General features: G+C 65.5%; 213 protein-coding genes, 1 tRNA gene, 13 pseudogenes and 1 riboswitch (1 of these 228 running past the window's edge). Of the genes and pseudogenes, 111 read left to right on the top strand and 116 right to left on the bottom strand.

Going from position 1 to position 228,156, the window contains the following annotated elements; all coding sequences use genetic code 11:
• The first annotated feature begins 204 nt into the window (after positions 1-204).
• The 3 genes from U5S82_03630 to U5S82_03620 all read left to right on the top strand — a co-directional run bounded on the left by U5S82_03630 (position 205) and on the right by U5S82_03620 (position 1,338).
• Positions 205-333, top strand: a complete 129-nt coding sequence (locus U5S82_03630) for a hypothetical protein (protein ID MDZ7750751.1) — start codon at positions 205-207, stop codon at positions 331-333.
• Positions 334-739: 406 nt separating this feature from the next.
• Entirely contained in the window at positions 740-991 is a 252-nt protein-coding gene (locus U5S82_03625; GenBank protein MDZ7750750.1) for a DUF433 domain-containing protein, read from the top strand.
• Positions 988-1,338 carry a DUF5615 family PIN-like protein gene (locus tag U5S82_03620; protein ID MDZ7750749.1) on the top strand — a complete coding sequence of 117 codons (351 nt, stop codon included), beginning with the start codon at positions 988-990 and terminating at the stop codon, positions 1,336-1,338. The genes U5S82_03625 and U5S82_03620 overlap by 4 nt, the downstream gene beginning before the upstream one ends.
• Positions 1,339-1,554: 216 nt before the next feature.
• On the opposite strand, the gene U5S82_03615 is transcribed toward U5S82_03620, so the two are convergent.
• Together U5S82_03615 and U5S82_03610 are read right to left on the bottom strand one after the other, a co-directional pair.
• Positions 1,555-2,250, bottom strand: a complete 696-nt coding sequence (locus U5S82_03615; protein ID MDZ7750748.1) for a WYL domain-containing protein — start codon at positions 2,248-2,250, stop codon at positions 1,555-1,557.
• Between the two features lie 313 nt (positions 2,251-2,563).
• Positions 2,564-2,941 (bottom strand): hypothetical protein, encoded by a 378-nt coding sequence (locus U5S82_03610; protein MDZ7750747.1) that lies wholly within the window; start codon positions 2,939-2,941, stop codon positions 2,564-2,566.
• A 518-nt stretch (positions 2,942-3,459) separates the two neighbouring features.
• Between U5S82_03610 and U5S82_03605 the strand changes: the two genes are divergently transcribed.
• The 4 genes from U5S82_03605 to U5S82_03590 all read left to right on the top strand — a co-directional run bounded on the left by U5S82_03605 (position 3,460) and on the right by U5S82_03590 (position 6,409).
• Positions 3,460-3,777 carry a hypothetical protein gene (locus U5S82_03605; GenBank protein ID MDZ7750746.1) on the top strand — a complete coding sequence of 106 codons (318 nt, stop codon included), beginning with the start codon at positions 3,460-3,462 and terminating at the stop codon, positions 3,775-3,777.
• Positions 3,778-3,951: 174 nt separating this feature from the next.
• Positions 3,952-5,466 (top strand): IS21 family transposase, encoded by a 1,515-nt coding sequence (gene istA, locus U5S82_03600; protein MDZ7750745.1) that lies wholly within the window; start codon positions 3,952-3,954, stop codon positions 5,464-5,466.
• Positions 5,463-6,236, top strand: a complete 774-nt coding sequence (istB, locus tag U5S82_03595; GenBank protein ID MDZ7750744.1) for an IS21-like element helper ATPase IstB — start codon at positions 5,463-5,465, stop codon at positions 6,234-6,236. The genes istA (U5S82_03600) and istB (U5S82_03595) overlap by 4 nt, the downstream gene beginning before the upstream one ends.
• Entirely contained in the window at positions 6,233-6,409 is a 177-nt protein-coding gene (locus U5S82_03590; GenBank protein MDZ7750743.1) for a hypothetical protein, read from the top strand. The genes istB (U5S82_03595) and U5S82_03590 overlap by 4 nt, the downstream gene beginning before the upstream one ends.
• Positions 6,410-7,008: 599 nt before the next feature.
• Here U5S82_03590 and U5S82_03585 read toward each other — a convergent pair.
• The 3 genes from U5S82_03585 to U5S82_03575 form a co-directional block, all read right to left on the bottom strand.
• Positions 7,009-7,617, bottom strand: a complete 609-nt coding sequence (locus U5S82_03585) for a hypothetical protein (protein ID MDZ7750742.1) — start codon at positions 7,615-7,617, stop codon at positions 7,009-7,011.
• A 587-nt stretch (positions 7,618-8,204) separates the two neighbouring features.
• The gene (locus tag U5S82_03580; GenBank protein ID MDZ7750741.1) at positions 8,205-8,894 is read right to left on the bottom strand and encodes an SOS response-associated peptidase; all 690 of its coding nucleotides are present in this window, start codon (positions 8,892-8,894) and stop codon (positions 8,205-8,207) included.
• Positions 8,895-9,000: 106 nt separating this feature from the next.
• On the bottom strand, positions 9,001-9,615 hold the full coding sequence (locus U5S82_03575) for a tyrosine-type recombinase/integrase (protein ID MDZ7750740.1): 615 nt from the start codon (positions 9,613-9,615) through the stop codon (positions 9,001-9,003).
• A 374-nt stretch (positions 9,616-9,989) separates the two neighbouring features.
• On the opposite strand from U5S82_03575, the gene U5S82_03570 reads away from it, so the two are divergent.
• The gene (locus tag U5S82_03570; GenBank protein MDZ7750739.1) at positions 9,990-10,658 is read left to right on the top strand and encodes a PEP-CTERM sorting domain-containing protein; all 669 of its coding nucleotides are present in this window, start codon (positions 9,990-9,992) and stop codon (positions 10,656-10,658) included.
• Positions 10,659-11,229: 571 nt separating this feature from the next.
• Here U5S82_03570 and U5S82_03565 read toward each other — a convergent pair.
• Both U5S82_03565 and U5S82_03560 read right to left on the bottom strand, forming a co-directional pair.
• Positions 11,230-11,727: a hypothetical protein gene (locus U5S82_03565; GenBank protein MDZ7750738.1), complete on the bottom strand. Its 498-nt coding sequence runs from the start codon at positions 11,725-11,727 to the stop codon at positions 11,230-11,232.
• Positions 11,728-12,034: 307 nt separating this feature from the next.
• Positions 12,035-12,961 (bottom strand): LysR family transcriptional regulator, encoded by a 927-nt coding sequence (locus tag U5S82_03560; protein ID MDZ7750737.1) that lies wholly within the window; start codon positions 12,959-12,961, stop codon positions 12,035-12,037.
• 102 nt (positions 12,962-13,063) lie between these two features.
• On the opposite strand from U5S82_03560, the gene U5S82_03555 reads away from it, so the two are divergent.
• Genes U5S82_03555 through U5S82_03545 form a run of 3 tightly spaced genes read left to right on the top strand, consistent with a single transcriptional unit; the run spans position 13,064 to position 15,034 of the window.
• A complete protein-coding gene (locus U5S82_03555; protein MDZ7750736.1) occupies positions 13,064-13,531 on the top strand; it encodes a DoxX family protein in 468 nt (155 codons plus the stop codon).
• Positions 13,532-13,565: 34 nt separating this feature from the next.
• Positions 13,566-14,432, top strand: coding sequence for a class III extradiol ring-cleavage dioxygenase (locus tag U5S82_03550; protein ID MDZ7750735.1), 867 nt, complete (start codon positions 13,566-13,568; stop codon positions 14,430-14,432).
• Positions 14,433-14,443: 11 nt separating this feature from the next.
• Positions 14,444-15,034 (top strand): nitroreductase family protein, encoded by a 591-nt coding sequence (locus U5S82_03545; GenBank protein MDZ7750734.1) that lies wholly within the window; start codon positions 14,444-14,446, stop codon positions 15,032-15,034.
• Positions 15,035-15,371: 337 nt separating this feature from the next.
• Here the strand turns inward: U5S82_03545 and U5S82_03540 are convergent, their stop codons facing one another.
• The 4 genes from U5S82_03540 to U5S82_03525 all read right to left on the bottom strand — a co-directional run bounded on the left by U5S82_03540 (position 15,372) and on the right by U5S82_03525 (position 17,580).
• Entirely contained in the window at positions 15,372-15,518 is a 147-nt protein-coding gene (locus tag U5S82_03540) for a hypothetical protein (GenBank protein MDZ7750733.1), read from the bottom strand.
• A 385-nt stretch (positions 15,519-15,903) separates the two neighbouring features.
• Positions 15,904-16,227 (bottom strand): FlhC family transcriptional regulator, encoded by a 324-nt coding sequence (locus tag U5S82_03535; protein MDZ7750732.1) that lies wholly within the window; start codon positions 16,225-16,227, stop codon positions 15,904-15,906.
• 80 nt (positions 16,228-16,307) lie between these two features.
• Positions 16,308-16,565 carry a hypothetical protein gene (locus U5S82_03530; GenBank protein MDZ7750731.1) on the bottom strand — a complete coding sequence of 86 codons (258 nt, stop codon included), beginning with the start codon at positions 16,563-16,565 and terminating at the stop codon, positions 16,308-16,310.
• A 754-nt stretch (positions 16,566-17,319) separates the two neighbouring features.
• Positions 17,320-17,580, bottom strand: a complete 261-nt coding sequence (locus U5S82_03525; GenBank protein MDZ7750730.1) for a hypothetical protein — start codon at positions 17,578-17,580, stop codon at positions 17,320-17,322.
• A gap of 390 nt (positions 17,581-17,970) precedes the next feature.
• Between U5S82_03525 and U5S82_03520 the strand changes: the two genes are divergently transcribed.
• From U5S82_03520 to U5S82_03505, 4 genes and pseudogenes are all read left to right on the top strand, one after another.
• Complete coding sequence (locus U5S82_03520) at positions 17,971-18,339, top strand: hypothetical protein (GenBank protein MDZ7750729.1); 369 nt, start codon at positions 17,971-17,973, stop codon at positions 18,337-18,339.
• Positions 18,340-18,438: 99 nt separating this feature from the next.
• Positions 18,439-19,868, top strand: a pseudogene (locus U5S82_03515) (DDE-type integrase/transposase/recombinase).
• 6 nt (positions 19,869-19,874) lie between these two features.
• On the top strand, positions 19,875-20,723 hold the full coding sequence (locus U5S82_03510) for an ATP-binding protein (protein MDZ7750728.1): 849 nt from the start codon (positions 19,875-19,877) through the stop codon (positions 20,721-20,723).
• A gap of 1 nt (position 20,724) precedes the next feature.
• Positions 20,725-20,913, top strand: a complete 189-nt coding sequence (locus tag U5S82_03505; GenBank protein MDZ7750727.1) for a hypothetical protein — start codon at positions 20,725-20,727, stop codon at positions 20,911-20,913.
• 78 nt (positions 20,914-20,991) lie between these two features.
• Here the strand turns inward: U5S82_03505 and U5S82_03500 are convergent, their stop codons facing one another.
• Together U5S82_03500 and U5S82_03495 are read right to left on the bottom strand one after the other, a co-directional pair.
• On the bottom strand, positions 20,992-21,381 hold the full coding sequence (locus U5S82_03500) for a hypothetical protein (GenBank protein ID MDZ7750726.1): 390 nt from the start codon (positions 21,379-21,381) through the stop codon (positions 20,992-20,994).
• A gap of 579 nt (positions 21,382-21,960) precedes the next feature.
• On the bottom strand, positions 21,961-23,208 hold the full coding sequence (locus U5S82_03495; GenBank protein MDZ7750725.1) for an integrase arm-type DNA-binding domain-containing protein: 1,248 nt from the start codon (positions 23,206-23,208) through the stop codon (positions 21,961-21,963).
• 437 nt (positions 23,209-23,645) lie between these two features.
• On the opposite strand from U5S82_03495, the gene U5S82_03490 reads away from it, so the two are divergent.
• Both U5S82_03490 and U5S82_03485 read left to right on the top strand, forming a co-directional pair.
• The gene (locus U5S82_03490; protein MDZ7750724.1) at positions 23,646-23,939 is read left to right on the top strand and encodes an ADP-ribosyl-(dinitrogen reductase) hydrolase; all 294 of its coding nucleotides are present in this window, start codon (positions 23,646-23,648) and stop codon (positions 23,937-23,939) included.
• A gap of 31 nt (positions 23,940-23,970) precedes the next feature.
• On the top strand, positions 23,971-24,282 hold the full coding sequence (locus U5S82_03485) for a hypothetical protein (protein ID MDZ7750723.1): 312 nt from the start codon (positions 23,971-23,973) through the stop codon (positions 24,280-24,282).
• Between the two features lie 129 nt (positions 24,283-24,411).
• Here U5S82_03485 and U5S82_03480 read toward each other — a convergent pair whose 3' ends face one another.
• From U5S82_03480 to U5S82_03460, 5 genes are all read right to left on the bottom strand, one after another.
• Positions 24,412-25,200, bottom strand: coding sequence for a DUF6444 domain-containing protein (locus U5S82_03480; GenBank protein MDZ7750722.1), 789 nt, complete (start codon positions 25,198-25,200; stop codon positions 24,412-24,414).
• 8 nt (positions 25,201-25,208) lie between these two features.
• The gene (locus U5S82_03475) at positions 25,209-25,883 is read right to left on the bottom strand and encodes a DNA methylase (protein ID MDZ7750721.1); all 675 of its coding nucleotides are present in this window, start codon (positions 25,881-25,883) and stop codon (positions 25,209-25,211) included.
• Between the two features lie 400 nt (positions 25,884-26,283).
• Positions 26,284-26,631, bottom strand: coding sequence for a type II toxin-antitoxin system PemK/MazF family toxin (locus U5S82_03470; protein MDZ7750720.1), 348 nt, complete (start codon positions 26,629-26,631; stop codon positions 26,284-26,286).
• A gap of 5 nt (positions 26,632-26,636) precedes the next feature.
• Positions 26,637-26,870, bottom strand: a complete 234-nt coding sequence (locus tag U5S82_03465; GenBank protein MDZ7750719.1) for a ribbon-helix-helix protein, CopG family — start codon at positions 26,868-26,870, stop codon at positions 26,637-26,639.
• Between the two features lie 292 nt (positions 26,871-27,162).
• Positions 27,163-27,966, bottom strand: a complete 804-nt coding sequence (locus tag U5S82_03460; protein MDZ7750718.1) for an ion transporter — start codon at positions 27,964-27,966, stop codon at positions 27,163-27,165.
• A gap of 279 nt (positions 27,967-28,245) precedes the next feature.
• On the opposite strand from U5S82_03460, the gene U5S82_03455 reads away from it, so the two are divergent.
• The 6 genes from U5S82_03455 to U5S82_03430 all read left to right on the top strand — a co-directional run bounded on the left by U5S82_03455 (position 28,246) and on the right by U5S82_03430 (position 34,109).
• Positions 28,246-28,509 (top strand): hypothetical protein, encoded by a 264-nt coding sequence (locus tag U5S82_03455; GenBank protein MDZ7750717.1) that lies wholly within the window; start codon positions 28,246-28,248, stop codon positions 28,507-28,509.
• A gap of 16 nt (positions 28,510-28,525) precedes the next feature.
• Complete coding sequence (locus U5S82_03450) at positions 28,526-28,738, top strand: hypothetical protein (protein MDZ7750716.1); 213 nt, start codon at positions 28,526-28,528, stop codon at positions 28,736-28,738.
• Positions 28,739-28,944: 206 nt separating this feature from the next.
• A complete protein-coding gene (locus U5S82_03445; protein MDZ7750715.1) occupies positions 28,945-29,373 on the top strand; it encodes a hypothetical protein in 429 nt (142 codons plus the stop codon).
• A 245-nt stretch (positions 29,374-29,618) separates the two neighbouring features.
• Positions 29,619-31,568 (top strand): serine protein kinase, encoded by a 1,950-nt coding sequence (locus tag U5S82_03440; GenBank protein ID MDZ7750714.1) that lies wholly within the window; start codon positions 29,619-29,621, stop codon positions 31,566-31,568.
• A 13-nt stretch (positions 31,569-31,581) separates the two neighbouring features.
• Complete coding sequence (locus U5S82_03435; GenBank protein MDZ7750713.1) at positions 31,582-32,742, top strand: DUF444 family protein; 1,161 nt, start codon at positions 31,582-31,584, stop codon at positions 32,740-32,742.
• Positions 32,739-34,109 carry a SpoVR family protein gene (locus U5S82_03430; protein MDZ7750712.1) on the top strand — a complete coding sequence of 457 codons (1,371 nt, stop codon included), beginning with the start codon at positions 32,739-32,741 and terminating at the stop codon, positions 34,107-34,109. The genes U5S82_03435 and U5S82_03430 overlap by 4 nt, the downstream gene beginning before the upstream one ends.
• A gap of 167 nt (positions 34,110-34,276) precedes the next feature.
• Here U5S82_03430 and U5S82_03425 read toward each other — a convergent pair whose 3' ends face one another.
• The 11 genes from U5S82_03425 to U5S82_03375 all read right to left on the bottom strand — a co-directional run bounded on the left by U5S82_03425 (position 34,277) and on the right by U5S82_03375 (position 48,672).
• On the bottom strand, positions 34,277-34,510 hold the full coding sequence (locus U5S82_03425) for an ATP-binding protein (protein MDZ7750711.1): 234 nt from the start codon (positions 34,508-34,510) through the stop codon (positions 34,277-34,279).
• A gap of 148 nt (positions 34,511-34,658) precedes the next feature.
• A complete protein-coding gene (locus U5S82_03420; protein MDZ7750710.1) occupies positions 34,659-35,021 on the bottom strand; it encodes a hypothetical protein in 363 nt (120 codons plus the stop codon).
• 103 nt (positions 35,022-35,124) lie between these two features.
• Positions 35,125-38,865, bottom strand: coding sequence for a translocation/assembly module TamB domain-containing protein (locus U5S82_03415; protein ID MDZ7750709.1), 3,741 nt, complete (start codon positions 38,863-38,865; stop codon positions 35,125-35,127).
• 1 nt (position 38,866) lies between these two features.
• Positions 38,867-40,639: an autotransporter assembly complex family protein gene (locus U5S82_03410; GenBank protein MDZ7750708.1), complete on the bottom strand. Its 1,773-nt coding sequence runs from the start codon at positions 40,637-40,639 to the stop codon at positions 38,867-38,869.
• A 263-nt stretch (positions 40,640-40,902) separates the two neighbouring features.
• Positions 40,903-41,778, bottom strand: coding sequence for a 4-hydroxybenzoate octaprenyltransferase (gene ubiA / locus U5S82_03405; protein ID MDZ7750707.1), 876 nt, complete (start codon positions 41,776-41,778; stop codon positions 40,903-40,905).
• Complete coding sequence (locus tag U5S82_03400) at positions 41,771-42,337, bottom strand: chorismate lyase (protein ID MDZ7750706.1); 567 nt, start codon at positions 42,335-42,337, stop codon at positions 41,771-41,773. The genes ubiA and U5S82_03400 overlap by 8 nt, the downstream gene beginning before the upstream one ends.
• Positions 42,338-42,399: 62 nt before the next feature.
• On the bottom strand, positions 42,400-44,490 hold the full coding sequence (recG, locus tag U5S82_03395) for an ATP-dependent DNA helicase RecG (GenBank protein ID MDZ7750705.1): 2,091 nt from the start codon (positions 44,488-44,490) through the stop codon (positions 42,400-42,402).
• Between the two features lie 35 nt (positions 44,491-44,525).
• Complete coding sequence (gene spoT / locus U5S82_03390; GenBank protein MDZ7750704.1) at positions 44,526-46,682, bottom strand: bifunctional GTP diphosphokinase/guanosine-3',5'-bis pyrophosphate 3'-pyrophosphohydrolase; 2,157 nt, start codon at positions 46,680-46,682, stop codon at positions 44,526-44,528.
• Between the two features lie 76 nt (positions 46,683-46,758).
• Positions 46,759-47,028 carry a DNA-directed RNA polymerase subunit omega gene (gene rpoZ, locus U5S82_03385; protein ID MDZ7750703.1) on the bottom strand — a complete coding sequence of 90 codons (270 nt, stop codon included), beginning with the start codon at positions 47,026-47,028 and terminating at the stop codon, positions 46,759-46,761.
• A 151-nt stretch (positions 47,029-47,179) separates the two neighbouring features.
• Positions 47,180-47,812, bottom strand: coding sequence for a guanylate kinase (gmk, locus tag U5S82_03380; GenBank protein ID MDZ7750702.1), 633 nt, complete (start codon positions 47,810-47,812; stop codon positions 47,180-47,182).
• Positions 47,809-48,672 (bottom strand): YicC/YloC family endoribonuclease, encoded by an 864-nt coding sequence (locus tag U5S82_03375; GenBank protein ID MDZ7750701.1) that lies wholly within the window; start codon positions 48,670-48,672, stop codon positions 47,809-47,811. Before U5S82_03375 ends, gmk begins: the two co-directional genes overlap by 4 nt.
• A 169-nt stretch (positions 48,673-48,841) precedes the next feature.
• Here U5S82_03375 and rph point away from each other — a divergent pair, with 169 nt between their 5' ends.
• From rph to hemW, 3 genes are read left to right on the top strand one after another with little or no spacing between them, the layout of a single operon-like run.
• Entirely contained in the window at positions 48,842-49,564 is a 723-nt protein-coding gene (gene rph, locus U5S82_03370; GenBank protein MDZ7750700.1) for a ribonuclease PH, read from the top strand.
• Complete coding sequence (gene rdgB / locus U5S82_03365; GenBank protein MDZ7750699.1) at positions 49,561-50,163, top strand: RdgB/HAM1 family non-canonical purine NTP pyrophosphatase; 603 nt, start codon at positions 49,561-49,563, stop codon at positions 50,161-50,163. Before rph ends, rdgB begins: the two co-directional genes overlap by 4 nt.
• A gap of 30 nt (positions 50,164-50,193) precedes the next feature.
• Complete coding sequence (gene hemW / locus U5S82_03360) at positions 50,194-51,387, top strand: radical SAM family heme chaperone HemW (protein ID MDZ7750698.1); 1,194 nt, start codon at positions 50,194-50,196, stop codon at positions 51,385-51,387.
• Between the two features lie 27 nt (positions 51,388-51,414).
• Here the strand turns inward: hemW and U5S82_03355 are convergent, their stop codons facing one another.
• From U5S82_03355 to U5S82_03330, 6 genes are all read right to left on the bottom strand, one after another.
• Positions 51,415-52,116 carry a DUF4126 domain-containing protein gene (locus U5S82_03355; GenBank protein MDZ7750697.1) on the bottom strand — a complete coding sequence of 234 codons (702 nt, stop codon included), beginning with the start codon at positions 52,114-52,116 and terminating at the stop codon, positions 51,415-51,417.
• Positions 52,117-52,361: 245 nt separating this feature from the next.
• On the bottom strand, positions 52,362-52,520 hold the full coding sequence (locus U5S82_03350) for a hypothetical protein (GenBank protein ID MDZ7750696.1): 159 nt from the start codon (positions 52,518-52,520) through the stop codon (positions 52,362-52,364).
• Between the two features lie 263 nt (positions 52,521-52,783).
• A tRNA-Gln gene (locus U5S82_03345) sits at positions 52,784-52,857 on the bottom strand.
• A gap of 43 nt (positions 52,858-52,900) precedes the next feature.
• A complete protein-coding gene (gene rpsI, locus U5S82_03340) occupies positions 52,901-53,293 on the bottom strand; it encodes a 30S ribosomal protein S9 (GenBank protein MDZ7750695.1) in 393 nt (130 codons plus the stop codon).
• 5 nt (positions 53,294-53,298) lie between these two features.
• A complete protein-coding gene (gene rplM / locus U5S82_03335; GenBank protein ID MDZ7750694.1) occupies positions 53,299-53,727 on the bottom strand; it encodes a 50S ribosomal protein L13 in 429 nt (142 codons plus the stop codon).
• 418 nt (positions 53,728-54,145) lie between these two features.
• Entirely contained in the window at positions 54,146-54,460 is a 315-nt protein-coding gene (locus U5S82_03330) for a (2Fe-2S) ferredoxin domain-containing protein (protein MDZ7750693.1), read from the bottom strand.
• 40 nt (positions 54,461-54,500) lie between these two features.
• On the opposite strand from U5S82_03330, the gene U5S82_03325 reads away from it, so the two are divergent.
• The 3 genes from U5S82_03325 (at position 54,501) to U5S82_03315 (ending at position 57,036) form a co-directional block, all read left to right on the top strand.
• Positions 54,501-55,775, top strand: coding sequence for a (Fe-S)-binding protein (locus U5S82_03325; protein MDZ7750692.1), 1,275 nt, complete (start codon positions 54,501-54,503; stop codon positions 55,773-55,775).
• A gap of 76 nt (positions 55,776-55,851) precedes the next feature.
• The gene (gene coq7 / locus U5S82_03320) at positions 55,852-56,496 is read left to right on the top strand and encodes a 2-polyprenyl-3-methyl-6-methoxy-1,4-benzoquinone monooxygenase (protein MDZ7750691.1); all 645 of its coding nucleotides are present in this window, start codon (positions 55,852-55,854) and stop codon (positions 56,494-56,496) included.
• 33 nt (positions 56,497-56,529) lie between these two features.
• Positions 56,530-57,036 (top strand): pyridoxamine 5'-phosphate oxidase family protein, encoded by a 507-nt coding sequence (locus tag U5S82_03315; GenBank protein MDZ7750690.1) that lies wholly within the window; start codon positions 56,530-56,532, stop codon positions 57,034-57,036.
• 53 nt (positions 57,037-57,089) lie between these two features.
• Here U5S82_03315 and U5S82_03310 read toward each other — a convergent pair.
• Positions 57,090-58,251, bottom strand: a pseudogene (locus U5S82_03310) (IS4 family transposase).
• A 359-nt stretch (positions 58,252-58,610) separates the two neighbouring features.
• A complete protein-coding gene (locus U5S82_03305) occupies positions 58,611-59,138 on the bottom strand; it encodes a cereblon family protein (protein ID MDZ7750689.1) in 528 nt (175 codons plus the stop codon).
• Positions 59,139-59,326: 188 nt separating this feature from the next.
• On the opposite strand from U5S82_03305, the gene guaB reads away from it, so the two are divergent.
• The 15 genes and pseudogenes from guaB (at position 59,327) to U5S82_03230 (ending at position 74,018) form a co-directional block, all read left to right on the top strand.
• Positions 59,327-60,787 carry an IMP dehydrogenase gene (gene guaB, locus U5S82_03300; protein ID MDZ7750688.1) on the top strand — a complete coding sequence of 487 codons (1,461 nt, stop codon included), beginning with the start codon at positions 59,327-59,329 and terminating at the stop codon, positions 60,785-60,787.
• A 65-nt stretch (positions 60,788-60,852) separates the two neighbouring features.
• Positions 60,853-62,424 carry a glutamine-hydrolyzing GMP synthase gene (guaA, locus tag U5S82_03295; GenBank protein ID MDZ7750687.1) on the top strand — a complete coding sequence of 524 codons (1,572 nt, stop codon included), beginning with the start codon at positions 60,853-60,855 and terminating at the stop codon, positions 62,422-62,424.
• 306 nt (positions 62,425-62,730) lie between these two features.
• Positions 62,731-63,381, top strand: coding sequence for a hypothetical protein (locus U5S82_03290; GenBank protein ID MDZ7750686.1), 651 nt, complete (start codon positions 62,731-62,733; stop codon positions 63,379-63,381).
• The gene (locus U5S82_03285; GenBank protein MDZ7750685.1) at positions 63,378-64,238 is read left to right on the top strand and encodes a nucleotidyl transferase AbiEii/AbiGii toxin family protein; all 861 of its coding nucleotides are present in this window, start codon (positions 63,378-63,380) and stop codon (positions 64,236-64,238) included. The genes U5S82_03290 and U5S82_03285 overlap by 4 nt, the downstream gene beginning before the upstream one ends.
• Positions 64,239-64,254: 16 nt before the next feature.
• On the top strand, positions 64,255-64,380 hold the full coding sequence (locus tag U5S82_03280) for a hypothetical protein (protein MDZ7750684.1): 126 nt from the start codon (positions 64,255-64,257) through the stop codon (positions 64,378-64,380).
• 297 nt (positions 64,381-64,677) lie between these two features.
• Positions 64,678-65,817 (top strand): PAS domain-containing protein, encoded by a 1,140-nt coding sequence (locus tag U5S82_03275; protein MDZ7750683.1) that lies wholly within the window; start codon positions 64,678-64,680, stop codon positions 65,815-65,817.
• A 762-nt stretch (positions 65,818-66,579) separates the two neighbouring features.
• Entirely contained in the window at positions 66,580-68,094 is a 1,515-nt protein-coding gene (istA, locus tag U5S82_03270) for an IS21 family transposase (GenBank protein ID MDZ7750682.1), read from the top strand.
• The gene (gene istB, locus U5S82_03265; GenBank protein MDZ7750681.1) at positions 68,091-68,864 is read left to right on the top strand and encodes an IS21-like element helper ATPase IstB; all 774 of its coding nucleotides are present in this window, start codon (positions 68,091-68,093) and stop codon (positions 68,862-68,864) included. Before istA (U5S82_03270) ends, istB (U5S82_03265) begins: the two co-directional genes overlap by 4 nt.
• Entirely contained in the window at positions 68,861-69,037 is a 177-nt protein-coding gene (locus tag U5S82_03260; protein ID MDZ7750680.1) for a hypothetical protein, read from the top strand. The genes istB (U5S82_03265) and U5S82_03260 overlap by 4 nt, the downstream gene beginning before the upstream one ends.
• A 136-nt stretch (positions 69,038-69,173) precedes the next feature.
• Positions 69,174-70,811 (top strand): annotated as a pseudogene (locus U5S82_03255) (diguanylate cyclase).
• Between the two features lie 60 nt (positions 70,812-70,871).
• Positions 70,872-71,177 carry a diacylglycerol kinase gene (locus tag U5S82_03250; protein ID MDZ7750679.1) on the top strand — a complete coding sequence of 102 codons (306 nt, stop codon included), beginning with the start codon at positions 70,872-70,874 and terminating at the stop codon, positions 71,175-71,177.
• Between the two features lie 325 nt (positions 71,178-71,502).
• A pseudogene (locus U5S82_03245) lies at positions 71,503-72,048 on the top strand (GMP synthase (glutamine-hydrolyzing)).
• Between the two features lie 280 nt (positions 72,049-72,328).
• Positions 72,329-72,730: an MbcA/ParS/Xre antitoxin family protein gene (locus U5S82_03240; protein ID MDZ7750678.1), complete on the top strand. Its 402-nt coding sequence runs from the start codon at positions 72,329-72,331 to the stop codon at positions 72,728-72,730.
• The gene (locus U5S82_03235; protein MDZ7750677.1) at positions 72,727-73,419 is read left to right on the top strand and encodes an RES family NAD+ phosphorylase; all 693 of its coding nucleotides are present in this window, start codon (positions 72,727-72,729) and stop codon (positions 73,417-73,419) included. The genes U5S82_03240 and U5S82_03235 overlap by 4 nt, the downstream gene beginning before the upstream one ends.
• A 5-nt stretch (positions 73,420-73,424) precedes the next feature.
• Complete coding sequence (locus U5S82_03230; protein ID MDZ7750676.1) at positions 73,425-74,018, top strand: 3'-5' exonuclease; 594 nt, start codon at positions 73,425-73,427, stop codon at positions 74,016-74,018.
• Between the two features lie 81 nt (positions 74,019-74,099).
• On the opposite strand, the pseudogene U5S82_03225 reads toward U5S82_03230, so the two are convergent.
• The 3 pseudogenes from U5S82_03225 to thrC form a co-directional block, all read right to left on the bottom strand.
• Positions 74,100-74,207, bottom strand: a pseudogene (locus tag U5S82_03225) (ATP-binding protein).
• Positions 74,208-74,440: 233 nt separating this feature from the next.
• Positions 74,441-75,978 (bottom strand): annotated as a pseudogene (locus tag U5S82_03220) (alpha-isopropylmalate synthase regulatory domain-containing protein).
• Positions 75,979-75,980: 2 nt separating this feature from the next.
• Positions 75,981-77,358: pseudogene (gene thrC / locus U5S82_03215) on the bottom strand (threonine synthase).
• A gap of 378 nt (positions 77,359-77,736) precedes the next feature.
• Between thrC and U5S82_03210 the strand changes: the two are divergent.
• The 3 genes from U5S82_03210 to U5S82_03200 all read left to right on the top strand — a co-directional run bounded on the left by U5S82_03210 (position 77,737) and on the right by U5S82_03200 (position 80,552).
• On the top strand, positions 77,737-78,720 hold the full coding sequence (locus tag U5S82_03210) for a hypothetical protein (protein ID MDZ7750675.1): 984 nt from the start codon (positions 77,737-77,739) through the stop codon (positions 78,718-78,720).
• Positions 78,717-79,409 carry a CBS domain-containing protein gene (locus tag U5S82_03205; GenBank protein ID MDZ7750674.1) on the top strand — a complete coding sequence of 231 codons (693 nt, stop codon included), beginning with the start codon at positions 78,717-78,719 and terminating at the stop codon, positions 79,407-79,409. The genes U5S82_03210 and U5S82_03205 overlap by 4 nt, the downstream gene beginning before the upstream one ends.
• Positions 79,410-79,964: 555 nt before the next feature.
• A complete protein-coding gene (locus tag U5S82_03200) occupies positions 79,965-80,552 on the top strand; it encodes a magnesium transporter (protein ID MDZ7750673.1) in 588 nt (195 codons plus the stop codon).
• A gap of 236 nt (positions 80,553-80,788) precedes the next feature.
• Here the strand turns inward: U5S82_03200 and U5S82_03195 are convergent, their stop codons facing one another.
• The 8 genes and pseudogenes from U5S82_03195 to U5S82_03160 all read right to left on the bottom strand — a co-directional run bounded on the left by U5S82_03195 (position 80,789) and on the right by U5S82_03160 (position 91,157).
• Entirely contained in the window at positions 80,789-81,637 is an 849-nt protein-coding gene (locus U5S82_03195) for a ribonuclease HII (protein MDZ7750672.1), read from the bottom strand.
• A 246-nt stretch (positions 81,638-81,883) separates the two neighbouring features.
• Entirely contained in the window at positions 81,884-82,246 is a 363-nt protein-coding gene (locus tag U5S82_03190) for a hypothetical protein (protein MDZ7750671.1), read from the bottom strand.
• Positions 82,247-82,799: 553 nt separating this feature from the next.
• A complete protein-coding gene (locus tag U5S82_03185) occupies positions 82,800-83,045 on the bottom strand; it encodes a type II toxin-antitoxin system RelE/ParE family toxin (protein ID MDZ7750670.1) in 246 nt (81 codons plus the stop codon).
• Between the two features lie 5 nt (positions 83,046-83,050).
• On the bottom strand, positions 83,051-83,308 hold the full coding sequence (locus U5S82_03180; protein ID MDZ7750669.1) for a type II toxin-antitoxin system ParD family antitoxin: 258 nt from the start codon (positions 83,306-83,308) through the stop codon (positions 83,051-83,053).
• A gap of 242 nt (positions 83,309-83,550) precedes the next feature.
• On the bottom strand, positions 83,551-84,357 hold the full coding sequence (locus U5S82_03175; GenBank protein MDZ7750668.1) for a ribonuclease HII: 807 nt from the start codon (positions 84,355-84,357) through the stop codon (positions 83,551-83,553).
• A gap of 321 nt (positions 84,358-84,678) precedes the next feature.
• Positions 84,679-85,425: a hypothetical protein gene (locus U5S82_03170; GenBank protein MDZ7750667.1), complete on the bottom strand. Its 747-nt coding sequence runs from the start codon at positions 85,423-85,425 to the stop codon at positions 84,679-84,681.
• Between the two features lie 166 nt (positions 85,426-85,591).
• Positions 85,592-89,003: pseudogene (locus tag U5S82_03165) on the bottom strand (DEAD/DEAH box helicase).
• A gap of 45 nt (positions 89,004-89,048) precedes the next feature.
• Positions 89,049-91,157: a RecQ family ATP-dependent DNA helicase gene (locus U5S82_03160; protein MDZ7750666.1), complete on the bottom strand. Its 2,109-nt coding sequence runs from the start codon at positions 91,155-91,157 to the stop codon at positions 89,049-89,051.
• 302 nt (positions 91,158-91,459) lie between these two features.
• On the opposite strand from U5S82_03160, the gene U5S82_03155 reads away from it, so the two are divergent.
• A complete protein-coding gene (locus tag U5S82_03155) occupies positions 91,460-92,539 on the top strand; it encodes a PQQ-dependent sugar dehydrogenase (GenBank protein MDZ7750665.1) in 1,080 nt (359 codons plus the stop codon).
• A gap of 210 nt (positions 92,540-92,749) precedes the next feature.
• Here U5S82_03155 and U5S82_03150 read toward each other — a convergent pair whose 3' ends face one another.
• The 3 genes and pseudogenes from U5S82_03150 to U5S82_03140 form a co-directional block, all read right to left on the bottom strand.
• Complete coding sequence (locus tag U5S82_03150; GenBank protein ID MDZ7750664.1) at positions 92,750-93,016, bottom strand: hypothetical protein; 267 nt, start codon at positions 93,014-93,016, stop codon at positions 92,750-92,752.
• A 136-nt stretch (positions 93,017-93,152) separates the two neighbouring features.
• Positions 93,153-94,520: pseudogene (locus tag U5S82_03145) on the bottom strand (SLC13 family permease).
• A 38-nt stretch (positions 94,521-94,558) separates the two neighbouring features.
• Positions 94,559-95,136: pseudogene (locus U5S82_03140) on the bottom strand (MarC family protein).
• 866 nt (positions 95,137-96,002) lie between these two features.
• On the opposite strand from U5S82_03140, the gene U5S82_03135 reads away from it, so the two are divergent.
• Positions 96,003-97,295, top strand: a complete 1,293-nt coding sequence (locus U5S82_03135; protein ID MDZ7750663.1) for an HDOD domain-containing protein — start codon at positions 96,003-96,005, stop codon at positions 97,293-97,295.
• A 258-nt stretch (positions 97,296-97,553) separates the two neighbouring features.
• Here U5S82_03135 and U5S82_03130 read toward each other — a convergent pair whose 3' ends face one another.
• The 6 genes from U5S82_03130 to U5S82_03105 all read right to left on the bottom strand — a co-directional run bounded on the left by U5S82_03130 (position 97,554) and on the right by U5S82_03105 (position 101,948).
• A complete protein-coding gene (locus U5S82_03130) occupies positions 97,554-97,961 on the bottom strand; it encodes a DUF86 domain-containing protein (GenBank protein MDZ7750662.1) in 408 nt (135 codons plus the stop codon).
• Entirely contained in the window at positions 97,946-98,503 is a 558-nt protein-coding gene (locus U5S82_03125; protein MDZ7750661.1) for a nucleotidyltransferase domain-containing protein, read from the bottom strand. The genes U5S82_03130 and U5S82_03125 overlap by 16 nt, the downstream gene beginning before the upstream one ends.
• Positions 98,504-98,591: 88 nt before the next feature.
• Positions 98,592-98,975, bottom strand: a complete 384-nt coding sequence (locus tag U5S82_03120; protein ID MDZ7750660.1) for a transcriptional regulator — start codon at positions 98,973-98,975, stop codon at positions 98,592-98,594.
• An 18-nt stretch (positions 98,976-98,993) separates the two neighbouring features.
• The gene (locus U5S82_03115) at positions 98,994-99,287 is read right to left on the bottom strand and encodes a type II toxin-antitoxin system HigB family toxin (protein ID MDZ7750659.1); all 294 of its coding nucleotides are present in this window, start codon (positions 99,285-99,287) and stop codon (positions 98,994-98,996) included.
• A 254-nt stretch (positions 99,288-99,541) separates the two neighbouring features.
• Complete coding sequence (gene cydB / locus U5S82_03110) at positions 99,542-100,570, bottom strand: cytochrome d ubiquinol oxidase subunit II (GenBank protein MDZ7750658.1); 1,029 nt, start codon at positions 100,568-100,570, stop codon at positions 99,542-99,544.
• A 4-nt stretch (positions 100,571-100,574) separates the two neighbouring features.
• Positions 100,575-101,948: a cytochrome ubiquinol oxidase subunit I gene (locus U5S82_03105; GenBank protein MDZ7750657.1), complete on the bottom strand. Its 1,374-nt coding sequence runs from the start codon at positions 101,946-101,948 to the stop codon at positions 100,575-100,577.
• 696 nt (positions 101,949-102,644) lie between these two features.
• Here U5S82_03105 and U5S82_03100 point away from each other — a divergent pair.
• From U5S82_03100 to U5S82_03080, 5 genes and pseudogenes are all read left to right on the top strand, one after another.
• The gene (locus U5S82_03100; protein MDZ7750656.1) at positions 102,645-104,786 is read left to right on the top strand and encodes a CHASE domain-containing protein; all 2,142 of its coding nucleotides are present in this window, start codon (positions 102,645-102,647) and stop codon (positions 104,784-104,786) included.
• Positions 104,678-106,900 (top strand): ATP-binding protein, encoded by a 2,223-nt coding sequence (locus U5S82_03095; GenBank protein MDZ7750655.1) that lies wholly within the window; start codon positions 104,678-104,680, stop codon positions 106,898-106,900. The genes U5S82_03100 and U5S82_03095 overlap by 109 nt, the downstream gene beginning before the upstream one ends.
• Positions 106,901-106,904: 4 nt before the next feature.
• Positions 106,905-107,165: pseudogene (locus tag U5S82_03090) on the top strand (response regulator).
• A gap of 109 nt (positions 107,166-107,274) precedes the next feature.
• Positions 107,275-107,712, top strand: a pseudogene (locus U5S82_03085) (EAL domain-containing protein).
• Entirely contained in the window at positions 107,595-108,128 is a 534-nt protein-coding gene (locus U5S82_03080) for an EAL domain-containing protein (GenBank protein MDZ7750654.1), read from the top strand. Before U5S82_03085 ends, U5S82_03080 begins: the two are co-directional and overlap by 118 nt.
• Positions 108,129-108,152: 24 nt before the next feature.
• Here the strand turns inward: U5S82_03080 and U5S82_03075 are convergent, their stop codons facing one another.
• Positions 108,153-108,698, bottom strand: a complete 546-nt coding sequence (locus U5S82_03075) for an EAL domain-containing protein (protein ID MDZ7750653.1) — start codon at positions 108,696-108,698, stop codon at positions 108,153-108,155.
• 48 nt (positions 108,699-108,746) lie between these two features.
• Between U5S82_03075 and U5S82_03070 the strand changes: the two genes are divergently transcribed.
• On the top strand, positions 108,747-108,956 hold the full coding sequence (locus tag U5S82_03070) for a hypothetical protein (protein MDZ7750652.1): 210 nt from the start codon (positions 108,747-108,749) through the stop codon (positions 108,954-108,956).
• Positions 108,957-109,292: 336 nt separating this feature from the next.
• On the opposite strand, the gene U5S82_03065 is transcribed toward U5S82_03070, so the two are convergent.
• Positions 109,293-109,646: a hypothetical protein gene (locus tag U5S82_03065; GenBank protein MDZ7750651.1), complete on the bottom strand. Its 354-nt coding sequence runs from the start codon at positions 109,644-109,646 to the stop codon at positions 109,293-109,295.
• A 132-nt stretch (positions 109,647-109,778) separates the two neighbouring features.
• On the opposite strand from U5S82_03065, the gene U5S82_03060 reads away from it, so the two are divergent.
• A complete protein-coding gene (locus tag U5S82_03060) occupies positions 109,779-110,468 on the top strand; it encodes a DNA methylase (GenBank protein ID MDZ7750650.1) in 690 nt (229 codons plus the stop codon).
• Between the two features lie 56 nt (positions 110,469-110,524).
• Positions 110,525-111,925, top strand: a complete 1,401-nt coding sequence (locus U5S82_03055; GenBank protein MDZ7750649.1) for a transposase — start codon at positions 110,525-110,527, stop codon at positions 111,923-111,925.
• Between the two features lie 568 nt (positions 111,926-112,493).
• Here the strand turns inward: U5S82_03055 and U5S82_03050 are convergent.
• A complete protein-coding gene (locus U5S82_03050; protein ID MDZ7750648.1) occupies positions 112,494-112,775 on the bottom strand; it encodes a hypothetical protein in 282 nt (93 codons plus the stop codon).
• A gap of 219 nt (positions 112,776-112,994) precedes the next feature.
• On the opposite strand from U5S82_03050, the pseudogene U5S82_03045 reads away from it, so the two are divergent.
• The 5 genes and pseudogenes from U5S82_03045 (at position 112,995) to U5S82_03025 (ending at position 116,281) form a co-directional block, all read left to right on the top strand.
• Positions 112,995-113,208 (top strand): annotated as a pseudogene (locus U5S82_03045) (DUF2061 domain-containing protein).
• Complete coding sequence (locus U5S82_03040) at positions 113,205-113,396, top strand: DUF4250 domain-containing protein (GenBank protein ID MDZ7750647.1); 192 nt, start codon at positions 113,205-113,207, stop codon at positions 113,394-113,396. The pseudogene U5S82_03045 and the gene U5S82_03040 overlap by 4 nt, the downstream one beginning before the upstream one ends.
• A 158-nt stretch (positions 113,397-113,554) precedes the next feature.
• Complete coding sequence (locus tag U5S82_03035; protein ID MDZ7750646.1) at positions 113,555-114,406, top strand: winged helix-turn-helix domain-containing protein; 852 nt, start codon at positions 113,555-113,557, stop codon at positions 114,404-114,406.
• Positions 114,312-115,370, top strand: coding sequence for a tetratricopeptide repeat protein (locus tag U5S82_03030; protein ID MDZ7750645.1), 1,059 nt, complete (start codon positions 114,312-114,314; stop codon positions 115,368-115,370). Before U5S82_03035 ends, U5S82_03030 begins: the two co-directional genes overlap by 95 nt.
• 665 nt (positions 115,371-116,035) lie before the next feature.
• Positions 116,036-116,281: a group II intron maturase-specific domain-containing protein gene (locus tag U5S82_03025; GenBank protein ID MDZ7750644.1), complete on the top strand. Its 246-nt coding sequence runs from the start codon at positions 116,036-116,038 to the stop codon at positions 116,279-116,281.
• A 176-nt stretch (positions 116,282-116,457) separates the two neighbouring features.
• Here the strand turns inward: U5S82_03025 and U5S82_03020 are convergent, their stop codons facing one another.
• The 3 genes from U5S82_03020 to U5S82_03010 all read right to left on the bottom strand — a co-directional run bounded on the left by U5S82_03020 (position 116,458) and on the right by U5S82_03010 (position 119,589).
• Entirely contained in the window at positions 116,458-117,390 is a 933-nt protein-coding gene (locus U5S82_03020; protein ID MDZ7750643.1) for a rhodanese-like domain-containing protein, read from the bottom strand.
• A 132-nt stretch (positions 117,391-117,522) separates the two neighbouring features.
• Positions 117,523-117,804: a hypothetical protein gene (locus U5S82_03015; protein MDZ7750642.1), complete on the bottom strand. Its 282-nt coding sequence runs from the start codon at positions 117,802-117,804 to the stop codon at positions 117,523-117,525.
• A 477-nt stretch (positions 117,805-118,281) separates the two neighbouring features.
• Positions 118,282-119,589 (bottom strand): MFS transporter, encoded by a 1,308-nt coding sequence (locus tag U5S82_03010; protein MDZ7750641.1) that lies wholly within the window; start codon positions 119,587-119,589, stop codon positions 118,282-118,284.
• 198 nt (positions 119,590-119,787) lie between these two features.
• Between U5S82_03010 and U5S82_03005 the strand changes: the two genes are divergently transcribed.
• The 3 genes from U5S82_03005 (at position 119,788) to U5S82_02995 (ending at position 121,571) form a co-directional block, all read left to right on the top strand.
• Positions 119,788-120,384 carry a DNA polymerase ligase N-terminal domain-containing protein gene (locus tag U5S82_03005; protein MDZ7750640.1) on the top strand — a complete coding sequence of 199 codons (597 nt, stop codon included), beginning with the start codon at positions 119,788-119,790 and terminating at the stop codon, positions 120,382-120,384.
• 22 nt (positions 120,385-120,406) lie between these two features.
• Positions 120,407-121,318: a non-homologous end-joining DNA ligase gene (ligD, locus tag U5S82_03000; protein ID MDZ7750639.1), complete on the top strand. Its 912-nt coding sequence runs from the start codon at positions 120,407-120,409 to the stop codon at positions 121,316-121,318.
• Positions 121,319-121,424: 106 nt separating this feature from the next.
• Complete coding sequence (locus U5S82_02995; GenBank protein ID MDZ7750638.1) at positions 121,425-121,571, top strand: hypothetical protein; 147 nt, start codon at positions 121,425-121,427, stop codon at positions 121,569-121,571.
• Between the two features lie 16 nt (positions 121,572-121,587).
• Here the strand turns inward: U5S82_02995 and U5S82_02990 are convergent, their stop codons facing one another.
• On the bottom strand, positions 121,588-123,048 hold the full coding sequence (locus tag U5S82_02990; GenBank protein MDZ7750637.1) for a thioredoxin fold domain-containing protein: 1,461 nt from the start codon (positions 123,046-123,048) through the stop codon (positions 121,588-121,590).
• Positions 123,049-123,274: 226 nt separating this feature from the next.
• Positions 123,275-123,589, bottom strand: a complete 315-nt coding sequence (locus U5S82_02985) for a hypothetical protein (GenBank protein MDZ7750636.1) — start codon at positions 123,587-123,589, stop codon at positions 123,275-123,277.
• Between the two features lie 261 nt (positions 123,590-123,850).
• Between U5S82_02985 and U5S82_02980 the strand changes: the two genes are divergently transcribed.
• Positions 123,851-124,519, top strand: coding sequence for a DUF480 domain-containing protein (locus tag U5S82_02980; GenBank protein ID MDZ7750635.1), 669 nt, complete (start codon positions 123,851-123,853; stop codon positions 124,517-124,519).
• 197 nt (positions 124,520-124,716) lie between these two features.
• Here the strand turns inward: U5S82_02980 and U5S82_02975 are convergent, their stop codons facing one another.
• On the bottom strand, positions 124,717-125,520 hold the full coding sequence (locus U5S82_02975) for a sulfite exporter TauE/SafE family protein (GenBank protein ID MDZ7750634.1): 804 nt from the start codon (positions 125,518-125,520) through the stop codon (positions 124,717-124,719).
• A gap of 69 nt (positions 125,521-125,589) precedes the next feature.
• Here U5S82_02975 and U5S82_02970 point away from each other — a divergent pair, with 69 nt between their 5' ends.
• Positions 125,590-125,760: a hypothetical protein gene (locus U5S82_02970; protein MDZ7750633.1), complete on the top strand. Its 171-nt coding sequence runs from the start codon at positions 125,590-125,592 to the stop codon at positions 125,758-125,760.
• Positions 125,761-125,890: 130 nt separating this feature from the next.
• Here U5S82_02970 and U5S82_02965 read toward each other — a convergent pair whose 3' ends face one another.
• From U5S82_02965 to U5S82_02950, 4 genes are all read right to left on the bottom strand, one after another.
• Positions 125,891-126,292 (bottom strand): DUF4112 domain-containing protein, encoded by a 402-nt coding sequence (locus tag U5S82_02965; GenBank protein ID MDZ7750632.1) that lies wholly within the window; start codon positions 126,290-126,292, stop codon positions 125,891-125,893.
• Positions 126,293-126,638: 346 nt separating this feature from the next.
• On the bottom strand, positions 126,639-127,463 hold the full coding sequence (locus U5S82_02960; protein ID MDZ7750631.1) for an OmpA family protein: 825 nt from the start codon (positions 127,461-127,463) through the stop codon (positions 126,639-126,641).
• Between the two features lie 29 nt (positions 127,464-127,492).
• Complete coding sequence (locus U5S82_02955; GenBank protein ID MDZ7750630.1) at positions 127,493-127,873, bottom strand: DUF4398 domain-containing protein; 381 nt, start codon at positions 127,871-127,873, stop codon at positions 127,493-127,495.
• Positions 127,874-127,883: 10 nt separating this feature from the next.
• Positions 127,884-128,153 carry a hypothetical protein gene (locus U5S82_02950; GenBank protein MDZ7750629.1) on the bottom strand — a complete coding sequence of 90 codons (270 nt, stop codon included), beginning with the start codon at positions 128,151-128,153 and terminating at the stop codon, positions 127,884-127,886.
• Positions 128,154-128,815: 662 nt separating this feature from the next.
• Between U5S82_02950 and U5S82_02945 the strand changes: the two genes are divergently transcribed.
• The 4 genes from U5S82_02945 (at position 128,816) to U5S82_02930 (ending at position 131,854) form a co-directional block, all read left to right on the top strand.
• Positions 128,816-129,430 carry a DUF2238 domain-containing protein gene (locus U5S82_02945; GenBank protein ID MDZ7750628.1) on the top strand — a complete coding sequence of 205 codons (615 nt, stop codon included), beginning with the start codon at positions 128,816-128,818 and terminating at the stop codon, positions 129,428-129,430.
• A 211-nt stretch (positions 129,431-129,641) separates the two neighbouring features.
• Positions 129,642-130,772: an FAD-dependent oxidoreductase gene (locus U5S82_02940; protein ID MDZ7750627.1), complete on the top strand. Its 1,131-nt coding sequence runs from the start codon at positions 129,642-129,644 to the stop codon at positions 130,770-130,772.
• Between the two features lie 91 nt (positions 130,773-130,863).
• Positions 130,864-131,271, top strand: coding sequence for a hypothetical protein (locus U5S82_02935; GenBank protein MDZ7750626.1), 408 nt, complete (start codon positions 130,864-130,866; stop codon positions 131,269-131,271).
• Positions 131,272-131,422: 151 nt separating this feature from the next.
• A complete protein-coding gene (locus U5S82_02930; GenBank protein MDZ7750625.1) occupies positions 131,423-131,854 on the top strand; it encodes a hypothetical protein in 432 nt (143 codons plus the stop codon).
• A gap of 163 nt (positions 131,855-132,017) precedes the next feature.
• Here U5S82_02930 and U5S82_02925 read toward each other — a convergent pair whose 3' ends face one another.
• Positions 132,018-132,971, bottom strand: a complete 954-nt coding sequence (locus U5S82_02925; GenBank protein MDZ7750624.1) for an AraC family transcriptional regulator — start codon at positions 132,969-132,971, stop codon at positions 132,018-132,020.
• 182 nt (positions 132,972-133,153) lie between these two features.
• Between U5S82_02925 and U5S82_02920 the strand changes: the two genes are divergently transcribed.
• Complete coding sequence (locus U5S82_02920) at positions 133,154-134,497, top strand: tetratricopeptide repeat protein (GenBank protein ID MDZ7750623.1); 1,344 nt, start codon at positions 133,154-133,156, stop codon at positions 134,495-134,497.
• 58 nt (positions 134,498-134,555) lie between these two features.
• Here U5S82_02920 and U5S82_02915 read toward each other — a convergent pair whose 3' ends face one another.
• Entirely contained in the window at positions 134,556-135,128 is a 573-nt protein-coding gene (locus tag U5S82_02915) for a flavodoxin family protein (GenBank protein ID MDZ7750622.1), read from the bottom strand.
• An 81-nt stretch (positions 135,129-135,209) separates the two neighbouring features.
• Positions 135,210-135,908: a pirin family protein gene (locus tag U5S82_02910; protein MDZ7750621.1), complete on the bottom strand. Its 699-nt coding sequence runs from the start codon at positions 135,906-135,908 to the stop codon at positions 135,210-135,212.
• Between the two features lie 99 nt (positions 135,909-136,007).
• Between U5S82_02910 and U5S82_02905 the strand changes: the two genes are divergently transcribed.
• The 3 genes from U5S82_02905 to U5S82_02895 all read left to right on the top strand — a co-directional run bounded on the left by U5S82_02905 (position 136,008) and on the right by U5S82_02895 (position 137,204).
• Entirely contained in the window at positions 136,008-136,199 is a 192-nt protein-coding gene (locus U5S82_02905) for a hypothetical protein (GenBank protein ID MDZ7750620.1), read from the top strand.
• The gene (locus U5S82_02900; protein MDZ7750619.1) at positions 136,163-136,285 is read left to right on the top strand and encodes a hypothetical protein; all 123 of its coding nucleotides are present in this window, start codon (positions 136,163-136,165) and stop codon (positions 136,283-136,285) included. The genes U5S82_02905 and U5S82_02900 overlap by 37 nt, the downstream gene beginning before the upstream one ends.
• Positions 136,286-136,556: 271 nt before the next feature.
• Complete coding sequence (locus U5S82_02895) at positions 136,557-137,204, top strand: peroxiredoxin (GenBank protein ID MDZ7750618.1); 648 nt, start codon at positions 136,557-136,559, stop codon at positions 137,202-137,204.
• Between the two features lie 84 nt (positions 137,205-137,288).
• Here the strand turns inward: U5S82_02895 and U5S82_02890 are convergent, their stop codons facing one another.
• The 3 genes from U5S82_02890 to U5S82_02880 form a co-directional block, all read right to left on the bottom strand.
• Positions 137,289-137,495 carry a hypothetical protein gene (locus tag U5S82_02890; GenBank protein ID MDZ7750617.1) on the bottom strand — a complete coding sequence of 69 codons (207 nt, stop codon included), beginning with the start codon at positions 137,493-137,495 and terminating at the stop codon, positions 137,289-137,291.
• A gap of 136 nt (positions 137,496-137,631) precedes the next feature.
• Positions 137,632-137,793: a DUF1328 domain-containing protein gene (locus tag U5S82_02885; GenBank protein MDZ7750616.1), complete on the bottom strand. Its 162-nt coding sequence runs from the start codon at positions 137,791-137,793 to the stop codon at positions 137,632-137,634.
• Positions 137,794-137,840: 47 nt separating this feature from the next.
• Positions 137,841-138,044 (bottom strand): hypothetical protein, encoded by a 204-nt coding sequence (locus U5S82_02880; GenBank protein ID MDZ7750615.1) that lies wholly within the window; start codon positions 138,042-138,044, stop codon positions 137,841-137,843.
• 279 nt (positions 138,045-138,323) lie between these two features.
• On the opposite strand from U5S82_02880, the gene U5S82_02875 reads away from it, so the two are divergent.
• On the top strand, positions 138,324-138,905 hold the full coding sequence (locus U5S82_02875; GenBank protein MDZ7750614.1) for a hypothetical protein: 582 nt from the start codon (positions 138,324-138,326) through the stop codon (positions 138,903-138,905).
• Between the two features lie 25 nt (positions 138,906-138,930).
• Here the strand turns inward: U5S82_02875 and U5S82_02870 are convergent, their stop codons facing one another.
• Positions 138,931-139,833: a DUF3943 domain-containing protein gene (locus U5S82_02870; GenBank protein MDZ7750613.1), complete on the bottom strand. Its 903-nt coding sequence runs from the start codon at positions 139,831-139,833 to the stop codon at positions 138,931-138,933.
• A gap of 275 nt (positions 139,834-140,108) precedes the next feature.
• Positions 140,109-140,327 carry a DUF1049 domain-containing protein gene (locus U5S82_02865; GenBank protein MDZ7750612.1) on the bottom strand — a complete coding sequence of 73 codons (219 nt, stop codon included), beginning with the start codon at positions 140,325-140,327 and terminating at the stop codon, positions 140,109-140,111.
• Between the two features lie 377 nt (positions 140,328-140,704).
• Here U5S82_02865 and U5S82_02860 point away from each other — a divergent pair, with 377 nt between their 5' ends.
• Together U5S82_02860 and U5S82_02855 are read left to right on the top strand one after the other, a co-directional pair.
• On the top strand, positions 140,705-141,685 hold the full coding sequence (locus U5S82_02860; GenBank protein ID MDZ7750611.1) for an antibiotic biosynthesis monooxygenase: 981 nt from the start codon (positions 140,705-140,707) through the stop codon (positions 141,683-141,685).
• Positions 141,682-142,788 carry a cobalamin-dependent protein gene (locus U5S82_02855; protein ID MDZ7750610.1) on the top strand — a complete coding sequence of 369 codons (1,107 nt, stop codon included), beginning with the start codon at positions 141,682-141,684 and terminating at the stop codon, positions 142,786-142,788. The genes U5S82_02860 and U5S82_02855 overlap by 4 nt, the downstream gene beginning before the upstream one ends.
• A gap of 51 nt (positions 142,789-142,839) precedes the next feature.
• On the opposite strand, the gene U5S82_02850 is transcribed toward U5S82_02855, so the two are convergent.
• Positions 142,840-142,980 (bottom strand): DUF3096 domain-containing protein, encoded by a 141-nt coding sequence (locus U5S82_02850; protein MDZ7750609.1) that lies wholly within the window; start codon positions 142,978-142,980, stop codon positions 142,840-142,842.
• A 338-nt stretch (positions 142,981-143,318) separates the two neighbouring features.
• Positions 143,319-143,702 carry a hypothetical protein gene (locus tag U5S82_02845; GenBank protein MDZ7750608.1) on the bottom strand — a complete coding sequence of 128 codons (384 nt, stop codon included), beginning with the start codon at positions 143,700-143,702 and terminating at the stop codon, positions 143,319-143,321.
• 314 nt (positions 143,703-144,016) lie between these two features.
• Between U5S82_02845 and U5S82_02840 the strand changes: the two genes are divergently transcribed.
• Together U5S82_02840 and U5S82_02835 are read left to right on the top strand one after the other, a co-directional pair.
• Positions 144,017-144,280 (top strand): type II toxin-antitoxin system prevent-host-death family antitoxin, encoded by a 264-nt coding sequence (locus U5S82_02840; protein MDZ7750607.1) that lies wholly within the window; start codon positions 144,017-144,019, stop codon positions 144,278-144,280.
• On the top strand, positions 144,277-144,708 hold the full coding sequence (locus U5S82_02835; protein MDZ7750606.1) for a type II toxin-antitoxin system VapC family toxin: 432 nt from the start codon (positions 144,277-144,279) through the stop codon (positions 144,706-144,708). Before U5S82_02840 ends, U5S82_02835 begins: the two co-directional genes overlap by 4 nt.
• A 157-nt stretch (positions 144,709-144,865) precedes the next feature.
• Here the strand turns inward: U5S82_02835 and ltrA (U5S82_02830) are convergent, their stop codons facing one another.
• Positions 144,866-146,179: a group II intron reverse transcriptase/maturase gene (gene ltrA / locus U5S82_02830; GenBank protein MDZ7750605.1), complete on the bottom strand. Its 1,314-nt coding sequence runs from the start codon at positions 146,177-146,179 to the stop codon at positions 144,866-144,868.
• Positions 146,180-146,936: 757 nt separating this feature from the next.
• Here ltrA (U5S82_02830) and U5S82_02825 point away from each other — a divergent pair.
• The 4 genes from U5S82_02825 to U5S82_02810 all read left to right on the top strand — a co-directional run bounded on the left by U5S82_02825 (position 146,937) and on the right by U5S82_02810 (position 149,432).
• A complete protein-coding gene (locus tag U5S82_02825; protein MDZ7750604.1) occupies positions 146,937-147,116 on the top strand; it encodes a CsbD family protein in 180 nt (59 codons plus the stop codon).
• A complete protein-coding gene (locus tag U5S82_02820; GenBank protein ID MDZ7750603.1) occupies positions 147,113-147,493 on the top strand; it encodes a PRC-barrel domain-containing protein in 381 nt (126 codons plus the stop codon). The genes U5S82_02825 and U5S82_02820 overlap by 4 nt, the downstream gene beginning before the upstream one ends.
• Positions 147,494-148,098: 605 nt before the next feature.
• Complete coding sequence (gene ltrA, locus U5S82_02815) at positions 148,099-149,184, top strand: group II intron reverse transcriptase/maturase (GenBank protein MDZ7750602.1); 1,086 nt, start codon at positions 148,099-148,101, stop codon at positions 149,182-149,184.
• On the top strand, positions 149,172-149,432 hold the full coding sequence (locus U5S82_02810; GenBank protein ID MDZ7750601.1) for a group II intron maturase-specific domain-containing protein: 261 nt from the start codon (positions 149,172-149,174) through the stop codon (positions 149,430-149,432). Before ltrA (U5S82_02815) ends, U5S82_02810 begins: the two co-directional genes overlap by 13 nt.
• A gap of 266 nt (positions 149,433-149,698) precedes the next feature.
• Here the strand turns inward: U5S82_02810 and U5S82_02805 are convergent, their stop codons facing one another.
• The 6 genes from U5S82_02805 to U5S82_02780 all read right to left on the bottom strand — a co-directional run bounded on the left by U5S82_02805 (position 149,699) and on the right by U5S82_02780 (position 155,436).
• On the bottom strand, positions 149,699-150,253 hold the full coding sequence (locus U5S82_02805; GenBank protein ID MDZ7750600.1) for a hypothetical protein: 555 nt from the start codon (positions 150,251-150,253) through the stop codon (positions 149,699-149,701).
• Between the two features lie 75 nt (positions 150,254-150,328).
• Positions 150,329-150,541 (bottom strand): type II toxin-antitoxin system HicB family antitoxin, encoded by a 213-nt coding sequence (locus U5S82_02800; protein ID MDZ7750599.1) that lies wholly within the window; start codon positions 150,539-150,541, stop codon positions 150,329-150,331.
• Positions 150,542-150,543: 2 nt separating this feature from the next.
• Positions 150,544-150,795 carry a type II toxin-antitoxin system HicA family toxin gene (locus tag U5S82_02795; GenBank protein MDZ7750598.1) on the bottom strand — a complete coding sequence of 84 codons (252 nt, stop codon included), beginning with the start codon at positions 150,793-150,795 and terminating at the stop codon, positions 150,544-150,546.
• 212 nt (positions 150,796-151,007) lie between these two features.
• Entirely contained in the window at positions 151,008-151,244 is a 237-nt protein-coding gene (locus tag U5S82_02790; protein MDZ7750597.1) for a hypothetical protein, read from the bottom strand.
• An 11-nt stretch (positions 151,245-151,255) separates the two neighbouring features.
• Entirely contained in the window at positions 151,256-152,497 is a 1,242-nt protein-coding gene (locus U5S82_02785) for a ribonucleotide-diphosphate reductase subunit beta (protein ID MDZ7750596.1), read from the bottom strand.
• Between the two features lie 86 nt (positions 152,498-152,583).
• A complete protein-coding gene (locus U5S82_02780; GenBank protein ID MDZ7750595.1) occupies positions 152,584-155,436 on the bottom strand; it encodes a ribonucleoside-diphosphate reductase subunit alpha in 2,853 nt (950 codons plus the stop codon).
• A gap of 672 nt (positions 155,437-156,108) precedes the next feature.
• On the opposite strand from U5S82_02780, the gene U5S82_02775 reads away from it, so the two are divergent.
• Positions 156,109-156,411 carry a c-type cytochrome gene (locus U5S82_02775; protein MDZ7750594.1) on the top strand — a complete coding sequence of 101 codons (303 nt, stop codon included), beginning with the start codon at positions 156,109-156,111 and terminating at the stop codon, positions 156,409-156,411.
• 15 nt (positions 156,412-156,426) lie between these two features.
• Positions 156,427-157,716, top strand: coding sequence for an FCSD flavin-binding domain-containing protein (locus U5S82_02770; GenBank protein MDZ7750593.1), 1,290 nt, complete (start codon positions 156,427-156,429; stop codon positions 157,714-157,716).
• Between the two features lie 92 nt (positions 157,717-157,808).
• Here U5S82_02770 and U5S82_02765 read toward each other — a convergent pair whose 3' ends face one another.
• Entirely contained in the window at positions 157,809-158,567 is a 759-nt protein-coding gene (locus tag U5S82_02765; GenBank protein ID MDZ7750592.1) for a Crp/Fnr family transcriptional regulator, read from the bottom strand.
• A gap of 163 nt (positions 158,568-158,730) precedes the next feature.
• On the opposite strand from U5S82_02765, the gene U5S82_02760 reads away from it, so the two are divergent.
• From U5S82_02760 to U5S82_02745, 4 genes are all read left to right on the top strand, one after another.
• A complete protein-coding gene (locus U5S82_02760) occupies positions 158,731-159,201 on the top strand; it encodes a hypothetical protein (GenBank protein ID MDZ7750591.1) in 471 nt (156 codons plus the stop codon).
• Between the two features lie 99 nt (positions 159,202-159,300).
• On the top strand, positions 159,301-162,990 hold the full coding sequence (gene metH, locus U5S82_02755) for a methionine synthase (protein MDZ7750590.1): 3,690 nt from the start codon (positions 159,301-159,303) through the stop codon (positions 162,988-162,990).
• 415 nt (positions 162,991-163,405) lie between these two features.
• Positions 163,406-163,537: a hypothetical protein gene (locus U5S82_02750; protein ID MDZ7750589.1), complete on the top strand. Its 132-nt coding sequence runs from the start codon at positions 163,406-163,408 to the stop codon at positions 163,535-163,537.
• Positions 163,538-163,560: 23 nt separating this feature from the next.
• Positions 163,561-164,526 (top strand): HPP family protein, encoded by a 966-nt coding sequence (locus tag U5S82_02745; protein ID MDZ7750588.1) that lies wholly within the window; start codon positions 163,561-163,563, stop codon positions 164,524-164,526.
• Positions 164,527-164,549: 23 nt separating this feature from the next.
• On the opposite strand, the gene U5S82_02740 is transcribed toward U5S82_02745, so the two are convergent.
• Positions 164,550-165,392, bottom strand: a complete 843-nt coding sequence (locus tag U5S82_02740; protein MDZ7750587.1) for a serine hydrolase — start codon at positions 165,390-165,392, stop codon at positions 164,550-164,552.
• 198 nt (positions 165,393-165,590) lie between these two features.
• Between U5S82_02740 and U5S82_02735 the strand changes: the two genes are divergently transcribed.
• A complete protein-coding gene (locus U5S82_02735) occupies positions 165,591-167,714 on the top strand; it encodes a carboxy terminal-processing peptidase (protein ID MDZ7750586.1) in 2,124 nt (707 codons plus the stop codon).
• A 142-nt stretch (positions 167,715-167,856) separates the two neighbouring features.
• On the opposite strand, the gene U5S82_02730 is transcribed toward U5S82_02735, so the two are convergent.
• On the bottom strand, positions 167,857-168,324 hold the full coding sequence (locus U5S82_02730) for a cyclic nucleotide-binding domain-containing protein (GenBank protein MDZ7750585.1): 468 nt from the start codon (positions 168,322-168,324) through the stop codon (positions 167,857-167,859).
• A gap of 272 nt (positions 168,325-168,596) precedes the next feature.
• Here U5S82_02730 and U5S82_02725 point away from each other — a divergent pair, with 272 nt between their 5' ends.
• The 3 genes from U5S82_02725 (at position 168,597) to U5S82_02715 (ending at position 171,648) form a co-directional block, all read left to right on the top strand.
• On the top strand, positions 168,597-168,833 hold the full coding sequence (locus U5S82_02725) for a hypothetical protein (GenBank protein ID MDZ7750584.1): 237 nt from the start codon (positions 168,597-168,599) through the stop codon (positions 168,831-168,833).
• A 68-nt stretch (positions 168,834-168,901) separates the two neighbouring features.
• A riboswitch (cobalamin riboswitch) is annotated at positions 168,902-169,135 on the top strand.
• A 112-nt stretch (positions 169,136-169,247) separates the two neighbouring features.
• Complete coding sequence (locus U5S82_02720; GenBank protein MDZ7750583.1) at positions 169,248-171,074, top strand: TonB-dependent receptor; 1,827 nt, start codon at positions 169,248-169,250, stop codon at positions 171,072-171,074.
• A gap of 34 nt (positions 171,075-171,108) precedes the next feature.
• Positions 171,109-171,648, top strand: coding sequence for a cob(I)yrinic acid a,c-diamide adenosyltransferase (locus U5S82_02715; GenBank protein ID MDZ7750582.1), 540 nt, complete (start codon positions 171,109-171,111; stop codon positions 171,646-171,648).
• Between the two features lie 837 nt (positions 171,649-172,485).
• On the opposite strand, the gene U5S82_02710 is transcribed toward U5S82_02715, so the two are convergent.
• Positions 172,486-173,154 carry a TIGR02281 family clan AA aspartic protease gene (locus tag U5S82_02710; protein MDZ7750581.1) on the bottom strand — a complete coding sequence of 223 codons (669 nt, stop codon included), beginning with the start codon at positions 173,152-173,154 and terminating at the stop codon, positions 172,486-172,488.
• A gap of 61 nt (positions 173,155-173,215) precedes the next feature.
• Between U5S82_02710 and U5S82_02705 the strand changes: the two genes are divergently transcribed.
• Positions 173,216-173,926 (top strand): type 1 glutamine amidotransferase, encoded by a 711-nt coding sequence (locus U5S82_02705; protein ID MDZ7750580.1) that lies wholly within the window; start codon positions 173,216-173,218, stop codon positions 173,924-173,926.
• A 478-nt stretch (positions 173,927-174,404) separates the two neighbouring features.
• On the opposite strand, the gene urtE is transcribed toward U5S82_02705, so the two are convergent.
• The 15 genes from urtE to dksA form a co-directional block, all read right to left on the bottom strand.
• Complete coding sequence (gene urtE, locus U5S82_02700) at positions 174,405-175,100, bottom strand: urea ABC transporter ATP-binding subunit UrtE (protein ID MDZ7750579.1); 696 nt, start codon at positions 175,098-175,100, stop codon at positions 174,405-174,407.
• Between the two features lie 2 nt (positions 175,101-175,102).
• Positions 175,103-175,939 carry an urea ABC transporter ATP-binding protein UrtD gene (gene urtD, locus U5S82_02695; GenBank protein MDZ7750578.1) on the bottom strand — a complete coding sequence of 279 codons (837 nt, stop codon included), beginning with the start codon at positions 175,937-175,939 and terminating at the stop codon, positions 175,103-175,105.
• Positions 175,936-176,991, bottom strand: coding sequence for an urea ABC transporter permease subunit UrtC (urtC, locus tag U5S82_02690; GenBank protein ID MDZ7750577.1), 1,056 nt, complete (start codon positions 176,989-176,991; stop codon positions 175,936-175,938). The genes urtD and urtC overlap by 4 nt, the downstream gene beginning before the upstream one ends.
• A gap of 50 nt (positions 176,992-177,041) precedes the next feature.
• Positions 177,042-178,685 carry an urea ABC transporter permease subunit UrtB gene (gene urtB / locus U5S82_02685; protein ID MDZ7750576.1) on the bottom strand — a complete coding sequence of 548 codons (1,644 nt, stop codon included), beginning with the start codon at positions 178,683-178,685 and terminating at the stop codon, positions 177,042-177,044.
• A 94-nt stretch (positions 178,686-178,779) separates the two neighbouring features.
• A complete protein-coding gene (gene urtA / locus U5S82_02680; GenBank protein ID MDZ7750575.1) occupies positions 178,780-180,069 on the bottom strand; it encodes an urea ABC transporter substrate-binding protein in 1,290 nt (429 codons plus the stop codon).
• A gap of 44 nt (positions 180,070-180,113) precedes the next feature.
• Positions 180,114-181,316 carry a hypothetical protein gene (locus U5S82_02675; GenBank protein MDZ7750574.1) on the bottom strand — a complete coding sequence of 401 codons (1,203 nt, stop codon included), beginning with the start codon at positions 181,314-181,316 and terminating at the stop codon, positions 180,114-180,116.
• A gap of 265 nt (positions 181,317-181,581) precedes the next feature.
• Positions 181,582-182,220, bottom strand: coding sequence for an urease accessory protein UreG (gene ureG, locus U5S82_02670; protein MDZ7750573.1), 639 nt, complete (start codon positions 182,218-182,220; stop codon positions 181,582-181,584).
• A 40-nt stretch (positions 182,221-182,260) separates the two neighbouring features.
• Positions 182,261-183,001, bottom strand: coding sequence for an urease accessory UreF family protein (locus U5S82_02665; GenBank protein ID MDZ7750572.1), 741 nt, complete (start codon positions 182,999-183,001; stop codon positions 182,261-182,263).
• A complete protein-coding gene (ureE, locus tag U5S82_02660; GenBank protein MDZ7750571.1) occupies positions 182,940-183,416 on the bottom strand; it encodes an urease accessory protein UreE in 477 nt (158 codons plus the stop codon). Before ureE ends, U5S82_02665 begins: the two co-directional genes overlap by 62 nt.
• An 11-nt stretch (positions 183,417-183,427) precedes the next feature.
• On the bottom strand, positions 183,428-185,131 hold the full coding sequence (gene ureC / locus U5S82_02655; protein MDZ7750570.1) for an urease subunit alpha: 1,704 nt from the start codon (positions 185,129-185,131) through the stop codon (positions 183,428-183,430).
• A complete protein-coding gene (locus U5S82_02650; protein ID MDZ7750569.1) occupies positions 185,128-185,445 on the bottom strand; it encodes an urease subunit beta in 318 nt (105 codons plus the stop codon). The genes ureC and U5S82_02650 overlap by 4 nt, the downstream gene beginning before the upstream one ends.
• 36 nt (positions 185,446-185,481) lie before the next feature.
• A complete protein-coding gene (locus tag U5S82_02645) occupies positions 185,482-185,784 on the bottom strand; it encodes an urease subunit gamma (GenBank protein MDZ7750568.1) in 303 nt (100 codons plus the stop codon).
• A 27-nt stretch (positions 185,785-185,811) separates the two neighbouring features.
• On the bottom strand, positions 185,812-186,666 hold the full coding sequence (locus U5S82_02640; protein ID MDZ7750567.1) for an urease accessory protein UreD: 855 nt from the start codon (positions 186,664-186,666) through the stop codon (positions 185,812-185,814).
• A gap of 371 nt (positions 186,667-187,037) precedes the next feature.
• Positions 187,038-187,964 carry a tRNA glutamyl-Q(34) synthetase GluQRS gene (gene gluQRS, locus U5S82_02635; protein MDZ7750566.1) on the bottom strand — a complete coding sequence of 309 codons (927 nt, stop codon included), beginning with the start codon at positions 187,962-187,964 and terminating at the stop codon, positions 187,038-187,040.
• A complete protein-coding gene (gene dksA, locus U5S82_02630) occupies positions 187,961-188,383 on the bottom strand; it encodes an RNA polymerase-binding protein DksA (GenBank protein MDZ7750565.1) in 423 nt (140 codons plus the stop codon). The genes gluQRS and dksA overlap by 4 nt, the downstream gene beginning before the upstream one ends.
• A gap of 240 nt (positions 188,384-188,623) precedes the next feature.
• Here dksA and U5S82_02625 point away from each other — a divergent pair, with 240 nt between their 5' ends.
• Both U5S82_02625 and U5S82_02620 read left to right on the top strand, forming a co-directional pair.
• A complete protein-coding gene (locus U5S82_02625; GenBank protein MDZ7750564.1) occupies positions 188,624-189,397 on the top strand; it encodes an HAD family hydrolase in 774 nt (257 codons plus the stop codon).
• Positions 189,398-189,632: 235 nt separating this feature from the next.
• Positions 189,633-190,817 (top strand): pyridoxal phosphate-dependent aminotransferase, encoded by a 1,185-nt coding sequence (locus U5S82_02620; protein MDZ7750563.1) that lies wholly within the window; start codon positions 189,633-189,635, stop codon positions 190,815-190,817.
• 23 nt (positions 190,818-190,840) lie between these two features.
• Here U5S82_02620 and cysZ read toward each other — a convergent pair whose 3' ends face one another.
• The 3 genes from cysZ to queF form a co-directional block, all read right to left on the bottom strand.
• The gene (gene cysZ, locus U5S82_02615) at positions 190,841-191,614 is read right to left on the bottom strand and encodes a sulfate transporter CysZ (protein ID MDZ7750562.1); all 774 of its coding nucleotides are present in this window, start codon (positions 191,612-191,614) and stop codon (positions 190,841-190,843) included.
• A gap of 338 nt (positions 191,615-191,952) precedes the next feature.
• Positions 191,953-193,263, bottom strand: a complete 1,311-nt coding sequence (locus U5S82_02610) for an FGGY-family carbohydrate kinase (protein ID MDZ7750561.1) — start codon at positions 193,261-193,263, stop codon at positions 191,953-191,955.
• Positions 193,264-193,299: 36 nt separating this feature from the next.
• A complete protein-coding gene (queF, locus tag U5S82_02605) occupies positions 193,300-193,689 on the bottom strand; it encodes a preQ(1) synthase (protein MDZ7750560.1) in 390 nt (129 codons plus the stop codon).
• Positions 193,690-193,857: 168 nt separating this feature from the next.
• On the opposite strand from queF, the gene smc reads away from it, so the two are divergent.
• The 6 genes from smc to U5S82_02575 all read left to right on the top strand — a co-directional run bounded on the left by smc (position 193,858) and on the right by U5S82_02575 (position 202,510).
• Complete coding sequence (gene smc / locus U5S82_02600; protein MDZ7750559.1) at positions 193,858-197,358, top strand: chromosome segregation protein SMC; 3,501 nt, start codon at positions 193,858-193,860, stop codon at positions 197,356-197,358.
• Between the two features lie 172 nt (positions 197,359-197,530).
• Positions 197,531-198,331 (top strand): cell division protein ZipA, encoded by an 801-nt coding sequence (gene zipA, locus U5S82_02595; protein ID MDZ7750558.1) that lies wholly within the window; start codon positions 197,531-197,533, stop codon positions 198,329-198,331.
• A gap of 4 nt (positions 198,332-198,335) precedes the next feature.
• Entirely contained in the window at positions 198,336-199,730 is a 1,395-nt protein-coding gene (gene sthA, locus U5S82_02590) for a Si-specific NAD(P)(+) transhydrogenase (protein MDZ7750557.1), read from the top strand.
• Between the two features lie 43 nt (positions 199,731-199,773).
• Complete coding sequence (locus U5S82_02585; GenBank protein MDZ7750556.1) at positions 199,774-201,066, top strand: glycosyltransferase; 1,293 nt, start codon at positions 199,774-199,776, stop codon at positions 201,064-201,066.
• Positions 201,063-201,809, top strand: coding sequence for an SAM-dependent methyltransferase (locus U5S82_02580; GenBank protein MDZ7750555.1), 747 nt, complete (start codon positions 201,063-201,065; stop codon positions 201,807-201,809). The genes U5S82_02585 and U5S82_02580 overlap by 4 nt, the downstream gene beginning before the upstream one ends.
• Positions 201,806-202,510, top strand: coding sequence for a methyltransferase domain-containing protein (locus U5S82_02575; GenBank protein ID MDZ7750554.1), 705 nt, complete (start codon positions 201,806-201,808; stop codon positions 202,508-202,510). Before U5S82_02580 ends, U5S82_02575 begins: the two co-directional genes overlap by 4 nt.
• Before the next feature lie 159 nt (positions 202,511-202,669).
• On the opposite strand, the gene U5S82_02570 is transcribed toward U5S82_02575, so the two are convergent.
• Positions 202,670-203,305: a protocatechuate 3,4-dioxygenase gene (locus tag U5S82_02570; protein MDZ7750553.1), complete on the bottom strand. Its 636-nt coding sequence runs from the start codon at positions 203,303-203,305 to the stop codon at positions 202,670-202,672.
• A 224-nt stretch (positions 203,306-203,529) separates the two neighbouring features.
• Between U5S82_02570 and U5S82_02565 the strand changes: the two genes are divergently transcribed.
• On the top strand, positions 203,530-205,989 hold the full coding sequence (locus U5S82_02565) for an ELM1/GtrOC1 family putative glycosyltransferase (protein MDZ7750552.1): 2,460 nt from the start codon (positions 203,530-203,532) through the stop codon (positions 205,987-205,989).
• A 242-nt stretch (positions 205,990-206,231) separates the two neighbouring features.
• On the opposite strand, the gene U5S82_02560 is transcribed toward U5S82_02565, so the two are convergent.
• A complete protein-coding gene (locus U5S82_02560) occupies positions 206,232-207,056 on the bottom strand; it encodes a hypothetical protein (GenBank protein ID MDZ7750551.1) in 825 nt (274 codons plus the stop codon).
• A gap of 86 nt (positions 207,057-207,142) precedes the next feature.
• Here U5S82_02560 and U5S82_02555 point away from each other — a divergent pair, with 86 nt between their 5' ends.
• The 4 genes from U5S82_02555 (at position 207,143) to U5S82_02540 (ending at position 211,065) form a co-directional block, all read left to right on the top strand.
• The gene (locus tag U5S82_02555; protein ID MDZ7750550.1) at positions 207,143-208,186 is read left to right on the top strand and encodes a glycosyltransferase family 2 protein; all 1,044 of its coding nucleotides are present in this window, start codon (positions 207,143-207,145) and stop codon (positions 208,184-208,186) included.
• Positions 208,176-208,721: a protein disulfide oxidoreductase gene (locus U5S82_02550; GenBank protein MDZ7750549.1), complete on the top strand. Its 546-nt coding sequence runs from the start codon at positions 208,176-208,178 to the stop codon at positions 208,719-208,721. The genes U5S82_02555 and U5S82_02550 overlap by 11 nt, the downstream gene beginning before the upstream one ends.
• Before the next feature lie 147 nt (positions 208,722-208,868).
• On the top strand, positions 208,869-209,315 hold the full coding sequence (locus U5S82_02545) for a hypothetical protein (GenBank protein ID MDZ7750548.1): 447 nt from the start codon (positions 208,869-208,871) through the stop codon (positions 209,313-209,315).
• A gap of 403 nt (positions 209,316-209,718) precedes the next feature.
• On the top strand, positions 209,719-211,065 hold the full coding sequence (locus tag U5S82_02540; protein MDZ7750547.1) for a Fic family protein: 1,347 nt from the start codon (positions 209,719-209,721) through the stop codon (positions 211,063-211,065).
• A gap of 59 nt (positions 211,066-211,124) precedes the next feature.
• Here the strand turns inward: U5S82_02540 and U5S82_02535 are convergent, their stop codons facing one another.
• From U5S82_02535 to U5S82_02515, 5 genes are all read right to left on the bottom strand, one after another.
• Positions 211,125-211,253 carry a hypothetical protein gene (locus tag U5S82_02535; protein MDZ7750546.1) on the bottom strand — a complete coding sequence of 43 codons (129 nt, stop codon included), beginning with the start codon at positions 211,251-211,253 and terminating at the stop codon, positions 211,125-211,127.
• Between the two features lie 49 nt (positions 211,254-211,302).
• Positions 211,303-211,596 carry a type II toxin-antitoxin system RelE/ParE family toxin gene (locus tag U5S82_02530; GenBank protein ID MDZ7750545.1) on the bottom strand — a complete coding sequence of 98 codons (294 nt, stop codon included), beginning with the start codon at positions 211,594-211,596 and terminating at the stop codon, positions 211,303-211,305.
• Positions 211,590-211,769 carry a hypothetical protein gene (locus U5S82_02525; GenBank protein ID MDZ7750544.1) on the bottom strand — a complete coding sequence of 60 codons (180 nt, stop codon included), beginning with the start codon at positions 211,767-211,769 and terminating at the stop codon, positions 211,590-211,592. The genes U5S82_02530 and U5S82_02525 overlap by 7 nt, the downstream gene beginning before the upstream one ends.
• 285 nt (positions 211,770-212,054) lie before the next feature.
• On the bottom strand, positions 212,055-215,156 hold the full coding sequence (locus U5S82_02520) for an efflux RND transporter permease subunit (GenBank protein MDZ7750543.1): 3,102 nt from the start codon (positions 215,154-215,156) through the stop codon (positions 212,055-212,057).
• Complete coding sequence (locus U5S82_02515) at positions 215,153-216,337, bottom strand: efflux RND transporter periplasmic adaptor subunit (GenBank protein MDZ7750542.1); 1,185 nt, start codon at positions 216,335-216,337, stop codon at positions 215,153-215,155. Before U5S82_02515 ends, U5S82_02520 begins: the two co-directional genes overlap by 4 nt.
• A gap of 728 nt (positions 216,338-217,065) precedes the next feature.
• On the opposite strand from U5S82_02515, the gene U5S82_02510 reads away from it, so the two are divergent.
• From U5S82_02510 to U5S82_02500, 3 genes are all read left to right on the top strand, one after another.
• Positions 217,066-218,154 (top strand): TIGR03032 family protein, encoded by a 1,089-nt coding sequence (locus U5S82_02510; GenBank protein ID MDZ7750541.1) that lies wholly within the window; start codon positions 217,066-217,068, stop codon positions 218,152-218,154.
• Between the two features lie 131 nt (positions 218,155-218,285).
• Positions 218,286-219,632: a TolC family outer membrane protein gene (locus tag U5S82_02505; protein MDZ7750540.1), complete on the top strand. Its 1,347-nt coding sequence runs from the start codon at positions 218,286-218,288 to the stop codon at positions 219,630-219,632.
• 250 nt (positions 219,633-219,882) lie between these two features.
• Positions 219,883-228,156 carry the 5' portion of an Ig-like domain-containing protein gene (locus tag U5S82_02500; GenBank protein ID MDZ7750539.1) on the top strand. The gene runs 468 nt beyond the window's last position, so the window shows 8,274 of its 8,742 coding nt (coding positions 1-8,274); the start codon lies at positions 219,883-219,885; its stop codon lies off the right edge, out of view.

Below are 228,156 nucleotides of genomic sequence, written 5' to 3'. Positions count from 1 at the left end.
CCGCAGGTCTCGTCACTGTGTCCCGAATAGAGTGAACTCGCGGCGCTCCACCCCCAATAAGGCTCGGCACGGGCCGGGCTCGGGAGATACGAGCAGGGGGTAAGGGCGAGCGATCTCTTTGCTGGTCCCTCGCGGCCGCGAATTGTCCGAGCGTCCCAGCTTGGAGTAACCTCGCCCGCCGACAGCCAGCACGGACGCCAGCACATGCCCCACCGACTTACCACCGCCCTCATTCTTTCGGCCCTTGCCCTGTCGGCCCACGCCGCCCCGCGGTGCGACATCCGCAGCCAGGCGGCCCGGGTGGTGGACACTGACACCCTGAACCTGGCATAGAGCCCCCGAGCGCGGCCGTTTAAGATCTGGCTCGCCGACATCGACACCCCCGAACGCGATCAGCCGTACGGCCGCGAGGCCACCCAGTTGCTGGCCCAGCCCGCCTTCAGCCGTGCCCTGTGCGCGACTAACATCACCGTGATGGATGGTGGAGCAACTTCACGCTGGAGATGAATGGATTCACCGAGAGCTCGTGGCGGGCGGTGTCGCCTGGGTCAATCAGAGGTACGCCGCGCAGCCCTATCGCGCGCCGCTCCTCGAGGCGTAGGCCGGCATGGGGTTGTGGGGGGCGGGAGTTCGAATCGCGCCGCTCGGAGAGAAGGGTTGTTCATGGAGAGGATGACCCTTTACCACCTACTCCATACTCCGGATACTGTTAATGGTCACCATGCCGAGGGCGAGCACCATGAACGAGCAGGAGCTGCTGAGACGCATTACCGTCAATCCGGAGATCTTCGGCGGCAAGCCAATCATCCGGGGTCGCAGGCTGGCAGTGGAGCACGTCCTGGGAATGCTGGCGGCGGGGGATAGTCCCGACACCCTCCTCGAGGGATATCCGTGGCTGGAGCCCGAAGACATCCATGCGTGTCTGGCCTACGCCCACCGGCTGGTGGGACATGAGCGGTTCGAGCCAAGCGTGATCGATTCGGTCGCGTGAAGTTGCTGCTGGATACCTGTGTCTGGGGTGGCGCGGTGCAAGCGCTCCTGGACCGGGGACACGACGTCGAGTGGACTGGTGAGTGGGGGGAGGATCCCGGTGACAAGGAAATCCTCCGGCAGGCCCATGAACAAGATCGGATCCTGGTGACACTCGACAAGGACTTCGGTGAACGAGCCGTCGTATTCGGCGAGCCCCATAGCGGCATCATTCGTCTAGTAGGAATCCCGGCCCGGGAACAGGCGAGCTACTGCCTGAAGGCACTCGAACTCTACAGTACCGAGTTATCAACGGGAGGGATCGTGACCGCTGAGCGGAACCGTACACGAATACGGGTTCCCGAGTAGTTCTGAGTTCAGGATACTGTCCCCGAAACTGCAGTATTCGTGTGGGGAACATTCTTACGGGACAGGACACTAGAATTGCATTCCCAAGTTGTCGCGCTTCTGGGAGAAGCGCGCCCTTAACGCCAGCCATAACCAGATCCAAAAAGCAGAGCGACGAAGGAGCAGCGCTTTTTTTTGGATCCGAGTTTGTGGCCTTGTTAGGTGTTGTTTCGGTATTTACTGGTTTCTGGTTTGTACTTGCGGATTTCCTTGGAAGACGACATCCAGAAGTAAGCTTTTGTCTCTTGTAGTGCACTCTGGGCCGAAATCTATGCCTTGTATGCGGTCAACACGGAACGTGCGTTTCTGCTCGCGTAGAGAGCAGTAACCCAGCATGTAGTAATTAGAATTACTGACAAATACTTCCTCCACAAGAACATCCCTTGTGGTAGCAGTCCCCTCGTGATTTACATATTTGAGTGTCACTGGGCAATTCATACCGTTTATTAAAGTCTCTCTAGTGTCCTCCCATTCTTCGGCATCAAATGGCTCTTGTGGTCGATACACGTTTTCATTCAAAAACCCGTTTGCAAACACCTCGCCTAATATCCTTCTTTTGTTACCTATTTCTTCTTCGTTGTCAGGGTGCTCTGAAGAAAATATCCGTAGTGAACGCCACTTTTCTTCGAGGTGTTGTCGTAACGTAGAGCTTGAGCCGAAAAGATGTCTTAGCCGCGCAATGACTTCATCAGAGGTAGATTCATGCCGTTTAGACTTATCGCCCCTGATTGCGTTAATTTTATGTCGGCATATTTTCTTTTCCTGCCCAAGCGGGCAATTGCAATTGATATATGCAGTTTGTCCATTCAGTGCGATTATCACCTCGAACGGAGGCTTTTTAGCGTTTCTTGAGTAATAAACGATAGTTTCCATGTGTCTTGTCTCTAACGTTCGCGGTGAGCGACAGGCCAAGGCGGCGCATCGCTTGCGCTAAAATGAGCGTAGCAAGTGTGTAAGCTGTGCACTGCGGAGGAGTATCCAGCTCAACCGCGTTTGTTAGGCAATTATTTTACTCGTTAAATAAGGACGTACCATACAACCAGCATGAGAACCATAAAACCAAGCGGGTAAATTAAACATCCGAGACATCCTTCTTTTCCGATATAATAGTACTTTCCATTTTCGTCACAAGAGGGAGGTCCATCATATCTTATTGGACTAAGCGGTAAACCATTTCTCATAATAGTCAACCTATAAAACTGTTAATACATGAAAAACTAGCATGAGCAAATAAATATATTCCGCATAAAGACAGCATTATAACGACGTGGCGTAAGGCAATCCCGACTACATGATGTCCTTCGACAAAGTATTGTTGCGAAAGATACGCGGCGCCTTGCGCGATAATTCCGGCTATAGTACCTAAAAGATAGAATAGCAACCCAGGCCTTAAGCTGATCATTACTATTGAAGCTTCAGCTGAGTCCTTCGACCAAACTTGACCAAACAATGCTAAAAGACTGATCAGCGCTCCGCCATTTAAAAGAACGATACCTCTTAAGGCGTCTTGCGCGAAGGCTATTTGTGCAAGCCCCTTTATCTCGTCAACTTTCGCGGTATCCATAGTATCTTTGCCTGAGATTTCAGATAAATGGAAGGTTTGCGTCTATCCCCAACGCTCCTCCCTTCCATCGGGCACCGCATCTCGCCGGCGCCTTGGATCTAATCGAATAGTTTCATGCTCTTGGTAGCCGCAGCTTGCGCGTGTGGCAGATCTGGCCCCCGGGTCGGTGCTGGGGAAACGAGGAAGGCTTCCCTGCGATTCCTGAAAAGAGATTGGCGCCGGAACAGGCGATTTAGCGACGGGGTGTAGCTGGCTGTAAAAACCCGCGCATATCTGGCGAAGGATTGATTGGTAGGCCAATCAGTCGCTGAGCCGGCAGGCGGGCGGCCGCGAGCAACCGGTGACAAGAGTGCCGGAATCGGGTAGATGAAGAGGGGCCGTTGAGACAGGTGCGATACCGGGTCTAATTGACTTGGCCGTCGATCCCGGTATCGCACCCCGGGCCGTGCAGAGCACGAGCCCGCACACTATTTCTCGTTTTCCCCTGACAATCAAGTCCTCATCGGCCTGGATCGCCGATGGAGAACTCTGCACGCCTGTACAACTGCGCCCGTTGTCACCGTCAAGTGATGATCTGCAGCGGCTGTGACCGCGGCAACATCTATTGCCCTGAGGGGTGTGCGCAGGTGGCACGAAGCGCGTCTCTGCGGGCCGCCGGCTGGCGCTACCAGCAGAGCCGCCAGGGCCGGCACAAGCATGCCGAGCGGCAACGCCGCTACCGGGCGAGAAGGCAGAAAGTGACGCATCAGGGTTCCCCGGCCCCGCCCCTCATGATCCACTACCCCCCGTTCCGGCGAGGCCGGCTGGCCGCCGCGGTGCGGATGGCGCGCCGATGATGGCGCCCATTCGCTGCCACTTCTGCGGCCGTGAGTGCGGACCTTTCCTGCGTACCGGCCCGCTTCATCGCGCCACCGCCGCTGCTGCGCTTGGAACAGTCACCCGACAGGGGCCACCAGGCGCCCGGGCTCAGCCCCCTTGAGCCGGCCGGCCACGAGATGAGGAGAAACGCATTGGCCATCAGCAAAGAACAAGAGGCGCAGATCCTGCGCTATCACTACGTCGAGAAGTGGCGGGTGGGCACCATTGCCAGCCAGTTGGGCGTACACCACAACGTCGTCAATCGGGTGCTCTCCCAGGCCGGCATGCCGAAGGTCGAGCGGGCTGCGCAGCCGTCGATGATCGATCCTTATCTGCCGTTCATCACCGACACCCTGGCCCAGTTCCCCACGCTCACCGCCAGCCGCCTCTACGGCATGGTGCGTGAACGGGGCTACCCCGGCGGCCCCGACCACTTCCGCCATCAGCTCGCCTGTTACCGGCCACGCCCCCGGCCCGAGGCCTTTCTGCGCCTGAAGACCCTGCCCGGCGACCAGGGACAGATCGACTGGGGCCATTTCGGCAAGCTCACCATCGGCCGCGCAACCCATGCCCTGATGGCCTTTGTCATGGTGCTCAGCTACTCCCGGCGCATTTTTTTGCGCTTCTTCCTCGATGCCAAGATGGCCAACTTCCTGCGGGGCCATGAGGCGGCCTTCACCGCCTCGAACGGCCTGCCCAAGGTCCTGCTCTACGACAACCTCAAAAGCGCCGTGCTGGAGCGCCAGGGTGAGGCCATCCGCTTCCATCCCACCTTGCTCGAGTTCGCCGCCCACTACCGCTTTGAGCCCCGTCCGGTGGCGGTGGCCCGGGGCAACGAGAAGGGGCGGGTGGAACGCGCCATCCGCACGATACGCGATAATTTCTGGCCGGCCCGCCAATGGACCGACATCGATGACCTCAATGCCCAGGCCGAGGCCTGGTGCAACGGCTGGGCCATGGACCGGCCCTGCCCGGAGGACCGTGCCCTCTCGGTGCGCCAGGCCTTCGAGCAGGAGCCCCTGCTGGCGCTGCCCGATAACCCCTATCCCACCGACGAGCGGGTCGAGGTCCACATCGGCAAGACCCCTTACGCGCGCTTCGAGGGCAACGACTACAGCGTGCCCCACACCCATGTGCGCCGCACCCTCACCGTCTCGGCCTCACCCACCGAGGTGCGGATCCTCGACGGCGGAGACGTCATCGCCCGCCACCCGCGCAGCTACGACAAGGGCCGGCAGATCGAACAGCCGGAACACATCGAGGCACTGGTCCAGATCAAACGCCAGGCCCGGCATCATCGCGGCCAGGACCACCTGGCCCAGGCCGCACCGGCCAGCCGGCAGTTACTCATACAGGCCGCTGAGCGTGGCGACAACCTCGGCGCCATCACCGCCGCCCTGCTGCGCCTCCTCGATGCCTACGGCGCCCCCGAGCTGGAAGCGGCCATCCAGGAGAGCCTGGCCCACGGGGTCGCTCACCCCAACGGCGTGCGCATCGCCCTGCAGCGGAGGCGCGAGGCGAGAAACCAGCCGCCCCGGGTGGGAGTGCGCATCGACCACGCGCGCGCCAGGGGGCTGGTGGTACGCACCCATGATCTGGGCGGCTACGACGCCTTGCAGTCCACCCCGCCCGAAGCCGAAGACGACGCCCAGGAGGAGCCCCAATGATCCCTAACCCATCCCTGAAAGAACGGGCCACGGCCCTCAAGCTCCATGGCCTGCTGAGCCATTGGGAGGAGCACGCCGACGCTGGCTGGGTCGAGTCCCTGATCCAGTGGGAAGAGGAAGAACGTGCCGACCGCAGCCTCGAGCGGCGCATGAAAGGGGCGCGGCTGGGCCGCTTCAAACCCCTGGCCGACTTCGACTGGGGCTGGCCCAGCCGTTGCGACCGGGAACTGGTCAGTGAGCTGATGCGCCTCGACTTCCTTACCGAGGCGGTCAATATCATCCTGGTGGGACCCAACGGGGTCGGCAAATCCACCCTGGCCCGCAACATCGCCCATCAAGCGGTGCTGGCCGGCCACAGCGTCCTCTTTACCAGCGCCGGCCAGATGCTCAATGACTTGGCCGCCCAGGATGGCGACAGCGCCCTCAAGCGGCGCCTCGCCCGCTACGCCCGCCCTCAACTGCTAGCGGTCGACGAGGTGGGGTATCTCGCCTACTCCAATCGCCATGCCGATCTGCTGTTCGAGATCGTCTCCCGCCGCTACGAGGAGAAATCCACCCTGGTCACCACCAACCGACCCTTCGCCGAATGGGGTGAAGTCTTTCCCAACGCCTCCTGCGTGGTCTCCCTCGTGGACCGGCTGGTACACCGCTCCGAGATCCTCACTATCGAAGGTGAATCCTACCGGCTCAAGGAGGCCAAGGAGCGACAGCAGCAACAGGCGCAGCGGCGCCAATCCGCAGCCAAATCCAACAAAGGAGCCCAACCATGACCCATCCCCCGATACCGGACGACTGGACACCAGAGCAGGCATTGGCGATCTATGACTTTATCGACGAACTCCGCGATGCCATCTGGAGCCGATACGATCGGCAGCTGGTCGAACTCATGCAACAAGACCGCATAACGACCTTTGAAGTCGACGACGATGACTTGATCTTCTGAGCCGACTCTTAAGCCCACCCCGGCGGCGTGACCTGGCTTGAGTCGAGGCGACCTATCCGCGCTGAGGCCGAGTCACGCCGCCTGAACCCGCGACTGCGACCTTCGCCATTTATGCGCGGATTTACTCAGCCGCTAACACGGGGTCTCCATGGCCTTCACCATCATTGGTGGCCCTAGGTCAAATTCTACTCGCAACCGCATCCAGAGCAAGGTGGACGACTGGCTGCCCGCGGGCAGTCCGAGAGGGATCGCTAATAGAAAAAGCGCAATTTCTAAGGAATCCCGGTCCTCGCAGCCCAAAACTCATTGTAAAGAAATCCGAAAGGCGCGCTTTTAGAACATCAAGTGCATCCGGGTAGCTTTTACTTGTTCGAGCTGAACGGCTGCGCGAAACTAGTTCGACGTTTCACTAGGCTTACTACCCCCATAATCGCAGAAAAGAATAGCCAAACGGCTGGAGGAACGGGTACCACTGCGAAGGAACTTGAATCAAAGCCTAACCTAAAGTTCCCAGCGCCGCCTGGATTAAAGGCCATAGGATCGAACGTTTGCAACGTTCCGTCGACATTGAAGCTCCCTGTAAACTCGTTACTAACATCCTAAAATGCGACCCTCAATTCAATGGGGCCGGTGATACCGATATTAATAGAGGCGAAGTCCAAGCTTATCTCAGAACCCCCAGCTTCCAAATCAGTTCGTTTGCTAAAAAAGATAGTTGGGCCAGCAGGGCCACCAAGTAGGGCGGCGAGCGTCGGAGAGAAGTTCGCAACGCCTAGGCCAATCGACTGGGTGTTGTTTGCGGCCGTTCGATCGGTGATTTCAGTAGTGTATAACCGGTCAGCACCCGGGATACCCTCCTGCCAAGTCGTGGTTGCAACAAAATCCCCGTTTCCATCCATTATGCTAAATGTTGAACGGAAAAACGTGTCTTCTTGTATTACCTTTGCGCTTCCAATAGTGTCGGTAAAAATCGTCCCTGGATTCTTCAGAGTCGCGAAGCCGTTTGATACTGCGACAGTACCCTCCGTAATCTCCCAGGCAGAACTTAGAAAATTCCCGTCGAAATTCTCAATAAAGTCGAGTTGTCCCTCGACTAGTACACTATCCAATTTGAATGAGTAGGGTGCCGGCGCACTGATTGCAGTAGGTGAATAAGCTATCGTCAGGAACATGGAGCCGAGCACTATACTGATTAACCTGGTCTTCATTGATAACCTCCACTGTATAGACTTCCACTTCCGTCTTTCAAGACTGTCGATGTTTCGATTAAGGAAGCGCTGATTTATTCGGGCGGGCTCCCCGGTCGGCGCGGGTTTACAAGATCGTAAGTACATCTCCCTTCCGTAGAAGCTTGAAGCCATGCAGCGCAGCTTTTCCGATCTGGAATACACCGCCAAGAAGTAACTGTCAGGTATCACCAACATCAAGCCCGTTAATGACTTCCATCAGCGTTGTTTTGGCGGGCCGATATAAATAGCAGGAATGAAGTTAAAACGGCCGGGATGGCGGGATTGGCTTGCTTGCCCATAATGCAGAATTCCTTGTGTATCCGTGTGTACTGAGACACTCACTCGCAGAAACGTACTGAATGCAATTTTTGCGCCAGCTGTTTAATTGCCCAGAATACATGAACCTATAATTGTTGAGTAAACTCAACTGTCAATTTTATCGACAGCTAGCTACTGGCCGACACGCGATCCTTCAGGAGTCACGGTCGTTTCGGTTCAAAGGCCAGTGTAAAAAATTCCGACAGGTTCGCTTTTAGAAGTAGCGCGCCAATCTGGGAAGTGGCCTCCTAAGCCCCTTGACCCGAGCGAATGAGGTCTCCAGCGGGCTCCATCTGTGCAGGCACGTTGCCCAGGTTGCGCGGGACGGGGTAGGCCTGCAGCCAATCGTCCGGACACGGCCCGACGAGATCACGGGCCTCGTCGACATCCCCGAACATCCAGGTGTCCGCCAGCTGCGGGTCGAGGATGACCGGCATGCGGTAGGGGTTCTTGCCGGTGTTGTGGAGCGGCCTCATGAACGCGTTGGCCTCCGTGGTGATGATGCCCACCGTGGCGCCTTCCTCCGTCCTGTCCTTCGATGTCCAGGGGTTCCAGAGGCCGGCGAAGAGGAACATGCCACCGTCTGCCGGGCGGATGCAGTGCCGCTGCTTCTCGCCGTTGACCTCGGGCCACTCGTAGAAGCCGGCCGCCGGTAGCACGCAGCGCCTCGACTTGAAGGGGGACCCGTACATGCGGCTCTCCTCGAGGCGCTCCCCGCGGAGATTCCATGTCGGCATGCGCCAGGTCTTCTTGTCGGACTTGGGCGGGAGGAGAGTCCAGTACATCTGCTCCAGAGCACGCTCACCATCCGCAGCGGCCCGCACCACCGGCACCAGGTTGGTGATGCGGACGTCGTAGCTCTGTTGCCACCACGGGGGTACGTGGCCCACGTAGCCCTCGATGGCGCGCTGGTCCGGGGTGATGTAGCGGGTGCACATGCACAGAGCGTAGCATTGGGGCGTGAGCATCCGCACGGGCAAACGGGGCGCACGGCGCCTCTGCGGCGACGGGCAAGAGTTGCTGCCCCTGGAAGCAGCGCCCGCTTCAGATGCGGTAACGTCTTGCGACCGCGAGTGATTCGGTCCCGCCGATATTCAGGTAGTGCGACGTTGACGAGACTGAGCTCTGGCCGAGCAAGTTCCGAACCACCTCGATGTTCTTGGTCTCGTGGTACACCCGGGCCGCAAGTGTCCGCCGGAGGCTATGGGTACTGTATGCATCGGGGTTCAGGCCGATGGATGCGACCCAAGCCTTGACCCGCTTCCGGTACTGCGCGGCGCTGATAGGCGGCCCGTGGTCGTCGTTCCTCCTCGTGAACAGGAAGTCCGAGGCAGACTTCGCGCTGAAGGCCACCCAGGTCTCCAGGGCCGCCCGCGTGTAGGGGGCCAGTTCTACCTGGGCGATGTACCCCGTCTTACGCTGCCGAATGACGAGCGCCGTCCTCACGTGCCATGCTTCATCCATCACGTCTCCCACCCTGAGTGCGAGCAGGTCGGAGGCCCGCAGCATGGAGTCCAGTGCCAAGGAGAACAGAGCGAGATCACGTCTGGCGAAGTCGCGTTCGAGACGTCGGCGAATGCGCCAGATCTGGTAGTGCTTTAGGGGGGCCTTCGGGCCGACGGAGCGGCCTTTGTTCCAAGGGGTTGATGGGGTCTGCATGAATGCGTCCTCCTGTTGGGATGCACTCATCAAGATTATCGTTGAATAAGCAAATGCTGAAGCCCTCTCTGTAGGGAACGGTGTTCCTGAACATGCGCGCTTTTTCTAAAAGCGAACGTGTCGGAAAACCTTACACTCGTCAAGGGTCCTCAGGACTAGAAATCCCCGATGGGGGCTCTTCTTCCAAACGTGGCCGTCGGCAGATTTTACAATCTTACTGAGGCTGATTGGTTGACACATCCTAAGTGGTTGAAGTTATGAGCCTACTGGGCTAAGGCATGAATCTTGCTTCCCTCTAGTAAGGACGCAGTAACATGGTCTCAAAGCGTTTTTCACGAAACCGCCCAATAAAATTGATCAAGGAGCAAAGGGTTATGAAGCAAGGAAACAGAATGATGACTTCAATCTTTAGCGGTACCTCTGTAGCGGCCGTCCTCGCGTTCGCACTGGCGTGTTCACCTCTATCCGTGTTTGCCGGGATCATTGCGCTTGACTCTACTCGAATGACGGGAAACCAGGAGTTTGGCGGTGCGCTTGGAATGGACTTCGATGTTCTCGCGCCAATAAGAGTTACACGGTTGGGCGCATATGACAGTGGCCAGAACGGGCTGGTCAACAACATAGAAGTTGGTATATTTGACAGAGATACTGCAACCCTCGTTCCAGGGCTCTTTGGCACCATTACCAACTCGGACCCGCTGGTCGGCAATAGCCGCTATGCAGATATTGTTGATTTAGTACTCGGTGTAGGCAGCTACTCGATTGTCGCCCAAGGCTTCAGTTCCGACGATCCGAATGGGAACACCGGTAGCGGCGGTACTGGGCCAACCATCAATGACGGAGGCGGCCTGATCACATTCGTCGGCTCGGCTCGTTTTGATAGAGGCAGCAGCTTTTTATACCCCACAACCATTGACGGGGGCCCTGCGAATCGATACGACGCAGGGACCTTCGAGTATGTAGTACCGGAGCCGGCGACACTAGCCTTGATGGGCTTGGGTTTCGCAGGTCTCTCTTGGACTCGGCGCAAGTTGAAGGCCTAAGACTCCCCGGCGAGCAGCCACACGAATCCCGCCCAGGGAAACCTCGGCGGGGTTTTTTTCGTGTAGGTGTTTCGCTCCTCCCAAATGCGAAAGCATTTGGGAATGAAAGTATTATCTCAAGGCGCTGGCTACGGAGTTATCCAAGTACAGTAAGCGACGGTGCTTTTAAGCGGCCGTGCACCATCCAGCCCACGCCTTCATCAAGTCCTGGTGACGCTCCAATAGGTCTCCCCGCTGGTGGGCCGCTTCGGCGAGCTCGCGGGGAAAGTTGGTGTGCTCGGTGGCCTAGTCCCGAAACGTAGAGGGGGAGCCGCGTACGGTGACAGTCCCACCTCGCCAAGCGGCGAGCTAATGATGGGTCGACATAGGTCACCGCATTCCCCTCCCCTCTGTAACGGGCAGACTATATTATTTGCCCAGTCACCCATCCGACATAGAGCTCGATGCCCTGTCGCGGTCCGACCAATGCAAGCTGACTTGCGCGGACTTCTGCGCCCATGGCGGTGGCGAACATCTCGAAATCTTCATGCCACTCGTCTCGTTGGCTGAAGGTGTGGACCAGCATCACCGCTTAGGGTGCGAATAGGCGTCTTGCCTCCAAGACCGCAGAAGCGGTCCTGTGCAACAGCTGGTAGCGGAGTGGCAGGGCATCGGATTCCATCAGAGCAAGAAGCTCGCACAGGTAAGCCAAACGCTTCTGCTTCCCCGGTGTCGCCGGTTCTATCCAGTCGGCGACTAGGTCGCCGAAGGGTTCAGAAACCTTGCCCTCCACGGCAATGGAGACCAGACCGTCGGAAGCTCGTGCCAGTACCCATAGGTCAGTTTGGGACGGTCGGGCACCCCCGGGCAGCGGAGTTTGTAGCTCGGGTATGCCGTAGAGCATCTCGACGTCGCGGAATGCGAGTGAGGTTTTGAGGAGCCGCTCCACTTCCGGTGGGAAGCCGGGTGTGCGCTGCCAACAGTCCGCAAGGGCCTTTGCGGAATAGCCCGCCCGCCACTGCTTCTCGGGCTCTGCGAGGAACTGCTTCCAGTCCTCGGGGTGTTGGGCAGGAATCAAGATCTTCGCCATATGCTCAGGTCCCTCTGGATGTGAAGGGCAGGGTAACCCCAATTGTTGCTATCAGTCAGGTCTCTGTCGTCCCGCGACACCACCTAGCCCAGGCTTTCATCAACTCCCGACTGCGCTCCAATAAATCTCCCCGCTGGTAGGCCGCCTCAGTCTCGCTATCCAGGACGTGGCGCAGGCTGGCCTCGGCCAGCTCCCGCGGGTAGTTGCTGTTCTCGACGGCCCAGTCCCGGAAAGGGGGCGGGAAGCCGTGGAATACGCAGCCGTGGATGGCGATGTCGTGCGTTCCGTGTGCTGGAGCTTTGTTACCTCAAGTCCCGCGCCCGGACAATTGCTCTCGGATAAACTCCCGGAACGCCCGCACTCGCGCGGGCGCTTCGCTGCCAGCGAGGCTGATGGCGTGAAGCTTTGCGTGTGCGAGGGTCCAGTCCGGGAGTACGCGGATGAGGGTCCCCGAGGCCAACGTATTCGCGACCGTAATCTCGGGCATCGGACCGATACCGCCGTCAGCCAGCAGTACCCGATGGGCGCTGGCGAAGTCGTTGGTCTGGATGACCGGCTGCAGGGCGACCTGTTCGGTGCGGCCGCGGCGATTGGTCAGGCTCAGCGTGGCCGCGCCGGTGAAACTCTGGGGGACGATTAGGTCGTGCTCGACCAACTTGGCCGGTGCCGCCGGAGGCTCGCGCGCGGCGAGATAACCCGGCGACGCGTATAGGCCGATGGGAAACGTTACGAGGGTCGATGCCCGGTAGCCCATGTCGGGCAGGTCACCGGAGGTGGCACGCAAGGCGAGATCGATCCGGTGGGCGGCCAGGTCGAGCGGGGCGTCGGTGACCAGCATCTCGACGGTTACCTGGGGGTTCGCCATGCGGAACGCCACGACCAGGGGTGGCAGGATGTCCATGCCGAAGTCCAGTGGCGCAGTGATCCGGAGATGGCCGCTTGGGATGGATTGGGCGTGCTGCGCGCTCTGGACGGCCTCGGCCAGCAGCGCCAGGGCATCGCGGGCCTTGGCGTAGAAGGCGGCGCCTTCCTCCGTGGCGCTGACCGCCCTGGGCGTGCGCGCCAGCAGGCTCACGCCGAGCCGGTGCTCGAGGCGTGACACGCGCCGGCTCACGCCCCCCTTAGTGCCTCCCAGCGTCCGGGCAGCCGCAGAGATGGTACCGTGCTCGATCACCGCGCAGAAGGCGCGGACGTCTTCCAACGAGCCCCCGAGGGTTTCTGATTCGGCAACCATGAGTTACAGAATAGCGGGCTAGGCCCATATCGGAAACCTCTGTACGGTGAGCCGCAACATCGGGAAGCGGTCCCGGTGTCCCTGAACTGAGGAGGTTTCGCCATGAACACTCAAACTTTCGCCGCCCCGGTGACGCCCAGCGCCATCTCGCCCCTCGACCGTCTGGCGCCGCTGGCCTTTCCCCTGGTCCGTATCACCACGGGCCTGCTGCTCATACCCCACGGCGCCCAGAAGCTCTTCGGCTGGTTCGGCGGTCACGGGCTGGTTGCCACGGGCCAGTACTTCGAGTCCACCCTGGGCATGAGCCCCGGCCTCGTGTTCGCCACGCTGGCAGGCCTCATCGAGTTCGCCGGGGGGCTGGCACTGGTGCTGGGGCTCCTGACCCGGCCAGTCGCCCTGGCCCTCGCCGTCTTCATGGGGGTGGCCCTGTCGGTGCACGTGCCAAACGGGTTCTTCTGGACGGCGGGCGGCATCGAATATCCGTTGATGTGGGGCCTGGTGGCCCTCGCGATCTTCCTCCGGGGCGGCGACCGTTTCTCCCTCGACCGCCGTCTCGGCTTGCGGATCTGAGGGGATGGCAGCGACAACGCGCGGGGTCCCGCCCGTGAGCGACAAGAGCTTGCCGACGCTCTTCATCCCCCACGGCGCCGGGCCGTGCTTCTTCATGGAGTGGAAGCCCGCCGGCACGTGGGATCGGATGGCGGCATGGCTGAGCGGGATGGAGGCGCACGTCGGCACCCGCCCGAAGGCCGTGGTCGTGGTCTCAGCCCACTGGGAAGCACCGGCATTCACGGTGAATGCCGCGCGCGCTCCCCGTCTGCTCTACGATTACACTGGTTTCCCAGCGCACACGTATCGGCTCACCTGGCCGGCGCCCGGCTCCCCGATGCTGGCCGGGCGCATACGGTCTCTCTTGAGGGAGGCCGGACTCGAAGCCAAGGAAGAATGCAGGCGTGGACTCGATCATGGCGTATTCATTCCGCTGAAGGTGGCGTTTCCGGGCGCCGACCTCCCGGTCGTGCAGGTCTCGTTGAAGCGTGGTTTGGATCCCGAGGTGCATCTGGCGTTAGGACGTGCCCTGGCGCCCCTGCGACGCGAAGGCGTGCTGATCCTCGGCAGCGGGATGAGCTTTCACAACATGGGGCGGTTCCGGCCCGAGGGCAGCCCCGTCGATATGGACTCGCGGCGCTTCGACGCGTGGCTCGAGGAGACGGTGGCGCTATCCCAACGTGAGCGGGATCTGCGTCTGAGCCGATGGACGGAGGCACCGGGTGCCCGCGCCGCCCATCCCCGCGAGGAGCACCTGCTGCCGTTGCACGTGGTCGCGGGAGCGGCCGGCGACGATACCGGCGAACTCGTGTTCCGGGACGAGATCATGGGCAGCGTCCAGTCCGCGTTCCGCTTCGGTGGCCAAGGCGCCACAGATGAATCCGTAGAGATTAGAAACTACAGCGATACCAGTCGACACTAAGGAGACCATCCATGAATCAAGCTGCAAAGACCGGCGTTCCCATTAACGCGCTGCTGCATCAGCGCTGGAGCCCCTATGCCTTCGATCTCGATCGAAGCGTTGGCAAAGAGGATCTGCACGCGTTGTTCGAGGCCGCGCGATGGATGATGTCGTCGTACAATGCGCAGCCCTGGCGCTACATCGTCGGCGTGCGCCAACGTACCCCCGAGGTTTGGGAAAAGGTGTTCAGCGTGCTCCTCGAGGGAAATCAGCCCTGGGCGAAGCACGCGCCAGTCCTGGCGCTCGGCCTTGCCGTGCACCGTTTCGAGCACAACGGAAAGTTGAACAAGGCCGCGGTCCACGACCTGGGTGCGGCATCGGCGGGACTGACCGTCGAAGCCGCCGCCCGCGGACTGTTTGTTCACCAGATGATCGGAATTGATCCCGAAGGAGCCCGGCGCACCTTCAACATTCCGGACGAGATCGAGCCATTTACGGGCCTCGCCATTGGTTATCGGGGAGACCCCTCGCAGATCCCCGACACCTATGCCGGGCGCGAGTCCGGCCCGCGCGAGCGCAAGCCGCTGGACGAGATCATCATACACGGCGGTTTTGACCGATAGAGCCTCAGCGCCGCCAAGGTCCTTGCTGTGGCCGGGGAGGATGACGTCTGGGCGTCACTATTTCTCCGGCGATAGTAACCCGGCGCACCACCCAGCTCACGCCTTCATCAACTCCCGACGGCGCTCCAACAGGTCTCCCTGCTGGTAGGCCGCCTCGGTTAAGACCTTGACGCAGAAGGTTTGCCGAGTCACCTCGTACTCGTGGCCGCCGAAACGAAACGCGGTGTGTCCCCGGCAATGCGCTTCGCGGAGGAGGGCCGTTATAGCGGTGTCCGGCAGCTTGGGGCGTTGTTCTTTATTTGTACGCGTCGGGTCGTCCGGCTGTCGGACATCCCTTCTACACGCGGATCTCGGCCACCTTCGCCACGATGGCGGACACCAGTTTGTCAAGGTGGTCAATCGGGGAACATCCCAGCCCGTCGCGCAGGTGTTCGCCCAGGAGTTTCCCGAACTCGGAGTGGATGTCGAAGGTGGCTTCGGTCATTACTGCCACGGTATCAGCCGGCGCGAGACCTCGGAGATAGGCTCACCAGGCTCAAAGGTCGCCCAGCCTTCTCCATCGAAGATCTAAACAGGCACCAACCGCTGCAGTCATCGCAGCCAGGCTTTCATGGTTCCCGCGCTGCCCCACAATGCTGGCAGGTCGTGCGGCGGCGGCCTCTGCGTAGACCCTCTGCTCGTCCGCCACAGTGTCGACAGCGAAAGCGATGATGCAGACGGCAGCCGGGGCAGCTCGCGTTGGTTTCCTCGACGGGCGTAATAAACTCGGTCGAGCAGCGCGGGCATTGTCGCTCGTGCCAGAGTTGCATCTCCAGGAGGCGTGGGACGAAGCCGACCTGAGAGATCTCGAGCAGATCCTCCTGAATAAGCTACCGGTAGATCTCGTAGAGGTCGATCAGGATGTGGGCGGGGCGGCAGTTGCTTTCGCGCAGGTGCTTGTGAATGCGCCAGACGATAGCGGCGTGGAGCATGCGCCGCTCGCTTTTCAGAAACCAAGCGTCGGTGAACGGAAACTGCCCGGGCGGCGAGGGGCGACCGTGGATCTGCCGGTACAGTCGATTCGCGGTCTTCTTGTCGAGCTTCGTCAACTGACAGACCAACCCCGTCCGGGCCCCCAATTCCATGAGCCGGGTCGCATCGAGCACCGCCACCGTCTTCTTCCAGGTCGGATCCGCGGCGAGTCGGGCGGTCATGATCCGTTCCGGACCGTGGGCAGCGATGGAATCCATTCCTGTGCCCATGAGGGTCGCTGGCTGCCGGGAATGCGTATGGGCTAGTCGGCTGTGAGCAGGCCGGCGTGCTCGAGGACTGCTTGGAGTTCGTCGCCATCGCCGTCGGTCAACGCTGTTAGCAGTCGCTCCCACCACCAGTCGTCCAGCCTGGGGGACACCAGCGGTGGTTTGAACGCCGCGACGCGCGAAAGGCCGGCCGGTGTGACATCCGCGAGGCGCGCGGCGAGTTCTTCGGGGATACCCAGGGGCAAGGCACAGCTGTTCAGGTTTTGCCGTGCCAGATCGCGCGCCTGGATCAAGTACTCCTGGCCGTCGCGGGGTCCCGTCCAGCCTTGCTGCGTTGCGCTCGTCGTTCGTCAGTGCTTCGCTGTCTGGTAAGTGTTTCTGACACCCCGGTAACGGCTTAGCGTTGTCGGGCCGGACCTCGCTTCGCGAGGCGACGGTATGTGTCGCGGGGCACTACTCCCGCTTCATTCTGGCCTGGTTTCAGGCCGCGCCGGGCGTTCCGGTGGGAACGTCGGTCGGCGCTTGCTGGCTCCTGCGAGCCGGTGGGTTGCTTGTCGATTCACCTCCTTGGGGTTGTTGCACACGGGTTTGCCACTTTGCCGCAGTGGCCGCGGATAATTCGGTTGCGTTGGGGTCATTCTGCGAACGCGTCATTCGCGCGTCACGCGGAAAATCGGCCGGGACGCCGCGTGGTTGTTGGGGTTGCCGCCCATGTCACTACCCCGCTTACGCTCGCTAGTGACACGGGCGGCTTCGCGGCGGAGCAGCCCCGGCGCCAGGCATTCGCCTGGCACAGGGGCTGCATCGAGAGGCTCCCCCGGGCCTGCAGAGCGGCTCCACCTGCCCACAGGGGCCCATAGGCACCGCGCGACGCGCGGACCCGCCCCTGGCGACGCGAGTTCGATGGCTCGCTTTACCGTGGCGGGCAGGGCCTGTGGACTCTGTGGACAGCTGATTCGGGATTCAGGGACCGCTTCGAGCGGCGGGCGGGCAAAAAAATTACAGTGTAATAGTGCATCCCGCGCCCGATGACTACTGCAGCTACAACTACAACAACTGCGACGACATGACGCCTGCATATCGCAGGCTCATGTCGCCTGCTTGGCAGCGTACCGCCAGCGTCTTGAGGTAGCCGAGTGGCGAGCGCTGGATCGCGCCGATGGCCAGCGCGCCAGCCCATTCGTCTATGACGAGCTGGGCGTCGGGACGGTCGAGGCTGGCGACGAGTCGCGTGGCTGGCGCGCGCATCTCGTCCGGTACCCACTCCGGGAATCGCAGTTGGTGTGCTTCCCGCTTGGCGTCTGCCATGGGGTAGGTGTCTGTCGGTCTTGTTGTAGTAGTTGTTCTTTTTTTTCCATCAGTCTTGGGTAATGTGAGTAGCGCCACCTATTTTGATGGTGATTTCGCTTTCTGAGGTCTAGTTTGGTGATGGTTTGAGGGGGATCCCCATCGGGGATCTTGACTAGAAGATCCCCTCCGGGGAGTCTCCGGTTACCAAGCCAGGAGACCCTGTAAGTGTGCCACGTCCTACTGCAAGATCCCGCTTTTTTTCATCTCCTTATCTCCATCGACCAAGAACTCGCCGCGACGACGCGGCTGCAGGGTTGCCGGGCGTGCGGGGGGCCACTGCATGTGGCGGACTATCCGCGTAAACCACGTGGCTGTCCGGCGGCGCTACAGGAGGCTTATTCCCGGCGTTTGAGCTTCACCTGCGGTCGCTGTGATCACCGCACGACGCCGCCGTCGGTGCGGTTTGCGGGCCGTCGTGTGTATCTGGCGGTGGTGTTTATGTTGCTCTCGCCGCCGGGCAGCGCTTCGGCTCGAACCGTGTGCGCTCGGTTGCGCATCGCGGCGGTCACGCTGAAGCGCTGGCGGGCGTGGTGGTGCACCACTTTTCCCGCGACACCGTTCTGGCGATCGACCTGCCAGCACTTCATGCCACCGGTGGCGATTCACCAGTTGCCGCAGAGCCTGTTGCAACGCTTCGAGGCGAGCGCGCTGAGCGATCGTCTGGTGCAAGCGCTGCGCTTCATTGCGCCCCTGAGCACCCGTGCCATGGTCAGGTAATTCGCGGGTTGCCCGCTACCCGCAGAGGATGTCGATAGACTGCCGATCAGGCACTTTGTAGCCTGCGTTCCCATCAACAAGGCCACGATGGGAGCGAGCATGAGCAACGAGGACGATCTACCGCAACGCGATCGTTGGGCGCGACTGCGCTTTGCGATCATCGGACCGCTGCTCGCCGCGCCGCCGGCCCCGGGCCAGTTGCGCGCCGCGCTGAAGGACTTGGCTGCGAAGACCTGGCGTCATCCGTTCACGGGGCTGGAGATGCGGTTCGCCGCCTCGACGCTCGAGCGTTGGTTCTACGCCGCCAGGCATGCCGCCGATCCAGTGCGGGCGCTGCGCAATCAGGTGCGGCGCGACATCGGCCGCTTTCCGAGCCTGTCAGCCGAGGCCGTGCAGGCGCTGACGACCCAGTACCGCGAACACCCGGGCTGGACCGCCCAGTTACACCATGACAACTTACGCGTGACCCTCGCCGACGCGAAGTCGCCCTCGTATCCGAGCGTGCGGCGCTATCTGAAAGCCCAGGGACTCGTGCGCCAACGAACGCCCAAGCGCGCCACTGACGGGGCGATGGCCGCCCGCGACTGGCTCGAACAGCGCGAAGTGCGCAGCTACGAAGTCGCGCATGTGCTGCAGCTCATGCATCTGGACTTCCATCACGGCTCGCGCAAGGTCCTGACCCGCCGTGGCGAGTACGTCAAACCGCTGCTGGTCGGCTTCATCGACGATCGCTCACGGTTCTTGTGCCATGCCCAGTGGTACACGAACGAGCGCACCGAGGAGCTGGTCCACGGCCTGTGCCAGGCCTTGCAAAAGGTCGGGTTGCCGCGCTCGCTGATGACCGACCGCGGCGCGGCGATGATCTCGGCCGAGTTCACCGCGGGGCTTCATCACCTGGGTATTGTGCACCTGCCAACGTTGCCGTATTCGCCGCATGTGAATGGTAAGCAGGAGAACCTCTGGGGCCGCGTCGAAGGGCGCCTGCTCGCCATGCTCGAGGGCGAACCGAACCTCACACTCGAGCAGCTCAACGTGGCGACCCAAGCCTGGATTACCCGGGAATATCATTGCACCGTGCACAGCGAGCTCGGCGAGACACCGCTCGATCGCTTACTCGCCGGCCCCAACGTCGCGCGCGAGTGCCCGGTAGCGACGACTTGCGCGCCGCCTTCCGCCTCGAGGTCAAGCGCAAGCAACGCCGCTCTGACGGCACCGTCAGTCTCGACGGCCAGCGCTTCGAGCTGCCGTCGCGCTATCGTCATCTGAGCGAGGTGCACCTGCGCTATGCCCGCTGGGACTTGAGCCGCGTCGACCTGGTCGATGCGCGCACGGGCACCATCCTCTGCCCGGTGCGCCCGCTCGATAAAACGGCCAACGCCGACGCCCTGCGCCGGCGCGTCGAGCCGACCCACCCAGCGCCGAGCGCCGCGACCAACACCGGCATCGCACCGCTGATGAAACAAATGATCGCCGACTACGCCGCCACCGGCCTGCCGCCGGCCTATTTACCCACCAACGAGAAGGATTGACCCCGCATGAACCAGAAACTCCTGGCGCTCTATGGCCTCAAATGGAACCCCTTTACCCCCGACGTGCCGACCGAAGCGCTCTATGTGCCGCCCCAGATCGAGAACTTCTGCTGGCGTATCGAGCAGGCGCACCTGCGCGAGGGCGGCTTCGCGCTTGTCCATGGTGATCCCGGCTCCGGCAAAAGCGTCGTCATGCGACTGCTTGCCGAGCGCCTCTCACGCCTGACGGACTTGTCGGTCGGCGTCATCCACCATCCGCAAAGCAACTTGAGCGACTTCTACCGCGAGCTCGGTGACATCTTCGGGATCGCCATGCGCATGAGCAACCGCTGGGGTGGCTTCAAGGCGCTGCGCGCCCGCTGGCTCGACCATCTCGGCTCCGCCAATCGACGCCCCGTCATCCTCATCGACGAAGCCCAGGAAATGACCCCCATGGTCTTGAGTGAGCTGCGCCTGCTGGCCAGCGCACGCTTCGATTCCCAATCGCTCCTGTGCGTGGTGCTCTCTGGCGATGCTCGCCTGCTCGACAAGCTGCGCCGCGAGGAACTCATCCCCTTGGGCTCGCGCATTCGCACACGCCTCGCCACCGGCGTCGCAACCCGTGAAGAGCTCCTCGCCTGCCTCGAACACCTGCTCACCACCGCCGGCAACGCCGGCCTCATGACCCAGGAACTGCGTCACACGCTCGCCGATCACGCCGCAGGCAACTACCGCATCTTCATCAGTATGGCCGCCGAACTGCTCATGGCCGCCGCGCAGCGCGACATCACCGTGCTCGACGAAAAACTCTATCTGCAGGTCTTCGCTGCACCCGCAACGCAACCGCCTCGACGCAGCGCCGCTGGAGTCCGCTGACATGCACGACGATGCCGATCGCTTCGCCTTCCCCGAACTGCCCGACGAAGCCGTCGTTGCACTCAATGAGTTCCTCGAAGACTTCTATACCGCCTTCCAAAACCACTACTTCATACAAATACACCGCTGGTACCACGACCAGCGCCCCCACGATAACCAACTGACCCTGCCCTTCGACCCCTCGTCCTGATCTGTGCGTGTGACCGCGGCGGCAACGCCGCCCTCACCACTGTCGATGGAACCATCACCAATCGTGAAAATCAGTCCATCAAATCGGGTGACCGCTCTCAGGTAATGCGCCCGCCCTCACCGGACGCGGTGCAGCCGGAAGCGGCGTGTCCAGATCCGGCGAAGCCGTATGCGGTATTTCGGAGACGATGTAGGTGCCGCCCCGCATGCGGCCTTGGTTGTCGCGATTGCGATCGAAGGCCACGTAACCTGCTTCCCGCAGCTCACGCAGCAGCGCATAGATACCGTCCCGACCAAGATTGCCGCGCTTTTTAAGATCGTTGACTAATACCTTCCAGTCGTCCGGCCGCGACAGCAGGTAGGCGAGCAGGCCGCGCGCGGCCCAGGAGAGACGGGTGTCCTCCACCGCGGCCTGATCGACGATGACGAAGCGATGGCGGCGCGCGGCGCGGCGGATGGTCTGGCTCATGGGACCTCGGCGCCGCTGATGATCACCGCTACCTGGTTCGACCCTCGGTACGAGCCCGCCCTCACAGTCCAATCAACGCGGCGATTGCGGCGTCCGCCTCATTTTCAGGTGTAACGTTCTTCTTGCCGAGCTTCCTCGGCTTGGGCAGTTTGCCGTCCCGGCGCAAGCGCCAGAGGGTCATGCTGGAGCATCCGCCGAGCTTCTCGCGTAGCTGTCGGTCGGTGAGTAGTCGGTGCATAGTGTGTCTCCCGTCAGAACTCGATATGGACGGGTACGATGCTAAGTCCACGGTGGCAGGGTGTCGGCGGAAAACCCTGTCAACCGGGGGCGCGGTTATCGGCAGGACGAGTAATCAGGCCGCTCGGCGACCTGCTTCAGCAGGGGACGGACGCGACGCTCGAACGCGCGTCGCCGCTACTTAGGTGTACTCACCCGCATGCCGGGTGGTGTGGGAGATGTCGGCCAGGTGATCTGGCCGCCCCTATCCCGATTCGCTGCTTCCTGTACTCTTTCCGCCAGCGCGGCAGATCGGAGCCGGGGTACTGGCTAGGGTCGGTCCAGTCGGGGATGGAGAGCGGTTCAACCATGGCGAAGCTCCACAACCTCGGCCGGCTCAGGCGCGCCGGTGATGCGCTCCAGTTGCGCGTTCCACTGGCACAGGGCCTCGGCGATCTCCTTCACATAGCGGTAACGGTTGTAGACGCGGGCGACGCCGGACACCTGGCCGCTACGGTGGTTCAACAGGGCCTCGATGATGTGGGGTGGGGTGCCCATCTCGGCCAAGCGGCTTGCAACCGTGCGGCGCAAGTCATGGAAGCGCCACGGCGCTACCTCGGGCCACCTGGCGGCATCGCTCTGGTGCATCTCCTTCAGGCGCTCGTCCAGGACACGCTTCGCCCTGCTGAACCCGCTAACCGGCGTCTTGCCGGCGCGCCCGCTGAATACAAACGGTCCCTTGAAGCCGGGCAGGGCGTCCAGTTCCGCGCGGGCCATGGCCGGTAGCGTCACCATGTGGGGGGTACTGTTCTTCGGGTCGGGGATACTCCACAAGGCGCCGTCCAGGTCCTCGTGGCGCATGTGCGCGGTCTCACCCTCCCGCTGCCCTGTGGCGGCCAGGAGGCGCACGAACGGGCCGAAGGGATAGCCCAGTTCTCCGGCGGCCTCCCAGATGGCGGCCAGCTCACCGTCTGTCAGTACCCGGTCCCGGGAAGGGATCTTGGCCGGCAGCTTGAGCCCCGCAATAGGAGAGGCGGGCAGGATGCCGCGCTGAACCGTCCAGTTAAAGAACGCGGCCAGGATGCGGTGAGTCAATGCGGCCTGCGCGGGGTGCCCGCTCCTTAGGTGGTCCTCGATGATATCCAACACGTGGCGCCGAGTCAGTTTTGTAATCGGCTTGCTGCCCAGCTTCGCCTTGACGCGATTCAACTCGCGCTCGTAGCTGGCGGCCGTGCGGGGCTTCAACTTCACTTTGCAGTGGTAGGTCACATAGTCGGCCACCACGTCATCGAAGCTCTCCCGCGCGCCGTCGGGGATGGTCTCCGAAGGGCTCTGCCGCGGATCGTCGCCCTCGGCAACCTTGGTCATGGCCGCGCGGGCCGCCGCGCGCGCCTCGGCAAGCTTCACGCCCCGGCCTTCCGTCTCGGAATAATCCCCCAGGAGGAGCCGGGACTGTCTGCCGTTCACCCGGTAGAACACGAAGAAGGTCTTTCGCCCCTTGGTATTCACCCGCACGCCGAACCCTGGAAGCAGAGTGTCGAACACGTCAACGCGCCCCGCGGAGGGCGGCGCCAAGTGGGTAACAGTCTTGTCGGTGAGCCGTTTTTTCATAATCAGTCGCCCCAAGTGGGTAACAAGTGGGTAACAAAACGGGCTGTTTTTTGTTGTTATACGCCGATGTAGTTAGTTAGGCAAAAATGGCGTAACAGGTTGAGAAATAAAGGCGTACTTCTGGAATCGTGTTAGGGGGTGTTACCCAAAGAAAGGCCTCGGCTAATTATTTGTAATCAGTAGGTCAACGGTTCGAATCCGTTACTCGGCTCCATAAAATCAATAAGTTACGAGAAAATAAATAAGAATGCCCTGAACGGGCTACCAAGCGGGCTACCATTGTGGGCTTGGCTCGGTTTTGAAACAAAGCTACTGGCAAGAAATGCGGTGCTCCGCATGCTTCAGACCTCTGCAATGGAATTTTACTTGATTTAAGTGGTCCTTTGTATATACGCTGTATACACACAGCCGCTTCTTACTAAGGGACTGTCAGAAACATGAGACTCGAGATTTTGTCTCGAGTAAAGGAAAAACTCGCCAAGAAGAAGCGGCCAGTCACGGAGGAAGAGATAGTTCAATGTTTCGCCAACCGTACTGGCGTCTACCTGATCGACACACGAGAGGAACATGCGTCTGACCCACCAACGCGATGGTTCGTCGCGGAAACTGATTTTGGTAGGAAACTCAAAGTGGTGTTTATCCCGAAGAACGGCGCCATCATTATTCGAACGGCCTACGATCCGAACTCGGATGAGATCCGGATTTTCAAGAAGCACGGCCAACCCAATTAGCCAGCAAGCCAACCAAGAAAGGTTAACCGAAATGACTAGCAAGAATGTCGCGAAATTGGTGCAAGACGATCCCTGGGAGTCAGGAGAGCTAGGTCGCGACGAAGAGCATGTGGCTGTGGCAACAGATAGCATTGAGGAGCAAATCAATGATTCACTGGGTTTGCAGCCAGTGTCCATTCGTCTACAAAAAACCCTGATCGACGAATTCAAGATGATTGCCAAGTACCACGGAATCGGGTACCAGCCTCTCATGCGCCAGGTCCTGACCCGCTTTGCCGAATGTGAAAAGAAGCAAATCTTGAATCAATTGTTGTCGGAGCGTGAAAAAGAAGCGGAAGCATAAGGGGCTGTCGCATCGGCATTGAGCAGGTATAGGGCCCGCTTCGGCCGGCCGTTTGTTTTCTCCGGTCTGGTGAGCGCGTAGTCGTCGACGGAGGCAGGGTTGGCGCGGTGGTGGCGCGGACCGAGGTGGTCACTGCCACCCGTGCTGCAGCCAATCAGCAGTGTCGCGGTGGTGCTGCATACCACATGCAGCCATTTCCGTTTTCCACCGATGTTGATGCCGGTCTCGTCGGCATGGAGCAACGGGGCCTTTGGCAGCGCTGTTTTCACCCAATCCTCGAACGGGGCCAGCCTCTCGTACACCTCCTTGTTGAAGTTGTAGATGCTGCCGGCACTGAGCGGTATCCCGAACTGATCGGCAAAATGCTCCTCGATCCGCTTGTAGGGGAGGAGTTGGAAGCTGGACATGTAGACCGACTGGATCTTGACCCCCGGAGGCATACTGGGTCTTGACCTTCACATGCTCCGGGAAGGGGGCGACCACGCGCCGTCCCCGTTCATCTTCCAGAATCTCGGCCTGATATTCCGTGACCACTCGGGAGATCTGGATATCGAATACCTGGCGGCGTTCATAACCGATACAGCGGAAGGTCCCAGCGGTGGGAAGCGTGGCCCGATCGACCTTGAGCGACTCGACATGGTCCGGATCATCGACCAGTTCCAGGTGATTGCCGCTATGGCCCTTTTGGCCGCCGGGGGAGTTGTTGCCGTTGTTGCGCTTTTTCTTGCGGTTGGGGTCGCTGGACGGGGGCTTGGAGCTGTTGCCGCTATTGAGTCCCAGCCGGTTCAACAACACCGTGGTCAGGGTCAGCAACAACTCCAACGATGCCCGTAGCGCCGGCGAGAGGTTCTTCTCCTCCTCGAGCTGGCGTTTGACCGCCGCGAGGGTCTTCTCGACCGGGATGTTGTCGATCGTCATTGGCCGGGTTACTCGAACGTCTCGCCCGCTTCCACGGCCATGATCGAGGACAGTACCGCCAGGCGTTCAGCAGGGGGCATGGCCTGATAGCGCCGCCCCCAACTCTGCGCCTTGCGTTTGACGTTCTGGCGGTGGGTGAAATTGCGCCCCGCATAGGCGGGCCAGTGCACTCGATCCGGGGTGAAATTGAACCACAGCTTCTCGGTTCTGACCCCGGCCTGGTTCATCACCTGCAACTCCAGGCTACGCCACTGCCCCAGCAGATCGTCGTAGAGCGCCGATGGGTAGCCGGAGAGGATCACCGAACAGGGCAGTGACTTGAGCAGTTCCAGCAGCTCAACATGATCTTGCTCCTCGTACTCGAAACGGTAACGACGTTTAGAACTGCGGGTGTGGTGCAGATACGGCGGATCGCAGTAGAGCAGTTCCCGGCCCTGAAAGTCGAAGGCGCCGAGAAACTGATGGGCGCAGCCACACACCTTCTCGACCGGATAGTCACACTCAAAGCGGGCCAGTGCAGCGGGATCGCGATCGATGGCAATATTGCGCAACGTCGGCGGCTTGCGCTGCATGATCGCGCCACCCCCAAGATGGGTCTCGATGTAGGTGTCGTGGGGCGGCATCAGGGCAATGATCGGCTGGCACAGACCTGAAGTCGCTTTGGAACCAAAGTAGCTGCCCATGACCGCGGCTCATTCTCAAGTAGAGGATGGACCGCAGCATAGGTGGAGCTTCCTACGCTGTCAAGAGTTGACGTGGGCGGTTCTTGGTTCGGAGAATAGGGTCATAGCTTGGTTCTGTCAGGTGCGATGGTGAAGTACCCCTGAATAGTTACGGGGACGGAGGGATTAAATATTAATCCCTCCGTCCCCCTTTTCTCTTTTCCTCCGGCCCGGCGCGCCCATGCCGTGCGTCCCCGCACTACCTCGACAGAGGAGAGGTTAGAGCTCAGTCGTGGCGATTGGGCAGTCGCCAATTTTGATGAAGGGTTCTGATATGCAATCGTTGGGGGGTGACGATCCACGAAAGCGTGCGCAGCAGAGCGGGGCGTGCCAATCACCCGCTTGATGCTTTGCTTCTGGCTCAATCGAGCCCCATCACAATACACCAGTAGGTTTCCACCTCGGCCAGTTCATGTTCGGTCAGGACCGTCAGAATCTCGTCCATGAAACGACGGTTGTCGATGGTTCTCGTCTGATCCAGCATGATGTCCGAATCGGCATCGAGGGCATCACGCGCATTCAGGCGGTAGCGCAGTGGCGCGGCGGCGTCGAGTAACTGCGTCGTCAGGGGCAGTACCGTCGTGCTGGGATGTCCGGCTTCGTTCAGCAGATCGCTCTGCATGACAAGGCAAGGGCGGATCTTGCCGGGTTCGGTGCCTTTTGAGGGATTGAAATTGGCCAGATAGATCGCGCCGCGCTTGACCGGCATTCTCGTTACAGCCCGTCAGCGCTGGCTGCGTCGAAATCGTCGTCGGCCTGTTTGACCTGGGCGCGCGTCTTCAGGGAAGCATCGCGCAACTGCCGTCGCAGCGCCTCGCGCTCCAGCTCGTGCTGGTAACGGCGTACCGCATCGCGGATTACCCCGCTGCGCGTGGTCTTCATGCGCCGCGCGAGCCGCGTGAGCAGCGCATCGAACTCCCGGTCGGCCCGGACAGTGATCGTCTTCATCGTATGTACACCCGTAGTACGGTCTGCAGTATATGGGGCGGGACACCGCCGGGCAACCGCGTCCTGCCGCGAGTTGGTGTGCAATTTGAATAGAACAAGTGAGAGAACGACTTGAGATCGGCGCGAATCGGGAGAGAAAGGCATTTCAACTAGACACGATCTGGATACGGTGCCTTCGTAAAAGAAAGGGGACCAAGAAAGGGGACGGGGGAAAAGGGGACGGAGGGATTAGATATTAATCCCTCCGTCCCCTTTTCCCGGGATGGCAAAACGCAACACCTGATCCCGAGGTTCAGCGGTCGTTCCGCTCCAGCTGTTGTTGCAGTCGTTCGAGTTGCGCCTGGATGTCCCGAAGGGTGGGTTCGTGCTGTTCCTCCGCCTTCATCTTGAGCAGCTTTTCGTTCTCCGCGTTCATCACGTTGACGACGATGCCGATGACCATGTTGAGGAACGCGAACGCGGTGAAGAAGATGAAGCTCAGATAGTAGAACCAGCTCCAGGGGTGTACCGTCATGGTCTCGTACATCACGTCGGTCCAGTCCTCGAAGGTCATCACGCGAAACAGCGTGAGCATCGAGATCGCGATGTCACCCCAGAGGGTCGGATTGATCGACTCGAACAGCGTGGCGCCGATCGCGCCATAGATGTAGAAGATGATGAACATCAGCAGGATCACGTAGCCCAGCTGGGGCAGTGCTTTCAGCAGCGAGGTGAGCAGCATGCGCAGTTCCGGCACGATGGATACCATCCTCAATACCCGGAATACCCGCACCAGGCGCGCGACCAGAGCCATATCGCTGTTTTCGATCGGGATCAGGCTGACCAGCACGACCAGCGTGTCGAACAGGTTCCAGGCGTTGTAAAAGAACCTGCGCTTGTTGGGCTCGGCAATGAAACGGATGCCGATCTCGGCGAGAAAGATGACCGTGACCAGTACATCCAGCCAGCCGAGCAACAACTGACTGGTCGGTGGGAGTTCATAGGTCTTTACGCCGACCAGCAGCGCCGAGGCAATGATCACCGAGACGACGAAAAGCTCGAAGGCCTTGTTACTGCGCACCCGCTCGAAGGACGCCTGAATCGCAGAGCTGTTCACCTTGAATCGCACCTGTTGTCTGGAGGAAGGGAAAGGAAGATTGACCCGAATCGGCCCATCAGTTGGTCGATGGTTACCCGATGAGGCCGGAGTCTAGCGCGCAATTGTTCGGCTGCGAACGACCCGCACGCCGTCTGGCGGGGAAATCCTCACAGCAGAGATCTGGGGTCAGAGATCTTGGGTCACAGAGATCTTGCGTAAAAAGGGGACGGAGGGATTAATCTTTAATCCCTCCGTCCCCTTTTGGACTCCGTCCCCTTTTGGAGGTCGTCATAAACCATGTGCACCCGCTACATCACCCCTGACCGCAGGGCCATGGAGGCCTACGTCTCCCATGTCCCGTCCTGGTGGCGACAAAGCTTCGATGTCCGCATCACCAAGGCTGGGGAAACTTGGCTGTTCGGTGAGGTGGAAGAGGTCCGGGAACTCGTCGGGCCGTGCCCCGACGCGTGGCTCGAGGCCTACCCCGTGGCCCGCAACCTCGGCGACGTGCCTGAGCAGATGGAGCCGGCCGGGGCAGCCGGCGAGGCGGGGGGGCCGTGAGGGTCGTCCCCGAGGCTTGACCTTGCTGGGCGGCGAGCTGATCCGGCGAAGGGACGAAGATCCCGAGTTGAAGAAGCAAACGGTGGCGGCACTGCTGGCGGCTTTCGTCGATGGCGAAGGCGGACCGCTGGTGTGGCCGCAGACCAGCGAATCCGCGCAAAAGGAGTTCGACGTGACGTGCCGGAAGCTGCACCGCTTCCTGCTCACCCACGTTCCGGCATTTCACTGAGGCGTCGGGCAAGCTGCGCGTTCCGGGGGCGGGCCCGCAAGGGGCCGCTGGCACGGGCCGGCGGGAGGCAAAAGCCGCAGCGCTCGGGAGTGGATCGCCACCGCCATGGCTTATATGCTCAGGCCGAGCCCACGGTATCGGCTCGCCAGTCGACCGCCCGCCCCTGGGGCCCGGTCATGGGGCTCATCTCAAACGGAGAGTCGTCAGTGCAGGAGTCGGAGCCGCGGGAACCCGGCGAGTTGGTCTGTTCCAGGACGTCCCTGGCCTTGACGGTGACGGTGCGCATCCTGGGTTTGCTGTTATTGGTGTGCGGCCTGTGGGCCCTGGTGACGGTGCTGTTCGAGGCCGTGGGGCTCTATCGTGACCCCGGCCGCATCGAGGCCATGGTGGTCACCATCGAGCGGGCCGCCGGCCTGCCCACCATGGATATTTCCCGCAACGCCGGGCCTTCCCAACTCGGTGCGGACGGGCCGTCACCGCCTGCCACCTTGGCCTTCCGACCCGCCTACTTCCTTGGCTGGTTCCTGGCCATCCTGCTGTTCCTGGTCATCGGCAAGCTGGCGGACTGGCTGCTTTCCCGCGGCCTCGCCCTGGTCTCCTTTCGCTGTGGACGGGGAGGGGCCGGCCAGGCCTGAGTCCTGCGGGCGTGGCGGGTCCTGCGCCGCCCCTATTCATCGCCATTCCTCCCCCCCGATACACCACCCACATCGTCCTCCCTGTTCCTCACTGTGGGCACTGGTTGGCACATCCGTTTCTACCGCCATGGAACATTTGTCCCTTCAGGGCAGACTAAACTAACTACTATCTTGTGTCGTAAGGCAGAGAAGGACCCCTGTCCAACACACGTGTCGGGGGAATCGTTCAAGTCGCCGGAGGTGCCATGGCCAGCATGACGCAGGACACGAACACGCGGGCTCATTTCGTCGAGTCCCTCACGAGTTTCACCCAGCAACACCGGGCGAAGCGCTGGGAGGGGACGTTCCAACAGTTCCTGGAGGACGTCCTGGCGGACCACGCCGACCAAGTGTCCCGTACTAGCCACGAGTACGTGTGGGACATGCTGCGCTGGTATGCCGGCCGCGAGGAGCAGGAGGGCGAGGAGGCCACGCCCTACGCCCTGTTCTCCCGGGAACTCTATGGCATCGACGCCGCCCTCGAGCGGGTGGTGGAGTATTTCAAGGCCGCCAGTGCGGGGTCCGAGGTGGGCAGGCGCTTGCTGCTGCTGCTGGGGCCGCCCTCCGGCGGCAAGTCCAGCCTGGTGATCCTCTTGAAACGCGGCCTCGAGGAATACAGCCACACCGACGAGGGGGCGCTGTACGGCCTCCAGGGCTCGCCCATTCACGAGTCCCCCCTGCTGCTGGTGCCCCACAGCCTGCGGCCAGAGTTCCGCGAGGCCTATGGTGTGGACATCAAGGGCGAGTTGTCGCCCCACAGCAAGGCGCGCCTGGAGCAGGAGTTCGACGGCGATTTCATGCGATTCCCGGTGGAGCGTATCTTCATCTCCGAGGCCGATCGCATGGGGGTGGGTACTTATGCCCCCCATGACCCCACCACGGCGGATATCGCCGATCTGGTAGGCTCGGTGGACCTGTCCAAGGTGGCGGAGTACGGCGACGAGGGGGATCCGCGGGCGTGGTCCTGGTCTGGCGCCGTCTACGCCGCCAGCCGCGGCATGCTGGAGATGATCGAGATCCTCAAGGTGAAGCGGGAGTTTCTCTACCTGCTGCTCACCCTGACCCAGGAGAAGAACGTCAAGGTGGCGCGTTTCCCCCTCATCCATCTGGACGAGACCATCGTCGCCCACACCAACCTCGCGGAGTTCCGCAAGTTCCTGCAGGAGAAGGAAAACGAGGCCCTGCTGGACCGCATGGTCATCATCCAGGTGCCTTACGCCCTGTCCTACGTCGAGGAGGCGCGCATCTACCACAAGCTTATCTCCAAGGCGGCGGCGTTTCGCGACGTGCACCTGGACCCCCACGCCCTGCGCACGGCGGCCGTGTTCGCCATCCTCACCCGCCTGCAGAAGCCGGAGCGGGCCGATCTCGACCTCACCAAGAAGCTGCGCCTGTACGCCGGCGAGGACGTGGAGGGGATACCCGGGGGCGAGGTGGACCGCATCAAGGCGGAGTCCAGCGAGGAGGGCCTCACGGGGGTCAGTCCGCGTTTCGTACTCAACGCCCTGTCCAGCGCCATCACCCGCAGCGAGGTGGCCAGCCTCACCAGCATGGAGGTGTTGCTGGCCATCAAGGCTTCCATCGAGTCCGACGCCCGCATGGACCCCAAGCAGAAGGCCCAGTGGGTGGATTTCCTGGTGACCGCCCGCAAGGACTTCTACAACCGCTGGGTCAAGGAGGATGTCCACAAGGCCCTGTTCGCCTCCTTCGAGAGCGAGGCCCAGGAGCTGCTGGACAAGTACCTGGACGAGGTGGAGGCGGCCCTCGACCAGCGGGAGGTCACGGATCCCATCACCGGCGATACCCGGCCGCCGGACGAGCGCTTTCTGCGCTCGGTGGAGGAGAAGATCCGCATCTCCGACTCGGGCAAGGGCTCCTTCCGCCAGGAGGTGGTGCGCAAGGCCATGATCGCCTTCAAGAAGGGCGAGAAGTTCACCCTCGACAGCCACGCCCGCCTGCATCGCGCCATCGAGCAGTACCTGTTCGAGGAGCGCCGCGATGTGCTGCGGCTGGTGGCCTCCTCGGCGCGGCCGGACGACGACACGGCCCACAAGATCTCGGTGGTGCAGGAGCGCCTGGTGAACGAGTACGGCTACGACGAGCACAGCGCCAAGGAGGCCCTCAACTACGTCACCACCCTGTTGTCCCAGGAATGAGGTCAAAGACACCATGTTGATCCACGGCGGCAGGCAGGACGAAGGCGGCGGACAGGGCTGGTACGACCTGTTCTCCCGCGCCGCCCGCGACTGGCTGCGCCACAACGAGAAGGTGCGCGAGGCGGTGCGCGGCGGCCTGCCGGACCTCATCTCCGAGGCCGGTATCCTCACCGGCAGCGGTGGGCGCACCGTGCAGGTACCGGTGCGCCTGCTGGAGCACTACCGTTTCACCCTCGACGACTCCGATACGCGCAGCGGCGTGGGGCAGGGCGAGGGCGAGCCCGGCGACATCCTGCGCCCCGGCGAGCCGACCCAGGGCCGGGGCGGCCGCAAGGGCAGTGGCGAGGGCGGTGGCGGCATCGAGATGGTCATCGAGCTCAAGGTGGACGACATCGTGGACTGGCTGTGGGAGGAGTTGCAGCTTCCCAACCTCAAGCCCAAGGACGGCAAGGTGGAGGAGGACGACTACATCCGCAGCGGCTGGGACCGGCGCGGGGCGCGGGCGCGGCTCGATCGGCGGCGCAGCCTCAAGGAGGCCATCAAGCGTCGCAGCGTGGTCACCGAGGGGCCCATGTTCACGGACGACGACCTGCGCTACCGGCAGCTGGTCAAGAAGCCGCGGCCGTCCACGGATGCCGCCCTCATCATGATGATGGACGTCTCCTCCAGCGTCTCCGATGCCGACCGCCGGCTGGCCAAGACTTTTTTCTTCTGGGCCCTCCAGGGCCTGCGCCGCCAGTACCGCAACATCGACACCGTGTTCATCGCCCACACCACCGAGGCCTGGGAATTCAGCGAAGAGGAGTTCTTCCAGGTGGCGGGCCAGGGGGGCACCGTGGCCTCCAGCGCCTTCGGCCTGGCGGAGGCGGTGATCGCCGAGCGTTTCAATCCGGACCGTTACAACCTCTATCTTTTCTACGCCTCGGACGGCGAGAACGCCCGCACCGACGAGGTGGCCAGCATGGAGGCCCTCTACCGGCTGGTGGACGTAGCCAACTTCATCGGCTACGTGGAGACGGGGCGCGGCATCAATCTGCCCCTGGAGACCGAGACCGGCAGCCAGTTCCAGCAGCTCGCGGCCGAGGGGCTGGCCGCGGTGGGCTACCCGCTGCGGGACGAAGGGGACGTGTGGAAGGCCATCCGCGCCTTCTTCCGGCAGCAGCAGGCGGCATGAAGGCCATGCACGACCAGCTCGAGCGCTATACGACGCAGCTGGAGGCCCTGGCCCGGGATCAGGGCCTCGATTACTATCCCGTCGATTTCGAGCTGGTACCCGCCAGCTTCATGACCGAGGTGGCCGTCTACGGCCTGCCGGTGCGCATGCCCCACTGGTCCTTCGGGGTGCGCTATATCCACCAGTACGTGCAGCACCGCATGGGCCATTCGCGCCTGTTCGAGGTGGTGTTTCCCGGCAACCCCGGGCGTGCCTATCTGTCCGAGAACAACAGCGTGGAGGAGAACACCCTGGTGGTGGCCCACGTCCTCGGCCACGCCGACTTCGCCAGGAACAATGCCCTGTTCGCCGCCAGCCAGCGCCAGGTGGGCTATGACATCGTGGACCTGGCGGCCCAGCGCGCCAAGCAGATCGCGGGCTTCATCGAGGCCCACGGCGTGACCGCGGTGGAGGCGGTGTTGGATGCGGCCCTGGCTCTCGAGCCCCATATCGATGTCAATCATCCCCTGCGCCGGCCGCCCTATCCGGAGTATGTGGAGGACGCCCCGAAGGGGTCTGGCGACGGCTTCCACAGCCGCTTCGCGACCCTGCCGGGCGAGGCCGCGCCGGCGCCGGCGCGCCAGCACCGGCGGGCGCCCGTGCCGCCCCACCCGGAACTGGACCTGCTGTGGTTCATCGCCAACTACGGCGGGCAGATGGAGGACTGGGAGCGGGACATCTTCCTCATGGTGCGGGAGGAGTCGTTCTACTTCCATCCCCTCTTCTCCTGCCAGATCATGAACGAGGGCTGGGCCTCCTACTGGCACGCTCGCCTGTTGCGGGAGGCGGACTTCCTGCCCCAGCATCTGTATCTGGAGGCCATCAAGACCCATTCCGACGTGGTGCGCCCCTACGCCGGTGACGACCAGACGGCCCTGGCCATCAACCCCTATCACGTGGGCTTCGTACTGTGGGAGCGCCTGGTGGAGGAGCAGGGCCTGGAGGCGGCGCGCCGGGTGATGTCCTGCGAGGACGACTTCGGCTTCCTACGCAACCATCTGGACGAGGCCCTCGCCCGCGAGTTGCGCCTGTTCCGCTACCAGGCCCGCCGCAACGGCGAGATCGCGGTCACGGCCGCCGATCTGGACGACCTGGTGGAGGAGATCCTGGCCCCCAGGTTCAACTTCGGGGCGCCCCGTATCGCGGTGGCGGAGCTGGGCAACGACGGATCCCTGATCCTGGAGCACGACCATCGCACGGACGGCCGGGGGCTGGACCTGGAGCGCTCTGCCAAGGTGTTGGAGTACATCCAGCGGGTATGGCGGCGGCCGGTGGTGCTGCGCACCGTGGACGGCGACGGCGCGGAGCGCATCATCGAGAGCCGTTGACGGGGGCGCCGGCTATCCATAGCCGGGAGCCCTCCCCCCGCTGAGTGGGGGAGGGCAGGGTTCTATCTCGAACAGGTGATTGGCCCGACGCCTTTCCCCCGCCCATCCTCCCCCGCTGCGCGGGAGAGGGGACAAGGTGTGCCCGTTGGGCACGGTGGGTTTATGGGCTACAGGCCGATGAGTTCGGCATGGACCCCGCTGTTCTTCACGGTGCCGAGGATCTCGCTGCTCTTGATCCGCTCCGGGTCGTACTCCACCACCATCAGGTGGGGCTTCTCGTCGTGGCTGACCGCGGCCATGACGCCGCTGAGGCCGAGAAGCTTGTCTGTCAGGGCCGCGCGCACCTCCGCGCTCACGTTCTCATCGATATGAACGGTTACATCCACCATGTTGTCGCTCATTGGGGTCTCCTAATCTTTATCTGGCGTGGTGCCTGGGCACCGTACAGGGTCATTCTCCCATTAGCAGTCTAGGCCGCCGGCCACGGTTTTGACATGTCCCCGGACAAGTAATAACCGCACGGCGACGCCGGCCATGGTCGCACGAGGCTCAATTGGGCGGGTTCCGCCGTGGTTCCGTGGCCAGGGCCCGCAGGAATGCCTTCTCCTCCTCGGACAGCACCTCGGTGGCGTGGATGGCCCTGCGCACCCGCACCTTGCCGTTGCGGCGGTCCAGGGCCCGGCGATCCTCACTACGCCGTTCGCTCGCGCGCCGGATGGCGGTGCGGCGCTCGGCACGCCGCCGTTCGAGGGGCAGGACGTCGAAATCAATGGGATGGACGGCCGCCGAGTCGGCCCGGCGGTCGCCCTGGCGGCGCTCTGCCACCCGTCGCTCGGTCCAGCGCCGCCCGTCGCTGCGTCGCCGCATCTGGCGGCGACCGTCGGCGGGTCGTTCGTTCCGGTAGTCACGCATGCTCTGGGACGTTCAGTGGTAAACAGGGTTTATTATTTTACATGCGACCCTCTAACCATAGGAAATGTTTCGATAAAAGTGATCCCCGTCGCGGACTCCCCGGTCAGCGCTCGAGCTGGTAGTAGATATCCAGGGCCTGCTCCGTGCCGGAGCGGCTCTCCACTTCGATGTGCTCCGTGAGACGCAATTTGAGGATCACTTCGCCCACCGTGTCCAGCACGCCCTGGCTGTAGCTCAGATACAGATTGGGGTTCAGGTATTTGCCCAGGATCACCGAGCTGTCGGCTATGCCGTTGGCCCCGCCCTCCACCCGCAGCTCGTCCAGGCCCAGCCGCTGGCCGATGTCCTGCAGTACCGGGGCGCTGCGGCTCAAGCCCATGGACAGGGCGGCGGCGGCCATGTCCAGGCCCTCCTGCTGGCCGGCCTGATCCAGCCCCCGCCCGGTGACCAGGTAGGCCAGGGCCTCGGCATCTGACGAGGCGGGCTCGGTGTAGATGCGGGGGCGCGGATTACTTACCGGGCTGTTAATGGCGAGAAAGGCCTTGACCCGGCCATCGTTGGAGGTACGCACGGCCCGCAGGTCCAGGGTGGGATTCTCCACCGGGCCGTTGAACAGCAGACGGCCCTGTTCCACCCGAAGATCCTGGCCGTAGGCCTTGTAGGCGCCATCCACCAGGTCGATGCGCCCATACAGTTGGGAGCCCTCGGCGCCCACCTTCGCATCCAGGTTGCCGGTGAGGCCGGTGGTGAGGCCGAAGCCCTTGAAACGTACCTCGTTGCCCAGGACCACGTTCACGTCGGCGGTGAGTCGTGGCGGCGCGGAGTCAGCCGTGGGCCCCGTGTCCTCCTGCTTCTCTACCACTACGGCGTCGTCGGAGACCTTTACCGCCGAGGGGGGCAGCTCCTTCAACTCGATGCGCGCCCGGGGTACGGTGAGGCGACCGCTCAGGTGGTAGCGGCCGCTGCCCCTGATGCGCAGATCGGGAGACACCACGACGCCGATGTCAGGCAGGTCGGCGGCCTGCACCCGCTCGCCGGTGATGGTGAGGTCGATGCCGGGGCCGGGGGCGGCGAAGGGGTCCACGCTGCCCGCCAGGTTCAGGGTGCCCTCGCCGGAGCGCAGGCTGCCCGCCAGGGCGAAGGGTCCGCTGCCGTCGCCCTCCAGCATGATGTTCATATCCCGCAACTCCAACCCCACCGCCACGACGTCGCTGCGGCCGTCCGCGAGTTCCAGCCGGCCGTCGAAGCGGGGTGCCTCCAGGGTGCCCCCAACGGCGACATCGAGAGCCAGGCGGCCGTCCACCTCGGCGAGGGCCGGCACGAAGCCGCTCACCAGGGCCAGGTCCGGCAAGTTGGCGTCGATGCGGCCCTTCAGGGCCGGTCGTTCCCCGGCCCCGAGGCGGATGCGGGCCTGCAGGCCGCCGTCCTCGGCGAGGCGCAGGCCGGCCTCGGCCGTGCCGCCGTCGGGGCCGTAGCGGGCATCCACCCGTACATCGCCGAAGGGCACCACGAGGGGCTCATCATCGCCGGTGGCCACGGTGAGGGTGCCATCATCCGAGCGCAGGCTCAGGGTGGCTGCGGGTGCCGCAACGGGGCCGGCGATGCCGAAGTCACCGTGCAGGTCCCCCGCCAGCCGAGTCTCTGGGGGCAGTGCGACGGCCAGCCAGGCCAGGGGCAGGCCGGCCAGGGTGCCCGCCACGTCCATCTCGCCGCCCTGGCGCCAGGCGCCGCCGGCACACAATCGGGCGTCCTCCCGGGTCAGGCACAGGGGCCCGGTGTCCACCGCCTCGGGGGACAGGGTCAGGGCCACCGCCTCGGCCAGGGTCCAGGGGCCCGGGATGGGGGCATCCAGGGCCAGGGTGGTGAGTTCACCGCGCCAGCGTTCCCCATCGAGGCCGCCGCGGGCGGCCAGCTCCAGGCTGCCTGCCGGGCCCGTGGCGTTCACGGTGATGAGATGGTTTTCGGGGGTGCCGTTAATGATCGCCGCGAGGTCGTCGATGCGTTGACCTCCCCCGGCCAGGCCGGCGGCCTCGAGGCGCAGATCGGCGCGTTCGCCGGTCCAGGTGGCGGCGAGGTCTAGGCGCTCGGCGGCGTAGGCCTCGAAACCGACGCCCCTGGCGGTGAGTTCGGCCTGCAGGGTGGGGGCGGCGGGGGTGCCGCCCACCCGCCCCTCGCCCTGGATGTTGCCCCGCAGGCCCGGGTAGACGGCGGCGAGATCCGGGGCCTGGATGGCGTAGTCGAGGTTCAGTCGTTCCCCGGCCTCGCCCGTCAGGGTCAGCCGGTTGTCGCCGGAGGCCACGACGAACCCGTCGGTGGCGGCGCGGCCGGCCGCGTATTCGAGGGTACCGCGGGCCATCACCGGTTGGTCCCGCAGGCGTCCCTCCAGCCGCTGCACGGCGACGGTGGCGGTAGGCCCTGCCGGCGGCAGGCTGCCCGTGCTGCCGATGCGCGCGTTCAGCCGGCCCGGCCACTCGGGCAACAGGCCCCGGGGATCGATGCCGTCCGCCTCCAGGGTCAGGTCCCAGCGCATATCCGCCTGGGGCCGCAGCTCCCCCGCCAACCGCACCTCGCCGTCGAGGCCGGCGATGGTGGTGTCGATGGTGGCGCGGTCGCCGGCGTAACCGAACTCGCCGCCCAGGGCGAGGGGCAGATCCCGCAGCTGGCCGGCGAGGCGCTCCACCGTCACCGTGGCCTGGAGGCCGGTGGCCGCCACGATGCCTGCGCTCTTGAGGGTGCCGGAAAGTGCGCCCGGCCAGTCTGCCACCATGGACCCGGGGTTCAGTCCGGCCACCGCCAGCGCCAGGTCCCAGTGGGGTTCCGGCGACCAACCGGCGCTGCCGCTGACGGTGAGAGTCCCCTCCAGGGCCTGGAGGCGGGCGTCGAGATCGCGAAGCCCTGCGGTATCGCCCCTGGCCGTGAAGGAATCGACGCGTAGCGTCGGCAGGTCCGGCCCCCCCAGGGTGGCGGTGGCGTCGAGGGCGTAGTCGCCGGCGCTGCCCTCGAGGTGTGCCTTCAGGTCCTCCACGGTCATTTCCGCCGTGCCCTCCAGGGGCCAGCCCAACCTTGCGGCGTCCAGGGTGAGGGCGAACCGCGGCTCCGCTTCGGTGAGGTCCAGCCGGGCCTCCACGCCGGCCTCCACCGGGGCGGTGGTGCGCAGGGTCAGGATGGGCTGCAGGGCGGGGCCGGCGATATCGAGGCGGGCCGCCAGCAGACCCGCCTCGGGGATCGGCACGGTGGCCGTGAGGCCGCCATCCAGGGTATGGGGGGCCTTCGTCGCGAGGCCCAGTTCGCCCGTCACGGTGGCGCCCTCGCCGCGTATCTCGATGTCTCGAAGGGTCAGTCCTTCGGGGTCCAGCCGGGCCGTGAGGGTCAGGAGTTCGAGACGCCGGGACGGCTCCCCGGCGATGTGGAGGTCCTCCACCCGCAGCTCGTCCACCTGGATGGCCAGGGGCAGGGCGATATCCGGCAGGGTAGGGGGCGCGGCCGGGGGCGCCGGCTCGCCGCCGGGTTCGAGGTGATAGCGGATGCCGGTGGCGCTGAGGGCCGTGATGTGGAGGCGGCCCTCCAACAGGGCCAGGGGCCGCCAGGCGAGGCCCAGGCGGTCCACGGTGAGTTCGAGGCCGGGGGCGTCGATGCCGAGCCGGTGCCATTGGAGGTCGCTCGCCAGGGTGCCCTCCACTCGCTCGAATGTGACCTCGATGCCGTGGTCGCCGGCCAGGCGGGCCGCCGCGCGCAGCAGCCAGTGGCTTCCCGTCTCGCTGGTCACCAGCCAGGCCGCCGCCACGAAGGGCAGGAGGATCGCCACCACCACGGCCATGAGGGCCCAACGCCAGCGCCGGGTCATGTCAGAGGTCGACCCCGAGGCCGAAGTGGATGCGCCACTCGTCCTCGGAGGTGTCGTCGGGGAAGGCGATGTCGAGGCGAATACGGCCCACCGGCGAGTACCAGCGCAGGCCCCCGCCATAGCCCTGCTTGACGCGGATGTCATCGGTATCGAAGGCGTTACCGGCATCCACGAAGGCCGCTCCCCACCAGTCTTCGTTCCACAGGGGATGTTCGTACTCGATGCTGGCGGTGATGAGGTGCTTGCCGCCCACCACTTCGCCGTCGCTGTCCCTGGGGCCGAGGCTCTGGAAGGCATAGCCCCGCACGCTGTTGTCGCCGCCGGCGAAGAACCTCAGGGAGGCCGGCAGATCGGCGAACTTCGGGGTCAGGGTGGTGCCCAGGTCGACGCGCCCGGTCACGCGTCCCCAGTCGGCGAAGCGGTAGATGCCCTTGGCATTGGCCTTCACCTGGAACAGGGACGTGCTGGAGAGCAGGGCCTCGTGGGTGCCCTGGAGTTCCAGGCCCAGGCGGTAGCCGCGCCGGGTGCGCAGGGGGTCGTCGGCCTCGGTGCGGTTCCAGCCGATGCCGGGCAGCACGAAGTTGGAACTCACATCCTCGTTGCCGATGTCGGAGCGCTCGCTGAGGACCTTGATGAAGCGGCTGTGGTTCCAGGGACCCACGCGCCGGCTGTCGAAGAAGCCGAGATTGACGCTGTCGCTGGTGAAGCTGTCGGTGTTGTCGTGTTCGAAGGCCCCGGTGAAGCGGTAGTTCTGCTTATGGGGGTCCTTCCCGGGGATGCGGTATTCCGCCGACAGGGTGGATATCACCGGCGACAGGCGCACGTCGGTGGAAAAGCGATGGCCGCGACGGTTGATGTAGCGGTTCTCGTAGCCGGCGGATACCCGCGGCCCGCTGTCCGTGGCGAAACCCACGCCGGCCCGCCAGGCGTGGCGGGACTCGCGGGTGAAGTTGACCTCCACCGGTATGCGTTCCCCCGTCGCCTGGTCCCGCAGGGGCCGGACCTCCACACCTTTGAAATAACCGGAATTGCTGAGGTTGCGGTCGAGGCTCACCAGGGCGCTCACCTCATAGGGAGCATCCGGGTCGTAAGCGCCGAGGCGGCGTACGAAGCCTTCTTCGAGGGGCTGTTCGCCGAGGCGCAACTCGCCGAAGCGATAGCGGGTCCCGGCGGCGAAGTCGATGAGGATGTCCGCCGCCTGCTCGGCCTTGTGGATACGCAGGGTGCTGCGGGTCAGGCGGGCGTCGAAATAACCCCGTTCCAGGGCCAGGCTGCGCAGGCCCGCCTTGATGGCTTCGTAGCGACCGTGATGCAACTGATCCCCCTCCTTCAGGGGCAGGTCGGCGAGCAGGTCCTCGAAGGCCGGATCGTCGCGGGCATCGCCGTCGAGGTCCACGGTGACGGTACGCACGCGCACCGGTGGGCCCGGGTCGACGGTAACGGTGGCCAGCCAGCAGTCGCCGCCGGTATCGAGCTCCTTGCGGATCTCCGCCTCGTAGTAGCCGAGGGCATGGAGGGCGGGCCGGATGTCCTCCTCCACGGCGGCGTAGAGCCGGCGCAGGTGTCCCGGCCGGGTCTCGCAGGACGCCTCGGCGAGGCGCAGGTGAAGGCGCAGGTTGTCTTTCAGCACGCCGTCGCCGCCCGTGACCTCGATCCGCGTCTCGGCGCGCGCGGGGACGGGCGACAGCCCCCCGAGGAGGGCGGCGGCGAGGGTCATGGGCAGGACGAGGGGATAGCGGGCGGGGCGCATGTTAACGTGAAAATCGCGAAGCACAATCTCCCCCTCTCCCTCTGGGAGAGGGATGGGGTGAGGGAACTCTCATGGCGATACGCGCTCTTCTTTCATCATCTCGGGCGGTGCGTATCGCCATGAGAGTTAGGGGAAATCCACCAATATTTGCTCAAGAATACACGGCCCCGCTTTTCCTGCAACCGACAAGAAGTGTCGAAAAAGCCTCTGTGTTCCATCCCCGGCGAGGTCGGTGCGCGCCATGCCATGTCTGCGAGGACCCGGCCCGAGGCCGGGCCCCGGGGGCCTCAGGCCAGCAGGTAGTGAAGGAATATGCCGCCGAAGACGGCGGCGCCGAACCAGCTGTTGTGCAGGAACGCCGCGAAGCAGCGTGCGGGCTCGCGGTGGCGGATCATGGCCTGCTCGCGGATGGCCAGGCCCGCGGCCACCACCAGCCCGGCATAGTACCAGGCGCCGAGTTGGTGGAGCTGACCCACGATCCCCAGCAGTACCAGCACCATGGCCTGGAGGACGCCGATGATGAGGCGATCCATGCCGCCGAACAGCACGGCGGTGGATTTGATGCCGATGCGCACATCGTCCACCCGATCCACCATGGCGTACATGGTGTCATAGGCCACCGTCCACATCACCGCCGCCCCATACAGCAGCCAGGCCTCGAAGGGCGGCAGGGCGTCGGTATGGGCGGTATAGGCCATGGGGATGGACCAGCTGAAGGCCAGCCCCAGCACCAGCTGCGGCAGGTGGGTGATGCGCTTGAAGTAGGGATAGATCGCGGCCAGTAGCACCGCCACCAGGGACATGGCCACCGTGAGGGGATTGAGCAGCAGCACCAGGGCGAAGGCGAGGGCGCACAGCACGGCGAACAGCACCAGGGCCTCCCGGGGCGTCACGGCGCCGCGGGCCAGGGGGCGGTCGCGGGTGCGCGCCACATGGCCGTCGAAGTGGCGGTCGGCGTAGTCATTGATGACGCAGCCCGCCGAACGCATGAGGAAGACCCCCGCCACGAACACCAGCAGCACCACCGGGTCGGGGTGGCCCGCGGAAGACAGCCACAGGGCCCACAGGGCGGGCCACAGCAGCAGATAGGTGCCGATGGGCCGGTCCACCCGCATGAGGCGGCCATACTCCCGCAGCCGGCCGGCAAGCCCGGGATCAGGCATGGGGCCGGCCGGCCTCGGCGATGGCGGGAGCGAACACCTCCGTCACCAGCAGGGGATGTCCGCGCAGGCGAAAACGGGAACGCCGGCTCCACAACTCCACCCCCTCCGGCAGGTCCAGAGCCTGGCGGGTCAGGCGGTAGAGGGCCAGGGCCGGAGTCAGGCGGGTGAACTCCATGGCCTCCCGCACCACCGACGGGCTGGTGAAGAGGATATCCGCCAGGGGCCGGGTGCCCAGGCTGGCCAGCCGGCGGAAGGGGCCCGTCAGGGTGGCGCGGGGGATCACACTGTGGGCGAACACCAGACGTCGCTCGCCGCATTGCAGACGCACCTGCCGCACCAGTGCCTTGTCGTGGGGCCCCAGGCCCAGCAGAGGGGGCTCGTCCCGGAAGGGCCGGCGCCAGCCGTGGCGCAACAGTCCCACGGCCACCTCCTCGCCACACAGACGGGCCAGCCGGCGGGTCAGGGAATGGGGCTCGTAGACCCAGGGTCGCAGGGCGGCGGGTATCCGGGAATGCACCAGGACGCGATGGCTCCAGTTGGGAGTCGGGCCGGCGATCATGGTGTGGTGGGGAGTGGGAAAACGGCGGTCACGGGGTGTGCGCGGGGCTCCGGGGGCGGTTCTCAGACGTCGGCATAGTGTACCCCATCGCCTATCCAGCGCCGTATCAGGGGCCCCACCCGTTCGGGGTGGTGGCTCAGCAGGCGGGTGCCTGCCTGCTCCACCCGTGGCAGCAGGGCGGCGTCGCGCACCAGGTCCGCCACGCGCAGCTTGGCAAGCCCGGTCTGGCGGGTGCCGAGCACCTCGCCCGGGCCCCTCAACTCCAGGTCGCGCTGGGCGATGCGGAAGCCGTCGTTGGTCTCCCGCATCACCGCGAGACGCTCCCGGACGCCGTCCGACAGGGGCGCCTTGTAGAGCAGCACGCAACTGCTGGCCGTGCTGCCACGGCCCACGCGGCCCCGCAGCTGATGGAGCTGGGCCAGCCCCAGGCGCTCGGCGTTCTCGATGATCATGAGGCTGGCCTGCGGCACGTCGACGCCCACCTCGATGACGGTGGTGGCCACCAGTAGCTGGCTGTGGCCGGCCTTGAAGTCGGCCATGGCGGCCTGTTTCTCCGCCGCGCCCATGCGCCCGTGCACCAGGCCCACCCGCACCCCAGGCAGCACCGCGGCCAGGCGTTCCGCGGTGTCGGTGGCGGCCTCGGCCTCCAGCACCTCCGATTCCTCTACCAGGGTGCACACCCAATAGGCCTGGCGGCCGCCGGCACAGGCGGCGCGGATGCGTTCGATGACATCGTCCCGGCGGCCGTCGGGCACCGCCACCGTCTCCACCGGTCGGCGTCCGGCGGGGAGTTCGTCCAGCACGGACACGTCCAGATCCGCGTAGGCGGTCATGGCCAGGGTGCGGGGGATGGGGGTGGCGGTCATGATGAGCTGGTGGGGCCGCAGGCCGCCGTTCTCGCCCTTGCGCCGCAGGGCCAGGCGCTGGTGGACGCCGAAGCGGTGCTGTTCGTCCACCACGATGGCGCCCAGGCGCTCGAAGCGTACCTCCTCCTGGAACAGGGCATGGGTGCCCACCACCAGCCGGCTGCGGCCGGTGGCGAGATCCGAAAGGGCGGCCTTGCGGGCACGGGCCCCCACCTTGCCCGACAGCCAGGTGGCGGGGATGCCGAGGGGGGCGAGCCAATCCTCCAGGGTCCGCCAGTGCTGCTCGGCGAGCAACTCCGTAGGCGCCATGAGGGCGGCCTGACAGTCGTTCTCCACCGCTCGCAGGAGGGTGAGCACCGCCACCACCGTCTTGCCGGAGCCCACGTCCCCCTGGAGCAGGCGATGCATGGGGTGGGCACGACCGAGATCGCGGGCGATCTCTCCCCACACCCGTCGCTGGGCGCCCGTGAGGTCGAAGGGCAGGGCCTCCAGCAGGGGGCCGCAATGGTGGTCGGTGGCGGCGAGGACGGGGGCGTCCTGGTCCTCCACCTGCTTGCGCAGGCTGCGCAGGATGAGCTGGTGGGCCATCAATTCCTCGAAGGCGAGGCGTTGCTGGGCCGGATGGCGGCGTTCCACCAGGTCCTGTAGGCCGATGTCCGGGGGCGGCCGGTGGAGGGTCTGCAGGGCCTCGGTGAGGGGCGGCAGGCCCATGGCGTCCAGTACCTGGGGCGGCAGCAGCTCGGGAGGCGGGCGCTCGGCCATGAGGTCCAGGGCGAGGCCGGAGATGCGCCGCAGGGTATGCTGGCTCACCCCCTGAGTGGCGGGATAGACGGGGGTCAGGCAGGGCTCCGCCCGGGGCTCTTCGTCGTCCCGCAGGATGCGGTATTCCGGATGGACCATCTCCAGATCGGTGGGACCGGCGCGTACCTCGCCGTAGCAGCGCACCCGCGCGCCCTTCACGAGATGGCTCTGCTGGGCGCCCGAGAAGTGGAACAGCCGCATCCACAGGCCGCCGCTGCCATCCCGCAGATAGGCCATCAGGGAGCGGCGGCGGCCGAAACGCACCTGGGCCAGCTCGATGGTGCCCGCCACCATCGCCTCGGAGCCGGGGCGCAGGGCGCCGATAGGCAGGAGGCGGGTACGGTCCTCATAACGGTAGGGCAGATGGAAGAGCACGTCCTGCACCGTATGCACGTCGAGCTGGGCGAGCTTCTCAGCCTGGCGTTCGCCGATGCCACGCAACGCGGTGACGGGCAGCTCGAACAGGGGCGGTGGGTTACTGGCCAAGCCGGAGGTGCCTGGGACTGTGGAGGCGGGTGGCGTCAGCTGCGGCTGCGGGAGATGCGGTTGACCAGGCTGAGGGAGCGCACGCGGCGCATGACGCGGGCCAGGTGGGCGCGGTCGGCCACGTCGATGACGAAGGTGATGGTGGAGTAGAGGCCGTCCCGGTCCTCGATGTTGACGTTTTCGATGTTCGAACCCTCCTTGGAGATGGCCGAGGCCACGGTTGCCAGGGCGCCCTTCTGGTTGGCCAGCTCGACCCGGATCTCCGCCGGGAATTCACCGTCCACCCGGTTGCCCCAGGCCACGTCCACCAGCTTTTCGGGATGGTGAGTGTGATCAGAGGTGTTGCGGCACCACTGGGCATGGATGACGATGCCGCGGCCGGCGCTCACGAAGCCGTGGATGGGATCGCCGGGTATGGGCCGGCAGCACTTGGCGAAGTTCACCACCATGCCCTCGGTACCCTTGATGGTGAGGGGACGGGCGTGGTCTTCCAGGGCACCGGGATCGGCCGCTTCGTCACGGCCGGCGGGCACTAGACGGCGGGCCACCAGGGGGGCGATGCGGTTGCCGAGCCCGATGTCCGCCAGCAGTTCGTCCATGCTGGAGAACTTGAATTCCTCGAGGAGCCGATCGATGTTCTCCTGCGGGATCTCCTCCAGCAGCGCCGACTCGCCGGCCAGGGCGTTGCGCAGCAGGCGCTGGCCGAACTCGACCGCCTCGTCCCGTTGCAGGTTCTTGAGGAAACTGCGAATGGCCGAACGGGCCTTGCCGGTAACCACGAAGTTGAGCCAGCTGGGGTTGGGCCGCCCCCAGGGGGCGCATACCGCCTCCACCGTCTGGCCGCTCACCAGGGGGGTGCTCAGGGGAGCGTAGCGGCGGCTGATCTTGGCGGCCACGCAGGTATTGCCCAGGTCCGAATGCACCGCATAGGCGAAGTCGATGGGGGTGGCGCCCCGCGGCAGTACCATGATCTTGCCCTTGGGGGTGAAGACATAGACCTCATCCGGGAACAGGTCCACCTTGACGTTTTCGATGAACTCCACCGAATTGCCGGCGTTCTTCTGCAGCTCGAGGATCTCCTGCATCCAATCCCGGGCCCGGGTCTGGGCCGCGTTGGAGCCGCCGTGGGCGGTCTTGTAGAGCCAATGGGCCGCCACACCGGACTCGGCCACGTGCTGCATCTCGGCGGTGCGGATCTGGACCTCCAGGGGCACGCCGTAGGGCCCGAACAGGGTGGTGTGCAGGGACTGGTAGCCATTGGCCTTGGGGATGGCGATGTAGTCCTTGAAGCGCCCCGGTACCGGCTTGTACAGGTTATGGATGACGCCCAGCACCCGGTAGCAGGTATCCACCTTGTCGACGATGACGCGGAAGGCGTAGACGTCGAGGACGTCATGGAAAGACATGCGCTTGTCGTGCATCTTGCGGTAGAGGCTGTAGAGGTGCTTCTCCCGACCCAGGACCTCGCCCGTCAGGTCCTCCTGGCGCAACCGCTCTTTGAGGGCCACCTCGATGCGGGTGACAATCTCCTTGCGGTGGCCACGGGCCTTCTTGACCTCGTTGTCCAGTACCCGGTAGCGCATGGGATGGAGGGCGGCGAAGCCCAGTTCCTCCAGTTCCAGACGCAGGGCATTGAGCCCCAGGCGATGGGCTATGGGGGCATAAATGTCCAGAGTCTCCCGGGCGATGGCCCGGCGCTTCGGCGGCCCGAGGGCCGACAGGGTGCGCATGTTGTGCAGGCGGTCGGCCAGTTTGACCAGGATGACGCGGATGTCCCGGGTCATGGCCAGCAGCATCTTGCGGAAATTCTCCGCCTGGGCCTCCACACGGCTCTCGAACTCGACCTGGGTCAGTTTGCTGACGCCATCCACCAGCTCCGCGATCTCGGGCGAGAAGCTGGTGGCGATCTCCTGCTTGTCGATGTCCGTATCTTCGATGACGTCGTGGAGAATGGCGGCGGTGACCGTCTCGTAGTCGAGACGCAACTCCGCCAGGATGCGCGCCACCTCGATGGGGTGGTAGATATAGGGTTCGCCTGAGGCGCGGCGCTGGCCCTCGTGGGCCTGGGCACCTACCAGGTAGGCGCGGTAGACCTCCTTGACCTGCTTGGGCTCCAGGTAGGTCTCCAGCAGCGAGCACAGGTCGCTGATGAGGAAATGGGGCCGGGCCTCGAGGGCGGAAACGGCAGCCATCGGGCGTTAGCTCGCGGGGCGTAGGGCGGCTGCCGGCGCGCCGGGCACCGGCCGGCGCGCCATCCCGCCCGGGGGATTACTGTTGACGGGTCTCTTCGACAAGCTCTTCCTCGTTGACCAGGGACCCGCCCAGATGGTCCCGCGCGGCCACGTCATCGAGTATGGAGCGACCCACCTTGCCTTCGGCGATCTCGCGCAGGGCCATGACGGTGGGTTTGTCGTTCTCCGGATCCACGAAGGGCTCTGCCCCCATGGCCAGCTGGCGCGCGCGCTTGGTGGCCACCAGCACGAGCTGGAAGCGGTTATCGAGATTGTCGAGACAGTCTTCAACGGTGACTCGGGCCATAAGGGTTCCTTTACGGGTTGAATTCTAGGATGTTCCGGACCATTTCACACGGGCATGCTCGCAGCCGGGGAGCCGGCTGTGCGGGCACTGATCTCCATGGACCGTCAGGGGCCGGAAGCGGGATGCCGGTTCCAACCTGGTGGGACCGATTCTACTCATTCGCCGCGGGCAAAGCCAAAAGGTCTTGCAGCAGCGGGCGCTGCCGGACCCGTTGGGACGAGGTCCCCAGCCGTGCGGCGCGGATGATGGCCTTGATATCCTCGAGGGCCACGTCGAAATCGTCGTTGACCACGATGTAGTCGAATTCATCGTAGTGGCGGATCTCTTCGCGGGCCGCCGCCATGCGCCGGGCGATGACCTCTTCGTCGTCCTGGCCGCGCCCGGCCAGGCGTTCGGCCAGGGCCGCCACCGACGGCGGCAGCACGAATATACCGGACACCGCGGGCATGCGCTCCCGCACCTGGCGCGCGCCCTGCCAGTCGATCTCGAGGACCACGTCGAGGCCCTCCGCCAGCCGCTCCTCGACCCAGTCCCGGGGGGTGCCGTAGAAGTTGCCGAACACCTCGGCGTGTTCCAGGAAGGCGTCCTGGGCGCGGCGTTGCTGGAAGTCCTCCCGGTCCACGAAGAAATAATCCCGCCCGTCCTGTTCCCCCGGGCGCGCCGGGCGGGTGGTGGCGGAGATGGAGAGGATGACGCCGGGCATGGCCTCCAGCAGGGCGCGCACCAGACTCGTCTTGCCGGCCCCCGAGGGCGCGGAGACCACGAAGAGATTACCTTGGCTCATTCGACGTTTTGTACCTGTTCGCGCATCTGTTCGATGAGGACCTTGATCTCCACCGCCGCCTGGGTGGTGTCCGAGGCCGCGGATTTGGAGGCCAGGGTGTTGGCCTCGCGGTTGAGTTCCTGCATGAGAAAGTCCAGCCGCCGGCCGGCCTCGCCGCCCGTGGTGATGACCCGCCGCACCTCGTCCATGTGGGTATCCAGGCGGTCCAGTTCCTCGGCCACGTCGATGCGGTTGGCGAAGTAGACGATCTCCTGTTCCAGGCGCTGCTGATCCAGTTCCCCCTGGAGTTCCTCGAGACGGCTGCGCAGGCGGGTGCGGGTCTCAGCGATGACCTGGGGCATGCGTTGGCGCACCAAGGTCACGTGGGGCGACATGGCCTCCAGCCGTTCCACCAGCAGTTCCTCCGTGCGCCGGCCTTCGCGATCGCGGGTGGCCACCAGTTCGTCCAGGGCCTCGTCCAGACAGGCCAGCACGTCGGGCTCCATATCGTCCACGGCGGCTGGGGGCGTCTGGATCACGCCGGGCCAGCGCAGCACATCCATGGAGGACACCGGCGACGAGCTGAACACCTGTTCGTCCACCTGGCGGCTCAGGTGGGCCAGGTTTTTCACCAGATCGATGTTCAGGGACAGGGCCGCGACATCGCTGGCCAGCTGGAGGCGCAATTGGCATTCCACCTTGCCGCGGCGCAGCCTGTCTGCCACCCGCCTGCGCACCCGGGGCTCCAGGTGGCGCAGTTCTTCGGGCAAGCGCAGGGTGATGTCCAGGTAGCGGTGATTCACCGAGCGCAGTTCCCAGGCGGCCGTGCCCCACTGGCATTCTTTCTCCCGCCGGGCGTAGGCGGTCATACTGCGAAGCATAAGCTTATTCCGGCTCGTGGATGACGCCCGCAGGGCGCCGGAAATCCGAGGCCCCATTATGGCAGAAATCGGGTCCGATTCATCGTGGCCAAGGGCCGGTTTCAACTGCGTATAATCCCGTCCTTCAGCCCGGCCCCCAGGGCCACTCACCATCATCAGGAGCAGTCCTATGCGCCCCAGCGGCCGCACCCCCGATCAAATGCGTCAGGTCAATTTCACTCGCGGTTACACCATGCATGCCGAAGGTTCGGTGCTGGCCGAGTTCGGCGACACCCGGGTATTGTGCACCGCCAGCGTGGAGGAGAACGTGCCGCGCTTCCTGAAGGGCAAGGGCCGGGGTTGGGTGACGGCGGAGTACGGCATGCTTCCCCGCTCCACGGGCAGCCGCATGGGGCGGGAGGCCGCCATGGGACGTCAGGGCGGGCGCACTATGGAGATCCAGCGTCTCATCGGGCGTGCCCTGCGGGCGGTGGTCGACAGCCAGGCCCTCGGAGAGCGTCGGATCGTGCTGGACTGCGATGTCATCCAGGCGGATGGCGGTACTCGCACCGCCGCCATCAGTGGCGCCTACGTGGCTCTGGCGGATGCCCTGGCGGGGCTGGTATCCCGCGGGGTGCTGGGGCGCTCCCCCATTCACGGCGCGGTGGCGGCCGTGTCGGTCGGGGTTCATCAGGGCGTGCCCATCCTGGACCTGGACTACGCCGAGGACAGCGAGGCGGAGACGGATATGAACGTGGTGATGAATGACGCCGGGGCCTTCATCGAGGTGCAGGGCACCGCCGAGGGCCATGCCTTCAGGCGTGATGAGCTGGATGCCATGCTGGACCTAGCCCTCGAGGGGGGCAGGCGGATCCTGGAGGCCCAGCGCCTGGCCCTGGGGACGGCGTCATGATCCGGGTGGTGCTGGCCAGCAACAACCGGGGCAAGGTGCGGGAGTTCAGCCAGGTGCTGGCGGGCTGCCATCTCGACATCCACCCCCAGGCGGAGCTTGGTGTCACCGCGGAGGTGGAGGAGACGGGCGGCACCTTCGTGGAGAACGCCATCCTCAAGGCACGCCACGCCGCCCGCATCACCGGTCTGCCGGCCCTGGCGGATGACTCCGGCATCGAGGTGGATGCCCTGCGGGGCGCGCCCGGTATCCGCTCGGCGCGCTTCGCCGGCGATTCCGCCACCGATGCCGAGAACGTCGAGTTGCTGCTGGCGCGTCTCGCCGGCGTGCCCGACGAGGCGCGCAGCGCCCGCTTCCAGTGTCTGCTGGTGTACATGAGCCACCACGAGGACCCCACGCCGGTCATCTGCCAGGGTACCTGGGAGGGGGCTATCACCCGCGTGCCCGCAGGCGACAACGGCTTCGGTTATGATCCCGTGTTCCGGGTGCCCGGCCACGGGTGCACGGCGGCACAGCTCGATGCCGAGGTGAAGAACCGTCTCAGCCATCGCGGGCAGGCGCTGGGGTGTCTGGTGGCGAGGCTGGCCCATCTTGCCGGCTGAGGCGGGCTTCCCGGCCGCGGCAGGGGCGCGATGAGCACGGCACCGCGGCAGCGGGACGTGGCCACCATCGATGCCGGCCGGGTGCCCGTCTCCCTTTACGTCCATATCCCCTGGTGCGTGCGCAAGTGTCCTTACTGCGATTTCAACTCCCACCCGACTCGCGGTGAGTTGCCGGAAGGACCCTATGTCGCGGCACTGCTGGACGATCTGGATCACGAGCGGGATGCCATCGCCGGGCGTACCATCCACAGCGTGTTCATCGGCGGCGGCACGCCGAGCCTGTTCGCACCGGCGTCCATCGCCCGACTGCTCCGGGGCATCGCCCGGCGGGTGGATCTGGCGGATGACTGCGAAGTGACTCTGGAGGCCAATCCCGGCACCGTCGATGCGGGGCGCTTCGCGGGTTTCCGGGAGGCGGGCGTGAACCGCCTCTCCATCGGGGTCCAGAGCTTCGATGACCGTATGCTGAGAAGGCTGGGGCGTATCCACGGCGCCCATGATGCCCTGGTCGCGGCCCGTTCGGCCCTGGCCGCCGGCTTCGACGGTGTCAACCTCGACCTCATGTTCGGTCTGCCGGGTCAGAGCCACGCCGGCGCCGTCCGGGACGTGGAGATGGCCCTGGAACTCGCGCCCGGCCATGTGTCCTATTATCAGCTCACCCTCGAACCCAACACCCTGTTCCATGTGCGCCCCCCGGAGCTGCCGCAAGATGACGCCGTGACGGCCATGTGGGATCACGGTCGGAGCCTGCTGGAAGGGGCGGGCTACGCCCAATACGAGGTGTCCGCCTACGCGGTGCCGGGCCGGGCCTGCCGGCATAACCTCAATTACTGGTGCTTCGGCGATTACGCAGGGATCGGCGCCGGCGCCCACGGCAAGTATTCCCGGGCCGACGGCGCCGTGGTGAGGACCGTCAAGCACAAGCATCCCACCGCCTATCTGCAGGCCGCGGGCGATGGCCGCCTGCTGAGTCGCCGGGTGGTGGAGCGTCGTGATCTCACGGTGGAGTTCATGATGAACGCCCTGCGGATCCGCGGCGGGGTGTCCATGGAACTCTACAGCGCCCGCACCGGTCTGCCGGCGGCGGGCCTGCGGGCGGCCATCGGCCGCGGCCGGGAACTGGGGTTGCTGGCGCCCGGGGTCGATAGGATATGCCCCACGGATGTGGGCTATCGTTTCGTCGACCGGCTAGTGGAACTCTTTCTCGAAGAAGAGGCCGGTTAGGGAAAGGCGGGGATATTCAGCGTTTCCCTAGGGCCTCTGGGGTGTCCGGTCGCCGCCGTCCCCGGGCTCCGGTGGCCTCAGGGAGGGCAGATCCGTGAGGCTCCCATCGGGTTCCGGGGTCGGAGCCGGTTCCTTGCAGCCGCCGAAGAGCCGGGCGATGCGGCACCCTACGAACTTCACCCCGCGCCAGATCCTCGGCAGCAGCCAGACGGCGAGAATGAGGAACACCCCGAGGAGCACCAGGAAGACCACGGGATGATTGAGAGCGGTCCACAGGCCGGCGATGACCGCCAGGTCCTCGGCCAGGGAGGCGGTCCAGTTGCTGACAGGTTCCGGTGAGGTGTTGATCAACACCCGTCCGCCGGCCTTGGTGATGTGGGAGGTGGCGGCCAGGGAGCCGCCGATGAGAAAACCGGCCAACTCGGCGGCCGGGCCCACCTCCGCCATGGCCCCGGCGGCCAGCACGGCCCCGGCAGGAATGCGGATGAAGCTGTGAATGGCATCCCAGCCCGTATCCACCCCCGGCACCTTGTCGGTGAAGAACTCCACGCAGTACATGAAGCCGGCGGCGGTAATGACCAGAGGATCCGTCAGCACCTCCAACTCGGGCGGCAACACCACGTGGCCCGAGGACCCGAGTATCCCCAACATGAAAACCGCAGCATAGAGGTTGATGCCGCTGGCCCAGGCCGTTCCCATGGCGAGGGAGATGAGTGCCACAGCTTCCATTGAGGGGTCTCCGATGGTGTGCCGTTCGTAAGAATGATGTTAGCAGGGTCTGCAGGGCCAGTCTGCGGGGGCGAGGACCCGGCCCCGGAGCCGGAAACCCGGGCCGCGCCGGCGTGGGGAGGCCGTCCCGCAGGCGGGAGGAGCGCTATGGCGGGCCGCTATGAGGGCGGGAAGGCGTGGGAACGGGCGTCGTGACGGGGCTGGTCGGTGAGAATGCCCCGTCGGGTCATGGAGGCGATATCGAATCAGGTGGCGAAGGTCAGCAGGGCGAAGATGGCCGGGACGATGAAGGGTATGGTGAGGCCGGTGGAGATGATGATTCGGCGTTGCATCAGCGACCGCGCCATCTGTTCCCGGCGGTTCCATTCGGGGTCTTTGGCCAGACGTCCATTGGTTTCATTCATGGGCAGTTCCTCACATATCAGAAGTGCGCGGATTGTCCGGTTTAACCGGATCCGTTGCCGTGAGCGGGGTCACAGTTCATCGGAAATGGTGGCGCCGGACGCCCGGGGTGGGCGCCGGCGTGACGGCCATCACGTAATTGGTAAGGCCAATAAAAAAAGGCGGCCGGAGCCGCCTTTTTCCACGGGCATGGACCAATTCACGGGGGCCGGGTGGCCGCGTCACCACAGCCGGCCGGCGCTGCTGGGACTCGGGAGAAGGGTGTTGGCTGGGGAGCAAGGATTCGAACCTTGACTGGCGGAGTCAGAGTCCGCTGTCCTACCATTAGACGACTCCCCAAATGTTCACTACGAAGGACGGCTGGTAACGTCCTTCGCCGGCATCAGCGCTTGGAGTACTGCGGGCGCTTGCGGGCCTTGTGCAGGCCTATCTTCTTGCGCTCCACCTGACGCGCGTCCCGGGTGACGTAACCGGCCTGCCGCAACGCGCCGCGATGGCTCTCGTCATAGGCCATGAGGGCCCGGGTGATGCCGTGGCGAATGGCGCCGGCCTGGCCGCTGTTGCCGCCACCGCGGACCGTGATCCTGAAATCCAGCTTGTCGGCCATGTCCACGAGTTCCAGTGGCTGACGCACGATCATGCGTGCCGTCTCACGGCCGAAATAGGTATCCAGCGGGCGGTCGTTTACCGTGATGTTGCCGCCGCCCCGGGTCAGGATCACCCGGGCCGTGGAGGTCTTGCGCCGACCGATAGTCTGATGGGTTTCAGTTGCCATGGTGTTCAAACCTCCAGGGGCTTGGGCTGTTGTGCGCTATGGCGATGTTCGGCGCCGGCGTAGACCTTGAGCTTGCGATACATGGAGCGACCCAGGGGTCCCTTCGGCAGCATGCCTTTGACCGCAGATTCGATGATCCGTTCGGGATGGGTCTGCTGCAGTTTGTCGAAGGTGGCGGATTTGATGCCGCCCGGGTAGCCGGTATGGCGCCAGTAGTGCTTGTCCCAGCGTTTCTGGCCGGTGATCCTGATCTTGTCGGCGTTGATGACGACGATGTAATCGCCGGTGTCCACATGAGGCGTGTACTCGGCCTTATGCTTGCCGCGCAGTCGCCGGGCGATCTCCGTGGCCAGACGGCCGAGCACCTTGTCTGCGGCGTCGACGACGTACCAGTCTCTCTCGACGGTTTGGGGTTTGGCGGTGAAGGTGGCCATGGGGCACCGAACTCCTTGAATTATTACTGCAGCTTTGGGGTCTACGAAAAGCGGGGCAAGATATAATCTGTGGGCCCCCGTGTCAACTTGGAAGCACCGTGGCGGGTGCTGCCCGGCGGGTCCCGGGCCTCGAAGACGGAGGCGGAGGGCAGGCAAAAAAAAAAGCGCGGCTGGCGCCGCGCTTGAATACCACCAAAGGAGGATGGTTTGGAGGAGTATAGCGGCGGTAGTCGTCGACCACCGCCACTGATGAGAATATTATTATATGCTGGTTTCCTTGTCAAGCACCTGGGCCAGCGTCCGGATGGGACGGCAGGCCGTCTTCACGCCGTCAGGACGGTGCGGATCAGTCAGTAGGGGGGAATCAAGACGATGGCCCGAGTGCCGGATGGCCTCGAGCGAGGAGGGGGCGTGGTGGTCAGATTCTGAGTCGCTCCACCACCTCTCCGTTGACCAGATGCCGTTCGATGATCTCATCCACGTCCTCCTGGTCCACCCAGGTGTACCAGGTGCCCTCGGGATAGACCACCACCACCGGGCCCTCCGCGCAGCGGTCCAGGCAGCCGGCGGTATTGATTCTCACCCCGCCCTTGCCCGCGATACCGAGTTCCTTGGTTCGGCTTTTGGCGTAATCCCGCATATCCTTTGAATTGAAATTGTTACAGCAACCCTCACCGTCGGGTCGCTGGTTGGTGCAGAAAAAGACATGATATCGATAGTAGTCCGAGGACATGACAACCTCCGTAAGCCCCGCCGAATGCGCGCGCTCAGGCATGAATGATACCCCCTCCGATGCGGGGGCCGCACGTGTGGAGCGGCTGCTCCGGGGCGCCGATCGGTGCGTGAAATGCGGCCTGTGCCTGCCGGTCTGCCCCACCTATGGTTTGGAGCGCAACGAGGCGGATTCGCCGCGGGGTCGTATCGCCCTCATACAGGGTTTGGCGGAGGACCGCATCGGTGCCACGACGGGCACCCTGGGCCACCTCGACGGCTGTCTGTCCTGTCGGGCCTGCGAAGCAGTGTGTCCCTCGGGGGTGCCCTACGGCGAACTCATGGACGGCGCCTATGCCGAACTCGTGGCGCGGGGGGCGATCCAGCCGGCCCCATTAAATGATCTGCTGGCCCGCTGGCCGCTGCGCCTCGGTGGCGTTGCTACCCGTGGCCTCGTCCTGGCTGCCCGTGCCGCCGGGGTTCTGACGCGTCTCAAGGTGGTTCCTCTGTCGGCTTCGTCCAGCGTCGGGCGGTGGCTGCGCCTCACCGCGTCCCTCGAGGGCCGTCCCAGGGCGGCGCCGGCTTATGGCACCCATGAGGCGCACCACCAGCGGCGGGGCACGGTGGGCCTGCATCTCGGCTGCGTGTCCCGTCTCGTGGAACCGGCGGTCCTTCATGCCGCCACGCGGTTGCTGACGGCGGCGGGCTACGACGTGGTCGTGCCGAAGGGGCAGGCGTGTTGCGGTGCCATCCATCTCCACGGCGGTTTCGCGACGGTGGCGTCCGACTTGGCCCGCCACAATGCGCAGGCCTTCGCGTCCGGCACCTGCGAAGCCGTGGTGAGTTGCGCCAGCGGCTGCGGTGCCGTGCTGGGGGCTGCGGCCCGTGACGGCGCCAGCGCGGAGAACGCCGGCGCGACGATGGCCGAGGTGTGGGATGTCTCCCGTTTCCTGCTGGATCACGGCGTCGAGGGCTTGCGGTTCAGGCCTCTCGAGGCCCGAGTGCTGGTGCATGATCCGTGCACCCTGCGTAACGTCATGGGCCAGCATGAGGCAGTCTACGCCCTGCTCGCCCTGGTCCCCGGGCTCGAGGTGACGGCCCTGGACGGCAATGCCGTTTGCTGTGGCTCGGCGGGCACTCACCTGCTGCGGCACGCGGCTACGGCGGACCGCCTGGCGGCCCCCAAGGTGGCCGCTGCGCGGGACGCAGGCGCCGCCTATCTCGCCACCTCCAACGTGGGGTGTGCCCTCCATCTGCGGCTCAGTCTCGACGGGGCGCGGGATGTACCGGAGGTGTTGCACCCCGTGGAACTGCTGGCGCGCCAGCTTGATGATTAAGGCCGGGCTGGGAAACTAAAATGGCCGCGTCCACGTATTACATACACTACAGCCACTACCGGAGGACTGCGCCGTGATCCAGAACCGCAATCTGTCGAAACTCGACGACCTGCTCATCAGCGTCGATCAGGGTCTGCGCACCGTGTTCGGGCGTCCCCTCACTACCGGCCGGCCCAACCCCGCCCGCGACACGCCGGAGGGGGCGTTGGATGGCACTCAGGAAGGGGTGTCCCGTGGTCTCATGCGGGTCAATCATGCCGGTGAGGTGGCGGCCCAGGGCCTCTACCAGGGGCAGGCCGTGACCGCCCGCCTGCCCCAGGTGCGGCACAGCATGGAGCAGGCGGCGCAGGAGGAGAACGACCACTTGGCCTGGTGTGAGGACCGGGTGCGGGAACTGGGGGGCAGGCCGAGCCTGCTGGGTCCCTTCTGGTACGCCGGGTCCTTCATGATCGGCGCCCTGGCCGGCGCGGCGGGGGACAAATGGAGCCTGGGTTTCGTGGCGGAGACGGAGCGCCAGGTGGGTGACCACCTGGGGGATCATCTCTACCGGTTGCCGGAGGACGATCATCGCAGCCGGGCCATCGTCCAGCAGATGCGGGAGGACGAGGCGCGTCATGCCACGGTGGCGGTGGAGAGCGGCGGGGCGCCGCTGCCGAAGGCGGTGCGCCGGCTCATGCGCCTCACCTCCAAGGTGATGACCAGCGTCGCCTACCGTATCTGATGTCCCACCAGATCTGATGTCCCACCAGCGGATTTGAAGGCGCAAGATCTCGAGTGTTGCGCCCGGCTCCTCGGTGGCCGGCGCTGGGCGGCCCTGGCCACCATGGGAGCGGATGGCCCCCTGGCCTCCATGGTCGCCTTCGTGCCGGATCCCGACTGGCAGGGAGTGCTCATGCATCTCAGTACCCTCGCGGCGCACACACGCAATCTTGCGACGTCGGGGCGGGCCTCTCTGGTGGTCTCCGAGACGGACGACGGCAGCGGCGATCCCCAGGAGCTGGCCCGCCTGACCCTCAGCGGCCCGGTCATCGTGCTGTCTCCTGCCGATGACGGCTACGGGACGGCACGGGAGGCCTATGTGGGCCGGTTTGCGGCGGCGGAGCCGCGCTTCGCCTTCGCCGACTTTCATCTCTACCGCCTGGTGCCGGAGCGGGTCCATTTCGTGGGCGGTTTCGCCCGCGCTCACAGCCTTGCGGGGGCATCGTTCCTCGCCCGGCTGCAGGCCTGTACGGCTTATCCCCACCGCGGGCTGTCGGGCTGAAGCCCGACCTACAAATACCCCCCCACCGCCTTAGGCATCCCCTCATTTTTAACTCAAATAATACCGAAGGCATCGCGGAACACGCGTTGCTCGTGGAGGAGTTCGGTGAACTTCTCGAATAACGGGCGCAATCGCTCCTCAGGCCAATTCGGAATATGTTCGTAGAGCATCAGTCCCTGGCGAAACAGCGAGTGGGTACGCCGCTTAACGGTATTTGCCTTCAGCCAGCGATCGTAGCCCAACGCCTCTCCCGCGGCACCGAGCAGCGACAGCAAGGCGATGGCCAGTGCACTGATCAGCAACAACCGGTCGCGGCGCTCCGGGCGACCGAATCCGCAGCGAGGACATCCCCATGCCGAAGCGCAGATCCTTGATGTCGCGGAAGCTCGTCTCAATCCCCCAGCGCTTGGCGTAGTAACCGATGAGCGTCTTCGCCTTCGCCTCGCGGTCACTGGCAGCCAGGCACCACGGCTCCTTCATGTCCTTGGCCTGCACACACACGACCGTGGCCACGGGCAGGGCTTGGGAGTCGGTCAGCGTCGCATCGCGCAACGTGCGCGCCCGGCCATGGGTACCCACCCACTTCGCTGCCTTGCGCCGCTCGCCCTTGGCGTTGGTGATGTAATACTGGCTGCGCAACCGCACCACATAGCCGAAACCCAACTCCTCGCTCAGCAGCTTCAACAGCTTGCAGTCCGCAAAGCCCCGATCGGCCACGATCGTCACCGCCACCCCCGCCGGCAGCACCTCATAGAGCCGACACAGCAACGCATCCTCGTAATCCGTCTGCCGGCCCTTGAGGGTGGCAGCCTCCACCGTCTGCCACAGCAACGGTGTGGCACGACCATGACGGGTCAGCATCGACAGCACCAGCGTCTCGTGCCCGTCATTGGCAAAGCTCGTCCAGTCCAGCGCCACCACCACCTTGGTACGTGCGCCGATAACATAGGGCACCCAGCACGCAAAGAACCTAGCGAGTTTGATGCCGCGGTTGCTCAGCAGCCGGTCCACCTGCTTCACACCATGCTTGCTCAGCGTCCCCTGGGCATGCGCCAAACCCTGACCGATGGCGTGCACTGCCAGCGAAGCGCTGGTCAGCACCCCCCAGGCCGCGTTCGCCAGCGACAACACGCGCTTGGCGTGCAAGTCGCCGTCGAAAAGCGTATCAATGAACTCGATGATGTCATCCTGCCGAAGCGCCTGTGCTGCTTTCATCGCCGGTCCTCATGGTGATTGTGAGGACTCCAAGAATGATCTTCAGATCAACAAGTTGCAAGTCATTGTTGAGATTAAAAATGAGGGGATCCCTGAGCCCCACCGCCCATTCCAGCGGCACGGATGTAGGTCGGGATTCATCCCGACATTCGGCCTCGCCCCACGCATCCCACGCCGGGCTGGAGCCCCCACCGGCGGGCTGTCGGGCTGAAGCCCGACCTACAAGAACACCGCCACCGTCCGTTTCGGATCTTTCGCGTTTTTCGTGGTTTACGCTTTTTGTAGGTCGGGATTCATCCCGACACCGGCGGCGCGGGCCGGCATGGTTGGGTGTCGGGTACCGGGGCGTGTCGTCCGGGTCAGGTCTCCGGTGTATCCGCCGCCACCAGCCGGCCGACGATGAGGCCGTAGAAGCGGTCGCCGTCAGGGGCCTCGAAGCGCCAGCCCAACTGCTCACCGCAGCCGCCGCACAAGGCGATGCGCCACCCATGGCCGGCGAACCAGGTGTGCTCCAGGGTGGCCGGTCCCACGACCATCGCTCCCGGAGCGGCCGCGAAACAGGCCAGGTGAAAGCTGAAACCCGCGGGGTTCATGCGGCCATGCTCGTGGGCCCCGGCGCGCACGATACGTTCCCTGGGATGGGTCACCGGATGACGGCAAAGGGCGCACAACAAGGCGCCGTCGCCCGGGTGGTCCCGATCATCGGTCTGGCGTCGCGGCGCCGGTGGCCGCTGCCGTGTGGTGGCCGGGGCATCCAGCCACTGGACGGGCGAGCGCGGGGGGCAGGGCGGCATATGCCCGGGGCGCCGAGGGAGGACTGCACTCACCGGTATGGGGCCATCCATGGCCGCGGTGCAGATGGCCACGATGGAATTGTCGCCGTTCATCCGCCGTCCCCGCTGCCGTGATGGCCAGGCCCTCCGCCGCCGCCGCGCCGTGGGGCCCCTGATTGCATTGGGGTTTCTTCCAATCCGGGGCAAGCACCGGAATAGGCACCGGAAGCTAACCCTTTTATCCAAAGGGGGTCAAATCCTATAATCCGCCAAGTTTTTCCCATGGACCCCGCCCCGCCATCATGCGCATTTCCCAAGAAGCACTGACATTCGACGATGTTCTCCTGCTGCCCGCCCATTCCTCGGTGCTGCCCCGGGACGTGAGCCTGCGGACCCGCCTGACCCGCAACATCGAACTCAACATCCCGCTCCTGGCCGCGGCCATGGACACGGTGACCGAGGCCCGCCTGGCCATCGCCATCGCCCAGGAAGGGGGGATCGGCATCATCCATAAGAACATGGGGGCCGAGGAACAGGCGGCCCAGGTGAGGGCGGTCAAGAAATACGAGAGCGGCGTCATCAAGGACCCCATCTGTGTCCATCCCGGGATGAGCATCGGCGAGGTGCTGAACATCACCCGCACCCACAGCATCTCGGGGGTGCCGGTGGTCAAGGGCGGCGAGCTGGTGGGCATCGTCACCAGCCGCGACCTGCGCTTCGAGAGCCACTTCGAGAGACCCGTCGACACCATCATGACCCCCAAGGACCGACTGGTGACGGTACGCGAGGGGGCGGAGCGGGAGGAGGTCGTGGCGCTGCTCCACAAGTACCGTATCGAGAAGGTTCTGGTTGTCGACGACGCCTTCCACCTGAGGGGCATGATTACGGTCAAGGATATCCAGAAGGCCACCGAATTCCCCAATGCCTGCAAGGACGAGTTCGCGCGCCTGCGGGCGGGTGCGGCGGTGGGCACCGGCGAGGGCACCATGGAGCGGGTGGCGGCCCTGGTGGAGGAGGGGGTGGACGTGGTGGTGGTGGATACCGCCCACGGCCACTCCCGGGGGGTGCTGGACATGGTGTCCCGCATCAAGGGTGACTTCCCGGTACTCGATGTCATCGGCGGCAACATCGCCACCGGCGAGGCGGCGCGGGACCTCGTGGCCGCGGGGGCGGATGGCGTCAAGGTTGGCATCGGCCCGGGCTCCATCTGCACCACCCGCATCGTGGCCGGCGTGGGGGTGCCCCAGATCACTGCCGTGTCCAACGTGGCCCTCGCCCTCGAGGATACCGACATACCCCTCATCGCCGATGGCGGCATCCGCTACAGCGGCGACCTGGCCAAGGCCATCGCCGCCGGCGCCCATTCGGTGATGATCGGCGGCCTGCTCGCGGGAACGGAGGAGGCGCCCGGCGAGGTGGAACTCTACCAGGGACGCTCCTACAAGTCCTATAGGGGCATGGGGTCCCTGGGCGCCATGAGCCAGCGCGAGGGTTCCAGCGACCGCTACTTCCAGGAGAAGTCGGACGTGGAGAAGCTGGTGCCCGAGGGCATCGAGGGACGCGTGCCCTACAAGGGCACCATGTCCAACATCATCCATCAGCTCCTCGGTGGCCTGCGCGCCAGCATGGGCTATACGGGTTGCGCGGACCTCGCAGAAATGCGCTCCAAGCCCTCCTTCGTGCGGGTCACCAACGCCGGTATGCGGGAGAGCCACGTCCACGACGTGGCGATCACCAAAGAGGCGCCCAACTACCGGGTCTGAGTCGCCCCGCCGCGCCCGCCGGGCCTCGTCCCCGGCGGCCTGTCTCCCTCTCCAAGGACCCCTCCATGACAGATATCCATGCGGATCGCATCCTGATCCTGGACTTTGGTTCCCAGTACACCCAGCTCATCGCCCGCCGCGTGCGGGAGGCGGGGGTGTATTCGGAGATCCACCCCTACGGCGTCGACGGGGCCTTCCTCGCGCACTACCGGCCGAGCGGCATCATCCTCTCCGGGGGGCCCGAGTCGGTGGGCAGCGACGCCGCCATGGAGGCGCCCGCCGAGGTCTTCGAACTGGGGGTGCCGGTGCTGGGGATCTGCTACGGCATGCAGACCATGGCGGCCCAGCTGGGGGGCGGGGTGGAGCCCAGCAGCCACCGCGAGTTCGGCCACGCCCAGGTGCGGGCGCGGGGCCATTCCCGGCTGCTGCGGGACATCGAGGACCACGCCAGCCCCGAGGGCTACGGGCTGCTGGACGTGTGGATGAGCCATGGCGACCGCGTCAGCGGCCTGCCGACGGGCTTCAAGATGATCGCCAGCAGCGACAACTCGCCCATCGCCGGCATGGCGGACGAGGAGCAGGGCTTCTACGGCCTGCAGTTCCATCCGGAGGTGACCCACACCCACCAAGGCCAGCGCATCATCGAGCGCTTCGTTCACGAGATCTGCGGCTGCGCCCGGCTGTGGACCGCCGAGCACATCGTGGACGATCTGGTGGCACGGGTGCGGGAGCAGGTGGGCGCGGACAAGGTGCTGCTGGGCCTGTCCGGGGGCGTGGATTCCGCCGTCGTGGCGGCCCTGCTGCACAAGGCCATCGGCAGCCAGCTCACCTGCGTGTTCGTGGACAACGGCCTGCTGCGTCTCAACGAGGGCGACCAGGTGATGGCCACCTTCGCCCAGCACATGGGGGTGAACGTCATCCGGGTGGATGCCGAGGAGCGCTTCCTGGCGGCCCTGGCGGGGGAGGACGACCCCGAGCGCAAGCGCAAGATCATCGGCAACCTGTTCATCGAGATCTTCGAGGAGCAGGCCGTAAAGCTCACCGCGGTGGACTGGCTGGCCCAGGGCACCATCTACCCGGACGTCATCGAGTCGGCGGGCGCGGGTGGCAAGGCCCACGTCATCAAGTCCCACCATAACGTGGGCGGCCTGCCGGAACGCATGAAGATGAAGCTGGTGGAGCCCCTGCGGGAGTTGTTCAAGGACGAGGTGCGCAAGCTCGGCACCGAACTCGGCCTGCCCTTCGACATGGTCTATCGCCACCCCTTCCCCGGGCCCGGCCTGGGGGTGCGCATTCTCGGCGCCGTAAAGAAGGAATACGCCGATCTGCTGCGCCGCGCCGACCATATCTTCATCGAGGAGCTGCGGGCCCAGGGGCTCTACGACAAGGTGAGCCAGGCCTTCGCCGTGTTCCTGCCGGTGCGCTCCGTGGGGGTCATGGGCGACAGCCGCCGCTACGACTACGTGGTGGCCCTGCGCGCCGTGGAGACCCTGGACTTCATGACCGCCCGCTACGCCCACCTGCCCCACGAGTTCCTCGCCCGGGTGGCCAACCGCATCATCAACGAAGTGGATGGCATCTCCCGCGTGGCCTACGACATCTCCGGCAAGCCCCCGGCCACCATCGAGTGGGAGTAGGGCGAATTCGTAACATATTGAAAATTAACAATATAATCCGCATCATCAATGGTATTTTTCATGGTATTTTCGGCCAGGAATCAGCGCCGGTCATAAATACCATGTCGGAATTTTTTGGGTGGTCATGGTATCGATGTGACAGATACATTGGCGTGCAAGGAAATTCATGTAGAGCTGAGGATGCGCGCAGCGCGCCCGCAGGGTGAGCCCGACATCAAGCGGGTATTTCTGTATTGGGTTACTCAGAATCCATCATAAATATTTATAGAAACTTGCATAATATGGAAGTTTCTGTAAATTATCAGCATGACGCCTCTTACGGAACAGATCTTCAAAGCTGGTCTTGCGGACCGGCCTCTGTCGTCCAGCCAAGTAGACCGCCTGCTGGGTGGTAGTGATGCGCGCCGCTACGGCCAGGTCAATCGTGCCCTCAAGGCGGGTGAGTTGATCAAACCCCGCCGGGGGTTGTATGTCTTGAATCCCGTGTACCGGAAGCAAGCCCTGCACCCGTTTGTGCTGGCCCAGCAAATGCTGCCCTGCAGTTATGTCTCAGCCGAATCGGCGCTGGGTTTTCATGGCTGGATTCCCGAATCGGTGCACAGCGTGTTGAGCATGACCCATGGCGGCAAGTCGGTCACCTACGAGCACGCGCAACTGGGCAAGTTCGAGTTTCGGCGCATGACGACCCATACCGGTTATTTCCTGCAGTCGGTTACCAGGCATGAGTTGCAGCAACAAGCGGCGTTGATTGCCGAGCCGCTGCGGGCTCTGCTGGACCTGGTCTATTTGCGCAAGCTGGAATGGCAAGGATTTGGTTTTTTAACAAGTGGCATGCGCATCGATGAGCAGCAACTGCGGTCAGTCACCGGGTTGGATATTACGAGACTACAAGATGTGTACAAAGGCAGGCGGGAGCGGGCGTTCCTTACGGAACTGCGAAGGTCACTGGGCTTATGATTGATCTGATTCAAAAGCGCCTGGACAAATACAGCGTCTCCAATCAGATTGAGGAAGAGAATGCGCTCAAGGAAATCGTGCAGGAGATTGTCCTATTTGCCCTGTGGCGCACTGGTTTTTTTGAGGTTGCGGCCTTTCAGGGCGGGACAAGTTTGCGGATTTTGCATGGCCTGAACCGCTTCTCGGAAGATATCGACTTTGTCTTGCGTGAACCGAACCCGGAATTTCACTGGCAGCCCTATCTGGACGATATTGCCGAGACCTGTGAAGAATTCGGCATCGCGCTGGAGGTGCTGGATAAACAGCGCATGGATAACAACGTAAAGGCCGCCTTGATTAAGGATACTTCCATTGCGAATCAGTTGAATTTACGTTTTTACAACCAGCAGCGCGGCAAGAAACTGACGATCAAACTGGAAATTGATGCCAATCCACCGGCAGGTTCAGGTTTTGAATATACCTATTTAAGTTTTCCCGTGGATTATGAGGTTTGCCACCAGGACCTGAGCAGTAATTTTGCCTTGAAAATGCATGCCCTGTTATGCCGGCTCTATCTCAAGGGCCGGGACTGGTATGACTTAAACTGGTACATCGCCCAGGGCATTACGCCGAAAATGGAATTGTTAAAGAACGCGCTAATGCAGTATGGGCCCTGGCAGGGCCAGGATGTGAATGTGGATCGTGCCTGGCTGGTCAATGCCTTGCGGGACAAAATGACATCGATTGACTGGCGGGATGCCGCCGCGGATGTGGCGCGGTTTTTAAAGCCAATCGAACAGAAGAGCCTGCAGCTCTGGAGTGAGCGATTTTATCTGCACAAGCTTGACCAATTAAATGAGAGGCTTGGTGGAAAATGAAACTCCAACCCCTGTTATGAATATCGAACAACTCAAACAACAACTGGCTGACATCGACGCTGCCACGTTGCAGGATTTCATTCTTGATCTCTATCTGAACTATCCGGAATTGAGCGACGAGATCGAGGCCCTGTTGTTGTAAAGCGATCCCGCCGCCCTGGCCAAGGCCGGTTGGCCGGAATGGAACCGTATGCGGAGAAAAAGTGGGTGGGTTTTCGGTGATAGTAGCGCAATGCAGGCCAGATATCAGGGATATTGAATGGGTGTCAGGTGGTCATTAGCAATCCACTATTGGTGACTTGGGTGAAAAGGGCGTTTATTCTTCCTATACTTTCAAGCTGCGGACGATGCGATGTATGCACACAAGCGGGCGGGGTGTGATCGGGTGCTCCAGGAGTCTTCCGATCCGCGGAATCCATGAGTACTGCCCGTGGGAAAAATGAGCGGATTCGCGTCCGCCGGCGCCTTGGTCGACAATTACGGCATGACCCTGTTTGACCGTGTACACACTGGGCTGGCGCTGCTGGATCCGGAGGACGGCTGCATTCTTCGCGGCAATCGCTGCCTGGCGGCGTGGCTGGGTTGCGCGCCGGAGGTGCTGGCCGGGCTGGCGCCGGAGGCGTGGCTGACCGGCGATGTCGCGCGCCTGCGCGGCGCGCTCGGGCGCTCGGAGCCGACGAGCGTATCGGGCCTCCGGCTGCGCCCGCAGGATCCGCAATGCGAGCCCCGGGCTGTCGAGTTGGGGATCTCGCCGGGCGAGGGCAGCGAGGCCGAGGTGCTGGCCACCGTGCAGGCCGCGCCGGGCGCAGACGCGGGGCATGCGGTCTACGCCCAGACCTTCACCCGCAACACCGCGCCCAAGCTGCTGATTGACCCGGACGACGGTGCGATCGTGGATGCCAATCCGGCGGCTGAGGCCATGTACGGATACGCTGTGGACGAACTGCGCCGGATGCGGATCCAGGAGATCAATACGCTGTCGCCGGGAGCGGTGCAGACCGAGATGGCGCGCGCGGCCTCGGAGAGCCGGCGTTTCTTTCGCTTCCGTCATCGTGTGCGCAGTGGAGCGATCCTGGATGTGGAGGTATATTCCGGGCCGGTCGAACTGGATGGCCGGACCTACCTGTATTCGATCATCCACGATGCGACCGAGACCCGGCGCTACGAGCACGAGCTGGAGTTCTACAGCGAGCTGTTCCGCAACCTGCCGGTGGGGGTCTACCGCAACACCCCGGGACCGGACGGCCACTTCCTGCGCCTGAACCCCGCGATGCTCGAGCTGTTCGATGCAGATTCCGAAGAACAGTTGCGGGCGACCCCGGCACGCAAACTGTATATGGATCCGGATGCGCGCGAGGCGCTGAGCCGGGAGCTGGAGCAGGAAGGCCGGGTCAACGGGCGCGAGCTGTCGCTGTGCACCCTCCGGGGGCGCCCGCTCCGCGCGCGCCTCAGTGCCCACCGCATGCAGGATGCCGAGGGTCGGACGGTATTCGACGGGGTGATCGAGGATGTCAGCGCGGCGCATGCCAGCGAGCTGTTCCGCTCCCGCTTGCTGACCGCGGTGGCCGAGGGGGTGTAGCTGGCTGTAAAAACCCGCGCATATCTGGCGAAGGATTGATTGCCAGGCCAACCAGTCGCTGAGCCGGCAGGCGTGCGGCGGCAAGCAACCGGTGACAAGAGTGCCGGAATCGGGTAGATGAAGAGGGGCCGTTGAGACAGGTGCGATACCGGGTGTAATTGACTTGGCCGTCGACCCCGGTATCGCACCCCGGGCCGTGCAGAGCACGTGCCCGCACACTATTTCTCGTTTTCCCCTGACAATCAAGTCCTCATCGGCCTGGATCGCCGATGGAGAACCCTGCACGCCTGTACAACTGCGCCCGTTGTCATCGTCAGGTGATGATTTGCAGTGGCTGTGACCGCGGCAACATCTATTGCCCTGAGGGGTGTGCGCAGGCGGCACGAAGCGCGTCTCTGCGGGCCGCCGGCTGGCGCTACCAGCAGAGCCGCAATGGCCGGCACAAGCATGCCGCGCGGCAACGCCGCTACCGGGCGAGAAGGCAGAAAGTGACGCATCAGGGTTCCCCGGCCCCGTCCCCTCATGATCCACTACCCCCCGTTCCGGCGAGGCCGGCTGGCCGCCGCGGTGCGGATGGCGCGCCGATGAGGGCGCACATTCACTGCCACTTCTGCGGCCGTGAGTGCGGGCCCTTCCTGCGTACCGGCCCGCTTCATCGCGCCACCGCCGCCGCTGCGCTCGGAACAGTCACCCGACAGGGGCCACCAGGCGCCCGGGCTCAGCCCCCTTGAGCCGCCCGGCCACGAGATGAGGAGAAACACATTGGCCATCAGTAAAGAACAAGAGGCGCAGATCCTGCGCTATCACTACGTCGAGAAGTGGCGGGTGGGCACCATTGCCAGCCAGTTGGGCGTACATCACAACGTCGTCAATCGGGTGCTCTCCCAGGCCGGCATGCCGAAGGTCGAGCGGACTGCGCAGGCGTCGATGATCGATCCTTATCTGCCGTTCATCACCGACACCCTGGCCCAGTTCCCCAGGCTCACCGCCAGCCGCCTCTACGGCATGGTGCGTGAACGGGGCTACCCCGGTGGCCCCGACCACTTCCGCCACCAGCTCGCCTGTTACCGGCCACGCCCCCAGCCCGAGGCCTTTCTGCGCCTGAAGACCCTCCCTGGCGAACAGAGCCAAGTCGACTGGGGCCATTTCGGCAAGCTCACCATCGGCCGCGCAACCCATGCCCTGATGGCCTTTGTCATGGTGCTCAGCTACTCCCGGCGGATCTTTGTACGCTTCTTCCTCGGTGCCAAGATGGCCAACTTCCTGCGCGGCCACGAGGCGGCCTTCACCGCCTGGAACGGCCTGCCCAAGGTCCTGCTCTACGACAACCTCAAAAGCGCCGTGCTGGAGCGCCAGGGTGAGGCCATCCGTTTCCATCCCACCTTGCTCGAGTTCGCCGCCCACTACCGCTTCGAGCCCCGTCCGGTGGCGGTGGCCCGGGGCAACGAGAAGGGGCGGGTGGAGCGCGCCATCCGTACGGTACGCGATAACTTCTGGGCGGCGCGCCAATGGACCGATCTCGATGATCTCAACGCCCAGGCCGAGGCCTGGTGCAACGGCTGGGCCATGGACCGGCCCTGTCCGGAGGACCGTGCCCTCTCGGTGCGCCAGGCCTTTGAGCAGGAGCCCCTGCTGGCGCTGCCCCATAACCCCTATCCCACCGACGAGCGGGTCGAGGTCCACATCGGCAAGACCCCTTACGCGCGCTTCGAGCGCAACGACTACAGCGTGCCCCACACCCATGTGCGCCGCACCCTCACCGCTTCGGCCTCCCCCACCGAGGTGCGGATCCTCGACGGCGGGGACGTCATCGCCCGCCACCCGCGCAGCTACGACAAGGGCCGGCAGATCGAACAGCCGGAACACATCGAGGCGCTGGTCCAGATCAAACGCCAGGCCCGACATCATCGCGGCCAGGACCACCTGGCCCAGGCCGCACCGGCCAGCCGGCAGTTACTGGTCCAGGCCGCCGAGCGCGGCGACAACCTCGGCGCCATCACCGCAGCCCTGCTGCGCCTCCTCGATGCCTACGGCGCCCCCGAGCTGGAAGCGGCCATCCAGGAGAGCCTGGCCCAGGGGGTGGCCCACCCCAATGGCGTGCGTATCGCCCTGCAGCGTAGACGCGAGGCGAGAAACCAGCCGCCCCGGGTGGGGGTACGCATCGACCACGCGCGTGCCAGAGGGCTGGTGGTACGCACCCATGATCTGGGCGGCTACGACGCCTTGCAGTCCACCCCGCCCGAAACCGAAGACGATACCCAGGAGGAGCCCAAATGATCCCTAACGCATCCCTGAAAGAACGGGCCACGGCCCTCAAGCTCCATGGCCTGCTGAGCCATTGGGAGGAGAGCGCCGACGCTGGCTGGGTCGAGTCCCTGATCCAGTGGGAAGAGGAGGAACGCGCCCACCGCAGCCTCGAGCGGCGCATGAAAGGGGCGCGGCTGGGCCGCTTCAAACCCCTGGCCGACTTCGACTGGGGCTGGCCCAGCCGCTGCGACCGGGAACTGGTCAGTGAGCTGATGCGCCTCGACTTCCTCACCGAGGCGGTCAATATCATCCTGGTGGGACCCAACGGGGTGGGCAAATCCACCCTGGCCCGCAACATCGCCCATCAAGCGGTGCTGGCCGGCCACAGCGTCCTCTTTACCAGCGCCGGCCAGATGCTCAATGACTTGGCCGCCCAGGACGGCGACAGCGCCCTCAAGCGGCGCCTCGCCCGCTACGCCCGCCCTCAACTCCTGGTGGTCGACGAGGTGGGGTATCTCGCCTACTCCAATCGCCATGCCGATCTGCTGTTCGAGATCGTCTCCCGCCGCTACGAGGAGAAATCCACCCTGGTCACCACCAATCGGCCCTTCGCCGAATGGGGTGAAGTCTTTCCCAACGCCTCCTGCGTGGTCTCCCTCGTGGACCGGCTGGTACACCGCTCCGAGATCCTCACTATCGAAGGTGAATCCTACCGGCTCAAGGAGGCCAAGGAGCGACAGCAGCAACAGGCACAGCGGCGCCGAGCCGCCGCCAAATCCAACAAAGGGGCCCAATCATGACCCGTCCCCCGATACCGGACTACTGGACGCCAGAGCAGGCATTGGCAGTCTATGACTTTATCGACGACCTCCGCGATGCCATCTGGAGCCGATACGATCGGCAGCTGGTCGAGCTCATGCAACAAGAACGCATAACGACCTTTGAAGTCGACGACGATGACTTGACCTTCTGAGCCGACCCTTAAACCCACACCGGCGGCGTGACCTGGCTTGAGTCGAGGCGACCTATCCGCGCTGAGGCCGAGTCACGCCGCCTGAACCTGCGACTGCGACCTTCGCCATTTATGCGCGGATTTACTCAGCCGCTAACAGGGGGTGTTCGGGCTGGATCGCGAGGGCCGCTACACCTTCCTGAACCCGGCCGCCTGCCGGCTGCTGGGGTTCGCCAGCGAGGCCGAGGCCCTGGGGCTGAACTCGCACGAGGCGTCCCATCATACCCGTCTCGATGGGACGCGGTATCCGGAGGAGGAATGTCCGATCTATTGGGTGCTGACTACCGGCGAATCGCTGGCGGCCTGGCATGACCACTTCTGGCGCACCGACGGGACCTCGATGCCGGTGCGGGTGTATGCCGCACCGGTACAGGATCCGGGGGGTGCGGTGGATGGCGTGGTGGTGTCGTTCCAGGACCTGGGCCTGCATGCCGAGCGCGAGCGCCGATTGACCCGAGCGGCCAGTGAGTTGCCGGGCGCGATCTACATGTTCCGCCGGTATCCGGACGGTCGCATGGCCTTTCCGTTATTCACCGAGGGGGTCCAGAGGGTGTTCGGGATGACCCCGGACGAGGCCCGGGATCATCCGGAGGCCGTGTTTGATCGGGTGCACGGCGGTGACTGGGTCCGACTCGAGGCGAGTATCGAGGAGTCGGCGCACGCCCTGAGCCCATGGCAGCTGCGCTTTCGCGTCTGCCACCCGGTGCGCGGGACGCTTTGGGTGGAAGGCCGGTCCACGCCGGAGGCGCGCGACGATGGCACCATCGTCTGGTACGGGGTGCTGGTGGATATCTCGGATCAGGTTCGGGTGGAGGAGTCGCTGCGCGAGAGCGAGACCCGCTTCCGCCAACTGGCGGCCAGCGTGAATGAGGTGTTCTGGCTGCGTGACGACAGCGCGATCCTGTACGTGAATCCCGCCTACGAACGGATCTGGGGGCGCAGCCAGGAGGAGCTGTACCGGGATCCGGCTGCGATGCTCGAGGCCGTTTATCCGGAGGATCGCGAACAGGTCGAGGCACTGTTCCTGGCCGGGGGTTTGAAGCAGCGCGACTCCGACACGACCTTCCGGATCCTCCGACCGGATGGCGAGCTGCGCTGGATCCATGCGCATTGCTACCCGGTGGAGGACTCCGAAGGTCGTGATACTCGGGTAGCCGGCACGGCGGTGGACGTGACCGACCTGAAGCAGACCCAGCTCGAGCTGGAACGCAGCAATGCGGAACTGGAGCGCGAGGCGCTGTACGACCGTCTGACCGGGGTGTCCAACCGGCGCTACTTCGAGGACGTGCTGGAGCGCGAGATGCGTCGCGTGGATCGCCACGGCCGCTCGTTCGTGCTGGTGATGTTCGACCTGGATCACTTCAAGCAGGTCAACGACACCTTTGGTCATAACGTCGGCGACGAGGTGCTGAAGGGGGTTACGGATCGGGTAGCCTCGCGCCTGCGCGACTCCGACGTACTGGGCCGCTGGGGCGGGGAGGAGTTCATGGTGTTGCTGCCGGCTACTGACGCGACCAGTGGGGCCGAGGTGGCGGAGACTCTGCGTGCCCGGGTCGCGGAAACCCCCTTTCCCGAGGCCGGTGCAGTCACCATCAGCCTGGGGGTGGCCGAGTACCGTGGGGACGAGCCGCGCAAGGAGCTGGTCCGGCGTGCGGACGAGGCCCTTTATCGAGCCAAGGGCGCGGGCCGTAACCGGGTCGAGGTAGACCCGGGCACTGGTGGCCGGGCGGAGTGACGGGCTCTCCCCGAGCGGTCGGGGCGAGCATGCGCGAGGCATCCAGCGGGAGACAGGGAAATGGCCGCAAGCGGTAACACGGGCTTTCGACGCATCCTGCGCGCGTGGGTCTACTCCGGGCGCGGGTTGCGGGCTGCCCTGCGCCACGAGGCGGCACTTCGCCAGGAGCTTGTTCTGGTGGCGATCGCCGTGCCATTGGCAATGGGGTTGGGGCAGACCCGGGTGGAGCGCGCGCTGCTGGTGGGCAGTGTGCTGCTGGTCCTGGTGGTGGAGCTGCTCAATTCGGCGGTGGAGGCGGCCATCGACCGCTTCGGCGACGAGCGCCACCCGCTGTCGGCGCGCGCCAAGCCCAATCGATTGATTTAACGGTACCAGCCAAGAGTTTTCACCCACTCGAGCTAATCCGCGGAGACTATCCAGCGAGCTTCATTGAGTCACTGAGCAAGCTCAATGATGCAGATACACCGCTGACTGTTTCCAAGGAAACCATGCCCGACAGCAGTCGTTGGGATGGATCAAGAAGCAAATCGGAATCCGATCGGGCGAGCGTTGAACGCCAGCGGGTGGAGAACCTGCGATGGCGCGAACAATCGGATGCTGAGTACCGACAACGGACCGAACAAGAATCTCGCGAATCTGCTGATCAGGCTCGTTGCCAAGCAGCGATCGCTTACTCTCCGGGGGGGCCGAGTCGGCGGGCGCGGGTGGCAAGGCCCACGTCATCAAGTCCCACCATAACGTGGGCGGCCTGCCGGAACGCATGAAGATGAAACTGGTGGAGCCCCTGCGGGAGTTGTTCAAGGACGAGGTGCGCAAGCTCGGCACCGAGCTCGGCCTGCCCTTCGACATGGTCTATCGCCACCCCTTCACCGGGCCCGGCCTGGGAGTGCGCATCCTCGGCGCCGTGAGGAAGGAATACGCCGATCTGCTGCGCCGCGCCGACCATATCTTCATCGAGGAGCTGCGGGCCCAGGGGCTCTACGACAAGGTGAGCCAGGCCTTCGCCGTGTTCCTGCCGGTGCGCTCCGTGGGGGTCATGGGCGACAGCCGCCGCTACGACTACGTGGTGGCCCTGCGCGCCGTGGAGACCCTGGACTTCATGACCGCCCGCTACGCCCACCTGCCCCACGAGTTCCTCGCCCGGGTGGCCAACCGCATCATCAACGAAGTGGATGGCATCTCCCGCGTGGCCTACGACATCTCCGGCAAGCCCCCGGCCACCATCGAATGGGAGTAGGAAGGCGTCTGGCACTGTCTAGTAACAACAGGCATCAATATCAAAAAACCCGGCGTCAATGCCGGGTTTTTTGCGTTTCAGGGGTGATTCTGGTTTTTGACTTGGCACTGACGGGCAGTTGCAAGCAACGGCAAGCAGTATTTGCGTTCGCGGTCACTATCACCGCCAGCACACTCAAAAAGTATCTCTGTTACAGTTGACTGTAAGAGTACAGTTTGCTAGGCTGTATTTAAGCACCATAACAATACAGTGAAGTAAAGAGATTGAAAAGGAGGTACGCATGATCGCTCAAGCCGAACAACTGCTGCGACGTGGTTCCAGTGTCAACAGTTCACTGCTGCCGGCGATTTTCAATATCTTAAGCCAATGGCGCCTGACCGGTGCCCAGCAGATGACCCTATTGGGGCTCAGCAACGAGAAGACCCTCTATAACTGGAAGAGCCAGCCGGAAAAGGCCAAGCTGACACGGGATCTACTGGAGCGGGCCAGCTATATCCTGGGGATCTATAAGTCCTTGCAAATCCTGTTGCCCGATCAGGCATTGGCCGACAAGTGGCTGGTTACCCCCAATGACAATCCGCTGTTCAACGGCTCAGCGCCGCTGGATCGCTTGCTGGCCGGGCAGGTGACAGACCTGGCCGTCGTTAGGGACTTCCTCGATGCGGAGCGGGGTGGTTGGTGATCGATATCGCGACTTTACCCGTTAGCGAGGTGAATGAATCGGTCTATCGGGTCATTCTGTCGCGCTATCCCCAGATCCACCTGTTCGAGCGCGTTTCAAATCCACAGGATTGGGACGTGCTCTATGCCGTGGAGTCCCTCACCAACCCCAGGCTGCGAGATGAAGTCGGTGACATTCGACTGGTGCCACCGGAAGACCGAGTCTATGGCGATGGTGCGTCCTGGATCATGGCGGCCTTCACCCACCCGCCGGTAGATGGTTGCGGCGGTCGCTTCAACCGGGATTTCGGCATCTATTACTGCGCCGCAGATGAGACGGTCGCCATCGCCGAATCCTCCTTCCATCGGGCACGTTTCCTGAGAGAATCCAGAATCGACAAGACCACCCAGGAGATGCGCGTAATCCGCGCGCAACTGGGGCCTGTCACCCTGCATGATATACGACAGCTTGAAGGGCATCCCATTTACCACCCCGATGACTACGCTGAAGCCCAGCAGTTCGGTTACGCGTTACGAAATGCCAAAAGTTTCGGCGTTCACTACCAAAGCGTGAGAGCAAAAGGAGAGTGCTACGGGGTGATGCGGGCCCGGGCACTCACTGACGCCATTCACTGGCGCTATCTGCGTTACCACTATGACCAGGGATCAATCGTCAATGTTGAATCCCTGGACGGCAGTGGCAGGAGGTGAAGGTCATGTACAACGAGCTGCTTTGGATCTTTACCCAACTGCCGGACGACTACATCGTTCTCGATACCGAAACCACCGGGCTCCCTGACGAAAGCGGCTCGCCGGATATCGTGACGCTTGGCCTCACTGTGGTAAGGAATCGAGAGATTGCAGAATCCGTCGAGTTTAAAACACGACCACGAAAACGCATTTCAGATGAGGCGCAAGCGATACACGGCATTACCAATGATGAGGCGGCAGAGTTCGCTTCCTTTGATTCCCAATGGAGCCAGATTACCGAATACCTGAAGCATCACCTCATCGTGATTCACAATGCCAGTTATGACTGGCCCATCCTGCTGGATCACGGGCGCCGATACGACTTAACGATACCGTCAATTCAAGGTGTGTTTTGCAGTCAGAAAGCAGCCATTCCCTGGGCGCAGGCAGTGAACATTCCGAGCAGTCGCCGAGGCCCATCGCTGGATACCTTGGCGGAGATGTTCGGTGTTGAGAATTTCAGAGCCAAAGAGGGCGGGTTGCACGGGGCGGAGATAGATAGTCAGCAAACTGCTCGAGTGGTGGAAACAATGCGACAATCGGCAAGCGATTCGATATGAAGTATGAGCCTGTTCCGCTTGACCGGTATTATTTCTCTGGTGCCCAAATCCGATGCTGACTCTGACGATCAAGATTTTCGCTCATTTTAGGTGGTTCTCTTCCTGCTTTAGCCGATAGTTCTCTCCGCCCATCATGAAGATGTGTGAGTGGTGGATGATGCGGTCGATGACGGGCACAGCAACGTTGTCGTGCTCGTTGATGATTGAGTGGGAGGACCGGCGCTGGCAGGCATTCCGGTCCTCGATCGGCGTCTGCGGCATCTGAGCTGCCGGGCATCGATGAGCTGGGCGTAGCGCCTGTAACGTGTTTTCAACACTGACATGTGCGACCTGCTGCCGCGAGGGGGAGGCCATCTCCGGTTCATCTTGAGCGCGCATGGTGGGGGCCACGGATTACACGATGACAGCCTGGGCTGCCCTGGTCAGCGACCGGCCGATTCCTTCTGCACCTGCCGGTTGAGCATGGCTACCGTGGCGCGGATGGCGGCGTAGACCTGGTCGACATGGACGCCGCGGGTGCGGAAGGTCCGGCCGTCGGCCTCCCAGGTGATGATGCACTCGGTCAGTGCGTCGGTGTGGCCGCCCCGCGGATGCGCACCTCGTAGTCGCTGAGCTCGGGGAGCCGGACGCCGTGCTCGGGCATCACCTGGCGCACCGCGTGCATGAAGGCGTCGAAGCCGCCGTTGCCCATGCCGGTGGCGAGGTGGACGCGGCCGTCCACCCGCAGGCGGATGCTGGCGGTGGACTCGAGCTCCATGCCGCTGGAGGTGGTCCAGTTGAGCAGCTCCACGTGGTCGTAGTCGCGGGTCTCCAGCACCTCGGCGATGATGAAGGGCAGGTCGTCGGAGGTGACGGTCTTCTTGGAATCCCCCAGCTCCACCACCCGGGCCAGCACCTTCTCGATGTCGTCCTCTTCCAGGGCTGATGTCCAGCTGCTCCAGGTTCTTCCTGAGCGACGCCCGGCCGGCCGAGCTTGCCCAGGGCATAGCTGTGGCGGCGCTCGAACCGTTCCGGCTTGAGACCGGTCTGGTACAGGCCGCCCTTGGAATCGCCGTCGGCGTGGATGCCGGCGGTCTGGGTGAAGACGTCGGCGCCGACAACGGGGGCGTTGTCCGCCACCCGCTTGCCGGAGAAGTTCTCCACCATGCGGCTGATGCGGAACATGTGGCGCTCGTCGATGGCCAGGCGGGCGCCGAGATGGTCCGCGCAGGTTCACCGCCACCTCGGCCAGGGAGGCGTTGCCGGCGCGCTCGCCCAGACAGTTGACGGTGCAGTGGATGGCCGCCGCCCCGGCCTTGGCGGCCATCACGGCGTTGGCGGTGGCCAGGCCATAGTCGTTGTGGGGGTGGAAGTCGAAGGCGAGCCCCGGATGGCGTTCCCCCATATCGCTGACGGCGGCATAAACCTGGATCCGGCGCGCATCACCCCCAGGGTGTCGGGCAGCATGAAGTGGCCGACGCCGAACTCGGCGAGGCGGGCCATCAGCCGGTACACGTAGTCCGGGTCGTCGCGGTAGCCGTTGGACCAGTCCTCCAGATAGAGGTTGACCGCGAGGCCCTGGTCGCGGGCGTGGATGATGGCGTCATGAACGTCCCGGGCATGGGCCTCCGGGGTCTTGCCCAGCTGCCTGACGCAGTGCTCGCGGCTGCCCTTGGCCAGCAGGTTTAGCACCCGGCCGCCGGCCTCGCGGATCCAGTCCACGCTGCGGCCACCGTCCACGAAGCCCAGCACCTCGACACGGTCGGCGAGGTCGTGGAGCTCGGCCCACTCGATGATATTGGCCACCGCCTCCTGCTCGCCGCGGGACACCCGCGCCGAGGCCACCTCCACCCGGTCCACCTTCAGCTGCAGTAGCAGGGCCTGGGCGATGTTGAGCTTCTCGGAGGGCGAGAACGAGAACGCCGCGGGTCTGCTCGCCGTCGCGCAGAGTGGTGTCGAGGATCTGGATGGCGGGTGCCATGGTCAGGCCAGGGTCTCCGCGATGAACTGACGCACGGCCCCGGGCGTGGCGGCGAGTTCGGTGCAGCGGGTCTCGCGCTCCATCAGGCCCTGGAGTGACGACGGCGGCGGGGCCTCGCGGCCGATGGCCTGTTTCACGGCGGCGCCGAATTTGGCGGGATGGGCGGTGGCCAGGCACACCGTGTCCGGGTGCCCGGCCGCGGCCTCCACACCCACGGCGGTATGGGGTCCAGGATATAGCCGGTGGCCTCGTAGGTAGCGCGAATGCGGGCCAGGGTCTGCTCCTCGGTCACCGCCACGGCGGCGAAGTCCTCGCGGGCCCGGGACCTGCTCGGCGGCCGTGAGCTCGATGGCGCCCTTGGCCTTCAGTCCTGCCATGTGCCTGCGCACCGCCGCCGGGTCCTCGCCCAGCAGGTAATAGAGGTAGCGCTCGAAGTTGGAGGCCACCTGGATATCCATGGAGGGGCTGAGGGTGGGATGGACCTCGCCCACGGCATAGACACCCTCGTTGACGAAGCGGGTGAGGATATCGTTGCGGTTGGTGGCCACGACGAGGCGCTCCACCGGCAGCCCCATGCGGCGCGCCACGTCAGCCAGCGAAGACGTCGCCGAAGTTGCCCGTGGGTACGGCGAAGGCCACCGGCCGTGCCGGGTCGCCGCTCACCCGGCCCCAGGCGTAGAAGTAGTCGACCACCTGGGCGAGGATGCGGGCCCAGTTGATGGAGTTGACCGCGCCGAGCTTGAGGCGGCGCTTGAGGTCGAGGTCACAGAACAGGGCCTTGAACGATGTCCTGGGCGTCATCGAAGGAGCCGTGAAGGGCCACGTTGTGAACGTTGGCGTCCAGCACCGTGGTCATCTGGAGTTCCTGGACGGGCGACACCCGGCCCCTGGGGTGGAGGACGAAGATGTGGATGCGCTCCTTGCCGCGCACGCCGTAGATGGCCGCCGATCCGGTATCGCCGGAGGTGGCGCCGATGATGTTGAGGTGGCCGCCGTCACGCTCCAGCAGGTGCTCGAACAGGTTGCCAAGGAACTGCAGGGCCACGTCCTTGAAGGCCGCGGTGGGGCCGTGGAAGAGTCCAGGATCCAGTGGTCGCCCACCCGCACCAGCGGCGTCACCTCCGGGTGGTCGAAGGTGGCGCAGGAGCGCGTCACCAGGTCGGCGAGCTCGTCGCGCCCGACGTCGTCGCCCACGAAGGGCCCCATCACCTCCGCCGCCAGCTCACGGAAGCCGAGCCCGCACCAGCGGCGCAGGGTGTCGGCATCGACGCGGGGGATGGACTCGGGCACCAGCAGCCCGCCGTCGTCGGCGAGCCCCATCATCACGGCGGCGGCGAAGCCCACGGGCTCGACTCCTCCGCGGGTACTGAGATAGCGCATTCAGCGGTTCTCGATGATTTGGAGCGCCAATGATCCCACGGCGGGACGGCAGATAGAAAGGGGTAACGGGTGCAGCGGCAGGCTCAGAACCCCATCACGCGGACGAGGACCGCCGCCCACCGCAGCTCCATTTCCTCCCGGCCAGCCAACCTTGCCCTGGCGATCCACGAAGGTCCGCTGGGACAGCCGGTGGTAGTCGGCCTCCGCCATGGCGAGGGTCCCACCGTCACCTGCAGGGGGGCGGCGGCCACCATCTCCGCGGGACCGGATCCATGGCCATCGAACGGTCATCAGGGGTCAACAGGGTCATCTGCTGCTGCATTGGGCTGAAGAAGGCGTTCACTCCATTTATACCAATCGTGACGCTATAGTTTGCATGTGAACACCGACGCCCACCTCCCACCGATCCGCGGCCTGGGCCACCGATGCCATGACCGGCGCCTACGCCGCGGTCATGCCTTCCTGCCCAGCCTGCTGCTGGCCGTGGTGCTGCTGCTGGCAGGGTGGCTGGGCGCGGGCCTGGCGCGGGTGGCGATCCTGCGTTCGGACGGGGCCTGGACACGCTCCTGGCCACCATCCACCAGGGCTCCCCGGCGCCAAGCCAGCGCTCCCGCTGGTCCATCACCGCCATCGTCGCCAACCTGGCGTTCTGGATGTAATCGCCTTCGGCGTCATCGGCGCCTCGGAGACCCTGGGCTGCTGCTGCTGGCGAGTTGGCTGGAGGAACTGCTCAGCTACCTGCCGCGGTTGCTGATCAGCGCCGCCATCCTGTTCATCGGCTACCTGGTGAGCCGCGGCATGCGCGAACTCATGCTCGACCTGGCCGGGGCCCGCGACCTCCAGCACGGCCAGCTGCTGGCCCAGGTGGTGTCCGGCCTGGTGCTGGCCTTCGCCCTGCTGCTGGCGCTGGACCAGCTGGGCCTGGACGTGGATTCGCTGAAGAACATCATCGTGCTGGCGTTCGCCGCATTCTTCGGCGGCACCGCCCTGGCCTTCGGCATGGGCGGCGCCGATGCCGTCCGCAACATCATGGCCTCCCACTACCTGCGGCGCATGTACCAGCCCGGACTGCTGGTGCGGGTGGGGGGCCAGGAAGGGGAGATCCTGGAGCTCACCGCGGTGGGGGTGTTGCCGGAGACCGAGGAGGGCCAGCAATTCGTGCCGGCCCGCGTGTTGCTGGGAGCAGGGCGCGGTGATCCTGGAGCCGGAGGACGTGGATGGAGCTCGATCCGCTGGTGGAGGCCTATCTGGAGGATCACCCCGGTGCCGCCGCGACGAGCCTGGCACAGCTGGACGCCGCCGCCACCGCCGGGTTCCTGGCGCCATCCCGCGCCTGGCGGCCAACGTGCTGGCCGAACATGATGCCGGCCATTGCCGCCGATACCCTGGCCCGGCTGGAGACGGCGGTCGCTGCCGAGATCCTGTTCCGCATGCCCAACGAGACGGCGGTGCTGGTGATGCGGGCCCTGCCCCGTGCCCTCCACAACGGCCTGTTTCGCGCCATGCCCCGCGCCTCGGCCCTGCGCCTGCGGGTGCAGATGCGCTACCCCGAGGCCCTCATCGGCAGCCTGGTGGACCCCGACGCCGTCAGCCTGCTGCCGGAGCAGCGGGTGGCCGATGCCCTGCGCCTGATGCGCGGCGGGCGCCAGCGGGTGTCTCACCAACTCTACATGGTGACCGGGGAGCGCCGCCTCATTGGCTACGTGGAACTCACCCGCCTCATCGCTGCCCGCGAGCGCACGCCGCTGTCGCGGCTGGTGCAGCCGGCGCCCCTGACATCGAACGCCCGAGCACCGCTGCACACCGCCGAGGATTTGGACATCTGGCTCGAGTTCGATAGCCTGCCCGTGGTGGACCGCCGCGGCACCTTCCAGGGCGTGCTGCGGCGCGAGGCCATCCGCCGGAAGGGGCGCTCGCTGCTGTCGGGCATCTCCTCGGAGCGGGAGTTCGGCCGCACCCGCACCGCCCTGGCCGACATCTTCTGGCTCGCGGTGGGCTCGCTGCTGGCCCCCGCGACCCCGCAACCCCCGGTGGACAGGAGAGATGACTGACATGACCCCGCCCCCCACCATGGACCTGCTGCGCCGAGGACTTCGTCAGCGGCTTCCCCGGCACGCGGCCCAGACCCTGGAACGCATGCCCGACGAGGCGGTGGCCGAGCGTGCTCGGCCGGGCTGGACGACGCCGACGCCATCCCCACCTGGAAGTGGTCCCCGACGTGGCCATGCGCGCCCTGGCCGTCCTGCCCGAGGACCGGGCGGCGGGCCTGCTGGCGGCCATGGAGCCCGAGCAGGCGGTGCCCCTCCTGGCCTTGTGCGACGACGAGGGGCGCGCGGCCTACCTCGACGCCATGGCACCCGAGGCCGCCGGTGAGCTGCGGCTGCTGCTGAGCTATCCGGTGGACAGCGCCGGCGCCATGATGGACCCCAAGGTACTGCTGCTTGCGCTCGATACCACCGTCAACGAGGCCCTGAACCGGGTTCGCCAGCTGCGCCGGCGCGGTATCCGGGTGCTGTTCGTGGTCAATGCCGACAAGGCGCTGGAGGGGGCGGTGGACGTGCAGGACCTGGCCGACTTCGGCCTCCACCACCACCCTCGACGAGATCATGCGCCCGGTGAAGGCCGCGGTGAACGTCATGGCCTCCCGCGAGGAAGTGGTGGAACTGCTGGACCAGCATCGACTCACCGACGTGCCGGTGGTGGACCTGGACGGCCGCCTGGTGGGCGCGGTACGGCCCCAGAACCTGGTGGCGGCGGCCGAGGACGAGGCCAGCGCCGCCATCCAGACCATGGTGGGCGTGAGCCGCGACGAGCGCGCCCTGTCCGGCGTCGGCTTCGCCGTGCGCAAGCGTCTGCCGTGGTTGCACATCAACCTCGCCACGGCCTTCCTGGCGGCCGCCGTGGTGGGGTTGTTCGAGGACACCATAGCCGCCAACACCGCGCTGGCCGTGCTGCTGCCGGTGGTGGCTGGCCAGTCGGGCAACACCGGGGCCCAGGCCCTGGCCGTCACCATGCGCGGGCTGGCGCTACGGGAGATCCGCATGCGCCATTGGCTGCGGGTGGTCACCAAGGAGGCCCTGGCGGGGTTATGGAACGGCCTGGCCATCGCGCTGACCACCGGGGCGGGGTGTGGCTGCGGAGCGGTTCTACCACCCTGGCCGCCGTCATCGCCATCTCCATGGTGCTGTCCATGATGATCGCCGGCATCGCCGGGGCCGGCATCCCCCTGCTCCTGACCCTGGCCAAGCAGGACCCGGCCCAGAGCTCGTCCATCGTGCTGACCACGGTGACCGACGTGGCGGGTCTTCCAGCTTCCTCGCCATCGCCACCGTGCTGCTCATCGCCTGAGGGCGGCGGCCACGGCCCGCTACCGGACGGCTCGGTCGGGCGGCGACCAGGGATACGGGCATGCGTCGCAAAAGCGCCGTCTTCAGCCGAGAGTGCCAGCCAGCAGGCGGAGCAGGGCGTCGCGTTCCGGTGCCACCAGCCGTTCGCCGTGGCAGCGGGCACAGGGGCCGGCGCCGTTCACTGGCTCGGCGTCGTCGCCGTAGCCCACCGCCTGGAAGGTCCAGCGTCCCCTGCAGGTTCTCGACCTGGCCGAGGCGATGGCCGGTGCCGTCGAACACGGCGTGCAGATCGTGGCGCAGCTGCAGCAGTTCCAGGCCGCGGACGTCGGGCCGGTCGGCCAGGGCGCGGTAGCGGAACCCGCGTCAGGGGCGGGCCGTCGGGGCCGAAGAGGGTGGTCAGGGGTGCGAAGCTCTGGCGGTGGTGTGGGCGTCGGGCCCTTGCGCAGCAGCCCCAGGTAGTGGGCATCCGTGCCGTAGCCGACGTTGGTATGCCAGCCATAGCCGGGACAGCGCACCGCGAGTTCCTGCATCAGGCGGTCGCGGGTCACCTTGGCCACCACCGAGGCGGCGGCGATGGACAGGGAACGCCGGTCGCCCTCGACCACCGGCCTCACCGTGCAGGACAGCGGCGGTGCGGCCCGCCCGTCCACCAGGGCGGCGTCCGGGGAGGCCCCCAGGGCCTCGACGGCGCGCCCCATGGCGAGCATGTCGGCGTGGAAGATATTCAGGCGGTTGATTTCCTCCACCGTGGCCATGCCGATGCCCACCTCGCCGATGCGCTGGATGATGGCGGCAAAGCGGGCCCGCTCAGCCGCCGACAGCAGCTTGGAATCGGTCAGGCCGCGCAGCTGCCGCGGCTTGGCGCCGCCCGGCAGCACCACCGCGGCGGCCACCACCGGCCCGGCGAGGCGGGCATAGCCCACCTCGTCCACGCCGCAGACCCGTCCTGGAACTCGCGCTCGAGGGTCAGGGTCGGCCATCTGGGCAGGGGCGGGTGGGCAGGCATGGTGGCGGTAGGTTATGCCCGTTATCCTCGATGCTGTCTGCCCTGGCAGCGCCGGCCGGCCCGGTGCCTTCCGGGTGGCCCACAGCCGGGTCGCCGCGTCGACGGTGCAGGGGACTGGATCGAGTGCGCTCACCTCCGAGACTTTCGGTGATCGACATTTCGGAACAGCGATTCAGGAGGCCTGGAACTGGAGCACCTGCCCCGGTGCCTTGCCGGCATCTAGCATCTGGCGCGCCTGGGGGCGCTGGCGGTCATCCAGATCCGAGAAGACCTTCACCTCGCCGGCGACGTGGGCGGCCACGGGCACGCCGTCGCGCAGCAGGATACGGTTGTTGATTTGGGCGGGACGCGGCGCCCCGGGGCGACGACGCCCACCAGGTTGAGGGGCTCGATGGCGGACAGGGCCACGAGGTCGCCCCGCTTCTTGCGTTTGCGGACCGCGCGCAGGCGGGCCACCCGCCCCCGCCAGGGCGAACTGCTCGCCGCCGAAGGACTGCACGAAGCGCCCGCCGCGCAGTTCGCCGCGGGCCTCCATGCGACGGTAGACATGGAGCAGCTCGCGCCACGGGGGCAGGTTGGCCTCGGCGCTCCAGCACTTTGCGGAATACCACGCCGTAGCGCCGCAGCAGTGTGGGCGATGTGCTCCACCTATTACAGTGACACCTTACCAATTGTACTACCGCCGTCCTGTCGTAGCTTGGCGCCATGCCCCGCGCCCTGCCCCGCATCAGTGTCCCCGGCGTCCCGCATCATTACGCAGCGGGGCAAGCGCGGCCGAAAGCCGATGAACCGTGACGCGGCGCGGCAGGAAATTGGTGTAATGGGTAAAGTGCCACCGTAATTTCGAAATTGGTGTAATGGGTAAAGTGCCACCGTAATTCACCGTAATTTCGAAATTGGTGTAATGGGCAAAGTGTCACCGTAATTTCGGCAAGCCCCCGGCCACCATCGAGTGGGAGTGACCGGCATTGGCGGGCAATGCCTGGCACCGACTGGCATCAGCTATTTTTCCGGCAGTTAAATGATTTGCGTATGGCTATTTCAGGTGACGTTGTGGATCCTGGCGGCCATGCAGTACACGGATGATTTCAACCCTGTTGGCGGTCACACGGTAAAACAGGGTGTGGCTTTGATGGGAGGCTTCTGGCGTCAGGCAGGAGTTCGGGGCGTTCGGTACCCATAAGTGGCTGCTGGGTCAGTAACCAGAACTGATCCTTTACCTTGGCCAGATAGCTTTCGGATTGGGCCTGCCCCCACTGGCGCAGGCCGTATTGATAAATCTCTTTGAGGTCATTCTGGGCGGCAGGCGCAATGACGAGCTGATGAGATGTCATGAAGGTCAGCGCTTGATATCGTCGAAAAAGGCCTCAAGCGCCACTTTCGATTCGATTGCGATACCTTTGTCATGATCCAGTTGCTCTGTACCGGCTTTCAGCTGCTCACGCAGGCGAGCCAGTTTGATCTCGTGAATCCAGTCTTCGTGGGTCTCCATGAACCGTAGTGCTTCACGGATGACTTCGCTGGCATTGTTGTACATGCCAGTTTCCACTTTGGCTTTAACGCGAGATTCCAGTTCGGGAGTGAGTGATACATGCATAATGACCTCCAAGGATAGACATTCCCGCAAAGAATCTTAGGTGGGCATACAAAGATTATCAATCATTGTATTTGTGGTGCATTGACATTACTCGCGGGAGCAGGAGGGATACACGTGGACGCCTGAGCCCGGAAGGTGGCCCAGGCCGCCGCGCCGCTGCGTTTAATCGGCACATTCCGAGTACTTGGAAGCATTTTCTAATCGTCGCTCTGAGCCCGGGCCTGGGCGCGGTCAAACCGCCCTCAGCCGAGCATGCTCGTCATCAGGCTGATGAGGGCGCGACGTTCCGGTGCGTCCAGCCGTTCGCCGTGGCAGCAGGCACAGGGGCCGGCGCCGTTCACCGGCTCGGCATCGTTGCCGTAGCCCACCGCCTGGAAGGTCCAGCGTCCCCGCAGGTTCTTGACCTGGCCGAGGTGATGGCCCGCGCCGTCGAACACGGCGTGCAGATCGTGGCGCAACTGCAGCAGCTCCAGGCCGCGGACGTCGGGCCGGCCGGCCAGGGCGCGGTAGCGGAACCGCGCCAGGGGCGGGCCGTCGGGGCCGAAGAGGGTGGTCAGGGGCGCGAAGCTCTGGCGGTGGTGGGGCGTCGGGCCCTTGCGCAGCAGTCCCAGGTAGTGGGCGTCCGTGCCGTAGCCGACGTTGGTATGCCAGCCGTAGCCGGGACAGCGCACCGCGAGTTCCTGCATCAGGCGGTCGCGGGTCACCTTGGCCACCACCGAGGCGGCGGCGATGGACAGGGAACGGCGGTCGCCCTTGACCACCGGCCTCACCGTGCAGGACAGCGGCGGTGCGGCCCGCCCGTCCACCAGGGCGGCGTCCGGGGAGGCCCCCAGGGCCTCGACGGCGCGCCCCATGGCGAGCATGTCGGCGTGAAAGATATTCAGCCGGTCTATCTCCTCCACCGTGGCCATGCCGATGCCCACCTCGCCGATGCGCTGGATGATGGCGGCAAAGCGGGCCCGCTCAGCCGCCGACAGCAGCTTGGAATCGGTCAGGCCGCGCAGCTGCCGCGGCTTGGCGCCGCCCGGCAGCACCACCGCGGCGGCCACCAGCGGCCCGGCGAGGGGGCATAGCCCACCTCGTCCACTCCGCAGACCCGTCCCTGGAACTCGCGCTCGAGGGTCAGGGTCGGCCATCTGGGCAGGGGCGGGTGGGCAGGCATGGTGGCGGTAGGTTAGCCCGTTATCCTCGATGCTGTCTGCCCTGGCAGCGCCGGCCGGCCCGGTGCCTTCCGGGTGGCCCACAGCCGGGTCGCCGCGTCGACGGTGCAGGGGACTGGATCGAGTGCGCTCACCTCCGAGACCTTCGGTGATCGACATTTCGGAACAGCGATTCAGGAGGCCTGGAACTGGAGCACCTGCCCCGGTGCTTTACGGATCAGCATCTGGCGCGCCTGGGCGCGCTGGCGGTCGTCTAGATCCGAGAAGACCTCCACCTCGCCGGCGACGAGGGCGGCCACGGGCACGCCGTCGCGCAGCAGGATACGGTTGTTGATCTGGGCGGGACGCGGCGCCCCGGGCGATGATGCCCACCAGGTTGAGGGGCTCGATGGCGGACAGGGCCACGAGGTCGCCCCGCTTCTTGCGTTTGCGGACCGCGCGCAGGCGGGTCACCGCCCCCGCCAGGGCGAACTGCTCGCCGCTGAAGGACTGCACGAAGCGCCCGCCGCGCAGCTCGCCGCGGGCCTCCATGCGCCGATAGACAGGGAGCAGTTCGCGCCACGGGGGCAGGTTGGCCTCCCGCTCCAGCACCTTGCGGAACACCACGCCGTAGCGCCGCAGCAGGGTGTGGGCGATGTGCTCCACCGCCTCGTCGTCGGCGGGTCGGGCGGGGGCGTCGTACTCCAGCGCCGCGGCCGCGGGGCGCAGCAGAGACCAGCGCCCGCCGTCGTCAACCGCCGCCCCGGTGGCGCGGTGGCGACGCCGGCCGCGGCCGAAGCCGGGGCGGCGGTTGTGGGGCGTGATCAGTGCCCGCAAGCCGGCGAAGCCGTCGGAAGTCACCAGGCCGCGGGCCACCAGCTCCGCCAGGGCTTCCTCCGCCTGGGTGCGCAACAGCCCGGTTTCCTGCACCAGGTCGATGAAGAAGGAGGCGCCGTGGCCCTCGAGGGCCTCCTTCACGCGCCGGGCCGGATGGGACAGGTGCGGCGGCTCCGCCGGGCGCCCGACTGTGGCCGGCGCCAGTGGCGGGCGTGCCGGCGGCTCACCAGGGCGATGGGGGTGATGCGCACCGGCGCCGCCTTGCGGCCTTCGACGCCGTCCCCCGCGGCCGGGGATCGGGACGCAGCCAGGTGATGCGCCCCGACAGGCACAGGGCGTCCAGCATGTCGGCGCTGTAGCGCGCAAGCCGCGCCGGCAGAATCTCCTGCTCCCAGCCCACGGCGGGTAGGGCGCAGCCCTCCAGCTGCTCCAGCACGCCGGCCAGGGCCTCCTGGCCCTCGCCGCGATCCTCCAGTCCCTGCCAGTCGAGCAGGAAGCGCATGTAATCGGCGGGCGCCACCGCCTCGATCTCGCTGCGCAGGCGCTTCAGGGTGTAGCGATGGATGCGCGCCAGCAGGCGCCGGTCACACCACTCGGTGGCCGCCGGGGTGGGGGTGAAACGGCCCTGGATGGCCATGCCTTCCTGTTCCAGTTCGAGCAGGGCGCGGGCCACCGGCTCGGCGGCCAGCCCCAGGGGCTGCGCCAGGGTGTCCACCGTCACCGGCCCCAGGCCTTCCAGGCGGCTGCGGATGAGTTCGCGCAAGGCCTCCTCCGCGGACGGGGACCCCTCGCCGCCGACCAGGCAGGGGGCTATGGGCGGCTCCAGTGCCGCCGTGGAAGAGGGCCAGCACTTCCCCCAGGCGCTCCGCGGCGACCCACATCCGCCGCCCGCCGTCCAAGGTCAGCCGGGTGGCGCGCCCTCGGCGCTCAGGGCATCCAGCAGCGCCGGCCAGCCGGATTCAGGCGCCCCCGCCGCGCCCGCCGGCGGGCCGTGGCGCGCCTCGTCCTCGCTCATGAAGCCCAGCAGGACGAGGCCGTCGTGGAGCTCGTCGGCGCCGTGGCCATCGGGCCAGGCCTCCTCGCGCACCCGCTGGATGGCGGCCGGGTCCAGGCGGCCGATGTCCGCCGCCGACCCGAGGTCGAGGTAGCGGCGCTGCTGGATGGCCAGGGTGCGGCGTTCCTCCGCCGGAGCGTCGTCGAGGAAGGCGTAGGGGCGGGCGTCGATCACCTCCATGGCCAGGGGCGAGGGGTGGTGAGGTCACGGCTGACGAGCCGGATCTCGCTCCGCTCCAGGCGTTCCAGCACGGCCCTCAGGCCATCGATGTCCATGGCCTCGTGCAGGCAGTCGTGGAGGGTCTGGTCCACCAGGGGGTGGTCGGGTATCTCGCGGTCGCCGGCGATGTTCTCCACGCAGGCCAGCTGGTCGGGGAATATCACGGCCAGCAGGTCCTCGGCATCGGAGCGCTGGAACTGGGCCGGCACCCGCCTGCCGTTGCGGTTGCGGGCCACCGCCAGGGCGATGTTGGCGTTCCAGCGCCAGCGGGTGGCGAACAGGGCGCGGCCAGCAGCGCCTGGACCAGGACGTCCTTCACCGTCGCCGCCTTGAGGTAGGCCGCCACCTCCTCCAGGGGGAAGCTGTGGGTCGGGCCCAGGGACAGGATGATGCTGTCCTCGGTGGCGGCGGCCTGGAGCTCGAAGTTGAACTTGCGGCAGAAGCGCTTGCGCAGGGCCAGGCCCCAGGCGCGGTTGATGCGTGAGCCGAAGGGTGAGTGGATGACGAAGTGCATGTCGCCCACGCCGTCGAAGAAGCGCTCGAAGATGAGGGTGTCGAAGGTGGGCAGGGCCCCCAGGGCCGCCTTGGCCGCCCCCAGGTAGTCGGTGAGCTGGCGCGCCGCGCCGGCCGCCAGCCCCAGATCATCCGCCAGCCACGCCGCGGTGGCCTCCGGACCCTGCTCCAGCTGGGCGGCGGCCTCCTGGCGCAGCCGGGACACGGCGAGGGACAGCTCGTCCGTGCGTCCCGGTGCCTCGCCGAACCAGAAGGGGATGTTGGGCGGCTGGCCGTGGGCGTCCTCGACGTGGACCTTGCCCTGCTCCACCTTGAGGATGCGGTAGGAGGTGTTGCCCAGCTGGAAGATGTCCCCCGGCAGGCTTTCGAAGGCGAAGTCCTCGTTGAGGCTGCCGATGGAATGGCCTTCCGGCGACAGCACCACGTCGTAGTCGAAGAGGTCGGGGATGGCGCCGCCGTTGGTGATGGCGGTGAGACGGGCGGCGGGGCGGGGGCGCAGCCAGCCGTTGATGGCGTCGCGGTAGAGATAGGCGCCGCGCCGGCCGCGGCGGGTGGAGAAGCCCTCGCCCAGCATGCGCGCCACCGCCGTGAAGGCCTCGCGGTCGAGGTCGCGGTAGGGCCAGGCGCGGCGGAAGCAGTCGTAGAGGGCCGTCTCCCGCCAGTCGCGCCCGGCCACCTCCGCCACCATCTGCTGGGCCAGCACGTCCAGCGGCCCCTCGGGCATGGGGATGCGGTCCAGCTCGTCGCGGCGCACCGCGTCCAGCAGCGCCGTGCACTCCAGCAGGTCGTCCCGGGACAGGGGAAACAGGCGTCCCTTGGGCAGCCCGGCCACGCCGTGGCCGGAACGCCCGACCCGTTGCAGCAGGGTGGCAATGGAGCGCGGCGAGCCGAGCTGGCACACCAGATCCACGTCGCCGATGTCGATGCCGAGTTCCAGCGACGCCGTGGCTACCAAGGCCCGCAGCCGGCCGCCCTTCAGGCGCTGCTCGGCGTCGAGGCGGTGCTCCCGCGCCAGGCTGCCGTGGTGGGCGGTGACGCTGTCCTCCCCCAGGCGCTCCGCCAGGAAGCGCGCCGCCCGTTCCGCCAGGCGCCGGGTGTTCACGAAGATCAGGGTGGTGTGGTGTGCCTCCACCAGTTCGGCCAGACGGTCGTAGATCTCCTGCCACACCTCGGCCGCCATCACCGCTTCCAGGGGCGAGTCCGGCACCACCAGGGCCAGGTCGCGCCGCCGTACGTGGCCGGTGTCGATGATGGTGCAGGGCTGGCCGGGGCCGGTGAGGTAGCGGGCCATCAGCTCGACGGGCTTCTGGGTGGCCGACAGGCCGATGCGGTTGGGGCGCCGGCCCTGGTGGTCCTCGCACAGGGCGGCCAGGCGCTCCAGGGACAGGGTCAGGTGGGCACCGCGCTTGCTGTCCGCCAGGGCGTGGATCTCGTCCACGATCACCGTGCCGACGGTCTGCAGCATCTCCCGCCCCGAGGCCGAGGTGAGGAGGATGAACAGGGACTCCGGCGTGGTCACCAGGATATGAGGGGGCCGGCGGCGCATGCGCGCCCGTTCGCCCTGGGGCGTATCGCCGCTGCGCACCCAGGCGCGGATCTCCACGTCCCTCAGGGTCTGTTGGAACAGGGTCTCGCGGATTCCGGCGAGGGGCTGCTCCAGGTTTTTCCGGATATCGTTGGAGAGCGCCTTCAGGGGCGAGATGTAGAGCACCCGGGTCTCGTCGGCGAGCCCCCGCTCCACGCCCTCGCGCACCAGGGCGTCGATGGCCGCGAGGAAGGCGGCGAGGGTCTTGCCCGAACCGGTGGGCGCGGCGATGAGGGTGTTGTCGCGCCGCGCGATGGCGGGCCAGGCCTGGCGCTGCGCCGGCGTGGGGGTGCCGAAGGTAACGGTGAGCCAGGCGGCGACGGCGGGATGAAAGACGAACGGTTCCATCGGGCATGGGACCCCCGGGCCAGGGGGGCGTTCTCCGGTCAAAACTCACACCAAGTCATCTATATCGACATCCAGAACGCTGGCAAGAGCCTTGTAGGCATCGATCCGTCCCGCCCGTTTGCCGGTCTCAATCTGTGCGATATAGGCCTGGGACAGGCCGGCCGCATCAGCCAGAGTGGCCTGGGAATTGTTCTCGATGATCTGTGCGCGCACTTTCGGCGTGATAGTCGAGGGGTTGTCCACCCGTTGTTCCACCCACTCCTGCACCTGCGCGAACGGCACCCCAGCCAGCGCACCGAATAGTCTGTGGCCACCCAGCCTGGCGCGGCTCAGCCGGGGCGAGGTGACGCCGCAAAGCAACCGTGCCACGGCTCGGGGATTATTCAGCACCGCCCGCTTCTCAGCCACCAGCGTTGCCAGCTCGGTGGCCAGCTGCGGCGGGATCGTCCCGTTACCCCGTGGGGGTAACTCGCCGGTCTCTCCGCGGCAGCCACTGCAGTGGCCGCAGGGGATATCCAGCGCCTCGCCGAAGTGGGCAGCGAGCATGGCGCTGCGACAGCCGGGATGCTCCACCAGCGCACAGACCTGACGCAAGCGTTCCAGTTCTGCGGCTTCGCGCCGAGCCATCCGCCCGTGCAGGTCGGTGGCCAGGGCATCGAGGGACTCGGGGTGGCGGCAACGGCGGTAACGATGGCGCACCCCGGCGGCCTGCACCTCGAGCATGCCCTGCTCGCCCAGCCAGTCGAGGGCGCGCACCACCCGCTCGCGCGGTGTACCCAGGGCTGCGGCGGCCGCCTCGGCATCGAGACTGAGCCAGATGCGTCCCTTGCTCGCCTGTTTAAACAGCGCGGTGAGGAAGGCACGCCGCTCGCCCTCGAAACGCTGTAAGATTTCCGCCGAACCGATCAGCGGCTTGAACTTGTACTGGCTGTAGAACGGCGTGCCGCCTTCGAGGTACCCCTCCAGTTCCAGGTAGGTGAGCAGAGTGCGCAGCACCAGGGGGCGGATGTCGTGCTCGGAAGAGAGTTCGTAGAGGGCTACATCGAAGCGCTCCTCGCGGCCGAAAAGGTCGTGCACCAGCCGCTGCAGCGCCGCGGTGTCGGGCGTATCGCCGTAGATGAAGTTCTCCAGCACGTTGAGGTCGTCGGGGCAGAACAGCAGTTCGCAGATCGCGGTCTCGCCATCGCGCCCGGCCCGGCCGATCTCCTGGGCGTAGTTCTCCAGGCTCTTGGGCGGATTGTAGTGGTAGACGTAGCGGATATCCGCCTTGTCCACCCCCATGCCGAAGGCGATGGTGGCCACCACCACGGCCTGGTCCGAGGCCATGAACCACTCCTGGGTGGCGGCGCGCTCCTCATCCTTCATCCCGGCGTGATAGGCGCGGGCTGGCAGGCCTGCAGCGACCAGTCTTGCCGCCAGCACCTGCGCCGTCTTCTGCAGGGTGACGTAGACGATAGTGGGCCCGGACGGGCGGCCGCCCAGCCGCTCCAGCAGCACCTCGTCGCGCACATCATCCGTTACGACGGTGCTCAGCAGCGCCAGGTTGGGGCGGTAAAAGCCGGTGCGCACCGCATGCTCGGGAGCGATGGCGAAGACGCGGCAGATATCCTCCAGCACCGGCGGCGTGGCGGTGGCGGTCAGCGCCAGCACCCGCTCGGCGCGGATGTCGCGGGCAAAACCGGCCAGCTTGAGGTAATCGGGGCGGAAGTTATGGCCCCACTCGGAGATGCAGTGCGCCTCATCCACCGCGAACAGCGATATCGCTACCCGGCCTATCGCCTGGCGAAAACGCTCGTTGTTGAAGCGTTCCGGGGCGACGTAGAGCAGCCGCAGGCTGCCGTCGCGCAACCGCGCCATGACCGCGCGGTGTTCATCGGCGCTGAGGGTGGAATCGAGGCGCGCCGCCGCGATGCCGCGGGCCCTCAAGGCATCGATCTGATCCTTCATCAGCGCGATCAGCGGCGAGACCACCAGGGTGACGCCGGGCAGCAGCAACGCAGGGAGCTGATAGCAGATGGATTTGCCGCCGCCGGTGGGAAAGACCGCCGCCACCGAGTTGCCGGCGAGCAGATGGTTGATCACCGCCTCCTGACCTGGACGAAAGGCGTCATAGCCGAAATGCGCCTTGAGCGCATCAAGAGTCCCTTCCTGCATGCTCGTTCTCCTCCGGTTTCTGGCCCGTCCAGTCTACCAACAGAAGGGTCGAACAGGCCACTTTGGCACCGTATCAAAGCCTTTTCGCGAACTCCGCCAGTGTGAGGATCGGACACCGGTGTTGCAGGGCGCCGGCGAGGATCTGGAACGGGACCGGTCGTCCGGTTGTCCTAGGCTTATTCACGTCGACCATAACAAGGAGGCTTCACCGTGATTCCAAAGGCTTCGAGTACACCTTACCGTCCCGCCCCGGGCCTGTCGTCGGGCCGATCGCGGGTGTTCTCGCCCTGCTTGCCGCGGGCATGGCCGGGGCCGAGCAGATTGAGGTGAGTCAGGAGGCCACTCTCAAGGTGGAACGCATCGCCGGCGGGCTGTCCCACCCCTGGGGCCTCGCCTTTCTGCCCGACGAGCGGTTCCTGGTGACGGAGCGGGGTGGGCGCCTCTACGTGCTGGATGCCGATGGCGGTAACCGGCGGCCGGTAGCGGGCCTGCCCGACATCAAGCCCCACGGCCAGGGCGGGCTGCTGGATGTGGCCCTGCACCCCGAGTTCGAGGAGAACCGCTGGGTCTATCTGTCCTACGCCGGGCCCGGTGACGGCGGCGTCGGCACCGAGGTGGCCAGAGGCCGCTGGAACGGCCGCGACCTCGAGGATACCGAGGTGATCTTTCGCCTCGAGCCCAAGTCGGGGGCGCGCCAGCACTTCGGCTCGCGGCTGGTGTTCGACCGTGCCGGGCGGCTCTACGTGACCCTGGGGGACCGGGGCGAGCGGCCGCGGGCCCAGGATCTGGGCGACCACGCCGGCTCGGTGATCCGCATCGATGACGACGGCAGCGTGCCGGGCGACAACCCCTTCGTGGACCGCGCGGATGCCCGGCCGGAGATCTTCAGCTACGGCAACCGCAACGTGCAGGGGGCCGCCCTCCATCCCGAGACCGGCGAATTGTGGACCCACGAGCACGGACCGCAGGGCGGCGACGAAGTGAATATCATCCGCGCCGGGGTGAACTACGGCTGGCCGGTGATCACCTACGGTGTGAACTATGGCATTGGCACCGCCATCGGCGAGGGCACCGACAAGGAGGGCATGGCCCAGCCCCTGTACCACCGGGACCCCTCCATCGCCCCCTCGGGCATGGCCTTCTACACCGCCGACCGCATCCCCGGCTGGCAGGGCGACCTCCTCGTCGGTTCCCTCAAGTTCGCCACCCTGGTGCGCCTGGAACTGGACGGCGAGGAAGTGGTGCACGAGGAGCGCCTGCTCCAGGGCGACCTGGGCCGCATCCGCGACGTGCGCCAGGGCCCCGACGGCCTGGTCGATCTGCTGACGGACGAGGATGACGGGGGGCTGTATCGCTTGGGGCCGGCGTTGGAGAGGCGGTGAGGAGGACGCTTAGTGAATAGTGAATGGTGAATGGTGAACGGTTTAGAAGCTCGATCGCGACCGACAGAAGGCGCCAGCCCTCACCGTAAGCCGAAGACATTCACGTTATTCGACACCACGGCTGCCGTTTTTTCTATTCACTATTCACCATTCACTATTCACTCGCTCTTCCCCTATTCACCCACCCGCCATTTGCGGCAGGCTCTCCCCTCAGAACGCCCACACCCATGGAATCAACACTACCGCCACCAGCCCCAACAGGATGTTCATGGGCAGGCCGATGCGCAGGTAGTCGGAGAAGCGATAACCGCCCGGGCCGTAGACGATGAGGTTGGTCTGGTAGCCGATGGGGGTGGCGAAGCTGGCGGAGGCGGCCATCATGATGGCCGCCACGAAGGGCATCAGGCTCACCCCCAGGGAGGCGGCGGCGGTATCGGCGATGGGGAAGATCAACACGGCGGCGGCGTTGTTGGTCACCAGGGAGGTGAACACGCTGGTGAGGGCGTAGATGGCCACCAGGGCCAGCCACGGATTCGTCGCCGGCGGTGGCCAGCCACCAGTGGGCGACGGTGGCCGCGGCACCGGTCACGATGAGTGCCTGACCGATGCCCAGCGAGGCGCCGATCACCGTGAGCACGGACCAGTCGATGCTGGCCCGGGCCGAGGCCGGGGTGGTGCAGTGGCTGAGGATCATGAGGGCCGCCGCCCCCAGGGCCGCCTCGAACATGGTGGCCAGGCCGGTGGCCGCCGCACCCACCATCAGCCCGAGCACCACCAGGGCCATCCAGGCCCGGTCGTGGCGCGGCACGGCATGGCCGGAGAGCTCGTGGATGAGCAGGAAGTCCCGGGAGTGGCGCTGGCGCTCGGCGAAGGAAGGCCGGGCCTCCAGCAGCAGGGTGTCGCCGGCCCGCAAAGTGATGTCGCCCACCTTGCCCCTCAGCCGCTCGCCGTTCCTCGCTACCGCGATCACCACTGCCTCGTAGCGGGAACGGAAGCCGCCGTCGCGGATGGTGGTGCCGCGCACCGGGCAGTGGTCCGCCACCACCACCTCGTAGAGGCGGCGCTCGGGCCGCGGGGTGTCCAGCTTGAAGAGCTGGTCCGGGGCCGGCATCAGGCCGCGGATGCGCAGCAACTCCGCCATGGAATCCACCACCCCCACGAACAACAGGCGGTCCCCGGCCCGCAGGCGCTCGCTGGGGGCTACCGCCGGCAGCAGGGTGTCGCCGCGCTCGATCTCCGCCAGGAAGGCGCCGGGCAGCTGGCGCAGGCCGGCCTCCTCGATGCTGCGCCCCACCAGGGGGCTGCCGCCGGCCACCAGCATCTCCACGGCGTATTCCCGAGCGTCCCCGGGGATGCGCAGGGGCGGGCGGCGCTCCGGCAGCAGCCAGCGCCCGGGTCCGAGGATGAACAACAGGCCGATGATGGCCACCGGCAGTCCCACGGCGCCGATCTCGAAGAAGCCCATGGGGCCGAGGTCGGAATGCTCCAGCAGCATGCCGTGGACGATGAGGTTGGTGCTGGTGCCGATGAGGGTGAGGGTGCCGCCGAGGATGGCGGCGTAGGACAGGGGGATCATGAGACGCGACACCGACAGGCCCGTGCGCCGCGCCCAGTCCTCCACCACCGGCACCAGCATGGCCACCACCGGGGTGTTGTTGAGGAAGCCGCTCATGGCGGCCACCGGCAGCATGAGCCGGGTCTGGGCGGCAGCCACGGTGCGCGGCCGTCCCAGCAGGCGGCTGCCGAGGGCGTGGATGCCGCCGGTGTCCACCAGGCCGGCCACCACCACATAGAGCACGGCCACCGTGGCCAGCCCCGGGTTGGCCACTCCCGCCAGGGCCTCGGCGGGGGTGATGACCCGGGCCAGGATGAGCAGGGTGAGGCCGCCCACCAGGATGAGGTCCGCCGCCACCCGGGTGGCGATGAGCAGGGTGGCGGTGAACACCACGGTGCCGAGGGTGAACCAAGCGGCGAAGTCCATGAAGATGTCAGCTCCTGTGGCAGGGCACCGGCCGGCCTTCAGAAATCCCTCAGGCCGCGGATGAACATCTCCACGGCGATGGTGGTGAGCAGCAGCCCCATGAGGCGCTGCAGGGCCATGAGTCCCCGCTCCCCGAGGATGCGGCCCAGGTTCGAGGACCCCAGCAGGATGAGCCCCGTGGCGGCCCAGGCCAGCAGCAGCGCCAGCAGCCAATCGCCCCAGCGTTCCGGTTCCTGGGCCGACAGCACCAGCACCACCGCCACCGCCGATGGTCCGGCCACCGAGGGTATGGCCAGGGGTACCACCAGGGGCTCTCCTTCCAGATCGTCGGAGAACATCTCCCGCGGCGATTTGAAGATCATGCGCAGAGCAATGAGAAACAGGATGATGCCGCCGGCGATCTCCAGGGCCATCTCGGAGATATTCAGCAGGGCCAGGAAACGTGGTCCGGCAAGGAGAAAGAGGACCAGCACCGCCAGGGCGATGAGCATCTCCCGGGCGATGACACGCCGCCGCGCTCGGCGGCGATGGGCCCCAGGACCACTTGAAAGAAAGGGATGTTGCCGAAGGGATCCATCACCAGGAACAGCAGGATACTGGCCGAGAGCAGGGTCATGGCTCGGGCAGATCGATCCCGCCGGCGATGCTCCGGCTGTGGTCCAGGGCGGCCTCCCAGGCGGCGCCGAAGGGGGCCAGGATCGCGGCCCGCCAGTCATCGCCGGTGGCGCCATCCAGTTCCGGCAGCAGCCCTTCTCCTCCCGTTCCTGGTGGTGCTCCACCATGCCCTTAAGAGTCTTCTCCTCCTCAAGGAGCGTGATGATGGCCCGGCGCCGGGGACCGGCCGCCATCCGGCAGTCCTCGAGCGTGTCCAGTCGCTCCACCAGCCGTTCCATCAGGCGGCCGATGCGCCGGTGCTCGTGGTCGTAGAGCGAACTCTGCCACTGCACCGGTCGTTCCAGGGTGGCGTGCCGGGGCAGTAGGTGGTCGTCCTCGAAGGTCTTGTGGAGCTCATGGGGCCCCTGGTAGCAGTCGAGTAGTATCCTGGCATCATGGAAGCGCCCCATCACCAGGGCCTCCTGGTGGATCAAGGAACATCTCGTCCAACTCCCGGTGACAACGGGTGATGGTGCGGGTGAGGCTGGAATGGACGGCCATGGGACGGAGGCTATAGGACGTGGCTCAGGTTTCCCGGGAGTCGGGTGGTGCGCTGGTATGGCCGCAAGCACGAGAGACGATGTGGCCGGTTGTTTGCCCGACGCCTAGAATAGCGCCAGACCATGGGCGTCCGCCACCGCCAGCAGGTGCGCAGCAGGGCGGTCAACGCTTCGAAGCGATCCATGGCAGCCAAGGCTAAGTGACCTGCGAGAATCCACGCGTGCCCTATGTCAAGCGGTGGGGCGTCGGGCCGCTAACCTGGGTAGGATGACCCGATCATTACGATGTCTCCCAACACACACTATGCACGGAGAGCCAGATCCCGCAATGCAGTCCCGCCTCTCATCATCGAGCCCCCATCAACACCGGGCCGTCACCGTGGACGGACAGGAGTTGAGCACCCTCCTCGGTACCCTGGAGCCCTTCGCCCATTTCGACAAGGACGACCTCCTGGTGCTCGCCAGCCGTAGCGAACTCTTCGGCCTGAAGGCCAAGGGTGTGCTGTTCGAACTGGGTGACAGCGACCCGTGGATGTACTTCGTGGTGGAGGGCACCGTGAGGCTGGTGGCCGCCGACGGCCGCGCGCGGGTGGTGGATGGCGGCACCCGGGCGGCCCGGCAACCCCTGGCCCAGCTGCAACCGCGCCATTATCGAGCGGTGGCGGCGACCGCCGTCACCTGCCTGCGGGTGGACGTCTCGGGCCTGGGCCGCCTGGAGCCCGTAGATCGGGCGTCCCAGTACGTGGTGGAAGAGGTGAGCCATCATGGCGAGGGAGCCAGCGGGGGACTGGTGGGGCGCTACCAGGCCCTGTTGGACAAGGGGGATTTTCGCCTCCCCAGCCTGCCCCATATCGCCATGGATGCCGTGCGTGCCATCGACCGCGACGAGGCCGACCCGCGGGATCTGGCGGCCATCCTCATCAACGACCCGCCCATCACTGCCAAGCTCATCCGTGCCGCCAACAGCCCCCTGTTCCATGGCCTGACTTCGGTGAACGACTGCGACAAGGCCATCGTGCGCCTGGGCATGAAGACCGCCCGCCAGCTCATCGTCGCCTTCGCCATGGGCGAACTGTTCAAGGCCACGAACCCGGCTGTGCGCCGACGTCTCGAAGCCCTGTGGCAGCACAGCACTCAGGTGGCCGCCATCGCCATGGTGTTGAGCCGCGAACTGCGCTGCCTGGAACCGGAGGAGGCCATGGTGGCGGGACTGCTCCACGACATCGGCGGCGTGCCCATCTACAACCTGGCGGCCGACGACCCGGAGTTGGCCGCCGACGACGCCATCCTGGACGAACTCGTCACCGGCCGCCGCGGCGAACTGGGCGCGCGCCTGCTGGCCGATTGGAACTTCCCCGACACCCTGGTGACGGCGGCCCGCGAGGCCGAGGACTGGTGGCGCGACCCGGCGCCCGCCCCGGACTATGCCGACCTGGTGATCGTGGCCCAGCTCCACGCCTGGATGGGCCGCCCCGACGCCCCCGACGTGCCGCCCATGGTGCAGTTGCCCGCCTTTCGCAAGGTCACGGCGCGGCGAGGGCTCGACCCGGAGACCAGCCTCGCCGTGCTGGCCGAGGCCAGGGGGCGGATCGAGGAGGCGCGAAGCCTGCTGGCGGGCTGAGCCCCGCCGAGTCGGCGCCCGACGAACGGCATGAGCGCTTTGTCAGCCGTTGTTTTCGTGCAGCCGGCCTTCCAGGTACTGATGCAGAATGCTGGCAACCGGGGTCTGGTATGCAATCCGCGACACCGACCGTGTCCTGCAAAGCCTGTCCGACAGCCTGCCGGTGGCACCCAGCTACCGCACAGACTACTGGGTCAAGGGGGTTCGGGCCGGCTGAAATGCGTCTGCTGTTCCGGCAACCATCGGTGCCAATCCGGCTCAGGCGCTCATGGCCCGGGCAAAGGCTTTGAAATCGTCCAATCGATCCCGGCAGAGCGAGAACACGATGTTCCAGTCAATATCCTGGTAACTGTGGACCATGATATTGCGAAACCCCACGGCTTTTCGTAGGTTGATTGCCAGTTCTTCGGAGATGATCTCTGCCTGGGCCAGCCGCTCGAAACTCTGACCGAGGGTTTGGGGCGCGGTGATTTCCGGGTGGCCGGCAATGCATTGGGTAGCCATATCGGCACAGGTCTGGATGGCGCGGGTGAGATTCAATGCGATGATGTCCTGGGCATCGAGGTCTTCATGAAGCTGCTGCGGTGTTTCAGGAAGGCGGGATTCGATCCGGGCAAGGCCGCGCCGAAGTGACTCCAATTTCTGATTAATCAGTTGTTGAGCCATGCTTCTCTTCGTTCCCTCAGGATGCGTTCCTGCAAAGGTAGAAAGTCTTCGTTGTCCATGATGTTGCGGAACAGCAGCCGGCCCCATTCGCCTGGCGTTTCATGTACCCGAATACCCTCCGAAACAATCTGGCCAAGCAGGGGTTCGCCCACGGTTCGCAAGTCGATCAGATCGACGGGACGGTTAAAGCGCAGGGCAAGAGTTTCCATCAGGGCAATGCGTTGATCGGCGGTGAGCTGTCGAGGCGCTTGAACGGCGACATCAATGTCGCTGTCGGCGCGTTCAGTACCCTTTGCGAACGATCCGAACACGATCACCAGCTCCAGTTCCGGGAAAGCGGCCAGAGCGGCCCGGATTTGCTCGCGGATTTCGGGTGTGGGGTGGTTGCGCATGGTTTTCATAGTGTGGCACGTGGCAGGAGGGCGCAAGCTCGCCTTCACCAGCGTAAACCCATGTCGCCGCGCCACCCCCTTCGCCTTGAAACGGAATCCGAAGGCCACGCCGCGGAAGATGAGGGCCGTCAACAGGAAGCCGATGGTCATGTAGATCCGGTTGCAGGATATAGAGCGAAGGGTGCGGCGTTCGTTTTGCGCGGTGGGTGTACGGGGCGGGAGATGGCGTGTCTTGCTTTTATGCTTGGTGGTGATGGTTGTTGTGATTGGTTTGCTGGATCAGGCTTTCCAGTGGGATATGCAACTCCTCCCAAAGCTTGCGGATCATATTGACCGAGAGTGGACGCTGACGGTTAAGCACCTCAGAGACGCGACCGCTCTTCCCGATGAAGGGTTCGAGTGCCTTACGATCAAGCCCTCCCTGTTCCATGCGGAACAGGATCGCCTCAATCGGATCGGGCGGCGTAATAGGGTGGTTTCGCTCCTCGTAGGCCTCGACCAGCGTGATCAGGATATCGAGTTTATCGCCTTCGGGCGTATCTGCCTCTGCGCCCCAAAGCTGTTCAATCTCAGCCAGCGCCGCATCGTAGTCCTGTTCTGTTTTGATAGGGCGAATATCCATCGTTCCATCCTCGCTTAACTACCTCAATTGGAGTTTGTCGTACTGTTCATGGGTACCGACAAACTTCACGTAGGCTGTCTGGCGACCATAATCCAGATTCACCACCAGTCGGTATTTGTTTCCCGCAATGTTAAACACCACTGTTTCATCACTGATGATGCTGGCATTGCCATACTGCGCCTTGATGTCGTGCGGTGATTGCCAGATAGCTTTGGTGGCCTCGGCGTGCCATGCCTCCAGCGGTCCCCTGGCATCCTGGTGTGAGGCCAGTTCGTAGAACTCCCGCAATGTCCTTTTTGCGATCACTCTCATTGGGGATTATAGCCCCTCCCAAAATGGGAGCAAGCAAGCTGGTAGATTGGGATCTGCTTGCGAGCCCCAACGGAAAAAGCATTATCTCTCACGGAGGCACTTAAGGCACTGAGATCATGGGTCGCGCCGAACCTGCGTTGTGTGTCGAGGGTGACCTTCGGCGGTGGGGGGCGTGGTGGCGGGCTCTAACCACGAAGCCAAAGCCGCCATTCAGGTGCATCCATCTCTCTTCTCCGTGCCTCCGTCCCGCCGCTTCAGTGATAGCCGGCGTCGGCCTGCACCTTGCCGCGGAATACCCAGTAGGCGTAGGCGGTGTAGCCGAGGATCACCGGCAGCAGCACCAGGGTGCCGGCCAGCAGCAGGCCCTGGGCATTGGGGGCGGCGGCGGCCTCCTGGATGGTGAGCCCGAAGGGCACGATGTGGGGATAGATGCTGATAAGCAGGCCCACGAAGCCCAGCAGGAAGAGACCCACGGACCACAGGTAGGGCCCGTAGGTGGCGCCCCGCCACAGACCCCGCATCAGGAATACGAAGCCGACGGCTACCAGCAGGGGCACCGGGCTGAAGAGGGCCAGCCGCTCCCAGCGGATATCGGGATAGGAGAGCCCCCAACGCGCCGCTACCGTGAAGTCCAGCAGGGGTATCCACAGGCTCACCACCGCCATCATGGCCACCACCACCACGGCGGCGAGCATGGCCACCCGCCGGCTCCAGGCCTGCAGTTCGCCCTCGGTCTTGATCACCAGCCAGGTGGCGCCGAGCAGGGTGTAGCCCCACACCATGGCGCAGCCGGTGACGAAGCTGAAGGGGGTGAGCCAGTCGAACATGCCGCCGGCGAAACGCCCGTCCTCCAGGTGGATGCCCTGGACCACGGCCCCCAGCACCAGGCCCTGGGCGAAGGTGGCCACCACCGAGCCCCAGTGAAAGGCCTGGTCCCAGAGGCGCCGCGCCGCCCCCGTCGCCTTGAAACGGAACTCGAAGGCCACGCCGCGGAAGATGAGGGCCGTCAACAGGAAGCCGATGGGCATATAGACCGCCGGCATCAGGGCCGCGTAGGCCTTGGGGAAGGCCGCGAACAGGCCGCCGCCGCCGAGCACCAGCCAGGTTTCGTTGCCGTCCCACACCGGCGCCACCGAGTTCATCATGATGTCCCGGTCCTCGTCGTGCTCGGCGAAGGGAAACATGATGCCCACCCCCAGGTCGAAGCCGTCCAGGAGTATGTACATGAACACCGCCAGGGCCAGCAGACCGGCCCAGATGAGGGGCAGATTCAGGCTTTCCATGGTGTCATCCCTCCGTTGCCAACTGTGGGCTGTTGCCGTCCGCGGGCGCCGGCGACTCCTCCGGGGTATCGGGCCCCTGGGCCATCAGCCGCAGCATGTAGTAGGTGCCGGCCGAGAACACCACGCCGTACACGAAGATGAACACGATGAGGGACATACCCACCGCACCCGCGGTCACCGGCGACACGGAATCGGCGGTGCGCAGCAGGCCGTAGACCGTGTAGGGCTGGCGTCCCACCTCGGCGGTGATCCAGCCCGTCAGCACCGCGATAAAACCGCTGGGACCCATGGCCACGGTGGCCCGCAGGAACCAGCGCCAGGACTCCAGGCGGCCGGTCTTCAGCAGCCAGCTGCCCACGAGACCCAGGCCCAGCATCAGCAGGCCCAGGCCCACCATGACGCGGAAGCTCCAGAAGACGATGGCCACCGGCGGGCGCTCATCGGCGGGCCACTCCTTGAGGCCGCGGATCTCGCCGTCCAGCTCGCCCGTCACCACCAGGCTCGCCATCTTCGGCACCTTCACCTCCAGGTGGTTGCGCTCGTCCCGCTCGCTGGGCAGGGCGAAGAGCAGCAGGGGCGCACCGCGCTCCGTTTCCCACACCCCCTCCATGGCGGCCAGCTTGGCCGGCTGGTACTCGTGGACGTTGACGCCGTGCTCGTGGCCGGCGATCACCTGCAGGGTGGCCACGATGGTGATGAAGGGCAGGGCCATGAACATCATGGTGCGGGCCGCCTCGCGGTGGGTGCCGCGCAGCAGATGGAAGGCGGCCACGGCGGCGACCACCAGGGAGGTGGTGAGATAGGCCGCCAAGACCATGTGCACGAAGCGATAGGGGAAGGAGGGGTTGAATATCACCTCCAGCCAGTCCGTGGCATAGAACACCCCGTCCCGCAGCTCATAGCCCGCCGGCGTGTGCATCCAGCTGTTGGCGGCGAGGATCCAGAAGGCGGAGATGAGGGTGCCGATGGCCACCACGGTGGTGGCGATGAAATGCATGTAGCGGCCGACCCGGTTGACACCGAACAGCATGATGCCGAGGAAGGAGGCCTCCAGGAAGAAGGCCGTGAGGACCTCGTAGCCCAGCAGTGGACCGAGGACGTTGCCCGTCTGTTCGGAGAACAGGCTCCAGTTGGTGCCGAACTGGTAGCTCATAACCAGCCCCGACACCACGCCCATGCCGAAGGTCACTGCGAACACCTTCACCCACATCCGGTACAGTCCCATGTAGGTATCGCGGCCGGTCTTCAACCACAGGGCCTCGAGCATCACCAGGTAACTGGCGAGGCCGATACTGAAGGCCGGGAAGATGATGTGAAAGGATATGGTGAACGCGAACTGCAGGCGTGCCAGCAGCAGCATGTCGAGGGATTCCGCCATGTCGCCCTCCTCCGGGTTGCGGTGCAGGTCCCCTGGCCCATAGCCGTGCCCGGCATGGAGGGCGCCGGGTGGCCATGCCTTCCTCGCGGAGGAAGCGCCGCGGATGATGGTGGTGCGGCGGGCCTACGGGCGCAGTCTACATGCTCGCGGGGGGGCTGTCGCTTCCTGGCAGTCGGCGAAGTTCATGGGGTCGGCCGGCCCGGGGAAGGTTCGATTGGTGAATGGTGACGGGGGAGGGGGGTTAAGCTTGAAGATAGTGAATAGTGAATAGTGAATAGTGAATAGTGAATAGACAATAGTGAATAGTGAAGGGAGGGGGGCGGGGCGGCGTTACGTTGCCGGCAGGAGGGGTCTAGAATGATTACTATAGAAGCCGCAGGGTTTGAGCGAGACTCGCCATCATGGACGAACATGTGATCCCCGGTCGTGGACTCCGAACTCTTCCCCGGCACCCTTTACGTTTGGCGGCGCCCCCTGGCGCGCCGAGCCCTGTCCGTGGGTTAGGGTCCTCGGAGTGCTCCGCCCGGGGGCTGTGTCCATGACGGGTGGGCACCGTTGCCCGCGAGGGATGACCGCCATGGCGTGGCAGGGGGCGGCTTGAGCCGGCGCGACACCCCAGGCGGCCCTTCCGGCGTCGCCGGGTCGCCCGCAACGGGCACGGCCGTAGAGGGTTCTTCGATCTTCCCGCTGGTGCCCATGGCCCTCGTCGCCCTTGCCTATATGGCGCTGGCCCTGGTGGCGGGGCAGAACCCCCTGGCCGAGCCCTATGCCCCGCCCCTGGCGCCGGCCGCCGGGCTGGCCCTGGCGGCCCTGCTCATGTGCGGCCTGCGCTGCTGGCCGGCGGTTTGGCTGGGGGCCTTCGCCGCCGCCCTGACGGTGGAGCCCACGACCCAGGGGACCGCGGTGGCGGCCCTGGTGGCGGCGGGCGCCACCCTGCAGGCCCTCCTCGGGGCCCTCCTCACGCGGCGCTTCGTCACCCGCGATGCGCCCATCTCCCGCGAGTCCCACATCTGGGGTTTCCTGTTGCTGGGTGGTCCGGTGGCCTGCGGGGTGGCGGCCACCGCCGGTATCGTGACCCTGCAGGCCGTTGGCCAGCTCCCGGGATCCGACGCGCCCTACCGCTGGTTGCTGTGGTGGACGGGGGACGCCCTCGGAGTCGTGCTGTTTGCCCCCCTCGCGATCCTGGCCTGGCCCGGACGGGATGGGAAGTGGGGCCGGCGCCGCCAGCGCGTGGCCCTGCCGCTGCTGGTTACCGCCCTGCTGCTGACGGTGGGCCACTGGGGTTTTCAGCGCATCGAGGAGGCCCGGCTGCAGGGGTTGGTGGATGACGCCGCCGAGGAGGTCCACCGCAGGGTCCTGTTGGCGACCGCGGGTGCTACGGAGCCCCTGCGCGGGCTGGAGCGCTTCTTTGCCGCCAGCGAGGAAGTGACCCGGAAGGAGTTCGCCATCTTCGCGTCCCTGGCCCTGGAACGGACCGGCCTCCTGGCCCTGGATTGGGCGCCGCGCCTGCCGGCCGGCGAGCGCCAGGTCTTCGAGACGGCCCAGCAGGAGGAAGGCCTGCCGGGCTACCGTATCTTCGAGTTGGGCGCGGATGCACGCGCCCGTCCGCTGACCTGGCGGCCGGAGTATTTCCCGGTGCGCTTTGCGCAGCCTGCAGGCGCCAGCAGGGAGGTGCTGGGGCTCGACCATGGTTTCGAGGCACCGCGGCGCCAGGCCATGATCCGCGCCGTGGAGGCTGGTGCCATGGCGGCGGCGCCGGTGGTCCGGTTGCTGCGTACCGAGCGGCGTGCGGTGCTGGTGTTCAATGCCGTCTATCCTGCGAGTTTCGATGCCGATGCCGCCGGCATCGATGAGCGCCGCCAGGCCTTGCGGGGTTTCATCGTCGGTGTGCTGGATACTGGCACGTTGTTGGAGCCGGCGATGCAGTTCGCGCGCCGGAGGGGGTTCGCCCTGAGGGTGTGGGACGCCCCTGAGGATGGGGTCCCGACCCTCCTGGCCGGCGCACCCACGGCCGCGGCGGCAGGGGCCTGGCAGCGGGACCTGCCTTTCGCCGATCGGTCGTGGCGTGTCGAGTTGATCCCCCGCAATGACCTCGAGGTACCCGAGGCCGGCCAGCGCGCCCTGGTTTACTTCGGATTCGCGGTCCTGGCCGCGCTGCTGGTGAGCTTCGCGGCCCTCGCTGCAGCCGGCCGCCAGGCCGCCACCGAGGCGGTGGTGGTCGCCCGCACGGCCGCCCTGCGGGCGCGGGAGCGGGACCTCGACATCACCCTCAGGTCCATCGGCGACGCGGTGCTGACCACCGACGCCGAGGGGCGGGTCACCCGCATGAACCCCGTGGCCGAGACCTTGACGGGCTGGCGGCAGGGAGAGGCCCGCGACCGGCCCCTGTCCGAGGTGTTCCATATCATCAACGAGGAGACCCGCCAGCCGGCGCCGTCGCCGGTCCAGGCCGTGCTGGAGTTCGGCACCATCCAGGGCCTCGCCAACCATACGGTGCTGGTGTCCCGGGGTGGCAGCGAGTATCCCGTCGCCGACAGCGCCGCCCCCATCCGCGACGAGGACGGGACCCTCCACGGCGTGGTGCTCGTGTTCCGGGACATCAGCCACGAGCGGGCGGCGGAAATAGCCCTGGTGGCCAGCGAGGCGCGCTACCGCCAGTTCACGGAATCCGCCCCCTCGGGATATTCGTCCAGTGCCGGGATCAGTTCGTCTACGCCAACCCGAAGGCCATGGAACTGCTGCGTGCACCGTCCCAGGATCACTTGGTGGACCGTCGAGTGCTCGATTTCATCGATCCTCGGGATCGCGCGGTGGTGGCCGCCCGCATGCGCTTGTTGAACAAGGAAGGCAAATCGGTGCCGGCCCTGGAGGAGCGCTGGCGCCGTTTCGACGGCTCCACCTTCTACGGCGAGGCCACCGCGGTGCCCTACGTCTACGACGGCTGCCATGGCGCCCTGGTGATGCTACAGGACGTGAGCGAGCGCCGGAACGCGGCGGTGGAACTGGAGCAGGCCCGGCGGGACGCCGAGCAGGCCAACCGCGCCAAGTCGGCCTTCCTGGCCGCCATGAGCCACGAGATCCGCACCCCCATGAACGGCGTCTTCGGCATGGTGGAGGTGCTGTGTCAGAGCGCGTTGAACGCCCACCAGCGGGAGCTGGTGAACACCATCCGGGATGCCGCCACCAACCTGCTCACCATCATCGACGACATCCTCGACTTCTCCAAGATCGAGGCCGGCAGGCTGGAATTGGAACCCCTGCCCGTATCCATCGAAGACGTCGTGGAGGGTGTGTGCGGCTCGCTGGTGCCGGTGGCCGCCGCCAAGGGCGTGGAAGTGGAACTCTTCGTCTCGCCGCTCATCCCGTCCCGGGTGTCCGCCGATGGAACGCGGTTGCGCCAGGTGCTTTATAACCTGGTGGGCAACGCCATAAAGTTCTCCGGCGGGCAGGAGGGCCGCCAGGGGCGGGTAAGGGTGCGGGTGGAGGCGGTAGCGAGGGATCCGCTGCGGGTGTCCTTCGCGGTGGCCGACAACGGCATCGGCATCGCCCCGGAGACCCTGGAGCAGTTGTTCACGCCCTTCACCCAGGCCGAGATATCCACCACGAGACGCTTCGGCGGCACGGGCCTCGGCCTCGCCATCTGCAAGCTGCTGGTGGATACCATGGGCGGCGAGATCCGGGCCGAGGGAGCACCCGGAGAGGGGGCCACCTTTACCGCCACCCTACCCTTCGAGGTCGTCGATGCGACGCCGCCGGCGCCCGCCGTCGAGCTCACCGGCCTGCGGTGTATCCTGGTGGACCATCCCCGTCTCGAAGCGGCGGATCTGCGGGCCTACCTGGAGCACGCCGGGGCGAGGCTGGACGTCGCGACAGGAATGGAAGAGGCCCTGGAGGGGGCGCGAGAAGGCGGCCCGGCGGTGGTGATCAGTTACCAGGGCGCGCAGAAACCGGCGCCGGAGCCCGCCTTGCAGGGAGTAGAGGGTGTGGGCCAGTTGGTCATCACCCGGGGGCGGCGCCGGCGGGCCCGGGTGGAATCCGACGATCTGGTGTCCCTGGACGGCAACGCGGTACGCCGCCAGGCCCTGGTGCGGGCCATCGCGGTGGCCGCCGGCCGGGCCTCGCCGGAGGTCTTCCAGGGACCCGGTGAGGCGGGGGACGTGCCGGACCCCGCGGCGCCTGCGCCGAGCGTGGCCGAGGCCCGTTCCCAGGGACGGTTGATCCTGGTGGCGGAGGACGACGAGATCAATCAGCGGGTGATCCGCCAGCAGCTGGAATTGCTCGGTTATGCGGCCGAGATAGCGGGAGATGGTGCAGAGGCCCTGCGTATGTGGCGGGAGGGCCGCTATGCCCTGGTGCTTACCGATCTCCACATGCCCGAGATGGATGGTTACGATCTGGCAAGGGCCATACGACAGGAAGAGAAGGCGGGGCAACGGGCGTCCATCCTGGCTCTCACCGCGAATGCCCTGCGCGGCGAGGCCAACCGCGCCCGCGCCGCCGGCATGGACGACTACCTCACCAAGCCCCTGACCCTGGCGGCGTTGCGCCACGCCCTGGAGACATGGCTTCCGGCTTCGGCCGCCGGCGGTCGGGAGATGACGGCGGCCGTCGATATCACTGTCCTGGAGAGGCTTGTGGGGGACGACGCGGATGCCGTGCGCAGCGTGCTGGTGAGTTTCCTGGAGAGCGCCCGGAACTCAGCCGCGGAGTTGGAACAGGCCTTCGCCGCGGCGCATGTGGGCCGTGTCGGGGCGGTCGCCCACCGGCTCAAGTCGGCCGCCCATGCGGTCGGTGCTGCGGACTTGGGTGCGGCCTGTGAGGGCGTGGAACAGGCGGCCAGGGCGGAGGATGCGGCGGCGGCGGACGTCGCGGAGCCCCTGGCGCAGCTGAACGCCGCCCGGGAGGCGGCCGAGGCGGCCGTGGAACGCCACCTGGCCGCCGGCGCGGACTGAGGGCATGACAGCGGACGCCACCCCAATCCTATTGCTGGACGACGATCCCTTCGTGCTCAGGCTGATGGGCCATCAACTCACCCGACTGGGCTTCACCCGGGTATCGGCCATGGACCAGGCGGCAGAGGCCCTGGCGGTGCTGGAGGCGGACCCGGCGGCGTTCTCGGTGATCCTGTGCGACCTCCAGATGCCCGGCATGGATGGCGTGGAGTTCGTGAGGCACCTGGTGCGCTTGGGCTACGACCAGGGTCTGGTGCTCATGAGCGGGGAAAACCAGCGCATCCTCCACACCGCCGACACCCTGGCCCGGGCCCATCGCCTCCAGGTACTGGGAACCTCTGACGAAGCCCATATCCCTGGAGCAGCTGCGCCAAGTGCTGGCGTGGTCGCCGTCGGGCGTGTCGTCCTCCGGGGGCCCCTGCGACCACGCACGGTCTACGGGCCCGAGGAATTGGACCGGGCAATTGCCAGCGGTGAGCTGGTGCTGCACTACCAGCCCAAGGTGGAAGTGGCCTCCGGGGCCGTGGTGGGGGTTCGAGAGCCTGGTCCGCTGGGCCCATCCCCGGGACGGCCTGGTCTATCCCGACCAGTTCATCCCCACCGCCGAGGACCATGGCCTGATCGATACCCTGACCCGGGAGGTGCTCGGTATGGCCCTGGCCCAGACCCGTCGTTGGGCCGACATCGGCCTCGATTGGCATATGGCCGTCAATGTCTCCATGGACAGTCTTACCTCCCTGGAGTTTGCAGATGGCGTGGCCGGGGAGCTGAAGCGAGCCGGCGTTCCACCCGCCGTCCTGGTGCTGGAAGTGACCGAGAGTCGCCTGATGAAGGATCGGCTGGCCGCCCTGGACGTCCTCACCCGCCTCGGACGAAGCACATCGGCCTGTCCATCGACGACTTCGGCACCGGCCACTCCTCCCTGGTGCAGTTGCGGGACATCCCCTTCAGCGAACTCAAGGTGGACCGCGGCTTCGTCCATGGTGCCTCCCGGTCGGCTTCCCTGCGGGTCATTCTCGAGGCCAGCCTCGACATGGCATGCCGACTGGGCCTTCGCACGGTGGCCGAAGGCGTGGAGGACCGCGAGGATTGGGATCTCCTGCGCACCATGGACTGCGACCTGGCCCAGGGCTATTTCATCGCCCGGCCTATGCCTGCCCTCGATGTGCCGATCTGGATCGAGTCATGGGCGCACGGCGGACGGGACACGGTGATTGCCGGTATTTGATGGCTACAGTGCCCCCGCAATTGCTTACAACAAGGCCAGGGCATCCGCGATCGGTATGGGCCTGCTTAACAGATATCCTTGCACGCTCGTCACGCCCAAGCGTTGAAGCTCCTCCAACTCTGCACTGGTTTCCACGCCTTCGGCCACGACCCGGGCCCCCGTCTCGTTGCCGAAGGTTATGAGAGCCGCGGCCAGTGCGCGCCGTGACGCGTCGGCGTGAATGCCGCGGATCAAAGTGATATCGAGCTTGATGATATCCGGGTTGATACTAAGAATGTGCCGGAAGCTTGCATATCCGGCTCCGGCATCGTCTACGGCGAGACGCAGCCCGCTGCTGCGCAGTTCTGCAAGGGCCGCATTGAATGATTCGTAGTCGGGGATCGGGGCATGCTCGGTTACTTCAAGCACGAGGCCCTCAAGGGACCGGCCTGTGAAGGCTCTTGCGACAGCACCGCTAATGATATGTTCAGGCGATACATTGAGGGCCAAATAGACTCCCGCCGGCATCCCTTCGAACTCGCGCAGGGCCCTGTCGATGACGGCCATCTCCAGCTCTTCTCCCACGCCCACCCTGCGGCTTCGTCGAACCAGACATCCGGGCTGCGGGGTGGATGGGCCGTGAAGCGGGTCAGTGCCTCAAATCCAATGATGCGTCCCCTGACCGAGATGGTTTATGGGCTGATAAACAAGGCCAAACGCGCCAGCTTCGAGGATGGAGGTTATCCGCCTGGCAATCTGCTCCCGGGCCCGCGCATGTTTCAGCTGCCGATCAACCAAGGTACCCGCAAAGTCCGCAAAGACGTTCAGGGTTTTGAGGTCCCGATCTGAGAGGGTCTCATCGACCGTGTTGCTGTAACAACAGAAGGTACCGTACACGCTCCCGTCCGAAAGTCTGACAGGCGCGCCCAGGTAGTTGGCGATCTTGAGTGTACCTGCTACCGGCAGCTCTGCCGCGGATGCAACCTGCGAGGTATCCTTGATGAGCTGGGGCAGCCGACCATCTACGATGCGTTGACAGAAACTTTCTTCCAGCGGGTCCCAATCCCCGGGCCCGATGGACTTGGTTCGACGCCGGCGTCGACATAGCGAAACACTCGTTTACCGTCGGTAAATTCGGATAAGAAGGCGACATCCATATCCTCAAGAGTCCCGAGTTCTCGGCGCTTATTGCGCCCCGTGCTGACCCTCGAGCTCGTCGAGCCAGTCTTCGGTGAGCGCATCGAGTTCGTCTAGTTGTTCCCGGGAGTAATCTTCCGGGGCGTAGTGCTCGAGCCAGGAGATCAGGAAGCTCGTAATACGCTCACGAGGGAAGTCCGGATACGCCTTCTGTATGCATTCGATGGACTGATCGAAGCTGAGGCGTTGGGCCTCGGGCCAGATGATCTCGCGTCGTCCGGGATCGAGCTGCACGCCGTCCATGAGCGCCCAGAGAGCGTCTGAGACTTCGATGGAGCGCTGGCCCTGGGGCGAGCCCATGTAGTCGAGTAGCCCGCCGACGAAGGGATGCTTCTCACTCATGTCGATAGCATAACACTGGCGGACGTTCGATCATCAGGTACGCAAGGCGCTGCCGCCGAGTCATCGATGTCGTTTGACACCCTAGCTGAATGAAGCTAATCTGCTGGTCGTCACGGACACGGATCGGCAGCGATGGGCAGCTACTTCGGATCGAAGGCGACGTCGGGCTTGTGCCAGGCGATCATCGCCCTGATGCCGCCCCACGACACCTACATCGAGAGCCACCTCGGCGGCGGGGCGATCATGCAGCGCAAGCCGCCGGCGCTCGTCAACATCGGCATCGACCGCAATCGGCGAGCGCTCGCGAAGTTCGAGTGCCCCTATCCGGTCGAGCTGGTGCATGGCTGCGCGCACCGATTCCTGGCCGAGTATGCGTATCGGGGGCGAGAGCTCATCTACAGCGACCCGCCCTATCTGCAGCCGACCCGCCGCGGCGAGCGCCGATACCGTTTCGACTACGAAGAGCACGACCACGTGGCGTTGCTCGAGCTGCTCAAGCGCCTGCCCTGTCACGTGATCCTCTCCGGCTACCCCTCGGCGCTCTACGACGAGCGGCTGGCCGGGTGGCGCAGCCTCGAGCTTCAGGTGATGAACCAGGCGGGCGTCGTCACCGAGAAGCTGTGGTTCAACTTCAGCGTCGAGCGCCTGCACTGGGCGCGCTATGCGGGCAAGAACTTCACGGACCGCCAACGCATCAAGCGCAAGGCGGTGAGCTGGGCCCGCCGCTACGAGGCCCTGCCGCCCGCCGAGCGCCTGGCGGTGCTCTCGGCCGTGATGGCCGTGGAAGTCCAGGAGCCCGAGCCCGGCACGCCTTCTCCATAACCGGCCCCGCGCGGCGGGCCAGATCACCGTTTCATTCACTTCATGGGAGGTGGACGATGTCGCTATGGGAGTCCTGGTGGAAAGCAATCTGGCTGCTGCGTCCGGCGTTCTCGCGCCTGCGCACCTTCCTGTGGTTCGCCACCGCCGTGGCCGGTCTCACCGTGCGAGGCGATCTTTTAGGCGTGACCAGCCTCGTGCGGGCGCTCGCCCTCAAGCCCCGCTTCTACGACAACCTGCTGGATTCGTTCCACAGCCGCGCCATCAAGCTCGAGCGGCTCGCGGCGCTGTGGACCCAGGCCGTGCTGCGGCTCTTTCCCGCGCCGCTGCTCGTCAACGGCCGCCGCGTCATGGTCGGGGACGGGATCAAAGTCCCCAAGCGCGGCAAGAAGATGCCCGCCGTGAAGCTATTGCATCAGCAGTCCGACGCCAACACCAAGCCCGAATACATCATGGGACACTCCCTTCAGGCGGTGAGCCTGCTGGTTGAGGCCGACCAAAGCGTCTTCGCTGTCCCCCTCGCCGTGCGCATCCACGAGGGCCTCGTCTTCTCCAATCGCGACCGGCGCACCCTGCTCGACAAGATGCTCGCCCTGATTCAGACCGTGGCCATCACGGAACCCTTCTACTACGTTGCCGATGCCTACTACGCCGCCGGCAAGATGGTGCGCGGCCTCATCGCCGAGGGCAACCATCTCGTCACCCGCGTCCGATCCAATGCCGTCGCTTACACCCCCTATCGCCAGCGCGGCCCGAGGAAAAGGGGCCGGCCGAGACGCTACGGGAAGAAGCTCAATCTCAGGTCACTGCTGAATGACACGAACGACTTCCAATCCGCGCCAAGCCCCGTCTACGGCGAGGACAACGTCACGATTCGGTACCAGGTCCGAGACCTGCTCTGGCGGCCCGCCGGACAGCTCGTGCGCTTCGTCGCCGTCATCCACCCGACCAGAGGCTCTTCCCTGCTGATGTGCACCGACGTCGCCCTGGACGCCGTCGAGATCATTCGCCTCTACGGCCTGCGCTTCAAGATCGAGCACAGCTTCAAGCAGGCCGTCCGACAGATCGGCACCTTCGCCTATCACTTCTGGATGCAGGACATGAAGCCGCTCAAACGCCGCAACGGCAATCAATACCTGCACCGGGAAACGCTCAGGTATCGCGAGAACGTCAAACGCAAGATCCACGCCTACCACGTCTTCATGCAGGCCGGCGTCGTCGCTCAAGGCTTGCTTCAGTATCTCTCGGTGGTTTTCCCGCAGCTCATCTGGAATTCCTTCGGCTCGTGGCTGCGGACCATCCGACCCGGTATTCCCCCATCGGAACTCGTCGTCACTCATGCGCTACGCAACACGCTGCCGGAATTTCTCTTGAGTTCCGCCAAAACCCATTCCCTGGCAAAATTCATCACCGAACGGCAGGACACTGAAAGAATCAGCATGTTCCGACTCGCGTCCTGACGAGAAGTCGGGACTCATGAGCATATAAAGGTGTTTGCGCATTGATCGGACCACTTCCTGCAGCGTCTCCTGCAGAGATCCAGATTCTTCTGGCACCAGGGCGTGTAAAACCTGCTGCAAGGGCATATAAGCCTCCTCCGTGTTCAAACTCTTTCCGGGCATTGGCTCCCAGATCTTACCCTCGTGGCCGTCGACGTACAGTTTTTATGCCGATACCGACCAATTAGATCACCTAACGGCTGGGGCCGAACAATCTTTACCTCCTGGAGGTAGTCTCGCCCCCCGTTCCTGGAAGCGGCACGAGAGCGCTCTGATCCCAAAGACCTTTGCTTTTTCGCTGCCAAGCAATGTCCTTCGTCCCCTGCGGCACCGAGAGGCGCTCTGGCGCCACCCCTCTCCGGGTCGCAGGCTGGGCCAGGGACTGGCATCGGGCGGTGAGAAGAAGCCCGTGCCCAGGAAGGCCCGCCGGCGTGGAGATGCCGTGGGCCGCCGCCAGGGCGGTGGGGGAGTGGTCGCAGATGATGAGGTCGGGATCCAGCAGGTCGGAAGGCCCCCTGTCAGCCCCGGGTCACGCCGAGCAGCGCCTCGGGTTCGAGATGAACCCTGGCGGAACAGCGGGTTCCGAGTAGTTGCCCACCGGCGGGTAGTCGCCTTTACGGGACAGCCAGATGGGAGCCTGGAAGACTCGATTGCCCCGGGGCAGCTCGAAACGCCCCACATTGGACAGGTCCCGCAGGATGCAGGAAACGGTGCAGCCCAGGCGTGAGAGTTCCCGGGCCAGGGGCAGGAAGCCGGCGATGTGGCCGTAGCCGCTGCCCAGCTCCCAGGTGAAGACGATATGCGGGCCCATGATTTCTGTCTCGGTTCGGCGAAGGGATCAGTCGCGATTATCCCGGCCGGGGTGCCCCGCGGAAACCACGGTGGATAGTGGGGAGTGGAGACAGCCGGATGGCGGCGCCTTCGAATAGTGAAAAACTATTAAAAACATAGAAATAATTGCCTTCTAATATAAATAGAAATCATTATCATCATGTCCCATATGAACACGAGACATGATGGAGACACGACCATGACCAAGACAGCGACCTTCGCGGTGATGCACTTCACGGTGGCCTTCGGCGTCGCCTGGGCCCTCACGGGGGACGTGGTGGTGGGGGGGGACCGTGGCCCTGGTGGAGCCCCTGGTGAACACCGTGGCCTTCTTCTTCCATGAGAAGGCCTGGAAACGCTTCGAGACGCGCCGCCGGCCGCAGCTCCCCGGGACGGGGGTGGTGGCGGCATGACGGGACTCAAGGATTATCGGACCATGGATCCCGCCATGCTCTACAGCCTCGTCAACACCCGCCTGCGCAACGACTACCGGGACCTCGACGACCTCGTCCGCGCCCTGAGGCTCGACCGGGGCGAACTGGAGGGCCATCTGGCCGCCCATGGCTTCCACTTCGACGCGGCCCTGAAGCAGTTCCGCTGATCGCCCGGGCGGCTTCCGTCAGTCGGAGGGAGCGGTGGTCCATCCCAGGTGGTTTCTCCATACGGCCGGTGACCGCCCCTTTGGGGTAGGGTCTGACCAGTGCCAAGAAAGTGTTGCGTTGGTATGCCAACCGATTTCCAACCTTTCGGAAAGGGGCTATGCTTTGGTTCAACCGGGCCGGGAATCAGGCTGGCCAGATCAGGGACCGAGGATCGATGGAGGGGAAAAAAGGCGCCGATTCTGAGACTGAAAATCGCTCCGCGCTTGCCGACCGGCCGTTCCGGTTGGGTGATTGGCTGGTCGATCCGCCCAGACACAGTCTGTTACAGGGCGATCAGGAGATCAGGCTCGAACCCAAGGTGATGCGGGTGCTGACTTTCCTGGTCGAGCGGCGCGGCCAGGTGGTGTCGCGCCATGATCTGGAAGCGAACGTCTGGCCGCGGATGATCGTCACTGACGATGCCCTCACCAACACCGTGATCAAACTGCGCAAGGCGCTCGGTGACGCTGCGCGCAATCCAAGGTATATCGAGACCATCTCCAAGTCTGGCTACCGGCTGCTGGCCGATGTCGAGCCCGTCGCCGAATTACCCGCAAGCGCACCCCCGGAACACTCGGTGGGTGTGACATCCCCCGCTTCCCACAGTACTGGACCGGTAAATCGGCGCTTCCTGCTGTCGCTGATGATGGCGGCCCTGGTGATCGCGCTGGTGCTCGTCTGGTTGGGGACGCGCTCCCCCGAGATCGGCCGCGAGATGGAGCCTGAGCATGTGACCGCTGCGCCGTCCGAACGGTCGGTGATCGCTGTGCTGCCGTTCGAGAATCTCAGCGGGGATCCGGAACAGGACTATTTCGCCGATGGCATCACCCAGGATCTGATCACCGAATCTTTCCAAGCTCTCGGAGTTGCAGGTGATGGCGCACAATTCGGTGCTCGCCTATCGCGGCAGCGCCGAATCGGAAAGCGTCATCGGAGGCGAAGTCGGGGCGCGCTTCATCGTCAAGGGTAGCGTGCAGCGTGCCGGCAGGCGGCTGCGCATCAACGTGAACCTGGTCGACGTGGTCGAGGGACACAACCGCTGGAGCGAGCGCTACGACCGCGAACTCGCCGATATTTTCCGCATCCAGGACGAGATCACCGCGCAGGTGGTCGCGGCACTGCAGATCGAGTTGGCCCCGGGGGAGCGGCAACGCGTGATCCGGCGGTACGCCACGAGCGTTGAGGTCTACGACGAGTTGCTGCGCGGGCTTGATTTGCTGGGCCGCCGCGCGAGCGCGGACAACCTGCAGGCCAGGGCACATTTCGAGCGGGCGATCGAACTCGACCCGCGTTTTGCCCGGGCCTATGCCGGGCTGGCGCTGACCTACGCGCTGCACGCGGTCTATGGCCACGGGGCGAGGGTGACAGAGTCGCTCGCGCGCGCCGAAGCGGTCGCGCGCCAGGGGCTGGCGATCGACGGTAATCTGCCGCAGCTGCGCTATGCGCTCGCGACAGTCGAGCTGTACAAGGGCAATCCGGCGGCAGCCATCGCCGAAGTGTCACACGCGCTCGAGCTGCGGCCGAGCTATGCCGACGCCCACGCGCTGCTGGCCTGGATCCTGCACTTCGCCGGGCGCCCCGTTGAAGGCCTGGAGGCAATGAGCCAGGCGATTGCACTGAACCCGCGGGTGCCTGCCCTCTACCGCACGGTGAAGGCCGCACTGCATTACGAATTGGGGCAGTTGGAGCAGGCGTTGCAGTTGCTTGAGGAGTCGGTCGGAATCAACCCGGACCTGTTGCTCACCCGCCTGTTTCTGGCTGCGGTTTACGCCGCGACCGGCCAGTTGGATGCCGCGCGCTGGCAGGTCGAGGAGATCCGCGCCCTGGATCCGGCTTTCGCACTCGATCTCGACTATGGCTTTCCGATCCGCGACCCGCAGTATCGGGAGCGCTTCCTCAACGACCTGGCGCGCGCGGGTCTGGCCGAGCGGTGAGCCCTTGGAAGGTAGGTGACGTTGCCGGTTCCCTCGCCGGCAATCGCCCAGAGGCTGGGCTCCTAGTGCGTCCGTGGAGGCGCATTTTTCTGCACGGTGAGAGTCCGTGTCGGGGTAAGCCAAGGCCCCGTAGTCGAAGGTAACTGCGTCGTCGCGAGGCGGGGTGGAGAGCAACCGGAGGCGAACTGGCGGTCCGTAGGATGACGAACTCGATTCGGCGGTACGGGACGGCGAGCCCGCTAGGAGAAGGTGAAGCCTGAAACTCATCGGATGCGCTGGGATTGGCGTGGAAAGCGACATTCGGGTCCCCTCCGTGGTTGGAGACGGAACGCTGGGAAGGAAATGCGAGAGAAGCGGGGAGACCTGACCGCCGTGGTGACGGTGGGCAGGAGTCAGAGCCTTCGTAGTACTGAACGGTTCTGCTGCGGTCATGGCGAGGTGCTGCGGAAACGCGGACCCAAGAGCTGGAGGGCGTCCTCCGCCTAAAACCGTGGGTGGTGCCGGGAAAGCGCGGGATTGCCGGCAGCCCGGGGAAGGCTTTGAGTTTCTCGGGTACCGGTTTGAAGCGGGACGGCGGTGGGTACGCAAGAAGAGCCGCAAGGCCCTTTACGACCGGGTCCGGGCCAAAACCCGGCGCAGGTGCGTGGGATTCGCTGGCGCGGATTGTGGCCGACCTGAACCCGATGCTGCGTGGCTGGTTCGTGTATTTCCAGCACGCGCACCCGTGGACCTTTCCTCGCGTGGACGGTTTTGTCCGACGTCGATTACGGGCGCTGTTGCGCAAGCAGCAGAAGCGCCCGGGAGCGGGTCATTGTCAGTCCGACCATCTCCGCTGGCCGAACGCGTTCTTCGCTGCGGCTGGGCTTTTCACCATGACCGAAGCCCGGACGTTGGCGAGCCAATCCCGATGAGGTAACCACCGACTGGAGAGCCGTGTGCGGGAGAACCGCATGCACGGTTCGGAGGGCGGGGAGGGTCACTCCTTCCCGACCCCTATCATGGACGAATCGCCGAGGGAGCTCGGCTACGGTGGATTTCGGTAGGAGCTGAGCCCCTCGGCGATTTTTCTTACTGGTCTGCGAGCCAATCAGTCGGCAACGTTTATCCGCCGATCGACCACCGGCTGGTCCTGGCGCGTCCAGTCCGCCATCGAGCCGTCGTAGGCGCGCACGTCCTTGTTGCCGAGCAGTTCGCTGGCGACGAACCAGCCCATCGCCGAGTTGTGGCCGGTGTTACAGAACGCGATGTGGCCCTCGTCCGTTGGCACCTTGGCCAAGCGATAGACCTCCTCCAGACCACGCGTGCTGCGATAGCGGCCGGTGTTGTCGATCGTCAGCCACTCGATCGGCAGGTTGGCCGCGCCGGGCAATGTGCCGCGTTGTTTGACCTTGGCGTGGCGGTTGATGCCGAGAAACTGGTCCGGCCCGCGGTAGTCGACCAGGCCGGTGCGCTCCGCCAGGGCGCGCTGCACCTCGTCGCGGCCGACCAGCATATCGCTGCGCAGCGTGGCCCTGAAGCTCTTGGGTTGCGGCTTGCGCTCACCCGGTTCGAGCACGTTCGTCTTGTTGGCGGCATAACTCTCGGTACCGCCGTCGAGGATCGAGACCGGGTCGTGGCCTAGCACCTTGAGGGTCCAGTAAACGCGGGTCGCCGCACCCATACTCTTTGCGCTGTTACCGCGCGGGCTGATGACGACATGGGTGTCGTTGTCGATGCCCAGAGCGCCGATCAGCGCCTCCAGCTTGTCGACCGGCGCCAGCATGCCGGGCACATTGTCGACCTTGGTCCGCCAGCCAGCGGTATGGTAGTCGGTGTGAACCGCGCAGGGTACATGGCCCTTGCGATAGTCGCCGGCCGATTGGCCGTCGATCTTCTCGCTGCGGATGTCCAGTACGACCACGCCGGCATTGCAGCCATTAGCCTTGATCCAATTCCCGTCGACCAGCGGCTGCACCGGCGTAGCGGCCTGGACGAGGTAGGGCGAGACGGCAAGAATGCCGGCCAGAATTGATATTTTCATAGCGTGTATCTCCGATCGTTCATCGTTGCTCTTGTGCTGCACGCCGGCCGGCCGAAACCGTCCCGGCGCAGGCGCAGCGGACGTCGTCCGGACCGGGCAGGGCGACCGCGGCCCCCCCCGGCCGATATCGTGTCAGCTGCCGGCTAGCCGATGCAGCAGAGTGTCTTCTTCAGCCTGGCTGAGGAACAGGCCGGTCGCCGAAACATCGCCGTTGATGCAGGGCTCGAGTTCGAGCGCCAGCTGTTCAGCGTGATAGCGGTCCTCCTCGGCCTGGCTGGCAAACAGGCCGCTGGCCGACACGCCACCGTTGATACACGGTTCCAGCGCGAATTCGTCGACCTCCGATGCGTTTGCCAGAACGCCGGTCAGCATCAGTGCCTGGATGGTTGCCAGGCGAATCCATCGTGTTTTCATGATCCATCTCCTGTCTTTGAGAGTTGCAATGTCGCCCCCCTGTCGGGGCTTGACTTAATGTTTAGCAGCGCGGGCGGCCGCCGATGCAACCAAAGTCCGACGGTTATCCAACCGTCTGGCGACCAATGGCCGGGGCACGCTGGCGCGGCCACTCAACTGGCCGGCGATGGAGATATGGCCCATTATTCTTCAGGCTCATCAGCAGAATTCGTGGGTATGGAGATGAAGAATTGCCTCTCGCCAAGACCAAGGTCGGGCTGTAGGTCGGGCTGTAGGTCGGACTTCAGTCCGACACCCAACGCTGGCGGGTGGTACCGACCCGGCGCGCGGTATGCGCGGCGGGTTTGATTGTCGGGATGAATCCCGACCTACATTCGTGCCGAAGGAACAGGCGGTGGGGGGTGTTGTGCTCCGGGGTCAGAGACACGCGTTCTGAGATCATCCACGGCGGGGCCTTGACCGCCCGGGCGGCCCCCGTCAGTCGGAGACCTCGGGCAGTCGCAGGGTATAGGCGGCGGCCACCAGGGACAGCACCCCCAGCAGCAGGATCACCTCCGCCGTACCCACCACGTCGGCGAGCAGGCCCACCGCCCCGGCCCCCAGCATGGCGATGCCGATGACGGTGTTGCTCACCGCCACCATGGCGGCGCGGTTGTCCTGGGAGCCGAGGTCCACCAGATAGACCTTGCGCCCCAGGCGCACACCGCTGTGGGCCACGTTGAGCACCAGGAACAGGGCGGCATGGACGTAGCCATGATCCAGCCACGGCGTGGCGGCCAGAAACCACGTGCCGATACCCAGTACGCCGGCCAGGGCCGCGGCGGCGGCCATCACCCGGCGACTGGAGAGGTCCCCCAGCCAGCCCCACACGGGGGCACTGATACTGGCGGCTAAAGCGCCCGCGATCATCAGCAGGCCGAGGCCGCTCACCTCGCCGTCGGTGCGGGATTGGGCCAGCAGCACATAGAAGGGCGCGGCCAGGGCCACCGCCAGCAGCCAGATGCGGCCGATGACATAACGCCGGAACACCGGGTCGGTCTTCAGCAGGGCGAGGTTGCGCAGGGCCTCCCCCAGGGCGTTGCCGCCGCCGCTGGTGGCCCCGGGGGCCTCGCGGATGGCGGCGAACAGGCCGATAGCCGGGAGCCACATGGCGGCCGCCAGCAGCAGCAGGCCCGCCACCAGGAACTGGTCGCCGTCGCCCCGGGCCTGGAATTCCACCACCAGCCCGATGGCCAGGGTGGCCAGCCCCGCCGCCGAGGTGGCCAGGCCCATGAGGCGCCCGCGCCGGCTCTTGGAGACCGCCTTGCCCAGCACGTCCTTGGCTGCCACCGAGCACAGGCCGCGGGCGAGGCTGAACATCACCAGGGTGGCGGTGACGGCCCAGCCCGCCGTGGTGCCCTCCAGGACGAGTCCCGCCAGCCCCATCAGCAGCAGGGCCACCGCCGACAGGGCGGCGCCGGCTACCCATACCCACTTGCGAATGGCCAGGCCCCGGATATAGGCGGCCACGGCCAGCTGGGGTATCAGCACTCCCGCCTCGCGGATGGGCACCAGGAAGCCAATGAACACCGCCGGCGTGCCCAGCACCCCCAACAGCCAGGGCAATACCAGCCGGGCGCTGGCGATCTCGTCCGCCACCTTGCTGAGGAGGTTGGCGCCCAGGTAGGTGAAGAAATTATGGGGCTGGTGATTGCAGGCGGAGTCCGGAATGTCCTTGCAGACCCGGGCGTCCTCATCCCCGCTGATGAGGTCGTAGAGGCTCTCGATGCGGCTCTTGTGATACATCGGTAGGTGCGCACATTGGGATTGAGGGCGGCATCATAGCCCAGCCTGCGCCGCCGGGGCGCGGGTCCGGCCACCCGATGGCCCGCGCCGCGATGGGAGGCGGCCGCGCCGCCGCGCCCCGCCGCACGGGTCGTGGTTGCGCGGCCCTGTCTCTTCTGCGAGGTGACAATGGCCGCCTTCCTTGCTTGAATCATGGTTATGTCCGACAAACTCAAGGCCTACCGCGGCAAGCGGGATTTCCGCAAGACGGCGGAGCCGGCGGGTGACGATACGCCGCACCAAGGCGGCCGCCGCTTCGTCATCCAGAAGCACGCCGCCCGCAACCTCCACTACGACTTTCGCCTGCAGGTGGACAACGTGCTGGTGTCCTGGGCGGTGCCCAAGGGACCGTCCACGGATCCGCGTACCCGCCGCCTCGCCATTCGCACCGAAGACCATCCCCTGGACTACGCCACCTTCGAGGGCGTCATCCCGGAGGGCGAATATGGCGCCGGTACGGTGCTGGTGTGGGACCAGGGCGAGTACCGCAACCTGCGGGCGGAGAAAGACGACGATGGGACGGACATGGCCGGGGCCCTCGAAGAGGGGCTGGTGGAGGTGTGGCTGGAGGGGGACAAGCTTAAGGGGGGGTATGCTCTGAAGCGCATCCGCGGCGGCCACAAGCCTCAATGGCTGCTCATCAAGATGGATGACGACGAGGCCGACGCCCGCCGGCGGCCCACCAGCACCCAGCCGGAGTCGGTGCAGACGGGACGCGGACTCGAAGACGTGGCTGACGAAGAGGACGGTGCCTGATCATGGTATGGCGGAGTCGTCCATGAAGCGCATCATGGTGGGGGGGCGGGACATCGAGCTCAAAAACCTGAATAAGGTATGGTTTCCCGACGCCGGTATCTCCAAGGGGGACGTCGTGGACTACTATCTCGACCTCGCCGACATCATGATGATGCACCTGTCGGAACGCCCCCTGACCCTGCAGCGCTTCCCAGACGGCATCGACGCCGAGGGTTTTTATCAGCAGCAACGGCCGGACTATTTCCCCGCCTGGGTCGAGGGGGTGTCTCTGCCGCGTGCCGGTGGCGGGGACGATAAGGTGCACCACATCGTGTGTGGCGACGCCCCGACCCTGGTCTACCTCGCCAACCAGGGCGTCATCACCTTCCACGGCTGGCTGTCCCGCGCCGGGCAGCCTCACCATCCCGACCGGCTGGTGTTCGACCTCGACCCCGCCGGTGACGATTTCACCCCCGTCAGGGCCGCGGCCCGGCGGGTTGCCGGGCTCATGACCGACCTCGGCATGACCCCTTTCGTGATGACCACCGGCTCGCGGGGCCTCCACGTGGTGGCCCCGCTGGACGGTAGTGGCGACTTCGATGCCGCCCGGGCCTGCGCCCATGCCATGGCCGCGCGGTTGGCGCGCGAGTATCCCGACGAACTCACCACCGAGCAACGCAAGGATAAGCGGGAGGGCCGCCTTTATCTCGATGTGATGCGCAACGCCTATGGCCAGACCGCGGTGGTGCCCTACGCCCTGCGGCCCCTGCCGGGGGCACCGGTGGCCACGCCCCTGGACTGGGACGAGCTGGACCGATCGGAGCTAGGGCCGCAGCGCTACCATCTCGGCAACCTGCGCCAGCGTCTCGGCCAGAAGCAGGACCCGTGGCGGGACATGAACCGCCACCGCGTCGCAGTGGCGAGGGCGAGGGAACGTCTCGACGGCGGGCGGTGATGGCCGTCCTTCAGGGTCGCCATGCCATTTCAAGGACGATGCCTTCAGCGGCGTCGAGCACATCGGCATCCTCGACCCCACCCTGGCTTTGGGCCAGGTCTTCGAGGTGACGGCGGCTGATCTGCGGGCCCTGGACCTCATAGGCTATGACGTGGCCGCGGTGCCCCTCCCGCCCGCCTGGGTCTTGATGGTGTCGGCCCTGGTGCTGCTGGGACGCCGGCGGGTCGGAACCTTTATTGAGGCCCGGGCATAGGCGGACCCGCCGGCGATCAGCGGGATACGGCGGTGCGGGCCCGGATGGCCTTGTCGCGTCGCCAGCGCTGCAACTGGGGGTCTTCCGGAGGGGTATCCTCCAGCACCATCTGCAGGGACCCTTCCATGCGGAAGCGCAGGGTCTCCGAATCGATGCGCATGACCTCGCGACCCTGACGGTCGAACAGCACCACCGCCGGAGCGTAGGACAAGCCCAGCGTCCCGTACCATGCCGCTGCCGTGGTGCCCTCACCGGTCGGGGTGATGACGGGGGTCTCGCGATCGCCGATCTCGAGTCGCCGCACCTCATATTCCTCCAGCAGGCCACGTATGGCCTCGTCGGCGAGCACGCGGCGGTGGAAGCGGGCGCAGGCCGGGCAGTCCCGCTCCTCGAACAACACCATCAGCGGCCGGTCGCTGGCCGCCCCCCGGCGGTCGAGAATGTGGGGCGGCGTGGCGAACAGGGTGTCTTCCGCGAGGGCGGGTCGTGTCTTCGAGGACACGGTGGGCGAGGGCCGAGCCGCCATGAAGCTGCGCAGCGTCATGTGCCGATGGTGTCCGCCCTCGAGATAGTCAAGGACCTGGCGGAACCGTTCGGGCGGATAGTAGCCGACGATCTTGAGCAAGCGCCTGCCGCCCTCGCCGTAGAAGATCAGAGTGGGGGTCAGGCTCGCCTTCTCCGCCTTCACGAACTCCTTGACCCTATAGCGCGTGCCGTCCACGGCCGTCATCATGGAATCGTCGAAGATCTCCAGTCCGATGATGTCGAAGGCATCCGTCAGCCGTTGCCTGATGTCCTGCCGGCTCAGGGATTTGTCGAGGAAGGCCTTGCAGTAGCTGCACCGGCGGGTGCTGACGAAGAGCATGATGCCCTGCTTGCGGGCGTCCAGCGCCTCCCCGAGGTTCACGTCGAGGTCGAGGAAACTCTCCTTGAACCAGTCCGGAAACTCGACATCGACGAACACGTCCTCGGCAAACTCGTGGCGGTCTGGGACATGGGCGGGCGAGGGCTGCGCCTCGAGCCTTGCCGTAAGGAAGCGCGCGAGTTCGCGGTGACCCGCGCGGCCGGCCCAGTGCACGGCCGAGGCGCCCTCGTAGTCCTTGAAGTCGAGCCGGGCGCCGGCCGCCAGCAGATGCTCCACCAAGTCCCTGCGGCCCCGTCCCGCCGCCCGCATGAGAACGGATACACCGCCCGCGTCGCGGGCGTCGATGTTGGCGCCGGCGGCGGTGAGTCGCTCGGTGATGGCCAGTGGTTGTGCAGTGGCGAGATGCAGGGCGGTTTCACCCTGCCGGTTAGCGGCGTCGGGAGGCGCACCGGAGCCCAGCAGCCGGTCCATGGCCGCGACTTCCCCCCGTTCCACCGCCGCCATCAACTCGGTGGGGCCGAGGGCAACGGATGTGGATGGCGCGGCGGCGGGGTGGGTATCCGCGAGGAGCACGGACAGGACTAGAATGAAACGGGTGATGCTCGGGCCCATGGCGTCTGCTCCGGTGGCGGTGGTCTCAATGACAGGTATAGGGCGATCGCGGGCCGGAGTTGCGACGAAATCCCGACGTTACTCCAACGTTTTTTCTTCTATACGATGCCACGGCAGATCACCGCTCCTGGACGGCGATGAAGGTTTTTTTCGCGGAGAGGTTCACGGACTGACGCCTCGCCGGCACCCCCAGGGGGTGGACGTGGTGATCTACGGGTGCCGGTCCTCAGGGATCGAGTTTGAGGGAGAGCTGATCATCGGCCGGCCGTGAGGCATCGTCCTCAGACGGCGTGGGCGGGGAGACCACGGTGCGCACGGCGGCCAGCCCCTCGTCGAGGAACTTGAGGGCGTCCTCCAGGGCCTCCTGTACCTCGTCCACCACGTCTCCGAAGGCCGGCTCCAGGTCCTCCTCGTAGGGGTCGAAGAGTTCCGCCTCCTCGGTCTCCGGGTGGCACAGATCGGAGGTCAACAGCTCCTCCAGGCCGGGATCGCCGTCCTCCAGGAACTTCAGATTGATGCCGCGCCGTTTCATACCCTGCATATCATAGCCGTCCTGCGTTACGGGCCCAAACGCCCGTCGTTGGCGTTCCCTTCAAAACAGCCCCGTCTTGCCGTAGAAGCGGCCGCCGCTGGTTCCCCGGCGCGCGCGGGGTCTTTGGCCCCCACCGTTTCATGGTAGCTTGCATGGTCCGTCCCTGCCCCCCGCAGGGGCTACAGGCCGGCCCTGCCGGGATGGGAAACCTGACCCCGTTGGGAGGGGGGCTGGGTATACTCTCCACTACACCACGAGAGAGGAACCGCCGTGCTACCCAATCTGGACCCTACCGAAGCCCGCATCATCGGCTGCCTGATGGAGAAATCCGTGGTCACGCCGGACCAGTATCCCTTGACCCTCAATGCCCTCACCAACGCCTGCAACCAGAAGTCCGCGCGCGACCCGGTGATGTCCCTGGACCCCGGGGTGGTCCAGCATACCGCCCGCGGCCTGCGGGACAAGAACCTCGTGCACATCGAGGAGAACTTCAAGACCGGGCAGGAGAAATACAAGCAGCGCCTGTGCAACACCACCTACAACGATTTCCACTTCGACGCCGCCCAGTTCGCCATCGTCTGCCTGCTGCTGCTGCGCGGGCCCCAGACCCCGGGGGAGCTGCGGGCCCGCAGCGGGCGCCTCCACGCCTTCGCCCATAACGAGGCGGTGGTGGACGCCCTCAACGGACTCATGGCGGAGGACGAGGGCCCCGCCGTGGTGGTGCGCCTGCCCCGTACGGCGGGCCGCAAGGACTCGGAGTACATGCATCTCTTCGGCGGCCCCGTGGATGTGGAGGCCCGCGCCCGGGAAGTCGCGGCGGCCCCCTCCGCCGGCGGGTCCCGGCGGACGGACCTGGCGGAGCTGGTCGAACGGGTGGAGCGCCTGGAGGCCGAGGTGGAGGCCCTGCGGGCACGGCTGGAGGGGCCCGCGGGTTCATAGTTACCTCTCATGGCGATACGCGCCGCCCAAGATGATGAAAGAGGAGCGCGTATCGCCATGTTCGTTCCCTCACCCCATCCCTGTACTCCGGGCATCCTGCCCTTCGCCCTGCGGGCCGCGCCAAGGCGCGTTCAAATCCGTTCCCGACGGATTTGTCCCAGAGGGAGAGGGGGAGATCGTGCTTCGCGACTTTCACGTTAATATACGGAGGCCACGTACTGGAGGATCAATACGGTCGCCATTACCGCCAGCAGCCGGCGCAGCCAGCGCCGGTAGGTCATGGCGCTGATGCGGTCCCGCAGGGCCATGCCCCCCAGCAGCGCCGCCAGGGCCGCCAGGGCCAGGGGCCCGGTGGTGGCCATGGCCCCGGGCGTGAGGAGCCCGGCCTGGCCGAACACTCCGATCTGCACCAGTTTGGCCGTGAGGAAGCACATGTTGAACACCTGGACCGTGGCCCGGGTGTCGGCCTGGAGTTGCAGGAACATGATGATGAGCACCGGCACCATCACGTTCGCCGCGCCCCCCATGAAGCCCGCCACGGTGCCGAACACCACCATCGCCACCCAGCGTCGCCGCACCATCCAACCCAGGTCGATGGCGGCGAAGCGCTCGACGTTGAGATAGAGGAGCACCAGGCCGGCGAGCACCAGGCGGAAGGGGTCGGGGTCACCGGTCACGAGCAGGGAGGCGCCCGCCAGGCTGCCCACGGCCACGAAGACCGCCAGGGGCCAGTAGCGTCCCACGCTGTCCCGCCAGCGCCCGCCCCGGGCGATGCTCACCACGTTCACCACCACGGTGGGCAACAGGGTGATGAGGATGGCGCTGCGCACGTCCGTCAGCAACGCCAGCAGGGGCGTGGCCACCATGGGAAAACCGAGGCCCAGGGTGCCGTGTACCAGCCCGGCGAACAGCACGATGCCCAGCAGGGCCAGGTAGAGGGCGAGGGTGATATCCGGCAGACCAGGCATGGCGAAGAGGTTAGCCGCTCGTGAGGGGACCATGGTGCCGGCGTCCGGCGGGCGCCATCGCCCGCAGGCCCGGTACGGACCGATGATGCCGCCGGCCCCGGCATGATGCAAAGGCACGGTGCCGTGGCCGCGGTGGCGCCCAACGTCATCACCGTGCGCACCGCCGACCTGATCGAGACCGCCCGCCACTTGTTGGGCCGGGCCCTGCAGGCCCGACATGATGGTTACGGGGCCGTCGTCACGCCAGCGCCCATCCGCATCCAGGGTCGATAGCCACGATCCATACCCGGGACAACCGTCATCGTGAAGACCGATGCCGTCATGTTGCCTGCCGGAGCCCGAGCGGGTGGGCACTTGCTTCGAGGACTGGACTCCGCGCCGTGTCCAACCCGGGACGAGGTATTCAGTGTGACGATGGGTCGTCCCCTCGGCCGGCGGTTGCGGCCGCCCCATCCAGATGGGAGTCGAGAAGGTCGATGTTGCGCCGGTTGGCCTTGAAGGCGAAGTCGAAGGCATCCCCCAGGACTGGAATGGTGCCGACGAGGAGATCCACAAGGACATTCGAGATCATGCGCAGGATGACATGGCCGGGTACCTCGAGGCGCGCCGCCTCCGCCACGATATAGGCGGACACACTTGCAGCAACCAGGTCCCCGATCCCGGGGATCAGACCGATGAGGCCGTCGATCCCGATTCTGAATCCCCCGGGTAGCCGAACGGAACTGTCCAGCAGCCACGCGAGGCGGCTCAGCCGGGCACGGATCCGTGCGGCATCGTCAGGGTGGCCGGGGGCATCGCGCGTCATGGACCGTTCCCGGTGCATCGACTCGTCCGCGGTGCTCCCCACCGGGTGGTCCCGGCGGGGGTGTGGGCGTGGGCCGTCCCCTCGCCCAAGGCAGGGACGCCCGGGGTGTGGGGCAGGGTATCCATGGCGGGATGGTCCCTCGCGACCGTAGGGAACGGTGTTAGCAGAGCAACTCCCGGCCTACAGGGGCGGGCCGTCGTTGGTATGCTCACCGATCCACGGAGCCCATCCTTCCCGCCACGAGACTCATACTGCCCGGCGGTGGACCATTTGGGCGATGACCCCTGGCCGGCAGACCACCGCACCGTCCAGGTCGTAGAAGCCAAAGCCAGGTTTTCGTATTTTGCTAGCGTGAAGAGACGTCGCCGACCTCCTTGGACAGGATCATTTCCACGCGCCGGTTCAACTGACGGCCCATGGCGGTGTCGTTGCCGGCGACCGGTGACTCCTCGCCGTAACCGCGGGTAGTGATGCGATCGCGGTGGATACCCATACCCAGCAAGGACGTGCGTACGGCATTGGCACGACGCTCGGAAAGCTCGAGGTTATAGTCGGTACTGCCGCTACTGTCAGTGTATCCCTCGATCTGCACATTGCGCTCCGGGTACTGCTTGAGAAAGCTGGCGAGCTTTTCCAAGCTGCCGATCCCGGCTGGCTTGAGTTGCGCCTTGTTGGTGTCGAACAAAACGTCGCCGAGGGTGATCACCAGGCCGCGCTCGGTCTGTTTCGCATTTAACTCCTTTAGCTCTGCTTCGAGCTGGCTGGACCGCGCTTCCGCATCACGTGCCTGCTGCACGGCCTTGTCCACCTCGGCCGTCCTGGCCGCGAGGCGAACATCGCCGCGCTCCCTGGAGGCATTCGTGACCGTTTTCTCAGCCGCCTTCTGCTTGGCGATCTCCTGCGCAATCGCGGTCCGTTGCTTCGCCAGATAGGCCAGATGAGTGACCATGGCCGTATCGTCCTGCCTGCTCTCTGCATCCGTTGCTTTAGACAAGGCCTCGCCGGCCAGTTTCAGTTCATACGAGGCAAGGTCGACGACTTGGGGATTGGCTTGTGCCGCTTGGTAATCACTACGCGCCTCATCCAACTGCGAATTCTGCGGCATGGACGCGCAGCCGGCTAGCGTTGCTGTCGCGACGAGGGTCGCAAAAAAAAGCCTGTTTATATTCATGACGAACTCCCGGGAGAATGAATGCTGATTTATTTACGGTCGATTTCCTCGCGCAGCACGCGGCTGTCTTCCAGTACAGTGACCGCCGCCTCCTGCGCCTTGGCCGCACGGGCCTTGGAGGCCGCCAGCTGGGCATCCACCTCCGCCTGCTCGGCCAGTAGGCGGGCATCCTGATAATCCTGTTCTGCCATCGCCTGAACGGCGCGCTCGAGCTTGTCTTGGGCCTCGCGCATATTCGCGGATGCATACTCGTTCCCACCCGCGCTGGCGGCATTGGAAACGGCCGTCTTTGAAGCGGCGACCTGTTCTGTCGGCGCGGGAATACTGGCGCAGCCGCCAATCAATACGGCAGCAAGGCCAATCCCGCTCATGCGCCGAGACCATCTGAATTTTGAAATGGGTTTCATCATCTTGTCATCCTTACAGGTTAAATGTGGGCCGCGCCGCACCTACTTTGGCCACGCTGCCACCGTCATCCTCCCAACCATCGGGCCCGGAGTTCGGCCAGGTCGTTTTCTGGTTGCCGATGGATTCAATGTCGGGAGACCCTGTTCCCGCAATGAGGGTTGTTGCTGTTCTTGGGCGCGGGTCGCCGGCCGTGGACGGCGCTGCCGCAGATGAGGGACCGATGCCGAGTGTTATGGCATGGGCCATTGTTGGGTAGCCTGCGAGTGAGTGCAGTTTTTCCATGGGATCTCTCCTTTGGGATCGACCAGCGAAATCGCCAATCGGGTTTTTCAAGTTAGGCCTTTGGAGGGTTGATTTCTGCTGGCTAGCGCACTTGGAACGCCATGAGCCTTTGCCCCCGCTTTTCATGCGCCCGCGCCGGATGTGCGCTGACAGTCACATCCGAGGCATCTCTTCCTCGATCCTGGGAACCAGCAGAAACTTATCGAAGTCCGAAAAAACTCAGGATGAACAGGACGATGACGATGAGCCCGACGATGTAGATGATGTTGTTCATAAGATCCTCCTCCGCGGTTGTCCGTACGACTGGATGCCATGGGTCAACCGAGTTCCTACACCATATCCGTGCCAAGAGGCCTGGTCGGTACGATAGCGCACGCTGGGATCACGATATGGGCCGGCTGCCAGGTCCGGCGCGCGCATCCGGCGCTAGAGCGGCGCGGGCGCGCGCGTGTTGTAATGGCATCTGAAGTGACCGCTATTGGTCAATAATCCTGGTCCATCCCCCGATGGCTTCAGCCACGGAGGGGAGGCGTCACGTTCCCTATCGTCCCGGCGTGGCTGCTGCTATTGCCCACGCCCTCGGTGGGGTGGAGTAACCTAAGCACCGTGGATATGCTCCGGAAACTTCCCGGGCGGCAGCGCCGTCCGCCCCAGGTGCCCGCGTGACGGGGCGTGTCCTGTGGGCCGGGGTCTTCCTCGCCGTCCTCGTCTGGTCCGCCATCGGGCCCAAGGACCGGCTCACCTGGTTCCTGGAGGTCGCCCCCGCCCTCGTGGGCGCGGGGGTGCTGGCCTTCAGCTACCGGCGCTACCCCCTGACACCCCTGGTCTACGGCCTCATCCTCGCCCACTGCGTGATCCTCATGGTGGGCGGCCACTACACCTACGCCGAGGTCCCCCTCTTCGATACCCTGGCGGAGTTGACGGGCTCGGGGCGCAACAACTATGACAAAGTGGGTCACTTCGCCCAGGGTTTCGTGCCGGCCCTCATCGCCCGGGAGATCCTCGTGCGCAACGCCGTCATTCCTGCTCCCGCCTGGCGCAATTTCTTCATCGTCTGCTTCTGCCTCGCCTTCAGCGCCTTCTACGAGCTCATCGAGTGGTGGGTGGCACTGGCCTCGGATGAAGCCGCCGACGCCTTCCTCGGCACCCAGGGTTATGTGTGGGATACCCAGTCGGACATGGCCCTGGCCCTGGTGGGGGCCATCATCGCCCTGCCGCTCCTCGGCCGGCTGCATGACCGGCAGTTGGCCGAGCGGCCCTGGCGGGCCGGACCGTAGTGGTGTTATCACGCCGGATGACGAGTCGGGCCCGGCATGGCGGGCGCGACAGGATCATGCCGGCGCAAGCCGGAGTCCAGAGTCCCCGGTTTCGTCGGCTGCCCGGAGCAGCCGACCTACTATCGCCCACCAGAGTTTGTAGGTCGGTTGCTCTCGGCAACCGACGGTCTCACCCGGCCTGCCCGCCGGTTCTCCCGGCTGGCTGGTGGCGATGACGAAGGTGGACGTGGTGGTGGTGGGGGGTGGCCTCGGTGGCCTCTACAGCGCCTATCGCCTTGCCGCGGTGGGGCTGTCCTACGTGGTGCTGGAGGCCACGGAGCGCCTCGGTGGCCGTATTCTTTCGCTGCCCGTCGGGGACACGGCCCCCCTGGGCGTGGACCTGGGCCCTACCTGGTTCTGGCCCCACCAGCGACGGATGCACGGACTGTTGGCGGAACTCGGGATCCCCTGGTTCGAGCAGTACGTCGAGGGCGACGCCCTCTACCAGATGGAGCCCGGCATGGCGCCCCAGCGTTTCCAGGGTGCCGGCGCGATGATCGCCTATCGCGTCCGGGGAGGGTTCCAACGCCTGGTGGACGGCCTCTCCGCCAGCCTGGACCCCGCCTGTGTGCGCCTCGGTCACCCCGTGACCACCCTGGAGCAAAGGGGAGGGCTCTGGCGGGTCGGGGTCGGGGACGGCGCGGGTCAGGCCAGCTTCGAGGCCGCCCACCTTGTCCTGGCAGCGCCCCCGCGGCTGCTGTTGGAGCGCCTGCCCCTGGCCCCATGGCTGCCCGCCGGGGTCCGCGAGCGACTGGCGGCCACGCCCACGTGGATGGCCGGCCAGGCGAAGTTCGTGGCCACCTACCGCCGCCCCTTCTGGCGTGCCGCGGGCCTCGCCGGCGATGCCTTCAGCCGGGTGGGACCCCTGGTGGAGATCCACGATGCCTCGGCGGACCGAGAGGCCGGCCCCGCCCTGTTCGGTTTCGTGGGGCTGCCGGCGGCGGCACGGGCGGGCCATGGCGAGGAGGCCCTCAAGGCCCTCTGTCTCCACCAACTGGCGGGGCTGTTCGGCGCCGAGGCCCTGAAGACGGAGAACACCTACCTCAAGGACTGGGCGCGGGATCCCTGGGTGGCCACCCCCCGGGACGGTATGGAGCCGTCCATGCACCCGCAACTGGATCTCGGCCCCTACCGGGAGACCCTGGCGACGCTGCGGTTGGGGTTCGCGGCCACCGAGGCGGCGCCCATGGAAGGTGGACTCCTCGAGGGTGCCTTGCTGGCCGCGGAGGTGGCCGTGGCCGATATCATGGCCGCCCGTGGCGCCTCATCGATTGGGGCCCGGGAGCTGACCTCGGGGCCCTGATGGAACGCCCCCGCCGAAACGACGGTCGTAAGGGCTTTGGACAGGGGGTGGGTCGGTTAACGCCCCGCCTTGGACAGGAGATTCGAAAGTCATGATAAGAAAAATAGCGATTTCCATCGGGGTCCTGGCGGCACTGCTGGGCGTCGCCTTCATCTTCACTCTGGTGGCCGTGAAGCCCCTCTCCACAGACCTCTCCATGGTGGGTCAGGGCAGGCCGGCGCTGGTGCTCGCCTACGAGAATTATTCGCCGGCCGGGGCGGCCGCCCTCGAACGCCTGCGCCACGTCAAGGGGGATTACGAAATGCGCGTCGATTTCCTGGTGGCCGATCTGGGTACTCCCCAGGGCCGGGCATTCGCCGAGCGCCACGACATCGACAACGGCGTGGCCGTCTTCCTGAGGCAGGACGGCAGGCCCCTGCGGGTCACCACCATCCCGGCGGACGAGGAGGACCTGCGCCGGCGCCTGGATGGCAAGCTGGCGGAAGTTGAAGGTCTCTAGCAACGGCCCCACCCAGCCGTGATGCCACGGCGGCCGTGCAGAAATGCAACGACTCAAGCCTGCCCCCGGGGGTGGCTCAGAGGCCTGAAAGAGCGGGTCGGGGGATACGGTCGGTAGGGGGTATACCCATGATGTCCTGACGGAGGTGCCTATGAACGACCACAGCCGGAGGCTTGAACTCTCCCTGCTTTTTCTCCGCCTGACCGTGTTTCTGGTCATGTTCATGTGGACCGTGGACAAATTCGTCAACCCCGGCCATGCCGCGGCCGTGTTCGAGAGTTTCTACCGTATCCCGGGCCTCGAGGCGGTCGTGTTGTATGGCATCGCCGCCGCAGAGATGGTGCTGCTGTTGCTGTTCGTCAGCGGTGTCCTGAAGACCTACACCTATGGTGTGGTCCTGGTGCTGCACGGCATCTCCACCCTGTCGTCTTTCAAGCAATACCTCGCGCCTTTCGAGGGCAGCCACCTGCTGTTCTTTGCCGCCTGGCCCATGTTGGCGGCCTGCTTCGCGTTGTTCGTGCTGCGGGATGAGGACCGGCTGTGGTCCCTGGGCAAGACCGGGACCGCGGATACCGGCTCCTGAGGGCGGTCCGTTCAAGCCCCGCCGTTCGCGCGCAAGCGCGCTCCTGCAGGGGCGGGGTGCGAGTGGCCGCCGGCCGGGGAATACCTTCCCCGCAGGAGCGCCCTTGGGCGCGACAGATGCCGGGGAAATCCGGGTCTGGCCACGTCAGGCGCCGTCATCGCGGCTACGGTGGCTCCCGCCGCCAGCGGGCCGGCGGGGCGCCGAAGGTGCGCTTGAAGGCGCGGCTGAAGGCGGCTTCGGATCCGTAGCCGCATTCCAGGGCGATGCGGGCGATGGGCTCGCCCGAGCCGCGCAGCCGCTGGGCCGCATGTTCCAGGCGCTGGCGGGCCAGGTAGGCCATGGGGGCCTCGCCGGTCACCCGCGTGAAGCGCTCATGGAGGGCCGAGCGGGATAGCCCCACCAGACTGGCCAGATCCCCGGTGGTCCAGGGATGCTCGAGCCGGCGATGAAGCAGCACCAGGGCGCGCAGCACCACGGGATCGTGGGGTGGTTGCCCGGGCGCGGCCCGTTTCGGCGTGGTGCCGGTGGCGTAGCGGCGCACGGCCTCCATGAACAGGGATTCGGCCAGGCGGCCCAGGATGGCCGGGGAATCGAGGCGACCGCCGGCCAGGGCCTCGCCGGCAAAGCGCAGGGAACTCTCGATCCAGCCCGCCGAGGCGGCGTCGGCCACCTCCAGCTTCATCAGCGTGGGCAGCAGGCCGAGCACCGGATTGTGGGGATCGTCGCAGCCCAGCCAGCCGCACAGCAGGCGCGTCGGTGCGCCCCCGCCACCGTGCACGATGCGGTCCAGGCCGCCCTCCGGGCCCGGCTGGATCAGGGGATCGGCCCTGATGGGCACCAGCCCCGTCTCACTCGCCACGGTATGGAAGTCGTTGCGTGGCAGCACGATGATGTCACCGGCCCTCACCGCCATCGCCGGCAGCCCCTCCACTCCGACGAGGGCCTGCCCCTCGGTGACGTAGTGGTAGGCGATGATGTGGCGCGGCACCGGAGCATGGGGGCTGCAATCCTCCGGTTCGACCTTGGCGCTCACGCACCAGGGCGCGGTGAACTCGACGTCCAGGAAGATGCCGCCAGACAGGCGCGTGCCTTGCAGCAACTCCACCAGCATATCCATGGGCTTCGCTCCCCGGCGATTCCGGCGGACGGGTCAAGAGATCCGGCGTCATGGGCATTCCGACCGCGACCCCTTCTCCCTAGGATGGTCCCCGTAGACCCACCACCATGGCGGTCTGCGAGCACCGCCGGAGATCCGCGGGCAATGACCGATACGATGCATAGTACAACGGGAGACACACCATGAAGACAAGCGACAGCCAAGGCAATGAACTGAACGGCGCCACGCCTCAGGCGGGCCGCCTTTACGACGAGGCCCTGGAGGGCTTCAATATCTACCGTGGCGATCCCCTCGCCCTGGCGGACGCCGCCCTGGACGCGGCGCCGGGGTTCGTCATGGCCCGGGTGCTCAAGGCCCATCTGCTCGCCCTGGCCACCGAACCCGCCGCCACCGCCGAGGCCGCGGCCATCGTCGAGGGGTTGAGGGGCATGACGCTGGACGCGCGCGAACGTTCCCACGTGACCGCCCTCGACCTGCTGGTGGGCGGCGAATGGACCCGCGCCGCGGTCCAGCTGGACCACCACAACACGTGTTATCCACTGGACCTCCTGGCGTTGCAGTCGGGCCACCTCGTGGACTTCTTCCGCGCCAATGCCCGCAACCTGCGGGATCGCATCGCCCGGGTGCTGCCCCGGTGGTCGGCCCCTATCCCGGGCCATGCCATCGTCCTCGGCATGTACGCCTTCGGCCTGGAGGAGACCGGGGACCTTGAGCGCGCCGAGGAGTTTGGCCGCCGGGCCGTCGATCTGGAGCCCCGGGGCTGTTGGGCCCATCACGCCGTGGCCCATGTGCTGGAGATGCAGGGCCGGGCCGGGGAGGGCGTCCAGTGGATGGCCTCGAGGGAGCCCTTGTGGTCGGGCGAGGACAACTACTTCCAGATGCACAACTGGTGGCACCGGGCCCTGTTCCACCTGGACCTCGGCCAGCACGACGAGGTGCTGGCCCTCTACGACGGCGTCATTCGCCCGAAACGGGGCGCCCTGGCCGTGGAGCTGGTGGACGCCTCGGCGCTGCTGTGGCGCATGCATCTCTCGGGTATGGACGTGGGTGATCGTTGGGGCGAGGTGGCCGCCGCCTGGGTGCCCCATGCCGATGGTCGTGGCTATCCCTTCAACGACTGGCATGCGGCCATGGCCTGGCTGGGGGCCGGGCGGGAGGTGGAGGTGGAGCGCCTGCTGGCGGGGCTGCGTGCCACGACGGGGGACACGCCGGAGACAGCCGTGTGGGGCCGGCGCATCGGCCTGCCTCTGATCGAGGGCTTCTCGGCCTTCTGGCGAGGTGACTACCGCGGTGCCGTGGAAGCGCTCCATCCGGCCCGCTTCATCGCCAATGCCTTCGGTGGCAGCCACGCCCAGCGGGACATCATCGACTGGACCCTGACGGAGGCGGCGTTGGGTGCCGGCCTGGATGATCTGGCCCGCGCACTGGCCCACGAACGGCTGGCCCTGAAGCCCCACAGCCCCGTCAATCTCGGCCTGCTGCGGCGGACGGGCGGTAATGGCGCTGGCCTGGTGGCCGCCGCCTGAGTCCGGGGTTGCCGGCGCCCCACCGGTGGTGGCAGGCCACCGGTGGGGAGGTCCGGGATCAGCCCTTGAGGGCGCGAGTGGCCTCGGCGATGCGCCGCCCGAACTCCCGGGCGGTGGCAATGTCTCCGGCCGGCGGGGCTTCTTCGGTGCCGGCGTCCGCCGGCGACTGGGCCATGAGGCCGGCATAGGCGCCCAGGTAGTTGATGTCGTCCCGGGTGGAGGCCTTGGTATTGGCCGGCATCATGCCGGTGCTCACCCACACCATGGCATGCTGCATGGCCAGGGTGATGAAGTAATGCAGGGTGGAGTGCTTGTCGCCGTTCATGGACGCCGAGTTGGTGAAGCCGGCGGCCAGCTTGTCCCTCCAGGCCTGGATGAACCAGCGCTTGCTGGTGGCGTCGGCGAACCTTTTGAACTGCCACGACGCCATTCCCATGTAGGTGGGGGAGCCGAATATGATGGCGCCGGCGCCGTCCAGGGCCTCCCATTCATGCTCCTCTATGGTGCCCTCGTCGCTGATGGCGATGAGGGCGGCCGTGGCACCGGCGGCCTCGAGGCCCTCCAGCACGGCCTCGGCCTGCCTGCGGGTGTGGCCGTAACCGCTGTGGTAAACGATGGCGATGATGGTCATGGGTTTTCTCCCTGGGTAGTGGTCATGGGTAATGGCCGATGGGTGCCCCGTGGCCGGAGCGGGATCTCATGGGATCGGCCCTCAGGGCAGGTCGAACAGCAACGCCTCGGCGTCGTCCACGCCCTCCAGGCGGAGTCCCGGCAGGTCGGCGGCGAAGGCGCCGTCGCCGCCCTTCAGGGTCTCGCCCTCCACCCGCACGCTGCCCCGGGCCACGTGGACATAGGCGCGGCGGCCGGGCGCCAGGGGGTGGGTAACGGTCTCTCCAGGGCGCAGCAGCGTGCCGTACAGGAACCCGTCCTGATGGGTGGCGATGGAGCCCGCGCGGCCGTCGGGGGATACCAGCAGGGCCAGCCGGCCGCGGCGCTCCTGGGGCGGGAAAAGCTGCTGGTGGTAGGCCGGCGTCACGCCCTGGGCGTTGGGCAGCAGCCAGATCTGCAACAGGTGCACGGGCGTATCCGCGGAAGGGTTCATCTCGCTGTGGCGCACCCCGCTGCCGGCGCTCATGTGCTGCACCTCGCCGGGGCGGATGACCGAGCCGTTGCCCATGCTGTCCCGGTGGGCCAGTTCCCCGTCCAGCACGTAGGTGACGATCTCCATGTCCCGATGGCCGTGGGTGGCGAAGCCGCCGCCCGGCGCGATGACGTCGTCGTTGATCACCCGCAGGATGGAGGTGCCCATGAAGCGCGGGTCGTGGTACTCCCCGAAGGAGAAGGTGTGGTGGCTGTCCAGCCAGTCCAGGCTGACGTGGCCGCGCGCCTCGGCGGGTCTGATCTCGAGCATGGTTGTCTCCCGTCGATGTGCAATGACGGATAAGCTAGCAGAAGCCGGGGGCGGGATTAACGGGCGTGGGTGAGATGCACCGTTACGCCGGGCGTAACGATGGCGAGGCACGAAGAAGGGGGCGGGGCCATCGCCGTGGACGGCCGCTTCTGCAGCAACAACGGCGAGGCGCTGATGGCGGCGGCCGTGGCCGGCCTCGGTATCGCCCTGCTGCCGGAGTTCATCATCCATGAGCCCTGGCCGATGGCCGCCTGGTGCAAGTGCTGGCGGGCCATGAACGCCCGCCCCTGACCCTCTACGCCGTCTACCCCTCCCGCCACCACCTGCCCGCCAAGCTGCGACTGTTCATCGACCATATCCTCCACGAACTGGGTTGAGCCGGGGCCAGGCTTCGGGCACCCGCTCCCCGGGGAGACGCCGATGGGTCGTCTCAGCCTCACGCCCAATCTTGCGCGCGTGGTGGAGGCCTCCACGGCGGATGTGGAGGGCGGCACCCTCGGCGGGGTGATTCCTGACGCGTGAGAGGCGCATAGGGGTTCACTATCGAAACGATGCTTATAATTCATTAGATTAATAAACTAGAATACTCTAATGTCTTTCCATCGGCCGCCATGACGGCCTTTACGAAACCCACAACAGGAGTACCCCATGGAAAGCAATCAGCAAGCGTTTTCGATGCCCCGCATCAATGAAGCCGCCCCCGACTTTGAGGCGCGCACCACCCAAGGCATGAAGAAACTCGAGGACTATCGCGGCAAATGGCTGGTGCTGTTCTCGCATCCGGCCGACTTCACCCCGGTCTGTACCACGGAATTCACCGCCTTCGCCCGTCACTATGACGACTTCCAGGCGGTCAATACCGAACTGCTCGGGCTGTCCATCGACAGCTATTACAGCCACGTCGCCTGGGTGCGCAACATCAAGGAACATTTCGGCGTCGACATCCAGTTTCCCATCATCGAGGACCTGTCGATGAAGGTCGCGAAGGCCTACGGCATGATCCACCCCGGTGCGGCCGACACCTCGGCGGTGCGCGCGACCTTCATCATCGACCCGGACGGCATCCTGCGTGCGATGGTCTACTATCCTATGACCAATGGCCGCTCGATCCCGGAATTCCTGCGCTTGATCAAGGCCCTGCAGGCATCCGACGAGCACAAGATCGCCACTCCGGAAGGCTGGCAGCCGGGCGACAAGGTGATTGTCCCGCCACCGCAGGACGTGGATGCCGTTGAGGCGCGCATGAACGAGGGTTACGAGTGCACCGATTGGTATTTCTGTAAGAAGGACCTGTAACCCGGCAGTGACCGTAGCCCGCCGCCATCGCCGGCGGGCTACCTTTCTCAGTCCCTCAGCAGGAGCGACCGCAACCCGCTCCGCCTACTCGGCCTTCTCGCGTAGCTTGTCGGTGGCCTCTTCCAGCTTCTCCGCGGCCTCCTCGGCGGCCTCGCCGGCCCCCTCGCGGCCCTCCTCGACCATCTGGTCGATCTCCTCCCCCGCCTCCTCGGCGGGGCCTTGCTCCTCGCAACCGGCCAGGTTGAGGAGAAGGGCGCCGGCAGCGGCGATGACGTAATGTTTGATCAGCATGGAGAACTCCTGTGGGCTTAGGCCCGGGTTTGACAGTGAATCGGTGGGCGTGGACCGCTGCCGTCACGACGCCGCTTTGTGCCGGCCTTCCGGGAAGGCCGCACGAGCCACGCCGGACGGTGGACCACGCCCGGGCCTACAGCGGCCGGCGCCCGGTTATGAACAGTACCACGGCCACCACCAGGCCCACCACGAACAGGATCCAGGCGATGTCGGTGGCGACGCCGGCCACCCCGCTGAGGCCCAACGCCCCGGCGATTATGGCGACGATCAGGAATACCAGTGCCCACGAAAGCATGGTTCATCTCCTCTTCCAGGGGAGCGCACGAGGGCGCTCATGGGTGCTCAATAGGAGCGCTCTTCCTCGGCCTCTTCCTCGATGGCCTCGCCGGCGGCCTCCAGGTTCTCTCCCGCACCCTCGATGGTGGCGCAGCCCATCACGGATAGGATGAAGGCGGAGGCGATGATGAGGTGTATCCCGTTGGTAAGGATCGCGATGCCGGCAGCCAGCGCCAGGATGGCGGAAATGTCGACGGTGATGGTGGCCATATGGGTCTCCTTGGGGTCATGGATGAGTCCGTTGGTTTATTCGCTTTAAGCAAATTTGAGGCCAACAGGCGCCAAGGACATGGCGAAGCATGCCCGCCGGCCGGCCGTGCGAGGGACGGGGACGCCGTTGCCACTCATCCGACGGCAGTGACATCCCACGGCAGGGCCGCAGCGGTTGCGATGGACACCCGGCAAAGGTCTCCCCAGCCCCCCCATGGCACGATGCCGAATTACGACCATACTTACTCCCACGGATGCGGATTCGAAGGTGGCCGTCAGGTGCCCGGGAACGAGAACGAGCAGCGGGATCTCCCCCTCGATAGGATCTACGAGGAATACGTCCGGCTGGGCGGCGCGTGCGACAACTACGTCAAGAGCGCCCTGTCGGACATCCGCCTTTTCGGTTCCGTCGGCATCCTCCTGAGCTGGGACCCCCTCGCCAGGCTGATGGAACTGGACGAGAAGCTGCAGCAACCCGTGGTTCCCGTGGGCTTTCTCGTGCTCTTGCTCGTTATAGTCATGGTGATGTTCTATGACCTATTCAAGCAGTCCATATTCTTCTACCACCTGGATCGCATGCGTGTACTGGAGGATGTGCTGAACGAGGCAGTAAACGGACGGCGCCTGTTCGATTTCGCGGGTGCCTGGCCACGCTGGTTCCGGCGTACCCACGCCCCCATCGCCAACGGCTTCTTTGCCGTCTTCTATCTGATTATCGTGGGTTTTCCCTGCGCCATTCTATACCTGCAGGACTACATCCCGTGGCTCTGGGCCTACCTGGGGCTGGCGGTGGTCCTGCTGACGGCCCACGCCCTGGTCGCGGCAAGGGTCCTCACCTCCCTTGAGGCGGACGAGGCGTGACCCGGGCCTGTACATCACACCCTGTTTACCAATCGACGCGTATTCGTATCCCGATCATCCGTGTGGGCGGTGGGCCCGGGGTATGTCCATCCAAGGGATCCCTTGGGGAGGCTGTGTCCGCCCGCCAGCGCATTTGACGGGAGGCTGAGGGCGGGGAAGGCACTATCCCCCAGGATGTCTGCAGGCCGCGGGTTGGTCCTGGCGTCATGCCTTCGATCAAGGCGCCTATGGGATTGGTGAGAAACATCACCAGGCGGTCCCTGCCACGCGGCCGGGTGCCGGCGGCCGCGGTCCGTATGCGCGTGCGGACCTCGTGGAAATATCGGCCCAGCAGGGCCCCGGCAACCGGCGTGACGATGAGGTCCTGGATGGAGGGTTCTTCGTTGATGGCTTCGGGGCCGAACTCGAACATCGCGGAGGCCAGCGCCGAGTACCAGAAGGCTGCGGTCTGATCAAACTGGCGTTCCCGGGCCATCACATAGTACGCGGCCCCAAAGTAGGGATGGCCCACGTAGTTGATGAACCAGTGGTCTTCGTCCCACACCACGCGCCCCACGTTGCGCCGCCATCGCGAGGTTGCACTGCCGCCGGTTTCCTCCTCTCCCCAGCCGGTGACCGATTCGGGCAACAGATGCAGGAAGCCGACGAACGCGAACTGCTGGCCCAGCAGGTGGGCACTGTCTGATGTGAGTCCATCCCAGTCGGGGGTTTCGGCCACGTGAGCCGATGCGTCCCCCTCATCCGGGGCGCCCGCCGTCTGCCGTCCCTCATCCGGGGCGCCCGCCGTCTGCCGTCCCTCTTCCGGGGCCTGCGCGAAGTCTCCCGTCGCGGGCTTTATGGGGCCGACGTCCTTCGACCACGGCCCGTGGGCCTCCGCCGTCATTCCCGACGAGGCGAGCGCCATCAAAGAGGCCAGCAGGAATGCCATGCCTGAAGGCAGCCGTCTGAGCGAGGACATGGGTAGAGCATAGCACCCGCGATTTCCCGGAAGGAGCGCCCCGTCGGCTGCCAGGAGCAGCCGACCTACGCTTTTCCGGCGCCGGGGGTCGGCCCGTAGGTCGGTTGCTCCCGGCAACCGACATCCGCGCCCGCAAACCGCCGAGGTCCCGTCGCACCCACGCACCTGGCGCCAACAGCTCCTTTGCCGTCTTCTACCTGATTATCGTGGGTTTTCCCTGCGCCATTCTCTACTATCAAAGCGATTCAGCGGTGGGTCGCGCGCCGCACCCAGGTGCGCACGAGGGACACGACGAAACCCCCTGTAAGCATCCCCAGTACATAGACGGCGAGCACCAGGAAGGATAGGGGCGTGGTGACGCTGGTGGCGTACAAGGACAGGGTCACGGTCTGCAGATTGAGAACCATGAGGGATACGACCAGGATGGTGAACAGAATCACCAGGGCGATATAGACGAAACGCATGGGTCAGGTTCCTCCCGTCGGGTGGATGACGACTCGTTGTACTTTCACGTTATACGAAAAGGCTCGTCAGCAGAATTCGGGAATATTAAAGAGGAGGATTCCCTCTCGCTAGGGCGGCAAGAGCGCCGGGTCAGGGAGCATCCTTGGCCCCCCCTCGGTCAGGATAGATGCCGGACTCCTCGCCCCCTGGGCGACCGGATATTGATCAGGCCGGCAATACGGTCTCTCACGGAGGCACGGAGAAAGACAGATGGCGGGGCCGGAATGGCGGCATTGGCTCTGTGAGAGACGATGCCTTTTACCTCGAAACGTTTTACCTGAAACCTTGCGGGGCGTAGGATTTCGAGGAAACGCACCCGCGTGGAGGCTGGAAATCCATGGTACTGGTCATCTCCCGCTTCCGTGTTCGCAACGGCATGGAGGATGCCGTCAGGGTCGCCTTTGACCAGCGGCCGCGGCTGGTCGAGGAGGCGGCCGGGTTCCTCGGCATCGAGGTTTTCACGGATGCCGCGGATGATGCGCTGTTCTATCTCGTGACCCGCTGGACCTCCGCGGCGGCCTTCCATGCCTGGCATGCCAGCCACCAGTTCCAGGAGTCCCAAAGGGGCATTCCCAAGGGCCTGAAGCTCGACCCGGAGGTCACCGAGATCCGGGTCATGGAGCGCTTTCACCCCGGGCCGGTGTCGACTGCGGAGGTCCTGGAGTCTTTCGCCGCCGTGACCGCCGATCTCCACCTCATCACCGTCGACGCGCAAGGCCGTATCGCCGCGGTGAACCGGGGAGCGGCGCACTGGCTCGGCCGAGATGAGGACGCTCTCCGGGGCCAGGCCCTCGCAAGTTTCTGCGCCTCCCAGGACGAGGCGACCCTCGATGGGCTTCTCGATCCCGAAGCACCGGAGACGGGCGAGGTCCGCCTCTCCATGGTGGACAGCCGGGACCGGCCCTATTCGCTCAGGGGCTCCTTCCGGCGGGACGGGGAGGGCATCGTCCTCGTGGGGACGCCGGACACCCGCTCCCTGCACGAACTTCAGGAGCAGATGCAGGCGGCCAACAACGAGCTCGCCGAATTGGCGCGGGAGAACGAGCGCCGGCGCAGGGAGGTGGAGAGGCTTAGAGCGCAGCTGGAGGCGGCGCACACGGAACTCGAGGACTCCTACTGGCATCTAAAGAAAATTCAGGAGGTGCTCCCCATCTGCATGGGGTGCTCGAAGGTGAAGACCGGCGAGGCCAGCTGGGAGAGCGTGGTGGATTACCTGAAGGCGAACTCGCTCTTCTTAAGCCACGGCTACTGCCCCGACTGCAAGGAGCGCATTCTCGAGGACTATCGTAAGAACAAGTCGCGGGGTGACCCGGCATGAGTACCATCGACACGAGCGCGCGCGCGGCCCGCCGCCTCCGCGACCACCGCGATGACCTCGCCCGGGCCGCCAACGAGGCCTTTCTGGAGCGCCATCCCGAGTGGCTGGAGCGCTTCGGCGAGCGGGCCCGGATCCATGGGGAGGCGGATGCTCGCTTCCACGTCGACTTCCTCGCCGCCGCGTTGGAGTTGTCACGTCCCGACCCCTTCCGCGACTACCTGACGTGGACCGCGCATCTGCTGGAGCAGCGGGGCATGGCCGCGGCGGACCTGTATGAGCACCTGGGGGATGTGGCGGCGGCGGCAGGCAAGTGGCTGCCGGCGGCGGAGCAGGCGCAGGCGGAGTCCCTCGCGGGCGACGCCCTCCGCCAGGCCCGGGAGGCCGGGCCCCTGGACTGGGGGCAGCCCGCCGGCGCGCTCGCGGTGACCGCCTCGCTTTATACCGAAGCCGCCCTGCGCGGGGATCGGCAGGCCGCCCGCAACTTGCTGGAAGAGGCCTTGGCCCAGGGCGTCGACCTGCGCGACCTCTATGTGGACGTGCTTCAGGCCGCCCAGTACGAGGTGGGGCGCAGGTGGTTCGAGAACCGGATCACCGTGGCCGAGGAGCACATGGCCACGGTGGTGACCCAGGCGATGCTGACCCAGCTCTACCCGCGCCTTCCCCGCCCTGATGTGCAGCGCGGGCGGGCGGTGGTCACGGGCGTTCGCAACGAACTCCACCAGGTGGGAGCCCACATGGTGGCGGACTTCCTCGAATCCGATGGCTGGTCGGTGCGATTCCTCGGCACCCAGATCCCCCACGAGGGGATCGTCTCCCTGGTGGCGCGGGAAGGGCTGGACCTGGTGGGGATCTCCGTGACCATGGCCACGAACCTCGCCGCGGCGCGGGAACTCATCGAGGCCCTGCGCGCCCTCGACCCCGGACCGCGCATCCTGGTGGGGGGCGCGGCGTTTCGTACCAACCCCGGGATGTGGCGTGAGTTCGGTGCCCACGGCATGGCCAGCGACCTTGCCGGGGCGGTGGAGACTGCCCGCGGCCTGGCAACGGTTGCGGGAGACGGTGCCCCAAACCAAAGACACCAGCCGGGATACGGAGACAAGTAAACGGTCCCCGGAACCCCCTTGGCCGCGAACAACCGCGCAGGAAGAGGCTGGTTAGAGATTAAACAGCCCCATGATACCCACGACGATGAGATAGAAGGCGACGATGTAGTTGAGCAGGCGCGGTACGACCAGGATCGCGATGCCAGCAGCCAGCGCCAGGATGGCGGAAATTTCGAAGGTGAGGGTGGCCATGTCGGCCTCCTTAGGGTTGTGGATGGGGCAATAGTTTATTCGCTTTGAGCAAATTTCAGGTCAACAGGCACCATGGGCGAAGTGAAACATGCCAGCTGGGCCGGGCGAAAGACCTGACCGCCACTGTCGCCCATCCTTGGGGAAGTAACAAGTCCCCCGGATGCCCGTAGCCGTTGCGGGCGGGCGGTGGCCTGAAGGCTGAAAAGGGGGAAGGCTCATTTAAGGTGAAAAGTGAAAAGGTGTCAGGGTCAATTAATAGGCGTTAAAAGTCCCAGCGGGGCATTAAATATGCTGTCCCCGGAATCCCGCGGAATCCCGGAATCCCTCCCGGAATCCCCTCATGCGAAGATTGAGACCATAAAAAACACGAAGGCGAGTGCCAGAGATCCGAAGGTTCCGAGGGCGCGGGGAGACAGGAAGACATTCCCTCTGACCAGTTCGAGGTGGTCCTTCAACGCGTCCGGTACGGGCCGCTCATCCTTCAGCAGGCGGCGAGCGAGGTCCTTCGTGTCGAGCGTCCTCCGCTGGGCGGGTAGGAGCCAGGAGAAACCGATGAGGCCGATGCAGAGCCAACCGAGGACCGCCCAGAGCAGGGCGGGGCCCTCCGCATACTCGATCGGCTGGAATGGCCTGCCCGGCAGCACGATGCGCCCGTCCAGATAGCCGGCGATTGCGAGACCGCAACACACGAAACCAAAGACCAAAGGAAAGAGACGTTTCATCCTGAAACCTCACGCAAGTCCGTTTGACTGAGGAGTTCAGTTTACCAGCAGGCGCGAGCGGGCGCTACGGCAGCTCCCTCCGGCGCTCAAGAGGTCAGTACCCATTAATTGCTTTACCAAAGCAGCCTACCGCCCAGTTTGAAAGGCGCGGACCCCCTCTACCGGTTTCCCGACCGCGTACCCCAGTCTAAAGAGTACTGATTCCTTTACCGTCACCGGCTTGGGCCCACCCGGGTTATGTGACTAAAAACCCATTGATTGCCGGCATAATAAGGGTCATAATTCAGTTCAATTTATCTAAAAAAGGGCCACCGATGACGGTTTCCATACGTGAATTCAAGGCGCACCTGTCCCGCTACCTGGCGGAGGCGCGGGCCGGACGGCCGGTGGAGATCACCTCCCACCGCAAGGTGGTGGCGCGGGTGACCGGCGTACCCGAGGGCGCCAGTTCGGGCCTTGCCCGCCTCATCGCTTGCGGTGCGGCCACGTGGGAGGGCGGGAAGCCACGCGGCGACCATATCGACCTCAACGACTCAGGAAGTGAGGTGTCGGCGCTGGTGCTGGAGCAGCGCGGTTGATCCTCTACTGTGATACCTCGGCGCTGGTGAAGCTCTATATCAGCGAGTCCCACGCCCGGGAGGTCAAGGCGCTGGTGGAAGAGGCGGAGGCCGTCGCCGTCTGTCGCATCGCCTGGGCCGAGTATCACGCCGCCACCGCACGCCGGGCCCGGGAGGTCGCGGCGGACCAGGATGGGATGGAGCGTGCGCGGCAGAGTCTGGCGGTGGACTGGGGGAACTACGTGGTGGCCGACGTCAGCCAGGCGGTGGTGGAGCGGGCGGGGGAGTATGCCGATGCCTTCGCCCTGCGCGGCTACGACGCGGTCCAGCTTGCGGCGGCCGCCGGGGTCATGGAGCTCTCGGGCCAGGACTTGACCTTCGCCTGCTTCGACCGGCGCCTCAACAAGGCCGCGGGCCTGCTCGGGATGGGCGTGCCTTTTGGCCTGTAGTCACTCCCAAATCCGTGCCGCATGCGACAAAGCAAGAACTGTTTCCTAAGACTGTCCCCCGGAACGCCCCGATAGGGGTCGGGAAGGAGTGACCCTCCCCGCCCTCCGAACCGTGCATGCGGTTCTCCCGCACACGGCTCTCCAGTCGGTGGTTACCTCATCGGGATTGGCTCGCCAACGTCCGGGCTTCGGTCATGGTGAAAAGCCCAGCCGCAGCGAAGAACGCGTTCGGCCAGCGGAGATGGTCGGACTGACAATGACCCGCTCCCGGGCGCTTCTGCTGCTTGCGCAACAGCGCCCGTAATCGACGTCGGACAAAACCGTCCACGCGAGGAAAGGTCCACGGGTGCGCGTGCTGGAAATACACGAACCAGCCACGCAGCATCGGGTTCAGGTCGGCCACAATCCGCGCCAGCGAATCCCCACGACTGCGCCGGGTTTTGGCCCGGACCCGGTCGTAAAGGGCCTTGCGGCTCTTCTTGCGTACCCACCGCCGTCCCGCTTCAAACCGGTACCCGAGAAACTCAAAGCCTTCCCCGGGCTGCCGGCAATCCCCCACACGGGTCTTCTCCGGGTGCAGTTGCAGACCATTGGCCTCCACCCAGTGCCGCAACTCCTGCAGCGCCTCCTGGGCTTCGTCCGGACTGGCACACAGGATCACGAGGTCGTCAGCATACCGAACCATCCGATAGCCGCGCTGGGTCATGTGTACATCCAGCCCGTGCAGGTACAGATTCGCGAGTAACGGACTGATCACCGCCCCTTGGGGCGAGCCCCGGGTCGGCGTCCAGCGCGCTATCTCCGCCACCACGTCCTGGCGCAACCAGGCGCGCAGCAGGTCGAGGATCCGACCATCGCTGATCCGGTCCTCGACCCGGGCCATCAACGCTTCGTGCGGGATGGTGTCGAAGTACTGGGCCAGGTCGGCATCCACCACATGGGTGTAGCCCTCCCGAACCAGCCCATCCACTTCCCGCAGCGCATCCTTGCACCCGCGACCCGGGCGAAACCCGTAACTCATCGGCAAAAACTGGTGCTCGAAAATCGGCTCGAGCACCCGCTTCATCGCCGCCTGCACAATCCGGTCCTTCACCGTCGGAATGCCCAGGGGACGCGTCCCTGTCCCCTTCGGAATCTCCACCCGACGCACCGCATCCGGTCGGTACCGTCCAATTCCCAGCGCCTCTCCCAACTCCGCCAGATACCACTCGGCATGGGCCTCAAAACGCTGCACACTCTGGCCATCCACCCCCGCTGAACCCCGGTTGGCCCGCACATCCTGCCACGCCCGTTCCAGGGTCTGGGGGCGATGCACCTTGTCGATCAGACTGAACCACTTCGTCCCTTGGACGCCGTTACCCAGCGCCGCCAACATGCGCTCCGTCCAGATCGTGCGGTCCACCCACGGCCATTCCACCGGGTTGGACGAGTCTGGCTTAGCCTCTTGCGAGACACTCTCGACCCTTTGCATACGCGCTCACCTCCTCCAGACTTCACCCATCCACCTTCCTGCCTCCCTTCCCTCGGCGCGATTTCTGTTCTTCGCGCTTTCCCGGCACCACCCACGGTTTTAGGCGGAGGACGCCCTCCAGCTCTTGGGTCCGCGTTTCCGCAGCACCTCGCCATGACCGCAGCAGAACCGTTCAGTACTACGAAGGCTCTGACTCCTGCCCACCGTCACCACGGCGGTCAGGTCTCCCCGCTTCTCTCGCATTTCCTTCCCAGCGTTCCGTCTCCAACCACGGAGGGGACCCGAATGTCGCTTTCCACGCCAATCCCAGCGCATCCGATGATTTTCAGGCTTCACCTTCTCCTAGCGGGCTCGCCGTCCCGTACCGCCGAATCGAGTTCGTCATCCTACGGACCGCCAGTTCGCCTCCGGTTGCTCTCCACCCCGCCTCGCGACGACGCAGTTACCTTCGACTACGGGGCCTTGGCTTACCCCGACACGGACTCTCACCGTGCAGAAAATGCGCCTCCACGGACGCACTAGGAGCGCCCTTGGGCGCGAACAACCCTATGGTGTGGAGATAAAGTCGGAAGTAATGGTGTCTGCCCATTTACTGCCATTTACTCGCGGGCATGTGGAGGGCCTGAATTAAATCAGCATAGGTTAGATAACGCACAGAGGACCCGCGGGTCTTTACCTATATTGGCGTCTCATCTGCACCTATCCCGGTTCATGGTATGAGGCAGAACCCTAACGAACAGCATCTGGAGATCCGCTCATGAACAAGAATCAAGTCAAAGGACGCGCGAACGAGGCGAAGGGGAAGGGCAAGGAAGTAGCGGGCAAGGTGACTGGCGACAAAAGTACGGAGTACAAGGGTACGGCCGAGAACCTTGGCGGTAAGGCTGAAGCCAAGTACGGAGACGTCAAGCGCGATGCCAAGGAGGGGAAGAAATGAACTATGCTCGGAGCAGTTATGAAGCAACCGATGACGCGCAGGGCGGCCCCACGATGCTGAGCGCCTCCTCGATTACCGGCGATGAAGTCTGCAACATGCAGGATGAAACGCTGGGCAAGATTCAGGACATTATGCTCGATACAAGGGACGGCAGTGTACGGTACGCAGTCCTGGCGTCGGGCGGTTTTCTGGGCGTTGGGGATCGCCTGTTCGCCATCCCGTGGAAGGCCTTGAAACAGGACAAGAGAAACAAGCGTTTCATGCTCGACGTAGATGCCGATCGTCTGAAAAACGCACCGGGCTTCGACAAGGATAACTGGCCCAATATGGCTGACGCCTCCTGGAACTCCAGCGTCGAGTCCTACTACGCCACGTGATTGGGGCAAACGCCCTCGAATCAGCATCTATCGTTCCCGCGCGAGATACTGTTCCAGGGACAGTTTACTTAACTCCCATACCCGGACGCGGAGATAAGTATACTGTCCGTATGCCGTAACAGGCTGATTAACTAGCGGGTTAGAGTCCCGCCAAAGGAGTTGCTCGTACACCTTTGTAGTGTCGCGGAGCGGCGTCCGGGTAACCGGGGGTCGTAAGTTACGTAGATGCAAAACCGCAGGCCGCAGCGCAAGCGAACCGAGATGTAGCCTCGTGAACAAAGTGAAGATGCCGACCCGGTGGACAGTCGGGGAAGGCCGCTGTTGGTGGGAGGAGACGACGAGAGCGTCCCACTGAGTCTTCCGGGGTAGTACGGGTGGCATGTGGTGGAAGTTGATTGGTCCCAGTGCGGGAGGCCCGCGGCGGTGGCAGGTGAGAACTGCCGACGGTGGCGTATAAGGCCAGTCCGAAGTCGTCATCGACCGTCGTGGGAGTCGGAGGGGTTCATAGTACCGATTGAGGGTCTGGGACAACATAACCCGACCTGAGGGAAGGGACCCTACTTTGTGCACGCAACCGAAACGCAGAGGGTCAGGAGATTGCGGCGATGTCGCTAACAACTCCGGAAAAGATCAGGACGCTGCAGAGGAAGCTCTACGTCAAGGCCAAGCAAGAGCCGGCGTTTCGCTTCTACGCCTTGTATGACAAGGTCTATCGGGCAGACACTCTCGGTCACGCCTATGATCGTGTCAGGTCCAATCGGGGCGCGCCAGGAATCGATGGTGTGACCTGTGAGGCCATCGAGGCGGGGGTCGGAAGAGACGCCTACTTGGCGGAATTGCAACGGGAACTGGAGCAGAAGACGTACGGCGCGGACGGCGTGCGTCGGGTCTGGATACCCAAGCCGGATGGCAGTGAGCGCCCATTGGGGATCCCCACAATCCGGGATCGGATCGTACAGATGGCGCTCAAGCTGCTGGTGGAGCCGATCTTCGAGGCTGATTTCTGCGAGCACTCCTATGGATTTCGCCCGCAGCGCTCGGCCCATGATGCGGTGAAGGCCGTCACCGACGGTCTGTTTCAGGGAAAGACCCAAATCATCGATGCGGATCTATCGAAGTATTTCGATACGATCCCGCACGCCAAGCTCATGGCCGTGGTTGCCGAGCGCCTTGCCGATGGGGGCGTCCTCGCCCTCATTCAGCAATGGCTCAAGGCCCCGGTCATCGAAGAGGATGGGCGAGGCAAGCAACGCCCGAGTGGCGGTAAAGGGAATCGGAAAGGGACGCCGCAAGGCGGGGTTGTTTCCCCGCTGCTGGCCAATCTTTATCTACATCTGCTGGACCGGATTTGGGAACGGCACGACTTGGAACGGCGGTTAGGGGCGCGCCTCGTGCGTTACGCTGACGATGCCGTGATTCTGTGTCGTGGGGACACCGCGCCGGCCATGGCGGTGCTTGAGACGGTGCTGACACGCCTGGAGTTGACGCTCAACCGGGAGAAAACCCACGTGGTCGATGCCCGCCGACAGGCGTTCGACTTTCTTGGCTTCAGCATCAATGGGCACGCAGCCGACGAACCGGCAACGGCTACCCTCACGTTGAGCCGAGCCGCCGCGCCGAACGAAGGATCAAGGCGCGCATCAAGGAACTCACCGCGCGGCGCCGCACTCCGGTGCCGATGCCGCGTATGATCACGGAAGTGAACCAAGTGCTACGCGGCTGGTCGGGCTACTTCCACTACGGCAACTGCACCAAGGCTTTCGGACGCGTCCGGTGGTTCACTGAGGAACGCGTGCGTACCCAACTGCGGCGGCGTCACAAAGTGCGCACTCGCACGCGCGGTTACGAACGCTTTCCCTACGCCCACCTCCACGACGCCCTTGGATTACTCAAGCTATCCCATAAAGCAGGCTGGCGCTCAGCGCATGCCTTGGCGTGAAGCACATCGGAAAGCCGTGTACGGGAGAACCGTATGCACGGTTTGATGAGGGAGGGCTGGCCCTGGTGGCTACGGCCCGGCTATTTAGGCACCGCCAAACGAAAGGGGCGGGAACCGCTAAGCCGGACCTACGGGCGTTAGGGCCTGCTCTCTACTCTACCCGGAATTCCTCTCAAAGCACGCCGTGACCCGATAGTGGTTCAAGCAATAAAGAATAGTAAGTCATCCTACCGACAACAATAGACGTACCACTAGAAATATTCAGATTAGAAAGTTACGGTCGGATCTAGATTAACCTGTACGCAGACCAACACTTGTCGCAAGCTCGCGGCAGTATGTAGCAACCTTTGGAATACTTCTGCGAAAATCGGTTGGCGTAAACACTTGAGCAGGTCATCATGCTTTTTTCTGGGGTGACGTAGAGCAGTATGGAGGTCATAGACCCACGTCAGATCGTCCACAATCTGCTTCTGCAGCCCAAAGTAGTTATCTCTAATATCAGCATCAACTGATTCATAATCATCGGGAAAGCGTTCTACGAGCCAGTTTGTATCACGACCTTGACGACCTCCCAACGCGCGCATCACCTGCCAGACAAGATCAACAGCAAGAATTATGGCGACTGCTCGGCTTGGCGATGGGCGAGTTTCGAAATCTTCAATCGCTTCATGGAGCATAATATGGAATGTAGAGAAGCGAGAGGTAAGGTGTTTCAGTTCGGAATTTACCTTCAGTGCTTGTATCTCTTTTTTTGGAACGATATGAGAAGCGAGTTTTTGGCACGCCTTCTCGAAATTCCGCTGGGTTTGCGCCTCGGACATCACAGTTCGCTACTCTTACATAGGGGCGTCGATAATTTTGCTTCGCGAGATTGAACTTGAGCATTCAACGACGGTTTACGCATACATCAACCGTCTCCCCTTCGGCTTAGGAATTGGATCCCCGAACTCCCGCGCAGTATCAATCCAAAGCTGCATCGCCTCCTGCGCATTGGCCAACGCTTCATCAGGTGACTCGCCATGCGCCATACAGCCTGCTAACTCCGGAACATCCGCGATGAAGGCCTGATCCTCTTCGCTCCAGTAGATGATGGTCTCGTACTTGTACATGGTTAATCTCTCGCCAATCGATGTTTAAAGATGACCTCGCGTACCTGCTTTACTTGATAGGGCTTAGCTTTGTTGCCTGCCCGCTGAATATTCACTTTGTCTTCGATGCCTTCGCGGCGATAGACGTGATGGCTGCCGCGAATTCTCTCGTCGAACCCGAGGTGGAGTAGCAGTCCTCTCAAATCGTCAAACCCGATATTGGCGTCAGATGCCCCACGGAGGACGGCGGTCAATGTCTTGTCGTGCTTTCCCATCCGGCCACCATTGGTTCGCGCTGAGTGTACTCAGCGCGCAAGCAAAAAAAACCCCCGACCTCTCGGCCGGGGGGAGTCGGTGGTGCCAGCCGCCGAAAAAACCTTCTCGATCGTTACGTCGCTTCCGTGTTTGGTATGCGCTCGCTTGTCCATGCTCGCTTCGCCCCTGGGGCTCCCGCTCCCCCGTTTATGGTGTGGCTCCTGTAACTCATTCAACCGTGGTGCACCTTGACGCCGTTGTGACGTTCATCCAGGGAGTCCAGCCAGGCCTTGAGGGTGGGGCTCAGGGGCTCGGTGATGAACTGGACGAGGCCGCAGACCGGGCAGTCGAACCACTCCTGGCGGCTGTGCTCGAACTCCTTGACGTGGGTGCTCACCATGGTGGTCTGGCAGCGTTTGCAGTGCATGGGGGCGTTCGCCTCGTCCGTCGTGGGTGTCCAGGTGCTCAATCTTCAGGTGCTCAGTCCCAGGACAGGGTGCCGCCAGTCTGGTACTCGGTGACCCGGGTCTCGAAGAAGTTCTTCTCTTTTTTCAGGTCCATCATCTCGCTCATCCACGGGAAGGGGTTGGAGACGCCGGCGAATTGTTCGGGCAGTCCCACCTGGGCGCAGCGCCGGTTGGCGATGTAGCGCAGGTAGTCGCTGAACATGGCGGCGTTGAGGCCGAGGATGCCGCGGGGCATGGTGTCCACGGCGTAGCGGTATTCCAGCTCCACGGCCTCGTGGACCATGTCGAGGGCCTCCTGCTGGAACTCCGGGGTCCACAGGTGGGGGTTCTCCACCTTGATCTGATTGATGACGTCGATGCCGAAGTTCATGTGCATGGATTCGTCGCGCAGGATGTACTGGAACTGCTCGGCGGTGCCGGTCATCTTGTTGCGCCGCCCCATGGAGAGGATCTGGGTGAAGCCGACGTAGAAGAAGATGCCCTCGAAGATGAGGTAGAAGGCCAGCAGGTCCCGCAGCAGGCGGCGGTCGTTCTCGGGGGTGCCGGTGTGGAAGTTGGGGTCGCCGAGGCTCTGGGTGTACTTGAGGGACCAGGCGGCCTTGTCGTGGACGGCGGGCACTTCGCGGTACATGTTGAACACCTCGGCCTCGTCCATGCCCAGCGACTCCACCACGTACTGGTAGGCGTGGGTGTGCAGGGCCTCCTCGAAGGCCTGGCGCAGCAGGTACTGGCGGCACTCGGGGTTGGTGATGTGGCGGTACACCGCCAGCACCAGGTTGTTGGCCACCAGGGAGTCGGCGGAGGAGAAGAAGCCGAGGTTGCGCTTGATGACAAGGCGCTCGTCCTCGGTGAGGCCGTCCTTGCTCTTCCACAGGGCGATGTCCGCGGACATGTTAATCTCGTTGGGCATCCAGTGGTTGGCGCAGCCGTCCAGGTACTTCTGCCATGCCCACTTGTACTTGAAGGGCACGAGCTGGTTGAGGTCCGCCTTGCAGTTGATCATCTGCTTGTCGTCGACGGTGATGCGCCCGGCGCCCATGGCCACCTGCTCGAGGCCGGTGGCGCCGCCCTCCAGATCCTCGTAGTCGGGGGGTGGCGGCTCGGCCACCGCGGCGCGGGGGGCGATGGGGGTCACCGTGGCGGGGCCGTCGTAGGCGGGTGCCGGCGGCGCGTGGGTGGCCGGGGCCGGTGCGGCGGCGGGCGGCGGGCCCGGCTTTCTGGTCGTGGTGGCGGTGTTGTCTTCCCAGTTCAGCATGTCTCGTTGTCTCCCTCTCTAATCCTGGTGGCTTATGGGGTGGCTCATTCGGGTGGGGCTTGGGCCGTTCGCGCGCAGGCGCGCTGCTACTGGCAGGCCTCGCAATCGGGGTCGTCGATGGCGCAGGCCTTGGGGGCCTCGGTGCCGGGGTTCTTGACGGCGTTCAGGGTGCCGGTGTTCACCGTGGACTTCTCGGCGCTGGTGGCCCCCAGGCTGCGCAGGTAGTAGGTGGTCTTGAGGCCGCGCCGCCACGCCAGGGTGTAGAGGTCGTGGAGGCGCTTGCCGGAGGGCTCGGCCATGTAGAGGTTGAGGCTCTGGGCCTGGTCCAGCCATTTCTGGCGCCGCGAGGCGGCCTCCACCAGCCACGCGGGATCCACCTCGAAGGCGGTGGCATAGAGGGCCTTGAGTTCCGCCGGCACGCGGTCGATGGCGGCCACGGAGCCGTCGTAGTACTTGAGGTCGTTGACCATCACGTCGTCCCACAGGCCGCGGGCCTTGAGGTCGCGCACCATGTCGGGGTTGACCACCGTGAACTCCCCCGACAGGTTCGATTTGACGAACAGGTTCTGGTAGGTGGGCTCGATGGACTGGCTGACGCCGCAGATGTTGGAGATGGTGGCGGTGGGGGCGATGGCCATGCAGTTGGAGTTGCGCATGCCCACGGTGGTGACCCGGGCCCGCAGGGCGTCCCAGTCCAGGTTGGCGGCGTCGTCCACCTCCAGGTGCTCGCCGCGCTCGGCGGCGAGGATCTTGAGGGAGTCCAGGGGCAGGATCCCCTGGCTCCACAGGCTGCCCTCGAAGGTGGAGTAGGTGCCGCGCTCCTCGGCCAGCTCGGTGGAGGCGCCGATGGCGTAGTAGGCCACCGCCTCCATGGAATGGTCGGCGAACTCCACCGCGGCCTCGCTGGCGTAGGCGATGCGCTGCTTATAGAGGGCATCCTGGAAGCCCATGATGCCGAGGCCTACGGGGCGGTGGCGCAGGTTGGACTGGCGCGCCTGGGGCACCGAGTACCAGTTGATGTCGATGACGTTGTCCAGCATGCGCATGGCGGTGGATACGGTGCGCTGGAGCTTGGCCATGTCCAGCCCGTTCTCGTCCACGTGGGCCGCCAGGTTGACGGAGCCCAGGTTGCATACGGCGATCTCCTTGTCGGAGGTGTTCAGCGTGATCTCCGTGCACAGGTTGGAGCTGTGCACCACGCCCGTGTGCTGCTGGGGGCTGCGCAGATTGCAGGGGTCCTTGAAGGTGATCCAGGGGTGGCCCGTTTCGTAGAGCAGCCCCAGCATCTTGCGCCACAGGGTGAGGGCCGGAAGCTGCTTGAAGTTGGCGATCTCGCCGCGTTCGGCGGCGGCCTCGTAGGCGGAGTAGCGCTCCTCGAAGGCGCGACCGGTGAGGTCGTGCAGATCCGGGCACTCGTCGGGGGAGAACAGGGTCCACTGGCCCTCGGCCATCACCCGCTTCATGAACAGGTCGGGGATCCAGTTGGCGGTGTTCATGTCGTGGGTGCGGCGGCGCTCGTCGCCGGTGTTCTTGCGCAGCTCCAGGAACTCTTCGATGTCCAGGTGCCAGGTCTCCAGGTAGGCGCACACCGCGCCCTTGCGCTTGCCGCCCTGGTTCACCGCCACCGCGGTGTCGTTGGCCACCTTGAGGAAGGGCACCACGCCCTGGCTCTTGCCGTTGGTGCCCTTGATGTAGGAGCCCATGGCGCGCACCCGGGTCCAGTCGTTGCCCAGCCCGCCGGCGAATTTGGACAGCAGGGCGTTGTCCTTGACGGCGCCGAAGATGCCGTCCAGGTGGTCGGGCACGGTGGTGAGGTAGCAGGACGACAGCTGCGGCCGCAGGGTGCCGGCGTTGAACAGGGTGGGCGTGGAGCTCATGAAGTCGAAGGACGACAGCAGGTTGTAGAACTCGATGGCCCGCGCCTCGCGGTCGATCTCGGCACTGGCCAGCCCCATGGCCACGCGCATGAAGAAGGCCTGGGGCAGCTCGAAGCGCACCTGGTCCTTGTGGATGAAGTAGCGGTCGTAGAGGGTCTGGAAGCCGAGGTAGGTGAACTTGAGGTCGCGCCCGGCGTCGATGGCCCGCCCCAGCACTTCGAGGTCGAACCTGGCGAGCTCGGGATGGATGAGCTCCAGCTCGATGCCCTTATGGATGTAGTCGGCGAAGTACTCGGGGTAGCGCTCGGCCATCTGGGCGGCATTGGCGCCGATGACACCGCCGTAGACGAAGCGCAGGGCCTCGCTGCGCAGCTGGTTCAGGAGCAGGCGGGCGGCCACGTAGCTGTAGTTGGGTTCCTTCTCCACCAGGGTGCGGGCGCTCATCACCAGGGCGGTGGCGAGGTCCTTCTCGGTGACGCCGTCGAACAGGTTCTTGACGGTGTCGGTGACGATGTCCGTGGACGTGACGTTGTCCACCCCCTCGCAGGCTTCGGCCACCAGCCCCTCCAGCACCGACGGGTTGAGGGGACGGGTGGTGCCGTCCTCCAGGGTGACGTTGATCACCGTCTCCTCGGTCGCCGTGGCCGCGGCGCGCTCGCGGGCCCGCTCGGCGCGGTAGATGACGTAGGCGCGGGCCACCTTGTGCTCGCCGCTGCGCATGAGGGCCAGCTCCACCTGGTCCTGGATGTCCTCGATATGCACGGTGCCGCCGCCGGGCAGGCGCCGGGTGACGGCTTCCTCCACGTCGGTCGTGAGGGCCTGCACCTTCTCGTGGATGCGCGATGAGGCCGCGGCGCTGGCGCCCTCCACGGCCAGGAAGGCCTTGGTCATGGCCACGGCGATCTTGGAGGGGTCGAAGCCCGTGATCTTGCCGTTGCGACGGATCACCTTGTGGGCGCCGGGGGCGGTGGCGGCCACTTCCATGGAACCGGTGTTGGGGCTGGCGGCGGCTTCGGGTGCGGCGGTGTGCTGAGCGGCAACGGCGGCGGTGTCTACGTGCATGGTAGCGGGGGTCCTCCCTTCTTTGAACGGTCTGCCCCTGTGGGCGGGGCGGGGTGGCCATCGTCTGGCGCGACGGCGTTTTCGCATAGTCTAGGACACAAGTGACGGTAGTCAAGAGGATTGTGGACCACAAGATATTGTGTTTGGAACCATGGAACCGGTGCGCAGGGGGTGATCTTCCTGGGGATGGATCTGTGCACAACCCGCGGAACCCGTTTGGTGTCAGGGGCTTGCGTGGCCGTTGCCGGCAGGTGCCAGGGTTGTGGATAGATGCCGATGGCCGGGGCGGTTCCGGTTCCCCTCGCCGCCGCGGGTGGCAGCCACCCTGGATTAATTGATGCCCTTCCCCCTTCGGACCGCCCTGCGGGCGTTCAACGCTCCGCTTTTGTCCGGCTTGCACCGGAATGACGAGGCAGGGAATCGCAAGAAATTAGCAATTAAGAATATAACTCATTGTTTTATAATGTGGACATGCCGCTATATGCCATTACACTTGGCACTGAGCATCACGGATGCCAGGGATCGTCGGGCTTCGATGGAGCCGGTCGAAACAGGCCTACTAAACCAACGCGGTTCGGCGATACCCGATGGTGCCGATCCATGCCATCCCCGAAAGAGTTCCAAGCCATGGGGCTCACGGGAAATCAAGAAAATTTTTGAGGAGTCGTATCTATGACAAGAACAAGTCTCTTGTCCGCGCTGTTTGTCGCGGGATTAGCCGTCGGCACGAATGCCGCTGCGGCGGATGCCAGTGGCCAGATGATTGCCGCCCAGTGCAATGGCTGCCACGGGTTCGAAGGTAAGAGCGTGGGCGATGTCTCGTCCCTCCACGGCCGCTCGGCGGCGCTCATGTCCAAGGCCATGATGGATTTCAAATCCGATACCCGCCAGGCCACCATCATGAATCGCATCGCCAAGGGTTATTCCGACGCTGAAATCAAGAATCTCGCCGACTACTACGCGAGCCTGAAGTAAGGAGGAGAGGGACATATGACTATCAAGAGAAGACAGTTCATCAAGGCAGCGGGCGCCGTCGGTGCCGCCACCGGCCTCTCCCTGTCCGGCCTGCGGTTCGCCAATGCCGGCAGCGGCAAGCACGTGGTGGTGGTGGGCGGCGGCGCGGGTGGTGCCACCTGCGCCAAGTACATCCGCCACTTCGATCCCAGCGTCGAGGTTACGGTCATCGAGCCCAAGACCGAGTTTGCCACCTGTTTCATGAGCAACTGGGTCATCGCTGGTTTCAAGGAGCAGAACTGGATCACCCATGGCTACGGTGACTGGTCCAGGAAGCACGGCATTAAGGTCATCCATGACCTGGTGGTGGACATCGACGCCGCCAAGCAGACGGTCATCTGCAAGAGCGGCCAAGTCGTCAATTACGATCGCTGCGTGGTGTCCCCGGGTGTGGACATGAAGTACGACACCATCGATGGTTACAGCGAGGCCGCCAGTCACCTGGTGCCCCATGCCTGGCATGCCGGTCCTCAGACCACGGTGTTGCGGAAGCAGTTGGAGGCCATGCCCGATGGCGGCCTGTTCGTCATGGCGGCGCCGCCCAATCCCTTCCGCTGCCCGCCCGGGCCCTACGAGCGCGCGAGCCTGGTGGCCCATTACTTCAAGCAGCACAAGCCCAGGTCCAAGGTCCTCATCCTCGATTCCAAGGACGCGTTCTCCAAGCAGGGGCTGTTCACCGCGGGCTGGAAACAGCACTACGGCTTCGGTACCGATGACAGCATGATCGAGTGGCGCTCCAAGGCCAACGACGGCACGGTGCAGGCGGTGAATGCCGACAACCGCACCGCCATGACCACGTTCGACGAGATCAAGGCCGACGTGCTGAACGTGATCCCGGCCCAGACCGCGGGCCATATCGCCTACAAGGCCGGCCTTACCGACGCCTCCGGCTGGTGCCCGGTGAACCACATGACGTGGGAATCGAAGATGCACAAGAACGTGCACGTCATCGGCGATGCGGCCATCGCATCACCCCTGCCCAAGTCCGGCTATGCCGCCAACTCCGAGGGCAAGGTATGCGCCGCCGCGGTGGTGGCCATGCTCAAGGGCAACGATGTACCCACCCCCTCCTGGGTCAACACGTGTTACAGCCTGGTGACGCCGGACCACGGCGTCTCGGTGGCCATGGTGTATGACGCCAAGGACGGCAAGGTCTCCAAGGTCAAGGGCTCCGGCGGCCTGACGCCCGTGGGCGGCGCCTATGGCCTCGAGGCCGTGTACGCCGAGAGCTGGTACCTCAACATCGTTGACGACATGTTTGGCTGATAATAAGAAACGAAGTACCCGGGGCCCTGCGGGGCCCCAAACCTTATGAGGCCCGGGGCACCGCCCCGGGTTTTTGTTTATCTGGGACGGGCTTACAGCAGGGGCTGCGGCTGAGCCGCGAACACGGTCTCGTCGAAGCCGGTCATGGCGACCAGGGCATCGCGGTCCTTGATATTGAGGCGTCCGGAGCGGAACTCCAGCAACCCGTCCTCGCGCAGGGTGCGCAGGGTGCGGCTGACATGGATGGAGGTCAGTCCCAGGGTGTCCGCGATATGCTCTTGGGTCAGGGGCACCAGGACGGGAGCGTCGGCGGGGGTCTCGTGCCGCGCCCGCACTCGCACGTCCAGCTCCAGCAGCAGGTGCGCGATGCGTTCCCGGGCCGGCCGCCGGCCGATGCTGGTCATGTGCTCGATGGCCAGGTTTTCCTGCCGCCGGCATAGCCAGCTGAACTGGCGTGACAGCTCGGGATAGGCCGCGAGCATGTTGCCCAGACTGTCGAGGGGGAAGGTGCACAGGGTCACGGGTGACAGGGCCTCGGCCGAGTAGGAGATGACGCCGCTGTCGTAGGGGTGGAAGCCCAGGAAATCGCCAGGCAGCACGAAACCGATGATCTGGCGGCGCCCGTCCTCCAGGGTTTTGTAGCGCATCACCCAGCCCTCGAAGAGGGTGTAGGCGGCTTCCACCCTGGCCCCTTCCCGGAAGATGATGGTGCCGGGATACATATGCTCCTGGCCCTTGCGGATCTCCCTGACGGTGAGGAGCTGCTCCCGGGACAGTTCCCGGAACAGCGCGAGCCGGCGTACGGGACACACCTCGCAATCCACGGGATCTTCACGAAAAGTGTGGGGCATGGCGACCTACCTGGCGTTGTTCCGAGCGTATGACTTTGAACACAGCTGCAGAACTTAATCAACCGCTAGTTAACCGGGGTTAAGGCCGGTCGTCGGCTCCGACGCGCCGGACCGCCACCGGGATTTCACTAATCTCATTAAAAAAAAGTACAATATTCAATCTATGTCCACTAGCACTATCCGCGCAGGAGATGATCCCGGTCAGGATGCCGGCCCCTTTCTGCAGGCCTTCGACGGTCAGTTCACGGCCACGCTGCGGTGGCCGCAGTTCGATGCCCTGTGGGCCCGACTGCGCGACGATGCCGCCGGCGGCTGGTACGCCTACGCGGTGGGCGAGCCTCCCCCGGCGGCACCCCTGGCGGCCGCCGATCTGGAAGCCCTGCTCGGCGAGCTTGAAGGGTTGCTGCGCCGCGAGCATCAGGAAGATTACTGCGGCATCGTGTATGCTGACCATCTTCAGTCGCCGAGTTTTGTTAAGATATACGACCCCAACAACCTCGGTTCGGTCTGTGGGTCCAGTGGAGTCCGCACGCTGCCGGGCTGGATCCTGTCCAAGCTGCCACCGGTAGACCTCCAGGCCATCACGCCGCCGGCGGGCCGCCGGCGCTGGTGGCGTCGCTTCATCCGCGCCTGACGCCGCCCAGCCGTATCGCGCACCGTTTTCGGGTCGCCCGCTTAGCCGCATCACACCGGCGACCGAACCGAATCATCCCAAAAAATAGAGAGTGGAACATTGCGAAACAAAGAGAGCAAAGACACCATCACGTCCCTTCTCCGTGACCGCATCCTGGTCCTCGACGGCGCCATGGGCACCATGATCCAGCGCCACAAGCTGGGGGAGGACGATTATCGCGGCGAACGCTTCGCCGACTGGCCCACCAACCTCAAGGGCAACAACGATTTGCTGTCCCTGACCCAGCCCGACATCATCCGCGGCATCCACGAGGAATACCTGGCCGCAGGCGCGGACATCATCGAGACCAACAGCTTCAGCGCCACCACCATCGCCATGGCCGACTACGGCATGGAGTCCCTGGCCTACGAGCTCAACGTGGAGTCGGCGCGTCTCGCCCGCCAGGCGGCGGACAAGTACACCACGCCGGACAAGCCACGCTTCGTCACCGGCGTGCTCGGCCCCACCAACCGCACCGCCAGCATGTCCCGTGACGTCGAAGATCCCGGCGCCCGCAGCACCACCTTTCACGAACTCGCCGAGGCCTACGCCGAGGCGGTCCGGGGGCTCATCGAGGGCGGCGCCGACCTGCTGCTCATCGAGACCATCTTCGACACCTTGAACGCCAAGGCGGCGGTGTTCGCCTGCGAGCAGGTATTCGAGGAGCTGGATCTGCGCCTGCCGCTGCAGATCTCGGGCACCATCACCGACGACTCCGGCCGTACCCTCACCGGCCAGACCACCGAGGCCTTCTACAACAGCCTGGCTCACGCCGAGCCCCTGTCCATCGGCCTCAACTGCGCCCTGGGCCCCGACAAGCTGCGCCAGTACGTGGAGGAGATGTCTCGAGTATCGCGCTTCTTCGTGTCCGCTCATCCCAACGCCGGACTGCCCAACGAGTTCGGCGAGTACGACATGGACGGCGCCAGCATGGCGGAGCACATCGCCGAGTGGGCCGAGCGGGGATTCCTGAACATCGTGGGCGGCTGCTGCGGCACCACCCCCGAGCACATTCAGGCCATCGCCGAGGCGGTGGCCGGCAAGGCCCCGCGCCGGCTCCCGGAACGCCCGCAGGTGTGCCGCCTGTCGGGCAACGAGCCCCTCAACATCGAGCCGGAACTCAACTTCGTCAACGTGGGCGAGCGCGCCAACGTCACGGGCTCGGCCAAATTCAAGCGTCTCATTCTCGAGGAACGCTTCGAGGAGGCCCTGGATGTCTGCCGCTCCCAGGTCGAGAACGGCGCCCAGGTGGTGGATGTCAACATGGACGAGGGCATGCTGGACGGCGTGGAGGCCATGCGGCGTTTCCTCAATCTCATGGCCTCCGAGCCCGAGATCACCCGTGTGCCTTTCATGATCGACTCCTCCAAGTGGGAGATCATCGAGACGGGCCTGCAGTGCGTGCAGGGCAAGCCCATCGTCAACTCCATCTCCCTCAAGGAGGGGGAGGAGGCCTTCGTGGAGCGGGCCCGCCTGTGCCGGCGCTACGGCGCGGCCATCGTGGTCATGGCCTTCGACGAGGCGGGCCAGGCGGACAGCCTGGAACGGCGTAAGGAGATCTGCGGGCGGGCCTACAAGCTGCTGACGGAGCAGGCCGACTTTCCGCCCGAGGACATCATCTTCGACCCCAATATTCTCACCGTGGCCACCGGCATGGAGGAGCATAACAACTACGGGGTGGACTTCATCGCGGCGACCCGCTGGATCAAGGAGAACCTGCCGCATGCCCTGGTGTCCGGCGGCGTGTCCAACGTGTCGTTCTCCTTCCGCGGCAACAACCCGGTGCGCGAGGCCATCCATTCCGTGTTCCTATACCACGCCATCAAGGCGGGCATGGACATGGGTATCGTCAACGCCGCCCAGCTCGGGGTCTACGACGAGGTGCCCGAGGAACTGCGTAATGCCGTGGAGGACGTGATCCTCAACCGCAGCCCCGAGGCTACCGAGCGCCTCATCGACCTGGCGCCCCAGTACAAGGGTGACGGCTCGGTGGTGGAGAGCAAGACGGACACGGCATGGCGCGATCAGCCGGTGAATGAACGCCTCAAGCATGCCCTCATCAAGGGCATCACCGAATACATCGACGAGGATACCGAGGAGGCCCGGGCCCAGGCCGAGCGCCCGTTGCACGTCATCGAGGGCCCCTTGATGGATGGCATGAACGTCGTCGGGGATCTGTTCGGCGACGGTAAGATGTTCCTGCCCCAGGTGGTGAAGTCGGCACGGGTGATGAAGAAGTCCGTGGCCTATCTGGAGCCCTTCCTGGAGGCCGAGAAGGCGGACGTGGCGGCGGAGCCCAAGGGCAAGATCCTGCTGGCCACCGTCAAGGGGGACGTGCATGACATCGGCAAGAACATCGTCGGCGTGGTGCTCCAGTGCAATAACTACGACGTGGTGGACATGGGGGTGATGCAGCCCTGCGACGACATTCTCGCCAAGGCCAAGGAGGAAAAGGCGAACATCATCGGCCTGTCGGGGCTCATCACGCCTTCCCTGGACGAGATGGTGCACGTGGCCGGCGAGATGCAGCGCCACGGCTTCACCATCCCCCTGCTCATCGGCGGCGCCACCACCTCCAAGGCCCACACGGCGGTGAAGATCGAGCCCCAGTACGAGGGCCCGGTGGTCTACGTCTCCGATGCCTCCCGGGCCGTCGGGGTGGCCTCCAACCTGCTCTCCAAGACGGCCCGCGACGCCTACGTCGAGAACGTGCGCGCCGACTACGCCGGGGTGCGGGAGCGCCGTGCCGGCAAGAACGAGCAGGCCAAACTCATCCCCCTGGAGGAGGCGCGCGCCAACGCCCCACCCCTGGATTGGGCGGCCTACACGCCCCCCGTCCCGGCCGCCCCGGGGCCCCACGTGCTGAAGGACATTCCGCTGGCGGAGCTGGTGCCCTATATCGACTGGACCTTCTTCTTCCACTCCTGGCAGTTGCGGGGCAAGTTCCCGGGGATCCTCGACGATCCGGAGAAGGGCGAGGAGGCGCGCAAGCTCTATGACGATGCCAAGACCATGCTCCACGACCTCATCGAGGGCCAGTGGCTCAGGGCCGCCGCCGTGGTGGGCATCTGGCCCGCCAATGCCAGCGGCGACGACGTCCTGGTGTATGGCGACGAGGAACGGGGCCAGGTCATCGCCACCTTCCATAACCTGCGCCAGCAGAGCCGCCAGGCGGAGGGCCGCTACAACGAGAGTCTGGCCGACTTCGTGGCCCCGGTGGACAGCGGCAAGGCCGACTACATCGGCGCCTTCGCCTGTACCGCCGGCATCGGCATCGACGAGCACCAGCAGCGCTTCGAGGCCGACCACGACGACTACAGCGCCATCATGCTCAAGGCCCTGGCGGATCGTCTGGCCGAGGCCCTGACGGAATGGCTCCACGCCCGCACGCGCCGCGAGTGGTGGGGCTACGCGGCGGACGAGGGCCTGGACAACCAGGACCTCATCGCGGAGAAGTACCAGGGGATCCGCCCGGCCCTGGGCTATCCGGCGTGCCCCGAGCACACCGAGAAGGACACCCTGTGGGAACTGCTGGATGCCCGGGAGCAAACGGGGATCTGGCTCACCGAGAGCAAGGCCATGGTCCCCACGGCGGCGGTGTCGGGGCTCTACTTCTCCCATCCCGAGTCCCACTATTTCGGCATCGGCAAGATCGACCGCGACCAGGTGGAGGACTATGCCCGGCGCAAGGGCATGTCGGTCAAGGAAGTGGAGCGCTGGCTGGGGCAGAACCTCGCCTATGATCCCTGATGGGGATGGCCCGCGGGGGGCTGTCGGTTTTGTTTACACCGCGTCGTCGCCTGCCGGGAGCGGGCCGGCGCCTCCCCGGGGCCTGGGTTCCCGCACCCGATGCGCGCGCTGTGACGGGGGCCGCGGCCGTCTTGCGGACTTGTGGTCACCTTTTCTCCCGTACTTGGTTTCACGGGCCTCCGACGGCCTTATACGGGCGGGCTGCGGAGTGTCGGAATTACTGACAGGGGTGGCCATCATCGGTGGGCGGGACCTTATGGCACAACGGCTGCGGCGGTCTGGCGCGCCCCTTGCATTGATCAAGGTGCGGCAGTCGTTTATCTTGCCGCGCTTTGCGGCGGCGCACGAAGTCGGCGGGCCGCCGGTTAAAGGGACATCGGCAGACTGCCGATGATCCTGACAGGAGGCATCTGACATGCTGAACGCCATCCTTCGATACATTCACGAATACTGGCTCAACCAGCGCCGGCAGGCGTTGTGGGACGAATGGCTGGACGAGGGCTGCATCCCGGTACGCCGCATCCCGCATCCGCCCCATCGGACATAAAGGTCGCCTGTGGCGGTCGTCGCATGAGTGTCACCCGGTGGTTCAACAGCTATCTGGGTCTCACCGACAGCTCGGTGGGCCATGGCGAGCGGTTGATATCCGGGCTCGGTGGTCTCTGCGGCATCGTCGGCGTGATGGTCATCTCGGCGTGGTGGCTGGACGGCGCCGCCGCCATGCTCATCATGGGATCCATGGGCTCCTCGGCGGTGCTGCTGTTCGCGGTGCCCCACGGCCCCCTGTCCCAGCCCTGGCCCCTGGTGGGGGGGCACATGGTGTCGGCCACCGTGGGCGTGGCCGCCGCCCGCTGGATACCCGATCTGATGCTGGCGGCGGGGCTGGCGGTCGGGGTCTCAATTACCGTCATGTACTACCTGCGCTGCATCCACCCGCCGGGCGGGGCCACGGCCATGATCGCCGTCATCGGCGGCGATGGCATCCATGACCTGGGCTGGCAGTTCGTGTTCACGCCTACGCTGTTGAACAGCCTCGCCATCCTCGCCATCGCACTGGCCTTCAACGCCCCCTTTCCCTGGCGGCGCTACCCACGGGGCCTCGCCCGCCGTAGCGTTCTGCCCGCCAGTACCCGCCCGCGGCACCCGGCGGGGGACATCAGTCATGCCGATCTGGTGTATGCTCTGAGCGAGATGGACACCTTCCTGGACGTGTCCGAGAACGACCTGCTGCGGGTCTACGAACTGGCCACGGAGCACAGCCGCCGTGACGGTATCGACCCCACGGATATCCGCGCGGGGGCGTTCTACAGCAATGGCCGCTATGGCGAGGCGTGGTCGGTGCGGGAGGTCACGGCCGTGGGAGGGGGTGAGGATCCGGCCGAGCGCGCGGTCAGTTTCCGTGTGGTGGCCGGCCACGGCCGGCGCCGGGATGGCGAGGTCGGGGCCGCACAGTTCGCGGCTTGGGCCGCCTATGAAGTGGAACGGGACGAGACCTCATGGCGCCGGGCCGACGGCGCCGGGCCTGGGTCAGGTTGACGATGGGTCGGGTTGACGACGGGTCAGGATGATGAGTCGGACGTCACAGCCTGGGTGGTGGCCTGGAGGGCGGGCTGGCGCTCCAGCCAGCGGCGCAGCCGGTTGGCATCGCCGATGGGGGTGAGGCTGCCCCAGGAGTTGAGGAACACCAGCACCATGGGGCGGTCGCGCAACGTGGCCTGCATCACCAGGCAGCGGCCCGCCTCCTTGATGAACCCCGTCTTGCTCATGCCGATGGGCCAGGCGGGACGGGGCTTGCGCACCAGCAGGTTGGTATTGCGGAAGGTCCGGGTCTTGGCCGCGCCCTGACTGGCCACCTCGAATCGGGCCCGGGTGGTGATGCGCTTGATCTCTGGATAGGCGTAGGCGGCCATGGCCAGGCGCGCCACGTCCCGGGCGGTGGACAGATTGCCGGGGTCGAGGCCCGTGGGGTCGACGAAGGTGGTCTCGGTCATGCCGAGTTCCGCGGCCTTGCGGTTCATGGCCGCCACGAAAGCCTCCGGGCCGTCGGGATAGGTGCGGGCGAGGGCGGCGGCGGCGCGGTTCTCGGAGCCCACCAGGGCGCTGTGCAGGAGTTCATCCCGGGTCAGGCGGGAACCCACGGGGAGCCGGGAGCGGGAGTACTTGAGCCGGTCCTTGTCATCGTCCGTGATTTGAATATATTCGTCGGGGGAAAGGTGGGTGTCGAGTACGACCATGGCGGTCATGAGCTTGGTTATGGAGGCGATAGGCCTTATCTTTTCGGTATTCTTGGCATAGACGTCGGCACCGGTGGTCTGGTCTATGACCAGGGCCACCTCCGATTTGAGACCCGGTCCGCGGTCTGCCGAGACGCCCATGGAAGCGACGCACAGCAGGAGTAACATGATGAAAACCGGCCTGAATGATGCGTCTGAAAGTCGTCGTGGCATGGCGAGTCTCGGGTATCGGGGCTGGCGGCCGGTGCGGCCTTTGTCGGTGGATGGCTGTGGGACCATACCATCTTCATATACCGGGTTCGAGGCCGGTAGGAACCTTTTCCCTCCCCCGTCCGTCGTATTTCAAGTATCCCCGAGGTAATCGTCATGCCCAAGACCCTCACCAGTCTTATCACCGCCCTGTTCTTTGCCCTCAGTATCTTCTCCGCCGCCGCGGTGGAGGTGTTGGTGGACCCGGCGAGCCTTGTGCCGACGGAATCCCAGCGCAAGGCCACCCATCTCATCACGCGCTTCATCTCCACTTATCATTACCGGCGCACGCCGCTGGACGACGACCTGTCGGAGCAGATCCTGGAGCGCTACCTGGAGGCCCTCGATCCCAGCCACCACTACCTGCTGGCGGAGGACATCGCCCGTATTGGCCGACTGGAACACGAGTTGGACGATCTGCTGCGTCGCGCCGAACTGGAAGCCGTGTTCGAGACCTTTCGGCTGTTTAGGAGCCGGGTGGAGGAGACGGTGGACCGCGCCCAGGACATGGTGCAGCAGGAGTTCGATTTCTCCCGCGACGAGGGCTACGTGTATGACCGGTCCGAGGCCGAATGGCCGACTCACCGGCGGGAGCGGGACGAGATCTGGCGCAAACGGGTCAAGAACGATGTCCTCACGTTGCGGCTGACGGGCAAGGACGACGATGAGGTCCGGGAGACCCTGACCAAGCGTTACCATCGTCTCGCCCGGCGCGTGGGGCAACTCAGTCACGGGGACGTCTATCAGACCTTCATGAACGCCTACACGGCCGCAGTGGAGCCCCACACCTCTTATTTCTCGCCGCGGACTTCGGAGAACTTCAAGATCCACCTGAGCCTGTCCCTGGAAGGGATCGGCGCGGCCCTGCGCACCGAGGACGAATACACCGTGGTGCAGCGCGTCATCGCCGGCGGGCCTGCGGACAAGCAGGGGGAACTCCAGACCGACGATCGCATCACCGGCGTCGCCCAGCAGGACGGCGAGATGGTGGATGTGGTGGCCTGGCGCCTGGAGGACGTGGTGGATCTGATTCGTGGCCCCAAGGGTTCCGAGGTCCGCCTGGAGGTGTTGCCCGAGGGGGCCGATCCGGCCCTGCCGCGCAAGATCCTTCGCCTCACACGCAATACCATCAAGCTCGAGGAACAGGCGGCCAAGAAGTGGATCCTGGATGTGGATACGGCGGCCGGAGCGCGGCGCATCGGTGTGGTGGAGATCCCATCTTTCTACCTGGATTCGGCGGCGGAGAGCCGGGGCGACAAGGATTTCCGCAGCACTACCCGTGACGTCAGCCGGCTGCTCGCGGAACTGGAGGGCGAGGGCGTGGACGGCATCGTCATCGACCTCCGGGGCAACGGCGGCGGCGCCCTGACGGAGTCCGTGAGACTGTCCGGGGCGTTCATCGACAAGGGGCCGGTGGTGCAGGTGCGCGACTCCCGGGGGCGCACCAAGGTGGAGAACGACTCCGACCCGTCCATCCTCTACGATGGACCCCTGGCGGTGCTGGTGGATCGCTACAGCGCCTCGGCGTCGGAGATCTTCGCCGGGGCTATCAAGGATTACGGCCGCGGCATCATCATCGGTGAGCCCACCTACGGCAAAGGGACGGTGCAGAGCCTGGTAGATCTGGACCGCTACGTGGACGAGGAGGGCGTGGCCCTGGGCCAGCTCAAGACCACCATCGCCCAGTTCTTCCGCGTCAATGGTGACAGTACCCAACATCGCGGTGTCCAGCCCCATGTGGTATTCCCCACCGCCTTCGACATCGAGGACCACGGTGAGCGGGCGCTTAAGAACGCGCTGCCCTGGGACAACATCCGCGAGGCAAGCTATCGGCCCTATCGCTTCGAGTCCAAGCTGATCTCCGACCTCAGGCGTCTCCACGAGCAGCGCCTGGCCGGCGACCCCGTATTCGGCCTGACGATGCTGGAGGCCAGGGAAAGCAAGCGCCTGCGTGAAGAGAAGGTGGTGAGCCTCAACGAGGAGAAGCGCAAGCGGGAGCGGGAACGGCGCGAGGAAGACCGCGAGAAACGTACCGGCGAGCTGCGCGCCCTGCTGGGCCTGCCCGAGGTGGAGGAGGATGAGGACGGGGCCGTGGATGCGGCGGAGGACAAGCGGGCGGACGTGTGGCTGAACGAGGCCGCGCGGGTGCTGGCGGACTATATCGACCTGCGCACCGATACCGGCCTCAAGTTGGTGAAACGCGATCTGCCGGCGCAGAGTTGCATCTTCGGGGATTGCTGAAGAGGTCGTCCCGCGGCTCCGGTGGGAATATGCCTGCGGCGGAACGCGGGGGGCTGAACGCGGCGCCATGGGCCGTTCGTGCCCCCGGACGCGCCTGCCGGGCGCCATCCCCCGGCCTGTGCCGATTCCTCCCCGGCGCCCCCTATATGGCCTCGCTGGTGGACTTTAATTTCGGGGCGTCCCGGGGCTCCCAGTGGGGCGTGACCGCCATCAGGGAGGTCTCCCGCAGGCGCCGGCTCACGATCTCCACCAGGGATTTGTAGAAGCGCCCGAACAGGCCGGGGTTGGTCTTGAGCAGCGAGTTGATGTACTCGCCATCGATACGGTAGGCCGCTAGGTCGCCGTCCGCCACCACCGAGGCGCTGGCCTCGAGGCCTTCCACGAAGGACATCTCTCCGAAGATCTCGCCGGGCCCGAGACGGGAGAGTTCGAGTTGGAAGCCGGAGCTTTCCTTTTCCACGCGCACCGCGCCGGAATCGATGATGTAGATGGCATTGTGGGCGTCACCCTCGTGGATGACGACGGCGTCGGGTTTGTAATGGCGGAGCCCGCCATGCTCGATGAGGTGCCGCTCCTCCTCCGTGGACAGGTGGTTGAAGATCTTTGTCATTGTTTTATGGTCGCCGTTTCCGAAAAACCTGTTCAAACATGCGGTTAAATCTAGTAGGGCTACCCGTGAATGCAAGGCCGACGGCCGTCGGCCCCGGGCGCGGGGCCCAGCCATGTCGCCCGCTGCGGGGAGGGGCCATGACGGGAGGCCGGCCGTGACGCTGTCCAACCGTGCTCGGGGTCACTCCTGTGGTTGTTTGTGCTGGCAATATTAGTGTACCCTAAACCATTACGTGGCATATCTTCAGAACCCCGATATGGAGGCGTTGCACCATGAGTGATACCGATAAAGCGGCCCTGATAAAGGAAAAGAGCGAGCTGATCCGGAAGATGGTCGAGATGCAGACGAAGTTTGCCGAACTCGAGCACCAGGACGGCATCGCCCCCAAGACCTACTACGTCCCCGAGAGCGGCACCTTCATCGAGGAGTACCGCCGGGAATACGAAGAGATGGCCCGCCGGGTCAACAAGCTGGCCCACGAGATCAAGGGTTCCGGCCACATCCACTGAGGTCAAAACCGGGTGCCGGCGGCGGTGCGGTGACGCGCCGCTGCCCGTCCGGAGTCATTGCAGTAATCTGATTCAATCGTGCTTCAGGTGTCCGCGCCCTAATCGAGGGTGCGGGTGAAACGGGAAGCCGGTGCGTCGCGATATCCATCGCCGACAAGGCCGGCACTGCCCCCGCAACGGTAGGCGAGTCAAGGGTCGAACCCCTAGCCACTGCGGCACGCCGCGGGAAGGCCGTTCGTCCCCTCCGGGTAGTCACCCGGTGCTCGTGAGTCCGGAGACCGGCCTGGAGTGTTTCGTTGGTAGCCGCGGTGGGCGGTGGACGGCGCATGGCGACTGCGGCCACCGCTAGCGAGTGGTCAACGATGGCTATGCCTGTTGCCTCCAGGGGACCACCGCGCCAGTTCGGAGTCCTCCATGCAACAATACCCTGCGTTTCTCGTCATCGCTGCCGTGCCCCTGGTCGCGGCGCTCATGCCCGCCGCCGTCCTGGCCGAGGCCTATACCATGGAGCCGGTAGTGGTCACCGCCACCCGCACCGCCGTGACCGCCCGTGAGAGTCTGGCGCCGGTCACCGTGATCACCCGCGAGGACATCGAGCGCAGCCAGCCCCAGGGCATGCTCGAACTGCTGCGGGGCGAGGCCGGTATCGACATGACCCGCAGCGGCGGCCCCGGTCAGAACGTGAGCCTGTTCATGCGGGGCACGAACTCGGACCACGTCCTGGTGCTCATCGACGGCGTGCGGGTCTCCTCCATCACCACCGGCGGTTTCGCCTGGCAGCATCTCAGCCCGCAACAGATCGAGCGCATCGAGATCGTGCGGGGTCCGCGCGCCAGCCTGTATGGCTCGGATGCCATCGGCGGGGTGATTCAGATCTTCACCCGCGACAACGACGGGGCCCATGCCAGCATCGGTGCCGGCGGTGATCGGACCTTCCAGGGTACCGTGGGCTATGGGGCCACCACGGGCCGGCATGGCGTGAGCCTCAACGTCGCCGCCATCAACACGGACGGCTTCTCGGCCACCAACGAGGGCATCGGCTTCGGCTTCGATCCCGACGACGATGGTTACCGCAATCGCAGCCTGAGCGCGCGCTGGAATGCGGACCTCAGCGATGATCTGGCCCTGACAGTGGCCTTCTGGCGCAGCGAGGGGGATATCGAGTTCGATATCGGCACCCAGGACAGCATCAACCAGAGTCTCACCGCGTCGCTGGATACGCGGGTCAACGAACGCTGGGGCCACTCCCTTGAAGTGGGAAATGCCCGCGATGAGCTGGAGACCGACTCGGCCTTTGCCTCGGACATCGAGGGCGAGCGGCTCACGGCAAGCTGGCAGCACGACATCGTCCTGGGGGAACGCCACCTGTTGAGTGCCGGCCTGGACTACTATCGGGAAGAAGGCGAGAACGTGGACCGGATCGCCGGCGTCGCCCGTTTCGACGAGGTCATCACCAACCGCGCCGCCTTCGCCGGTCTGCAATCCGGGCTGGGGTTACATGACATCCAGTTCTCGGTGCGCCATGACGACCACAGTCGCGCCGGTGGCGAGACCACCGGCCAGGTGGCCTGGGGACACCCCTTGGGCCGCGACCTGCGGGTCTTTGCCTCCTACGGCACCGCCTTCAAGGCACCCACCCTGAATCAGTTGTTCGATCCCGGTTTCTTCGGGTTCTTCGCCGGCAACCCCGATCTCGAGCCCGAACGCTCCCGCAGCGCCGAGGTGGGGCTGCGTTATGAACCCGCAGACAGACCGCAACGGCGGGTGGCCCTCAACCTCTTCCATACCCGTATCGATGATCTCATCGCCTTCGAGGGGGTCAACTCCCGGGCCATCAATATCGATGAGGCCTCCATCGAGGGCCTGGAGCTGGAGTACCGGGACCGCCTCGGCCCCTGGCATCTGGACGCCAATCTGACCCTGCAGCGTCCGCGTAACGATGATGATGACAGCCGCCTGCTGCGCCGTCCCGATGAGAAAATGCAACTGACCGTGGGCCGTGACATTCTGGGGCAAGGCCACCTGCAGGCCGAGGTGCTGCTGGTGGGCGATCGGGAGGATTTCAATACCCGGTTGCCCGGTTACGGCCTGGTCAACGTCTCCGGCGACTATCGCCTTTCTCATGAGTTGCACCTGCGGGCAAGAATCGACAACCTCCTGGACAAGGACTACGAAATGGCCTCGGGCTTCAATACCCAGGACCGCAGATTGATGGTCACATTGGAATACACGGCGCGCTGAGTACGGCGGCGCCAGACCCTTTCCGGAGCAATGCATGAGTAGTGGATCTTCCAGGCTTTACACCCGCACCGGCGACGACGGCACCACCGGCCTGCTGGGCGGGCGCCGCACCCGCAAGGACGCCCCCAGAATCCAGGTCCTCGGCGACCTGGACGAGCTGAACAGCGCCCTGGGGCTGGTGCTCGCCGAGGACCTGGATGCGCGGGTGCGGGAGCGCCTCACCGCCATCCAGAAGGACCTGTTCGTGCTCGGTGCCGAACTGGCGGGGGCGGGGCAGGGCGGGTTTCCCGCCGCGGGCTTCGCCGCCCTGGAGCAATGGATCGACGATCTGGACGCCGAACTGCCACCCCTCAAGGCCTTCATCCTGCCGGGGGGCAGCCGGGCATCGGCCCTGTGCCATCATGCCCGCGCGGTGTGCCGGCGGGCCGAGCGGGCCCTGGTGGCCCTGGCGGACGCCGAGGGAGTCAGCGAACCGGTGCTGCGTTACCTCAACCGCCTCTCCGACCTGCTCTTCGTCACCGCCCGCCACACCGCCCAGCGCGACGGCCAACCCGAGGTCCAGTGGCTGCCTTAACTACGAAAAACGCGAACTGCGCGAAGGTTTTAGAGACACGCCGTAAGACCCCCCGGACCATTCCCTTTTCGCGCCTTTTGCGTATTTTGTAGTTTAAAAAAATGGCTCGTCAGTAGAATTCGTGGGTGTAGAAGAGGAAAATTTTCTCTCGCCAAGAACGCCAAGGAACCTGTTTGATTGTCGGGATAAATCCCGACCTACATTCGTGCCAAAGGAATGGGCGGTGGGGGGGGGGGTAGGTCGGGCTTCAGCCCGACAGCCCGCGGGTGATTCCGGCCCGGCCTGTGGTGTGCCCGGCGGGTTTGAATGTCGGGATAAATCCCGACCTACATTCGTGCCAAAGGACTGGGCGGTGGGGGGGGTAGGTCGGGCTGTAGGTCGGGCTTCAGCCCGACAGCCTGCGGGTGATTCCGGTCCGGCCTGTGGTGTGCCCGGCGGGGTTTAATGTCGGGATAAATCCCGACCTGCATTCGTGCCAAAGGAATGGGCGGTGGGGGGGGGTAGGTCGGGCTGTAGGTCGGGCTTCAGCCCGACAGCCTGCGGGTGATTCCGGTCCGGCCTGTGGTGTGCCCGGCGGGGTTTAATGTCGGGATAAATCCCGACCTACATTCGTGCCAAAGGAATGGGCGGTGGGGGGGGTAGGTCGGGCTGTAGGTCGGGCTTCAGCCCGACAGCCCGCGGGTGATTCCGGCCCGGTCTGTGGTGTGCCCGGCGGGTTTGAATGTCGGGATAAATCCCGACCTACATTCGTGCCAAAGGAATGGGCGGTGGGGGGGGTAGGCCGGGCTGTAGGTCGGGCTTCAGCCCGACAGCCTGCTGGAGACCGTACCCGGGCCTTCAGCGCCTGCGCTTGAGCTGAAGGATGCCGCCGTTGCGGTTCATGTCCACCTTGCCGAGGAAGCTCATGCCCAGCAGGGCCTCGCTGGGGAAATCGCCGTCGAGCACCGTGGCGGCGACGTCGCGGAGTTCGATGTCCCCCACGCGCACGCGGTCGAGGGTGACCTGGTAGCTGGTGGTCACTCCGGATGCGGTGGACGTGATCCCCTGCTGGCCTTCCTCCATGTATCGGATGCCCACACGGCGTGCCAAGTGCGAGTTGATGGCGATATGAGACGCCCCCGTATCCACCAGGAAGCGCACCTGGAAGCCGTTGATGCTGCCGTTGATGACATACATGCCGCGGCCATCGGGGGCCACATGGACGATATCCTCGGTGCCCTCCGGCGGCGCATAGCGGCCGCTGATGCGGTTGCCGAGGCTGAGGCTGCGCCGCTCGCCGTCCACCTCCACCACCGCCCCGTTGGCGTCCGCCTCCACCAGCAGCACGCCCTCCGGCGAGCGCTCGCCCGCCACCAGCATGCGCTGCCGTCCGTCCAGGCGCATCACGGCGCGGTCCTTGAACAGCGCCATGACCTCGATGCGCTCCACCGCCGCCCCCGGAGCGGGGGCGAGGAGGGCCAGTACCAGGGCAGCGGCGGGGATATGAGGGAGCAGCCTTCGGATCATGGCAGGGGCGGTCACCGTGAGTAAGGTAGAATTATCGGCCATTCTTAAACCGAGTTGACCCATGGACCCCATCATCATCTTTCGTCACATCGATTGCGAGGGCCCCGGCTACCTGGGCCGGGTGCTGGAAGACCGCGGCCTGCCCAGCCACATGGTGCGGGTCGATGCGGGCGAGCCGGTGCCGCGGCAGCCGCGGGCGTCCGGACTGGTGTTCATGGGCGGGCCGATGAGCGTCAACGACGACCTGCCCTGGGTGCGGGACGAACTGGCCCTCATCGAGGCCGCCGCGGCCGCCGGTGTGCCCCTGCTGGGCCATTGCCTGGGGGGGCAGCTCATCGCCCGGGCCCTGGGGGCGGAGGTCACGGCCAATGCGGTGAAGGAGATCGGCTGGCATGAGGTCTATGCCGCGGCCTCCGCCGGTGACAACCCCTGGCTCGAGGGGCTGCCCGAGCGCTTTCCCGCCTTCCACTGGCACGGCGAGACCTTCGGGCTGCCGGCAAATGCGCAGCATCTGTTCGCCAGCCATCGCTGCCCCCACCAGGGCTTCGCCCTGGGCAACACGGTGCTGGCCCTGCAGTTCCATGTGGAGATGACGGCGGAGCTGGTGCGGGAGTGGATCGAACGCTACCGGCAGGAACTCACCACGGCCGCCGGGTCGCCCGCGGTGCAGACCCCGGAGGCCATGGCCGCCGACCTCGACGCCCGCATCGACGCCCTCCACGGCGTGGCGGATGCCCTCTACGGCCGCTGGCTGGAGGCAGTATCCCCGTAGCGTCATTAAATGGGGAACCACGAAAGACGCGAAAAAACGCGAAAAGGAAAAGGTTGGGTGTCGGGCTGAAGCCCGACCTACAGCCCGACCTACAGATACCCACCACCGCCCATTCCTTTGGCACGAATGTAGGTCGGGATTCATCCCGACATTAAACCCCGCCGGGCACACCATAGGCCGGGCCGGAATCACCCGCGGGCTGTCGGGCTGAAGCCCGACCTACAGCCCGACCTACACAACACCCCCTGCCCATTCCTATGGCACGGATGTAGGTCGGGATTCATCCCGACATTCAAACCCCCGGGGCATACCTCGCGCCGGGTCGGTACCACCCGCCAGCGTTGGGTGTCGGGCTGAAGCCCGACCTACATATCACCCCCACCGCTCATTTCTTGGGCACGGATGTGGGTCGGGCTTCATCCCGACATTCAAATTGCTGACGAGCCAATTTTTTGTGGGTGGATATCCTCAGGCCCCACTACACCGCCAGGTGACGGCCGATCAGTTCGTCGGACAGCTCGCGCATCTCCCCGCGTGCGACGAACCGGCCTTTCTCCATCAAGCAGAAACTCTGTCCTACCCGCCGAGCGAACTTGAGTTTCTGTTCTACCAGCAGCACGGTCAGTCCCTCCTCCCGGTTCAGACGCAAAATAATGTCACCGATCTCGCGCACGATGTTGGGTTGGATACCTTCATTGGGCTCATCCAATATGAGCATATTGGGATCGATCGCCAGCGCTCGGCCGATGGCGAGTTGCTGCTGCTGGCCGCCGGAGAGGTCGCCGCCCCGGCGTTTGAGCATCTGCTTCAGTACCGGGAAGAGTTCGAATATGCGTTCCGGGATCTCCTTCAAACCGTCCCGGCGCGCCGCCAGGCCGGTGCGTAGATTTTCCTCCACCGTAAGCTGGGAGAAGATCTCGCGACCCTGGGGGACGTACCCGATGCCGAGACGGGCGCGTTGCTCGGCCGCCTGTTTCGCCAGGTCCTGACCGTCGAAGCGAATGGCGCCGGAACGAATAGGCAGCAGGCCCATGATGCACTTGAGCAAAGTGGTCTTACCCACACCGTTGCGCCCCATCAGACAGGTGCAGGAACCGGCTGTGATATCCAGGTCCAGATCCCACAGGATATGGCTCTCGCCGTAATACTGGTTAAGTTTCTCGATGGACAGCACGGCTATTCCCCCAGGTAGACTTCGATCACCCGCGGGTCGTTCTGGACCGCGTCCATGCTGCCTTGGGCCAGTACGCTGCCCTGGTGCAGCACGGTGACGGTGCGGGCAATGGATCGGACGAATTCCATGTCATGCTCCACCACAACGACCGAGTGCTTGCCGGCCAGCGAGGTGAGCAGTTCAGCGGTGCCCTCGGTCTCCTGTGCGGTCATGCCGGCAACGGGTTCGTCGACCAGCAGCAGGCGCGGGTCCTGCATTAGCAGCATACCGATCTCCAGCCACTGCTTCTGGCCGTGCGACAGCAGGCCGGCACGATCTGGGCGTTGTTCAGTGAGGCCGATGATTGCCAGGACCTCATCGATGCGATCCTTCTGTTCGCCGCTGAGCTTGGCTGTGAGAGTCGTCCAGACGCCCTTCTCAGCACGCATGGCAAGGAAGAGATTGTCGAACACTGTATGGTGTTCGAACACGGTCGGCTTCTGGAACTTGCGGCCGATGCCGATCTCCGCGATCTCAGGCTCCGACATGCGCAACAGGTCGATACTCTGTCCGAAATAGACAGAACCCGTGTCCGGCCGCGTCTTGCCGGTGATGACATCCATCATGGTGGTTTTTCCCGCGCCGTTGGCGCCGATGATGCAGCGCAGCTCGCCGTCGTCGATATAGATATCGAGTGCATCCAGCGCACGGAAACCGTCGAAGCTGACGGTGACATCCTCCAGGTAGAGGATGGGGCCCTTATGTGTGTCCAGCAGTCGGTTGCGACTGACCTTGGGTAGCATGAAATCCCATACCCGATCTTGGCGCATGAGTTCCCGCGTCTGATCCAGTGTCTTCATGTCGCTGCCTCCCGGCGGCTTTTGAGCGAACCGGCCAGACCGACCAGTCCGCGCGGTAGCAACAATGTCACCACCACGAACAACGCCCCCAGGGCGAACAGCCAGAACTCGGGTATGACGCCGGTGAACCAGGTCTTGGCGTAGTTGACCAGCAGGGCGCCGACGACCGCCCCGTAGAGTGTGCCGCGCCCGCCGATGGCAACCCAGATCACCACCTCGATGGACTGCAGTGGTGAGAACTCGCTCGGATTGATGATGCCGACCTGAGGCACATAGAGCGCCCCCGCCACGCCTGCCAGCATGGCGGAAACCACGAACAGCCATAGTTTGTATACCTCCACCCGGTAGCCGATAAAACGCGTGCGATCTTCGGCATCACGTACCGCGATGATCACTTTACCGAGCTTGGAATTGACGATATAGCGTCCCAGTAGATAGGCCCCGCCGACTGCCGCCGCCGAGGCGATGAACAGCGCCACACGGGTTGCGTCGGTCTGCAAATCGAAACCGAGGATGTCCTTGAAGTCCGTCAGGCCGTTGTTGCCGCCGAACCCCATCTCGTTGCGGAAAAAGGCCAGCATCAGGGCATAGGTCAACGCCTGGGTGATGATCGCAAGATATACGCCCGTGACCCGCGAGCGGAAGGCGAACCAGCCGAACACGAAGGCCAGCACCCCCGGCACCAGCAGTACCATCAGCGCGGCAAACCAGAACATATCGAAGCCGAGCCAGTACCAGGGCAGGCTATCCCAATCGAGAAATACCATGAAATCCGGCAACTCCGGGTTGCCGTACACCCCTCGGTCACCGACCTGGCGCATCAGGTACATGCCCATGGCATAGCCACCCAGTGCGAAGAAGGCACCGTGGCCAAGCGAGAGGATGCCGCAATAGCCCCAGATCAGATCCACGGCCAGTGCCAGCAGCGCATAAGTGAGGTACTTGCCGAGCAGGGTTACGGTATAGGTGGATACATGCAACGGCGAACTCTCCGGCACCGCCAGATTGAGCACGGAGACCGTGACCGTCACCACCAACAGTACAATGAGCATGTTGTTGCCCGCGAAATCGCGCCTGTAGCCTTCGAATATGATACCCATGCTCAACCCTCCGCCGTCCTGCCCTTGTGCGGAAAAAGGCCGCGCGGACGTTTCTGAATGAACAGGATGATGAGAACCAGCACCAGGATCTTGGCTAGCACGGCGCCAGCCCAGGGTTCCAAGAACTTGTTGGCCACGCCCAGAGAGAAGGCGCCGACCAGGGTTCCCCACAGGTTGCCCACGCCGCCGAACACCACCACCATGAAGGAATCGATGATATAACCCTGGCCCATGTTGGGTCCGACGTTGGTCAACTGACTCAGGGCGACGCCGGCGATACCCGCAATACCCGAGCCCAACCCGAAGGTCATGGCATCGACCCAGTCGCTGCGGATACCCATCGCCCGGGCCATGGCGCGGTTCTGCGCTACTGCGCGCACCTGCAGTCCCAGGGCGGTCTGTTTCAGGATCAGCATTAACCCGATAAACACCAGGATGGCGAACGCCAGGATATACAGGCGATTGAAGGTGAGCGACAACGCCGGGTTCAGATCCAATGATCCACTCATCCAGGAGGGATTGGAGACGGTGACGTTCTGCGCCGAAATGGTGGTGCGCACAAGCTGCTGCAGGATCAGACTCACGCCAAAGGTGGCCAGCAGGGTTTCCAGCGGCCGGCCATAGAGAAAGCGAATAATGCCGCGCTCGATCGCCACGCCGAAGGCCCCCGCCACCAGGAAGGCCGCCGGTATGGCGACGAACAGGGACTGATCGATGTGATTGGGCATTGCGGCCTGTACGAGGTAGGTGGTGTAGGCGCCGAGCATCATCAGCTCGCCATGGGCCATGTTGATCACACCCATGACGCCGAAGGTGATGGCCAGGCCGATAGCCGACAGCAGCAGGACGGAACCCAGGCTCAGACCAAAGAAGGTGGTCTCGACCAGACGGCTCATGTGGCGCATCGTTTCGATGGACTGGAGCGCCCGATCAGCCGCCTCGCGCAGCTGTCGATCGGTTACCACGTAATCACCGTCACTGTTTCTGGCGACCAGTGCCTGCAGCTCGTTGCGCACCGCCGGCTCCAGGCTGCCGGAGAGGCGTTCGACGGCATCGAGCTGCCGGTCCAAGTCGTCGGATTTCAGTTCCGCCAGAGCCAGGGCGGCCTCGATGGCGGCAAGTACGCCATCATCGCGTTCCGTTCGCTTGAGCTTCTCCAGCAGCGCGATTCCGGCGGGTTCCAGCTCACCGTACATCTGTTGCACGGAATTCAAACGGATTCGGGGATCGGGACTGCCGAGGCTGAGTCTTGCGATTTCATCGCGCAGCAGAGAACGCAGCCGGTTGTTGATGGCGATCCTTTTCACGTCGCGGCGCCCGACCTCGCCGAGTTCTTTACCGGACACGGCGTCGGAGATGGCATAGCCCCGTCCTTCACGCCGAGCAAGCACCACCCGCCCGTCGGCCTTTCTGTAGTAGAGGTCGCCTTCCAGCAGGGATCGCAATAGCCTGGTAACCCCCTCATGCTTCTGTGCACTCAGCTTCATGATGGCTTTTTCCCTGCCGGCGAAGGAATCGGCATTGAGTGCCTGGACGTTCTCCTCCAATGCCGAAGCGGGACTTGCGGGTACCGCCATGGCGCCATTTGCCAGCAGCGTCCAAAGCACGGCCAGCAACCACTTGTGGATTTTGTTCGCACTCTTCATTTCACTCGCCTGTCTGTCAGAGCGACAACGGCTGAACGGCGGAAATCGATAAAACGGGCCACCGGGCCATAGGCATCCCGGTGCCCGCCAGTCACTAGAAGTTTTGGCCGGAGCACGTACCGGTCTTGACGTTGTAGTTGCCGCACGACAGGGGCTTGCGCCAGTCGGAAATGAGATCCCTGGAACCCGGGAGATAGTCGGACCAGGCATCACCAACTACCGTAGCCGGCGTCTTCCACACCACCTGGAACTGACCATCGTCCTGGATCTCCCCGATCAGCACCGGCTTGGTCAGGTGATGGTTGGGCATCATGGTGGCATAGTCTCCACTCAGGTTCGGCACGGTAATCCCGACCATCGCATCGACCACGGCGTCGGTGTCGGTCGTGCCGGCCTTCTCGACCGCCTTCACCCACATGTTGAAACCGATGTAATGCGCCTCCATGGGATCATTGGAGACACGAGCATCATCACCAATGTACTCAAGCCAATTGCTGATGAACTCGTCGTTGGCGGCCGTATCCACGCTCATGAAGTAGTTCCAGGCTGCCAGGTGACCGACCAGCGGGCCGGTATCAATGCCAGAGAGCTCCTCCTCGCCTACGGAAAATGCCACCACTGGTATGTCCTCGGCAGAAATACCCTGGTTGCCCAGTTCCTTGTAGAAGGGTACGTTGGCATCGCCGTTGACGGTCGAAACTACGGCGGTCTTTTTACCTGTCGCGCCGAATTTCTTGATGTCGGAGACAATGCTCTGCCAGTCCGAGTGGCCGAAAGGCGTGTAGTTGATCATGATGTCGGCATCCTTGACGCCGTTGGATTTGAGATAAGCCTCCAGGATCTTGTTGGTGGTGCGGGGATAGACATAGTCGGTACCTGCCAGCACCCAGCGTTTCACACCCAAATCATTCATCAGGTAATCCACCGCTGGAATGGCCTGCTGGTTGGGTGCCGCCCCGGTGTAGAACACGTTTTTGGATGATTCCTCGCCCTCGTACTGCACGGGATAGAACAGCAGCCCGTTCAGTTCTTCGATGACCGGCAGCACGGATTTTCTCGATACCGATGTCCAACAGCCGAAGATGACGTCAACCTTCTCCTTGGCGACCAGCTCTCGCGTCTTTTCCGCGAACAGCGGCCAATTGGATGCCGGATCGACCACGACGGGCTCAAGTTGGCGTCCCAGGACTCCCCCTTTCTCATTCTGCTCCTGGATAAGCATCAATACGGTATCCTTGAGCGTGGTTTCACTGATGGCCATGGTGCCGGACAGTGAGTGCAGAATCCCGACCTTGATCGGTTCCTGCGCTTGTAAGGGTCCCGAACTCATGAACAACGTGGACAGAGCGCCTAGCAGCCACAGCTTGATGTTTTTCGACTTCATGATTTTCTCCTGAGATTTTCTTAGATTTGCAAATTAGACGGCAGTCAGATTTGCAACTGCAGCGCAATCTTGAATGCGCCTACTTCATCGCCGGTCGCGGTTGGGGAGTAATCCAACCCCTTCGTGGCAATATCACCATGCTGATAGAAAGCGGAAATGCGTGCATTGTGTCCATTGATGATGTAATTGAGACCCAGCTCTACTTCGTCCCTGTCGGAACTTTCGTCGGGGCTTACCGCGGTAAAACGGATGTAGGGCTGAAATTGCCCGATACCCACCTTATCGCTCATCAGATACAGGCCCGTCACGGTCCAGGCGTCCCCATCAAACATGCAGAAGCAGTCAGTATCTGCAAACGCCGCGGTGCTGAAGTCCGAATCGAAAGTTTTGTATTCGCCTTCGACGGTAACAACACCTCGATCGAGCACCGTCTCCCACAGCAGGTCCACGCTCATACCGAGAAAGTCCCCGGGGTTTGCAAATGACCCGGCCCCGTCTTCCTGGTATTGCACGGCATAGCCCAGGGTCAGGATGTCGCTCGCATTACCGTAGTAGGTGCTGCTGGTGTAGTAGCCGGGATTCTGTTCCCTGGCCATGAAGTTGTAGGCGATGCGAGCGCCATACAGGAAACTGTCATCCCGGTTCGGCCCGGATCCGCCGTCGGATCGCAGCCCGTCGAATACACCCACTGCATACTGAAATTTGTCTTCCGGGCCCGCCGCGCCCCACACGGTCAATCCGTGGTCGCGACCGAACACTCCGGCGCCGCCGTTGCCGAACTCCACGCTGAAGTCGGCGGGATAGAAGGGGGTCTTGTTGAAGTCATACGTGTTGGCATAGAACGGCCCGCTCATCTCGGCACGATCGGCGGGTACCAGCAACCGTCCCGCCCAGATATTAAAGTACTTGTTGAATTCGAACTTACCGATGGCGTCGAGAACGTCATAATCCCGCAGATCGTCGTTGCTGCAGAACACGCATTCCGTATTGAATTCTATTTTGACGTTCTCGTGGATCTGGCCATTGATGTAGATCCGTGCATTGTCCAGATTGAAATCCCGCGAGTGATCATCGCCATTGGGAGCTGCATCCTCGATGCTCGCGAATGAACTTCGAACGCCGGCTCCCACACTGATCCATTTCGTATCGCCCCATTCAATCTTTCCGGCTGCGTGAACGGGTGAAACAAGGCACGATGCCGAACCTACAAGTAGCGATAAGGTTTTTATTTTCCATTTCTTTTTCATGATTGACTCCCCGATTTTTAATTTCACGTTTAAGCTTACGTCCCGGATGTGTCGCCGAGTTCCGTTCAAGAGAACCCAGGAACACATGCGCATTCGGAGAGGCAAAAGACATGCCATTTAACAAATTGGTAAAAATACAATCAGTTAAGATGTCGTCTTGGTTACAGCGGTTTCTATAGGGGAGTAATTGCGTGTTAGTGGTGCATGGCGGGTCGAATCATGCCCGATTCTGGGGCGGCCATGCACGGTGGCTATGGTGTTTCCATCACAAGGGAACGACACGTTCTGATGCCCGAGCCAGCATACCTTGGTGAACAATGAAGGAGTGAATTTCATCAACACCAACGCCGGATTTGAGATTGGTGAAGACAAAAGGGCGGTCGCCTCGCATCTTTCGAGCATCGCGGTCCATGACTTCCAGGGATGCGCCAACAATGGGCGCGAGGTCGGTCTTGTTGATTACCAACAGATCCGAACGTGTAATCCCCGGCCCTCCCTTGCGCGGAATCTTGTCCCCGGCGGCAACGTCGATGACATACAGGGTCAGATCGGACAATTCCGGACTGAAGGTGGCGCTCAGGTTGTCACCCCCGCTCTCCACCAGCACCAGGTCGAGATCGGGAAAGCGATGTATGAGTTCCTCCACGGCGGTGAGGTTCATGGATGCATCTTCACGGATGGCGGTGTGCGGACAACCACCGGTCTCGACCCCGATGATGCGCTCAGTCGGCAGGGCTGCTCTCCGGGTCAGGAACTCGGCATCCTCGCGGGTATAGATATCGTTGGTAACCACCGCGATGCTGTATTGATCCCGCATGGCACGACACAGGGCCTCAACCAGCGCCGTCTTACCCGAGCCCACCGGTCCGCCTATGCCCACCCGTAATGCCTGTTTGTCTTTCATACCGCCTCTCTAAATGAACTGCAAAGAATCGATACGCCCGTCACGACCGGAACAGCCGCGTGTACTGGGTCTCGTGCCAGGCGCTGGCCATGGCCAGGCCATGGCTGAGCTGTCCGATTTCCTCGTCGGTGATCATCATCGCCTGTTGTGCCAATGCCGGAATCTGGCATCCGATCTGCAGCAGAATGCGCTGGCCCGCCGTCTGGCCGAGAGGCACCAGCTTGAGGGCGACGGCGACCTGGTTTTCCGCCCAAGCCCAGAGATAGCCCTGCACCGCCTCCCCTACCGGGACTTGCCAGCGACGGGCGGCAAGGGCAAACAATGCGGCGTATGTCACAGCTGCATACTCGATTGACGTTTTCGCCTCAGGGATTCCGAGGTCGGCCAGCAGTCTCATCATCGCGCTTGCCAGCGCCCGATCCTCCGCCTGCAGCTCCGCCGATTCCCGGCTGGCATAGAGCAACCGACTCCAGTAATGCAACTCCACCCGGTGATCCCGCTCCCATGCGTCATACAGCCTGATCAGTACCGGCGCATCCAGAGAACTGACCGAGTGCGCCAGCAGCTCTCCAATCCAGTCTCGGGCGGTATCTTCATCATGTATCCAACCCGCATGCACGGCGTATTCCATGCCCTGGGAATAGGCATAGGCGCCCACGGGCAAGGCCGGGCTCACCAGCTGCAACAATCGCAGCAGAGGACTGCATGCCGCGTCGGCCTCAGTCATGGGCATGTGTGTGTTGATGGACAACGGCGTCGGTTGGGTGATGATGTCCGCCATGATAGGCGCCCGCTTCGGGCTCGAACGGGGCCTGCTCCGGGATTACGCTCAAGCCGAGTTCGTGCGTCATGTGGTCCAGCACGGGATCGTGCTCATAGCGCAGCCATCCACTGCCCACCTGCAGGGGGACATGGCGGTTGCCCAGGTGATAGGCGGCTCGGGCCAGCAGTACCGGATCGGGGGTAGATGCGGTACTGACGTTCTCGCTGGCGGCACGAACCTCTATTACTTCGCCGGTATCCGTGCGCAGACAGTCGCCGCCGCGCAGGACCCGGCTGCGCGGTAGCCAAAGCCCGACCACCTCACCACTATCCAGCCGGGTACGCAGCCGGCTGCGCTGGCGCTCCGAGAATGGCAGGGTCAGGCTGTATTGCGCCGGTTGAGGCCGGGCGAGGATTTCACTGACTTTGAGCATGGCCAACCCAGTCAGAACAGAAAATAACGCTGTGCCAGCGGTAGTTCGGTTGCCGGTTCACAGATCAGAAGCTCGCCATCGGCGCGTACCTCGTAGGTCTGCGGGTCGACCTCCATGTGGGGTTGATAGCCGTTATGGATCATGTCCCACTTGCGCACACTGCGACAGTCCTTCACCGCTACCAATCGCTTGCGCAGGTCCAGGGCATCGCCCATTCCTCGCTCCAGTCCTGCGCGGGAGACAAAGCTCACGCTGGTGGCGGTACGTGCCCCACCGAAGGCGGCAAACATGGGACGGTAATGCACCGGCTGTGGTGTGGGGATGGAGCCGTTGGGATCACCCATGGGCGCGGCGACGATCATGCCGCCCTTGATGATCAGGGCGGGCTTGGCACCGAAAAAGGCGGGCTTCCACAGCACTATATCGGCAAGCTTGCCCACTTCCACCGAGCCGACCTCCCCGGCGATGCCGTGGGTGATGGCCGAGTTGATGGTGTATTTGGCGATATAGCGTTTGGCACGGAAGTTATCGTGTCCGGCTGGATCTCCCGGCAGGGAACCGCGCTGCACCTTCATTTTGTGCGCCGTCTGCCAAGTGCGCGAGATGACCTCCCCGACACGGCCCATGGCCTGTGCGTCCGAGGCGATCATGGAGAAGGCGCCGAGATCGTGCAGGATATCCTCGGCGGCGATGGTCTCGCGGCGGATACGCGATTCGGCAAAGGCGATATCTTCAGCGATGTGCGGATCGAGATGATGGCACACCATCAGCATGTCCAGATGTTCGTCGACCGTATTGACGGTGTAGGGGCGCGTCGGATTGGTGGATGAGGGCAGCACGTTGGCTGCTCCGCAGGCCTTGATGATGTCGGGGGCATGGCCGCCGCCCGCTCCCTCGGTGTGATAGGTGTGTATGGCGCGACCTTTCATCGCCGCCAGGGTGTCCTCGATAAAACCGGATTCGTTCAAGGTATCGGTATGAATGGCCACCTGCACGTCGTAGCGCTCCGCCACGCTCAAGCAGTTGTCAATGGCGGCCGGCGTGGTGCCCCAGTCCTCGTGCAGCTTCAGACCCATGGCACCGGCATCGAGCTGCTCGTCCAGCGCCTGTGGCAGGCTGGCGTTGCCTTTGCCGTAAAAACCGAAATTGATCGGCAGTTCCTCCACCGCCTGATACATGCGCCGGATGTTCCAGGGCCCGGGTGTACAGGTGGTCGCGTTGGTACCGGCTGCCGGCCCGGTGCCGCCTCCGAGCATGGTGGTCACCCCCGACATCATGGCCTCTTCGACCTGTTGAGGGCAGACGAAATGAATGTGGGCGTCTATGGCGCCAGCCGTGAGTATCAGTCCCTCGCCGGCGATCGCCTCGGTGCCGGGGCCGATGACGATGTCCACGCCCGGCTGCACATCCGGATTGCCTGCCTTGCCGATGCCGGCGATGCGGCCATCTTTGATACCCACATCGGCCTTGATGATGCCCCAGTGGTCCAGGATCAGGGCGTTGGTGATCAGCACATCCACGACCTCAGAGGCACAGCGCTGGCTCTGGCCCATGCCGTCGCGGATCACCTTGCCGCCTCCGAACTTGACCTCTTCGCCATAGATGGTGCGGTCCGATTCGACCTGGATGAAGAGTTCGGTATCACCCAGGCGGATGCGATCACCCACGGTCGGGCCGTACATCTCTGCGTAGGCATGGCGGTCGATTTGGCTCATGTCGCTGTCTCCAGTGGTCCCATCACCCTGCCGTTGAAGCCATACACCTGGCGCGCGCCGGAATAGGCCACCAGTTCCACTTCGCGGCCCTGCCCGGGTTCGAAGCGCACTGCCGTGCCGGCCGGGATGTTGAGTCGGTAGCCGAGTGCCTTTGCGCGGTCGAACTCCAGTGCGGCGTTGGTTTCGTAAAAGTGATAATGAGAGCCCACCTGTACCGGGCGGTCGCCGGTATTGGCGACAGTCAGCGTCACGGTGGCACGGCCTGCGTTGAGTTCTATATCCCCTTCGGCGGGGATGAGTTCACCGGGTATCATGTCTTCGATTCCCCTGCGGTTGGCACGTCTGCAGGATCAGACGATCGGGTTATGTACGGTGACCAGCTTGGTCCCGTCGGGAAAGGTCGCTTCGACCTGCACGTCTGGGATCATCTCGACCACGCCCTCCATGACATCGTCGCGGCTGAGCAGCGTCGCGCCTTCACTCATCAGCTCGGCGACCGTCCGGCCGTCGCGTGCGCCCTCCATGATGGCGGCGCTGATCAAGGCCACGGCCTCGGGATAATTCAATTTCAGGCCACGCGCCCGGCGCCGCTCGGCGACCAGGGCGGCGGTAAATACCAGCAGCTTGTCTTTTTCACGCGGATTGAGTTCCATACGGTCAGTTCCCTGTATTTGAGAAGTTCATGTGTTCCAGACCCGGGGCACGCAGGCCTCGCAACCGAGCAGGGCCGGACGGACAAGCTGCCAGGCCCGCGTCAGGCACTGGCGCGCCCGCTGCGCCTGCACCCCGAGATAGCGGCATACCAGCACGTCGTCGAGCTGGGTAACGGCAAAGGCCTCATCGGGCCCGACCTCGACCTCGTTGCGTATCCTTGGCGCCAGATCGTGGGCGCTGCCGACGGCAACCAGGGTGGCGGCGAGTGGCCGCCCGTGCAGGCCCCAGGCCGCGGCCAGGGCGGCGGAGCCGCCAATGAATCGTGCCCGCTCCAGCCACAGTGGTTGCCCCTGGCGCCAGATCTCGAAACGCTGGCGCAGGTCGCCGTGCTCGAAGGCCTCGCCTGCGGCAGGGCGCCCCAGACACAACATCTCCCAACCGATGAAGCGGCTCCCCGGCTGGAGTTCGACCCGCGTCAGGCTGTCGGCCTCGGCACCCGCATAGACGATGGTTTCCTGCGGCAGCCACTCCAGCACGGCTGCCGGCTCCAGTTTCAGGGTTTGACGCAGCCGCGCACGGCGTCCGTCACTGCGATAGAGCTTCCCCGCGGCCGGTGTTGTCACCACGGCGTGTCCCCCGGCGTCGACTTGGATGTCGATCTGCAGATCATCGCCGCCGACCACCCCGCCGGGTGGATGCAGCAGATATAGATGCGCCACCTCGCCTTCGGGATAAAAGGCCCGTTGCAGATTGAGCGGGCCCCGATGTCGGCGCTGCACCACCCGGGTGCGCCCGTCCCGGTGCGCCAGCCGCAGTGCGAGTTCGGCCTGCCAGCCGGCCGGAGCGGTTTCGCCCTGCAGGGCCGGTTCAGCGCAGGACATGCAGCAGTTGCCCCCACAAGGCAAGGGGGCCCGGCGGGACTGTACTGCGCTGGAGCGTTACCGCCCGCCTGTCCCAGCGCGCCAGGCCGCGGATCAACATCGCAATAAATCTGTCCTTTTCCTGCATGCTCCCCATGCCCCAGAGACACAGCTGCTGCGGTTCAGCGCAACAATCCGTTGTATTTCTCGAGTATGCGGGAGCAATCTCCATGCCAGCTTATGCAAGTCGGGCAAAACAGGTAATGACGGGGTTCGACATGCATACAGCGCAGCTGCACTGGGCGCGGTAAGCACCAACAATGTGCGTTGCGCTGTGTAATGCACTCTATAAGGGCAGGCATCACGCCCCAACACCGATCACCCGTTCCCGGTCAGGCCGGGTCCAGCAGGTGGTTGGAGACCTGGATGGCGGTCATGTGCGGCACGCGTTCCGCATCCCATGCGGCGTAGGCCCACGACCAGAAGCCCGGCAGGTCCGCCCGGGCCAGCTCCGGCGGCGGCCCTTGATTGAGGAAATCCATCACCTTCCACAGCACGCTCACCGGGGGGTGGTGGTCGACGGCCGCGGCGCCGGTCTGCTTCGAGAGCTTGTTGCCCCAGCTGTTGATGGCCACGGGCAGGTGCAGGTAAGCGGGTTCGGGATAACCCAGGAGGCGCTGGAGATGGACCTGGCGGGGCGTGGAATCCAGCAGATCGGCGCCGCGCACCACGTGGGTCACGCCCTGCTCGGCATCGTCCACCACCACCGCCAGCTGGTAAGCGATATAGCCGTCTCCTCGCTTCACCACGAAGTCCCCGACATCGCGCTCCAGGTCCTGGATGAAGGTGCCCTGGACCTGGTCCCGTACGGTGATGCGGACTCCCGCGGTATGCACCCGCACCGAGCGGGGCTCGCGGCCCCGGGGCAGGCCGAGGCGGCAGGTGCCGGGATACACGCCACCGCCCACCTCTTTGCGGGTACAGCCGCAGGGGAAGGCCTGGTGGCCTTGCAGAAGGCGCTGGAGGGCGGCGTGATAGATGGCGGAACGGTCGCTCTGGTAGAGGACCAGGCCGTCCCATCGCAGCCCATAACGCTCGAGGGTGGCGAGGATACCGTGGGCGGCCCCGGCCACGGTGCGTGGCTCGTCCACATCCTCCATGCGCACCAGCCACGTGCCGCCGTGGCGCCGGGCTTCCAGGTAGCTGCCCACCGCCGCCACCAGGGAGCCGAAGTGCAGCGGGCCGGTGGGCGAGGGGGCGAACCGGCCTACATAGGCCGCCGGCGGCGGGCCGGCAGCGTGGTGTGGTTCCCCGTTCAGGCCCGTTGCTTTTCCTTGATCTCTTCGAGCTGTTTGCAGTCCACGCACAGGGTGGCGGTGGGGCGGGCTTCCAGGCGGCGGATGCCGATCTCGACGCCGCAGGACTCACAGTAGCCGTAATCGCCGTTGTCGAGGTTGTCCAGGGTCTTGTCGATCTTGCGGATGAGCTTGCGTTCCCGGTCGCGGGTACGCAGTTCCAACGCGAAATCGGACTCCTGGCTGGCCCGATCGTTGGGATCCGGGAAGTTGGTGACGTCGTCCTGCATGTGGTGCACGGTGCGATCCACCTCCATCATGAGCTGCTTGCGCCAATCCTCCAGGATGGCGCGGAAATGCTCAACCTGACGGTCGTTCATGTACTCCTCGCCCTTTTTCTCCTGGTAGGGCTCGATCTGTCCTTGGGGTATTTGCTCAGGCATCTATGTCTACTCCCGCGCGACCTTCAAAACTCGAAGAGGTCTCGATGTCAGGCCAGGGCCGGTTGATACCGGCCCGTCCGGTTGTTCCAGCGTCAGCCCCGTTGTTGAGGAGAGGCTTGCGCAAATCAAGCGCGCCTGTATACCAGAAGCCCCGTATAGGCGCAACGAACGGGCCGCCGTGGCGTGGCCCGGGTCGGAATCGCGTGGTAGAGTCCGTGGCCCCTGACTGGAGGCTCCGTAATGGCTACCCTGGAAGCCCTGATATTCGACGTGGACGGTACCCTGGCGGATACCGAGGCCGGGCATCTGGCGGCGTTCAATCACGCCTTCGCGGACGCCGGCCTCGACTGGGAGTGGAGTACGGGGGATTACACCCGCCTGCTGGAGGTCACCGGCGGCAAGGAGCGCATGGCCCATTACCTGAAGGCCTGGGAGCCTGCCACCCGGCCCCCCGAACCCGTGAACGAGTCCATTGCCGCCCTCCACGCGGCCAAGACCCGCCACTACGTGGCCATGCTGGAGGGCGGCGCCATCGCCCTGCGCCCCGGGGTCGAACGCCTGCTGCGGGAGGCCCGGGAGGCGGGCTTGCGCCTGGCCATCGCCACCACCACCACCCCGGCCAACGTGGAGGCGCTGCTGGAGCACACCCTTGGCCCCGGCGCCATGGACTGGTTCGAGGTGGTGGGGGCCGGCGGGGTGGTGCCCCACAAGAAGCCGGCCCCGGACATCTACGAATACGTGCTGAGGGAGATGGGGTTGGCTCCCACCGCGGCCATCGCCTTCGAGGACTCCGGCCCCGGGGTGCGTGCGGCCCGGGGTGCGGGCCTGCCGGTCATCGTCACCACGAGCACCTTCACGGTGGACCACGACTTCACCGGCGCCGCCCTGGTGTTGGATTCCATGGGAGAGGTGGAGCGGCCGTTTGGGGTGCTGGGGGGGGATGCCGGCGGCCACGAGTGGCTTGATGTCGAGTTGGTACGTGAAGTTCACAGGGCCGCCAATTTTGAATTTTGAATTATGAATTGATGAGTGCGCCGGGGCGCACGGGGTTTTTTCATGATTAACTCTCATGGCGTTACGCGCCGGCCAAGATGATGAAAGAGGAGCGCGTATCGCCATGTTCGTTCCCTCACCCCATCCCTCTCCCAAAGGGAGAGGGGGAGATCGTGCTTCGCGACTTTCACGTTAATGGTGAGCGCAGCGAACACCGGAATTCAAAATTCAAAATTCAGAATTCAAAATTGCGCCCATGACAGATCAATCCGCAGCCCCGACTTCCCTGGGCGCCACGGCGCGGGTGCGCGCAATAGACAGTTTCTACGTCATGGAGGTGTTGGCGCGGGCCAAGGCCCTGGAGGCGGCGGGGCGGGATATTATCCACATGGAGCTGGGGGAGCCGGATTTCGATACTCCGGCGCCCATCCTGGAGGCGGGCCAGCAGGCCCTGGCGGCGGGGCGCACCCGCTACACCCCGGCCACCGGGGTGATGGCCCTGCGGGAGGCCATCGCGGGCTATTATCAGCGGCGCTATGGCCTGCACGTGGGTCCCGAGCGCATCCTCATCACCACCGGCTCCTCCGGTGCCCTGCTGCTCGCCATAGGGACCGTGGTGGGCCCCGGGGACGAGGTGCTGCTGGCGGATCCGGGTTATCCCTGCAATCGTCATTTCGTGCGTTTCGTGGAGGGCCGGGCGGTGGGCGTGCCGGTGGCGGCCGACACGGCCTACCAGCTCACGGCCGCCCATGTGCGCGAACACGCCACCCCCGCCACCCGCGGGGTGCTGGTGGCCACGCCCTCCAATCCCACCGGCACAACCCTGTCCGGCGCCGAACTGGCGGCCATTCACCATGAAACCTGGCAACGGGATATTCATCTCCTGGTGGACGAGATATACCAGGGGCTGGTCTACGATGGCGAGGACTTCACCGCCCTGTCCCTGGGAGAGGACCTGCTGGTGATCAACAGCTTCTCCAAGTATTTCGGCATGACGGGTTGGCGCTTGGGCTGGCTGGTGGCCCCCGAGTACCTGGTGCCGGAGCTTGACCGTCTCGCCCAGAACCTGTTCATCTCCGCCCCCACCATCTCCCAGTACGCGGCCCTCGCGGCCTTCGAGCCCGCCACGCTGGAGATCCTGGACGCCCGCCGCGATGCCTTCAGGGAACGCCGGGACTTCCTGGTGCCGGCCCTGCGGGACCTCGGTTTCGGCATCCCGGTGGAGCCCACCGGCGCCTTCTACGTGTACGCCGATTGCAGCCCCTTCACCGACGACAGTTACGCCTTCTGCTTCGACCTCCTGGAGCGTACGGGAGTGGCGGTGACGCCGGGACGGGACTTCGGCGCCCACGGGGCGGCCCGCCATGTGCGCTTTTCCTACACCACCTCCCTGGCCCGCCTGGAGGAGGGGGTGGAGCGCCTGGCGGGGTATCTGTCCTGACGCCGGGCCGCAGCGGCTGACCCTCAGGCTGGGTCGGCGGCGGAGTCGACCGCGGTGCCCGGGGCGTCCTTAAACTGGTCCACCCACAGGGCCGTGGCGCCCGCCACCGCCACCGGGATCACCACGAAGTTGGCCACCGGTATCATCAGGGCCACCGTGGCCATGCCGCCGAAACCCAGGGACAGCAGCCGTCGTCCCGCCAGGATCTTCTTCTGGCGCGGGAAGGTGATGCCGTGGTTGCCCATGGGGTAATCCGTGTACTCCACCGCCAGCATCCACGCGCCGAACAGGGCCCACAGGAACGGTGCCGCGATATTGAGGCCGGGGATCACCGACAGGATCAGCAGCGGTATGCCCCAGGTGGCGAAGTAGAGCAGCTTGCGCAATTCGGCACCGATGGTCACCAGCACCTCCCGCACCACCCCGGCGCCGGACCCCTCGGCCTTGCGACCGGTGAGCTGGCGTTCCACGGCATCGGCGAGGAAGGCGTTGAAGGGCGCCGCGATGATGTTGGCCAGCACGGAGAAGCCGAAGAACACCGCCAGCAGCATGGCCAGGCCGAACAGGGGATAGAGCACCCAGGTGAGCCATTCCAGCCAGCCGGGCAGTTGCTCCTGCAGCCACAGGTCCAGCGCCTGCACCTGGCCGAGGGCGAAATAGACGGCGAACACGAACAGCACGATGTTGATGAGCAGGGGCACGGCCACGAAGCGCTTGACGCCCTTCTTGAAGATGAGGGGAATGCCGCGTATCAGATAGGTGGCCCCGGTGACGGGGTTGTTCTTGAGCTTGGCCATGGGGTCCCTGGGGGTTTGAGCAACCCCGGATCCTAGGCCATTCCACGGGCACCCGCCAAATCATGGATGAAAAGATTTTTTAACTACGAAAGACGCGAAAGGCGCGAAAAAACAACCGATTCTTGAAGGGGAAGGGTGGTTGCCCGAATCCTCGCTATCACAGATAGCCGAAGTGATTCGTGAAGAACTCGTTTTAAGCGAATGCGTTTCCAAAGCTTAAGTGACTGAGACGACGGCCCATTCATAGGTCGTGCAGGAAAACGAATAATTCAGCTTTCCTCAGTTTTTTATTTTTTCGCGCCTTTCGCGTCTTTCGTAGTTAATCAGTCATTGGTTAATCAGTCATTGTCCCGGCAGCCGCGCAGAGCAAGCAGGGCGGCGCCGTAGGCGGCGTCGCCGTGGGTGGCCACGGTCACGGGGACGCCAAGGGCCCGTTCGCGCATGACCCGCCAGGCCTGGTTGGCGGCGCCGCCGCCGGTGGTGATGACCCGGCGGGGGTAGGGGGCGCCGAGTTCCTGCAGCAGGCGGTAGCCCCGGGCCTCGATGGCCGCCATGCCCTCCAGCAGGCCCTGCAGGAACCGTACGTCGTCGGCGGGGCGGGGGGCCTCCCGGGGTGTCAGGGTGGAGTCGCTGACCGGGAAGCGCTCGCCGCTGGCGGGCAGGGGGTAGTAGTCCAGGCCGGTGGGTTCGTCGGGGCACAGGCGGGGGGTGAGGGCCTGGAGTTGGTCATGGTCGAAGTGGCGCAGCAGGGCCGCGCCGCCGCTGTTGGAGGCCCCGCCCGCCAGCCAGACATCCCCCAGGCGGTGGCTGTAGACGCCGTATTCCGGGGCGCTCACGGGGGTGGTGGCGAGGACCTTGAGCACCAGGGTGCTGCCCAGGGAGGTGACGGCGTCGCCGGGGTCAGAGGCACCGGCGGCGATGAAGGCGGCGGTGCTGTCGGTGGTGCCGGCCATGACCCTGGGGTTTCCGCCCAGGCGCAGTTCGCGGGCGGCCTCGGCCCCCACGGTGCCGAGGGGAGTGCCAGGGGGCACCACCGCGGGCAGCAGGCGGCGCTCCACCCCCAGTTCGTCCAGCCAGGCCGGCCACTGGCGGGCGGCCGGGTCGTAACCCAGCTTGAGGGCATTGTTCTCGTCGCTGTGGCCGAAGCGGCCCAGCAGGCGGCCCGTGACCCAGTCCGCCTGGTGCAGAGCGTGGGCGGCCGCGCCGTGGCGCGGCGCCAGGTGCAGCAGCTTGGCCAGGGCCGCCGTGGGCCCGTGGGCGGCGCTGCCGGGCGGCGCCACCCGGGCCACCGCCGCGGCCTCCGCCACGGAGCGGCGGTCGTTGTACATGAGGGCGGGGCCGAGGGGACGGCCCCCGGCGTCCGCCAGCAGCAGGGAGGCGGACGTGCCGTCCACCGCCACGGCCACCACGGGCGCCGGCCGGGCCTCCAGCCCCAGGGCCCGCACCACCGCCACCAGGGCCTCCCACCACAGGGCCGGCGCCTGCTCGGCGTGGCCGTCGCTGCCCTCGGGTGCGGGCAGGGGGACCTGGGTCCGCCCTACTTCCTCGCCCCGGCCGTCCACCAGCACCGCCCGGCAGCCCGAGGTGCCGAAGTCGATGCCGAGGAACAGGCCCGCGGGCGTCGATGAAGGGGAGAGGGTCGTGCTCATGGGACGAGAGGGCTTGCGGCTCCGGTTGCGCCGGGGTCAGGGCAACTCCACCCGGGCCGGGGGCTCCCATGCCGGGTCCCGGTGTTCGGCCACCACCGTGGTGTAGATGCCGCCGCGCACGCTGAACTCCGCCGTCAGGCGCATGAAGCGCGGCGCCACGGCCGCCACCAGGTCGTCGAGGATGCGGTTGGTCACGGCCTCATGGAACGCCCCCTGGTCCCGGAAGGACCACACGTAGAGCTTGAGGGATTTCAGCTCCACGCAGCGGCGCTCGGGCACGTAGTCTAAGTACAGAGTGGCGAAATCGGGCTGCCCGGTCTTGGGACACAGGCAGGTGAACTCGGGGACGCGGATGCGGATAGTGTAGTCCCGCTCCGGCTGGGGGTTGTCGAAGGTCTCGAGGTCGTTGCTGGGTTGGCTGGTCATGATGGTGTCGTTGTGGGTGGTGGATTTCCCCGCCACATCACCGCAACGGGCCCACTGCTGTCAAGGCGCCCCGCTTGGTTTAGAATCGAGCGCCTTATGGCACCTACTGCGATCCGCCCATCCCCCTGCATCCCCAGCGCCCACCCGACGGGCCGTGCGGGCTGATCCATGCGTCTGGCCAAGATAAAGCTCGCGGGCTTCAAGTCCTTCGTCGATCCCACCTCCCTGGTGTTGCCCAGCAACCTGGTGGGGATCGTGGGCCCCAACGGTTGCGGCAAGTCCAACATCATCGACGCCATACGCTGGGTGATGGGCGAGAGTTCCGCCAAGCACCTGCGCGGCGACTCCATGGCGGACGTCATCTTCAACGGCTCCAATACCCGCCAGCCGGTAGGCCAGGCTACCATCGAGCTGATGTTCGACAATAGCGAGGGGCTGCTGGGGGGGCAGTACGCCGAGTACAACGAGATCTCGGTGCGGCGTCAGGTGTCCCGGGACGGCCAGTCCAGCTATTTCCTCAACGGCGTGCGCTGCCGGCGCCGCGACATCATGGATGTGTTCCTGGGTACCGGCCTCGGGCCGCGCAGCTACGCCATCATCGAGCAGGGCATGATCTCCCGCGTCATCGAGGCCAAGCCCGAGGAGCTGCGGGGCTTCATCGAGGAGGCGGCGGGGATCTCCAAGTACAAGGAGCGCCGCCGCGAGACCGAGAACCGCATGCGCCACACCGAGGAGAACCTGGCCCGCCTCGGCGACGTGCGGGACGAGCTGGACAAGCAACTGCAACGCCTCCAGCGCCAGGCCCGCAACGCCGAGAAGTACAAGGAGATGAAGGCCGAGGAGCGCCGTTTGAAGGCGGAACTCACGGTATTGCGGTGGCAGGCCCTGGACCGCCGGGATACCGAGGAGCAGCGCCGGGTACGGGAACTGGAGACCGCCTACGAGCGGCTGGTGGCGGCCATCCGGGACACGGAAAGCGAGATGGAGCAGCGCCGCGAGGCCCACGTGGAGGCCAACGACGCCTTCAACGCGGTGCAGTCGCGGTACTACGGCGTGGGGGCGGACGTGGCGCGCCTGGAGCAGGCCATCCAGCACCTGCGGGAACGGCGCGAGCAGCTTGAGCGGGAGTCCCGGCGCGCCGCGGAGGCGGTGGCGGAGGCGGACAGCCACATCAGCGACGATCGGCGCCAGTTGGCAGAGCTGGTGACCCTGCTGGAGCGGGATGGCCCGCGTCTCGAGGCCCTGCGCGGCGACGAGGCGGCCGAGGCCGAGGCCCTGGGCAGTGCCGAGAGCGCATTGCGGGAATGGCAGGAGCGCTGGGAGGTCTTCAACCAGGATGCCGCCGAGAAGGCCCGCCAGGCGGAGGTGGAACGCACCCGCATCCATAATCTCGACCAGGGGCTGGACCGCCTGCGTAGTCGCCGCCAGCGTCTCGAGGGCGAACGCGGTGGTCTCGGCACCGATGGTCTGGAGCAGGAGTTGGCGCAGCTGCGGGAGCGCCTGCAACAGGCCCAGGGCGAGCAGCAGCGCCTGGATGATCAGACCCGCCAGGCCCAGGGCCGCGGCAGCGAGCTGCGGGAGCAGGGGGCCGAGCTGGCCAATCAGCTCCATGCCGCCCGCCAGGGGCTGGAGCAGGCGCGGGGACGGCTGGCGTCCCTGGAGGCCCTGCAGGAGCAGGTGCTGGCCAAAGGCGGTGCGGTGGCGGCGTGGCTGGCGGCGCGCGACGTGGCGGGAGAGCGCCGCCTCGCCGAGGCCCTGACAGTCGAGCCCGGCTGGGAACGGGCGGTGGAGACGGTGCTGGGCCACCACTTGGAGGCGGTGTGTACGGAGCGCTTCGCCGCCGCCGCGGCGGCCGTGGACGAGTTCGAGCAGGGCATGCTGGGCCTGGTGGACAGCGGCGTGGTGGAAGAGACGGCAACGGCCTCCGATGGCCTGCTATCCAAGGTGGCGGCGCCGTGGATGGTGGGGGCCATGATGGCCGGCGTGCGCACCGCGGATACCCTCGACGCCGCCCTGGCCCTGCGCCCCTCCCTGGCGGTGGCGGAGTCGGTGGTGTGTCCCGAGGGGGTATGGTTGGGCCGCAACTGGCTGCGCGTGAACCGCTCCGAGGAATCGGGCGCCGGCGTGCTGGCCCGCGAGCAGGCGATGCGGGAACTGCACCGGGAGATCACCGCCCATGAGGAGCGCGTCGGCGAGGTCACGGCGCGCCAGGAGGCGGTGCGCGGCGAGCAGGGACAGGTGGAGGGGGAGCTGCGCGAGCTCCAGCAGGCCCTGCGGGAGGCCCAACGCCAGGCCAGCGCCACCCAGTCCCAGGTGGGTGCGCGGGAGGCCCATCTCGAACGGGCCCGCCAGCGCCTCACCGCCATCGACCGGGAGCTGGAGGAGATCGGTGCGGAGCAGGCCCGCAACGAACAGGTGTTGGCGGCTTCCCGCGGCGAGCTGCAGGGCTACGTGGAGGCCATGGAGCGCCACGCCGCCGAGCGTGAGGGTCTGGCCCGGGAACGGGACGGCCTGCGGGGGGCCGTGGACGACGCCCGGCGCCGCCATCAGGCGGTGCGGGACGAGACCCAGCAGCTGGCCCTGCGGCTAGAGTCGGCGCGCTCGCGGCGGGAATCCCTTGAACAGGGGATCGCCCGGGCCACGCGCCAGAGCGAGGTGCTGGCGGCGCGGGTGGAGGAGGTGAAGGGCAGCCTCGCCGAGATGGCGGAGCCCATGGAGCAGACCCAGGGCGAGCTGGAGCAGAAGCTGGCCCAGCGCCTCGCCGTGGAGGGCGAGCTGCGGGATGCGCGGGCCCGGGTGGAGGCCCTCGACCACGAGATGCGGGAACTGGCGGGACGGCGCAGCGCCACCGAGCAGGAGGCCGAGGGGGCCCGCGGCGAACTGGAGCAGGCACGCATGGGCCAACAGGAGATCCGGGTGCGCAAGCAGGGCCTGCTGGAGGCCCTGGAGGCGGAAGGGCAGGAGCGGGAGCAGGTCGAGGCCGCCCTGCCGCAAGACGCCGCCGAAGGCCCCTGGTCCGAGGCCCTGGAGGCCCTGGGCCAGCGCATCGCCCGCCTCGGCCCCATCAACCTGGCGGCCATCGAGGAGTACGACCAGGAGTCGGAGCGCAAGCAGTACCTGGACGCCCAGCATGAAGACCTGACGGAGGCCCTGGAGACCCTGCTGGGGGCCATGCGCAAGATAGACCGCGAGACCCGTACCCGCTTCAAGGAGACCTTCGAGCAGGTGGATGCGGGCATGAAGGAACTCTTCCCCATGCTGTTCGGCGGCGGCCACGCCTATCTGGAACTCACCAGCGACGACCTGCTGGAGACCGGCGTGACGGTGATGGCGCGCCCGCCGGGCAAGCGCAACAGCTCCATCCATCTGCTCTCCGGTGGCGAGAAGGCCCTCACCGCCGTGGCCCTGGTGTTCTCCATCTTCAAGCTCAACCCCGCCCCCTTCTGCCTGCTCGACGAGGTGGATGCACCCCTGGACGATGCCAACGTGAGCCGCTTCTGTGACCTGGTGCGTTCCATGTCCGACCGCGTGCAGTTCATGATCATCTCCCACAACAAGCTCACCATGGAGCTGACGGATTTTCTGGTGGGCGTGACCATGAACGAGCCCGGCGTCTCCCGGCTGGTGGCCGTGGACGTGGAGGCCGCCCTGGAGATGGCGGCAAGCTAGAGTGTCCTGTCCCGCAAGAATCATTCAATTCTCGCTGGTTCGCGCCGCGTCATGCGGCGTTGTTCGTCGTCGCCATAGCGGTGCTATGCCTCCTTCTCTCGCCTTGGCTGGCACGCGGCGCCCGGCGCGACCTCTTGAACATTCTCACGGGACAGGACACTAGGAGAGCCCTATGGAATCCCTGATCACCATTCTCGTGGTCCTGGCCGCGGTGGCGGCGGCCGGCGTCTACGGCTATATCCGCTGGCGCCGCAAGGAGGCCGAACTCGACTTCGTGGTCACCCGGAGCGGGGACGACGACGTGGACCTCTACGACGAGCTGGATAGCTGGGAGATCCGCCGCGTGGACCGTGGTGGCGGCGCGGGCGCCGATGGGCGGGCCGACGAGGACATGGACCTGGGAGACCTCGGGGGGCTGCGGGCGGACCCCGAGGACCACGCGCCGGCCCGCCGCCCGCCGCCGGCCCCGGAGCCCCCGGCGCCCGGGCGTGATGGCGGCCGCCATGCCACCGGTCCCCGGCCTTCGCCCGCCCGCGACGAATATCTCATCATCGCCCTCAGCCTGCTGGCCCCCGCGGATGCCCCCTACCCGGGCCCCGGGCTGTTGCGCGCCTTCGACGAGGTGGGTCTCACCTTCGGCGACATGGACATCTTCCACCACTACGGCATGGCCGCAAACCCAGCCGGCGTCGCCGTGTTCAGCGTCGCCAGCCTGGTGGAGCCCGGCACCTTCGACCCCGATGCCATGGAGGACTTCAGCACCCCCGGCCTGGCGCTGTTCATGCAACTGCCCGGGCCGGTGGATGGCCAGGTGGGGCTGGAACTCATGCTCAATACCGGGCAGCGCCTCAAGGACCTGCTGGGGGGTGAGCTGCGGGACGAGCGACGCAGCGTGCTGACCCAGCAGACCATCGCCCACCTGCGGGAGCGCATCGCCGAGTTCAATCGCCGCCGCCTGGTGCCGGCGGACTGAGTTGGTGGCCGGCACCCCCTACGACGCCGTCATCATCGGCAGCGGCCCGGCGGGGGAGGGTGCGGCCATGGCCCTGGCCAAGGACGGGCGCCGGGTGGCGGTGGTGGAGGCCATGGATAAGGTGGGCGGCAACTGCCTGCATTACGGCACCATCCCCAGCAAGGCCCTGCGCCACAGCGTCCAGCTGGTGGCCGACTATCGCCGCCATCCCCTGTTCCGCGACCAGGTGGGGGCCCTGTCCGTGAGCTACCCGGATCTGCTGCGGGATGCCGGCCAGGTGACCGCCGAGCAGGTTCGCATCCGCCAGCGCCACTACGTGCGCAACGGCGTGGATCTGATCCACGGCCGGGCCCGTCTCGTCGGCCCCCACGAGGTGGCCCTGGAGGGCGCGCAGGGGGGCGATGCCCTGGCGGCGGACCACATCATCCTCGCCACCGGTGCCCGTCCCTACCACCCCCCGGAGGTGGATTTCGGCCACCCGCGGGTGGTGGACAGCGACACCGTGCTGGACCTGGACCACACCCCGCGCTCGGTCACCGTGTTCGGTGCTGGCGTCATCGGCTGCGAGTACGCCTCCATCTTCGCCACCCTGGATCTCAAGGTGAATCTGGTGAACACTCGCGACCGCCTGCTGTCCTTCCTGGACGACGAGATCACCGACGCCCTGTCCTACCACCTGCGGGAGTTGGGCGTGGTGATCCGCCACAACGAGGACTTCAGGCGCGTGGAGGCTCGGGAGGACGGCGTGGTGTTCCACTGTGTCTCGGGCAAGCAGTTCAAGACCGACATCCTGCTGTGGGCCAACGGCCGCAGCGGTAACACCGAGGGCCTCGGCCTCGAGGCCCTGGGCATCGGCGTGAACCAGCGCGGCCAGGTGGCGGTGAACGGCGATTTCCAGACCGCCCTGCCCCACATCTATGCCGTGGGGGACGTGGTGGGTCTGCCGGGGCTCGCCAGCGCCAGCCACGACCAGGGCCGCTTCGCCGCCTCCCACATCCTGGCCGGGCAGGGCGACTGGGCCCTCATCGAGGACATGCCCTCGGGGATCTACACCGTGCCCGAGATCAGCTGCCTCGGCCGCACCGAACGCGAGCTCACGGCCGACAACGTGCCCTACGAGATTGGTCAGGCCCGCTTCGACAGCCTCGCCCGGGCCCAGATCACCGGCCATACCACCGGGGTCCTGAAGATCCTGTTCCACCGCGAGACCCTGGAGATCCTGGGGCTGCACTGCTTCGGCGAGCAGGCCGCGGAGATCGTCCACATCGGCCAGGCGGTCATGAGTCGCGCCGATGGCGGCAACACCCTGCGCTACTTCGCCGAGACCACCTTCAACTACCCCACCATGGCCGAGGCCTACCGGGTGGCGGCCCTCAACGGCCTGAACCGGATCTTCTGAGGCCAGCCGCTCCCCGTCTGGTCACCACCGAACCTATGGTCCCATGAACCATCCCGACCCAGCCCCCATCGCCCTGCTCCTGCCCTCCCTGGCCGCCGGTGGCGTCGGCCGTTCCATCCTGGACCTGGCCCGGGGCTTCCAGGACCTCGGCCATCCGGTGGAGCTGGTACTGTGCCGCGCCGAGGGACCTTACCGGGAGATGGTGCCGGCGGGGGTGCGGGTGGTGGCTCTACATCCCGAGGGTGGGCTGGCGGCCCGTCTGCGCCTCGCCCGTCTGGACGCAGGCGGGCGCGGCGTCCTCGCCCGCCCGGCCCTGTTGCCCCTGCGCCCGGCGCCAGTCCAGCCCTACGTCAGGGACCTCGCCCGCTATCTGACCGCGGCGCGCCCCGCGGCCCTGCTGGCGGCCAAGACCCCCACCAACCTGCTGGCCCTGTGGGCACGGCGCCTCGCCGGCGCACCCACCCGGGTGGTGGTGAGCGAGCGCACCCAGCTGTCCCAATCCATCGCCCGCAGCCGCAAATGGCGCTGGCGCCATATCGCCCCCCTGGTGGCCCACACCTACCCGTGGGCCGACGGCATCGCCGCCGTGTCCGATGGCGTCGCCGACGATCTCGCCGCCACCACGGGCTTGTCCCGCACGGCCATCACCACGGTCTACAATCCCGTGGTCACCCCCGAACTGCCCGCCCGCGCCGCCGCCCCGCCACCCCACCCCTGGCTGGCCGACGGCGGCCCGCCGGTGATCGTGGGGGCCGGGCGGCTGGCGCCCCAGAAGCGCTTTCCCCTGCTGCTCCAGGCCTTCGCCCGCCTGCGGGCGGGCCGGGAGGCGCGGCTGGTGATCCTGGGGGAGGGGCCCGAGCGGGGGCGGCTGGAGGCCCTGGTCCGGGAACTCGGCATCGCGGTCGACGTGGCCCTGCCCGGCTTCGTCGAGAATCCCTACGCGGCCTTCGCCCGGGCGTCCCTGTTCGTCCTGTCCTCGGACTACGAGGGGCTGCCGGGGGTGCTCATCCAGGCCCTGGCCTGTGGTTGCCCGGTGGTGAGCACCGACTGTCCCAGCGGCCCGGCGGAGATCCTGGAGGGCGGCCGTTACGGCGAGTTGGTGCCGGTGGGCGACGCCGCCGCCCTCGCCGCGGCCATGGCCCGTACCCTGGAGGCCCCGCTAACGGCCGACACCCTGCGCCGGCGCGGTGGCGACTTCAGCCAGGCGCGCAGCGCCCGGGGTTATCTGAACCTACTGTTACCGGGCGCCCCCCTGGAAGGTCGTCGCCGGGTGTCGGCCGCTGCCGCGGTGAATGATCGCGCCATGGGGCCAACGACAGGAGAGACGTCGCCGTGAGACTTACCGCAGAGACCCTGGCTTACTTGCGGGGCGAACGTTTCTCCAACGATCTGGTGGCCACCTTCGCTCTGGAGTCCGGTGACGCCGTTTATGAATCGCGTTTCGATGTGCTCACCCGCCTGGTGGCCGGCCGGCAGGTCATCCACGTGGGCTGCGTGGACCATGGCGTGGCGGGTATCAGAAAGAAGATGGAGCAGGGCCGGTGGCTCCACGAGGCCCTCCACGGGGTCGCCGCCCGTTGCTTCGGGGTGGACCTGGACGAGGAGGGCATCGAGTATATGCGTGACACCCTGGGCTACGTCGATGCGGCGGCCCTGGATATCCTCGAGGATCCCTGTGAGCCCCTCATGGCCCAGCACTGGGATTATCTGCTCCTACCCGAGGTGCTGGAACACATCGGTGATCCCGTACGCTTCCTCGCCGGCCTCCGGCAGCGTTTCATAGGGCGCGTCGAGGAATTGGTGGTGACGGTCCCCAATGGCTTCTCTCACCGCAATGCCCGCGAGGCCCGCCGCAACGTCGAGCGCATCAACTCCGACCACCGTTTCTGGTTCACGCCTTACACCTTGGCCAAGGTAGCCATGGATGCGCGCTTGTCGCCGCGCCGCTTCAGCCTCTGCCACGGCGGCCCGTTGAAGCCCCTATCGCCCCTACGGCCCCGGGGCCTCATGGACGGATTGTACTGCCGGCGCTATCCGCTGCTGCGCAACTCCATAGTCATGCATATGGGGTTCGAGTGAAAGGGGCGTTTCTTTTCAGGGAATGTATGAAGGGCAGTTCGTTGCTCAGAGCTGTTCAGAACCATGACGTCTCGGCCTTTGTCAGGCTCCATGGGGTGTGTCTGGACCTGGGTGCAAAGAACGGCACCTCATCCTATTACGAGTTCATCACCCAGGCAGACGATACCCAACTGACCTTCTCGGATCTCTACTCCACCGAAGACCATGTTTTGAAGATTGATCTGAATGCGCGTTTTCCTCTTTCGGATTCCACCTTCGATAATGTCCTGTTGTTCAATGTGCTCGAACATGTGTTCGATACGAACAATGTTCTCGGGGAAATCCGCAGAGTCCTGAAGCCCGGGGGACGCCTGTTCGGTGCCGTCCCTTTTCTCCATAGATACCACAAGGACCCGACGGATTACTGGCGTTTCACCCACGAAGCCCTGGAGATACTGCTGAGCAATGCCGGGTACTCCAATATCGTGGTTCGCCCCCATGGCCTGGGGGCATTCACGGTGGCCGTCCATCAATTCTCGTCCATTCTGAAATTGCGGCCTCTGATTTTCCTTTCATGGTGGTTTGCCATCCGACTGGACAGGATCCTGGACCGTCTCTGGAAGACCAATCGATCCTACTATCTGGGCCTCTATTTTGAAGCAGGAAATGATCCCGAAATCGGTTCCAAGCCTGAAAGCATTCCGCATAGTAAGAGGTCTTGAGAAGGGACACCTCCGCGGCTCCGGTGCAACCCCATCCCCCCTTTCCGCCCCGGGGACCTTCCGTGGAGGTGTCACCCTCTAAATAAAGTCCATGGCTTCTCTTTCCGCCAGGGTGCGTTGCTCAGGGCCCTTCGCGGGCCGGCCTGGCGCGGGCGGTCCTCAGGCCGGGGTCTGGCCCAGCACCACGTCCCAGCGGGCCTGGAGCAACTCACCATCCCCGGCAGGCCGGAAGGCCGCGGTAACGAGCTCCCGCTTCTCCGCGGGCACCCGCCGATAGAGGAAGTCGCCGTCGTTGCGCTCCTCACCCGCCACGTAGAGCTGGGTCACGAAGGGTCGCTCGCCCAGGGGCCTGACGGCGATGTGGATGTGAGGGGTGCGCCCGGGGTAGGGCACCGGGCGGATGGTGCGGAAGCGGTAGCGGCCGTCACCGTCCGTCATGGTGTGGCCGAAGCCCTGAAAGCCAGCGTCGCGGCGACCATCGCCACCATCCCGCGGATGGTGATAGCGGCCGTTGGCATCGCACTGCCAGATTTCCATCCGCAGCCCCCCCAGGGGCCGGCCGTTGCCGTCCAGGAGCCGGCCGGTGAGTTCCGCGTGGTGGCCCCTGGCCGGCGCATCGACTCCCGCCACCCGCGTGAGGTCGTTGTCATCATCCAGGGGCAGCTCCACCGGATAGAACGGGCCCACGGGCTGGCGCGGCGTGGCCGTCAGTGCCGCGGCCAAGGGGGGAGATGCGGCGGCGGCGAGGACGCCGCCGGCGGTGACCAGGAAACGCCTGCGGGGAGTGGGGGTCATGGGCCTCATCCGGGATGTCTGTGCTTCGCTTCGACCCGGGAACAGATAACGGGTTCCCGTCACTCGCCCGCTGGTTCGCCCTCGATGCGTGGGACCACCACGCAAGTTGCGCCCTGGAATCGAATCCGCTGAAAATACCTTTTTGGAACCCCTTATATGAAGGTGCCCCATTCACCCCATGCCAATGCCAGAGCCCTGTCCCCGTGCAAGGGATGCCTGAATCCATGACCTCGAAGGTCGAACCGCCGGCGGCGCCGGGTCATCCTCCCTGCGTGGTGATGCCGGCCAGCGGCGAGGCCAGGGGCGGCGCGGAGCCGGTGCGGATCTTTCTCGGTACCGAGGACAACCAGTCCCGGGCCTTCCGTGTGTTCATGTACTCGGTGGCGCGCCACCGTGACCCGGGGCGGGAGTACCGGGTGTATCTCATGAAGAATCTGCCGGGCTTCCGGCGCCGGGGCTGGCGCACGGGCTTCACCCAGTACCGTTTCGCCATCCCCGAGTTCGGGGGGTGTAGCGGGCGGGCCATCTACAACGACGTGGACCAGATCTACACCGTGGATCCGGGGCAACTGTTCGATCTGCCCCTGGGGGAGGCGGGTTATCTCGCCGTCTCAGCCGAGGACACCTCGGTGATGGTCATGGACTGCGAGCGCATGGCCCCATGGTGGAACCTGGAGCAGGCCCGGCACGGCCGCAAGCGTGAGCTGACCCGGGCGCCGGCGCAGGCGGGGCTGTGGGGGCCCCTGGACGGCCGCTGGAACGCCCGGGATTTGGAATACGTGACCGCCCGTTCCGGGGTGCTCCATTACACGGCGCTGCATCTGCAGCCCTGGCAGCCGGCGCCCACCGCCTACTCCTACCACAGCAATCCCCTGGCCGAGGTGTGGGAGGAACTGCAGCGGGCCGCCGATGACGACGATTACGAGGTGTTTTCGGAGGACGTCCCGAGCCCCTGGTTCGCGGCGGCTCGCCAGGCCCTGGGCCAGGCTTCGGGAGAGACTCCGGGAGAGGCCCCGGGAGAAAAAAAAAGGGCGGCCGCCGGCCGGCCGGCCGGCGACGGGGTGGTGGCCCTGGCCCGGGAGCGGGGGGTGCGGGAGTTGCTGTGGTGTGGTCCCCGCGGCATGGCGGAGGTGCCGCCACCCCTGCCGGTGACGGTGGTGTGGCCGTGGGATTTCGGCCATGGCGAGTGGCCCGCAGCCCCCGCCGACATGGTGGCAGTGGCCGGGGTGCTGGAGCACCTGCCGGCCGAGGACGTGCCCTGGGTGCTCGATGCCCTGGCCCGGCGTGCCCGGCGGGTGCTCTACGTCACCGTGGCGGAGCAGCCAGTGGTGGCCGACGGCGCCCTCGGCCACCGCCGGGAATACTGGTGGCGCCGCGAGCTGCGCCGCGTCGCGGCCCGTCATCCCCACCTGGCCTGGCACCTGGATTACCATCCTCTGGGCGCGCGCACCCGATTGTGCGCCCAGGCCCCGGCGCGGGAGGGGGTGCTGAACCCCGCTCGCCCGCCGCGGGTATGGGTGCTCACGGGTCATCGCCACGGGGATGCGGAGCAGTTGCGGACTCTGGCGCGTGCCCTGGGCTGGCCCTGGGAGGAGAAGCGCCTAGCCTACAATGCCTTTCATCATCTCCCCAACGGGCTGGCGGGGCCATCGAGGTGGAGTGTGGACGGCGCCGCCAGTGACCCCCTGGAGGCACCGTGGCCCGATGTGGTCCTGGCCTGCGGCAAGCGCAGCGTGCCGGTGGCGCGCTGGATAAAGGCGCAATCCGGGGGGCACACCCAGCTCGTCCACCTGGGACGGCCCTGGGCGCCACTGCACCATTTCGACCTGGTGGTGACCACGCCCCAGTACGGCCTGCCCCTGCGCGACAACGTCAGGTGCAATGTATTGCCTCTCAATCGCCCGCCCGCCCAGGATGATCCCACCGAGACGGCCCACTGGCAGGAGGCCTTCGCCGGCCTGCCACGCCCCTGGATCGGTGTCCTGGTGGGTGGTGGCAGCCTGTCTTACCGCTTCGATGCCACCGAAGGCCGGCGTCTGGGGGGGCTGCTCAATGACCTCGCGCGCCGCCATGGTGGGTCACTGCTGCTCACCACCAGCCCGCGCACGCCGGCGGCGGCGGTGACGGCGCTGTTCGATGCCATCGACGTGCCGGCCCATCGGCACCGCTGGGGCGCCGGTGCTGAGACCAACCCGCTGGGGGTCTATCTGGCCTCCTGTGACCGCTTCGTGGTGACCGGCGACAGCGCCTCCATGTTGGCGGAGACGGTGGCCACCGGGCGCCCGGTGGAACTCTTCCCCCTGGCGGAGGCCGCCCCCGGCCTGGGGTGCTGGGTGCGGGGCGTCGGGCAGTTCCTCACCGGCAGCAACCCCATGGCGAGCCACCGGGGTACGCCGCGGCAGCAGGACTGGCGGGGCCGCTGGCGCGACCGCCTGGTGGCCGCAGGGGTCCTGCAGACGGCCCGGGACATGGGGCGGCTGCACCAGGAACTGCTGGCCCGGGGCCTGGTGCGGCCCCTGGGAGCGGAGAGCGAAGGCCCGGCGCCCATCCCGCCCCCCGACGAGCTGGCGCTCACCGTGGCGTGGATCCGTGAGGGGCTGGGGGAGCGGCACTGGCGAGAGGTACCGGGCGGCGGTGTATCGGGTGATGGTCGTCTCGCCACGGGCCAGGCAGTGGACGCCTGAGGCGCGTTGAATCGTCCGCGCAGACGTTGCCGGTCTTCCGTCACCAAGGGCGAGACAGACCCCCTGGGCTCGGTCGGTCGAACGTCATGCCGGCGCATGAATCGTCATGTCGGCCGCATCAATGGTCATGCCGGCGCAAGCCGGCATCCAGGGACGCTGGCGACGGGGCAACCCACGGGCTGTGGCCCTCGCCCCCGTCGAGGTTTGGCCAGTGCCGGGGCATGGAACCCATGCCTTGGACTTCAGCCGGATGGGGTTACAAGGAATGGTTCGAAGTGACGCGGATCAACCACCTTGTGTTTGCCGGTAAGCACCTTGGTCTTGGTCCAGCGGGCGACGAAGCAGAGTTCCACGAAGGGGAAGGCCTCGCGGATGGCGGGTCCGCCCGCGGCCTCGAAGTGACCCCAGAAGTCCTCTTCCCAGGGCCGCAGCCAGTGGATCAGGGCCTTGGCGATACCGCTACCGAGGGGATGGTCATCCACCAGGCTCTCGGCATCCACGGCACACAGGCCGGCACCGTCATCCCGCAGCACGAAGTTCTTGAGCACCGGGTCCACGTAGTCCAGGCCCATCCACAGGGTCGCGGGCGCCAGGCGGTGGGCGGCCTCCTTCAGGTGGGTACGGCGCTCGTGGTCCAGGACCCCGGCCTGGTGCAGGAAGTCGAGGTCCCGGCCCAGGCGCAGAAGCAGGCGACTGTCCTCGAGGGTTGCCAGCCGGGGGCCGTCGTGATGCAGGGCGGCATAGAAACCCGCCACCGCCTCCACCAGGGTCGGGTCCGCGGCGGTCACGGCCCGGCCGTCCACGAACTCCAGCCACAGCTCGTTCTCATAGCGGGTCACCACACGGGGAAAGGCAGGCCCGAAGCCCAGCCGTTCCAGGCGCGCCTCCAAACCCCGGGCCGTACTGGAATCCTGTAGGATCAACCGTTTGTAGCGGTGGCCATTGAGGGTGACGAAATACAGGCGCTGGGACTTCCCCATGCCGCCGCCGCGGATCCGCAGCAGCACCGCCCGCAAGCGGTGCCAACCCCCATAGGCGGAGGACTGGTGAAATCGAAATCGTTGCATGGGATGAAGACCCGGCCGGCAAAGGGGCGACAGTATAGCGTCGTGCCGGCACCGCGTAGAGGCCGCCCCGCGGCCCCATCGGCGCCATGTCTGTGAAGGGAGGCTCCCGGGCACCGCGGGTCACGGTGTTCATCCCCACCTACAATCGCGAGGCGCACATCGCGGCCGCCGTCACCAGCGTGCTCGCCCAGACCTTCACCGACTTCGAGTTGCTGGTGATCGACGACGGTTCCAGCGATGGCACGGTGGCCGTGGTGGAGGCCTTCCACGACTCGCGCATCGTCATCGCCCGCCATGAGCAGAACCAGGGGATCCCGCGTACCCGCAACCATGCCCTGGAGCTGGCCCGGGGCAAGTACCTGGCCAACCTGGACAGCGACGACCTCTGTCATCCCCGGCGCCTGGAGCGTCAGGTGGCGTTTCTCGACGCCCATCCCGACCACGCCGTGGTGGGGACCTGGGGCCGGGATGTGGATGCGGGCGGTCGGCGCCGCCTCCGGGTGCGTCGTGAGCCCCTGCGGGCGGCCGACGTGGACGTGCATCTGCTGTTCCGCTGCGCCCTGCGCAACCGCTCGGTGATGCTGCGCACGGCCGTGGCCCGGGAGTACGGCTACGACGAGGCCTTCACCCGCTGCCAGGACTACGAGCTCCATGCCCGCATGGCGGTGCATCACCGGCTGGCCAACCTGCCGGAGGTGCTGGTCTACGCGCGCCAGCACGAGGGCCGCTTCACGCGTGCCACCTGGGAACTCGGCCGGGAAAGGAAACTGGCCATCATGGCCGCGGAACTCCGTGCCCTCGGGCTCGAGCCCGGTGACGACGACCTCGCGCGCCACTACGCCCTGTGGCGCGTCCGCCACCTGGAAGGGGGCCTGGACGAGGACTATCTGGCCTGGGCCCGGGCGTGGCTGGAGGGGATCCGGGCCGCGAACCGGGCCGTGGGGCGTTACGATCCCCGGGCCCTGGATGCCATGGTGGCGGCGATCTGGGTCAAGCTGTGCGTCGAGGCGGTGCCGCGCCTGGGGCCCCGGGCCCTGGCATGGCTGCCCCGCCTGGCGGGCTGGTGGCGGGCGCCGACGGCCCTTGCGGCCTACCGGGGGCGACCGGAGGGGCGCGGTCATGGCGCCTGATGAGCGCCGGCGTGCCGGGGCCTGGCTGCGCGGTCGCCTGACGCCGCGCCGGCTCACCGTCCTGGCGGGTGAGCTGTTATTGCTGGTGGTCATCCTGCTGGGGGTGGAGCGCTTCATGACCCGGGACGCGGCCCGTGGCCCCGCGCCCGCCATCGCCGCCACCCTCACCGACGGCCGGTCCTTCTCCCTCGCCGCCCTCCAGGGGCGTCCGTCGTTGATCTACTTCTGGGCCGAGTGGTGCCCCCTGTGCGCCGCCAGCCAGGGCGCCATGGACGGCATCCTCGCCGACCACCCGGGGGTCACGGTGGCGCTGCATTCCGGGCCGGCTTCGGAGGTGGCGGCCTATCTGGAGGAGGCCGGTCTGGACTGGCCCGCCATCGCCGATGCCACGGGCGTCCTCGCCGGACGCTACGGCGTGCGCGGCGTGCCGGCGGTGTTCGTGCTGGACGGCGACGGCCATATCCGCTTCGTCACCCGCGGCTACACCAGCGCCTGGGGCCTGCGGCTGCGGCTGTGGCTGGCGGGGTGGGGGTGATGCGGAGAGATGATGTGGCGGCCAATCACGCCTATATTAGCTATTGTCACTCGCTCGACGGTCAAGCGGAACATGAAGATTATCAATCGGTTGTTTTTCTCACCGGCACTTATTCGGCGCTGGGCGATAGGCATCGGGTGCGGTGCCGTGTTGGCTATGCCGGGTGCCGCAGCCAGTGATCTGCACCGGATGTGGGATGACCGCTGCGCGGAATGCCACGGCCATTCAGGCGAATTCGCCCGCGCCTGGCTCGCGGTGGAGGACGGCGAGCTGCGGGGTCGCCCCGCGCGGGATATCAAGGAATTCATGGGTCATCACTACGCCCAGGGCCAGGACGCCGACGGTCTCTACCGCATGTTGCTCGCCCAGGCCACCTCACCACCGCGCTTCATGAACGAGTGCAGCCAGTGTCATGGCTCCGCCGCCGACTTCGTGCGGGAGTCCCTCACCAGGGAGGACGGCAGGTTGATGGGGCGATGCTCGGCGCTCGAGGTGGGCGAGTTCCTGGCCGGCCACCACGACCTCGATGCCGCGGACCGGGCATTCTTCTCGGCCCTGCTGGTCCGTGTGTCTGCCGAGGTGGGCGTTCCCTGATCCAGGGGCGTGAGTCGGCTGCTCCTGGCAGCCGACAGTCCCACTACGAACTCCATGCGCTCATGGTCGCGGGACTCTGAGTCAAGCTGTGCGTCGAGACAGCACCGCGCCTGGGTTCCCGGGCCCTGGCATGGCTGCCCAGTCTGGCGGACGGGTGGCGGGCCCCGGCCGGTTGCCCCTGGGCCCGAACAGATCCTGCCGCACGTTCCAGCCCCGTTCCCCTGCCGGGGCCTGAGAGTCAAGGGTTAATTTAGTGCTAATTTAAGATAAATTAGCACTTAAGTGCCCATGGACCGGATAATCATGGCTAATGGCCGATTGAATGGGGCCAATTAAATGCTAACTTATACAAAATTAGCTTTTTACCCGCGGGCAGCGGACCTGCGACTTACCCCATGGCCGCATGAAGATACCCCTGACACCGCCGAAATTCGAAATACTGATGCAGCAGGTCGGTGCGCAGCGCTTCACGGAACTATTCGGTATGTCGCCCACCCACGAGGGGCTTTATCTGCATTGGGATGAACTGCGTCACCGTAATCCGCCGGAGGGACTCAGCCACGAAGAGTGGTGGGCCGGCCTCAAGATGGCCCGCCGCGGCATGGAGAAACCCCTTCCGCTAGTAGACAAATATGACCACCCGATGGTCTTCGTCATGCCCGATGCGGTACTCGAGGCCTTGCACGAGATCGACCGGCACGCGGCCGGCGAGATCGCCATGGAACGGCAGGTCGTGTCCGGAGAAGATCGCGATCGCTATCTGGTCAGTTCGCTGATGGAAGAGGCCATCACTTCGAGCCAGCTCGAGGGGGCGTCCACTACCGGGGAAGAAGCGCGGAACATGCTGCGCAGTGGACGCAAGCCTCGGGATCGCAGCGAACGGATGATCGTGAACAACTACCTGGTGATGGAGGAGATCCGGCAGATCAGGAACGAGCCGTTCACGCCCGCCCGTATCCTGGAACTACACCGCATGGCCACCGGCGACACCCTGGATGACCCCGCTGCCGCCGGTCGCTTCCGCCGTGCCGACGAGCGCATCGTCGTCACGGATCCCACCGGGACAGCGGTACTTCACGAACCGCCCGCAGCCGCCAGCCTGGGGGCGCGCCTGGAGCGCCTCTGTGCCTTCGCCAACCGGGAATATGACCAAGAACCTTTTGTGCACCCCGTCATTCGAGCCATCCTGGTACATTTCATGCTCGGCTACGATCACCCCTTCGTCGACGGTAACGGCCGTACGGCTCGCGCCCTGTTCTACTGGAGTATGGTGCGGTCGGGATACTGGCTGATGGAGTACCTGTCCATCTCGCGCCTGCTGGTGCAGGCCCCGGCCCGGTATGCCCGAGCCTACCTGCACACCGAAACCGACGATAACGATGCGACCTACTTCGTGCTCTACCATCTGCGGATCATTCAGAAGGCCATCGATGGGCTGCACGAGTATCTCAACCGGAAGATCCGCGAACAGCAGAGCGCCGAAAACCTCCTCCGCCATGCGCCTCGTCTGGCCGACCGATTCAACCATCGTCAGATGGCGTTGCTGAGTCATGCCCTGCGCCATGCCGGCCATGGTTATACGGTCAAGAGTCATCAACGTTCTCATCGTGTCACGACCCAGACTGCACGTACCGACCTGCAGAAACTGGCTGAACTCGGGTTGCTGGATCAGGGAAAGCGGGGGCGGGCCTTCGTTTTTCATGCCCCCGCCGATCTGGGCAATCGCATCAAGGCGCCGGGCGGCCCATGAGCCGGCCGCTGTACGTGCGGAGAGGGGTGTAGCTCGGCTGCTCCCGGCAGCCGACGGACCTACGCCGGCACCGCATCCCCGGCCGGGCGGCGGCGCCCGCCGCGGTGGAACAGGGAGTAGACCGCGGGGATCACCGCCAGGGTGATGAGGGCGGAGGAGGCGAGGCCGCCCACCACCACTCCGCCCACATCCCGCTATGCGGCGCTTGTTGTTTTAGCCGTTTGTCCTGTGCGGGGGTTAGCGTTCAATCATCTCCGGCTGCAAATCTCTTCTTTTGTGGATCACGGCCAGCACGACGATGTCCGGTGCCTTGATTTCGTAGAGGATGCGATAGGAGTAAAGCGACAACTCGCGGATGGTCTCACTGCCGAGTTCCGGCACCATCTTCCCCCAGCGTGGCAGTTCATCAAGCCCATCGGTTCTGATCACGATATCCTGGGTGACCTTCCTGGCGTAGTGCGCCGAGTCGTGGGCGATGAAGTCGTGAATAGCGCGCAGGTCAGCTTTGGCCGGGTCCGACCAGATCACCATGTATCGATCTCGCGCTTCAAATTCTCGCTGGCGGTGGTTTTGCCCTGTTCGGCGGCCACTTGACCCTTGCGGATTTTATCCAGCACATAGAGCTGGTACATGATCTCGTCCATGTCGGTGTCATCGGGCAGTTTATCAATGGTCTCCAGGGCGTCCTGTTTGACGGGTTGCATGGTGGTCTCCTTCAATCGCTCTTAAGCGTTAACGGCCTGATCGTCGGGTAATGCATCCAGGTTCGTGTTTACCTGTACCGTGTAAGGGCGTGTTCCAGAAACGAACGAACACTCCAGTTACGTATAAGAATAACCCCCATTTGGGGTCAAGTTACTCCATGACAGGATTCAGGAGGAACCCCGACCGGACCCCGGCGGTTTGCCGGCGCGGATGTCGGTTGCCGGGAGCAACCGACCTACGGGCGGGCCTTGGCGTAGGTCGGCTGCTCCTGGCAGCCGACGGCCCTACGCCGGCACCGCATCCCCGGCCGGGCGGCGGCGCCCGCCGCGGTGGAACAGGGAGTAGACCACGGGGATCACCGCCAGGGTGATGAGGGCGGAGGAGGCGAGGCCGCCCACCACCACGCGGGCCAGGGGGGCCTGGGCGTCGGTGCCCTCACCGATCCCCAGGGCCAGGGGCATGAGGGCGAGGATGGTGGTGAGGCTGGTCATGAGCACGGGGCGCAGGCGGCGCCGGCCGGCCTCGGCCACCGCCTCGTTGGTGGCCATGCCGCCGCGGCGCAGGCGGCCGGCCTGGTCCACCAGCAGGATGGCGTTGTTCACCACGATGCCCGCCAGCATGATGCAGCCGATGCCGGACTGCAGATTGAGGGTGGTGTCGGTGAGGAACAGCGTCAGGATGACGCCGATGGCCGCCAGGGGCACCGTGAACATGACGATGAGGGGGTCGCCGAAGGACTCGTACTGGGAGGCCAGCACCATGTAGACCAGCACCAGGGCCAGCACCAGGGACACCACCATCTCGTCGAAGGCCTTCTGCTGCTCCTCGAAGTTGCCCTCGATGTTGAGGTCATAGCCCACGGGGCGGGCGATGCGCTCCAGGCGCTGCTGCACGTCCGCGGCCACCGAGCCGAGATCCCGCCCGGCGACGTTGCCGATGACGGTGATCTTGCGCTGCTGGTCCTTGCGCCCGATGGTCACCGGCCCGCGGCCGGTCTTCGTGGTCACCAGGTTGCGTACGGCCACCTGCTGGCCATCGGGGGTGCGCAGGGTGAGGTCCAGGATCTCGTCCAGGGAACGCTGCTCGGCGTCCTCGAGCTGCACCAGGATGCGGTAGGAATTGCCCGCCACGCGGTACTCCCCCGCCTTGGACCCCGCCACGGCGATCTGTATGGCCTCGGCCACGTCCCGCACCGCCAGGCCGAGATCTGCCACCTTGCCCCGGTCCACCTCGATCTCCTGCTGGGGGATGCCGGCCTCGCGGCTGAACTCCACGTCGGTGATGCCGGGGACGTCCTCGATGTTATCCACCACCTGGTGGGCCAGCAGGTCCAGGGTGTCGAGGTCGAAGCCCCGCACCTCCACGGTGACACCCTCGTCGGTGCGCAGCAGGCGTTCCAGCAGGAACTGGCCCTGGGGCGCGCGGGTGCGGATCTTCATGCCCGGGATGCGGCCTTCCAGGCGTTCCCGCAGATCCGCGGCGATGGCGGTGTTGGAGCGCTCACGCTCCCGGGCGGGCACCAGGGACAGGCGCACCTCGGCCCGGGCCTTGGTGCTGCCCCGGGTGCCGGAGGCGGTGACACTCACCACCGAGGACTCGGCCTCGGGCACGGCGTCGTAGATGAGCTGCTCCATGAGCCGGGCCTGGTGGTCGACGAGTTCGAGGCGGGTGCCCACGTCCATCTCGCCGGTCACCCGCACCTCGCCCTCGTCGCTGGGGGGCATGAACTCACTGCCCAGCAGGGGCGCCAGCAGCAGGGTGGCACCGAAGATGCCGAAGGCCACCAGCAGGGTGGTCCAGCGCCATCCCAGCACGGTCTCGAGGAATGCCCCGTAACCTTTTTCCAGGGCCTCCAGGCCGCGACCGATGCCGGCCGCCAGGCGGTCCGGGCCGCCGCCGGCCCCGGGCGGCTGCGGGCTCGCCAGTAGCCTCGATGCCAGCATGGGCACCAGGGACAGGGCCACCAGCAGGGCGCAGGCCAGGGAGAACATGATGACGTAAGCCAGCTCCTTGAACAGCACCCCGGAGACCCCGCGCACGAACACCAGGGGCAGGAAGATCACCAGGGTCGTGAGGGTGCCGGCCACCACCGCCGAGGCCACCTCGCCGGTGCCCTCCACCGCGGCGGTGGCCGCCGTGGCACCGTCGGCGCGGTGGTGGCGGAAGATGTTCTCCAGTACCACCACGGAGCTGTCCACCATCATGCCCACTCCCAGGGCGAGGCCCCCCAGGGACATGAGGTTCAGGGTAAAGCCGCCGAAGAACAGCAGGGCGAAGGTGGCGATGAGGGAGATGGGGATGGCCAGGGAGATCACCAGGGTGCTGCGCAGGTCCCGCAGGAAGAACAGCAGCACCAGCACCGCCAGCACGCCGCCGTAGAGCAGGGTGCGGGCCACGTTGGCGATGGCCCGCTCGATGAAGTTGCCCTGGTTGATCACCGGCACCACCCGCACCTGGGGAAAGGCGCGGTTGATTTCCTCGGCCTCGGCCAGCACCGCCTGGGCCACCTCCACGGTGTTGGCCCCGGGCTGCTTGCGGATGGCCAGGCGCAGGCCGCGCTCGCCGTTGACGCGGATGATGCGGGAGAGCTTCTCGTAGGTGTCCTGCACCGTGGCGATCTGGCCCAGGGTGACGGTGACGCCGTCGCGGCGGCTGATGACCGTATCGCGGATCTGGTCCAGGTCCCGGAACTCGGCGGGGGCGCGCAGGGTGACCTCGTGCTGGCCCTCCTCGATCTTGCCCGCCGGCAGGTCGAGGTTGGCATCGCGCAGGGCCTCGGTGATGTCGTTGAGGGGCAGCCCCAGGGCGTTTACCCGGGCCGGGTCCAGCTCCACCCGCACCTCGCGGTTGAAGCCGCCCCAGGGATCCACCTGTGCCACCCCCGGCAGGCGGGCGAAGCGGTAGCGTAGCTGGTCCTCCACCAGCTGGGTCAACTCCACCGGTTCCAGCCAGCTGGAGACCCCCAGCAGCACCACCGGAAAGCTGTCCACGTCGAACTTGGAGACCCGCGGCCCCACCACGTCGTCGGGCAGCTCGCTGATCTCGTCCTCGAGGGTGGCGCGCACGTCCACCGCCGCGGTGTCGATGTCGGTGCCCCAGCCGAAGTTCACCCGCACGCTGCTGTTGCCCTCGTAGGACTGGGACACCATCTCCTCCACGCCGGGCACGGTGGCGACCACCTCCTCCACGATCTGGGTCACCAGGCGTTCCATCACGATGGGGTCGGCGCCGTCGAACTGGGTGCGCACCGTGAGGGTGGGGAGCTCGATGCTGGGTAGGAGGTCGATCTGCAGGCGGGTGAGGGCCATGGAGCCCAGCACCACCACCATCAGGGTCACCATGGCGGTGAACACCGGGCGACACACGCTGGCGCGGGCCAGGTTCATCCCGGGCCTCCGCCGGCGTCCGCCAGCAGCACCTCGGAGCCGTCCTCCAACAACTGCTGGCCGAGGGTCACCACCCGACCCTCGAGGCCTTCGCCGCTCACCTGCACGCGGCCGGCCTCGCGAATGCCCGGGGTGACGGGGCGCCAGCGCGCGTGGTCGCTGCCCGGGGCCAGCACGAACACGCCCACCTCGCCATCGCGCTTGGCCAGGGCCCGCTCGGGCACGATGGTGGCACCGTCAACGGCGTCCAGCACCACCCGGGCGCGGGCGTACATGCCGGGTTTGAGGCGCAGATCCGGATTCTCCACCGCCACCTCCACCCGGGCCTGGCGGGTATCCTCCCGGAACACCGGGGCGATACGGGAGATGGTCCCCGGGAAGGCCTCCCCCGGATAGGCGTCGGTGCCGATGTCCACCCGCTGCCCGGGTGCCAGGAGGGCGTAGTCCCGCTCCGTGACGTGGAATACCGCGGTGATGGGGTGGAGGGCCACGATGCGCAGCAGGGAGGCGTTCTCGGACACCGTCTCACCCTCGTCCACGTAGCGTTGGGCCACCACACGCTCGCCGTCGCCCTGCTGCCAGGTCGCCCGTACCCGGGTGTAGTCGAGGCGGATGCGCGCGGTCTCCACCGCCGCCTCCGCCCGCGCCACTTGGGCGCGGCCCACCTCCACCTGGGCCTGTTTGGCGAGTTGATCGGCCATGGCCACGTCGCGCTGGGACACGGAACTGACGCCCCGCTGCTGGAGCTGCTCGATGCGCTCCAGCTCACGCTCCGCGATGATGAGCTGGCTTCGCGCCTCCGCCAGGTTGGCCCTGGCCACGGCGAGATCCGCCTCGGCCTGGGCCAGGGCCTGGCGGTGTTCGGCATCATCGATGAGGGCCACCACCTCGTCCCGCTTGACGGCATCCCCGAGGTCCGCCGTCAACCGCACGAGCCGCCCGCCCACCTTGGGCGACACCACGAACTCGGCCCGCGCCTCCAGGGTGCCGGTGAACTGGCGGCGCAGGGCGATGGTGCCCGTAGCGATGTCCGCCACCTCCACGGGCACCGGCCGTCGTTCCGGTTTGCCTTGGTCCGCGGCTGCCGCCTCCCCCGGGTCGAGGCGCTCGTAGACCTGCCAGCCGATGGTCCAACCCACGGCGGCCAGGAGGGCGAGGAAAATGCCCGTCCTCAGGCCCATGGGCTACCTGCCGCGGCGGGCGCCGGGGGGCGGGTCGAGGGGCGCTGCCGGCGGTGTCGGGATGGGGTCACGGGGAGCAAGGGATGGAGTGGATTCCGGTTGGGGTGAGGGGCGTCGGGTTAACTCTCATGGCGATACGAGCTACCCGAAATGATGAAAGCGGAGCGCGTATCGCCAGGAGAGTTCCCTCACCCCATCCCTGTACTCCGGGCATCCTGCCCTGCGCCCTGCGGGCCGCGCCGAGGCGCGTTCAAATCCGTTCCCGACGGATTTGTCCCAGCGGGAGAGGGGAGATCGTGCTTCGCGACTTTCACGTTAGTGCGCCAGGTGGTGTCCGGGTCCGGCTGAAGAACCGGACAACAGTATAAACGACCGGCGGGAGCGCGAGACGTTCCCCTCAGGTCCCCCGCCCTGCCGAGCACCATCTCCGGGGCCGCAGGAGCTCGTAGATACTCCATTTCCTGTCAAGCAGTCTGTAGGTCGGTTGCTCTCGGCAACCGACATCCGCGCCCGCAAACCGCCGAATCTCGTCGGCTGCCAAGAGCAGCCGACCTACGCCTCTTTCTGGCGCCAGGGGGTCAGCCTGTAGGTTGTGGAGTGAGGAAGGAATCACGACATCAACACTTGGTGTCGTTCAATGTGGCCGTTCCGAGTATTTCCCCCGTCGCCTTTATTACTTAACGTCTCGGGGTTAACATCCATTGCCGAATCAACACGGAATCCAAGGAATGACCCCAACGGACGAGGCCAACGCCGCCGGCGCCGAGCAACCTCCCCGCCTGGAGATCTCCGCCAGCCGCCAGTTCACCGCCTGGCTCGCGGAGCAGAAGGCGAGCCTGGCCTTCACCACCTACCAGACGGGCAAGGTGTTCTTCATCGGCCTGGGCCCAGACCAGCGCCTGTCCATCTTCGAGCGCACCTTCAACCGTTGCATGGGCATGTATGCCTCGCCCGATGCGCGCACCCTTTACATGAGTTCCCTGTACCAGTTGTGGCGCTTCGAACAGGCCTTCGAGCCGGGGGAGGCACACGACGGCTACGATGCCCTGTATATCCCGCAGTTGGGCTACGTTACCGGCGACCTGGACATCCACGACATCACGGTGGACGCCAGCGGGCGCCCGGTGTTCGTCAACACCCTGTTCAGCTGCCTCGCCACCACCAGTGAGACCCACAGCTTCACGCCCCTGTGGCAGCCGCCCTTCATCTCCAGGCTGGCGGCGGAGGACCGTTGCCACCTCAACGGCCTGGCGACGGCGGATGGGCAGGTCCGCTACGTGACCAGCGTGAGCGAGTCCGACGTGGCTGACGGCTGGCGGGAGCACCGCTCCAAAGGTGGGGTGCTGATGGAGGTGCCCAGTGGCGAGGTGGTGCTGGGCGACCTCTCCATGCCCCATTCGCCGCGGTTGTACCAGGGCAGGCTCTGGCTGCTCGATTCCGGGCGCGGCTACTTCGGTTATGCCGACCTGGAAAAGGGCCGGTTCGAGCCGGTGGCCTTCTGTCCCGGCTACATGCGCGGCCTGAGCTTCATCGGCAACTACGCCGTGGTGGGCCTGTCGCTGCCCCGCCACAACAAGACCTTCCAGGGCCTGGTGCTCGACGACGAGCTGGCGCGGCGCAAGGCCACGGCCCGCTGCGGCCTGGAGGTCATCGATCTCAGGTCGGGGGACGTGGTGCATTCGGTGCGCATCGAGGGCATCGTGGAGGAACTCTACGACGTGGTGACCCTGGCCGGTGTGCGGCGGCCCATGGCCCTGGGTTTCAAGTCCGACGAGATCCGCCGCCACCTGATGATGGGTGAGCCGGGTGCCCTCTGAGGGTCACGGGCGACTTTACAGGGCTTCGCAAGATAGTCTATTTAGAAGATATTTTTTAGAATATACTTGATACAAGAATGTTCGCCGCGAGTCGGCGTTGACGTCACACAGGGAATTTTTAGGGGGGGGACGTGAAAGGGGCCATACTCGCCATCGCGGCGTTACTGCTGCACACCATCCAGACCGTATCCGCAGCCGAGGCCACAGCCGTGGACCTCACTACCCTCGAGGGGGTGGTCCGCCACACCCTTTCGACCAACCCCGTGGTCCTGGGCCGCCGGGACGCGCGCCGCGCGGCCGACGAGGGACGTACCCAGGCCTTCGCGGGTTATCTGCCGACCCTTGACCTCACCATCGGCCTCGGCCGCGAGCGCACCGACGACCCCAGTACCCGGCTCGCTGGCGACGGCGATGTCTACCTGGATCGCGAGGAGGCCAACCTGACCCTGAGCCAGATGCTCTTCGATGGCTTTCGCACCCGCAGCGAGGTGGCGCGCAGCGAGGCCCTGATTGCCTCCGCCGCCACGGGGTTCGCCAATACCGCCGAGGACAACGCGATGCGCGCCACGGAGGCCTTCCTCGAGGTGCTGCGCCGGCGCGAGATCGTTGACATCACCGAGCGTAACGTCGCCACCCACCGTGACATCCTCGAGAAGATCCGCGCCCGCTCCGGCGGTGGTGCCGGCAACAAGGCCGATGTCCAGCAGACCCTGGGCCGTCTCGCGCTCGCCGAGTCCCGGCTGTCCCGGGCCAGGCGTGACGTCCGCAACGCCGAGGCCAACTTCGAGCGCGTCGTCGGCCCGCCCCCGGGCCGCCTGGTGAGGCCCGAGCCCCCGCGCGCCAGGCTGCCGGAAGATCGGGCGGCGACCCTGCGCCGGGCCAACGAGGAGCATCCGCGCATCGAGACCGCGCTCGCCGAACTCGAAGCCGCCAGGGCCACCCGTGACGCCACCCGCTCCGCCTTCTTTCCGCGTGTCGACCTCGAGCTGTCGGTGAACGAGAACGAGGACATCGATGGCGTGGAGGGTGACAACAACGATACCCGCCTAATGGCCGTGGCCCGCTATAACCTCTACCGGGGTGGCGCCGATGCGGCCCGCCACCGCCAGGCCGCCCACGACATCAGCCGGGCCATGAACCGCGTGGCCGATGAGCGTCGCGTGACGGCCGAGGAGGTGAACCTCGAGTGGAATGCCTGGGACACGTCCCGGGAGCGCATACCTTTCCTGTTGTCCCATGTGGAGGCCAGCGAGCAGGTGCTCCAGGCCTACCTCGAGCAGTTCAACATCGGCCAGCGCACCCTACTGGATGTCCTCGACTCGGAGAACGAGCTGCTGTCGGCGCGGGTTTCCTACATTACCGGCCTGTATACAGAGATGCTGGGGGTCTACCGGGTGCTGCGGGCGTTGGGGGGGCTGGCCCCCGGCCTGGGCATCGACCTGCCCGAGGGGACCCGGTATTCCGCGCGGGTGGAATGAGCCTCCCCCAAATGGGGGTGTCGGTTTTTTTTACACATGGCGTACCTGGGAGGCCGTGTGCCGCCGCCAAGTCATTGATGGGCCATGGCGGCCATGGAGTGGGAATGTTTCTTGCCTAGGCAGATTTTGTTTGCCGGTAAAGGCCGGGCCCGGGGCCCGTGTCCAGCGCGGCCGTTGGCGATGTCGTCAGTGAACAGGGAGCGGTGGCCCGGCCGATGGCCACCGTGAAGCGACCAAGGGGGGAGGTGCCATGAAGGGGCCGATCAATACGGAATCGGGTGCTCTCACGCCGGGAGCGGCAGTCGCGGACAGTGCCGGGGGGGCGCCTGTCCGCCTCGTCGACGATGCACCGCTTCTGCTTCAGGGCGAGTACCTGCGCCAGGGCGCCGACCTGGTGCTGCGCCAGCCCGGGGGTCGCGAGCACGTGCTCCAGGACTACTTCAAGGCCGCCGCGCCCGCCGATCTGGTGTCCCCCGGCGGGCCCAAGGTCCACGGTGCCACCGTCCTCGCCCTGGCGGGCCCGGCCCCCGAGCCGGTGCAGGTGGCCGGGCTGCTGGACAGCATCCGTGCCCGTTTCTCGGCCGAGCCCGACGCCGCCAGGATCGGCACCGTCAGGAACCTTGGGGGCGTGGTCACCGCCCGGGGTGCCGACGGCGAGCTGCGCCTGCTCAAGCACGGCGACGCGGTGTTCGAGGGTGATGTCCTCGAGACCAAGAGCGGCTTCGTCAGCATCCGCTTCCAGGACGGCACCTTCTTCCAGCTGGGCGCCAACGCCCGCGCCGTGCTGGACGAGTTCACCTACCAGCCCGAGGCCTCCGAGGGCAGCTTCGCCTCCACCGTGCTCATCGGCGCCTTCCGCTATGTCAGCGGCAAGCTCGCCGAACTCCAGACCGGGCGCCACTCCACCATCAAGACCCCGGTGGCCACCATCGGCATTCGCGGCAGCGAGCTGGACGGCGAGGTGGAGTCGGACGGTACCACCCATATCCTGCATTCCAGCGGCATCCTCGAAGTCCAGGACGTCAACGGCACCGGCATCGTCAGCCTGATCCGCACCGATACCGCCACCACCGTCGCCCCGGGCGATGCACCGATTCCGGTCTACCAGGCCCCGCCGGCCATGAAGGCCGACTTCCAGAACAAGCTGCCGCCGCGGCCCACGCCCCAGGAGCAGGAACAGGAAGATCCCGCCGAGCAACAGGCCCAGGATGCCGGCGGCTTCAACGAGTTCGCGCCCGGCGCCCCGGACGCCGATGACGACGACGGCGATGACGGCCCCGGGGGCGAGGACACCGCCGCGGACGGCGGCGCCGATGGCGGCCAGGACGACGGCGGGGACCCGCCACCGCCCCCCCCGGAGGACGCGCTGGCACCCGGGACCGAGCCCCAGACGGTGCTGCTGAACGCCCCGCCCACGCCTGCCGACGACACGGCGAGCACCAGTGAGGACGCATCCGTCACCCTCAACGTGCTGGCCAACGATACCGACCCGGATGGCGATGGCATTGCAGTGGTCTCTGCTAACCTCCAGTCCCTGAGCGGCTCCACCATCACCCTCACGCCGGACGGCACCCTCACCTTCGACCCGCGCACCAGCGACCTCTACCAGCAGCTTCGTCAGGGTAAATCCCTCACCGAGGGCATCAACTATACCGTCACGGATGCCCGTGGCGGCACCGCCACCGCCACCGCCTTTATTACCGTCACCGGCGTCAACGACGCGCCGGTGGCCGCGGATGACGCCGTGGCCACCGATGAGAACACGGTCCTCGGTGGCAACCTGCTCGCCGACAACGGCAACGGCGCGGACTCCGATCCGGATGCCGGCGACACCCTCACCATCAGCGCCGTCGACGGCTCCGGTGCGGCCGTGGGCAGCCCGATCACCCTGGCCTCCGGGGCCCTGCTCACCGTCAATCCCGACGGCACCTTCGCCTACGATCCCAACGACCAGTTCGGGGCCCTGAACGGGGGCGAGACCGCCACCGACACCTTCGGCTACACCGTCAGCGACGGCAACGGCGCCACCGACACCGCCTCCGTCACGGTCACCGTCACCGCTGCCAATGATGGACCCACGGCGCAGGACGACCTGGCCACCACCAACGAGGACACCGTTCTCACCACCGCCAACGTGCTGGCCAACGACACCGATCCGGACGCGTCGGACGTCCTGTTCGTCAGCGCCCTGGATACCACCGCCACCCAGGGCCTGGTGACCAGCAACGGCGACGGCACATTCAACTACGACCCCAACGGCCAGTTCGAATCCCTGGCCGCGGGCGAGACCACCACCGATACCTTCGGCTACACCGTCAGCGACGGCAACGGCGGTACCGACACCGCCACCGTCACGGTGACCGTCACCGGCGTCAACGACGCGCCGGTGGCCGCGGATGACGCCGTGGCCACCGATGAGAACACGGTCCTCGGTGGCAACCTGCTCGCCGACAACGGCAACGGCGCGGACTCCGATCCGGATGTCGGCGACACCCTCACCATCAGCGCCGTCGACGGCTCCGGTGCGGCCGTGGGCAGCCCGATCACCCTGGCCTCCGGGGCCCTGCTCACCGTCAATCCCGACGGCACCTTCGCCTACGATCCCAACGGCCAGTTCGAATCCCTTGCCGCGGGCGAGACCGCCACCGACACCTTCGGCTACACGGTAAGCGACGGCAACGGCGCCACCGACACCGCCACCGTCACGCTCACCGTCACCGGGGTCAACGATGGACCCACGGCCCAGGACGACCTGGCCACCACCGACGAGGACACCGTTCTCACCACCGCCAACGTGCTGGCCAACGACACCGATCCGGACGCGTCGGACGTCCTGTTCGTCAGCGCCCTGGATACCACCGCCACCCAGGGCCTGGTGACCAGCAACGGCGACGGCACATTCAACTACGACCCCAACGGCCAGTTCGAATCCCTGGCCGCGGGCGAGACCTCCACCGATACCTTCGGCTACACCGTCAGCGACGGCAACGGCGGTACCGACACCGCCACCGTCACGGTGACCGTCACCGGCGTCAACGACGCGCCGGTGGCCGCGGATGACGCCGTGGCCACCGATGAGAACACGGTCCTCGGTGGCAACCTGCTCGCCGACAACGGCAACGGCGCGGACTCCGATCCGGATGTCGGCGACACCCTCACCATCAGCGCCGTCGACGGCTCCGGTGCGGCCGTGGGCAGCCCGATCACCCTGGCCTCCGGGGCCCTGCTCACCGTCAATTCCGACGGCACCTTCGCCTACGATCCCAACGGCCAGTTCGAATCCCTTGCCGCGGGCGAGACCGCCACCGACACCTTCGGCTACACGGTAAGCGACGGCAACGGCGCCACCGACACCGACACCGCCACCGTCACGGTCACCGTCACCGGGGTCAACGATGGACCCACGGCCCAGGACGACCTGGCCACCACCGACGAGGATACCGTTCTCACCACCGCCAATGTGCTGGCCAACGACACCGACGGCGACCTCCTGTTTGTTAGTGCCCTGGATACCACCGCCACCCAGGGCCTGGTGACCAGCAACGGCGACGGCACATTCAACTACGACTCCAACGGCCAGTTCGAATCCCTGGCCGCGGGCGAGACCTCCACCGATACCTTCGGCTACACCGTCAGCGACGGCAACGGCGGTACCGACACCGCCACCGTCACGGTGACCGTCACCGGCGTCAACGACGCGCCGGTGGCCGCGGATGACGCCGTGGCCACCGATGAGAACACGGTCCTCGGTGGCAACCTGCTCGCCGACAACGGCAACGGCGCGGACTCCGATCCGGATGTCGGCGACACCCTCACCATCAGCGCCGTCGACGGCTCCGGTGCGGCCGTGGGCAGCCCGATCACCCTGGCCTCCGGGGCCCTGCTCACCGTCAATCCCGACGGCACCTTCGCCTACGATCCCAACGGCCAGTTCGAATCCCTTGCCGCGGGCGAGACCGCCACCGACACCTTCGGCTACACGGTAAGCGACGGCAACGGCGCCACCGACACCGCCACCGTCACGCTCACCGTCACCGGGGTCAACGATGGACCCACGGCCCAGGACGACCTGGCCACCACCGACGAGGACACCGTTCTCACCACCGCCAACGTGCTGGCCAACGACACCGATCCGGACGCGTCGGACGTCCTGTTCGTCAGCGCCCTGGATACCACCGCCACCCAGGGCCTGGTGACCAGCAACGGCGACGGCACATTCAACTACGACCCCAACGGCCAGTTCGAATCCCTGGCCGCGGGCGAGACCTCCACCGATACCTTCGGCTACACCGTCAGCGACGGCAACGGCGGTACCGACACCGCCACCGTCACGGTGACCGTCACCGGCGTCAACGACGCGCCGGTGGCCGCGGATGACGCCGTGGCCACCGATGAGAACACGGTCCTCGGTGGCAACCTGCTCGCCGACAACGGCAACGGCGCGGACTCCGATCCGGATGTCGGCGACACCCTCACCATCAGCGCCGTCGACGGCTCCGGTGCGGCCGTGGGCAGCCCGATCACCCTGGCCTCCGGGGCCCTGCTCACCGTCAATCCCGACGGCACCTTCGCCTACGATCCCAACGGCCAGTTCGAATCCCTTGCCGCGGGCGAGACCGCCACCGACACCTTCGGCTACACGGTAAGCGACGGCAACGGCGCCACCGACACGGGTACCGTGACAGTGACCCTCTCCGGCATCGACGATGCCGGCCCGGCGGGGGTCTTCGACCTAGCGAGCCTGCTGGGGGCCAACGGCGGCGACGGCAGCGCGGGCTTCGTGGTCAACGGCATCGATACCAGTGACTTTTCCGGCATCTCGGTGGCCGGCGCCGGAGACATCAACGGCGACGGTATCGATGACCTCATCATCGGGGCCTCGGGCGCCGACCCCAACGGCACCAGTGATGCCGGCGAGAGCTACGTGGTCTTCGGGCGCGCCGGGGGCTTCGGGGCCAGCATCGACCTCGGCGCCCTCGAAGGCAGCGACGGCTTCGTGCTCACCGGCATCGACTTCGACGACCGCTCTGGCTACTCGGTAGCCGGCGCCGGGGACGTCAACGGCGACGGCATCGACGACCTCCTCATAGGGGCCTACCGCGCCGACCCCAACGGCACCAGTGATGCCGGCGAGAGCTACGTGGTCTTCGGCCGTGCCGGGGGCTTTGGGGCGAGCGTGGACCTCGGCGCCCTCGAAGGCAGCGACGGCTTCGTGCTTACCGGCATTGACAGTTTTGACAACTCCGGCGTTTCGGTGGCCGGCGCCGGAGACATCAACGGCGACGGCATCGCGGAACTCCTCATTGGGGCCTACTACGCCGACCCCAACGGCAACAGTAATGCCGGCGAGAGCTACGTGGTGTTCGGGCGTGCCGGGGGCTTCGGGGCGAGCGTGGACCTCGGCGCCCTGGAAGGCAGCGACGGCTTCGTGCTCACCGGCATCGACGGCGACGACTACTCCGGCCGCTCGGTGGCGGGTGCCGGAGATGTCAATGGCGACGGCATCGCCGACCTCCTTATCGGGGCCTGGCGCGCCGACCCCAACGGCAACAGCAGCGCCGGCGAGAGCTACGTGGTCTTTGGCCGCGCCGGGGGCTTCGGGGCCGGCGTGGACGTCGGGGCGCTCGATGGCAGTGACGGCTTTGTGCTCACCGGCATCGACTTTGACGACCGTTCCGGCTATTCAGTGGCCGGCGCCGGCGACGTCAACGGCGATGGCATCGACGATCTCATCATCGGGGCCCGGGGCGCCGACCCCAACGACAACAGTAATGCCGGCGAGAGCTACGTGGTCTTTGGCCGCGCCGGGGGCTTCGGGGCGAGCGTGGACCTAGGCGCCTTGGACGGCAGCGACGGCTTCGTGCTCAACGGCATCGGCGGCGGTGATTTCTCCGGCCGCTCGGTGGCCGGCGTCGGGGATGTCAACGGCGACGGCATCGCCGACCTCCTCATCGGGGCCTTTGGCGCCGACCCCAACGGCAACAGTAATGCCGGCGAGAGCTACGTGGTGTTCGGGCGCGCCGGGGGCTTCGGGGCGAGCGTGGACCTCGCCGCCCTCGGAAGCGACGGCTTTGTTCTCACCGGCATCGACGGCGGTGACTTCTCCGGCCGCTCGGTGGCCGGTGCCGGAGACGTCAACGGCGACGGCATCGACGACCTGCTCGTCGGGGCCAACTTGGCCGACCCCAACGACAACACCGATGCCGGCGAGAGCTACGTGGTCTTCGGCCGGCCCACCGCCGGGGCCGCCGCGGTGGAGGGCACAGATCTTGCCGATGCGCCCCTGGACGGCACCGGGGCCGGGGAATACCTGCTGGGCCTCGTGGGTGACGACATCCTCAACGGTCTGGATGGTGACGACCACCTCATCGGCGGCGCCGGGGACGACTTCCTGGATGGTGGCCCTGGCGCCGACACCGCCGCCGGCGGCCCCGGCAACGACACCATCGTCTACGATGCCCTCGACACCCGGGTGGTGGGCGGCGGCGGTGACGACACCGTCACCACCGGCCCCGCCGGCTCGAACCTCACCATCGACCTCACCACCGGCCGCGGCGACCCCGGCGCCTCCCACTACAGCGAGTACCGGGATATCGAGATCTTCGATATCCGCACCAACGCCGACAACACCCTGGTGCTGGACGCCACTGCCCTGTTCGCCGTCACCGATGCCCGCAACACCCTGCGGGTGCGGGGCGATGCCGCCGACACGGTGCAGACCACCGACAGCGGCTGGGTGGACGAGGGCACCGAGGTGGTGGACGCCGTCACCTACCAGCGCTTCACCCAGGGCCAGGCCGTGCTGCTGGTGGAGCAGGGCATGACCCTCGCCGGCGGCCTCACCCCGGAGGTCTTCGACCTGGGGAGCCTGCTGGCGGCCAACGGCGGCGACGGCAGCGCGGGCTTCGTGCTGAACGGTATCGACGGCGGCGACCGCTCCGGCTACTCGGTGGCCGGCGCCGGGGACGTCAACGGCGATGGCATCGACGACCTCATCATCGGGGCCTTCCGCGCCGACCCCAACGGCACCAGTGATGCCGGCGAGAGCTACGTGGTCTTCGGCCATGCCGGGGGCTTCGCGGCCAGCGTGGACCTCGGGGCGCTGGATGGCAGCGACGGCTTCGTACTCACCGGCATCGACCTCAACGATTACTCCGGCCGCTCAGTATCCGGCGCGGGGGATGTCAATGGCGACGGCATCGACGACCTCCTCATCGGGGCCCACTACGCCGACCCCAACGGCAACAGCACGGCGGGCGAGAGCTACGTGGTCTTCGGCCGTGCCGGGGGTTTCGGAACCAGCATCAACCTCGGTGCCCTCGACGGCAGTGACGGCTTCGTGCTCACCGGCATCGACAGCTTCGACCGCTCCGGCGTCTCGGTGGCCGGCGCCGGGGACGTCAACGGCGACGGCATCGCCGACCTCCTCATCGGGGCCTACCTCGCCGATCCCAACGGCAACAGTAATGCCGGCGAGAGCTACGTGGTCTTCGGCCGCGTCGGGGGCTTCGGGGACAGCGTGGACCTCGGGGCCCTCGATGGCAGCGACGGCTTCGTGCTTACCGGTATCGACAGCGGCGACGGGGCGGGTTCTTCTGTCTCCCGTGCCGGCGACGTCAACGGCGATGGCATCGACGACCTCCTCATCGGGGCCGACGGCGCCGACCCCAACGGCAATAACCAGGCCGGAGAGAGCTACGTGGTCTTCGGCCGCGCCGGAGGCTTCGGGGCCAGCGTGGACCTCGGGGCCCTCGATGGCAGCGACGGCTTCGTGCTCACCGGCATCGATAGCCTCGACTTCTCCGGTCGCGCGGTGGCGGGCACCGGCGACGTCAACGGCGACGGCATCGACGACCTGCTCATCGGGGCACAGGATGCCGACCCCAACGGCACCGGTTCTGCCGGCGAGAGCTATGTCGTCTTCGGGCGCGCCGGGGGCTTCGGGGCCAGCCTTGACCTCGGCACCCTCGACGGCAGCGACGGCTTCGTGCTCACCGGCATCGGCAGCGGCGACCGCTCCGGCGTCTCGGTGGCCGGCGCCGGGGACGTCAACGGCGACGGCATCCATGATCTCCTCATCGGGGCCTTTGGCGCCGACCCCGACGGCAACAGCGCCGCCGGCGAGAGCTACGTGGTCTTCGGCCGCGCCGGGGGCTTCGGAGCCAGCATGGACCTGGGGGCCCTTACCGGCAGCAACGGCTTCGTGCTCACCGGCATCGCGGCGAACGACTTTTCCGGCAACTCGGTGGCGGGCGCCGGAGACGTCAACGGCGACGGTATCGACGACCTCCTCATCGGGGCCTACGGCGCCGACCCCAACGGCAATGACCTCGCCGGTGAAAGCTACGTGGTCTTCGGCCGGCCCACGGCCGGGGCCGCCGTGGTGGAGGGCAGCGCGGGCGCCGACACCGTGACCGGTACCGGGGCCGGGGAATATCTCCTCGGCCTCGCGGGTGACGACATCCTCAACGGTCTGGACGGCGACGACCACCTCATCGGCGGTGCCGGGGACGATGTCCTGGAT

Source organism: Gammaproteobacteria bacterium, from assembly GCA_034522055.1.
Classification (GTDB): Bacteria; Pseudomonadota; Gammaproteobacteria; order JAABTG01; family JAABTG01; genus JAABTG01.
The sequence above is the reverse complement of the archived record's forward strand: the minus strand, read 5'-3'. Positions and strand labels throughout refer to the sequence as shown.

Bases quoted from the DNA above. Each gene is read 5' to 3' on its own strand.
- U5S82_03630 (MDZ7750751.1), top strand. From the start codon at position 205: ATGCCCCACCGACTTACCACCGCCCTCATTCTTTCGGCCCTTGCCCTG.
- U5S82_03625 (MDZ7750750.1), top strand. From the start codon at position 740: ATGAACGAGCAGGAGCTGCTGAGACGCATTACCGTCAATCCGGAGATC.
- U5S82_03615 (MDZ7750748.1), bottom strand. From the start codon at position 2,250: ATGGAAACTATCGTTTATTACTCAAGAAACGCTAAAAAGCCTCCGTTC.
- U5S82_03610 (MDZ7750747.1), bottom strand. From the start codon at position 2,941: ATGGATACCGCGAAAGTTGACGAGATAAAGGGGCTTGCACAAATAGCC.
- U5S82_03605 (MDZ7750746.1), top strand. From the start codon at position 3,460: ATGGAGAACTCTGCACGCCTGTACAACTGCGCCCGTTGTCACCGTCAA.
- istB (MDZ7750744.1), top strand. From the start codon at position 5,463: ATGATCCCTAACCCATCCCTGAAAGAACGGGCCACGGCCCTCAAGCTC.
- U5S82_03590 (MDZ7750743.1), top strand. From the start codon at position 6,233: ATGACCCATCCCCCGATACCGGACGACTGGACACCAGAGCAGGCATTG.
- U5S82_03585 (MDZ7750742.1), bottom strand. From the start codon at position 7,617: ATGAAGACCAGGTTAATCAGTATAGTGCTCGGCTCCATGTTCCTGACG.
- U5S82_03580 (MDZ7750741.1), bottom strand. From the start codon at position 8,894: ATGTGCACCCGCTACATCACCCCGGACCAGCGCGCCATCGAGGGCTAC.
- U5S82_03575 (MDZ7750740.1), bottom strand. From the start codon at position 9,615: ATGCAGACCCCATCAACCCCTTGGAACAAAGGCCGCTCCGTCGGCCCG.
- U5S82_03570 (MDZ7750739.1), top strand. From the start codon at position 9,990: ATGAAGCAAGGAAACAGAATGATGACTTCAATCTTTAGCGGTACCTCT.
- U5S82_03565 (MDZ7750738.1), bottom strand. From the start codon at position 11,727: ATGGCGAAGATCTTGATTCCTGCCCAACACCCCGAGGACTGGAAGCAG.
- U5S82_03560 (MDZ7750737.1), bottom strand. From the start codon at position 12,961: ATGGTTGCCGAATCAGAAACCCTCGGGGGCTCGTTGGAAGACGTCCGC.
- U5S82_03555 (MDZ7750736.1), top strand. From the start codon at position 13,064: ATGAACACTCAAACTTTCGCCGCCCCGGTGACGCCCAGCGCCATCTCG.
- U5S82_03545 (MDZ7750734.1), top strand. From the start codon at position 14,444: ATGAATCAAGCTGCAAAGACCGGCGTTCCCATTAACGCGCTGCTGCAT.
- U5S82_03540 (MDZ7750733.1), bottom strand. From the start codon at position 15,518: ATGACCGAAGCCACCTTCGACATCCACTCCGAGTTCGGGAAACTCCTG.
- U5S82_03535 (MDZ7750732.1), bottom strand. From the start codon at position 16,227: ATGACCGCCCGACTCGCCGCGGATCCGACCTGGAAGAAGACGGTGGCG.
- U5S82_03525 (MDZ7750730.1), bottom strand. From the start codon at position 17,580: ATGGCAGACGCCAAGCGGGAAGCACACCAACTGCGATTCCCGGAGTGG.
- U5S82_03510 (MDZ7750728.1), top strand. From the start codon at position 19,875: ATGAACCAGAAACTCCTGGCGCTCTATGGCCTCAAATGGAACCCCTTT.
- U5S82_03505 (MDZ7750727.1), top strand. From the start codon at position 20,725: ATGCACGACGATGCCGATCGCTTCGCCTTCCCCGAACTGCCCGACGAA.
- U5S82_03500 (MDZ7750726.1), bottom strand. From the start codon at position 21,381: ATGAGCCAGACCATCCGCCGCGCCGCGCGCCGCCATCGCTTCGTCATC.
- U5S82_03495 (MDZ7750725.1), bottom strand. From the start codon at position 23,208: ATGAAAAAACGGCTCACCGACAAGACTGTTACCCACTTGGCGCCGCCC.
- U5S82_03490 (MDZ7750724.1), top strand. From the start codon at position 23,646: ATGAGACTCGAGATTTTGTCTCGAGTAAAGGAAAAACTCGCCAAGAAG.
- U5S82_03485 (MDZ7750723.1), top strand. From the start codon at position 23,971: ATGACTAGCAAGAATGTCGCGAAATTGGTGCAAGACGATCCCTGGGAG.
- U5S82_03480 (MDZ7750722.1), bottom strand. From the start codon at position 25,200: ATGACGATCGACAACATCCCGGTCGAGAAGACCCTCGCGGCGGTCAAA.
- U5S82_03475 (MDZ7750721.1), bottom strand. From the start codon at position 25,883: ATGGGCAGCTACTTTGGTTCCAAAGCGACTTCAGGTCTGTGCCAGCCG.
- U5S82_03470 (MDZ7750720.1), bottom strand. From the start codon at position 26,631: ATGCCGGTCAAGCGCGGCGCGATCTATCTGGCCAATTTCAATCCCTCA.
- U5S82_03465 (MDZ7750719.1), bottom strand. From the start codon at position 26,870: ATGAAGACGATCACTGTCCGGGCCGACCGGGAGTTCGATGCGCTGCTC.
- U5S82_03455 (MDZ7750717.1), top strand. From the start codon at position 28,246: ATGTGCACCCGCTACATCACCCCTGACCGCAGGGCCATGGAGGCCTAC.
- U5S82_03440 (MDZ7750714.1), top strand. From the start codon at position 29,619: ATGGCCAGCATGACGCAGGACACGAACACGCGGGCTCATTTCGTCGAG.
- U5S82_03435 (MDZ7750713.1), top strand. From the start codon at position 31,582: ATGTTGATCCACGGCGGCAGGCAGGACGAAGGCGGCGGACAGGGCTGG.
- U5S82_03430 (MDZ7750712.1), top strand. From the start codon at position 32,739: ATGAAGGCCATGCACGACCAGCTCGAGCGCTATACGACGCAGCTGGAG.
- U5S82_03425 (MDZ7750711.1), bottom strand. From the start codon at position 34,510: ATGAGCGACAACATGGTGGATGTAACCGTTCATATCGATGAGAACGTG.
- U5S82_03420 (MDZ7750710.1), bottom strand. From the start codon at position 35,021: ATGCGTGACTACCGGAACGAACGACCCGCCGACGGTCGCCGCCAGATG.
- U5S82_03415 (MDZ7750709.1), bottom strand. From the start codon at position 38,865: ATGACCCGGCGCTGGCGTTGGGCCCTCATGGCCGTGGTGGTGGCGATC.
- ubiA (MDZ7750707.1), bottom strand. From the start codon at position 41,778: ATGCCTGATCCCGGGCTTGCCGGCCGGCTGCGGGAGTATGGCCGCCTC.
- U5S82_03400 (MDZ7750706.1), bottom strand. From the start codon at position 42,337: ATGATCGCCGGCCCGACTCCCAACTGGAGCCATCGCGTCCTGGTGCAT.
- spoT (MDZ7750704.1), bottom strand. From the start codon at position 46,682: ATGGCTGCCGTTTCCGCCCTCGAGGCCCGGCCCCATTTCCTCATCAGC.
- rpoZ (MDZ7750703.1), bottom strand. From the start codon at position 47,028: ATGGCCCGAGTCACCGTTGAAGACTGTCTCGACAATCTCGATAACCGC.
- gmk (MDZ7750702.1), bottom strand. From the start codon at position 47,812: ATGAGCCAAGGTAATCTCTTCGTGGTCTCCGCGCCCTCGGGGGCCGGC.
- U5S82_03375 (MDZ7750701.1), bottom strand. From the start codon at position 48,672: ATGCTTCGCAGTATGACCGCCTACGCCCGGCGGGAGAAAGAATGCCAG.
- rph (MDZ7750700.1), top strand. From the start codon at position 48,842: ATGCGCCCCAGCGGCCGCACCCCCGATCAAATGCGTCAGGTCAATTTC.
- rdgB (MDZ7750699.1), top strand. From the start codon at position 49,561: ATGATCCGGGTGGTGCTGGCCAGCAACAACCGGGGCAAGGTGCGGGAG.
- hemW (MDZ7750698.1), top strand. From the start codon at position 50,194: ATGAGCACGGCACCGCGGCAGCGGGACGTGGCCACCATCGATGCCGGC.
- U5S82_03355 (MDZ7750697.1), bottom strand. From the start codon at position 52,116: ATGGAAGCTGTGGCACTCATCTCCCTCGCCATGGGAACGGCCTGGGCC.
- U5S82_03350 (MDZ7750696.1), bottom strand. From the start codon at position 52,520: ATGAATGAAACCAATGGACGTCTGGCCAAAGACCCCGAATGGAACCGC.
- rpsI (MDZ7750695.1), bottom strand. From the start codon at position 53,293: ATGGCAACTGAAACCCATCAGACTATCGGTCGGCGCAAGACCTCCACG.
- rplM (MDZ7750694.1), bottom strand. From the start codon at position 53,727: ATGGCCACCTTCACCGCCAAACCCCAAACCGTCGAGAGAGACTGGTAC.
- U5S82_03330 (MDZ7750693.1), bottom strand. From the start codon at position 54,460: ATGTCCTCGGACTACTATCGATATCATGTCTTTTTCTGCACCAACCAG.
- U5S82_03325 (MDZ7750692.1), top strand. From the start codon at position 54,501: ATGAATGATACCCCCTCCGATGCGGGGGCCGCACGTGTGGAGCGGCTG.
- U5S82_03305 (MDZ7750689.1), bottom strand. From the start codon at position 59,138: ATGAACGGCGACAATTCCATCGTGGCCATCTGCACCGCGGCCATGGAT.
- guaB (MDZ7750688.1), top strand. From the start codon at position 59,327: ATGCGCATTTCCCAAGAAGCACTGACATTCGACGATGTTCTCCTGCTG.
- guaA (MDZ7750687.1), top strand. From the start codon at position 60,853: ATGACAGATATCCATGCGGATCGCATCCTGATCCTGGACTTTGGTTCC.
- U5S82_03290 (MDZ7750686.1), top strand. From the start codon at position 62,731: ATGACGCCTCTTACGGAACAGATCTTCAAAGCTGGTCTTGCGGACCGG.
- U5S82_03285 (MDZ7750685.1), top strand. From the start codon at position 63,378: ATGATTGATCTGATTCAAAAGCGCCTGGACAAATACAGCGTCTCCAAT.
- U5S82_03280 (MDZ7750684.1), top strand. From the start codon at position 64,255: ATGAATATCGAACAACTCAAACAACAACTGGCTGACATCGACGCTGCC.
- U5S82_03275 (MDZ7750683.1), top strand. From the start codon at position 64,678: ATGAGCGGATTCGCGTCCGCCGGCGCCTTGGTCGACAATTACGGCATG.
- istB (MDZ7750681.1), top strand. From the start codon at position 68,091: ATGATCCCTAACGCATCCCTGAAAGAACGGGCCACGGCCCTCAAGCTC.
- U5S82_03260 (MDZ7750680.1), top strand. From the start codon at position 68,861: ATGACCCGTCCCCCGATACCGGACTACTGGACGCCAGAGCAGGCATTG.
- U5S82_03250 (MDZ7750679.1), top strand. From the start codon at position 70,872: ATGGCCGCAAGCGGTAACACGGGCTTTCGACGCATCCTGCGCGCGTGG.
- U5S82_03240 (MDZ7750678.1), top strand. From the start codon at position 72,329: ATGATCGCTCAAGCCGAACAACTGCTGCGACGTGGTTCCAGTGTCAAC.
- U5S82_03230 (MDZ7750676.1), top strand. From the start codon at position 73,425: ATGTACAACGAGCTGCTTTGGATCTTTACCCAACTGCCGGACGACTAC.
- U5S82_03205 (MDZ7750674.1), top strand. From the start codon at position 78,717: ATGATGCCGGCCATTGCCGCCGATACCCTGGCCCGGCTGGAGACGGCG.
- U5S82_03200 (MDZ7750673.1), top strand. From the start codon at position 79,965: ATGCGCCCGGTGAAGGCCGCGGTGAACGTCATGGCCTCCCGCGAGGAA.
- U5S82_03190 (MDZ7750671.1), bottom strand. From the start codon at position 82,246: ATGGAGGCCCGCGGCGAACTGCGCGGCGGGCGCTTCGTGCAGTCCTTC.
- U5S82_03185 (MDZ7750670.1), bottom strand. From the start codon at position 83,045: ATGACATCTCATCAGCTCGTCATTGCGCCTGCCGCCCAGAATGACCTC.
- U5S82_03180 (MDZ7750669.1), bottom strand. From the start codon at position 83,308: ATGCATGTATCACTCACTCCCGAACTGGAATCTCGCGTTAAAGCCAAA.
- U5S82_03160 (MDZ7750666.1), bottom strand. From the start codon at position 91,157: ATGCAGGAAGGGACTCTTGATGCGCTCAAGGCGCATTTCGGCTATGAC.
- U5S82_03155 (MDZ7750665.1), top strand. From the start codon at position 91,460: ATGGCCGGGGCCGAGCAGATTGAGGTGAGTCAGGAGGCCACTCTCAAG.
- U5S82_03135 (MDZ7750663.1), top strand. From the start codon at position 96,003: ATGCAGTCCCGCCTCTCATCATCGAGCCCCCATCAACACCGGGCCGTC.
- U5S82_03130 (MDZ7750662.1), bottom strand. From the start codon at position 97,961: ATGGCTCAACAACTGATTAATCAGAAATTGGAGTCACTTCGGCGCGGC.
- U5S82_03125 (MDZ7750661.1), bottom strand. From the start codon at position 98,503: ATGACCATCGGCTTCCTGTTGACGGCCCTCATCTTCCGCGGCGTGGCC.
- U5S82_03120 (MDZ7750660.1), bottom strand. From the start codon at position 98,975: ATGGATATTCGCCCTATCAAAACAGAACAGGACTACGATGCGGCGCTG.
- U5S82_03115 (MDZ7750659.1), bottom strand. From the start codon at position 99,287: ATGAGAGTGATCGCAAAAAGGACATTGCGGGAGTTCTACGAACTGGCC.
- cydB (MDZ7750658.1), bottom strand. From the start codon at position 100,570: ATGGAAAGCCTGAATCTGCCCCTCATCTGGGCCGGTCTGCTGGCCCTG.
- U5S82_03105 (MDZ7750657.1), bottom strand. From the start codon at position 101,948: ATGGCGGAATCCCTCGACATGCTGCTGCTGGCACGCCTGCAGTTCGCG.
- U5S82_03100 (MDZ7750656.1), top strand. From the start codon at position 102,645: ATGGCCCTCGTCGCCCTTGCCTATATGGCGCTGGCCCTGGTGGCGGGG.
- U5S82_03095 (MDZ7750655.1), top strand. From the start codon at position 104,678: ATGGAACTGCTGCGTGCACCGTCCCAGGATCACTTGGTGGACCGTCGA.
- U5S82_03065 (MDZ7750651.1), bottom strand. From the start codon at position 109,646: ATGAGTGAGAAGCATCCCTTCGTCGGCGGGCTACTCGACTACATGGGC.
- U5S82_03060 (MDZ7750650.1), top strand. From the start codon at position 109,779: ATGGGCAGCTACTTCGGATCGAAGGCGACGTCGGGCTTGTGCCAGGCG.
- U5S82_03055 (MDZ7750649.1), top strand. From the start codon at position 110,525: ATGTCGCTATGGGAGTCCTGGTGGAAAGCAATCTGGCTGCTGCGTCCG.
- U5S82_03050 (MDZ7750648.1), bottom strand. From the start codon at position 112,775: ATGGGCCCGCATATCGTCTTCACCTGGGAGCTGGGCAGCGGCTACGGC.
- U5S82_03040 (MDZ7750647.1), top strand. From the start codon at position 113,205: ATGACGGGACTCAAGGATTATCGGACCATGGATCCCGCCATGCTCTAC.
- U5S82_03035 (MDZ7750646.1), top strand. From the start codon at position 113,555: ATGCTTTGGTTCAACCGGGCCGGGAATCAGGCTGGCCAGATCAGGGAC.
- U5S82_03030 (MDZ7750645.1), top strand. From the start codon at position 114,312: ATGGCGCACAATTCGGTGCTCGCCTATCGCGGCAGCGCCGAATCGGAA.
- U5S82_03020 (MDZ7750643.1), bottom strand. From the start codon at position 117,390: ATGAAAATATCAATTCTGGCCGGCATTCTTGCCGTCTCGCCCTACCTC.
- U5S82_03015 (MDZ7750642.1), bottom strand. From the start codon at position 117,804: ATGAAAACACGATGGATTCGCCTGGCAACCATCCAGGCACTGATGCTG.
- U5S82_03010 (MDZ7750641.1), bottom strand. From the start codon at position 119,589: ATGTATCACAAGAGCCGCATCGAGAGCCTCTACGACCTCATCAGCGGG.
- U5S82_03005 (MDZ7750640.1), top strand. From the start codon at position 119,788: ATGTCCGACAAACTCAAGGCCTACCGCGGCAAGCGGGATTTCCGCAAG.
- ligD (MDZ7750639.1), top strand. From the start codon at position 120,407: ATGAAGCGCATCATGGTGGGGGGGCGGGACATCGAGCTCAAAAACCTG.
- U5S82_02990 (MDZ7750637.1), bottom strand. From the start codon at position 123,048: ATGGGCCCGAGCATCACCCGTTTCATTCTAGTCCTGTCCGTGCTCCTC.
- U5S82_02985 (MDZ7750636.1), bottom strand. From the start codon at position 123,589: ATGCAGGGTATGAAACGGCGCGGCATCAATCTGAAGTTCCTGGAGGAC.
- U5S82_02975 (MDZ7750634.1), bottom strand. From the start codon at position 125,520: ATGGTCCCCTCACGAGCGGCTAACCTCTTCGCCATGCCTGGTCTGCCG.
- U5S82_02970 (MDZ7750633.1), top strand. From the start codon at position 125,590: ATGATGCAAAGGCACGGTGCCGTGGCCGCGGTGGCGCCCAACGTCATC.
- U5S82_02965 (MDZ7750632.1), bottom strand. From the start codon at position 126,292: ATGACGCGCGATGCCCCCGGCCACCCTGACGATGCCGCACGGATCCGT.
- U5S82_02960 (MDZ7750631.1), bottom strand. From the start codon at position 127,463: ATGAATATAAACAGGCTTTTTTTTGCGACCCTCGTCGCGACAGCAACG.
- U5S82_02955 (MDZ7750630.1), bottom strand. From the start codon at position 127,873: ATGATGAAACCCATTTCAAAATTCAGATGGTCTCGGCGCATGAGCGGG.
- U5S82_02950 (MDZ7750629.1), bottom strand. From the start codon at position 128,153: ATGGAAAAACTGCACTCACTCGCAGGCTACCCAACAATGGCCCATGCC.
- U5S82_02940 (MDZ7750627.1), top strand. From the start codon at position 129,642: ATGACGAAGGTGGACGTGGTGGTGGTGGGGGGTGGCCTCGGTGGCCTC.
- U5S82_02935 (MDZ7750626.1), top strand. From the start codon at position 130,864: ATGATAAGAAAAATAGCGATTTCCATCGGGGTCCTGGCGGCACTGCTG.
- U5S82_02930 (MDZ7750625.1), top strand. From the start codon at position 131,423: ATGAACGACCACAGCCGGAGGCTTGAACTCTCCCTGCTTTTTCTCCGC.
- U5S82_02925 (MDZ7750624.1), bottom strand. From the start codon at position 132,971: ATGGATATGCTGGTGGAGTTGCTGCAAGGCACGCGCCTGTCTGGCGGC.
- U5S82_02920 (MDZ7750623.1), top strand. From the start codon at position 133,154: ATGAAGACAAGCGACAGCCAAGGCAATGAACTGAACGGCGCCACGCCT.
- U5S82_02915 (MDZ7750622.1), bottom strand. From the start codon at position 135,128: ATGACCATCATCGCCATCGTTTACCACAGCGGTTACGGCCACACCCGC.
- U5S82_02910 (MDZ7750621.1), bottom strand. From the start codon at position 135,908: ATGCTCGAGATCAGACCCGCCGAGGCGCGCGGCCACGTCAGCCTGGAC.
- U5S82_02905 (MDZ7750620.1), top strand. From the start codon at position 136,008: ATGGCGAGGCACGAAGAAGGGGGCGGGGCCATCGCCGTGGACGGCCGC.
- U5S82_02895 (MDZ7750618.1), top strand. From the start codon at position 136,557: ATGGAAAGCAATCAGCAAGCGTTTTCGATGCCCCGCATCAATGAAGCC.
- U5S82_02890 (MDZ7750617.1), bottom strand. From the start codon at position 137,495: ATGCTGATCAAACATTACGTCATCGCCGCTGCCGGCGCCCTTCTCCTC.
- U5S82_02885 (MDZ7750616.1), bottom strand. From the start codon at position 137,793: ATGCTTTCGTGGGCACTGGTATTCCTGATCGTCGCCATAATCGCCGGG.
- U5S82_02880 (MDZ7750615.1), bottom strand. From the start codon at position 138,044: ATGGCCACCATCACCGTCGACATTTCCGCCATCCTGGCGCTGGCTGCC.
- U5S82_02870 (MDZ7750613.1), bottom strand. From the start codon at position 139,833: ATGGCATTCCTGCTGGCCTCTTTGATGGCGCTCGCCTCGTCGGGAATG.
- U5S82_02865 (MDZ7750612.1), bottom strand. From the start codon at position 140,327: ATGCGTTTCGTCTATATCGCCCTGGTGATTCTGTTCACCATCCTGGTC.
- U5S82_02860 (MDZ7750611.1), top strand. From the start codon at position 140,705: ATGGTACTGGTCATCTCCCGCTTCCGTGTTCGCAACGGCATGGAGGAT.
- U5S82_02855 (MDZ7750610.1), top strand. From the start codon at position 141,682: ATGAGTACCATCGACACGAGCGCGCGCGCGGCCCGCCGCCTCCGCGAC.
- U5S82_02850 (MDZ7750609.1), bottom strand. From the start codon at position 142,980: ATGGCCACCCTCACCTTCGAAATTTCCGCCATCCTGGCGCTGGCTGCT.
- U5S82_02845 (MDZ7750608.1), bottom strand. From the start codon at position 143,702: ATGAAACGTCTCTTTCCTTTGGTCTTTGGTTTCGTGTGTTGCGGTCTC.
- U5S82_02840 (MDZ7750607.1), top strand. From the start codon at position 144,017: ATGACGGTTTCCATACGTGAATTCAAGGCGCACCTGTCCCGCTACCTG.
- ltrA (MDZ7750605.1), bottom strand. From the start codon at position 146,179: ATGCAAAGGGTCGAGAGTGTCTCGCAAGAGGCTAAGCCAGACTCGTCC.
- U5S82_02825 (MDZ7750604.1), top strand. From the start codon at position 146,937: ATGAACAAGAATCAAGTCAAAGGACGCGCGAACGAGGCGAAGGGGAAG.
- U5S82_02820 (MDZ7750603.1), top strand. From the start codon at position 147,113: ATGAACTATGCTCGGAGCAGTTATGAAGCAACCGATGACGCGCAGGGC.
- ltrA (MDZ7750602.1), top strand. From the start codon at position 148,099: ATGTCGCTAACAACTCCGGAAAAGATCAGGACGCTGCAGAGGAAGCTC.
- U5S82_02810 (MDZ7750601.1), top strand. From the start codon at position 149,172: ATGCCGCGTATGATCACGGAAGTGAACCAAGTGCTACGCGGCTGGTCG.
- U5S82_02805 (MDZ7750600.1), bottom strand. From the start codon at position 150,253: ATGTCCGAGGCGCAAACCCAGCGGAATTTCGAGAAGGCGTGCCAAAAA.
- U5S82_02800 (MDZ7750599.1), bottom strand. From the start codon at position 150,541: ATGTACAAGTACGAGACCATCATCTACTGGAGCGAAGAGGATCAGGCC.
- U5S82_02795 (MDZ7750598.1), bottom strand. From the start codon at position 150,795: ATGGGAAAGCACGACAAGACATTGACCGCCGTCCTCCGTGGGGCATCT.
- U5S82_02785 (MDZ7750596.1), bottom strand. From the start codon at position 152,497: ATGCTGAACTGGGAAGACAACACCGCCACCACGACCAGAAAGCCGGGC.
- U5S82_02780 (MDZ7750595.1), bottom strand. From the start codon at position 155,436: ATGCACGTAGACACCGCCGCCGTTGCCGCTCAGCACACCGCCGCACCC.
- U5S82_02775 (MDZ7750594.1), top strand. From the start codon at position 156,109: ATGACAAGAACAAGTCTCTTGTCCGCGCTGTTTGTCGCGGGATTAGCC.
- U5S82_02770 (MDZ7750593.1), top strand. From the start codon at position 156,427: ATGACTATCAAGAGAAGACAGTTCATCAAGGCAGCGGGCGCCGTCGGT.
- U5S82_02765 (MDZ7750592.1), bottom strand. From the start codon at position 158,567: ATGCCCCACACTTTTCGTGAAGATCCCGTGGATTGCGAGGTGTGTCCC.
- U5S82_02760 (MDZ7750591.1), top strand. From the start codon at position 158,731: ATGTCCACTAGCACTATCCGCGCAGGAGATGATCCCGGTCAGGATGCC.
- U5S82_02750 (MDZ7750589.1), top strand. From the start codon at position 163,406: ATGCTGAACGCCATCCTTCGATACATTCACGAATACTGGCTCAACCAG.
- U5S82_02745 (MDZ7750588.1), top strand. From the start codon at position 163,561: ATGAGTGTCACCCGGTGGTTCAACAGCTATCTGGGTCTCACCGACAGC.
- U5S82_02740 (MDZ7750587.1), bottom strand. From the start codon at position 165,392: ATGTTACTCCTGCTGTGCGTCGCTTCCATGGGCGTCTCGGCAGACCGC.
- U5S82_02735 (MDZ7750586.1), top strand. From the start codon at position 165,591: ATGCCCAAGACCCTCACCAGTCTTATCACCGCCCTGTTCTTTGCCCTC.
- U5S82_02730 (MDZ7750585.1), bottom strand. From the start codon at position 168,324: ATGACAAAGATCTTCAACCACCTGTCCACGGAGGAGGAGCGGCACCTC.
- U5S82_02725 (MDZ7750584.1), top strand. From the start codon at position 168,597: ATGAGTGATACCGATAAAGCGGCCCTGATAAAGGAAAAGAGCGAGCTG.
- U5S82_02720 (MDZ7750583.1), top strand. From the start codon at position 169,248: ATGCAACAATACCCTGCGTTTCTCGTCATCGCTGCCGTGCCCCTGGTC.
- U5S82_02715 (MDZ7750582.1), top strand. From the start codon at position 171,109: ATGAGTAGTGGATCTTCCAGGCTTTACACCCGCACCGGCGACGACGGC.
- U5S82_02710 (MDZ7750581.1), bottom strand. From the start codon at position 173,154: ATGATCCGAAGGCTGCTCCCTCATATCCCCGCCGCTGCCCTGGTACTG.
- U5S82_02705 (MDZ7750580.1), top strand. From the start codon at position 173,216: ATGGACCCCATCATCATCTTTCGTCACATCGATTGCGAGGGCCCCGGC.
- urtD (MDZ7750578.1), bottom strand. From the start codon at position 175,939: ATGAAGACACTGGATCAGACGCGGGAACTCATGCGCCAAGATCGGGTA.
- urtC (MDZ7750577.1), bottom strand. From the start codon at position 176,991: ATGCTCATTGTACTGTTGGTGGTGACGGTCACGGTCTCCGTGCTCAAT.
- urtB (MDZ7750576.1), bottom strand. From the start codon at position 178,685: ATGAAGAGTGCGAACAAAATCCACAAGTGGTTGCTGGCCGTGCTTTGG.
- urtA (MDZ7750575.1), bottom strand. From the start codon at position 180,069: ATGAAGTCGAAAAACATCAAGCTGTGGCTGCTAGGCGCTCTGTCCACG.
- U5S82_02675 (MDZ7750574.1), bottom strand. From the start codon at position 181,316: ATGAAAAAGAAATGGAAAATAAAAACCTTATCGCTACTTGTAGGTTCG.
- ureG (MDZ7750573.1), bottom strand. From the start codon at position 182,220: ATGAAAGACAAACAGGCATTACGGGTGGGCATAGGCGGACCGGTGGGC.
- U5S82_02665 (MDZ7750572.1), bottom strand. From the start codon at position 183,001: ATGGCGGACATCATCACCCAACCGACGCCGTTGTCCATCAACACACAC.
- ureE (MDZ7750571.1), bottom strand. From the start codon at position 183,416: ATGCTCAAAGTCAGTGAAATCCTCGCCCGGCCTCAACCGGCGCAATAC.
- ureC (MDZ7750570.1), bottom strand. From the start codon at position 185,131: ATGAGCCAAATCGACCGCCATGCCTACGCAGAGATGTACGGCCCGACC.
- U5S82_02650 (MDZ7750569.1), bottom strand. From the start codon at position 185,445: ATGATACCCGGTGAACTCATCCCCGCCGAAGGGGATATAGAACTCAAC.
- U5S82_02645 (MDZ7750568.1), bottom strand. From the start codon at position 185,784: ATGGAACTCAATCCGCGTGAAAAAGACAAGCTGCTGGTATTTACCGCC.
- U5S82_02640 (MDZ7750567.1), bottom strand. From the start codon at position 186,666: ATGTCCTGCGCTGAACCGGCCCTGCAGGGCGAAACCGCTCCGGCCGGC.
- dksA (MDZ7750565.1), bottom strand. From the start codon at position 188,383: ATGCCTGAGCAAATACCCCAAGGACAGATCGAGCCCTACCAGGAGAAA.
- U5S82_02625 (MDZ7750564.1), top strand. From the start codon at position 188,624: ATGGCTACCCTGGAAGCCCTGATATTCGACGTGGACGGTACCCTGGCG.
- U5S82_02620 (MDZ7750563.1), top strand. From the start codon at position 189,633: ATGACAGATCAATCCGCAGCCCCGACTTCCCTGGGCGCCACGGCGCGG.
- cysZ (MDZ7750562.1), bottom strand. From the start codon at position 191,614: ATGGCCAAGCTCAAGAACAACCCCGTCACCGGGGCCACCTATCTGATA.
- U5S82_02610 (MDZ7750561.1), bottom strand. From the start codon at position 193,263: ATGAGCACGACCCTCTCCCCTTCATCGACGCCCGCGGGCCTGTTCCTC.
- queF (MDZ7750560.1), bottom strand. From the start codon at position 193,689: ATGACCAGCCAACCCAGCAACGACCTCGAGACCTTCGACAACCCCCAG.
- smc (MDZ7750559.1), top strand. From the start codon at position 193,858: ATGCGTCTGGCCAAGATAAAGCTCGCGGGCTTCAAGTCCTTCGTCGAT.
- zipA (MDZ7750558.1), top strand. From the start codon at position 197,531: ATGGAATCCCTGATCACCATTCTCGTGGTCCTGGCCGCGGTGGCGGCG.
- U5S82_02585 (MDZ7750556.1), top strand. From the start codon at position 199,774: ATGAACCATCCCGACCCAGCCCCCATCGCCCTGCTCCTGCCCTCCCTG.
- U5S82_02570 (MDZ7750553.1), bottom strand. From the start codon at position 203,305: ATGACCCCCACTCCCCGCAGGCGTTTCCTGGTCACCGCCGGCGGCGTC.
- U5S82_02565 (MDZ7750552.1), top strand. From the start codon at position 203,530: ATGACCTCGAAGGTCGAACCGCCGGCGGCGCCGGGTCATCCTCCCTGC.
- U5S82_02560 (MDZ7750551.1), bottom strand. From the start codon at position 207,056: ATGCAACGATTTCGATTTCACCAGTCCTCCGCCTATGGGGGTTGGCAC.
- U5S82_02555 (MDZ7750550.1), top strand. From the start codon at position 207,143: ATGTCTGTGAAGGGAGGCTCCCGGGCACCGCGGGTCACGGTGTTCATC.
- U5S82_02550 (MDZ7750549.1), top strand. From the start codon at position 208,176: ATGGCGCCTGATGAGCGCCGGCGTGCCGGGGCCTGGCTGCGCGGTCGC.
- U5S82_02540 (MDZ7750547.1), top strand. From the start codon at position 209,719: ATGAAGATACCCCTGACACCGCCGAAATTCGAAATACTGATGCAGCAG.
- U5S82_02530 (MDZ7750545.1), bottom strand. From the start codon at position 211,596: ATGGTGATCTGGTCGGACCCGGCCAAAGCTGACCTGCGCGCTATTCAC.
- U5S82_02525 (MDZ7750544.1), bottom strand. From the start codon at position 211,769: ATGCAACCCGTCAAACAGGACGCCCTGGAGACCATTGATAAACTGCCC.
- U5S82_02520 (MDZ7750543.1), bottom strand. From the start codon at position 215,156: ATGAACCTGGCCCGCGCCAGCGTGTGTCGCCCGGTGTTCACCGCCATG.
- U5S82_02515 (MDZ7750542.1), bottom strand. From the start codon at position 216,337: ATGGGCCTGAGGACGGGCATTTTCCTCGCCCTCCTGGCCGCCGTGGGT.
- U5S82_02510 (MDZ7750541.1), top strand. From the start codon at position 217,066: ATGACCCCAACGGACGAGGCCAACGCCGCCGGCGCCGAGCAACCTCCC.